Origin of the sequence: Nonomuraea sp. H19 (genome assembly GCF_052068215.1) — a bacterium.
Taxonomy (GTDB): domain Bacteria; phylum Actinomycetota; class Actinomycetes; order Streptosporangiales; family Streptosporangiaceae; genus Nonomuraea.
In genome coordinates this window covers 1-165,462 of record NZ_JBQHCV010000027.1, presented here as the reverse complement: position 1 = coordinate 165,462, position 165,462 = coordinate 1, and the positions used below count along the sequence as shown (strand labels likewise).

The 165,462-nt window shown below is 69.6% G+C and carries 166 protein-coding genes, 1 tRNA gene and 2 pseudogenes; 96 read left to right on the top strand and 73 right to left on the bottom strand.

Annotation, left to right across the window (positions count from 1 at the left end; translation table 11 throughout):
- The 4 genes from ACTMTI_RS44275 to ACTMTI_RS44260 form a co-directional block, all read left to right on the top strand.
- Positions 1-384, top strand: a 384-nt coding sequence (locus tag ACTMTI_RS44275) for a LysR substrate-binding domain-containing protein (protein ID WP_441126831.1), incomplete at its 5' end; no start/stop codon positions are given.
- A 211-nt stretch (positions 385-595) separates the two neighbouring features.
- The gene (locus tag ACTMTI_RS44270; protein ID WP_441126830.1) at positions 596-880 is read left to right on the top strand and encodes a GlsB/YeaQ/YmgE family stress response membrane protein; all 285 of its coding nucleotides are present in this window, start codon (positions 596-598) and stop codon (positions 878-880) included.
- Positions 881-935: 55 nt separating this feature from the next.
- Complete coding sequence (locus tag ACTMTI_RS44265; protein ID WP_441126829.1) at positions 936-1,616, top strand: hypothetical protein; 681 nt, start codon at positions 936-938, stop codon at positions 1,614-1,616.
- A 6-nt stretch (positions 1,617-1,622) separates the two neighbouring features.
- Positions 1,623-1,826: a hypothetical protein gene (locus ACTMTI_RS44260; protein WP_441126828.1), complete on the top strand. Its 204-nt coding sequence runs from the start codon at positions 1,623-1,625 to the stop codon at positions 1,824-1,826.
- Positions 1,827-1,928: 102 nt separating this feature from the next.
- Here the strand turns inward: ACTMTI_RS44260 and ACTMTI_RS44255 are convergent.
- Positions 1,929-2,060: pseudogene (locus ACTMTI_RS44255) on the bottom strand (universal stress protein); the annotation flags it as partial.
- Between the two features lie 28 nt (positions 2,061-2,088).
- Positions 2,089-2,241, bottom strand: a complete 153-nt coding sequence (locus ACTMTI_RS44250) for a hypothetical protein (protein ID WP_441126827.1) — start codon at positions 2,239-2,241, stop codon at positions 2,089-2,091.
- Between the two features lie 252 nt (positions 2,242-2,493).
- On the opposite strand from ACTMTI_RS44250, the gene ACTMTI_RS44245 reads away from it, so the two are divergent.
- The 4 genes from ACTMTI_RS44245 to ACTMTI_RS44230 all read left to right on the top strand — a co-directional run bounded on the left by ACTMTI_RS44245 (position 2,494) and on the right by ACTMTI_RS44230 (position 5,244).
- Positions 2,494-3,045 (top strand): DUF5994 family protein, encoded by a 552-nt coding sequence (locus tag ACTMTI_RS44245; RefSeq protein WP_441126826.1) that lies wholly within the window; start codon positions 2,494-2,496, stop codon positions 3,043-3,045.
- A gap of 229 nt (positions 3,046-3,274) precedes the next feature.
- Positions 3,275-4,018: a DUF4389 domain-containing protein gene (locus tag ACTMTI_RS44240; RefSeq protein WP_441126825.1), complete on the top strand. Its 744-nt coding sequence runs from the start codon at positions 3,275-3,277 to the stop codon at positions 4,016-4,018.
- 323 nt (positions 4,019-4,341) lie between these two features.
- On the top strand, positions 4,342-4,623 hold the full coding sequence (locus ACTMTI_RS44235) for a hypothetical protein (RefSeq protein WP_441126824.1): 282 nt from the start codon (positions 4,342-4,344) through the stop codon (positions 4,621-4,623).
- Between the two features lie 204 nt (positions 4,624-4,827).
- Complete coding sequence (locus tag ACTMTI_RS44230; protein ID WP_441126823.1) at positions 4,828-5,244, top strand: hypothetical protein; 417 nt, start codon at positions 4,828-4,830, stop codon at positions 5,242-5,244.
- On the opposite strand, the gene ACTMTI_RS44225 is transcribed toward ACTMTI_RS44230, so the two are convergent.
- Together ACTMTI_RS44225 and ACTMTI_RS44220 are read right to left on the bottom strand one after the other, a co-directional pair.
- Positions 5,177-6,070: a hypothetical protein gene (locus ACTMTI_RS44225; protein ID WP_441126822.1), complete on the bottom strand. Its 894-nt coding sequence runs from the start codon at positions 6,068-6,070 to the stop codon at positions 5,177-5,179. The genes ACTMTI_RS44230 and ACTMTI_RS44225 overlap by 68 nt on opposite strands.
- A 201-nt stretch (positions 6,071-6,271) precedes the next feature.
- Positions 6,272-7,090, bottom strand: coding sequence for a class I SAM-dependent methyltransferase (locus ACTMTI_RS44220; protein ID WP_441126821.1), 819 nt, complete (start codon positions 7,088-7,090; stop codon positions 6,272-6,274).
- A gap of 207 nt (positions 7,091-7,297) precedes the next feature.
- On the opposite strand from ACTMTI_RS44220, the gene ACTMTI_RS44215 reads away from it, so the two are divergent.
- The 5 genes from ACTMTI_RS44215 to ACTMTI_RS44195 all read left to right on the top strand — a co-directional run bounded on the left by ACTMTI_RS44215 (position 7,298) and on the right by ACTMTI_RS44195 (position 11,820).
- Positions 7,298-8,530 (top strand): alpha/beta fold hydrolase, encoded by a 1,233-nt coding sequence (locus tag ACTMTI_RS44215; RefSeq protein ID WP_441126820.1) that lies wholly within the window; start codon positions 7,298-7,300, stop codon positions 8,528-8,530.
- 167 nt (positions 8,531-8,697) lie between these two features.
- The gene (locus ACTMTI_RS44210; RefSeq protein WP_441126819.1) at positions 8,698-9,354 is read left to right on the top strand and encodes an FAD:protein FMN transferase; all 657 of its coding nucleotides are present in this window, start codon (positions 8,698-8,700) and stop codon (positions 9,352-9,354) included.
- A 38-nt stretch (positions 9,355-9,392) separates the two neighbouring features.
- Positions 9,393-9,839 carry an FMN-binding protein gene (locus ACTMTI_RS44205; RefSeq protein ID WP_441126818.1) on the top strand — a complete coding sequence of 149 codons (447 nt, stop codon included), beginning with the start codon at positions 9,393-9,395 and terminating at the stop codon, positions 9,837-9,839.
- 231 nt (positions 9,840-10,070) lie between these two features.
- Entirely contained in the window at positions 10,071-10,625 is a 555-nt protein-coding gene (locus ACTMTI_RS44200) for a TetR/AcrR family transcriptional regulator (protein WP_441126817.1), read from the top strand.
- Position 10,626: 1 nt separating this feature from the next.
- A complete protein-coding gene (locus tag ACTMTI_RS44195) occupies positions 10,627-11,820 on the top strand; it encodes an FAD-dependent oxidoreductase (protein WP_441126816.1) in 1,194 nt (397 codons plus the stop codon).
- A gap of 114 nt (positions 11,821-11,934) precedes the next feature.
- On the opposite strand, the gene ACTMTI_RS44190 is transcribed toward ACTMTI_RS44195, so the two are convergent.
- From ACTMTI_RS44190 to ACTMTI_RS44175, 4 genes are all read right to left on the bottom strand, one after another.
- Positions 11,935-12,684: a hypothetical protein gene (locus ACTMTI_RS44190; protein WP_441126815.1), complete on the bottom strand. Its 750-nt coding sequence runs from the start codon at positions 12,682-12,684 to the stop codon at positions 11,935-11,937.
- A gap of 120 nt (positions 12,685-12,804) precedes the next feature.
- Positions 12,805-13,452 carry a response regulator gene (locus tag ACTMTI_RS44185; RefSeq protein WP_441126814.1) on the bottom strand — a complete coding sequence of 216 codons (648 nt, stop codon included), beginning with the start codon at positions 13,450-13,452 and terminating at the stop codon, positions 12,805-12,807.
- Positions 13,449-14,654, bottom strand: a complete 1,206-nt coding sequence (locus ACTMTI_RS44180) for a sensor histidine kinase (RefSeq protein WP_441126813.1) — start codon at positions 14,652-14,654, stop codon at positions 13,449-13,451. Before ACTMTI_RS44180 ends, ACTMTI_RS44185 begins: the two co-directional genes overlap by 4 nt.
- A 110-nt stretch (positions 14,655-14,764) precedes the next feature.
- Positions 14,765-16,216, bottom strand: coding sequence for an alpha/beta fold hydrolase (locus ACTMTI_RS44175; protein WP_441126812.1), 1,452 nt, complete (start codon positions 16,214-16,216; stop codon positions 14,765-14,767).
- 108 nt (positions 16,217-16,324) lie between these two features.
- Between ACTMTI_RS44175 and ACTMTI_RS44170 the strand changes: the two genes are divergently transcribed.
- A complete protein-coding gene (locus ACTMTI_RS44170) occupies positions 16,325-16,498 on the top strand; it encodes a hypothetical protein (RefSeq protein ID WP_441126811.1) in 174 nt (57 codons plus the stop codon).
- Between the two features lie 118 nt (positions 16,499-16,616).
- Here ACTMTI_RS44170 and ACTMTI_RS44165 read toward each other — a convergent pair whose 3' ends face one another.
- Positions 16,617-16,799, bottom strand: coding sequence for a hypothetical protein (locus ACTMTI_RS44165; protein ID WP_441126810.1), 183 nt, complete (start codon positions 16,797-16,799; stop codon positions 16,617-16,619).
- 228 nt (positions 16,800-17,027) lie between these two features.
- On the opposite strand from ACTMTI_RS44165, the gene ACTMTI_RS44160 reads away from it, so the two are divergent.
- The 11 genes from ACTMTI_RS44160 (at position 17,028) to ACTMTI_RS44110 (ending at position 27,188) form a co-directional block, all read left to right on the top strand.
- On the top strand, positions 17,028-17,156 hold the full coding sequence (locus ACTMTI_RS44160; protein WP_441126809.1) for a hypothetical protein: 129 nt from the start codon (positions 17,028-17,030) through the stop codon (positions 17,154-17,156).
- A 174-nt stretch (positions 17,157-17,330) separates the two neighbouring features.
- Entirely contained in the window at positions 17,331-18,584 is a 1,254-nt protein-coding gene (locus tag ACTMTI_RS44155; protein ID WP_441126808.1) for a low temperature requirement protein A, read from the top strand.
- An 85-nt stretch (positions 18,585-18,669) separates the two neighbouring features.
- Positions 18,670-20,400 (top strand): L-aspartate oxidase, encoded by a 1,731-nt coding sequence (locus ACTMTI_RS44150; RefSeq protein WP_441126807.1) that lies wholly within the window; start codon positions 18,670-18,672, stop codon positions 20,398-20,400.
- A gap of 122 nt (positions 20,401-20,522) precedes the next feature.
- Positions 20,523-21,341 (top strand): universal stress protein, encoded by an 819-nt coding sequence (locus ACTMTI_RS44145; RefSeq protein WP_441126806.1) that lies wholly within the window; start codon positions 20,523-20,525, stop codon positions 21,339-21,341.
- A 244-nt stretch (positions 21,342-21,585) separates the two neighbouring features.
- Positions 21,586-22,341 carry an SDR family oxidoreductase gene (locus ACTMTI_RS44140; protein WP_441126805.1) on the top strand — a complete coding sequence of 252 codons (756 nt, stop codon included), beginning with the start codon at positions 21,586-21,588 and terminating at the stop codon, positions 22,339-22,341.
- Between the two features lie 35 nt (positions 22,342-22,376).
- A complete protein-coding gene (locus tag ACTMTI_RS44135) occupies positions 22,377-22,805 on the top strand; it encodes a cupin domain-containing protein (RefSeq protein WP_441126804.1) in 429 nt (142 codons plus the stop codon).
- 71 nt (positions 22,806-22,876) lie between these two features.
- Positions 22,877-23,107, top strand: coding sequence for a hypothetical protein (locus ACTMTI_RS44130; RefSeq protein WP_441126803.1), 231 nt, complete (start codon positions 22,877-22,879; stop codon positions 23,105-23,107).
- On the top strand, positions 23,100-24,863 hold the full coding sequence (locus ACTMTI_RS44125) for a ferritin-like domain-containing protein (protein WP_441126802.1): 1,764 nt from the start codon (positions 23,100-23,102) through the stop codon (positions 24,861-24,863). The genes ACTMTI_RS44130 and ACTMTI_RS44125 overlap by 8 nt, the downstream gene beginning before the upstream one ends.
- 93 nt (positions 24,864-24,956) lie before the next feature.
- Positions 24,957-25,874, top strand: a complete 918-nt coding sequence (locus tag ACTMTI_RS44120) for an RNA polymerase sigma-70 factor (protein ID WP_441126801.1) — start codon at positions 24,957-24,959, stop codon at positions 25,872-25,874.
- 119 nt (positions 25,875-25,993) lie between these two features.
- The gene (locus ACTMTI_RS44115; RefSeq protein WP_441126800.1) at positions 25,994-26,665 is read left to right on the top strand and encodes a hypothetical protein; all 672 of its coding nucleotides are present in this window, start codon (positions 25,994-25,996) and stop codon (positions 26,663-26,665) included.
- A gap of 49 nt (positions 26,666-26,714) precedes the next feature.
- On the top strand, positions 26,715-27,188 hold the full coding sequence (locus tag ACTMTI_RS44110; protein ID WP_441126799.1) for an Ohr family peroxiredoxin: 474 nt from the start codon (positions 26,715-26,717) through the stop codon (positions 27,186-27,188).
- 224 nt (positions 27,189-27,412) lie between these two features.
- On the opposite strand, the gene ACTMTI_RS44105 is transcribed toward ACTMTI_RS44110, so the two are convergent.
- From ACTMTI_RS44105 to ACTMTI_RS44085, 5 genes are all read right to left on the bottom strand, one after another.
- Positions 27,413-29,455 (bottom strand): AAA family ATPase, encoded by a 2,043-nt coding sequence (locus ACTMTI_RS44105; protein ID WP_441126798.1) that lies wholly within the window; start codon positions 29,453-29,455, stop codon positions 27,413-27,415.
- Between the two features lie 264 nt (positions 29,456-29,719).
- Positions 29,720-30,355 (bottom strand): isochorismatase family protein, encoded by a 636-nt coding sequence (locus ACTMTI_RS44100; RefSeq protein ID WP_441126797.1) that lies wholly within the window; start codon positions 30,353-30,355, stop codon positions 29,720-29,722.
- A gap of 254 nt (positions 30,356-30,609) precedes the next feature.
- A complete protein-coding gene (locus tag ACTMTI_RS44095; protein ID WP_441126796.1) occupies positions 30,610-30,756 on the bottom strand; it encodes a hypothetical protein in 147 nt (48 codons plus the stop codon).
- A gap of 118 nt (positions 30,757-30,874) precedes the next feature.
- Positions 30,875-31,222 carry an ATP-binding cassette domain-containing protein gene (locus tag ACTMTI_RS44090; protein ID WP_441126834.1) on the bottom strand — a complete coding sequence of 116 codons (348 nt, stop codon included), beginning with the start codon at positions 31,220-31,222 and terminating at the stop codon, positions 30,875-30,877.
- 210 nt (positions 31,223-31,432) lie between these two features.
- The gene (locus tag ACTMTI_RS44085) at positions 31,433-31,888 is read right to left on the bottom strand and encodes a pyridoxamine 5'-phosphate oxidase family protein (RefSeq protein ID WP_441126795.1); all 456 of its coding nucleotides are present in this window, start codon (positions 31,886-31,888) and stop codon (positions 31,433-31,435) included.
- A 166-nt stretch (positions 31,889-32,054) separates the two neighbouring features.
- Here ACTMTI_RS44085 and ACTMTI_RS44080 point away from each other — a divergent pair, with 166 nt between their 5' ends.
- Entirely contained in the window at positions 32,055-32,918 is an 864-nt protein-coding gene (locus ACTMTI_RS44080; RefSeq protein ID WP_441126794.1) for a phosphotransferase family protein, read from the top strand.
- A 155-nt stretch (positions 32,919-33,073) separates the two neighbouring features.
- On the opposite strand, the gene ACTMTI_RS44075 is transcribed toward ACTMTI_RS44080, so the two are convergent.
- Entirely contained in the window at positions 33,074-34,480 is a 1,407-nt protein-coding gene (locus ACTMTI_RS44075) for an alpha/beta hydrolase domain-containing protein (protein ID WP_441126793.1), read from the bottom strand.
- 220 nt (positions 34,481-34,700) lie between these two features.
- On the opposite strand from ACTMTI_RS44075, the gene ACTMTI_RS44070 reads away from it, so the two are divergent.
- The 5 genes from ACTMTI_RS44070 to ACTMTI_RS44050 all read left to right on the top strand — a co-directional run bounded on the left by ACTMTI_RS44070 (position 34,701) and on the right by ACTMTI_RS44050 (position 40,132).
- Positions 34,701-35,546: a shikimate dehydrogenase gene (locus ACTMTI_RS44070; protein WP_441126792.1), complete on the top strand. Its 846-nt coding sequence runs from the start codon at positions 34,701-34,703 to the stop codon at positions 35,544-35,546.
- 11 nt (positions 35,547-35,557) lie between these two features.
- Positions 35,558-37,282 (top strand): bifunctional sugar phosphate isomerase/epimerase/4-hydroxyphenylpyruvate dioxygenase family protein, encoded by a 1,725-nt coding sequence (locus ACTMTI_RS44065; protein ID WP_441126791.1) that lies wholly within the window; start codon positions 35,558-35,560, stop codon positions 37,280-37,282.
- A 9-nt stretch (positions 37,283-37,291) separates the two neighbouring features.
- Positions 37,292-37,942 carry a TetR family transcriptional regulator gene (locus tag ACTMTI_RS44060; protein ID WP_441126790.1) on the top strand — a complete coding sequence of 217 codons (651 nt, stop codon included), beginning with the start codon at positions 37,292-37,294 and terminating at the stop codon, positions 37,940-37,942.
- 109 nt (positions 37,943-38,051) lie between these two features.
- A complete protein-coding gene (locus tag ACTMTI_RS44055; RefSeq protein ID WP_441126789.1) occupies positions 38,052-39,359 on the top strand; it encodes an MFS transporter in 1,308 nt (435 codons plus the stop codon).
- Positions 39,356-40,132: an N-acyl homoserine lactonase family protein gene (locus ACTMTI_RS44050; RefSeq protein ID WP_441126787.1), complete on the top strand. Its 777-nt coding sequence runs from the start codon at positions 39,356-39,358 to the stop codon at positions 40,130-40,132. The genes ACTMTI_RS44055 and ACTMTI_RS44050 overlap by 4 nt, the downstream gene beginning before the upstream one ends.
- 34 nt (positions 40,133-40,166) lie before the next feature.
- On the opposite strand, the gene ACTMTI_RS44045 is transcribed toward ACTMTI_RS44050, so the two are convergent.
- The 7 genes from ACTMTI_RS44045 to ACTMTI_RS44015 form a co-directional block, all read right to left on the bottom strand.
- Positions 40,167-42,233 (bottom strand): outer membrane protein assembly factor BamB family protein, encoded by a 2,067-nt coding sequence (locus ACTMTI_RS44045; RefSeq protein ID WP_441126786.1) that lies wholly within the window; start codon positions 42,231-42,233, stop codon positions 40,167-40,169.
- Positions 42,234-42,414: 181 nt separating this feature from the next.
- Complete coding sequence (locus tag ACTMTI_RS44040) at positions 42,415-43,116, bottom strand: ABC transporter ATP-binding protein (protein ID WP_441126785.1); 702 nt, start codon at positions 43,114-43,116, stop codon at positions 42,415-42,417.
- Positions 43,113-44,918, bottom strand: a complete 1,806-nt coding sequence (locus ACTMTI_RS44035) for a branched-chain amino acid ABC transporter ATP-binding protein/permease (protein ID WP_441126784.1) — start codon at positions 44,916-44,918, stop codon at positions 43,113-43,115. Before ACTMTI_RS44035 ends, ACTMTI_RS44040 begins: the two co-directional genes overlap by 4 nt.
- Positions 44,915-45,784, bottom strand: a complete 870-nt coding sequence (locus tag ACTMTI_RS44030) for a branched-chain amino acid ABC transporter permease (RefSeq protein WP_441126783.1) — start codon at positions 45,782-45,784, stop codon at positions 44,915-44,917. The genes ACTMTI_RS44035 and ACTMTI_RS44030 overlap by 4 nt, the downstream gene beginning before the upstream one ends.
- A 1-nt stretch (position 45,785) precedes the next feature.
- Positions 45,786-46,928 (bottom strand): ABC transporter substrate-binding protein, encoded by a 1,143-nt coding sequence (locus ACTMTI_RS44025; protein ID WP_441126782.1) that lies wholly within the window; start codon positions 46,926-46,928, stop codon positions 45,786-45,788.
- A 110-nt stretch (positions 46,929-47,038) separates the two neighbouring features.
- Positions 47,039-48,796, bottom strand: a complete 1,758-nt coding sequence (locus tag ACTMTI_RS44020) for a thiamine pyrophosphate-binding protein (protein WP_441126781.1) — start codon at positions 48,794-48,796, stop codon at positions 47,039-47,041.
- Complete coding sequence (locus tag ACTMTI_RS44015; RefSeq protein WP_441126780.1) at positions 48,793-50,241, bottom strand: aldehyde dehydrogenase family protein; 1,449 nt, start codon at positions 50,239-50,241, stop codon at positions 48,793-48,795. The genes ACTMTI_RS44020 and ACTMTI_RS44015 overlap by 4 nt, the downstream gene beginning before the upstream one ends.
- A gap of 251 nt (positions 50,242-50,492) precedes the next feature.
- Here ACTMTI_RS44015 and ACTMTI_RS44010 point away from each other — a divergent pair, with 251 nt between their 5' ends.
- The 4 genes from ACTMTI_RS44010 to ACTMTI_RS43995 all read left to right on the top strand — a co-directional run bounded on the left by ACTMTI_RS44010 (position 50,493) and on the right by ACTMTI_RS43995 (position 54,338).
- Positions 50,493-51,224: an IclR family transcriptional regulator gene (locus ACTMTI_RS44010; protein ID WP_441126779.1), complete on the top strand. Its 732-nt coding sequence runs from the start codon at positions 50,493-50,495 to the stop codon at positions 51,222-51,224.
- Between the two features lie 15 nt (positions 51,225-51,239).
- Positions 51,240-52,397: a CaiB/BaiF CoA transferase family protein gene (locus ACTMTI_RS44005; RefSeq protein WP_441126778.1), complete on the top strand. Its 1,158-nt coding sequence runs from the start codon at positions 51,240-51,242 to the stop codon at positions 52,395-52,397.
- Entirely contained in the window at positions 52,394-53,179 is a 786-nt protein-coding gene (locus tag ACTMTI_RS44000) for a citryl-CoA lyase (protein WP_441126777.1), read from the top strand. The genes ACTMTI_RS44005 and ACTMTI_RS44000 overlap by 4 nt, the downstream gene beginning before the upstream one ends.
- Before the next feature lie 217 nt (positions 53,180-53,396).
- Positions 53,397-54,338, top strand: coding sequence for a ThuA domain-containing protein (locus ACTMTI_RS43995; protein WP_441126776.1), 942 nt, complete (start codon positions 53,397-53,399; stop codon positions 54,336-54,338).
- Between the two features lie 105 nt (positions 54,339-54,443).
- On the opposite strand, the gene ACTMTI_RS43990 is transcribed toward ACTMTI_RS43995, so the two are convergent.
- The 3 genes from ACTMTI_RS43990 to ACTMTI_RS43980 all read right to left on the bottom strand — a co-directional run bounded on the left by ACTMTI_RS43990 (position 54,444) and on the right by ACTMTI_RS43980 (position 56,880).
- Positions 54,444-55,205: a hypothetical protein gene (locus tag ACTMTI_RS43990; protein ID WP_441126775.1), complete on the bottom strand. Its 762-nt coding sequence runs from the start codon at positions 55,203-55,205 to the stop codon at positions 54,444-54,446.
- Between the two features lie 10 nt (positions 55,206-55,215).
- Entirely contained in the window at positions 55,216-55,809 is a 594-nt protein-coding gene (locus ACTMTI_RS43985) for a matrixin family metalloprotease (RefSeq protein WP_441126774.1), read from the bottom strand.
- 165 nt (positions 55,810-55,974) lie between these two features.
- Positions 55,975-56,880, bottom strand: coding sequence for a LysR family transcriptional regulator (locus ACTMTI_RS43980; protein ID WP_441126773.1), 906 nt, complete (start codon positions 56,878-56,880; stop codon positions 55,975-55,977).
- Between the two features lie 187 nt (positions 56,881-57,067).
- Between ACTMTI_RS43980 and ACTMTI_RS43975 the strand changes: the two genes are divergently transcribed.
- Complete coding sequence (locus ACTMTI_RS43975; protein ID WP_441126772.1) at positions 57,068-57,199, top strand: hypothetical protein; 132 nt, start codon at positions 57,068-57,070, stop codon at positions 57,197-57,199.
- 39 nt (positions 57,200-57,238) lie between these two features.
- On the opposite strand, the gene ACTMTI_RS43970 is transcribed toward ACTMTI_RS43975, so the two are convergent.
- The 7 genes from ACTMTI_RS43970 to ACTMTI_RS43940 all read right to left on the bottom strand — a co-directional run bounded on the left by ACTMTI_RS43970 (position 57,239) and on the right by ACTMTI_RS43940 (position 66,807).
- A complete protein-coding gene (locus ACTMTI_RS43970) occupies positions 57,239-60,007 on the bottom strand; it encodes a heparinase II/III family protein (RefSeq protein ID WP_441126771.1) in 2,769 nt (922 codons plus the stop codon).
- 313 nt (positions 60,008-60,320) lie between these two features.
- A complete protein-coding gene (locus tag ACTMTI_RS43965) occupies positions 60,321-60,503 on the bottom strand; it encodes a hypothetical protein (protein WP_441126770.1) in 183 nt (60 codons plus the stop codon).
- A 499-nt stretch (positions 60,504-61,002) separates the two neighbouring features.
- A complete protein-coding gene (locus ACTMTI_RS43960; RefSeq protein ID WP_441126768.1) occupies positions 61,003-62,367 on the bottom strand; it encodes an MATE family efflux transporter in 1,365 nt (454 codons plus the stop codon).
- The gene (locus ACTMTI_RS43955; protein ID WP_441126767.1) at positions 62,364-63,221 is read right to left on the bottom strand and encodes a phosphotransferase family protein; all 858 of its coding nucleotides are present in this window, start codon (positions 63,219-63,221) and stop codon (positions 62,364-62,366) included. Before ACTMTI_RS43955 ends, ACTMTI_RS43960 begins: the two co-directional genes overlap by 4 nt.
- An 865-nt stretch (positions 63,222-64,086) precedes the next feature.
- Positions 64,087-64,644, bottom strand: a complete 558-nt coding sequence (locus ACTMTI_RS43950; protein WP_441126766.1) for a hypothetical protein — start codon at positions 64,642-64,644, stop codon at positions 64,087-64,089.
- Positions 64,645-64,933: 289 nt separating this feature from the next.
- Positions 64,934-65,638, bottom strand: a complete 705-nt coding sequence (locus tag ACTMTI_RS43945) for a cytidylate kinase family protein (RefSeq protein WP_441126765.1) — start codon at positions 65,636-65,638, stop codon at positions 64,934-64,936.
- Between the two features lie 26 nt (positions 65,639-65,664).
- The gene (locus ACTMTI_RS43940) at positions 65,665-66,807 is read right to left on the bottom strand and encodes a TniQ family protein (RefSeq protein ID WP_441126764.1); all 1,143 of its coding nucleotides are present in this window, start codon (positions 66,805-66,807) and stop codon (positions 65,665-65,667) included.
- On the opposite strand from ACTMTI_RS43940, the gene secF reads away from it, so the two are divergent.
- A complete protein-coding gene (secF, locus tag ACTMTI_RS43935) occupies positions 66,806-67,963 on the top strand; it encodes a protein translocase subunit SecF (protein ID WP_441126763.1) in 1,158 nt (385 codons plus the stop codon). The genes ACTMTI_RS43940 and secF overlap by 2 nt on opposite strands.
- 210 nt (positions 67,964-68,173) lie before the next feature.
- Here the strand turns inward: secF and ACTMTI_RS43930 are convergent, their stop codons facing one another.
- The 3 genes and pseudogenes from ACTMTI_RS43930 to ACTMTI_RS43920 form a co-directional block, all read right to left on the bottom strand.
- Complete coding sequence (locus ACTMTI_RS43930; RefSeq protein ID WP_441126762.1) at positions 68,174-70,141, bottom strand: right-handed parallel beta-helix repeat-containing protein; 1,968 nt, start codon at positions 70,139-70,141, stop codon at positions 68,174-68,176.
- A gap of 822 nt (positions 70,142-70,963) precedes the next feature.
- Positions 70,964-71,686: a hypothetical protein gene (locus ACTMTI_RS43925; RefSeq protein ID WP_441126835.1), complete on the bottom strand. Its 723-nt coding sequence runs from the start codon at positions 71,684-71,686 to the stop codon at positions 70,964-70,966.
- Positions 71,687-71,732: 46 nt separating this feature from the next.
- A pseudogene (locus ACTMTI_RS43920) lies at positions 71,733-71,939 on the bottom strand (S8 family serine peptidase); the annotation flags it as partial.
- Positions 71,940-72,068: 129 nt separating this feature from the next.
- Between ACTMTI_RS43920 and ACTMTI_RS43915 the strand changes: the two are divergent.
- Complete coding sequence (locus tag ACTMTI_RS43915; protein ID WP_441126761.1) at positions 72,069-72,539, top strand: hypothetical protein; 471 nt, start codon at positions 72,069-72,071, stop codon at positions 72,537-72,539.
- A gap of 241 nt (positions 72,540-72,780) precedes the next feature.
- On the opposite strand, the gene ACTMTI_RS43910 is transcribed toward ACTMTI_RS43915, so the two are convergent.
- A complete protein-coding gene (locus ACTMTI_RS43910) occupies positions 72,781-73,992 on the bottom strand; it encodes a UvrD-helicase domain-containing protein (protein ID WP_441126760.1) in 1,212 nt (403 codons plus the stop codon).
- Positions 73,920-74,423 (bottom strand): hypothetical protein, encoded by a 504-nt coding sequence (locus tag ACTMTI_RS43905; RefSeq protein WP_441126759.1) that lies wholly within the window; start codon positions 74,421-74,423, stop codon positions 73,920-73,922. Before ACTMTI_RS43905 ends, ACTMTI_RS43910 begins: the two co-directional genes overlap by 73 nt.
- Before the next feature lie 126 nt (positions 74,424-74,549).
- Between ACTMTI_RS43905 and ACTMTI_RS43900 the strand changes: the two genes are divergently transcribed.
- Entirely contained in the window at positions 74,550-74,942 is a 393-nt protein-coding gene (locus ACTMTI_RS43900) for a hypothetical protein (RefSeq protein ID WP_441126758.1), read from the top strand.
- Between the two features lie 81 nt (positions 74,943-75,023).
- Here ACTMTI_RS43900 and ACTMTI_RS43895 read toward each other — a convergent pair whose 3' ends face one another.
- On the bottom strand, positions 75,024-76,619 hold the full coding sequence (locus ACTMTI_RS43895; protein ID WP_441126757.1) for an AAA family ATPase: 1,596 nt from the start codon (positions 76,617-76,619) through the stop codon (positions 75,024-75,026).
- 234 nt (positions 76,620-76,853) lie between these two features.
- Here ACTMTI_RS43895 and ACTMTI_RS43890 point away from each other — a divergent pair, with 234 nt between their 5' ends.
- The 4 genes from ACTMTI_RS43890 to ACTMTI_RS43875 all read left to right on the top strand — a co-directional run bounded on the left by ACTMTI_RS43890 (position 76,854) and on the right by ACTMTI_RS43875 (position 80,112).
- Entirely contained in the window at positions 76,854-77,207 is a 354-nt protein-coding gene (locus ACTMTI_RS43890; RefSeq protein WP_441126755.1) for a hypothetical protein, read from the top strand.
- A gap of 190 nt (positions 77,208-77,397) precedes the next feature.
- Complete coding sequence (locus tag ACTMTI_RS43885; RefSeq protein WP_441126754.1) at positions 77,398-77,553, top strand: hypothetical protein; 156 nt, start codon at positions 77,398-77,400, stop codon at positions 77,551-77,553.
- A 24-nt stretch (positions 77,554-77,577) separates the two neighbouring features.
- Complete coding sequence (locus ACTMTI_RS43880) at positions 77,578-78,741, top strand: tyrosine-type recombinase/integrase (RefSeq protein WP_441126753.1); 1,164 nt, start codon at positions 77,578-77,580, stop codon at positions 78,739-78,741.
- A 309-nt stretch (positions 78,742-79,050) separates the two neighbouring features.
- Entirely contained in the window at positions 79,051-80,112 is a 1,062-nt protein-coding gene (locus ACTMTI_RS43875) for an MrcB family domain-containing protein (RefSeq protein ID WP_441126751.1), read from the top strand.
- Between the two features lie 142 nt (positions 80,113-80,254).
- On the opposite strand, the gene ACTMTI_RS43870 is transcribed toward ACTMTI_RS43875, so the two are convergent.
- The 4 genes from ACTMTI_RS43870 to ACTMTI_RS43855 all read right to left on the bottom strand — a co-directional run bounded on the left by ACTMTI_RS43870 (position 80,255) and on the right by ACTMTI_RS43855 (position 84,026).
- Positions 80,255-80,734: a PPC domain-containing DNA-binding protein gene (locus tag ACTMTI_RS43870; protein ID WP_441126750.1), complete on the bottom strand. Its 480-nt coding sequence runs from the start codon at positions 80,732-80,734 to the stop codon at positions 80,255-80,257.
- Positions 80,735-80,788: 54 nt separating this feature from the next.
- Entirely contained in the window at positions 80,789-81,781 is a 993-nt protein-coding gene (locus ACTMTI_RS43865) for an asparaginase (RefSeq protein WP_441126749.1), read from the bottom strand.
- A gap of 36 nt (positions 81,782-81,817) precedes the next feature.
- Complete coding sequence (locus ACTMTI_RS43860; RefSeq protein WP_441126747.1) at positions 81,818-83,455, bottom strand: hypothetical protein; 1,638 nt, start codon at positions 83,453-83,455, stop codon at positions 81,818-81,820.
- 223 nt (positions 83,456-83,678) lie between these two features.
- Complete coding sequence (locus tag ACTMTI_RS43855; RefSeq protein WP_441126746.1) at positions 83,679-84,026, bottom strand: GntR family transcriptional regulator; 348 nt, start codon at positions 84,024-84,026, stop codon at positions 83,679-83,681.
- 404 nt (positions 84,027-84,430) lie between these two features.
- Here ACTMTI_RS43855 and ACTMTI_RS43850 point away from each other — a divergent pair, with 404 nt between their 5' ends.
- From ACTMTI_RS43850 to ACTMTI_RS43775, 16 genes are all read left to right on the top strand, one after another.
- Complete coding sequence (locus ACTMTI_RS43850; protein ID WP_441126745.1) at positions 84,431-84,610, top strand: hypothetical protein; 180 nt, start codon at positions 84,431-84,433, stop codon at positions 84,608-84,610.
- A gap of 95 nt (positions 84,611-84,705) precedes the next feature.
- Complete coding sequence (locus ACTMTI_RS43845) at positions 84,706-85,371, top strand: NUDIX domain-containing protein (protein ID WP_441126743.1); 666 nt, start codon at positions 84,706-84,708, stop codon at positions 85,369-85,371.
- Between the two features lie 99 nt (positions 85,372-85,470).
- Positions 85,471-85,650 (top strand): hypothetical protein, encoded by a 180-nt coding sequence (locus ACTMTI_RS43840; protein WP_441126742.1) that lies wholly within the window; start codon positions 85,471-85,473, stop codon positions 85,648-85,650.
- An 81-nt stretch (positions 85,651-85,731) separates the two neighbouring features.
- Positions 85,732-86,100 carry a WhiB family transcriptional regulator gene (locus tag ACTMTI_RS43835; RefSeq protein ID WP_441126741.1) on the top strand — a complete coding sequence of 123 codons (369 nt, stop codon included), beginning with the start codon at positions 85,732-85,734 and terminating at the stop codon, positions 86,098-86,100.
- Entirely contained in the window at positions 86,100-86,639 is a 540-nt protein-coding gene (locus ACTMTI_RS43830) for a hypothetical protein (RefSeq protein WP_441126740.1), read from the top strand. Before ACTMTI_RS43835 ends, ACTMTI_RS43830 begins: the two co-directional genes overlap by 1 nt.
- A complete protein-coding gene (locus tag ACTMTI_RS43825; protein WP_441126739.1) occupies positions 86,639-87,052 on the top strand; it encodes an RRQRL motif-containing zinc-binding protein in 414 nt (137 codons plus the stop codon). The genes ACTMTI_RS43830 and ACTMTI_RS43825 overlap by 1 nt, the downstream gene beginning before the upstream one ends.
- Positions 87,049-88,017 (top strand): hypothetical protein, encoded by a 969-nt coding sequence (locus ACTMTI_RS43820; protein WP_441126738.1) that lies wholly within the window; start codon positions 87,049-87,051, stop codon positions 88,015-88,017. The genes ACTMTI_RS43825 and ACTMTI_RS43820 overlap by 4 nt, the downstream gene beginning before the upstream one ends.
- A gap of 114 nt (positions 88,018-88,131) precedes the next feature.
- Complete coding sequence (locus tag ACTMTI_RS43815) at positions 88,132-90,375, top strand: cell division protein FtsK (RefSeq protein ID WP_441126737.1); 2,244 nt, start codon at positions 88,132-88,134, stop codon at positions 90,373-90,375.
- Between the two features lie 140 nt (positions 90,376-90,515).
- Positions 90,516-90,734 carry a hypothetical protein gene (locus ACTMTI_RS43810; RefSeq protein WP_441126736.1) on the top strand — a complete coding sequence of 73 codons (219 nt, stop codon included), beginning with the start codon at positions 90,516-90,518 and terminating at the stop codon, positions 90,732-90,734.
- A gap of 219 nt (positions 90,735-90,953) precedes the next feature.
- Entirely contained in the window at positions 90,954-91,430 is a 477-nt protein-coding gene (locus ACTMTI_RS43805; RefSeq protein WP_441126735.1) for a single-stranded DNA-binding protein, read from the top strand.
- A 105-nt stretch (positions 91,431-91,535) separates the two neighbouring features.
- Positions 91,536-92,540, top strand: a complete 1,005-nt coding sequence (locus ACTMTI_RS43800) for a hypothetical protein (protein ID WP_441126734.1) — start codon at positions 91,536-91,538, stop codon at positions 92,538-92,540.
- Positions 92,541-92,634: 94 nt separating this feature from the next.
- A complete protein-coding gene (locus tag ACTMTI_RS43795; protein ID WP_441126733.1) occupies positions 92,635-92,859 on the top strand; it encodes a hypothetical protein in 225 nt (74 codons plus the stop codon).
- Complete coding sequence (locus ACTMTI_RS43790) at positions 92,856-93,752, top strand: bifunctional DNA primase/polymerase (RefSeq protein ID WP_441126732.1); 897 nt, start codon at positions 92,856-92,858, stop codon at positions 93,750-93,752. The genes ACTMTI_RS43795 and ACTMTI_RS43790 overlap by 4 nt, the downstream gene beginning before the upstream one ends.
- 20 nt (positions 93,753-93,772) lie before the next feature.
- Positions 93,773-94,966, top strand: coding sequence for a DUF3631 domain-containing protein (locus ACTMTI_RS43785; RefSeq protein ID WP_441126731.1), 1,194 nt, complete (start codon positions 93,773-93,775; stop codon positions 94,964-94,966).
- Positions 94,967-95,113: 147 nt separating this feature from the next.
- On the top strand, positions 95,114-95,314 hold the full coding sequence (locus ACTMTI_RS43780) for a helix-turn-helix transcriptional regulator (protein ID WP_441126730.1): 201 nt from the start codon (positions 95,114-95,116) through the stop codon (positions 95,312-95,314).
- Entirely contained in the window at positions 95,314-96,717 is a 1,404-nt protein-coding gene (locus tag ACTMTI_RS43775; RefSeq protein WP_441126729.1) for a tyrosine-type recombinase/integrase, read from the top strand. Before ACTMTI_RS43780 ends, ACTMTI_RS43775 begins: the two co-directional genes overlap by 1 nt.
- A gap of 145 nt (positions 96,718-96,862) precedes the next feature.
- Here ACTMTI_RS43775 and ACTMTI_RS43770 read toward each other — a convergent pair.
- Positions 96,863-96,936, bottom strand: a tRNA-Ile gene (locus ACTMTI_RS43770).
- Positions 96,937-97,209: 273 nt separating this feature from the next.
- Here ACTMTI_RS43770 and ACTMTI_RS43765 point away from each other — a divergent pair.
- The gene (locus ACTMTI_RS43765; RefSeq protein ID WP_441126728.1) at positions 97,210-97,740 is read left to right on the top strand and encodes a histidine phosphatase family protein; all 531 of its coding nucleotides are present in this window, start codon (positions 97,210-97,212) and stop codon (positions 97,738-97,740) included.
- Positions 97,741-97,853: 113 nt separating this feature from the next.
- Here the strand turns inward: ACTMTI_RS43765 and ACTMTI_RS43760 are convergent, their stop codons facing one another.
- Positions 97,854-99,302: a S1 family peptidase gene (locus ACTMTI_RS43760; RefSeq protein WP_441126727.1), complete on the bottom strand. Its 1,449-nt coding sequence runs from the start codon at positions 99,300-99,302 to the stop codon at positions 97,854-97,856.
- 84 nt (positions 99,303-99,386) lie between these two features.
- The gene (locus ACTMTI_RS43755; RefSeq protein ID WP_441126726.1) at positions 99,387-100,319 is read right to left on the bottom strand and encodes a LysR family transcriptional regulator; all 933 of its coding nucleotides are present in this window, start codon (positions 100,317-100,319) and stop codon (positions 99,387-99,389) included.
- A gap of 94 nt (positions 100,320-100,413) precedes the next feature.
- On the opposite strand from ACTMTI_RS43755, the gene ACTMTI_RS43750 reads away from it, so the two are divergent.
- Positions 100,414-100,638: a DUF6158 family protein gene (locus tag ACTMTI_RS43750; RefSeq protein WP_441126725.1), complete on the top strand. Its 225-nt coding sequence runs from the start codon at positions 100,414-100,416 to the stop codon at positions 100,636-100,638.
- Here ACTMTI_RS43750 and ACTMTI_RS43745 read toward each other — a convergent pair.
- On the bottom strand, positions 100,558-101,766 hold the full coding sequence (locus ACTMTI_RS43745; RefSeq protein WP_441126724.1) for a sodium:solute symporter family transporter: 1,209 nt from the start codon (positions 101,764-101,766) through the stop codon (positions 100,558-100,560). The genes ACTMTI_RS43750 and ACTMTI_RS43745 overlap by 81 nt on opposite strands.
- Entirely contained in the window at positions 101,685-102,053 is a 369-nt protein-coding gene (locus tag ACTMTI_RS43740; RefSeq protein WP_441126723.1) for a sodium:solute symporter family transporter, read from the bottom strand. Before ACTMTI_RS43740 ends, ACTMTI_RS43745 begins: the two co-directional genes overlap by 82 nt.
- Positions 102,054-102,093: 40 nt before the next feature.
- On the opposite strand from ACTMTI_RS43740, the gene ACTMTI_RS43735 reads away from it, so the two are divergent.
- Entirely contained in the window at positions 102,094-102,924 is an 831-nt protein-coding gene (locus ACTMTI_RS43735) for a putative hydro-lyase (protein WP_441126722.1), read from the top strand.
- On the opposite strand, the gene ACTMTI_RS43730 is transcribed toward ACTMTI_RS43735, so the two are convergent.
- Positions 102,909-103,484: an AAA family ATPase gene (locus ACTMTI_RS43730; RefSeq protein WP_441126721.1), complete on the bottom strand. Its 576-nt coding sequence runs from the start codon at positions 103,482-103,484 to the stop codon at positions 102,909-102,911. The two genes, ACTMTI_RS43735 and ACTMTI_RS43730, sit on opposite strands and share 16 nt — an antisense overlap.
- Positions 103,485-103,668: 184 nt before the next feature.
- On the opposite strand from ACTMTI_RS43730, the gene secY reads away from it, so the two are divergent.
- On the top strand, positions 103,669-104,958 hold the full coding sequence (secY, locus tag ACTMTI_RS43725) for a preprotein translocase subunit SecY (protein ID WP_441126720.1): 1,290 nt from the start codon (positions 103,669-103,671) through the stop codon (positions 104,956-104,958).
- A gap of 57 nt (positions 104,959-105,015) precedes the next feature.
- On the opposite strand, the gene ACTMTI_RS43720 is transcribed toward secY, so the two are convergent.
- The 3 genes from ACTMTI_RS43720 to ACTMTI_RS43710 form a co-directional block, all read right to left on the bottom strand.
- Positions 105,016-105,624, bottom strand: a complete 609-nt coding sequence (locus ACTMTI_RS43720) for a response regulator (RefSeq protein ID WP_441126833.1) — start codon at positions 105,622-105,624, stop codon at positions 105,016-105,018.
- 146 nt (positions 105,625-105,770) lie between these two features.
- Entirely contained in the window at positions 105,771-106,952 is a 1,182-nt protein-coding gene (locus ACTMTI_RS43715) for a sensor histidine kinase (RefSeq protein ID WP_441126719.1), read from the bottom strand.
- A 295-nt stretch (positions 106,953-107,247) separates the two neighbouring features.
- Complete coding sequence (locus tag ACTMTI_RS43710) at positions 107,248-107,886, bottom strand: TetR/AcrR family transcriptional regulator (RefSeq protein WP_441126718.1); 639 nt, start codon at positions 107,884-107,886, stop codon at positions 107,248-107,250.
- A gap of 35 nt (positions 107,887-107,921) precedes the next feature.
- Between ACTMTI_RS43710 and ACTMTI_RS43705 the strand changes: the two genes are divergently transcribed.
- Positions 107,922-108,248, top strand: coding sequence for a rhodanese-like domain-containing protein (locus ACTMTI_RS43705; protein WP_441126717.1), 327 nt, complete (start codon positions 107,922-107,924; stop codon positions 108,246-108,248).
- A gap of 18 nt (positions 108,249-108,266) precedes the next feature.
- On the opposite strand, the gene ACTMTI_RS43700 is transcribed toward ACTMTI_RS43705, so the two are convergent.
- Positions 108,267-109,511 (bottom strand): ArgE/DapE family deacylase, encoded by a 1,245-nt coding sequence (locus ACTMTI_RS43700; RefSeq protein WP_441126716.1) that lies wholly within the window; start codon positions 109,509-109,511, stop codon positions 108,267-108,269.
- A gap of 24 nt (positions 109,512-109,535) precedes the next feature.
- Here ACTMTI_RS43700 and ACTMTI_RS43695 point away from each other — a divergent pair, with 24 nt between their 5' ends.
- Together ACTMTI_RS43695 and ACTMTI_RS43690 are read left to right on the top strand one after the other, a co-directional pair.
- Positions 109,536-110,507 carry an endonuclease/exonuclease/phosphatase family protein gene (locus ACTMTI_RS43695; RefSeq protein ID WP_441126715.1) on the top strand — a complete coding sequence of 324 codons (972 nt, stop codon included), beginning with the start codon at positions 109,536-109,538 and terminating at the stop codon, positions 110,505-110,507.
- 46 nt (positions 110,508-110,553) lie between these two features.
- Positions 110,554-110,874, top strand: a complete 321-nt coding sequence (locus tag ACTMTI_RS43690) for a GroES family chaperonin (protein ID WP_441126714.1) — start codon at positions 110,554-110,556, stop codon at positions 110,872-110,874.
- Here ACTMTI_RS43690 and ACTMTI_RS43685 read toward each other — a convergent pair.
- Together ACTMTI_RS43685 and ACTMTI_RS43680 are read right to left on the bottom strand one after the other, a co-directional pair.
- Entirely contained in the window at positions 110,869-111,783 is a 915-nt protein-coding gene (locus ACTMTI_RS43685) for a TolB family protein (RefSeq protein WP_441126713.1), read from the bottom strand. The genes ACTMTI_RS43690 and ACTMTI_RS43685 overlap by 6 nt on opposite strands.
- A gap of 54 nt (positions 111,784-111,837) precedes the next feature.
- Positions 111,838-112,293: a TIGR02611 family protein gene (locus tag ACTMTI_RS43680; RefSeq protein WP_441126712.1), complete on the bottom strand. Its 456-nt coding sequence runs from the start codon at positions 112,291-112,293 to the stop codon at positions 111,838-111,840.
- 140 nt (positions 112,294-112,433) lie between these two features.
- Here ACTMTI_RS43680 and ACTMTI_RS43675 point away from each other — a divergent pair, with 140 nt between their 5' ends.
- Positions 112,434-113,351, top strand: coding sequence for an aryldialkylphosphatase (locus tag ACTMTI_RS43675; RefSeq protein ID WP_441126711.1), 918 nt, complete (start codon positions 112,434-112,436; stop codon positions 113,349-113,351).
- 34 nt (positions 113,352-113,385) lie between these two features.
- Positions 113,386-113,775, top strand: a complete 390-nt coding sequence (locus ACTMTI_RS43670; protein WP_441126710.1) for a PPOX class F420-dependent oxidoreductase — start codon at positions 113,386-113,388, stop codon at positions 113,773-113,775.
- Here ACTMTI_RS43670 and ACTMTI_RS43665 read toward each other — a convergent pair.
- From ACTMTI_RS43665 to ACTMTI_RS43655, 3 genes are read right to left on the bottom strand one after another with little or no spacing between them, the layout of a single operon-like run.
- A complete protein-coding gene (locus ACTMTI_RS43665; RefSeq protein WP_441126709.1) occupies positions 113,729-114,571 on the bottom strand; it encodes an ABC transporter ATP-binding protein in 843 nt (280 codons plus the stop codon). The genes ACTMTI_RS43670 and ACTMTI_RS43665 overlap by 47 nt on opposite strands.
- A complete protein-coding gene (locus ACTMTI_RS43660; RefSeq protein WP_441126708.1) occupies positions 114,571-115,578 on the bottom strand; it encodes a FecCD family ABC transporter permease in 1,008 nt (335 codons plus the stop codon). The genes ACTMTI_RS43665 and ACTMTI_RS43660 overlap by 1 nt, the downstream gene beginning before the upstream one ends.
- Positions 115,575-116,660, bottom strand: a complete 1,086-nt coding sequence (locus ACTMTI_RS43655) for a FecCD family ABC transporter permease (RefSeq protein ID WP_441126707.1) — start codon at positions 116,658-116,660, stop codon at positions 115,575-115,577. The genes ACTMTI_RS43660 and ACTMTI_RS43655 overlap by 4 nt, the downstream gene beginning before the upstream one ends.
- Before the next feature lie 85 nt (positions 116,661-116,745).
- On the opposite strand from ACTMTI_RS43655, the gene ACTMTI_RS43650 reads away from it, so the two are divergent.
- Complete coding sequence (locus tag ACTMTI_RS43650; RefSeq protein WP_441126706.1) at positions 116,746-117,756, top strand: ABC transporter substrate-binding protein; 1,011 nt, start codon at positions 116,746-116,748, stop codon at positions 117,754-117,756.
- Positions 117,757-117,854: 98 nt separating this feature from the next.
- Complete coding sequence (locus ACTMTI_RS43645; RefSeq protein ID WP_441126705.1) at positions 117,855-118,766, top strand: TIGR03621 family F420-dependent LLM class oxidoreductase; 912 nt, start codon at positions 117,855-117,857, stop codon at positions 118,764-118,766.
- Here the strand turns inward: ACTMTI_RS43645 and ACTMTI_RS43640 are convergent.
- Positions 118,750-119,718 (bottom strand): zinc-binding dehydrogenase, encoded by a 969-nt coding sequence (locus tag ACTMTI_RS43640; protein WP_441126704.1) that lies wholly within the window; start codon positions 119,716-119,718, stop codon positions 118,750-118,752. The genes ACTMTI_RS43645 and ACTMTI_RS43640 overlap by 17 nt on opposite strands.
- Positions 119,719-119,777: 59 nt before the next feature.
- Between ACTMTI_RS43640 and ACTMTI_RS43635 the strand changes: the two genes are divergently transcribed.
- The gene (locus ACTMTI_RS43635) at positions 119,778-120,362 is read left to right on the top strand and encodes a histidine phosphatase family protein (protein WP_441126703.1); all 585 of its coding nucleotides are present in this window, start codon (positions 119,778-119,780) and stop codon (positions 120,360-120,362) included.
- 88 nt (positions 120,363-120,450) lie between these two features.
- Here the strand turns inward: ACTMTI_RS43635 and ACTMTI_RS43630 are convergent, their stop codons facing one another.
- From ACTMTI_RS43630 to ACTMTI_RS43615, 4 genes are all read right to left on the bottom strand, one after another.
- Positions 120,451-121,209: a hypothetical protein gene (locus tag ACTMTI_RS43630; RefSeq protein WP_441126702.1), complete on the bottom strand. Its 759-nt coding sequence runs from the start codon at positions 121,207-121,209 to the stop codon at positions 120,451-120,453.
- A gap of 43 nt (positions 121,210-121,252) precedes the next feature.
- Positions 121,253-121,510: a hypothetical protein gene (locus ACTMTI_RS43625; RefSeq protein ID WP_138670670.1), complete on the bottom strand. Its 258-nt coding sequence runs from the start codon at positions 121,508-121,510 to the stop codon at positions 121,253-121,255.
- Positions 121,511-121,597: 87 nt separating this feature from the next.
- Positions 121,598-121,834 carry a DUF397 domain-containing protein gene (locus ACTMTI_RS43620; protein ID WP_043632079.1) on the bottom strand — a complete coding sequence of 79 codons (237 nt, stop codon included), beginning with the start codon at positions 121,832-121,834 and terminating at the stop codon, positions 121,598-121,600.
- Positions 121,835-122,656: a helix-turn-helix domain-containing protein gene (locus ACTMTI_RS43615; protein WP_441126832.1), complete on the bottom strand. Its 822-nt coding sequence runs from the start codon at positions 122,654-122,656 to the stop codon at positions 121,835-121,837.
- A gap of 275 nt (positions 122,657-122,931) precedes the next feature.
- Here ACTMTI_RS43615 and ACTMTI_RS43610 point away from each other — a divergent pair, with 275 nt between their 5' ends.
- Both ACTMTI_RS43610 and ACTMTI_RS43605 read left to right on the top strand, forming a co-directional pair.
- Positions 122,932-123,426 (top strand): ATP-binding protein, encoded by a 495-nt coding sequence (locus ACTMTI_RS43610; RefSeq protein ID WP_441126701.1) that lies wholly within the window; start codon positions 122,932-122,934, stop codon positions 123,424-123,426.
- A gap of 78 nt (positions 123,427-123,504) precedes the next feature.
- The gene (locus ACTMTI_RS43605; protein WP_441126700.1) at positions 123,505-125,943 is read left to right on the top strand and encodes a helicase-associated domain-containing protein; all 2,439 of its coding nucleotides are present in this window, start codon (positions 123,505-123,507) and stop codon (positions 125,941-125,943) included.
- Between the two features lie 214 nt (positions 125,944-126,157).
- On the opposite strand, the gene ACTMTI_RS43600 is transcribed toward ACTMTI_RS43605, so the two are convergent.
- The gene (locus ACTMTI_RS43600) at positions 126,158-126,814 is read right to left on the bottom strand and encodes a hypothetical protein (RefSeq protein ID WP_441126699.1); all 657 of its coding nucleotides are present in this window, start codon (positions 126,812-126,814) and stop codon (positions 126,158-126,160) included.
- Positions 126,815-126,912: 98 nt separating this feature from the next.
- On the opposite strand from ACTMTI_RS43600, the gene ACTMTI_RS43595 reads away from it, so the two are divergent.
- The 10 genes from ACTMTI_RS43595 (at position 126,913) to ACTMTI_RS43550 (ending at position 135,957) form a co-directional block, all read left to right on the top strand.
- Positions 126,913-127,680 (top strand): phytanoyl-CoA dioxygenase family protein, encoded by a 768-nt coding sequence (locus ACTMTI_RS43595; RefSeq protein WP_441126698.1) that lies wholly within the window; start codon positions 126,913-126,915, stop codon positions 127,678-127,680.
- Positions 127,665-128,621: a phosphotriesterase family protein gene (locus ACTMTI_RS43590; protein ID WP_441126697.1), complete on the top strand. Its 957-nt coding sequence runs from the start codon at positions 127,665-127,667 to the stop codon at positions 128,619-128,621. The genes ACTMTI_RS43595 and ACTMTI_RS43590 overlap by 16 nt, the downstream gene beginning before the upstream one ends.
- Positions 128,618-129,820: a cytochrome P450 gene (locus ACTMTI_RS43585; protein WP_441126696.1), complete on the top strand. Its 1,203-nt coding sequence runs from the start codon at positions 128,618-128,620 to the stop codon at positions 129,818-129,820. Before ACTMTI_RS43590 ends, ACTMTI_RS43585 begins: the two co-directional genes overlap by 4 nt.
- The gene (locus tag ACTMTI_RS43580) at positions 129,817-130,620 is read left to right on the top strand and encodes an SDR family NAD(P)-dependent oxidoreductase (protein WP_441126695.1); all 804 of its coding nucleotides are present in this window, start codon (positions 129,817-129,819) and stop codon (positions 130,618-130,620) included. Before ACTMTI_RS43585 ends, ACTMTI_RS43580 begins: the two co-directional genes overlap by 4 nt.
- Positions 130,621-130,890: 270 nt before the next feature.
- Positions 130,891-131,748: a Gfo/Idh/MocA family protein gene (locus ACTMTI_RS43575; RefSeq protein ID WP_441126694.1), complete on the top strand. Its 858-nt coding sequence runs from the start codon at positions 130,891-130,893 to the stop codon at positions 131,746-131,748.
- Between the two features lie 199 nt (positions 131,749-131,947).
- Positions 131,948-132,898: an ABC transporter substrate-binding protein gene (locus ACTMTI_RS43570; RefSeq protein WP_441126693.1), complete on the top strand. Its 951-nt coding sequence runs from the start codon at positions 131,948-131,950 to the stop codon at positions 132,896-132,898.
- Between the two features lie 2 nt (positions 132,899-132,900).
- A complete protein-coding gene (locus ACTMTI_RS43565; protein ID WP_441126692.1) occupies positions 132,901-133,935 on the top strand; it encodes a FecCD family ABC transporter permease in 1,035 nt (344 codons plus the stop codon).
- Entirely contained in the window at positions 133,932-134,705 is a 774-nt protein-coding gene (locus ACTMTI_RS43560) for an ABC transporter ATP-binding protein (RefSeq protein ID WP_441126691.1), read from the top strand. Before ACTMTI_RS43565 ends, ACTMTI_RS43560 begins: the two co-directional genes overlap by 4 nt.
- Positions 134,702-135,343, top strand: a complete 642-nt coding sequence (locus tag ACTMTI_RS43555; protein ID WP_441126690.1) for an adenosylcobinamide amidohydrolase — start codon at positions 134,702-134,704, stop codon at positions 135,341-135,343. Before ACTMTI_RS43560 ends, ACTMTI_RS43555 begins: the two co-directional genes overlap by 4 nt.
- Before the next feature lie 44 nt (positions 135,344-135,387).
- Positions 135,388-135,957: a Uma2 family endonuclease gene (locus tag ACTMTI_RS43550; RefSeq protein ID WP_441126689.1), complete on the top strand. Its 570-nt coding sequence runs from the start codon at positions 135,388-135,390 to the stop codon at positions 135,955-135,957.
- On the opposite strand, the gene ACTMTI_RS43545 is transcribed toward ACTMTI_RS43550, so the two are convergent.
- Positions 135,915-137,612: a hydantoinase B/oxoprolinase family protein gene (locus ACTMTI_RS43545; protein ID WP_441126688.1), complete on the bottom strand. Its 1,698-nt coding sequence runs from the start codon at positions 137,610-137,612 to the stop codon at positions 135,915-135,917. The two genes, ACTMTI_RS43550 and ACTMTI_RS43545, sit on opposite strands and share 43 nt — an antisense overlap.
- Positions 137,609-139,627, bottom strand: coding sequence for a hydantoinase/oxoprolinase family protein (locus tag ACTMTI_RS43540; protein WP_441126687.1), 2,019 nt, complete (start codon positions 139,625-139,627; stop codon positions 137,609-137,611). Before ACTMTI_RS43540 ends, ACTMTI_RS43545 begins: the two co-directional genes overlap by 4 nt.
- Positions 139,628-139,731: 104 nt before the next feature.
- Here ACTMTI_RS43540 and ACTMTI_RS43535 point away from each other — a divergent pair, with 104 nt between their 5' ends.
- From ACTMTI_RS43535 to ACTMTI_RS43510, 6 genes are all read left to right on the top strand, one after another.
- Positions 139,732-141,195: a zinc ribbon domain-containing protein gene (locus tag ACTMTI_RS43535; RefSeq protein ID WP_441126686.1), complete on the top strand. Its 1,464-nt coding sequence runs from the start codon at positions 139,732-139,734 to the stop codon at positions 141,193-141,195.
- On the top strand, positions 141,195-142,922 hold the full coding sequence (locus ACTMTI_RS43530) for a serine/threonine protein kinase (protein WP_441126685.1): 1,728 nt from the start codon (positions 141,195-141,197) through the stop codon (positions 142,920-142,922). Before ACTMTI_RS43535 ends, ACTMTI_RS43530 begins: the two co-directional genes overlap by 1 nt.
- A gap of 69 nt (positions 142,923-142,991) precedes the next feature.
- On the top strand, positions 142,992-143,648 hold the full coding sequence (locus ACTMTI_RS43525; RefSeq protein WP_441126684.1) for a response regulator: 657 nt from the start codon (positions 142,992-142,994) through the stop codon (positions 143,646-143,648).
- Between the two features lie 70 nt (positions 143,649-143,718).
- The gene (locus tag ACTMTI_RS43520; protein WP_441126683.1) at positions 143,719-145,785 is read left to right on the top strand and encodes a DUF6421 family protein; all 2,067 of its coding nucleotides are present in this window, start codon (positions 143,719-143,721) and stop codon (positions 145,783-145,785) included.
- Positions 145,782-146,411, top strand: a complete 630-nt coding sequence (locus tag ACTMTI_RS43515) for an SDR family NAD(P)-dependent oxidoreductase (protein ID WP_441126682.1) — start codon at positions 145,782-145,784, stop codon at positions 146,409-146,411. The genes ACTMTI_RS43520 and ACTMTI_RS43515 overlap by 4 nt, the downstream gene beginning before the upstream one ends.
- Positions 146,408-147,466, top strand: coding sequence for a threonine aldolase family protein (locus ACTMTI_RS43510; RefSeq protein ID WP_441126681.1), 1,059 nt, complete (start codon positions 146,408-146,410; stop codon positions 147,464-147,466). The genes ACTMTI_RS43515 and ACTMTI_RS43510 overlap by 4 nt, the downstream gene beginning before the upstream one ends.
- A gap of 27 nt (positions 147,467-147,493) precedes the next feature.
- On the opposite strand, the gene ACTMTI_RS43505 is transcribed toward ACTMTI_RS43510, so the two are convergent.
- The gene (locus ACTMTI_RS43505; RefSeq protein WP_441126680.1) at positions 147,494-148,915 is read right to left on the bottom strand and encodes a phytoene desaturase family protein; all 1,422 of its coding nucleotides are present in this window, start codon (positions 148,913-148,915) and stop codon (positions 147,494-147,496) included.
- A gap of 13 nt (positions 148,916-148,928) precedes the next feature.
- Positions 148,929-149,561, bottom strand: a complete 633-nt coding sequence (locus ACTMTI_RS43500; RefSeq protein WP_441126679.1) for a DUF305 domain-containing protein — start codon at positions 149,559-149,561, stop codon at positions 148,929-148,931.
- A 121-nt stretch (positions 149,562-149,682) separates the two neighbouring features.
- Between ACTMTI_RS43500 and ACTMTI_RS43495 the strand changes: the two genes are divergently transcribed.
- Positions 149,683-150,390: a DUF3105 domain-containing protein gene (locus ACTMTI_RS43495; protein ID WP_441126678.1), complete on the top strand. Its 708-nt coding sequence runs from the start codon at positions 149,683-149,685 to the stop codon at positions 150,388-150,390.
- A gap of 42 nt (positions 150,391-150,432) precedes the next feature.
- Here ACTMTI_RS43495 and ald read toward each other — a convergent pair whose 3' ends face one another.
- Positions 150,433-151,551: an alanine dehydrogenase gene (gene ald, locus ACTMTI_RS43490; RefSeq protein ID WP_441126677.1), complete on the bottom strand. Its 1,119-nt coding sequence runs from the start codon at positions 151,549-151,551 to the stop codon at positions 150,433-150,435.
- Positions 151,552-151,715: 164 nt separating this feature from the next.
- Here ald and ACTMTI_RS43485 point away from each other — a divergent pair, with 164 nt between their 5' ends.
- Positions 151,716-152,651, top strand: coding sequence for an excalibur calcium-binding domain-containing protein (locus ACTMTI_RS43485; RefSeq protein WP_441126676.1), 936 nt, complete (start codon positions 151,716-151,718; stop codon positions 152,649-152,651).
- 127 nt (positions 152,652-152,778) lie between these two features.
- Here ACTMTI_RS43485 and ACTMTI_RS43480 read toward each other — a convergent pair whose 3' ends face one another.
- Positions 152,779-153,012, bottom strand: coding sequence for an EF-hand domain-containing protein (locus ACTMTI_RS43480; RefSeq protein WP_441126675.1), 234 nt, complete (start codon positions 153,010-153,012; stop codon positions 152,779-152,781).
- Positions 152,996-155,188: a xanthine dehydrogenase family protein molybdopterin-binding subunit gene (locus ACTMTI_RS43475; RefSeq protein ID WP_441126673.1), complete on the bottom strand. Its 2,193-nt coding sequence runs from the start codon at positions 155,186-155,188 to the stop codon at positions 152,996-152,998. The genes ACTMTI_RS43480 and ACTMTI_RS43475 overlap by 17 nt, the downstream gene beginning before the upstream one ends.
- A gap of 94 nt (positions 155,189-155,282) precedes the next feature.
- Between ACTMTI_RS43475 and ACTMTI_RS43470 the strand changes: the two genes are divergently transcribed.
- On the top strand, positions 155,283-156,776 hold the full coding sequence (locus tag ACTMTI_RS43470; RefSeq protein WP_441126672.1) for a helix-turn-helix domain-containing protein: 1,494 nt from the start codon (positions 155,283-155,285) through the stop codon (positions 156,774-156,776).
- A gap of 5 nt (positions 156,777-156,781) precedes the next feature.
- Here the strand turns inward: ACTMTI_RS43470 and ACTMTI_RS43465 are convergent, their stop codons facing one another.
- Positions 156,782-156,910: a hypothetical protein gene (locus tag ACTMTI_RS43465; protein WP_441126671.1), complete on the bottom strand. Its 129-nt coding sequence runs from the start codon at positions 156,908-156,910 to the stop codon at positions 156,782-156,784.
- A 312-nt stretch (positions 156,911-157,222) separates the two neighbouring features.
- On the opposite strand from ACTMTI_RS43465, the gene ACTMTI_RS43460 reads away from it, so the two are divergent.
- On the top strand, positions 157,223-157,978 hold the full coding sequence (locus ACTMTI_RS43460; RefSeq protein ID WP_441126670.1) for a hypothetical protein: 756 nt from the start codon (positions 157,223-157,225) through the stop codon (positions 157,976-157,978).
- On the opposite strand, the gene ACTMTI_RS43455 is transcribed toward ACTMTI_RS43460, so the two are convergent.
- Positions 157,975-158,826, bottom strand: a complete 852-nt coding sequence (locus ACTMTI_RS43455) for an AfsR/SARP family transcriptional regulator (protein ID WP_441126669.1) — start codon at positions 158,824-158,826, stop codon at positions 157,975-157,977. The genes ACTMTI_RS43460 and ACTMTI_RS43455 overlap by 4 nt on opposite strands.
- Before the next feature lie 1,118 nt (positions 158,827-159,944).
- Here ACTMTI_RS43455 and ACTMTI_RS43450 point away from each other — a divergent pair.
- The 3 genes from ACTMTI_RS43450 to ACTMTI_RS43440 are packed head-to-tail and all read left to right on the top strand — an operon-like array spanning position 159,945 to position 163,855.
- Positions 159,945-161,228 carry a helix-turn-helix domain-containing protein gene (locus ACTMTI_RS43450; RefSeq protein ID WP_441126668.1) on the top strand — a complete coding sequence of 428 codons (1,284 nt, stop codon included), beginning with the start codon at positions 159,945-159,947 and terminating at the stop codon, positions 161,226-161,228.
- 45 nt (positions 161,229-161,273) lie between these two features.
- Entirely contained in the window at positions 161,274-161,882 is a 609-nt protein-coding gene (locus ACTMTI_RS43445) for a copper resistance CopC family protein (protein WP_441126666.1), read from the top strand.
- The gene (locus ACTMTI_RS43440; protein ID WP_441126665.1) at positions 161,879-163,855 is read left to right on the top strand and encodes a cytochrome c oxidase assembly protein; all 1,977 of its coding nucleotides are present in this window, start codon (positions 161,879-161,881) and stop codon (positions 163,853-163,855) included. Before ACTMTI_RS43445 ends, ACTMTI_RS43440 begins: the two co-directional genes overlap by 4 nt.
- Before the next feature lie 49 nt (positions 163,856-163,904).
- Here ACTMTI_RS43440 and ACTMTI_RS43435 read toward each other — a convergent pair whose 3' ends face one another.
- Positions 163,905-165,164, bottom strand: coding sequence for an RNA-guided endonuclease InsQ/TnpB family protein (locus ACTMTI_RS43435; RefSeq protein ID WP_441126664.1), 1,260 nt, complete (start codon positions 165,162-165,164; stop codon positions 163,905-163,907).
- Positions 165,165-165,462 lie beyond the last annotated feature (298 nt).

The following is a 165,462-nucleotide window of genomic DNA, read 5'->3' as shown; positions in this document are numbered from 1 at the left end:
ACCCCGGAGCTCAACCAGTTCGTCATCGCGCTGTGCCGCTCGGCCGGCTTCGCGCCCACCATCTACGAGGGAACCGTCGAGAGCACCCGCGCCGCCGCCGACCTCGTCCTCCAGAACCGCTGCGTGCACTGCATCCCCTCCTCCTTCCGCACCTCCAACCGGCCGGGCACCACCTGGCGGCCCCTGATCGAACCCACCACGCACTACCCGTGGTCACTGTTGTGGCACGAGGCTAACCCGTCCCCCCACATCGCCGCTGTCATCAACAGCGCCCGGCACCTCGCCGAGCGGCTCGGCTGGTTGGAACCCGCCGTCCGGCCCACGGGGCCAACGCCCAGCAAAGGTGCTCCGACAGCCACCACTCCCAGCGATGAGCCTGTCTGATGCGCCGGCGCTCGTCTTTGCCCCGGTGATCGGTTCTGGAGATGGGTTCTTCCCGGATCGCCTGTGTCCGTACGGCGCGCATGGGTGTCGGCTGGAGGTGAACGAGTTCGACCGTCGGCGCCGGAAATCCTGCGGCGGCAGGCCCCTGCTTCGACCGGTCCAGAGGACCGATCCCGTGCAGACGTCGATGCACCGCCAAAGGAGTTCGGCCATGGGCATCATCGCTTGGATCATCCTCGGACTGGTCGCCGGGGCAGTGGCCAGAACGCTGGTCCCCGGCAAAGACCAGCAAGGTTTGATCATCACTTTCGCGCTCGGCATCGCCGGGGCGCTGCTGGGCGGCTTCGTGGCCACCGAGGTGTTGAACGTCTCTGGCATCCAGGGGTTCTTCCACCTGTCCACCTGGCTCTGCGCCATCGCCGGCGCGGCAGTCCTGCTGCTCGCCTACAACCTGATCACCGGCCGGCGTCCGGGCCGCCGGGCCGGCCGCCGATGACCCCGCCCAGCACCCCCGGGAGTTCACGCTCCTGCCGGGGCAGAAGTGATGCGTGATGCCCATCGGCGGAGCCATCGCGGTCATCACGGTCGGCGCCATCCTCACCTTCGCCCTGGCCGACGGCTCGGTGGGCGGCTTCGACCTGCGCATCGCGGGTGTCATCCTGATGCTCGGCGGCGCCCTCGGCCTCCTGCTGTCCCTGCTGCTGCGCAACAGGTCACGCTGGAGCCGGTCGACAGTCCGCAGCCGCCAGGATGTCATCGACGACAGACCGCCACCCAGCCCGGCAGATTCGCCAGGCTACGAGGCCAGGCAAAGCCGCGGCCGCAGGCCTCCCAGCAACAGCCGGTCCTACGCCGAGCGCTGGGCCACGCTCCAGGAGCAGTTCGCCGACGCGCCAGGATTTGCGGTACGTGAGGCCGATCGGCTGATCTCGGCCGTCATGGCCGAGCGCGGATATCCCACCGATGACTTCGAACAGCGGCAAGCGGAACTGCCGGCGGTGTACGGCCGTATGCTGCGCCGCTACCACCAGGCCCACGAGATCAGCTGGCGCATTGCCCAAGACGATGCCTCCACCGAGGACCTGCGGCAGGCCATGGTGCACTACCACGTCCTGTTCCAGGAACTCCTCGACAACAGCGACGAACACCACCACCCTCAACCCGCCGGCCAAACCCACGACAACCAACCAGCGCCCCAGGGCGACTCCCGAAACGGCTCGCGAAAAAGGTGACTCGACATGGACACGCACAGCGACAACGAATGCCTCGACGGCACAGCCGACCTGCCGCCGCTCTGGCCCAAGCTCGTTCTGAAGCGCGACAATGACGGCAAGGTCCGGCTGCCGCCACCGTCTGACAAGCTCGTTTTCGGCCCGGTGGCCCGGCCCTCCGCATCGCCGGTACCGTCCGAGCCTCTGCTCCACAGCGATTCGGCCGACTAACCGCCCTGATGGCCGCCAGGCCGGGGTTTTTACATAGCGGGCGAATCCTGCGCTGCGGCCGACGGCATGACCCAGCCGAAGGGCGGGGAATCTCGCGGTCTCGTACGGCGAGCGGTCCACGGCGTGGACGATGCGCAGCCGGGCCCCCGCGCGTGCGGCGTCGTCGGCCGCCCACTCGACGGCCACGGTCGCAGCGGCCGAACCGTCGACGCCCGCCACAATGACACGAGTCATGGCCCCTTCAGTTTGTTCCATCCATTGCTCATTGCTGGATCCCGGCAATATGCCGGCCCCATGGGGCCGGCAACCGGGGTTTGCCGTGGAGGCCGTTGGCGGCGGCCCCGGTCAGCGCTTGAAAACTCCTGACTTTCGATTCCAGGTACTGGTTTCCGGTGGCGCGGCCGAAATAGAGCATGACCCAGCCCTTGATGACCCGCGGCGACGCGGCCTGAATCAGCCTCTCCGCTGCTGGATCAAGAAAGGAAACAAGCAATTATCGGCCCGGTTATCACCGCAATCGATAACTGTGCCGATGCTGTTGACGACGACAGAATGAGGTAAAATAAAAATACCGAGGACATTTCGTGCGTTGGCATACAGGTTGGCGTCGCCCGCGGCGATAGACGACTTTCGGCCCTTCTCTAGGGCCTGAATAGGCCAGGCAACGATGACACTCCTGTCTCCGTCCGCACCGCCCAGCGCCGCTGCCGGCCCCACGGCCCAGTTCGCACTCCGGCTCAGCCTGAATCCCGTCCTGGACCGGAGAGGCACCGTCGACGGCGCATGGTGGCCCCACACCCGCGACGCCGCCGCCGAGCTGCCCGCCCTCATCTCGGCCGTCGACCAACGGCTCGACAGAGCCGTCCTCCGTGTCGGCCTGTATCTGGACGCATGGGACCACATCCCGCGCCGCATCCCAGCCCGTGGCCGCGACATCCGAGTGGGTTGGTTCCGCAGCGCCGACCCGAATCTGATCACCCTGAGCATCACGGGCTCCGCGCCTATTACCCTGCTGGTCATCCCATCCGGCACCGCCAACGGGCCCGCCGCGGCCGCCCTCACGCTCGCCGCCGCAGGCACGGTCGGCATCCATCCCAGGGACATCCTCCGCCCCGCCGTCCCAGGCGAGGGCACACCCGGCCAAGACGGCTCAGCCTCCTGGGAGAACGAGGGCGGCCACGGCACCGATCGCATGCCCGCACAACCCGCCGCCACCTGACCCTGCGCCGAGCGCCGTTCCCGCCGGCCGCCGGCCGCCGGTCACCGGCTCCCGGCGAAAGGCGGACATGGTCCGGCCTCTCGACGCTGCGTACGTTCATCCGCTCGGAGAACGAGCACACGCAACCAGGCCACGCCGAGGGATAGGCGTCGGCGGCGTGTGAGGCGCACCACGGCAGAGGTCGTGCGATCCCTGCCCTCCTCCGACTCTGGCGAGAGAGGAAACGACCATGAGTTCGACAACCCCGTTCACCACGCGAGCCCCCACACCCGAGGTCCGGCCGTACCCCATCCAGGTGCGCGCCCAGCAGGACCGTCCCCTGTCACGCTGGCTGTGGCTGGTGAAGTGGCTGCTGATCGTGCCGCATGTGCTGATATTGATCCCGTTGTGGATCGCCTTCTGCCTGCTCAGCCTCGTCGCGCTGGTCGCAATCGTGATCAGCGGCCGATATCCGCGGTCGATCTTCGACTTCAACGTCGGCGTCATGCGGTGGAGCTGGCGAGTGGGCTACTACGCCTACAACGCGCTCGGCACCGACCGCTACCCGCCGTTCGCGCTGCGGGAGATTCCCGACTACCCGGCGGGACTGACCGTCGAGTACCCACCGCGCCTCCACCGCGGTCTCGTCCTGGTGAAGTGGCTCCTGGCCATCCCGCACCTCCTGATCGTCGGGATCCTGTTCAGCGGCAGCGCCTGGTTCAGCTGGCAGGCCGGCGGCGACGTATGGACCTGGGGCGGCGGCGGTCTGGTCGCACTGCTCGTCCTGGTCGCCGGGATCGTGCTCGCGGTCACTGGCCAATACCCGCGGCCATTGTTCGACTTCATCCTCGGCCTGAACCGCTGGGGACTGCGGGTGGCCGGCTACACCGCTCTGATGACCGACCAATACCCGCCCTTCCGCCTCGATCTCGGCGGAGACGACCCTGCCGCCCCGAGCAGAGGGCCTGCCGTCCACTCCGGCTTCGGCGGCTGATCACTTCGGGGGCGCCCAAAGGATCGCGGGGGCATCAGCTTGCCGGCGGGGGCCTGCCCGGCGTCACGTGGTGATGACCCTTTCGGTGATCCAGCCGGCGCCCCATCGTCCCGTATCTGCGGCCGTTCATGAAGGGTCCGGGCCAGGGCGCCGCCACGTCCAGCCACACGCGACAGCCAAGGGCGTCGGGATGAGTTCGATCCGGGTCATAACATGTGTACCTAGGCTGAGAGCGTTCCTCCGATATCTCGGGGGGCGCCGGCCACAATCTGAGAGCGAGACGCGACATGAGTAGTGCTCGCACAACCGGAGACCATGCCGTCATGGCGCCCGCCCAGCCGAATGAGGCCGGCGAGCGGCCCGATCATGCGGCCAACGCGCAGTGGCTCAAGGACAACCCCGACTCCATGCCGCAGGTGGGGGCCGGCCGCTGGGACGTGTACGACCGAGCCGGCCACCTGCGCGGCCACCTCGTCGGCGACGGCCCGACCCGCGACACCCGCTTCAAGGCGATCGCCGCGACGAAAGAGCGGACGCCTCCCGGCGACGCGCCGGGCGGTTACGGCATCACCCTGCACGATGCCGGGGCGCACCTTCTCGACTGAGCGGCACCGGCCAGCAGGCGGGCGACCAGCAAAAGTAAGGCTCTGTGTACTAATACTCTTTGTGTATTTATGCACAGAAGGCCGGAGGGCGTTTCCCTAACGTCAGCGGTATCGGACAACAAAGGGGCCCACCGAGAGTCCCGGTCCGGTACGGGGAACCAGGGGGACACCATCCATATTCGCAACCTTCTCGCCGGCACCGCTGTGGCCGGAGCGCTGCTCGCCGGGGCCGTGGCGGCGCCCGCGGCCCAGGCCGACACCGCGACCGCCACTCAGGCACAGAACGTCCAGGCCGGGCCTAAGCACTTCTTCGGTCCCTACTATTCCAACGGCTCCGAGGACGTCCAACACGAGTCGTACTTCAGGGGCCACTGGCAGAAGCGCGGCGGCGACTACTACTTCTCCGGAGACCTGGGCGACCGTCACAACGGCGACGGCGACTACAGCTACGTCTGGTTCAAGTACTACGACAGCAGTGGCAACTTCCACAGGAACGTGTACCGGTCCGACGACAGCCGCCGTCACTTCGAGGCGATCCGCTTCAAGCGCGACTTCAAGGTTCGCGTGTGCGAGGGGAACACGAGGAACAGCGGCTGCGGCAGCTACCACGACGTGTTCTAAGCGCATCGGGAGAATTCTTCCCAGGGATGTCCGACATGCAGAGCCCGCCGGTGATCCGGCGGGTGATGTCCCAGCCGGCCGCGTCGAGCACGTCCTCGATCTGCCCGATCAGGCCCTCGGCGTGGTCGATTTCCAGGGCGAACTGGCCAGGATCGGCCAGCAACTCGACCAGCGCGGCGCGGTAGCCACTGATCGCTGAGATCGCCGCGGTGCCGCGCGGGTCGGATGGCGCATGGAGGGCTTCGCTGAACGCGGCGAGCGGGCGGGCGCGTCCGGTGAACGATCGCGGTGGTGCGGGTGGTTGGCGCGGTGTCACCGGTCGTGCGGCTCGTTCGACCGCCCCGGCGAGAGCAGGTACGGCCGTCCAGAGGCGTTGCAGTTTGTGGATGGCGGTGATGTCAGGCTGGTCTTTGAGGCGATGGGCGTGTTCCTTCCAGGCCAGGACGTCGCCCAGGCGCATGACGGGGAAGCCGTCGATCAGGTCGGCCGAGTCGATGAGGTCGTCGGTGGGCCAGCCGGGGGTCCAGCGGTCGACGAATTCGATGGCGAGAGTGGGGTGGTGGATGACCTGGCCGTGGTGGGACGGGGCCGCGGTGGGAGCGATGCCGAGGGACAGCACCACGTCCCAGGCCGCCCCGCGGGCCAGCACGTCCAGGTCGCCCATGCGGGCGCGCAGGCCGCGTACGTACAGGGCGGCTGAGCCGCACACCACGTAGTGGCCGCGCGGCAGGCTCAGCCGGGCCAGCTCGGCGAACAGGCCGGCCGGGTCGGTCAGCAGATTGCGTGGCGGCTGCGCCACGGCCAGGTGGCGCGGTGGCGCGGCCAAGGTGGATGGATACATGTCGGCACTAACCCCCGTAGCTGGAACGGCTGCGCATCGACGACGCGGTCTTTCCACGCCATCACTCACCTGGCGTTGATGTCGTCCGGCGGCGCCAGGCACGCCTGCCGGCCGCCTTGGCCAACCACGCAGGCCCTCCGCCCGCGCACGATCAGCAGCGGCCCGACACCGGTCAGGTCGCTTTCCTCAGGCCACTCGAGCCCACGCGCCGACCAGCGTCGGGAGCTTGAAGATCACGTCGTGGTGTACGCAGTCCCGCGCGATGCGGTCCTCGAGCGTGTCGATGTCCACCTCCTCCGGCGTCGCCACGCCGGTCTTCTCCAGTACGGGCAGCAGGGTTCGGATGATCCCTGCCGCCATCCGGGCCGCGTCGCGGTCGCCGGCCTCGCAGTAGCCCTGCACTCCGAGCACCGTGGCCCCATTGAACCCCGCGTGCCGCATCACCTGTGCCAGGCGGGCGCCGAGGCTCGCGTCCAGGCCGGCGCGCCGGAACGACTCGGCGATCCAGAAGGTGACCTGCTCGCTCAGCGTGGTCGGCGGCAGCGTCCCGGCGGCGGTCATCTCGTACTCCATCACCGCGACGACCCCGCCCGTGCGCACGAGGCCGGCGAACCGGCGCAGGACGTTCTCCGGGTCGGGCAGGTAGAGCAGGACCAGCCGGCCGACCACCGCGTCGAACTCCCCGGTCACCGGGACCGTGTGCAGGTCGTCGTGGATGAACGACACGTTGGCCAGGGCTCGCTGCTCGGTGCGGTGCGCGGCGAAGGCCAGCGCCTTCACCGACTGGTCGATCCCGATGACCGAGCCGGTCGGACCCACCAGCTCGGCGACCTGGAAGGCGACGTCTCCCGCGCCGGTGCTCAGGTCGAGCACGCGCATACCCGGCGCGATGCCCGCGAGCTCGAGCACGGTCCTCGTCGCAGGCGCGAGCATCCGGGCCTGTTGTTCCAGCCGCGCCAGTTCGGCCGGATCGTGGCCGAGCAGGTAGGTGGTGTCCGTGGTCATGTCCGCCGCTCCTGCCCTCGGCGCGCCGCATTTCCGGCGTGTCCAACGCTCAGCATCGTCCCTAGTCAGCGGCGACGCTTGGGGGGATGATGGCGATGCCGTGGAGATTGTGAGGAGACCCCGGACCGCAACGTCCGTCCTCCTCTGAACGAGAACTGACAAAGCCCCCCTTCAAGGGCATCGCCGTCGAATCCCGAGGGTGGGAAGGTGTATCGGTTCGAGGACTGTCAGGTCGATCCGCGCCAGTTCGAGCTCCGGCGCGGTGGCGCCGTGGTGCACGTCGAACCGCAGGTGTTCGCCCTCCTTACGCACCTGATCCAGCACCGTCACCGGGTGGTCGCCAAGACGGAACTGCTGGACGCGGTGTGGGGCGGCCGGTACATCAGCGACTCAGCGCTCACCAGCAGAGTGAAGATGCTCCGCCGGGCTCTCGGCGATGACGGGAACCAGCAGCGGGTCATCGCCACCGTGCACGGGATCGGCTACCGGTTCGTGGCCGAGGTGGCCGAGCTTGACGACGGCACCGTTGACGCCACCGACACCGTCGATGAACCGGGCATCGTCCGGCCGCCACAGCAGATCCGATACTGCGTCTCGCCGGACGGCGTGCGCGTGGCTTACGCGATCTCCGGAACTGGTTCGCCGCTGGTCAGGGCGGCGAACTGGCTCACCCACCTCGACCTGGAATGGTCCAGCCCGATCTGGGCGCACTGGCTTGACGGGCTGGCCCGCCACCACCGGCTGATCCGCTACGACGAGCGCGGATGCGGTCTGTCCGACTGGGAGGTCGCCGATTTCAGCTTCGACGCGTGGGTCAACGATCTCGAGCTCGTCGTGAACGCCGCCGGCCTCGGCCGATTCCCGTTGCTCGGCGTGTCGCAGGGCGGGGCGGTCGCCATCGCCTACGCGGTGCGGCATCCGGAGCGAGTCTCCCGGCTGGTGCTCGTGAGCGCCTACTGCCGCGGCAGGCTCGCCAGGGCCCGGACCGCCGACGAGCGGGAGGAAGCCGCGCTGGACCTACAGCTCGGTCGCATCGGCTGGCGCCACGACGACCCCACGTTCCGCCAGGTGTTCGCAAGCCAGTTCCTGCCGGACGGAAACCGCGAGCTCTGGGACGCATTCAACGACCTGCAGCGCGCCACGACCTCGACCGAGAACGTGGTGCGCTTCCTCGACGTCTTCGCCCACATCGACGTCTCCACACAGGCGCCGCACGTGCGATGCCCAACCCTCATCCTGCACAATCGCGACGACCTGCGCGTGCCCCGATCCCAAGCACAAGAGCTCGCCGCGCTCATCCCGGACAGCGAGCTGCACTTCCTGGCCAGCCGCAACCACATATTGACCGCGGACGAATCCGCGTGGCCGCACTTCCTTACCGAGATCCGCCGCTTCCTGGCAGCGCGCCCGCCACAGGCCGAGATCACGGCCGATCGGTGAGCCGGGCGCGGTCCGGCCACCGAGCGCCCGGCCAGGGCCGACCGCGACGGCGCTGTGAGGTGCGGCAGGCATGTGGGGAGCCCTGTCATACCCGGGAACGCGGCTCCCCGGCACAATGCGGCCTGCCTGGATGCGTCCGCGAAGAGCAGGCTTGGTACGGCACACCAATGGAACGCAAGGAGCACCATCCATGGCGGAAGATCGGGCTCCTCGGCTACGACCCGGCGTACTCGCTCACACCCGCCTGCGACGCGGTGCGCACCGAGGAGCGCGCTCGGGGACGAGCGACCTGGGCGGCCGACATCATCCGGGACGGCACGACGCTCCTGACGCGGCGTCCGCTCGTGATCGATGTCGGAGCTGCGGGCAAGGGGTACCTCGTTGACATCGTCTCGGCGATCCTGCGAGAGGCCGGCGTCGCCCGGTTCGTCGTGGACGCCGGCGGCGACCTGCGGCAATCGGGCGGGCCGGCCATCCGGGTCGGGCTGGAGCACCCGTTCGATCCGCGGCTCGTGATCGGCGTGTCCAACGTGAAGGACCGCGCGCTGTGCGCGTCCGCGGTGACCAGGCGCGCCTGGGGCGACGGGCTGCATCATGTGCTCGACGCCAGAACGGGCGTCCCGGCCCGGGAGGTGGTTGCCACATGGGTCGTCGCCGACGACGCCGCGCTCGCCGACGGACTGGCGACGGCGCTGTTCTTCACGGGGGCGTACCGGCTCGCGCAGACCTTCCGGTTCGCCTATGTGCGGATGTTCGCCGACGGCCGCGCCGAGATCTCGCACAACTTCGACGGCGAGCTGTTCGTCCGAGGGTGCGCTCGGTGAAGCCGGCCCATCGATTTCGCAGGAGGGTGAGGAAAGGCATGACAGCCCTGAGCAGAAGGATCACGACGGTGGCCGGGATCTCCATCGCACTGGCCATGGCCGGCTGCTCCACCACGGACACGGATGTGGAGAGCCCGCCGTCCGTGTCGAACAGTGGCCGCGTCACTTCGGGACCACCTTCCGGCCGGGACTCCACCTACGCGGACGGCGACTACAACGCAACCGGCCAGTACGGGAGCCTTCCCTCGAGCATCGGCGTGTTCGTCACCCTCGTGGACGATGTGATCACCGACGTCGAGGTCACTTCCCACGCGACGAACCCGACCTCACGCGAGTATCAGGAGCGGTTCGCCGACGCGATCCCGGCACTCGTCGTCGGTAGGAATATCGACGAGGTGAAGGTGTCCCGCGTCGCGGGTTCCAGTGGCACCCCCGACGGGTTCAACGCCGCGATCCAACGGATCAAGAGCGAAGCGTCGAACTGACAGTTGTCGCAGCAGCGCCTCGGGCGAGCAAGGCCGATCCGGTCATGCTCGCCCGACGGCGTTTGGAGGCCCGCCTGGCCGCCGGCACGTCTTGGGTGCGAGCGGGGGCGTGGCCCGGGGGCGCGGACGGCGCAGCCTGTGCAGGCTCGGATCGAGGTCAACAACATGAACGCTTCACAGTGCGGTGAACGGATGCTATGTTGAATAAACGTTTACTCAATGGATGGGGCGATGGCCAGGACACGGAGCGAGCAGGCGGTGTGGCGCCGGGAGCAACTGCTGGACGCGGCCCTGAGGGTGTTCGCCGACAAGGGTGTGGACGGTGCCACGGTCAAGGATCTGGCGCAGGCGGCTGGAGTGACTCCCGGCCTGCTGTACCGCTACTTCGACAGCAAGGAAGCGATGGTGGAGACGTTGCTGTCGGAGCGGGGCTTCCTGCCCAGGCTGCGGGAGCTGCGGGCGGCACATCACGACACCCGCCCGGCCACCGAGGTGCTGACCGAGTTGCTGGAGGCGTTCGATCGGCTGCTGGCCGGCCACGCCGACCTGATGGCGGTGTTCTTCAGCGCCGCCCAGGCGCGCGCGCCGCTGGCGAAGCTGGTGAACGAAGGCCAGCGGTTGATCGGCGACTTCCTGACCGAGCGGGTCGCCGCCGGAGAGCTTCGCGCGCACGACACCACCACGGCGGCCAAGACCCTGTTCGCCACCGTGGCCGTCAACCGGCGGATGGGATCCCCCATCGACGTCGCAGGCCTGGTCGAGCTGCTGTTCCCGAAGGAAGGATGAGATGCGTACACAGTGCTGCGTCGTCGGCGGAGGCCCGGCGGGGATGATGGCCGGGCTGCTGCTGGCCCGCCAGGGCGTGGAGGTGATCGTGTTGGAGAAGCACGCCGACTTCCTCAGGGACTTCCGCGGCGACACCGTCCACCCCTCCACGTTAGAGCTGATCGCCGAGCTGGGGTGGATCGAGGAGTTTCTCCGCCTTCCGCACACCAAGATGCCCGATGTCACGGTCAACATGGGCGGCAAGGACGTCACCTTCGCCGACTTCAGCCGGTTGAAGGTGCGCTGCCCCTACATCGCGTTCATGCCGCAGTGGGACGTGCTGGACTTCCTGGCCGGCAAGGCCGTGGCCTACCCCTCCTTCCGCCTCCTGCGTCGCACGGAGGCGACGGAGCTGGTGACCGAGCGAGGACGGGTGGCAGGTGTCCTGGCAGACACCGCCGACGGCCCCGTGGAGGTGCGGGCGGATCTGGTGATCGGCGCGGACGGCCGCCACTCCACCGTCCGGGCGCGGGCGGACCTGGCACCCGCGAGCGACTCGCCGCCCATGGACGTGCTGTGGTTCCACCTGCCCCGCCGGACAGAGGATCGAGTGCCCTTCTTCCAAGGAGGCAAGGGAGCGTTGATCTCCATTGACCGCGGCGACTACTGGCAGCTCGCCTACGCAATCCCGACGGCCGCCTTCGCCGAGCTCAAGACCGCCGGGCTGGCGGCGTTCCAGGAACGGGTGGCGAGCCTGGCGCCCGCCCTGCGCGATCGCGTCCGGCAGATCGACGACTGGGATGCGGTGCACCATCTGACCGTCCGGGTCGACCGGCTACGCCAGTGGCATCGGCCAGGGCTGCTGTGCATCGGTGACGCCGCCCACGCCATGTCCCCCGCGGGAGGCGTGGGCATCAACCTGGCGGTGCAGGACGCGGTAGCCACCGCCAACCTGCTGGGCCCCGTTCTCGCCCGGGGCGCCGTCCCCGGGGAAGCCGACCTGGCCCGCGTGCAGTCACGCAGAGAGCTCGCCGCGAGGGTGACCCAGGCCTTTCAGCTCGGCATCCTGCGTGACCTCTACCCCAAGAACCTGGCCGACGACACGACACAACACGTGCCCCCGATCTTCACCGCGTTCCGGGCACTGCCGCAGCTGCGCCACCTCATGGGCCGCTTCATCGGCATGGGCGCCCGCCCGGAACACATCGCCGCGTAGTCACGGCCGAGCAGCCGGTTGACCACGGAAAATCCCGCGGCACGGCGGTGACTGGAGCCACGAGCCGCTGAGCGTCCTGGACGAATCCCTTCAGGACAGGTGACTTCCGTACGGTCACGAAGGAGCCCCACGCGACGCGGCCGCCAGGGAGGCGGGCAGCTCACCACCACCGGCCATGTGCTCGATCAGTTCGAGGACGGCCTGGGAACCGCCGTTCGCCTGGAGCCACTGGCTGGCCCGGCATGCGGCCTTGGCATACGTGTCCTGGTCGGCTTTCGCGGTGCGCAGCCAGTCGTCGAGCGTCTGCGGCAGTGCCTCCCGCGTGGACACCAGGCACCGGTCGCCGGTCGCCGTCTCGGGCTTCAGATAGCGGGGGTCGCCAGAGACCACGACCGCCAGTCCTTCGTCGAACCATTGCGGGATCGGCCCGGCATCGGACCCCAGGCGGACGTGCAGCTCGACGTGTGACATCTCGTGTGAGGCGATCACCGGATCGATGCCGTTCGGTGACAGCATGACCGCGCGGTTCAGCACGGCGATCCCACGCTCTCCGCCACCACCGATCTTCTGGTAGCACGTGGCGGTCACGCAGGCCAGGATGTCGGGAGAGCTCCGGCGTCCGCCGTAGAAGTCCGCCACCCGGCGGTCGGCCGCATCGACCACCTCGGCCACCTGCCGCTCCCGCGCAGGCGGCAGTCCGGGCTCCACATACAGGCCGGGCCTGACCTGTCGCATGCCGTAACAGCCGGGACAGGTCGTGGCGGCGACCGATGGGAAGGCCACCGCGACACCGGCCACCGCGGCCACGACCAACCCTGCGGCCATGGCCGGCAGCCACCGCCACATCCTGCGCCTTCGACTCATCACACCACTCCATACGTTGACGTTTCCGTATCATCCCGCCCCGCCGAACGGGTCTCTGGGCGCTGCGGGACACCAGGTGGGTCAGCAGCAGGCGCCCACCGGCGGCGCCGAGAGGGCTTCTTACTTCTCCTCATCGGAGGACACCAATCCTGAGCGGTAGGCATGGATCGCGGCTTGGACACGGGTACGCACGCCGATCTTGGACAGGACGCGCGACACGTGGATCTTGACCGTGCCGGCGGCGATGCGCAGTTCCTCGGCGATCTCGGCGTTGGACCGGCCCAACGCGACCAGGCGGAGGACCTCCGTTTCCCGGACCGTCAGCTCCAGAGCATCGCCCCGCACCGGTGGGGTGGCGAAGCGGCGTACAAGCCTGCGGGTGACCTGCGGGTCGATCAGTCCTTGGCCACGGTGGGCGGCACGGATCGCCGTGAGGTAGAGGTCGGGGTCACCGTCCTTCAGCAGGAAGCCCACGGCGCCCGCTTCGAGCGCCCCGAACAGGTATTCGTCGGTGTCGAACGTGGTCAGCGCGATGACGGGCACGTCCGGTGCGAAGGCCAGCAACCGGCGGATGGCGATGATTCCGTCCGTGCCGGGCATCCGGATGTCCGTGAGTATCACGTCCGGCCGGAGCTCACGCGCCATGTCGACCAGCTCGGCTCCGTCGCGTGCAGCGCCGAGAAACGCGATCTCGGGATCAGCGCTGAGGAGCTGTCGCAGGCCCTCCCGGGCGAGATGCTGGTCGTCGGCGATCAGGAGACGGATCATCGGGTCACCCGGGCGGCAGGACGATCGTCCACGGGGGCTGTCTGAGGGCCGGCCTCGCCGCCGCGGGACTTCGCCGCCGGCCCGCCTTCCTGCGGCGGGTGCGGGGGCAGGTCGGCGCGCACCCTCCAGCCGACTTGCCCGTTCGGGCCGGCGTGGCAACGTCCGCCGAGCGCGGCCACGCGTTCCCGCATCCCTGCCAGGCCGCGTCCCCCCTCGAGAACGCTGCCGTCGCCCGTGTCCTGGCCGGGCGAGATGCGAGGCGGACCGGGATCGTCGACGGTGACGGTGATCCGGCCGCCGGCCGGGCGGACCTTGACCGAGGCCGAGCCGGCCGCGGAATGCCTCGCCGCGTTGGTCAGCGCCTCCTGGACGATCCGGTAGACGCAGAGCTCGGTCTCGGCGCTGAGGGCGCCGTCGAGGTGCGGGTCGACGTCGAGGGCGACCACCAGTTCCGACCCGCCGCTGCGCTCTGCGAGCGTGGCCAGGTCGGCGATTCCTGGCCTGTGCGCCTCGTTTTCCGTGTCCGACCGTACCAATGTCGCCAGCAGTGCCCGGATCTCGGCCAGCGCCTCGGCCGACAGGCCGGCGATCCCGCCGAGCGCGCGGTCCGCTTCGGGATCGCGACCGCCCAGCGCCCGTCGAGCGCCGACCGCCTGTAGCCGAATCGCACTGAGGTGGTGGCCGACGATGTCGTGGACGTCCCGGGCGATCCGCGCCGCCTCCTGCGCGCGCGCTCGCTCCTCCCGGGCGCGTTGTAGCCGTTGGGCCTGCGCGGCTCGGTCGGCCCGCAACCGCAGGGCGTACCCGACTGCGACCGGTGCCGCGCCGGCCACCGCGTAGACGGACATGGCCGCCAGGCCCGGGGCGGCCCCGCTTTGAACTCCCAGCGCCGCCGCCCAGGCGATGGAGCCGGCCAGGAGAGCCAACCGCAGCCGGTGGCGATGGTAGGCGGCCGACGCGACGGCCAGGCCCAGCACCCAGATCCCGGCATCGCGCTCGAGCGCGAGGCTGACCACCAGCACCACCGCCGCCGACGCGGCGACCGCGGTCAGCGGCAGTCGCCGGCGCACCGCCAGCGGGGCGCACGCCGCGACGATCGGGACCGCCCACGCGGCTATCGCGCCCGCGTCGGTGATCTCTGGTGGCTGCCCGCGTGACCAGCCCTCCAGAGCCGAGACCACCAGCGTGAGGGCCGCAGCCATGCATGCCAGCAGGGCGTCGCGGCCCGTTGCCGGGACCCGGCGCCAAGAGGCGGCCGGGCTCCGGGTGGGCAAGGACCACAGGGCCGATGCTCTTGTCACAGCGACCAGTATCACGCCGGCCTAGCGGGGCACGTGGCGCCGGGAGCGGGCAGCTTGCCGTCGATCAGGTACCGATCCACGTGCCCGATCACGCAGGGGTCACCGTGGTTGACATACAGGCCGTGGCCGATGCCGTCGTAACCGATCGTGACCGAGCCGCGGACCTGCCCGGTGACGGCGCGTACCGAACCGTACTCGTAGACAGGCGCGACGCCCAGCAACGGCGGCAGGCCGCGGGCCGGCAGCCGCGCGGGCGGGTTGGTGACCTCGGCCGCCGTCCATGGAGAGCACGCGAGGTGGGCATTCTCCCGTACGCCGGAGAAGTTCGGCGATGTCTTCGCCGAACGGCGCACCGCCGCACGGTAGGCGCGGTAGCCGTCGTAGCGGAATCCGTCGGCGCACCTCACCGCCAGCAGGGCGCTCGGTTGTGGCGGCAGGCCGCGTCCCCGCGGGTCGAAACCGGAGGAGTCGCCGCCGGCGGCCGTCGCGATGGCCTTGGCGAACGCCGGCCAGTTCGCCTCGCGCAGGACCAGGGTCTGGGCCAGTGCCTTGAGATCGTCACCGTCGTAGCGGCGGTCACCGGCGGCTTCGGCGCCACGAAGAGGGGCACGCTCGGCCCGCTTCAGGACGTCCTGCCAGGCCTTCTCCGCGTCGGTACCGCGTAGCGCACACTCGGCAGAATCGGTGCACCAGCGGACGAAACGCCTGAACACCTTCTCCAGGCCCTCGTACTGGAGCCGCTCGGATTCGGCCAGCGAGGACACGTGGTTGGGCACGCTGTCCAGCGCCATGGCCCGCACCCGCTGCGGGAACAGCCGCGCGTAGGAGGTCCCGAGCACGCCGCCGTAGGAGTTGCCCAGGAAGGAGAGCTTCTCCTCGCCCAGAGCGGCGCGTACGGCGTCCATGTCGCGCGCCTGACTGGCGGAGTCCATGTGGGCGAACAGCTTGGGGGCGGCCTCCCGGCAGGCGGCGACCGCACGCGCGCTCTCCTTGACGGCCTGCTCGTACTCGTGCCGGTCCTCGGGAGTGGCGAAGGCGGGCCCCGTCGCACACGATGTCAGAGGAAGGTGTTCGCCGCTCTGCCCGCCGCGCGGATTCCAGGTGACGATGTTCATCCGGGCACGCAGACCCGCGAAGTGGGACAGCGACCGGGACAGTGCCGGGACGCCCGCCCCGCCTGGCCCGCCGGGGTTGAACAGGACGGTGCCGGCGGCCTGGCCCGCACCGGTCGCAGCTGCCCGAGCCAGGGTGAGGGTGATGGTGTCCTTGCTCGGAGCGTCCCAGTCGACGGGGACTTTCAGTTCAGCGCATTTCAGCTCGGCTGCGGTTCCTGGACCGCACGCAGACCAGACCAGGCTGCTCTCCGGTGCTGCCGAAGCCGCACCGGAGACGGCTTCGGCGGGAGACGCTCCCAGCGCCAGCAGCAAGGGCGTAACGAGTAGGGCCGATCGTGGCCAGGTCATCGGAGATCCTCACAAAAGGGCTTTCGGCAAGCGCCGCTGATGCCCCTACACGCTAGGCAGCGCCACCTCCCGCCACATCTGCCACAAGGCCTACTCCCTGATGCACAGATGCCACCGCCAACCGTCCGTCCGCTTGGCGCGGTCATCGACATGGTCGTGGGCGCGGCGATGTATCGCGTGCTGATCCCCACGCCACCCGCCGCCGGCGGGCACGCATCATCCGCGACGCCGACCGCCTGCTTCGGTGAGCGCGACGTGTCGGCCGAGGACGTGCCGCGGTGAGGACCTTCTCGTGGAGCCGCGCAAGATAGGAGACCAGGGCGTCGATGGCCGCGTGGCCGTCGCCGGAGGGGCCATGGCCCGGCAGGTCACAACAGCGCTCCTTCGTGGTCAATGGTGATCAACGGGTTCGGCTCGATGGGCTGCCATGATGCGCTGTCGCCAGTTCGGACAGGTTCATGGCCATCGTGTGGTGGACCGCGGGGATCCAGTCGAGCGCGCGCAGGGCGGTGTTGCGCAGGGAGCGAAGAGGGCCGCTGCCGACTGCCGCGATCTTCGTCATTTTGTGGGTGAAGGCGACCACCTCCTCGGCGACCGGGCGGCGCTCGCCAGTTGTCGTCGAACGCCTCGGTGCGCCCGCCGACGACGGTTCCCACCGGCTGCAGCTCCACGGTCATGTTTCCTCCAGTGCCGGGGGCTGCTCACGACCGTACGGGCAGGCGCACCGCCGCCGAATCAGTCATGGCGACCGGGCGGCATACGGGAATCAGCACCGATTAGGTAAGGCCGGGGCATCGTGATCGGCCGAAATGTGGAGATCGCCATCCTGAAGGAGATGGTGACGCCACAAGGACCGCATCTGCGCCGCGTGATCATCGACGCTTCGGGACCCACGGATTTCCAGGCGCCGATGCGGCGGCGCAGCCGGGCCGAGCGCTGATCGACGGCGACCACCAGACCGAGCACCGGCGACGAGCGGACGCTGACGTCGAACCGGTACGGCGGCAGCCCGGCAAGCGCAGGTGACGAGATCTTCGTGCCGCGTTGTCACAGATCGCGATGCCGCCCTGTCTATCAGACGGACCGGACGTTGAGGAGTGACAGGAGCGAGACCGTGCCACCAGCCACTACCACAATCCGGATCCGCGTCCGGATGGGCGCTCGTGCCATCGATGAGCCGCACCGCGCTTCGAGCCAGCTCGAGCTGCTGTTCGACCTCACCTTCGTGGTCGCGGTCGCGACCGTCACCGCCCAGCTCGCGCACAGCATCGCCGACGGTCATGGCCTCACCGGGCTGGTCCCGTTCCTTCAGGTGTTCTTCGCGATCTGGTGGGCGTGGATGAACTTCACGTGGTTCGCCTCGTCCTACGACACCGACGATGTTCCCTACCGGCTGCTGACCATGGTGCAGATGGCCGGCGTGCTGGTCCTCGCCGCCGGCGTGCCCGCCGCGGCCGGTCACTCCGACTACGAGATCGTCACACTGGGCTACGTCATCATGAGGATCGGGCTCGTCGCCCAATGGCTGCGTGCCGGTCTCGAACACCAAGCCGGCCGCCGCACCGCGCTGCGCTACGCCGCCGGCATCACCATCGTGCAGATGGGATGGATCCTGCAATTGCTCCTCACGGAAACGGGCGCCCTGCCCGCATCCTCCGGACTGCCGTTCTTCGCCGGCCTGGTCGTCCTGGAACTCGCGGTGCCACGGTGGGCGGAACGGGCCAGACCCACCAACTGGCACCCGCACCACATCGCCGAGCGCTACGGCCTGTTCACGATCATTCTGCTCGGTGAGAGTGTCCTGGCCGCGAGCAGGGGAGTCGAAGGAGCGCTCGAAGCGGGCGAGGTCAGCGGGCCCTTCGTCGTCATCGCCGTCTGCGGCCTCGTCCTGCTGTTCGCTCTTTGGTGGCTCTACTTCCTCGTACAGGCGGGGGAAGGGCTCAGTGACCGCCGCCATCGGTCCTACCTGTGGGGATACGGCCACTATGGCGTCTTCGCCGCCCTGGCGGCCCTCGGCGCCGGGCTCGAAGTGGCGGTGGAGCAGAGCGGGCACGAGGTGGCGGCATCACCGCTGGCAATCGGCTACGCCGTCGCCGTCCCGGTCGGTTTGTATCTCGCCCTCCTCTGGGTGGTGCACGCGGCTGTCGTCACAGACCCCGTCATCTCTCCCGCCGCAGTATTGGGCTGCGTCACCGTCATCCTGTCGCTGCCGCTCGCGACGTTCTGGATCGGTGTGGCCGCCGTGGTCGCGGCGATCGCGGCCGTCTGCGTCCTGCTGGTCGCCGTCACGATCGCGACCGCAGCCGCTGTGGCCCGCGCCGGAGCGGGTCGTCATGGCCCGCAATCCCCAGGTCCGGGTGAGTCGTAAAGCAGATCGCCGCCGTGTCACAAACCACGCCGCTACCCGGTCTTGTTTCCGGGATTGCTTTCGTCGATGCGGTCAAAGGAGCACCATGCACGCGCCAGAGAAACAGATCGCCACGTCGGTCCTGGTCATCGGCACGGGAGGAGCCGGGCTGCGGGCCGCCATCGAACTCGCCGAGCGCGGTGTCGACGTCCTCGCGGTCGGCAAACGGCCGAAGGCGGACGCGCACACCTCACTCGCGGCGGGCGGCATCAATGCGGCGCTCGCGACGATGGATCCCGAGGACACCTGGCAACAGCACGCGGCGGACACCCTCAAAGAGAGCTACCTCCTGGCCAACCCGCAGACGGTGCGAATCGTCACCGAGGGGGCCGCACGGGGCATCGAAGACCTCCAGCGCTACGGCATGCCGTTCGCCCGCGAACAGGACGGGCGAATCTCCCAGCGTTTCTTCGGCGCCCACACCTACCGGCGCACCGCCTACGCCGGGGACTACACCGGACTCGAGATCCAGCGCACCCTGATCAACCGGGCGGCGCAACTGGACGTCCCCGTCCTCGACACCGTGTACATCACGCGCATTCTGGTCCGCGACAACGCGGTCTTCGGCGCGTACGGGTTCGACCTGACCGACGGCAGCCGCTATGTCATCCATGCCGATGCGGTGATCCTGGCCGCCGGCGGCCACACCCGGATCTGGCGGCGCACCTCCTCCCGGCGTGACGAGAACACCGGCGACTCCTTCCGCCTCGCCGTCCTCGCGGGTTGCCGCATTCGCGACCCCGAGCTGGTGCAGTTCCACCCGTCCGGTCTCATCGCACCCGAGAACGCGGCCGGCACCCTCGTCTCCGAAGCGGCACGGGGCGAGGGCGGAATCCTGCGCAACCAGCTCGGCGAACGGTTCATGTCCCGGTACGACCCGGAACGGATGGAGCTGTCCACGCGCGACCGCGTCGCACTGGCCGCCTACACAGAGATCAAAGAGGGCCGCGGGACCCCGGACGGCGGCGTGTGGCTGGATGTGTCCCATCTGCCGCGCGAGACGATCATGACGCGGTTGCCGCGCGTCTACCAGACGCTTCTGGAACTGCAGATGCTCGACATCACCAAGGAGCCGATCGAGATCGCACCGACCGCGCACTACTCGATGGGCGGGGTCTGGGTACGGCCCGAGGACCACGGCACGGGCGTCGACGGCCTGTACGCGATCGGGGAGGCGGCCAGCGGCCTGCATGGCGCCAACCGCCTGGGCGGCAACTCCCTCATCGAGCTCCTCGTCTTCGGCCGCATCGTCGGGCAGGCGGCGGCCGCGTATTCCGCGGGCCTCGACGCCCAGCGCCGTTCGGCCGAGGCGCTCGACGCGGCACGGGCGGAGGTGGACGAACTCCTCGCCGCCGACGGCCCCGAGAACGTGCGGTCACTGCAGCGAGCCATCCGCGACCTCATGACGGAGCACGCCGGCGTGGTGCGCGACGAGAGCGGCCTGCGGAAAGGCCTCGCCGAACTCGCCGCGGTAGAGGCCCGCAGCAACGCCGTCGGGGTGCACCCGGACATCGCCGGCTTCCAGGACCTGGCCCACGCCTTTGACCTGAAGTCCGCGGCACTCGCCGCCCGCGCGACGATCGAGACCGCACTCGAGCGTCGCGAGACCCGCGGCTGCCACAACCGCTCCGACTATCCCGAGCTCGACCCCGCACTGCAGGTCAACCTCGTGTGGTCCGGTCCCGGATCGGTGGAGCGGGAATCCATCCCGCCGATTCCCGCCGAGATCGCGGCGCTCATGCGCGAGGTCTCAACCGCCGGAAAGCTCGTCGAGTAGCCGGCAGCCGGCAACGGACGCGGTCGAAGGAACACCGCCGGCCGCCGGATTCGACACCGCGACACAACGCCCTGTCCGCCGTTGGCGGCGCGATGGCGCCTTTTCTCGAAAGGACGACAACGATGAGTGCTGTAGTCGTAGGCGTGGACGACTCCGAGGACAGCCTGCGGGCTGTGGAGTGGGCCGCCGGCGAGGCCGGACGCCGCCGGCGGCCGCTGCAGATCGTGCACGCCTTCATCTGGCCCCTCTTGGGGGTACCCCTCGGACCGGCACCGGGAGCGCCCCCCGAAGGGGGCCTCCGGCACGCCGCCGAACGCATCCTGGCCACCGCACTGGCTCGTGCACACGCGGTCGCGCCCGACATCGAGGTGACCACCAGCCTGCCGGAAGGCGAGCCCGTCACCGCGCTGCTGCACCACTCTCACCAAGCAGAACTCCTCGTCGTGGGCACCCGCGGGCTCGGCGAAGTAGGCGGCCTGCTGCTGGGCTCGGTGGGCGCCCGGCTCGGGACCGAGGCCGCCTGCCCCGTCGTCGTCGTGCGCGGGCCCGTCACGCCACGCGGACCTGTCGTGGCAGGCATCGCCGGCCATGGCGACAGCGAGGCCCTGCTCGCCTTCGCCTTCGCGCATGCCGCACGGACCGCGAATGCCCTGATCCTGGCGCATGTCAGCGCCGCAGGACCAGCCGGCCGGAGTCGCTCGCCCCTGCCCGAGCGCGACGTGGCCCGGTGGCAGGAGCGCTTCCCCGCGGTCACGATCGATCAGGAGGCTCTTACCGGCCACCCGGGTAAGGCACTGATGCAGGCCGCGTCCCAGGCATCCCTGCTCGTTGTCGGCTCTCACCACCGCCACGAGCTCAGCGCACTGATGCACGGCTCGGTCAGCCAGACCGTCCTGCACCACGCCACCTGCCCAGTGGCGATCATCCAGGTCCATCAGTAGGCCCCCGCGCGCGACACGATCGTGGGGCGCGCCGACCGAGACGTCGACCAGCTCCTACACCGGCTCCGGTGGAACAGGGCGCCGCAGCGCGGAGCCGGTCAGGGCAGGGATCTTGATCGTTCATCGATGGCTTCATCCACGGCCTGAGAAGAATTTCGCGGCAGCTGTCACAAGTCCGGACGCTGCCCGGTCTTAGCTGGCGACCGGTTGGCACAGATGCCCCGGCGGACGGAAAGGGATTGCCATGAAGATCGTCGTAGTCGGCGGAACCGGCCTGATCGGGTCGAAGGTCGTGACGAAGCTGACAGAGCACGGTCACGAGGCCGTGGCGGCGTCACCGAACACCGGCGTCAACGCCCTCACCGGCGAAGGCCTGGCCGAGGCGCTGGCGGGCGCGCAGGTGGTGATCGACGTGTCGAACTCGCCGTCCTTCGAGCCCGCCGCCGTACTGGAGTTCTTCGAGACCTCCACCCGCAACCTGCTCGCCGCCGAGGCGGCGGCCGGCGTCGGTCACCACGTCGCGGTATCGGTCGTGGGAACGGAGCGGATGCCTGAGAACGGCTACTTCCGGGCGAAGATCGCCCAGGAGCAGCTGATCGAGAAGTCGGGAATCCCGTTCTCGCTCGTGCACGCGACCCAGTTCTTCGAGTTCGTCCGGAGCATCGCCGACGCATCCGCGGACGGCGACAAGGTACGGATCGCGCCCGTGCGCTTCCAGCCCATCGCGGGCGACGAGGTCGCGCAGGCGGTCGGCAGGGTCGCGGTGGGGACGCCGCTGAACGGCAGGACCGAGGTCGCCGGGCCCGACCAGTTCCGGATGGACGAGTTCTTCCGCGACGCGCTGGCCGGCTTGGGCGATCCGCGCGAGGTGGTCACCGACCCGCACGCGCTCTACTTCGGAACCACGCCGGGCGAGCGGACGCTGGTTCCGGGTGACGGCGCGACGCTCGGCAAGATCCACTACCGCGACTGGGCCACCCAGAACGCGACCGGAAAGTAGCCCTGGCGGCCGTAGCTCACGAAAGGTGATTCCCCATGACTGACATCGACTCCAAGCCGAGATCGACCGCGTGGCAGACGGCGCTGACCATGCTGCAGGAGGCCGAACCGCCGTTCATCCCGCAGGGTGCGCACGCCATGACGGTGGTGATCGAGTACCCGCCCGGCGACCCGGGCGCGCCGCCGCACCGGCACTCCGGGCCCGCGTTCGGCTTCGTGCTGGAGGGCGAGATGCTGCTGGAGGTGGAAGGCGAGCCGGAGCGGGTCGTACGCGCCGGGGAGGCGTTCTGGGAGCCGGGCGGCGACGTCATCCACTACCAGGACGGCAACAACCGCGACGACGTCCCGATCCGGTTCACCGTCACGATGCTGTGCGAGCCCGGCAAGCCGATGTTCACCCTGGTGGACGAGGAAGAGCTCGCCCAGCGAAAGGACCGCCGCGCCCCGCGCCCGTCCCGAGCGTAGATCTTGCCGAGCGGGTAGCGGCGGTCGTCGCGACCCGCCGGACATCCACTCAAGCCACGTATGGAGGAAAGATGAGCGCCTCGAACGGCGAGGACGACGTTCTGTACGAGCTCAAGGCCGAGGTCGAGATCGAACTGACCTTTGCCGAGGCAAGCCGTCCGGAGGAGGAGATGCGGCTGCCGGTCACCGACTGGCTGTTCGATCCGACGGACGTCGAGCGTGAGGAGATCGGCCTGCGGGGTCTGCGCGACGCGGTCGAGGTGCTGGAAGACGACTCCCGGCCCGGCGGTCACGTTGCCTGAGACGCGGATCGACACGCTCGACAGCCTTCGCGAGCATCTCCAGTGGGCGATCGAGTTGGAACACGCGACCTTGCCGCCGTACCTGTGCGCGCTCTACTCGCTGGACCCGGAGCGCAACCCGGAAGCCGTCGAGGTGGTGGGCAGCGTCTTCGCCGAGGAGATGCTGCACCTGGCGCTGGCCGCGAACCTGCTCAACGCCGTCGGCGGCCGGCCGCGACTGGACGCGCCGGGGATGCTGCCGCCGCATCCCCGGCGGCTGCCCCACGGCTCCCTGGAGTTGTCGCTGGTCCCCTTCGGCGCGGAAGCACTCGAGACGTTCCTGCGGATCGAACAGCCGGCACCGCCCGGCGCTCCGGCGGAGGGCGATGACTACGAGACGATCGGCCAGTTCTACGACGCGATCGAACAGGGACTCCGCCACCTGTGCGACCGGCTCGGCGAGCACGTGGTCTTCAGCGGCGATCCGGCCCGCCAGGTGAGCGCCGCCCACTTCCGCCACACCGCCGGACGGCTGATCGCGGTAGACGGCCTGAAGTCCGCGCTCGCGGCGCTGGAGGAGATCGTCGAGCAGGGCGAGGGCACCGCCCGCGGCGAGGTCTGGGACGGCGACCAGGACGTCTTCCACCCCGAACGGGACGAGGTCGCGCACTACTACCGCTTCCAGGAGCTCAAGATCGGCCGGCGCTACCGGCGGGGCGACACCCCGCAGTCCGGACCCACCGGCGAGGCGATCTGGGTCAATCCGGCCGGCGTACTTCCGATGCGGCGCAACCCGCGACCTGCCGCCCCGGGCAGCGCGATCCGTACCGCGCAGGAGGAGTTCAACCACACCTACTGCGCCATCCTGCATCTGCTGGAGCAGGCGTTCAACGGCAGCCCGAAGCTGCTCGCGGTCGCCACCGGCACCATGTACGCGCTCAAAGCGCAAGCCCGGGCCCTGATGCGACTGCCCGACGGCGAGGGCACCACAGCCGGCCCCACTTTCGAGTACGTCCCACCTGAACAGCGCCGGTGGAGCGGCGGCGACCGGCAGCGGATCGTCGTCCTGCGCGACGGCCCCTACGTCGTGTACGGCGGCATCCCGCTCCGGCGCAAACGCAAGATCGTCTCCTCGGAGAACAACGCGCTGACCTGGAAGACCAGCGAGCCCTTGGAAACCGAGGACACCTACGCGCTGTGCCGCTGCGGTCACTCGGGCTCCAAGCCGTTCTGCGACGGGACCCACGCCGTGATCGGCTTCGACGGCACGGAGAGCGCGGACATGCGGCCGTACAAGGAACTGCAGCACGTGCACGACGGAGTGGGCATCTCGGCCCAGCGGGTGGGGGAGCTGTGCATCCACGCCGCCTTCTGCCTCGGCCGCACCAGGCCGATCGCCGCGATGCTCGCCGACACCGGCGACAGCGACGTGCGCTCCGACATCATGGGCCGCATCGACCACTGCCCCTCCGGCTCCTACAGCTACGCCCTCAAACGCGGCGGCGAGACGATAGAGCCCGACCTTCCGCAGGCCGTCTCGGTCCTGGAGGAGGAGGACGGACTGGCCAGCGCGCTGTGGGTCACCGGCGGAGTGCCGGTCCTGCGAGCGGACGGCCGGCCGCTGGAGACCCGCAACCGGATGACGCTGTGCCGCTGCGGCCACTCCGGCAACAAGCCGCTGTGCGACGGCACCCATCGGGAGATCGGCTTCCGTGAGGAAACACCGGGCCACGAAAACGAGCGTCGACTCGCCACGAGCAAAGGAAGAACGCCATGAGCAGGCACATCCTGGAGCCGGCGGCGAAGGCCGCCGGCGACGGCGAATCGATGTGGAGAAGTTGCCGCCAACGCACCGAAGGCGCGGGTAGACATGCATGCGGAATCCCTGGAACAGGCGAACGCACTCGAACAGGCCGCGTCCGCGTTCATTGAGCTGCGGCCGCGCCTGTTCGGCATCGCGTACCGGATGCTCGGCAGCGCGGCCGAAGCCGAGGACATCCTGCAAGAGGTCTGGTTGCGCTGGCAGGACACCGACCGCGCGACCATCGAAAACCCCTCGGCCTTCCTGGCGTTGATCACCACCCGCTTGGCCATCAACGTCGCCCAGTCCGCCCGCGCCCGCCGCGAAGCGTACATCGGGCCCTGGCTGCCCGAACCCGTCGACACCAGCCTCGACCCCGCCGTGGGAGCCGAGCGCGGCGAAGCGCTCGAACTCGCCTTCCTGCTCCTGCTCGAAAGGCTCACCCCCACCGAGCGGACCGCCTATGTCCTGCGCGAAGCCTTCGTCTACCCCTACCCGCAGATCGCGGACATCCTCCAGCTCAGCCCGGTCAACGTCCGGCAGCTCGTGAGCCGTGCCCGCAAACACCTGACCGCCGTACGCCGTGAGCCCATCGACAAGGTCGAGCACCGGCGTCTCCTGAAGGTCTTCCTTGACGCCGCCCAGACGGGGAACATCGGCGCCCCGGAAGATCTCTTCGCCGCCGATGTCGTCAGCTCCTCCGACGGGGGCGGCCTCAGAGGGGCGGCGCGGTTCCCCCTGCTGGGCAGCAACCGGGTGGCGAGGTTCCTGGCGGCGTTCGCGCCGCGGTTCTGGCCGGGCGCCGACATCACGTGGGTCGAGGTGAACGGGCGCGCCGGCGTGCTCGTTCCCCGAGGTCGCAGCGGTGTCACGCTGCTCACCATCGAGGCCTCGCCGGAGGGCGTCCATCACCTCATGTGGGTCGTCAACCCGGCCAAACTCGAGGCGTTCGAACGGTCACGCTCACGGGGAAGCCATCTCGTCTGACAACGGTGTCACAACACGACGGGCTGTCCGGTCTTAACTGCCGACACCGAAAGGACAGAGGAAATCGTGTGGACCACGCAGAAGCGACGCCACCCTCTCCGCTGTGAAGGCGGCGGAATATGACCGAGGCGGGCGCCGAGTCGCTGGCGGAGATGCTCGACGAACGGCAGCACCTGCTCGAGATCGCCTTGTGGATGTTCAGCTCGGAAATCACGGCGGACCGCATCGTCCAAGAGACCTACCGCCGCTGGTACGCCCTCGACGACGAGGAACGCGCGAGCATCGCGGTGCCGCGCGCCTGGCTGACGCGGGCCGCCGGAAGCATCGCCCTGGAGCTTCTGGCCGCCCCCTTCCCCAGCGACCCGGCACACCGGCCCGAGCCCATCACCGACCTGACACAGCATCAAGTCAGGTTCAGCCAAGCGATGCTCGCCAGACACGACCGTGTCGCCCGCCGGTTCGCCGCGGCCTGCGAAACGGGGGACACGGCGGCACTGCGGGCGGTCCTGGCCGCGGACGCGATCGTCGTGAGCGACGGTGGCGGCAAACTGCGCGCCGCCGTACACCCGACCTACGGCGCGGACGCGGTGGCCCGGTTCGTCACGGCCCTGCTGACCGGCCAACCCGGCACCGAGGTGGCCGCCGGGTCCGTGAACGGTCGTACAGGTCTGGTGCTGCGCCGCGGCGGCCAGGCCGTGGCGGTGGTCAGCGTGAGCGTCGCCGGAGCCGAGGTCACCGCCGTGTGGATCGTCCTCAACCCCGACAAATTGCAGCGCTGGCACCGCCCATGACCAGCGTGCCCCGCCACAGGCTCCTCGTGTGCAGCTGAAAGGTGTACTGGTGAACGACCCGACATTGTCCCCGGAGCACGATTACAGCGGCTCCGCGTTCAAACCGCTCTACACCACGCACGTCGCCGTGACCGGCGGCGGCTCCGCCCACGGCCGGGCCCGCTCCGCCGACGGCGCCCTCGCCCTGGAGCTGCGGATGCCTGAGGAACTGGGCGGCGACAACCCCGGCCCGAACCCCGAACAGCTCTTCGCCGCCGGATACGCCGCCTGCTTCCACGGCGCCCTCAGCCTGCTGGCCCGCCGGCACCTCCTCGACCCCGGACCCATCACGGTGGAGGCGACCGTCGCCTTCGGCCGCGACCCCACAGACGGCGGCTACCAGCTACGCGCCGACCTCGTCGTGACCTGGCCCGGTGTCGAACGCGGCACGGCCACCCCGCTGCTCGCCCAGGCGACCGCGCTGTGCCCCTACGCCAAAATGACCCGCCAGGGCATCCCCGCCACCATCAGCCTCGCCCCCTGAGCCCGCCGCATCGGTCCACTGTGCGGATTTGCGCGATGACCGCGGGCAGCGCCGCGAAGGCCGGATTTCTACCCGCGGCGAACAGCCTGCGGCCTTCTGGACAGTGGGCAGATCCCGGCGGCGAGCACGGCGTGCGCGGGCAGGCGGTGGATCGGCTCGCCGCGGCGCGGACGGGCGGCAGGACGGCCTGTGAAACGGGCTGTTGCCCGTAGTCGGATGGACGCTCAGGTCGCGATCGTGCCGTAGATCTCCCGGTGCCAGAGGTCCTCGCAGACGCGCTCGATACCGGAAGCCAGGTGGCGGCGGTAGGTGGTGAAGGGCAAGCCGAGGCGTTCGGCGGCGATCTCCTGCGTCGGGGCGCCGTGGAGGAAGGTGGTGGCGAGGGCCCGGTGCGGCTTTTCCGCGCGCGGGTCCTGCCGCAGGACGTCTATGGCCTGCTCCAGGATCTGGCGCAGGATGGCGGCGGGGTCGGAGCCGGGCTCGTCGGTGACAACCCGGCAGCGGGTGAGCGGGCTCGCGGCCAGCTCGCCGGGCCGGGACAGGTGACGCAGGGCCTTGCGGACGGCGTCGGTGAACTCCTCCTGCGACAACACCGCCAACCGGGGCGCCGGCGCGGCCGAAGACTCCTGCGGGCCGCCGAGCAGCAGCCGGTCGAGCCGGTCCAGCCAGGCCTGCTGGGACACCGCCCGCCAGTCGTGGGCGAACAGGGCGTACTCGGCGCCTCCGAGCCAGGCGTGCTCGCCGACGTCGTGCATGTCGTAGTGGCGAAGGTAGTCCCGCACCGGGTCCTCGCTCCGCATGGCCATGAACGACCAGGCCATGCGGTCGGCCCGCAGGCAGTAGCCCATGGCCCGCCACTGGATCAGGTCCATCACCGGCGACGTGCCGCGGTATTCCTCGTGCACCCACGTCCGGCCGACGGCCAGGTGCTCGCCCGGCCGCAGCGGCGCGATGGCGCGCGCGTTGGCCCAGGCCGTCGCGACGATCGGGTCGGCCGCAGCCTCCTTATCGGAGGGCTCGTGCAGCCGCAGCCAGGAGCAGAAGCCCACCAGCTCGCCGGTCGCCGTCCGCCGGTAGAGGCGGAACGCCTCGGGCTGGCGGTCGGTCCAGTACGCGACGGTGGCCGCCGACTCGTCGCTCTCCACCTCGGCGGCCATCCGTGCCAGAGCGCCGGCGTCCTGCGGGCGGAAGGCGTCCTCGTACACCTCGCCGTCGCCGCCCCAGCTATGGAACTCCGACGTGGATCCGACGGCGCGGTGCAGGTAGAACAGCGAGCCGACGACTTCGAGGACGCGGGCGTCGCTCGTCAGGCGAGTCTGCCCGGCGAGATAGGCGGTGATGCGCCCGTGCATGTCGGCGTATCCCCGCGGGTCTCGCCAGCGCAGGTCCGCTTCCAGCACCTCGCGGACGACGTCGTGCGGGAACAGGCCACGCGGGCTGGACTCCACAAACGGCAATCGCCGCAGCCAGCCGAACAGGGACGCGGCGTCCTCCGGCAGGATCTGGCGCAGGAGTTCCTCGGTGGTCATGTAGGCGTGTGCGCAGATCTCCAGCGCGTGCCGGTGCGCGGGACTGGGCACCTCGCCCACGAGCTGGTCGAGCAGGGTGGCGACCACATTCTGCGTGGGCGTCCAGCGCGAGCTCGCCCCGCTGTCCTTGGTCGCCACCGCGGCGCCCAGGGACAGGGCCAGGGGATGGCCTCCGGCGAAGGCCAGCAGCGGCCCGCGCAGTTCGTCCGTCACGCCGCGGGCGTCCAGCAGCGCCGCCGCGTCGGCGGGGGCCAGGTCGCGCAGCGGCATCACCCGTAGCGCGTCCGCCCAGCCGGGGTCGGTCGTCCACATCATGTCCGGGGGGACGCGCCCGGCCACCACGACCAGCGCGCCGACCGGAAGTCGCGGCAGGAACCGCTCGCGCAGCCAGCCCTCCAGGCCCTGGACGCGCTCGAAGGTGTCGATCATGAGCACGCCGCGCTCGTCGGCGAGCGCGGCGGCGGCCTCGAGCTCGAAGGCCGCCGGCGACGGATCCAGCGTGCGCCCGTCCAGCATCGTCACCGGCCGTCCCGCGGCCTCCGCCTCCTGCGCGAAGCGCCGCAGCAGCGCGGACTTGCCGACGCCGCCGGGACCGTGCACGTACAGGACACTGCCGGCGCCGCGCAGCGCGGCGCTGAAGACGCCGACTTCTTGCTCCCGCCCCACGAACGCCCGCTGCCGCCGCGTTTCCAGCCGCTGCCCCAATACCACGAGCTTCTGCTCGCTCCCCGAACGCATGGGGCAACTGTAGCCATCTACGCATCTCGGCCAGTCGCACAACTTCGTGCATTTATACGCATTTCGAAGGAGTCGGCCCTGGCGCTGATCGGCGGCCTCTGAGCCGAGCGTCACACGGCCGGATGGCCACAGTCATGACCGTTTCCTGCCCGGTCGCTGTTCCCGGCGAGCGGACCACCCGAACAGGGCCAACGCCATCTGAGCTCCCGGACGATGAGGCTGGGGGCCCGGCGGTGACTCCCACCGGGCCCGGCGAGTGACCGGCTACGCGACGCGCTGCGCCTGCTGGTAGGCGGCCAGGTAGGTCTGGACGCCCATGTCCATGGTCGGGACGTGCTCGCGCATCAGCCGCTGGTAGTGCGGGAAGGTCGGGTTGAGGTGGTCAGCCTGGAACTCCCCTGCCAGGGAGAACCAGGTGACGGGGGTGGCCCCGGCCTGCACCATGCGCTGGACCGCGACGGCGTGCGTCTCGGGGGTCACGCTGGCCGAGGCATCCACGACGAGGTGGACCTCGTAGTTCAGCCGCAGCGCGCCGAGCACGGTCTGCAGCACGCACCCTTCCGTGGACACTCCGGCGATCGCGAGCTTCCTGCGCCCGGTCTGCTGTACGGCTCCAGCGAAGTTCTCATCGGCGAAAGCGTTGATGGCGCCGGCGCGCTCGATCACCGGGTGGTCACCGATCACCTCGAGGAGGCCGGGATAGAGGGGGCCGGACGGCTTGGTGGGCAGGCCGTTGGTGACGACCAGGCCGCTCTCGTACCACACGGCTGTCTTGGTCAGGCCGACGACGTTGTTGAGGTGCTGGGCGGTGTCGTGCGAGCGCAGCACGTTGGCGAATCCGACGGCGTGGTCGACCAGGACGATCGTGGTGTTCTGCGGGGTCAGCGGTTCGAGGGACATGGAGGTTTCTCCTGACGGTACACTAATGACCAACTGGTCACTAGCTACCGTAGCACCCCTAATGACCAGATGTACACTTAGTCGGTCGCGGCGAAGAAGTCCACCGCCACGGGGCCGTTCTCGCCTTCTTGCCGCGGTGCAGGTGATCGGAGCCGCCGGACGCAAGGTCGGAGCGAGGGAAAAGCCGGCCGCCCCTCGCCGTGCGGCCGGGGGTTGTCAAGGTCCGCGCTCCAGGATGATGCGGGTGGAGCGGTTCACGACCGGCCTGGAGCACCTGGCAGGGACGCGGGAGCGGCGATCTCGGCAAGGGTCCAGCCAGCCGCCTGCTCACGCTGCCGCCAGTAGTCGGCGAACCTGCCCTTCTGAGCCAGCAGCTCGGCCAGTGTCCCTGACTCCGCCACGTGCCCGTCCTCCAGGAAGATGATCTGGTCGGCGCGGGCGATGGTGCTCAGCCGGTGCGCGATGATCAGGGTCGCCCGCTCCTGGCCGCCGGCCTCCAGGGCGCCTACGACGGCACGCTCATTGCCTGTGTCCAGCGCGGCGGTGGCCTCGTCCAGCAGCAGGATCGGCGCGTCTTTGAGCAGGGCACGGGCGAATCTGCTCCTCGGTGGCCTGCGGGTGGCCCAGCCGGACGTTGTCCCGGAGACTCGCCTCGAACAGGTAGACGTTCTGGAAGACGATGCCCAGCTGGCCCATCAGCACGGCTGGTTCGTAGTCGCGCACCTCGTGGCCGTTGACCCGGATGTGGCCGGAGTCCACCTCGTGGAAGCGGGCGATGAGCGCCAGCAGGGTGCTCTTGCCCGCCCCCGACGGGCCGACGACGGCGGTGGTGGTGCCGCGTTCCACGGTGAAGGAGACTCCGTCGATCGTGGGGCGGCCCGGCTCGTAGCCGAACCTTGGCCCGCACGATCCGTTGCGCGATGGTCGGCTCGGCGACCATGACGCGCGGGCGATCTCCTCGATGGTCAGGCCGCCGAGCAGCCGCAGCCGTCAGCGCGACCGCAGGTAGAGCCCGGGGGTGTGAGAGTAGGGCGGGCGGGACCCCCTATGGGTGCCGCGCGTGGAATGAGTCGACGGTTACTCGCGCTCGACCCTTCGCAGCCCGTGCATGGGCGTCCACCACTCGACGAAGAGCTTCGTGGCCTCGTCGTTGAGGTGGGTGTGCACGACCTCGGCGATGTCGGCGTGGAAGCGGTCGCCGTCCGGTCCCTCGGTGATCGGTCCGGCAGCGATCGCCCGACCGGAGATCTTCGCCTCGCCCGGCCATTGCGCCTCGGAGCCCTCGATCGGGTCGACCGTGGCGCTGTGCAGGGCGAAACGCGGATCCCGGCGAAGATCCGCGCCCTTGCGCGCGTTCGGCATCGAGCCGAAGACCAGTTCGCCATCCTCGAAGACCACCTCGATCCCGGAGATCCGCGGCGACCCGTCGGCGCGCAAGGTGGCAATCGTCTTGTGTCTGTGGGCGTCGAACAGCGCCCGCACGCGCTGCGCGAACTCCGGCTCTGCCTGTTCGACCTCATGCCACGCCGTCATACGCCCATGATCGCACCGATGGCCGCGGGCGGGATACGCGGACAGGCCGGCGACCCGGGCGCCCCTCCGGCACGTCTGATCGTCTCGTCCATGCCGGTGAACGCCGGGTCGCGGTTTGACCGAACTGACATGATCACTGAGAACGGACACGAGGAGGCCGGTAGTCGTGAGCGATGCTGGGCGCGTCGATGGAGCAGTGATCCAGCGCCTGCTGTCCCAACGCGTGACAGGGTATGAGCCGCTGTCCGGGTTTGCGGCCAACACGATCGCTGTGGTGACCCTGGAGTCCGGTGCACGCGCTGTCTTCAAGGCCGCCGCCGCGCGCGAGGTCGAGGTGGAGCTGTGGGCTCTGCGGTCCATGTCGGAGAGGGGCGTTCCGGTCCCCGAGGTCATCGCCGGGGAGCCGGACGCGGAGATCCCGCACCTGGTGACGCGACTCGTCTCGGGTGAGCCGGGGGTCGCGACGCTCACGGCGGCATCCGAGGTGGGGCGGCTGCTGCGTGCTGTGCACGCCGTTCCCGTCGAGGGGGCAGGCTTTTTCAAGGAGGCGTCCGGCTCGCCACCATGCGCCGGTGAGGGAACATGGGCTGATCAGGTCGCGCGGCTGGCGGATCGGCTCGGCCCTGTCGCCGATGCCGGAATCCTGACCTCGACGCTCCTGTCCCGATGTCGGGATCTTCTCCTGGACGGTACTCGGTGGGATCAGCCCTGCGTGTACGCGCACGGTGATTTCCACCTGCGGCACGTCCTGTCGGCCGGGTCCCGAATCGAGGGGATCATCGACTGGGCGGACTGCGGTGCGGCCAGCCCATGGCTGGACCTGGCCAGGATGGACTTCCGCGAGCCCGGATTGCAGCGTGCGATGCTCGACGCGTACTTCCCCGCGGGCATTCCAGCCGACGCGCCATCGCACATGGCGAACCACCGGCTGCTCTACATGCTGCTGGCACTCGTGTGGGAGTACGAGTGCGGCGGGGACTGGCTTCACGAGCGCGTCCCCGGCATCGAATCGGCACTCGCCACAAGCTAGATGCGTTGGCGAGCCGCCGATGGTACGGGCAACCTTCTCCGCCGCCAGGAAGCACCGGTGGATGGAGCCGTCGCTTCCCCCGGCGTCTCCGATCACGTGGACACCGAGCCGCGGCAGCGGGCCCGGCCGCTGCCTGCCGGCACAGCGACACCTTCCTACCTGCCTGCTCCAGAGCGTTCGGCGTCGCGGATGGTCCTGTCGGCGTCCCGCCGGGTGATGAAGCCGTCCCGCAGGTTCCGTTCGGTGGCCTGGCGCACCTTGGTCACGTAGTCGCGGTGGCTGGGATACAGCTCGTTCAGGGTGGTCTCGTCGAAGGGGATCCAGGTGCCGCCCTGGCGGCAGGCGCTGTTGGTGGCGTCGGTCAGGCCGATGTTCCAGCCGGTGTTGCGCTCCGTCGGGGCGTCCACCGCCGCGAGCCGGATGCCGCCGCGGGCGATCTGGTAGGCGTCCCTGGTGAGCGTGGCGGGGCTGGTGGTGGTGTCGGTGATCTCCAGCTTGGGGGCGGTGGGCGGCCGCCGATTCTCCCGCGCCCAGCGCACGGCGTGGTCGAACATCGCGTTCAGCACGTACTCATAGGGGACGTTGCTGCGTGCCGGTGACACGCACGGCGCGGTGGGCCCGGCGAGCAGGCCGGACACGCCGGCGTCGCGCAGGCGGATCGGATTGTTGACGAGGTAGGCGTGCCGGTCGGAGTGGGAGGCGCCGGCGATCTCCCAGTAGGTGTAGCGGTCGGTGTCGGGCTGGCGGCGGGCGGCCTGGTTGGCGAGCACGTCGTACTCGCTGGCCGTCTTGAAGACTCTGGTGGTCAGGTCGGGGCGGATCTGCACGCCGCCGTCCACGACGGTGATCACGTCGTAGACGGGCGCGAGGGGATGCACCGAGTTGGCGTAGACGGCCAGCCGGGAGGCCGACTGGGACTGGCCCGTCGCGATGAGCGTCCTGACCTTGAGATTGCCGAGGGGGTGTGCGCCTCGCGGGTCGGTCAGCGCCTTGGCGGCCTGGGTGAAGACGTCGTACTCGAGGCCGTCGTCGGTGACGGTGCCGCCCGCGGTCAGGTCGAGGCTGCCGTACCGGGCCGGGTTCCACGCCTTGAGGCCGGTCGGGGTGTGCACACCGTTGCGCTGGGCGCTGACACCCACCCACGCGTATCCCTCGTCGAGCATGTGGCGGAAGGAGCGGGACCACATGACCTCGTAGTCGAAGTTGTTGGTCACGTTGTACCACTCGACGATCGCGGTGCCGTTGAACTTCTTCGGCGAGATCGGCCGGCGGACGACGATGCGCGTCCGGTAGGGGTGCCCGGTGTCGATGACCGTTCCGGTGGCCTGGTCGGGGGTGGTGTAGCGATTGGCGGTGCCCTCGACGAAGTACTCCTCCTCGACGTAGCCGGCCTTGCCGAGGTTCTGGTCCGTGGCGAAGAACGGGTGGTCGCGAGGCTCGTCGCTGCCGGTGATGGGGCCGATCACGGTCGGAGCGCCGGGTTCGTCGAAGGAGGCGATCGCCGGGAGGGGCTGTGGGGTCAGCATCATCAGTGATAACAGGCAGTCCAGAAGAGGGCGCATGTGGACTCCGTCCCGAAAGTACGGACTAGATAGTTCACAAACCTGCGCCAGTGGTGCTGTGAAGTCAAGGGGGAGATCACTTCCGCGCGAGCCGCCGGAAATTGCATGCTAGCCACGTAACTCACTAGTACGTACATTAAGAGGGCCATGTCTCGAGCCCTGTTCTCAACGGGCCCAAGCGCTCACCGCAGCTGTCGCACCTGCTTGAAAGGAAGAAGTGATGGATTCATTCCTGGTCGGGTTGATCGGCTCGGGCATCGGCCCCTCCTTGAGCCCGCCGCTGCACGAGCAGGAAGCCGTACACCACGGGTTGCACTACGTCTACCGGCTGCTCGACATCGATCGCGTGGGCGGCGACGTGGGCGAGCTGGTCCGCACGGCCCGGCGCTTCGGCTACGACGGGCTCAACGTCACCCACCCCTGCAAGCAGGCCGTCATCCCGTACCTGGACGAGCTGTCGCCGGACGCGCGCATGCTCGGCGCGGTCAACACCGTGGTGTTCGACGGTGAGCGGGCCATCGGGCACAACACCGACTGGACAGGCTTCGCCGAGTCGTTCGCGCGGAACCTGCCCGACGCGCCCGCCCACCAGATCGTGCAGCTCGGCGCCGGCGGCGCGGGGGCCGCGGTCGCGCATGCGCTGCTCACGATGGGTGCTGACCAGATCACCGTGGTCGACTCCGACCCGGCACGGGCGCAGTCTCTCACCGGTGAGCTGGCCGCCCGCTTCGGGGCCGAACGGGCACGCCCCGCGAGTCCGGCCGAGCTGCCAGAGCGCCTGGCCCAGGCTGAAGGGCTGGTGCACGCGACCCCGACCGGCATGGCCCACCATCCGGGCATGCCGCTGCCGGCCGAGCTCCTTCACCCCGGCCTGTGGGTGGCCGACATCGTCTACCGGCCGTTGGAGACCGAGCTGCTCAAGCAGGCGCGGGCGCTCGGCTGCCGGACGCTGGACGGTGGTGGCATGGTCGTCTTCCAGGCCATGCACGCGTTCAGGCTGTTCACGGGCCGGGAGCCGGACGCCGAGCGGATGCTCGCCCACCTGACCCATCTCATCGCCGTCTGAAGGAGGAAATCGTGCGTAAGTCCATCGCCACCGTGTCGGTGAGCGGCACCCTGGCCGAGAAGCTGGAGGCCATCGCGGCCGCCGGGTTCGACGGGGTGGAGATCTTCGAGAACGATCTGCTGGCCTGCCCACTGTCGCCGGAGGAGGTGCGGGCCAGGGCCGCCGACCTCGGCCTCGGCATCGATCTCTACCAGCCCTTCCGCGACTTCGAGGCGGTGCCCGTCGACGTGCTGGCGCGCAACCTGCGCCGGGCCGAGCACAAGTTCCGGGTGATGGAGCGGCTGGGCGCGGACCTGCTGCTGGTCTGCTCGAACGTCTCGCCGTCGGCGATCGACGACGACGAGCTGGCCGCCGAGCAGTTGCGGCTGCTGGCCGAGCGGGCCGCCGATCACGGCGTCCGCATCGCGTACGAGGCGCTGGCGTGGGGCCGGCACGTCAACGAGTACCTGCACGCCTGGCGCGTCGCACGGCTGGCCGACCACCCCAACCTGGGCGTGTGCCTGGACAGTTTCCACATCCTGTCGCGCGGCTCCGACCCGATCGGCATCGAGGCCATCCCCGGGGAGAAGATCTTCTTCCTGCAGCTCGCCGACGCGCCGCTGCTGGCCATGGACGTGCTGCAGTGGAGCCGCCACTACCGCTGCTTCCCGGGGCAGGGCAACTTCGACCTGGCCGGGCTCGTCGCCAGCGTGCGGCGCACGGGGTACGCCGGGCCGCTGTCGCTGGAGGTGTTCAACGACGTCTTCCGCCAGGCGTCGGCGGAGCGCACCGCGCTGGACGGCATGCGCTCGCTCATCGCGCTGGAGCAGGACCTGAACGGTGCGGCGCAGCCGGCCGTGCCCGCCGGTTTCGCCTTCGCCGAACTGGCCGACACCGGCGCGCTCGGCGGGATGCTGGACGCGCTCGGCTTCGCGCGTACCGGGACGCACCCCACCAAACCGGTCGAACTATGGGAGCAAGGCGGCGCGCGGCTGCTGCTCAACGCCACCGGAGCCGAACCCGCGCTGATCGCCATCGGCCTGGACAGCCCCGACCCCGCCGGCGCGGCCAAGCACGCCGAGTCGTTGCTCTCACCGGTCCTGCCACGCGAGCGCGCCCCCGAAGAGGCCAAGCTGGAGGCGGTGGCCGCGCCGGACGGCACCGAGATCTTCTTCTGCGACGACGCCTGGCTCGCCGACTTCGCCCCCTCGGGACCCGTATCCGGCCTGGTCACCGGCATCGACCACGTGGCACTCGCCCAGCCGTGGCACCACTTCGACGAGGCGGCGCTGTTCTACCGCAGCGTCCTCGGGCTGCGGCCGCAGGCGAGCCTGGAGCTGCCCGACCCGTACGGCCTGCTGCGCAGCAAGGCCATGTCGGGCCCCGACGGCGCGGTCCGCGTCGTGGTGAACATCGCCCAGGTCGGCGCCGACCACCTCCCATGGCAGCACGTCGCGCTGGCCTGCGATGACGTCGTAGCCGTCGCCCGCAGGCTGCGCAGGGAGCACCCCGGGCTGCTGTTGCCGATTCCCGGCAACTACTACGACGACCTGGAGGCCCGGCCTGAGGTCGATCCCGAATTGCGTGACCTCGGCGTGCTCTACGACCGGGACGAGCACGGCGAGTTCCTGCACGTGTACACCGTCACCGTGGGCCGGGTCTTCTTCGAGATCGTCCAGCGGATCGGAGGGTACGAGGGCTACGGCGCGGTCAACGCCCCCATCCGGCTCGCGGTTCAGCACGCGGCAGGTCACTAGGATGGGCGGGTGACCTCCCCGCCCGCCGCCCCCGAACGCCAGCGGGACCCCGACCGCACCAAGGCGGAGATCCTCGAGGTCGCCCAGCAGGAGTTCGCCCGCCGCGGTTACGCGGGGGCGCGGGTGGATGAGATCGCCGCCCGCATGCGCACGACCAAGCGCATGATCTACTACTACTTCGGCAGCAAGGAGCGGCTCTACGTCGCCGTCCTGGAGAAGGCCTACGCCGAGGTCCGCGAGATGGAGCGGGCGATCGAGGTGGAGCACCTGGCGCCGGTGGAGGCCATCCGCACGCTGGCCGAGCTCACCTTCGACCACCACGATCTGCACCGCGAGTTCATCAAGCTGGTCACGATCGAGAACATCCACCAGGCCGAGCACATCCGCAAGTCGCAGGCCCTGGCCAACCTGGGCACGCCCGTGCTCGACCTCATATCGCGCATCCTCGACGCCGGGCAGCAGTCGGGCGACTTCGTCACCGAGGCCGACGCGATCGACGTGCACATGCTGATCAGCTCGTTCTGCTTCTTCCGGGTGGCCAACCAGCACACGTTCGGCGCGCTGTTCGGGCGCGACATGACCGCGCCCGAGCATCGTGCTCGGTTGCGCGCGATGGTGGGGGATATGGTCGTGGCCTATGTGCGGGGCTCAGGCGCCTGATCCTGGTCCGAGCGCTTAATCCTGGAATGACGCCCTTGTAATGTACGAACCGGTGAGTTAGTTTTCCTGTCACCGCACTACCCCCCGATGTCACCGTGAGGAGCATATTGTGACGGTGCAGGGCAAACCTCGCAAAGCGGCCATTGCGGCCTGGATCGGCAGTGCTCTGGAGTACTACGACTTCTTCATCTACGGCACCGCGGCCGCCCTCGTCTTCAACAAGATCTTCTTCCCTTCCTCGTCGCCCGCCACGGGAACGCTGCTCGCGCTGGCCACGTTCGGGGTCGGATACCTGGCCAGGCCGGTGGGCGCCTTCGTGCTCGGGCATGTGGGCGACAGGTTCGGCCGCAAGCGGGTGCTGGTCACCACGTTGGTGATGATGGGCGCCTCGACGTTCCTGGTCGGCTGCCTGCCCACCTACGACCAGGTGGGCCTGCTGGCGCCGGTTCTGCTCGTGGTGCTGCGCCTGATGCAGGGCTTCTCCGTCTCCGGCGAGCAGGCGGGCGCCAACTCGATGACGCTGGAGCACGCGCCCGAGAACCGCCGGGCCTACTACACGAGCTTCACGCTCAACGGGACGCAGGCCGGGCAGATCATCGCCACCGCGATCTTCCTGCCGATCGCCGCGCTGCCCGAGGAGGACCTGCTGAGCTGGGGCTGGCGGGTGCCGTTCTGGCTGAGCGTCGTGGTGGCCGTGGCCGGGCTCATCATCCGGCGCACACTGGAGGAGACGCCCGCCTTCGAACAGGAGGTCGCCACCAACACCGTCGCCAAGATGCCGCTGGCCGTGCTCTTCCGCGAGCAGTGGCGCGACGTGCTGCGCGTGGTCGTGGCCGCGGTCATCGCCTCGGTGAGCACGATCTTCACCGTCCACGCCCTGTCCTACGCCGTCAACACCATCGGCCTGGAGCGCGGGCCGATGCTGTGGGTGGGCGTGCTGGCCAACGTCGCCGCCGTGCTCACGATCCCGCTGTGGGGCACGCTGTCGGACCGCGTCGGGCGCAAACCGGTCTTCATCGGCGGCTCGCTCGGCTGCGCGGTGCTGATGTTCGTCTACCTGTGGTCGATCTCCACCGGCAACTACTTCCTGATCTTCGCGGCCGGCATCGTGCTGTTCGGCATCGTGCACAGCGCCACCAGCGGCGTGTGGCCGTCGTTCTACGGCGAGATGTTCACCACCCGGGTCCGGCTGTCGGGCATGGCCATCGGCACCCAGATCGGCTTCGCCATCGCCGGGTTCGCGCCCACGCTGGCCACCGCCGTGGCGGGCACCGGTCCGGGCAGCTGGCTCGGCGTCTCGCTCTTCACGGCCGCGCTGTGCCTGGTCAACGTGGCCGCGGTGGCGACCGCCAGGGAGACCTACAAGGTGCCGACCGAGCAGCTCGGCCTCAAGACACCCGGCTCGGTGACGGTGTGAGCGGGTTCCGCGTCTATGCCGTGCGCTACGCCCAGCGGGACGCCCGGCGCGGCGAGCACTTCCACGGCTACGAGCCCGGCGGCGAGCGCTCCCACCCGACCGCCTACTACGTCTGGCTGGCGGTCTCCGAGGAGCACACCGTCGTCGTCGACACCGGCATCGCCCGCGGCCGGGCCGCGCGGGCCGAAGGCATCGACTACCGCTGCTCGCCCGTCGAGGCCCTGGCCGAGCTGGGCGTGAGCGCGGAGTCGGTCGATCACGTGGTGCTGACTCACCTGCACTACGACCACACCGGCACCGCCCACGAGTTCCCCCGGGCCCGCTACGTCGTGCAGCAGGCCGAGCTCGACTACTGGACCGGCCCCTGGGCGGAGCGGATCAGCCGGGAGCGCTGGCTGCTCGACGACGACGACCTGGCCCACCTGCGGGCGGCCCGCAAGGACGGCCGCGTGCAGGTGGTGGACGGCGACGCCTTCGTCGTGCCGGGCCTGAGCGTGCACCTGGTGGGCGGGCACACCGCGGGCATGCAGGTGGTGCGGGTCGCCACCGCTCGCGGGCCCGTGGTGCTGGCCTCTGACGCCAGCCACTTCTACGAGAACATCGAGAGTGACCGGCCCTTCCCGATCCTGCACAGCATGACCGGGATGTACGGCGCCTTCGACCGCATCAAGGAGCTGGCCGGCGGCCCCGGCCTCGTGGTCGCCGGCCACGATCCGCTGGTGCTCGAACGCTTCCCGCTGTCCGGTCCCGACGTCGCGGTGATCGCACCCTAGCCGTACTCCAGCCCGCCCCCGTGCGGGTGCGGAGTCAGGCGGGAAGGACCTCGATCTTGCCGGTGGGGCGTGGGCTGTGGCTGTCGTTGAAGAAGTACTCCCCAGGCTTCGTGAAGGTGTACTGGAACGACTCACCCGGCTTGAGCCGGATGTCGAAGAGGCCCTCGAAGAACTGCGTGGCCCCGTGGACGTGCACGTTGTCCGCGGGGTTGACGAAGGTGACCGTGGTCCCGGCGGGCACGCGCAGGTGCGTGGGCGCCATGGCGTTGACCGCTGTGGACTCGACGGTCCCGACCTGGCCGTTGGCGTAGACGCGGGCGAGCACGACGGTGTTGTTCACGACACTGCCGTCCACCGGGCTCCCGGAGACCGGGCGGCGAACCGTGGGCGGAGGCGGGGTCGCGGCAGGCGGTGCCGTGCCGCCCAGCTTGAAGGCCCACAGGTGATCGCCGCGCGGCGCGGAGTTGCCGTACGGGATGCCGGTGCCGCCGGCGTACACCGCGATGTACTGCTCGCCGTCGATCTCGTACGAGATGGGGGAACTGCTGACGGCGGCGCCGGTCTGCCAGCGCCACAGCTCGCGGCCGTCGCGGGCGTCCAGGCAGAGCAGGTTGCCGTCGGGCTGGCCGATGAACAGCAGGTCGGTGGCCGTGGTGAGGATTCCGTTGCCGTGGGCCAGCGAGTACGGCAGGTTCTTCTTCCAGCGCACCCGGTTCGTGCCCGGGTCCACCGCCACGACGCCGCCGGTCATGTACTCGCCGGGCGGGCGGAGCCCGTTGGACGGCTCGGTCAGCGAGTGGGCGGCGGCCACGTAGCCGAAGCCGGTGTACATCAGGCGGGTGCTGTGGCTGTAGGACTGGTGGTTCCAGTCGGCGCCGCCGCCGTGCCCGGGGATGGTGAGGATCGGCTCGTCCCAGTGCGGGGTGAACAGCGAGCCGATCTTGTAGTTGGGGACGGCACGGTGCGGGAGGCCGGGGATCTCGGTGCCGAGCGGCTGCCACACCGGCATGAGCTCGGTCCAGCCGCCCTGGCGTGGGAACGGCTGGGTGGGCCAGGTCTTCTGCCGGGGCTCCTGCGGTACGGGCACCTCGTCGATGCCCAGCGGGGCCGAGCCGTCGGCGCGGTCGAGGATGTAGTACATGCCGGTCTTGCTGCCGTACACGACCAGCTTGCGCATCCGCCCGTGAACGCGGGCGTCGACCAGGACCGGGGCCATGACGTTGTCCATGTCCCAGATGTCGTGGTGGATGGACTGGAAGTGCCAGCGGTAGGCGCCGGTCTTGAGGTCCATGGCGACGATCGAGTTGGCGAAGAGGTTCTGGCCGCCGCGTTGCGAGCCGTCCTGGGACGACCGGTTGCCCCGGGCGTTGCCGAACGTCCAGTAGACCAGGCCCAGCTCGGGGTCGATGGCGCAGTGCATCCACGGCGTGGCCCCGCCGGCCTGCCAGGAGTCGCCCTCCCAGGTGTCGCCGCCGATCTGTCCGGGTTCGGCCGTGCCCCAGAAGTGCCAGACCAGGTCGCCGGTCGCGGCGTCGAGGGCGAGGGCGGCGCCGCGCGGGCCGTCGTTGGTGCCGCAGTAGAGCATGCCGTCGTGGTAGGTGACGGCGACCTTCTCCAGGTTGCCGTAGCCGTTGTGCTGCCGCTCCCACACCACCTGGCCGGTGCGCTGGTCGAGGGCGATGAGCCAGTTGTCGTTGGCGCAGGTGTAGACCTTGCCGGCGCCGACCGCCACCCCGCGCCGCGTGACCGCGCCGCGCGTCTGGGCGTACTTCCAGATCGTGGCCCCGGTACGGCCGTCCACCGCGACGACGTTGCCGAGCGCCGACTCGACGTAGAGCACGCCGTCCACCGCCACGGCCGTGCTCTGGCTGTTGCCGGCCATGAGCCCGCCCTCGATGTGGTTGACCCAGGCCGCCCGCAGCCGCCGGACGTTGCCGCGGTGCAGGCCGCGCAGCCCGCTGTAGCTCTGGTTCGCGAGATTGCCGCCGACCTTGGGGAAGTTCCGGTCGGAGCGGGGCGCGGCGTAGGCCGGGGCCTGTCCGGCGCCCGCGAGCGCGACGGCGGCGACGGCGCCCGCGAGTAACTCTCGTCGACGGACCATGACCATCCCTTCGTGTTCCACTGTATGGACTGTTAGATCCATGTAATGGTCGCACCATAAATCGATATCCAAGTGGCGTCAATGGACCATTTGCCCCATCTGGCGGACCATGATCCAGCGCACGCCGAAGCGGGCGGCCGCCATGCCGCACCCGCGGCCGGCAGCACGCCGGAGCGAGCTGTCACAGGCCGAGATAGATACGCCGGACCTGGGGGTCGTTGCTCAGCTCGGCCGAGGTGCCGCTCGCGGCGATCTCGCCGTTCTCCATGACCAGGCAGGTGGTGGTGACGTCGAAGGTGAGCTTGGCGTTCTGCTCGACGAGCAGGATGGACAGGCCGGCGGCGTTGAGCTTTTTGAGCACGCCGGCGATGTCTCCCACGAGTTTCGGCGACAGCCCCATCGAAGGTTCGTCCAGCAGCATCACCTTGGGCCGGCACATCATGGCCCGGCCGACGGCCAGCATCTGCTGCTGGCCGCCGGACAGCGCGCCGGCCAGTCTGCCCCGCATCTCGCCCAGCACCGGGAACAACTCGTACACCTCGTCGATCGGGGTACTTTTCCAGCTGCTGGTGTACGCGCCGAGCAGCAGGTTCTTCTCCACGGTGAGCCCGGGAAAGACGTGCCTGCCCTCCGGCACGTAACCGATGCCGTGCCGTACCAAGGTGTGGGCGGGCGCGCGCAACAGATCGTGCTCGCCGAAGCGGATGGTCGTGGCCTGCCGCGGCGCCAGGCCCATGACCGCCTTGAGGGTGGAGGTCTTGCCCGCCCCGTTGGCGCCGATGATGCCCAGCGACTGGCCGGGTTCGACGGTGAAGGAGACGTCGTGGGCGGCACGGACACCGCCGTAATGAACCGACAGTCCTTCCACGGTCAGCGTGGTCATCGGGTCGCCTCCTCGACAGCGGCCTCTGCGGTCTCCTCGGTCGGTGCGGACATCGAGTCACCGAGGTAGGCGGCGACCACGTCCGGGTGCACGGCGACCTCGGCCGGCTGGCCATCGGCGATCACCTTGCCGCTGGACAACACGGTGACCTGGTCGCACAGGGACATGACCAGGCCCATGTTGTGCTCGATGATGATCACGGTGACGCCCGAGTCCCTGATGGATCGGACGATGTCGGCGAGCTGGCGCACCTCTTCGCCGTTGAGCCCGGCGGCGGGTTCGTCGAGCAGCAGCAGGGTGGGGGACATGGCCATGGCGCGGGCCAGCTCGATGCGGCGCTGGATGCCGTACGGCAGCGAGCGCGGTTCGGCGTCGGAGACCTCGGAGAGCCCGAAGCGCTCGATGAGCTCCTCGGCCCGCCGTCGCAGCGCCTGCTCATATCCCAGGACCTTCCACGGCAGGCTGGGGTAGCGCCAGATCCACGAGGTCCGGGTGCGGTCCAGGCCGAGCAGGAGGTTCTCGCGCACGCTGAGGTCCTCGAACAGGCGCAGGTTCTGGAAGGTGCGTGCGACGCGGCGCAGAGCCAGCTGGTACGGCGCCATCCCGGTCACGTCGTGCCCGCGCAGGACCACCGATCCTTGGCTGGGCCGGTAGAACCCGCTGACCACGTTGAACAGGGTCGTCTTGCCCGAGCCGTTGGGACCGACGATGCCCCGGATCTGACCCGTGGGAACGGTGAGGGACACGGCGTCGAGTGCGACCAGCCCCTTGAACCGCATCGTCACCTCCCGGATCTCCAGTGCGTCCTCCTCGGCGGCCGGAGGCGCGGCGTCGTAGGGCTGGAACGGGCCGAGCTGGGCCCGCGAGCCGCCGCCGCGCCCACGGAGGAGAGACCGGATCTGCTCCGGCAGGCCCGCCAGCCCCTTGGGCGCGAACACCACCACGAGCACGACCACGAGGCCGTAGCCGAGCTGAGCGAAGCCGGAGGCGTCCAGCAGCGCCTCCCTGACCAGGCCGAGCGCGATCGCGCCGACGACGCAGCCCAGGATGCTGCTGCGGCCGCCGATGATGACCATCGCGAGCAGCAGGAACATGTTGGCGATGTTGAAGGACTCGGGGGCGACGAAGCGGATGAGGCCGGCGTACAGGATGCCGGCCAGGCCGCCGTACAGGCCGGACAGCACGAACGCGGTCATCCGCAGCAGCGGGATCTCCGCTCCCAGCGCCCCCGCCGCCAGGTCGTCGTCGCGCATCGCGCGCAGCCGGCGGCCCAGCGGCGAGCGGGTCACGAGCAGGGCGAAGGCCAGCGCGACGGCGAAGACGATCAGCTCGACGTAGTAGAAGAGGTAGCCGCTGGACAGGTCGAGGCCGAACATCGGCGGCACCGGGATGTCGCTGATGCCCTCGGCGCGGCCGGCGACATGGGCGTTGGTGACCCAGTTGGTGAAGGCCAGCGCCAGGCCCAGGGTGACGATGCCGAGATAGTGCGACTGCATGCGCAGCGCGGGGATCCCGACCAGCACGCCGAACACCACGGCGGCCAGCAGCGCCAGCGCGGACGCCGTCCAGAAACCGAACCCCGCCTTCGTGGTGAGGATGGCGACCGCGTAGGCGCCGACACCGAAAAAGGCGACTTGAGCCAGGTTGATCTGCCCGGCCACGCCCATGGTCAGGCCGAGCCCGATGGCCAGGATCGCGAAGATGATCGCGACGTCGGCGACGTGGATGGCGTAACCGCCGAGGCCGTAGGGCAGCAGCCAGGCTGCGACGACCAGCGGCACCAGCCATATAAGACGTTTCATGCGCGGTTCACCGTTGCCTCTCCGAAGATGCCGGTGGGGCGGATCATGACGATGACGGCGAAGACGAGGAAGGTGACCAGTTCGGAGTACTCCTGGAAGTTGCCGGCGGCGAAGGAGTCGAGCAGCCCGAAGGCCAGGCCGCCGACGATGGCGCCGGGCATGCTGCCGAACCCGCCGAGCATGGCCGCCGCGAAGCCCTTGATGCCCAGGGTGCCGCCCATGGTGGGATTGACGTACAGCATGGGGCCGATCAGGCTGCCGGCCAGCGCCGCGAGCCCGGCGCCGATGGCGAAGGCCATGGCGTTGCTGCGGCCGACGTGGATGCCGACCGCGGTGGCGGCCTGGTGGTCCATGGCGACCGCCTGCATGGCCGCGCCGCGCTTGGTGCGCTGCAGGAACAGCGCCAGCAGCCCGGTCGCGGCGGCGGCCACGGCGATCACCAGGAGGCTGTAGGTGGGGATGCGGATGCCCGCCACATCGATCGGGCCGGTCGCCACGGGAGAGGGCACGGCATGACCGGTGGCGCCCCAGACGAGCACCGCCCCGGCCTCCAGCACCGCGCCGAAGCCGATCGTACCGATCAGCATCAGCGTGAAGTCCTTGTTCTCCAGCGGGCGCAGGAACCGCTCGATGACCAGGCCGATCAGGGCGGTGACGGCGATGGCCACGAGGATCGCCACGGCGAAGGGCAGCTTGCTGGCCATGTAGAAGGTGGAGGCGGCGTACGCGCCGATCATCACCACGCTGCCGTGGGCGAAGTTGACCAGCCCCATCGTCCGGTAGACGATCGAGAAGCCCATCGCCACCAGTGCGTACACCGCTCCGAACGTGACCCCGCCGATGAGGGTCTGAAGGAAGACCTGCACGTCAGCTCTCGGTCTCCGGAACGACCTTGCCGTCCTTGATCAGGCCGATCTTGGTTTCGTGGATGCCGACGCCGTTGGCGTCGTAGTTGTAGTTCCCCAGCAGCCCGGCCCGCTTGACGCCGCGGATGGCGTCGGCCAGTTTCTGCCCGCCCTCGCCGTTGGTCTGCTTCAGGGCCTCGATGAGGATGGACGCGCCGTCGTAGGCCTTGGCCACGTGCATGCGGGCGTCCTCGTTGTAGGCGGCCTTGTACTTGGCGGCGAACGCCTTGATCGGCTCGCTGGCCTCGTTGCTCAGGTACGGGGAGCTGACCACGGTGCCCTCGGCGTTCTCGAGCCCTGCGGTGGTGGCGTACACGTCGGTGCCCACGGGAGCGCCGCCCGCGAAGACCGCCTTGATGCCGAGTTCGCGGGCCTGTTTGGCGATCAGCCCGGACTGGACCTCCTCGGCGCCGATGAACAGCACCTCCGGGTCCTGCTCGCGGATCTTGGCGAGGTTGGAGTTGAAGTCCTTCTGGTCGGGGGTGACGACCTCGTCGGCGGACGGGGTGATCTTCCTGCTCTTGAGGGAGGCGAGGAACGCGTCGTGCTCGCCGGCCCCGTACGCGCCGTTGTTGCTGATCAGCGCGATCTTCTTCATGCCCTTGTCGTCGACCAGGTATTTCGCCAGCGTCTCGTCGAAGGTGACGCTGGTCGGGGCGTTGAGGAAGAGGAACGGGCTCTTCAGCTCGGCCAGCTTCGGCGACTGGCCGGAGGTGATGTTCGGGATCTTGGCGTCCTTCAGGATGGGCGCCATGGCGAGGGTGACGGCGCTCTCGGCGGTACCCAGCATCGCGATGTAGCCCTCGGCGGAGATCTTCCTGGCCACGTTCGTGCCGACCGTCGGGTCGCCCTGGCTGTCGAACAGGTCGAGCTTGATCTGCCGCCCGTTGACGCCGCCGGCCTTGTTGGCCTCCTCGATGGCCAGCTTGACGCCCTTGTGCTCCCACTGGCCGAGCGAGCTGAGCTGACCGCTCTGGGCGTTGACGTTGGCGATCTTGATGGGGCCGGTCGCGTCCGCCTCCGAGCCGGTGGACTGCCCGGGAGGGGCGCAGGCGGCGAGGGCTATCAGGGCTGCGGCTGCGATGGAGAATCTCGTGAAATGCACGGTTCACCTCGTAGGGGGGTGGGTGAGAACTAATTCACGGACTAGTACGTTCGTTATAACGTCAGGACGCGACTCAGGGGAATCTCGAACGTACAACGGTTTCGGCCGGGTCAGTCGGTGAAGAGACCCTGGTAGATGTCCTTGATGTTCCAGTGGCCTGGCGTCGGCACCGGCTCGTTCACCATCGGTACGTCGATCACTGCGGGTCGTCGGTTCCTGATCGCCTCGCGTAGTGCTGTGCCGAGGTCGGCGGGCGTGGTGACGGTGTGGCCGTCGGCCCCGCAGGCTTGGGCGAGTGCGGCGAAGTCGGGGCTGTACGGCCGCCCGGCCTGGTCGGTGAAGTCGCAGCCGTGGCTGCGGCCGAAGTGCGCCGACTGCAGGTCGGAGATCGTGCCGTGGGAGCGGTTGTTCATCACGACGAACACGACGGGCGCGCCCTGCTCGACCGCCATGGGCAGCGCGGGAAGCTGCGCGCTCATGCCGCCGTCACCGATGAGCGCGATCACGGTCCTGTCCGGCTCGGCGAGCTGCACGCCGATCGCGGCGGCCGGGCCGAAGCCCATGGTGGAGGCGCCTCCCGGGGTGATGAAGCGGCCCTCGGCAGGCAGTTCGTAGCATCGGGCCACGCCGTTCTTGTTCCAGCCCACGTCGGTCACCAGGATCGCGTTCGGCGGCAGCGCGTCCCGCAGGTCCTTCAGGATGCGTTCGGGTCGCAGCGGGAAGTCCTCGCTTCGGCCGCGCTCCTGACTGGCCGCGAACAGCTCCGATCGAGCCTCCAGAATCCGCTTGCGCAGCTCGGGCCTGGTGCGTGGCGTCTGTGACGCGGCTGCGCCGGCGATCGCCTTGATCGCGAGCCGGACGTCGGCCACGGCGCCGATCTCCGCCGGGTAGTTGCGGCCGATCTCGGCCGGGTCGATGTCGATCTGGATCAGCGTGCTTCCAGCGAAGTCCCCGGTGAAATGCCACGTGAAGCGGGAATCCCAGGAGCTGGCGTCGGTCTCGGCGAACCGAGTCGCGAGCGCGAGCACCACGTCCGCCTCGCGGGCGTAGGTGTTCGTGAGTTCCAGTCCCCAGAACCCGGGCATCCCGAGGACCAGCGGGTGCGCGTCGGGGACGGTGCCCTTGGCCATGAGCGAGTGGGCGATGGGGATGTCGAGGTGTTCGGCCAGGCGGATCAGGGCTTCGGTCTCCTCGCGCAGCCCGCCGCCGACGTAGATCAGCGGCTGCTCGGCGGCGGCCAGCCGGGCCGCGATCAGCTCCGCGGTCGCCTCGGGCAGGCCGGCCGGCGCTGCGTGGCTGATCGGCGGGTAAGGCGCGGCGGGCCGGGAGAAGACGTCCATCGGCACGTTCACCAGGGCAGCGCCCGGCCGGCCAGCGGTGGCCGTCCAGAAGGCGCGCTCGACGAAGCGGCCGAGATCCTGCGCCCGGTGCACGTTCCAGGCCCGCTTGACGAACGGCCGGAAGACACTCGCCTGGTCGGCGTCGGCATGCAGGTTGATCTCCTGGTGCGGGTGCCGGCCGTGGTAATAGGAGGGGATGTCACCGGAGATCACCACCATCGGCACCGAGTCCAGGGCGGCGGTCATGACGCCGGTCGCGGCGTTGGTCAGGCCGGGGCCGACGTGCACGAGGAGCACGCCCGGCTTGCCGGAGGCGCGGGCGTAGCCGTCGGCGGCGTGCGCGGCCGCCTGCTCGTGGCGGGCGATGACGAAGCGGATGCGGCTGTCGGCCAGTGCGTCCAGGACGGCGATGTTGGTGTGCCCGCAGGTGCCGAAGACGTACTCGACGCCGAGCTCCTCCAGTTGGGCGACGAGGGCGTGGGCGGCTGTGGCGTCGTGCTTGTCGGTGCCCTCCGTGCGTTCGGTCACTTGTCTCCCCAGATGGTCAGGCCCTTGAGCAGGAGGGTCTTGGTCACGGTGAAGTCCTCGATCATCCAGCGCGGGGACTCGCGGCCGATGCCGGAGTCCTTCACGCCGCCGAACGGCACGTGGTCGAGGCGGAAATTGGATGAGCCGTTCACGACCAGGCCGCCGACTTCCAGCTCGCGCCAGGCGGTCACGATGCGGCGCACGTCGTGGGTGAACAGCCCGGCCTGCAGCCCGTACGAGCTCCGGTTGCACTCCGCCAGGACCTCGTCGAAATCGTCGTACGGGAGCACGGCCACCAGCGCGCCGAACACCTCCTCGCGCACGACCCGGGCCTCGGCAGGCGGTGCGACGACGACGGTAGGCGCCATCACGGCGCCCTCGCGCGTGCCGCCGGTCGTCACCCGGGCGCCCTGGCCGGCCGCCTCGGCGGTCCAGCGGACGACCCGCTCGGCCGCGTCGTCGTCGACCATCGAGCCGACATCGGTGCCCGGATCCAGCGGGTCGCCGACGACCAGGGCCTTCACCTCGGCGGTCAGGGCGTCGGCGAACTCCTCGAACCGGCTGCGCTGGACGTACACCCGCTGGACCGAGATGCAGCTCTGCCCCGAGTTGCTGTAGCCGGTGCGGGCGCACACCCGCGCGGCGGCAGGCACGTCGGCGTCCTCGCAGACGATGGTCGCGGCGTTCCCGCCGAGTTCGAGCATCACCCGCTTCGGACCGGCGGCGTGGGCGACGGCGTGTCCGGCCGTGACACCGCCGGTGAAGCTGACCACGGCGATCTCCGGCGCGGCGCAGAGCCGCGCGCCCACGTCGCCGCCCCCGTGCAGGACCTGCACCGCCTCCACGGGCATTCCGGCCTCCAGCAGCAGCTCGACCAGCGCGGTGGAGACCGCGGGGGCCTGCGGCGGCGGCTTGACGATCGTGGTGTTGCCGGCCGCGAAGGAGGCGGCGAGCTTGTGCGCGAGCAGGTTCGCGGGGGCGTTGAACGGGGTGATCGCCAGCACTGGGCCCGCCGGGGCGCGCTGGGTGATCGCAGTGTTGCCCACCCCGCGGGCCCAGCCCGCCACCGGCAGCACCTCGCCGCCGATCATCCTCGCCTCGGCGGCGGCGACGGACAAGGTGTCCGCGACGCGCAGGATCTCGCCACGCCCGTCCTTGAGCGGTTTGCCCAGCTCCAGCGCCAGCAGGCGGGCCAACCGGTCGCCCTGTGCGGTGACCGCTGCGGCGGCACGTTCCAAGATGTCAGCCCGGGTGGCGGGCGCCAGTCGCGCGACACGCCTGGCCGCCTGCCGAGCGTAGACCAGGGCCGCGGTGATGTCGCCGGGCTGGGCGGTCCGTGCCCGGCTGACAGCTTCCCGCAGGTAAGGGCCCATGCGGCCGGCATACTCGCCGCTGGTCAACCATTCTCCGGCGACTAAGCACCCGGCTTCGTGGATGGTGTTCATGGTTGATTGACTCCCATTGATCCGCGCAGCGGTTCTCAAATTCCGCACTGTGGATTGCCTCACGGTATGAGCATGGCGAAGGTTCTGGCAAGGGGGCCGTGGGATCCACTTGACGGAGCATATGGACCGCTAAGTGGACTGAGTGTTAGCGTACGGACCACATGAGAGGGTGAGCAGCAGGTTCACCTTCGACTCACTAGTGAGGATCCGTGCCTTCGAACATTCCTGCAGCGTCGGGGGAGAGCGGGGGTGTGCGCAGCGTCCAGCGCGCGTTCGACATCCTCTCGCTGCTCACCGAGGACCGGCGGACGTTGACGATCCGGGAGGTCGTCGACGAGACGGGACTGGCCAAGACCACGGCGCTGCGCCTGCTGCAGACCCTGGAGCACATGGGCCTGCTGTGGGCCACGCCCAAGGGCTACGCGGCCGGCCCGGCCTTGTGGCGCTGGGCGCACCTGGCCCGCTCGGCTTGGGAGCTGCCGCCCGAGACCGTCCAGCTCATGCGCGAGCTCGGGGCGCGGCACCGCGAGACCGTCAACCTCTACGTGCTGCGCGACGTGCACCGCATCTGCATCGCCCAGCAGGAGAGCCCGCAGCCGCTGCGCCACGTGGTGCGGGTCGGCGACGAACTGCCCCTGTGGGCGGGCGCCTCCTCCAAAGTCCTGCTGAAGGACGCGCCGGAGCGGCTGCTCCTGCGGGTGGCCCGCTCTTCTCCCCACGGTGCGGCACACGTGGCCACGTTGCGGGACTGGATCGATGAGGCGGCGCGCGACGGGTTCGCAGTCAGCCACGGCGAACGTGAGCCCGGTCTGTCCGCGGTCGCCGTTCCGGTCACGGGTGGCTCGCGTGCGACCGTGGCGGCGCTGACGCTCAGCGGCCCCACGGTCCGCTTCACCGAAGACCGGGTCGAAGAATTCGCCGCGGATTTGCGCGAGGCCGCCAAGCGCATGTCGGAGCGCGGGTTCGACCATCCTCTGACTTGACTCAATGGAGCGTGAATGCAGCAGTTGCCACTGGACGGCGTCACGGTCGTGGACCTGACCAACGTTCTGGCCGGGCCGTACTGCAGTTACCAGCTGATGCTGTTCGGCGCGGAGGTGGTCAAGGTGGAGCTGCCCGGCGCCGGGGACCTCGCCCGGCGACTCGGGCCCGACCCGGAGCTCAACCGGGAGCGGATGGGTGCCTCCTTCCTCGCCCAGAACGCGGGCAAGAAGTCGGTCGAGCTCGACCTGAAGAGCCCGGCGGGGCGGGCCGCCTTCGAGTCGGTGGTCGCCGGGGCCGACGTCCTGCTGGAGAACTTCAGGGCCGGAGTGATGGCCAGGCTGGGCTACGGCTGGGAACGCCTGCGCGAGCTCAACCCCGGCCTGGTGTACTGCGCCATCTCCGGCTTCGGGCAGAGCGGGCCGATGAGCGGGACCCCCGCCTACGACCAGATCATCCAAGGGTTGTCCGGCATGATGAGCGTCACCGGCACCCCTGACACCGCCCCGCTGCGGGTGGGGTTCCCCATCTGCGACACCGTCGGCGGGCTGATGGCCGCGCTGGCGGTCTCCGCCGCCCTGGCCGGACGACACCGCACCGGGCATGGCTGCTTCCTGGATCTGTCGATGCTGGAGGCGTCCATCTCCGCCATGGGCTGGACGGTGTCGAACTACCTGATCAGCGGTGTGGAGCCGGAACCGATGGGCGACCAGAACGCCACCGCCGCTCCCTCCGGCACCTTCGAGACCGCCGACGGGCCCCTCAACATCGCCGCCAACCAGCAAACCCAGTTCGAGACCCTGTGCCGGCTCACCGGGCGGCCCGACCTGGCCACCGACCCCCGCTTCGCCGAGCGGGAAGCGCGCAAGACCCACAGGCAGGCCCTCAACCAGGAGCTCAATCAGGCACTGCGGACCAAGACCGCGCTGGAGTGGGAGGAGATCCTCTCCCGCGAAGGCGTCCCCGCCGCCCGCATCCTCACCGTCCCGCAAGCGCTCGCACTCGACCAGGTACGTCATCGCGGCTTCTTGACGGAGGTGCCGTTCGCGGGAGCGGGCGAGCGGCAGGTCACCGTCACCGGGAACGGTGTGGTCGTCGACGGCGTCGCCCTGCGCCCACGCGGGTCCGCCCCGCTGCTCGGCGAGCACAACGACGAGGTCGAGGCCGTGTCATGAGCGAGCGAGCCAAGGATGCCGCCCCCGCGCCAGGAGGCGGCCCCGAAGCCGAGGCGGCGGATTGGTGGGCGACCGCGGTGTCGCGAATCGAGCCCGACGTCATCGAGTTGCGAGGGCAGCCGGTTCAGGAGCTCATCGGGCGGATCAGCTTCGCCGAGATGATCTGGCTCATGCTCCGCGGCGGCCGGCCGGATCCGCGCCAGGCGGCGTTGCTGGAGGCGGCGCTGGTCTCGTCGGTCGATCACGGGCCGCACGCGCCGTCCATCGCCGTCGCCCGGATGGCCGTCACCTGCGGGGTGGGGCTCAACAATGCCGTCGCCACGGGTGTCAATCTGCTCGGCGACGTGCACGGCGGTGCGGGCGAGCAGTGCGTCGGACTGCTGGAGGAGGTGGTCGGCGACGGAGACGCGGCCGCTGTGGTCGCTCGCCGGCGCGCGCGTGACAAGTACCTGCCGGGGTTCGGGCATCGCTTCCACACTCGCGATCCGCGCCGCGATCCGCTGCTGGGCCTGGTGTCCGAGGCCGTCGCGGCCGGAGTGGTGCCGGGCGCACACCTGCGAGCCGCGATCGAGGTCGAGCGTCTGATCGCGCCGGTGCCGATGAACATCGACGGCGCCACCGCGGTGATCTACGCCGAGCTCGGCTTCCCCGCGCCCTTGGCGCGCGGGCTCTTCGTGCTCAGCAGATCTGTCGGAATCCTGGCCCACGCCTGGGAGGAAGCCGGGCAGGGGCGGCGCAACAAGGGACCGATCCCGCCGTCCATCCTGCCGACCTGGCTCTGAGCGCAAGAAGGGAGCCCCGCCACCGGCTGGGCTCCCTTCTTGCGGTGTCTCAGTACACGACGATCTTGCCCGTGTTCTGTTGGCGTTGCCGTCAACCCACGGCGCCGTCCGATCCGGGAGTGAAGGCAAGAGCTTGTCCCCGCGAAGATCCGTGGTTACGCTCAAGCCCCTGAGTGGACCGATCGATCCGCCTGGTGGATCGCAACGCGAGGTGCCCATGCGCAGCAAACTCTCCACCGCCACCGCCATCGCAGCGGCGGCCCTCTTGCTCACCGCCACCGCTCCCAGCTCCGCCGCCTCTCCGGAGGGCGCGCGCAACCTCGGTGACCCCGACTACGGCGTCTGCCGCGGGACCGACCCCCGCTGTTACCACGACTGGGGCAACTTCGATCCCGCCAAGGGCTACAAGCTGCTCGTCTACAGCCGCACCGCCGGCCCCCGCCACGCCCACCTCGGCACTCCGCTCGCGCCCGGCCTGAACCCGCCGCTCAATGACAACAACGCCGCCGTCAAAGCGGTGATCAAACTGGGCCAGGAGAACGGCTTCGCCGTCGACTACACCGAGGACGTCACCCAGCTGTCCTCGGCCGGGCGGCTGCTGCCGTACAACGCCGTGATGTTCCTCAGCACCACGCGCGACACCCTCGACGACGCCGCCCAGACCGCGCTGCGCCAGTACATCCGCGCCGGCGGCGGCTTCATCGGCGTGCACAACGCCTTCGGCACCGAGTACAACTGGCCCTGGTACGAAGGTCTGCTCGGCAACGCCAACTTCTACGACCACAGCGCCAACCAGCCCGGCACCGTCGTCACGGTCAACCGCCGCGACGCCTCCACCCAGGGCCTGCCCCGGACTTGGAACTTCTCCGACGAGTGGTACAACCTCGTCCCCGCCCCGACCGGCGTCCGCGTGCTGGCCGAGGTGGACGAGAGCACGCTCGCCCGCGGCGTGCGCGGGAACCTGGGCCACCCCGGCCATGGCGAGCACCACCCGGTGAGCTGGTGCCAGTACTACGACGGCGGCAAGGCGTGGCTCACCACCCTCGGCCACGACGTCAAGGCCTGGACCGACGAGCCCATGGACGGCGACCAGTACTTCGTTCAGCACCTGCTGGGCGGCGTCAAATCCGTGCTCGGCATGGCGCCGTTCTGCCGCTGAGGTCCGGGCCGCGTCCACACGCGGACCCGTGCCATGCGAGCCGCCTGTCTCCTGCCCGATCGAGCCTGGACATGACGGCCGATCCAGCCTTTCATGGGGCGCGTGTCAGCAGGCGGACTGGTCTGCCGCCGTGCCCGTCTCGCAGGCCGACCGCTGGGCGCGGACCCGGAGCTGGGCCAGCGTCGGAGCGCCGGCCCCTGCGCTTCTCGTCTGCGCGCCGCCGCCGAGGAGCTGGGCGGCACGCTCCTCCCCGGCCAACGGGGCGATCAGCGGCGCGCCCGGCTTCTCCTCGACGAAGACTCCCTGGCCGATCGGGAGATGGACGGCCGCCTGGTAGGCCTGAGCCGCCTGTGAGGCGGGCCGGCGCCTGGCCCGGTCGAGGGCGTTGTCGACATAGAAGAGGCCGCGCCCGGCCGTACCGAGGGACGCGCGGAGCCCGTCGAGCGTCGTGCCGGTGGGCTGCTCGACCCTGAGCCGGATCTGGCCCGAGGCGAAACCGCGGCCGAGCTTGCCCGCGTGGACCTTGTCGACCTTGATGACGACACTGGCCCACCGTATCGCCGCCTCCTCGCTGTCGTAGGGCACGACCCGCGGCGTGACCGAGTCGTCGCCCGACGCGTAGGCGATGCCCGGCTCCACGCCGACGACCGTGCCCTCGACGAGCGCGGCGGCCGGGCGGAACACGCCGGACGGCCTGGCGCCCGGGGTGATGTCGTCGAGGGAGTCGAAGAGGTAGTCGCCGGTCCCGCTCTCGGCGTGGAGCTGGGACCAGAAGGAGGCAGGCGCCGGCTGTGCGGTCGCCCCCTGTGCGCAGCCTCCAAGGGCGCCGAAGGCTGCGACGGCTGTGAGGAGCTTGAGGTGTCTCATCGCCGGTCTCCTAGTAACGGCCGTTGATGTGGGCGACGTCATGCGTACCGTACTTGACGACAGTGTGGGCGCCGGTGCGCAGACAGGAGCCGGACTCGGTCGAGTGGTCGAGGCCGATCGTGTGCCCGATCTCGTGGCAGGCCAGCGCCTGCCGCTGGGTGGTGCTCATCCAGTCGATGTCCTTAAGGTCGTAGCGGACCTCGTACTGGTCGCAGCGCCAGGCCTGGGTGCTGTCGGCCGGCGGGATGCTCTTGACGCACTTCGAGTAGGCATACAGGTTGTAGCCGGTGCTGGAGCCGTCCCAGTCCAGGTCCCAGTGGTCGACGTAGTAGCGGTCGAACGACTCGACGTCGGTGCTCGGGTCGGGGGTGCTGTCATAGGCCACGGTCATGTCGGTCTGGGAGTCCAGTTTCAGCATGGCGGCCCTGGCCGCGCTCCTGGTGCGCGTCTCCAGCGTCTCGGAGGTGTACCAGTGCTTGGCGTTGTCGGCGAAGGGGCAGCAGCCGTTGGCCGAGCCGAACCCGTTGGCGCCGGCGGGAGAGGAGGCCGTCATGGTGACCGCCGCCGCGAGGACGAGCGCCGGCAGTAAAGTTCTGTAAGACAATGTGATCCTAAATAAGGGACAACGGACGTCCGAATATCCTGCCCGTGAGTGACGCGGCGATCAAACGGGCGTCAGGTGCGCCAGGTCAGGTCGGGGGTCAGAGCCGACGACAGCTCGATGCGGTGGGGCCCATTGTCCCTGTTCGGGGGCTGCGACCCGCACGCATCAAGCACTGGCCGGCGGCGGCGCGAGCTCGGCCGCGACCTCGACGGCGATCTCGATCGCCCGGCGGGCAAGGGGTGAGTGGGTACGTCCGGCCCGCCAGTGCAGGTAGATCTCCCGTGGCGGCAGGGATGGCCGTAGCTCGTGGACGCGGAGCCTGTCGTCGGACGGGACGTCGACACCGCGGATGGCGAGCCAGGGCAGCACCGCCGATCCCAGGCCGGCTCGCACCATCGACAACAAGGTGTCGTTGACCGCGCTGCGGAACACGATCTGCGGACGGGCGCCGCTGCTGGCGACTGCCTGCTCCATCCAGGGCTGGGCGCAGGTCAGTGGCCAGGCCACCATCGGTGCGCCGTCGAGCCGCTCCAGCGGGACCGGACCGTCGGGGAAGGTGCCGGCGTTGGCCACCAGCAGGTACGGATCGTCGAGCAGCTTGAGGTGCTCGACGTCGCCGTCGACGCGGCCATCGTAGAACAGCAGGTCAAGGTCGCCGATCTGCGGCTGCTCCGACTCCTCCTCGGACAACCTGATGTCGCAGCCAGGGTGCTCGTCTCGCAGCCGCCGGACGACCGACGGCAGGATCACGCTGGACACGCTCTGAAACGTGCCGATGTCGATCCGGCCCTCTCCCGCCTTGAACCGGTCCACGGCGTCGGCCAATGCCTCCGCTTGCGCCAGCAGTTCGCGACCCTGGTCGAGGACCACGGAGCCGAGTGGGGTGAGCCGCACTGGCTTGGGACCGCCCGGCCGGTCGAACACCAGACCGCCGACGGCCCTCTCCAGCGCGGCGATCTGTTGGCTCACCGTCGACTGGGTGTATCCGAGACGGGCGGCCGCCCGGCCGAACGTGCCCTCCTCGGCGATGGCGGCCATCGCCGCCAGGTGGCGCAGCTCGATGTCGGTCACGAGTTCCACCGTAGCAATGATCATCGCCAAGAGCGATCGAATCGAGCAGAAATCATCGCTTTTCACGATGCAGCCGCGGGCTTGGCGTGCCAGACGATGACAACTCATCGATCCCACGGCGAGCAACTCCTCTTGAGCCACTCCGACCAGCTCGCCGAGGTCGTCGGCACGCTCACCGAACTGCGACATGGCCTCCTACGACATCGCCGTCGGTCTGCCGCTCGGTGTCGATCCCGAGCCCTGCGCGACCTGGTGGCTGCCGGAGTTCGAACCGGGTGTACGGCTCAAGGCCGTACTCCGCGATGGCCCGGCGGCGTGAGGATGCGGTCGCGCTGTTCGACCGGGCCGGAGCTCTCCTTCAGGCGGCCGCGTAGATGAACGCGCCCGCGCGTTCGAAGGGAACGACCTTGCCGTTGAGGATCACTTCGGCGGCGTTCGGCGCCGCGATCGCGATGGCCTTGGCGGGGTCGATGCTCGCGGTCAGCCCGCTGCCGTCGATGCGTACGGTGCCGTCCCCGCCGAAGGTCACGGCCAGGTCCTTGACCGCGGCCGGCGCCTTGACCAGGGTCGCGCCGGCACGTTCGACCGACGAGCCGTCGACCATCACGATCGACCCGGCGTCGGCGTAGAGCAGGTTGCCGTCGAAGGTGTAGGACCCGAACGCGCGCGGCGCCTTCGTGGTCCAGGACTTGTAGTAGACCCCCGCGCCGTCGTTCAGGCTGAGGGCTGTCACCTGGTGCGACGGGATGGTGCCCACGGGGAGCCGTTCCACCGTCACGGACGTGTCGGCCGCGCTCTTGGACGGCAGCAGGATGGTGTCGAAGGTCGTCTGGCCGGTGTCCGTCTTGACGTAGGAGGCGTATTTCGCGTTCTCCACCGAATAGAACCGCGGCGCGTAGTAGCCGTCGCGAAGGGTGGAGGCGACCTCGGCAGGGTCGGCGGGGACGATCGTGAGGTTCGCGCCCGTCGCGAAGGCGGTGGTCGTGGCCTCCGTCCCGGAGCGGATCGAGGGATCGGCGTCCGCGGCGAAGTGCCAGTTCTGCTCGTAGCGGTGCGTGGCGGTGTCCACCGGCTTGAGCCGGTCGGAGACCACCCACAGGCCCGAGTGCAGCGACAGGACGGACCGCTCGTGGCGAGCACCGGCGGAGCTGTCGGTGTACGCGCCGATCAGGTCGAAGGCTGGGTTGGTGATCAGAGGTGAGATCTCGCCGGCCGCCGTCGAGGTCTGCGGCTTGTCGTCGATCTCGATCGTGTTGTGCGCCTCCGTGGTAAGCCGCAGCCACTCCGCGCGGGCGTCCGTGCTGTAGGTGAAGGTGCCCATGTCGGGCAGGAGCGGCCGGCCGTACGCGTAAGCGGTGATCGCCAGCTCGTCAGGGTGGCTGTGGTTGCCGCGGTCGGCATTGATCCGGAGGTGGGAGTCGCCGGCGGTCCAGCCGGAGCGGGAGACCGCGACCCGGGTGTCCGGGTAGAGGGCGGAGGTGTGCGCCGGCTTCTCGCCCGACTTGCCGGAGGTGCCGACGTAGAGGAGTTCGGGGTCGTCGAGCAGCTCGCCCAGCTTCCCGAGGGTGCTGCGCAGGTCGAGGGAGTCGCTGTCGCCGTAGGCCGGGCCGTATCCGCTGGGATAGCTCTGGTCCATGAGGAAGCGGGCCAGCTGCCGCAGCTTGGCGGTGGCGGTGAACGCGATGCCGTTGCGCTGCATGTAGGCGACGACGTCCACGTACTGTCTGAGGTAGCCCCGCAGGTAGGCGTCCGTGGACTCCTTGTAGCCGCCGTCGGCGTAGGTCGATTCGTTGAGCTGGGCCGAGAGGAAGTCGGCGGCGTTGGTCCGCCACGCGGGCGCGACGCGGAACTCCGGGAAGTAGACGGAGGCGTGCAGCAGCGTGATCTTCTGCGACTGCATCTTGTTCGGCGTGGCGTTGGAGTTCGTCTGCAGGAACAAGCCCGCCCGGTTCATCGTCTTGAGGATCGCGGTGTTGGCCTCGGGGGTCAGCGACGGACTCTTGCGCAGGATCTCGTAGGCCGCGATCCAGTTGTGCAGGCGCCGCGCGGCGTGCAGGTTGCCCGGATAGGAACCGGCGCCCTGTTCGGCGACGTAGGCGTCGGCGTCCTTGATGAAGTCGGTCATTAGGCCGATGAGCGTGCGGGCGTGCTGCTCGTTGCCGGTCTTCTGGTACTCCAGGGCCAGCGGGCCGGCGAAGTAGAAGCGGGGCAGCTGGTAGAGATACTCCATGTCGGCGATGAGATACTCCTTGTCGGTACCGCCGGGGAGCTTCCAGTCGAAGCCGCCGGGGTCGCCCTCCCAGGAGAACGTGTTCTGCACGGTGTTGGACCAGGTGCGGGTGGCCTCGTCGAAGGTCTCGGCGTTGCCGTACAGCATGATGTCCTTCGCGGTGTCGGCCGTGCCGGTCAGCGTCAGCTCCGCTTTCTTCACGCCGCTGACGCCGCCGAGGTCGAACCGCAGGTACGCCTTGCGCGTCTCGCCGGTGAACGGCCCCGCACCCTGGTCGCTGACCTGCATGTAGTACTTGGTGCCGTACACGCCGCCCGGGTGGGCCGCCCAGATATAGGTGTCGTGCGTGGGGTGAAGGGTCTTCACCGACCCGTCGGCCAGGGTCAGCCGGAGGGTGGGCTTGCCCGACCCCTTGCTCCTGCTGTTGATGAGAGCGATGACCGCGTCCTTGTACCGGCTCATCAGGAAGAATCCGGGCTTGCCGCTGGTGATGCTGCTCGTGACGTCTGCCGTGACCGTCTTTTCCCCCGGGCCGAAGGTCAGCGTCTTGATGTAGACCTCGCCCGATCCCAGCGTCCAGATGTGGCTGGGGGTCAGCTCGAGTGCGCCCGGCCAGGTCGTGTGCGAGAAGCCGCCCGCCTCGATGGCCGGGCGCGCGCGGTAGTAATCCAGCAGCCGCTGCTTGGCCAGCGCGTAGTCGCCCGCCTTCACCGCGCTCTCCACGGGCTTCAGGCCCGCCTGCGCGTAGTTCAGTCGCGGCCCCACCGTCCAGGCGCCGGCGCTCCACCTGCCGAAGAAGCCCGCGTCGGACAACGCGGCCGCGGCGGCCGGAGGGGCCGGCACCAGGAACGCGGCGACCAGGATCAGGGCGGCGAGCCACCGCCACGAGGGAGACATGAACGCCAAAGTAGGGATGCGCGGTATATCCGCGGTATGTCGGGCGCAGGAGGCCAGGTGATACGCCCAGGCGGGCGGCAGGTTCCAGGCGAAATGCGGGTGATCACGTGAGTGGGCGTGACGGGGCCCTTGCCGCCCGCTGAGCCGGCACGTCGCGCATCCGTGGCGTGCACATCGATACGGGATCGGCTCCGATCTGAACCTAATCCTTCAGGCCCGCGCTGAGGTCGGCGTTCATCACGTACTTCTGGAAGATCAGGTAGATCACGACAAGGGGGATCATGGACAGGACCGACGCCCCGAGCAGGACCGATCAGTTGACATTTTCCGCGCCCACGATGCTCGCGACGCCGATCTGCAGGGTGAACTCCTTCGGGTCGTTGAGGATCACGAGGGGGCAGATGTAGTCGTTCCACCGCCACTGGGACGACATGATGGCGAGGGTCATGATGATCGGCCGGGAGAGCGGGAGCATGATCCGGATGAAGAAGGTCATCCGGCGTGATCGCCTCGGTGGGGTGATCCATGAATATGCGCAGGTCGCATAAGGCGGCCGAGTTTCTGGCACCCACAGGCTCCGCTCGTACTGTCCCAGGCCCGATCATGGACCGGGATGGATTGCCGACCTGAACATACGCCGGCGAGACCGAGACGCTACGCCGTGAGTGCCTCGACCACCTGCTGATCTACGGCGAACGCACCTGCGCACAGTCCTGGCCGAGTATGAACGCCACTTCAATGATCATCGCCCACATCAATGCCGCTCTCTTCATCCGCCGATGCACGATCCCAGCGAGGTGATCGACATGACTGCCCGGATCCGCCGTCGAAGGTCCGTCGCCGGGATGATCAGCGAGTACCGCAGAGCTGCCTTACCGCCCTGCGGACGCCCAGTTCAGCAACGGTATCTGCGCGTTTGGCACCGCACAGGCGGATCAGGCCGCCGCCCATGCTAGGCAGGCTGATCGGCGTATCTCGCCGGTCCCAGACGCCGCTCATGGCTGAGCGGGCTGGATGCGCGCGCGATGGCGGTAGAGCAGGATCGCGGCCAGCGCGGCCGAGGCGAGCTCGCCGGCGGCGAGGCTGATCCAGATGCCGGTCTCGCCCAGGGCGCTGAAGCCCAGCACGAGGGGAATCTTGATGAGCAGCAGCGTGCCCAGGGAGATCAGGTAGGACGGCCGGGCGTAGCCGAGCGACTGGAAGTAGGCCGACGCGAGGGGTGCGACGCCGGCGGCGGCGATGCCGATGGCGATGATGCGCAGGGCGTTCGCAGTGGCCTCGGCGACGGCGGGTTCGTCGACGAAGATGCCGGCGAACGGGTAGGCGAACAGGACGAGGGTGACGGCCGCGAGCACGCCATAGCCGACGGTGGCGCGCAGGGCGAGGGTGCGGGCACGGCGCACGCGGTCGGCCAGGCGGCGCGCGGCGTTGTAGCCGACGATGGGTTGCAGCCCCTGGCTGATGCCCGCCTGCGGCATGGTGGCGAAGGTCTGGATGCGCCCGCAGACGGCGTAGGCGGCCAGGGCGGTCGCGCCGGCGGTGGCGGCCAGGGCGTTGTTGACCAGCACCACCAGCAGGGTCGCGCCGAGCCCAGCGAGGAACGACGGTGCGCCGATGCCGAGCAGGGCGCAGATGGTCGGGCCGTGCGGACGCAGGTCGCGGGCGCCGATCCGGTATGGCCGGCGACGCTGCCCGAAGAAGAACCACAGGCTCATCACGGCCGACACCGTCTGGCCGCCGACGGTACCCAGCGCGGCACCACGGACGCCCATGTCGAGACCATAGATCAGCAGCGGGTCGAGGACGATCTGAACCACCACCGCGACGACCCAGAGCACGGTGGCGTAACGCTGTCGGCCCTCGGCGCGGACCAGGCTGGAGAACCCCGTGTACGACAGCGCGCCGCACAACAACACCACGGTGTAGTCGCGGCTGTAGTCACGGGTCCCCTCTCCCACGCCGAGCGCGGTGAGCAGCGGTTCCAGGGCGAGCAGGCCGATCACGGTGACGGCGAGCGCGGTCAGCCAGTAGAGCGTGAAGGCGTTGCCGGCGGCGCGCGCGGCGCCGGCCGGGTCGTCCGCGCCGAGCCGCCGCGACACCAGGGACGCGCCGCCGGCTCCCACCGTGGTCGACACCGCGCCGAGGACGAGCAGGACCGGGGCGGCGAGGTTGACCGCGGCCATGGCCTCCGCGCCGACCCCGTGCGCGACGAACCAGGCGTTGGTCAGGGCGTAGACGCCATACACACCGACCGACAGCGTGGTCTGCGAGCAGGTGTGCCAAAGCAGCCGCCCGAGCTGAGCGGTGCCGAGGGCGGCGGTGGCGTCGAGCGGAGGGTGCGGGCGCGCGGCCCTCGTCAACGCGCGCGCTCGTCGAGCATGGCCATGGTTTCGCGCAGGCGTGCACACGCCCAGTCGTACTGCTCGGTGCTGGTGTGTGCCCGGAAGTTCGTCTCGATGATCTGGACGAGGACGAGGTAAAGGTTGTAGAGCCGGCGGCGGACCCGCTCGCTGCCGGTGAACGGCTCGTGGCCGTAGCCGCGGATGAACGCGGCTGAGTCCCCGAAAGCGCTCAACTCGCTCGCGGTGAAACCGTACTCCATCAGCGGATCGCCGTAGAACGCCCGCTCGTGGTCAATGATCGCGATGATCTCTCCATCGCGCACCATGCAGTTGCCGGCCCACAGGTCCCACTCGACGAACCGGGGCTCGGTCACCTCGTCCAGAGCATCCGCATGGGCGGCCACGACCTGGCGGACGACGTCATAGCCATAGCCCAGGTCGACGCCGCGCCGCTCGCCGTCACCCAAGAGCTCTTCGATCATCCGCAGGAAGGCCGCCCGCCAGCTGGGCTCGCCCGGCCCGGCGAGTGGTCCGAAGGCCGTGCCCCGGATCTGGTTCAGCTCGCGGGTGATCGCGCCGAGAGCCTCGTCGTACACGTCGAACTGCGCCCGCGACAGCGATTCCCGGATGACGTTGAGGTTGTCCGCGTCGACGTACGCCATGAAGAAGTAGTCGGCGTCGCACAGCTCGCGAGTCTGATCCGCGTAGTCGACCGCCGGCACCGGAACCTTGGTGTTCTCCTGGATCAACCGCAGCGCCGCCAGTTCGGTGGCCATGGCTCCGCGCTCGTAGGTCATGACCTCGACGTCCGGCGGCGGCGCGATCTTGAGTACGACCTGCGCGCCGGATCGCAGCCGGATCCGATAGGCCACGTTGAACCAGCCGTGACCCAGTTCGCTGATCCAGTCCTCATCGGCGTCGGGCACCTGCTCCGGCCCGTAGGCACGGGCGACCATCGCGAGAATCGTCTCGACCGGCTGCCGATTTTTGGTGATGCTCTCCATCAGTCCTCACGTGTTCCGCGTGGGCAATCCTGGCCATTGTGTCCGATACGCCGTCTGCTGCGGAACTACTTGCTCGCTCTGCCGACGGCGGTGATCATCCTGGCGGATGTTGTGTGCGGAACGCCCCAACCGCGCCCGGGCCAGTGACTCCGCTCGCCGGCGTTCCTCGGCATCGGGTCGCTCTCGCTCATCGAGCCAGGCATCGTCACGACGGCTGCAGTCGGCCGCCGATCGCACCGGCAACCGGGAGTTGAAAGAGGCCTCGCAACGGATGCAGCCGGTCGTCGACCGGCGAGAGCATCAACGGCGCCAGGGCCGGGGACGCTGAGCGTTCTTTCGGCAACTTCGCGACCTGGACGGCTCGGTGGCCGGTGGTGAGGAACGCCCACCGGGCGTCGATCGGCCCCAGCCCCTCCGCAGCGGAACCGAAGTCTGCCGATCGTCCAACCTCAGCCCAAGATTTTTCGGCAACTCGGCGGACCCGTACATCGCAGATGCATAGGTACATCGCCGCTCGCGGCCGCGTAGCGGGCGCCTTGATCCTGTAGAGAAAATGTCCGTTCCGGCCGAACCTGACATGGCCCGGCATGTTGACTTGCGGGTAGAAGAGTAGGTCTGAACAGCAACCGTCGATCTTGTTCAGGCCTACCTTGCACTTTCGGTGAGGACACCCCGCTGACACCGGCCCGGAGCGTCCGAGGTGTCGGGCCTGACGACATCCAGGCTGGCCGGGTCAGCCGTAGAGTCCGTTCAGCAGGATTTCCGCGTTCTTGCGGACGTGGTCGACGGGGTCGCCGTCACGCAACTGCCTGACGAGATCGACGAGGCCGGGGTAGGGGAAGTAACCCGTGGCGATGATGACAGATTGCCGGATTGCGGCGTCGGGGTCGCATGCGATGTTCTGGAATGTCCGGGTTATCCGTTCTCCATGCTCTTCCGTGGCAGCAAGGGCCACAGCGTAGACAAGGACCAGTTTCTCGCCCCGGGCGCTCGCCTCGTTCAGCGCTTCCAATGCCTCGGGAGCCGACCAGAGCTCGCAGTCCTCACGAATGTGCCGAGCCACTTCTGCGCTGCCGGGGCCGCGCAGAGTGAAGTACCGTGTGGCGATCGGCCGGTCGTCGACCTGATGGATCTCCGTCTCGCGATCCAACGTGACCCAACTGTCGATGTATGCTCCAGCCTCGTGTTTCTGAACCTGCTTCAAAATCCAACCCCGCTGCATCGAAACGAAGTCGACATCGTCCGATGTGAAGTTGGCCTTGATAACCAATCGTTCGACAAAATCAGTCATCGCGGCATCCTCTCCTCACAGTGATCGTCACACGCGCCATCTTCCCCTGTCAGATCCCTCCTGGTGCAGGGTTAATCCGAACGTTGCGCGGTCGCTGGCAAGGTAGGTCTGAACGTGCAAGGTTCACGCGCACCGGACAACGGTGTCCGGGTCAGGCTTAGTAGTCGTCTTAGCTGATAGTTGAGCTGTAAGTCGTCAGGTTGTTCCGAACGATGGGTGCCGCATCTGTTCGGAGTAACCCTGCACTTTCGGTGCGACCTTTCTTGGGTCTCCGCGGCGTTGGAGCACTTCAAATCCTGTGTATCGATGAGTGTGGTCGGACTTCCCAGGTCGGCCGTTGGAGCTGATCGTTGTGCACGATGATGTCGGCGTGGTCGGTTGGGCGGGCTGTGGCGAAGTAGACCTGTTGGGAGGGGATATAGCGGTTGCGCCAGGACCGTTCGATTTCGGCGGTGTCGGCGGTGGATCCGGCCAGCGCTGTGTTTCGGTCCCGGGCGCGATCTACCGTCTGCTCGAATGGGACGGAAACGAAGATGCGCAGGTCCCACCGGTCGATGAGTTCTGGGCGCAGGAGGAAGACGCCGTCGAAGAGCAGTACGGCGTCTGCGGGGGCGGTCGTGGCCGGCGGGGACGATGGGGTGTCGGTGTCTCTGTCGTAGACCGCGTGTTGGAACCTTCGGTCTCCGCCTGGGCCCAGCGGATCGAGCAGGACCCGGCACAGCGCGGCGTGGTCGTGGGCGTCGAAGTAGCAGCCTTCGGCCGAGTACTGGCCGCGTCGGTAGCGCTGTGCACGGGGGACGAGGAAGTCGTCGATGGTCGCACGGATGACGTCGCGGTCCTGCGCGCGCAGGATGACGGCGAGCTCGTCGGCCAGCGTGGTCTTGCCGGCGGCGGGCGGCCCGTCGATGGCGACCCGCAGCGGGTGCGCGGTCGTGACGGACATGATCGCCTCGGCCAGCCGACTGATGAGCTCGCCGCGGGTGCCTTGGTCCATTGCTGCCTCTCTCACGGTGTCTCTGTTTAGCACCGCACGTCAGGCTGCGGTCGCCGGCTCGCGTTCCCGGCCGATCCACAGGTCTCAAGCATTACTCGCGGCGTGCCTCTGGAGACGTATGTGAAGTTGTTGGGCAGACGCCAGGAACCGGGGTGCTGGTGCTTCCTGAAGTCTCGGCGCGCTTCGCGTTGACGGTCGAGTTGATGGCTGTTCAGCCGCTCGGTGGGTGTGCCGTCGACCGTGCGGCCTCGGGTTTCGGGGAAGGTGAGGCGGGGCCTGAGACGTTCGGTGCCGAGTGCTCCTTTAAGCCATGCCTCGACGCTGATGGAATCGAAACTGCCCTGGCCAGCGCGTCCGAGTGCGCGGCTGAGAGGGCCGAGTGCCGTGGTGTGGCCATCGCCTGAACTGAGTGTTTTCTCTGCGAGCTGGCGCGCAGCGGGAGAGAAGAACAGTTCAGTTAGGTGGACAGCCTCGGGATAGAGCGCTGCGATGAATAGCCAGCCGTCGAAGGCCTTGAACCGGATGCCCAGCCGCTCGCTGCGGATGAGCCGTTCAAGGTGCGCTGACCAGGGGTTGTCTGGGTCTGGCGGCCCGTAGGGCCGTATGTGGGCGCAGAGGTTGTGCGAGGCTTCGAAGCCGTTGAAGCAGCGGAGCCAGCCGTGGCGGTGCACCAGCCGCCGGTGACGACGTTGGGCGTCAGGTAGTTCCGGGATGTGGTTGGACAGCCGTCGTAGGTGAGGCACGGCGCCGAGGGGTTCGATGGTGCCCTTGCCGACCTTCTCAGCCGGCCCGAACCAGTAGCCGTGGTCGGTGTAGAGGAACTCGTGATGGGCGAACAGGCGTTGGACGCGGCCTCCTGGGTGTCGGGCAGTGCAGAGTGGACATGCCCATTGGGCCAGGTGACGCAGTTGCGCCCAGTCCGGTGGTGGGTCGCGCAGTTCGGGCAGCGCCCGCTGGAGAGCCGGCAGTGGATGGCCGGTGAGGGCCGTGAGCCGTTCGGCCACGAGCAGGCGGCGGGGCAAGGTAGGCCGGATGCGTTTGCTCAGGGAGCGCCACAGCTCTTTGTAAGGCATGCCGTGGACATCGGCCAGGCGCGCGACGTAAGAGGTAAGCGTCTCCTGGTGAGCGGGACGAACCGCGATGGGCAGTCGTCGCAAGAGCGGCCTCATGCGCTGGCTCCCCTCGCGCATCGCCGACTCCAGCGTCACCACCCTGATCGCCGCCGGGCTGTTGTTCTGGCTGGCGTCGGGGCCGGTCAAGGGCTTCGGCGTGACGCTGGCGGTCGGTGTGCTGGCCTCGCTGGTGTCGGCCATGCTGATCACCCGCGTCCTGGTCTACGCCGTGATCGACCGGATCGGGCCGCGCGCGTCCGGGCTGGGCTCCAGGGGAGCCGTACGGGCCTGGCTGGCGGACCGCCGTCCCCGGCTCATGGACGCCAGGAGGCTGTGGCTGGCGATCGCGGGCGGGCTCGCGGCGGTGGCCGTGGCCGGGCTGGCCGTGCGCGGGCTGAACGTCGGCGTGGAGTTCACCGGCGGGCGGCTCGTGGAGTTCGCCACCTCCAAGCCGGTCCCGGCCGACGTCGCCGGGCAGGCGGTCGCGCGGGCCGGGTTCCCGTCGGCGGTGGTGCAGGCCACCGGCGACGGCGTCACCGTACGGGCGGCGGGGCTCGGCCTGGAGGAGTCGGCCAGGATCGAGCAGGCGCTGGAGCCGTACGGGGGAGAGGTGAGCAAGCGGCGCGAGGAGTTCATCGGCCCCAGCCTGGGCGCGGAACTGCGCCGCAACGCCCTGGTCGCGCTCGGCGTGGCGGTGGCCATGCAGCTGGTCTACCTGGCGGTCAGGTTCAGGTGGACGTTCGGGGCGGCGGCGGTGCTGGCGCTGCTGGTGGACGTGACGGTGGTGGTGGGGCTGTTCGCGTGGTCGGGCAAGCCCGTCGACGGGATCTTCGTCGCCGCGATGCTCACGATCGTCGGGTACTCGGTCAACGACAAGGTGGTGGTGTTCGACAGGGTCAGGGAGCTGTGGGCGGCCCATGCGAAGGAGCCGTTCGCCAGGGCGGTGGACGGGGCGATCCTGCAGACGTTGCCGCGTACCGTCAACACCGGGCTCGGCGCGTTGTTCATCCTGGTGGCGCTGATGGCGTTCGGCGGGGACTCGCTGCGGGACTTCGCCATGGCGCTGGTGGCCGGGATCGTCATGGGCACGCTGTCGTCGGCGTTCGTGGCCGGGCCGGCGGCCGTGGTGCTGTCCAGGTGGGATCACCGGCCCCCCACCGCCCCGGCCAGGCGGCCGGCGCGCAGCCGTGAGGGAACGGGGGCGGTGGTCTGACGGGTCCCCCGCCTGCGGGCGGGGGATTCCGGCTCCGCAGGGACCACGGGCGACAGGGCTACCTCGGTGATCTCGGCTTCCTCGGGGGTGATGCTCCCATCAGAGCGGCTGCAACACGGTTTTCCGTGTTGCAGCCGCTCTTTCGCGCGTAGCGTGTCAGGAAGGCGGGCGGAGCGCCGTCACCGGGCTCATGTTCTTCAGGTCTTTTGCTTAAGCTTCCCGGGTACGGATTGCCACATCATCGATCTGGAACGCGGGCCCGGCGGTGCTCGCGTTCCAGACAAAGGTCCAGTCGACGCGGGTCGTGCCCGCGGGCGCGGTGAACGTGCCGGCTGCTTCGGTCCAGGCGGTCTTCTGGGCCAGGGAGATGGCGTCGGTACGCAGCACCGTGCCGGACTCGTCGCGCCACCGCACATTCCACGTGACGGCAGGCATGGTCGCCACGGCCTCCCGATACCACAGCGACACGTGGTAGCTCGTACCGGCGACCACACCGCTGTATCCGGGGAAGTTGTCAAGCGCCACCGCGCTGCCGGATGCCTGGGTGCTGGTCATCTGCAGCGAGCCCGTGCCACCATGCGCGCCGCCGGTCTGGTGCGCGACGCCGGCCCCGTACCACGGGGCGTAGGGCGAGATCGTCGAGCCGGACTCGAAGTCCTGCTCGGCGATCGCCGGCGGGACGGGCGTGCCGCCGTCGAACGTGCTGCCGGCGTCCTGGCCGTACTGGGGGCCGGCCCACTGCGCGGGCGAGATGCGACTGCCCATGTCGGTGACCCTGAACTGCCACGGTCCTGTGTAGGTGTTGTCGTGCCAGGAGTTGTTCGACTTGTGAACGATCGACTGCTGGATCACGGCGCCCTTGTACGGGGACCAGTCTGGGTATGTGCCCCAGTTGGACAGCAGGGCCATGTGCCCGCAGTACTGCGTTGGGCAGCCGCCGTTGACGGCACTGGGGTCGAAGGCGAACGTGTTGTGGTGGATGTCGACGTTCTTCGTCCACCAGCGGCAGTTGGTGTAGAGCGGTTCGCTGGCGATGGCAGGAGCCGAGCACTGTGAGGTGTTGGTCGGCCCGACGATCAGCGTGCAGTCGCCGGTCGTCGAGGCTGGGCTGTTGCAGAACCGGTCGGCGTTCGCCCACGCGGTGATCCCGCCCCAGTTGTTCTCGAACAGGTTGCCGGTGATCTCGATCTTGCTGGTCCGCGCCTTCAAGCGGGGCTCACCATCCGCCTCGGACAGGTAGATCGCCGCTTCGGGGAACGGGTCGCCCTTCGCTGCCCGCTCGGCACCGGAGGCCCAGGCGTTGCCGCGGATGGTGTTGTTCCGGATCACGACGTTGTAGCTGATCTCGTAGAAGATGGCGAGCGAGTCGTTATCCTCGATGAGGTTGTCCTCGATGAGGAAGTCGTTGTTGTTGGTGTCCGCCCAGACCCCTGGTCCGTGGTTGCCGTGGACCCAGTTGCCGGTCACGTCGGCACCGTTCACCGCCCAGAACTTCATGCCACCGGTACATCCGCACCCAGGGACCTGGTGCTCCCAGTCGTCGGTGTTGTTGCCGGTGAACTCGTTGTCCGCCACGACCAGGCCGGTGATGGTGTTGCCGGACTTGTACGCGTTCAGGCCATACTGCCCGTTGTCCTTGAAGCAGTTGCCACGGATCTTGTTGGCTGCCCCCGCCATCAGCCCCGCGCCGGAGTTGTCGCGGATCGTGTTGTGCTCCACCACCCAGCCGTCGCCGGAGTCGTGGTTGACCACACCCTCATCGCGGGGCGCGACGAACCCGGTGATGGTCAGGTACCGGATCGTGACGCCGGTCGCGCGCTGACCGAACGCGTACTTGTTCAGCCGCTGGCCGTCCAGTACCGCGCCGGGCGCGCCGATGAACGTCGCGCCGTCGCCGGGCAGGATCTGAGCGAACTCGCCGGTGCCCAGCGTGTGCGTGCCGGTCTCGAAGTAGTACGTGGTGTTCGGTTGGCGTAAGTTCACGCCGCTGTTGTCACCCGCGGGGACCACGACCGCGCCGGAGGGCGGTGTGGTCGGGCCGTCCAGCGACGAGCTGCCGCAGACCGCTGCCTTCGTCGAATCGGTTGCCGGATCGACCGCGTCGCCACTCGCCGGCGTCGCGCCGCCCATGACAACCGTGGCGAGGGCCACCAACGCCACTGGCCAGGTTCTTCGCATTCCTGTTCTCCCTCAGGTTTCGGCCAGCCTTGACCGCTCTTGATCACCAGCGGTCGCCACTGTAGCCAGAGCTCGCGCCTACCTCAAGATCAAAAATTGGCGGAGGGCCGCAGGGCCGATGCCGGCGTCCTGCGGATCAGGGGCAGCGACAGGCATCACCGTCCCTGAGATGTCCCCTCCCGTGGCGCACACATCCGCATGTCAGGCGTGGATGAGGGACAGCAGAGACAGCGGGGACACCTCTTCACCGTTTGGGAGACGCCAGCGAATCCTCGATGTCCTTCGCACCATGAACGCCCGCCGATGCCGGGTCGTGGGCGACGCGTCGGAGTGCGGCCACGGCGTAGGCGTTGAGCGCTGTGGCGTCGGTAGCGACGTTTAGGGCGGTGATGACTGCCGCGTTGCATGAGGAACCAGCCCTCGTCGTAGAAGTACATCCTGTGGGTCGGCCGGGTTCGGCATGTTGACTACCGCTTCACGCCCGCCGGCGTGGAACTGTGCGACGTCCTGATCGCCCTGATGAAGTGGGGCGATTGCCACCCGCACCCCCGACGATCCTCCCGTGCGGTGGCCGCATCCTGCGGCCACCCCCTCGTCCCCTGCTGATCTGCCTCCACTGCGGTCGCGAGGCCCGCGTCGGCGCTCATCGCCCACCGGCAGAGGCGCCATGACTGTCTGACGCCCGTGATCAAGGCTGGGGACGAGGCGCTGACCCGTGGCAGACTCTCCCACGTGGAGGTGACCAACGCTTACTTGAACACCGCATCGCAGGTGGAAGCGCTGCGTGATGTGTTCAATGAATCCCATTGATGCATTCAGACCTCACAGGGCGATGCTGTACGCGCGGATGATCGTCTGGTCGACGGTGTTGCCTGAGCTGTCGGTGGATCTGGCGCGCAGCGACACGGATCCGTCAGACGCCGGGTGCCGGAGAAGAAGCGTGCCGTTCCTGCCGGAACGCAGTACCTTCGCCGCCTCCCACGTCGCCCCATCATCGTACGAGACGTCCACGGAGAGGGCGGCGACCGTGCCGGCCGTCGACCCGGGCTGTGCCCGTACGGTGAAGGGCACAGCGAACGGCCTTCCCGCGGGCGCGGCGTTGTGCTCGTCCAGCGAGGGAGCGAACCCGACGACCGACAACGGCAGCGGCGTCCGTACCCCCGGGTGGGTCGCGGCGGAGCGGAACGTCCAGGCGACCGCGGTACGGGTAGACAACGTGGAGTCGGGTCCCCGCTCCACCTCTGCCACGAGCCGGTACTGCGCGTCGGCGGACGGCACTTCGACCCTGCCGAACATGCTCGGCCGGTCGGCCACGACCTGGCCGTCACGGTAGAGAATGGTGCGTCGCTGCGACGTGGAGCCGTCTCCGCTCCGCCCGGCGCCATCGCCGTACATGGGCGGCTGGTACGTGAGCACGTTGTCGGTCCGCGTGGCCATCGGGACGTCCACGCGGTTGACCAGGGACGGCCCGAAGACGCCGCGGTTCCACTTCTCGGTGTAGGCGCGTCCCGCCTCGTACCGGATCGGAGCCGATTCGCGGGCCACGGCTGGAGAAGACGGCCAGCCGGTCGGACTTGTCCACGGCGCCCACGGCGAGCGCCGCGTCCGCGCTCGCCGGAGAGCCTATGGTGCCCGGATTTCTGAGATTGCCGGCGGCGGCGACGAAGAGGACGCCGTACCGCTCGGTCAGCGTCTGGATGGCCTGTTCCACGGGGTCCAGCCCGGGCGTGTCCGTGGTGCCGAGGCTCATGTTGACGATCTTGGCGCCTTGGTCGGCAGCCCACTGCATGCCCGCCACGATCGCCGACTCGTCGCAGAACGTGCTGGCACACACCTTGGCATCCAGCAGCGTCGCTCGCCGACGAGCTGGACGTATCCCGGCCAGTCAGGCCGGACTGTGACCGTGCGCGCTCAGCCGGAGGAGCCCGTGACCACCCGCGAGGACGGCGGGGGTTCGGGATCCCTGGCGGGCAAACGCATGACCCCTGCCGACCTGGCCGAGCTGCCGACGACCCCAGAGGGCCTGCGTGAGTACCTGGAACCGCTGGTGACCAAGCAGTACGGCACAGAACCCGTGGACGTGAACAGCGAACTCTACGAAACCGGCGTACGCCTCCTCATGAATTTCCCGGCTTCCCCCGACGTGCGGGCGGCGGCGTACCGCATGCTTGCCTCACTCCCCGGCACGACGGCAGAGGGCCAGGCCACAGACCCGCTCGGCCGTACGGGCCAGGCCGTCAGCCGCCGGCTCACCAATGGGACGGATCGCGTCATCGTCGACATGAAGACAGGGGAACCGCTCGCCTTCGAATCGACCATCGAGGGAGTACGCACGTTCGAGGCGATCAAGAAGACCGGCTGGACGAACGAAGAACCCCAGCTGCCGGCTCGGCGGTAGCGGTCGCAGCGGCCTGCTGGGGCGTCCACCGCAGCGGCAGGCCGTTGTCGCCCGCCCGGGGCAACCTGCACCAACTCGAGACGATCCCTACTGCCCCCTCGCCGTCGACATGACGTGCTGACGGTGAGGCCCTGCCGGTTGCCTCTCTCCGACAGCCGCCCGGCCGAGTCTCCCATCCGCGCCGGGAACAGGTTGATGTCCCTGACCAGGTCCCCGGGTCGGCATACCGTAAGTTGCCAGCTCATCTGGCCGTGGTCAGGCGCCCCGGTGGCCTCCCCGATCTGATCGATGTGGTGCGCGAGATCCTGTCCCGCTCGGAAACACGGTTTCGTGCTGTGAGCTGGAGTTCTGCTGCGCGAAATACGACACCCCGCACGGGCGAGACCTTGGAGTCGTAGATCCGCTGGTGCGGGTCGCCAGTGATGAAGAGATCGTCCGGGCCGTCGAGGACGGCCGCACGCAGCACCCGCCACTGCGCCGGGTGCAGGTCCTGAGCCTCGTCCACGATGACGTGGTCGAAGCCGTACCGCCTCAGGTTGGAGCCGCCGAGCAGGCGGGTCGCCTCCGCGCAGAGCTGCAGGTGGGTGCTGACACCGCCGCTGCGGAGCTCCGCCGTGAACGCCTCGACCGCATCCCAGACCTGCTCCCGCTGCCGCGGCCCGATCGCCGTGCCCCGGCCCCGCCGGTTCGCCTGGAGGTACTCGTGCCGCGAGGTGACCCGCTGCGCGAGGACGACATGCCGGTACTCCTGGTGCAGGAACTGCTCGGTCCAGGGCAGGTCCAGCCGCCGGATGACGCGCCGCCAGATCTGGCGCTCGTCGGCGTCCCCGATCATCTTCGGCGTGCGGCCGGCCAGCGCCCGCACAACGCGGTAGGTGAAGGCGTTCACCGTGGTGACGTCCACCCGCGTGAGCTGCTTCTCGTCGCCGAAAAGCAGCTCGAGATTCTCCCGCAGCGCCGCCGCGAGCGCGGTGGTGTACGTCGTGAGCAGGATCCGGCTGCCGGGCGAGCGCGTGAGCAGGTGCTTGACCCGATGCAGCGCGACCACCGTCTTGCCCGTCCCCGGGCCACCCGTCACCTGCGCCGGCCCGTTGTAGGAGGGCCGGTACGCGACGCGCCGCTGTGAGGGATGCAGGAAGACCCGCCAGGCGGCGAACGGCTTGCTGAGCACGTCGGTCAGCTCGTCCGCGCTGCTGACCAGGGTGATGCGGGTGGTGGTGTTGACGATCGCCCGCTCAAGGCTCTGGTCCGCGTCGGCAGAGGCATCGGCGGGGCGGCGCTCGGCCACGACCTGCTGGTAGACCTCCTGGGGCGAGAACCCCTCCGCGAGATACTGCAGCACCTCGAACTGGTCCTCGGGCAGGAGTGAGGCGAACGCGTTCAGCTGCGGCTTGTCGATGATGGTCCGGACGGCGCGCAGAACCTGGTCGTCGATGCCGAGATCACGCAGCACGGTGTCGGAGTGCTTGGCGAACAGCAGCGACGACGCCTCGGCCGCCGCCTGCTCCAGAGCCGGGGTGAGCTGCTCGATGCGACGACGTTGCGCACCTCCAGGGCGTGCGTGGCGGAGTTGACGGTGTAGAGCCGCTTGGCCGCCCACCCATAGGCCTCGTCGTGCGGCACGACGTTCAGCAGCAGGAACGTGTCGGTGCCGTCGTCGGGCGCCGGGACCACGCCGCGCCAGAACTCGGTGACGCGGATGGTCCGCATGCGCGGGTCGCGCGCGTTCACCACCGACTCCAGGTGCAGGCCCTTGTCGGCGTACAGCTCGGCGATGGCGAGCTGCTGGAACCGTTTCATGGCCTTACGCACGCCCGCCTTGACCGGCTTCTCCAAAGCGTCGAAGCTCTCCCAGAAGCTGTTGGCGAAGGCGAGCTGCGGCACGCGGAACCTCCAGGGGCGAGTGATGGATCACCAGGGTATGGGTGAGCCGTTCGCCGAGCCAGCCCATCTCAGAAGATCGCGATGGTTGAGGGTGGCGTGTGGATTGACGTCGATTGAGGAGTTCGAGTGAATCTCACCAAGCACCCCCTGACGGAGTTCGAGCAGCGCCTTGTCGACATTGCGGACGACAGGGGGTATGAATTAACCCACCTAGTGAAGAAGGTCTGCGAATTAAGCCATTCGAGAAGCTGCGTGACGATCTACCTCGTCCGCGTGTATACCCTCCGCGAGGTGATCGAGGTCAGGATCCACCCGGAAACCCCTCTGGCGGTGCTTGAGGCGATTGGCGCCATCCGCGGTCTGAGCGTCAACTCTGAATTCCGCTACCATTCCAATTTGCGTCGATTTCCGAGAAGGCGGAACAATGGCGTGACGGAGATTCCCTTCGCTCGTCCGGTCGGATGTGCGGATATCACTGCCTTCGATCGTCTGCTACAGACGCTTGCAACGGGCTGCTGATCCCCCCATTGCTGCGATCGAGCGACGTCGCCCGGCCATCTGGGGCTGCATGACAGCACATTCGCCGAGCCAGGACACCCCTCACACTCTCAGGACGGTGACCTGGCGGCCGGACGGGGTGGTCGCCTGCTCGAAGCCGCCGCGTTCCTTCCAGGGTGACGCTTCGGGGCGGCGGTCGAAGATGACCAGGACGCCGGTGGTGAGGGTGAGGCGGTCGAGGTAGCGGTCGAGCTGGGCCAGACCCTCGGGTTTGGGGTCGTCTGCGCCGGGTCGCCACACCTTCAGTTCCATGGCCTCGCGTTGCATCAGCCGTCCACCGTCGGGGCCGCTGTACGGCCAGCGAACGAGCACGTCGAGGCGTTTGGTGCCGGCGGCGTATTCACGGTCGAGGTAGCCGCCACCGTTGACCAGGCGGTGCAGGAAGGCCATGAGGATGATCTGGCAGGCGGCCTCGTGGTATCCCTCTTGCTGAATGAGGACTTCGCCGTGTTCGCGCCAGAACACGACGAACTCCTCCAGCAGGCGGGGCAGGTCGAACCGGCCGTCGGGGAGCACGAAGCTGTGCGGGTCGGCGTGGATGTTCTGTTCCGTCAGGTCGCCCAGCACGCGCAGGATGACCTCCCGGTAGATCGGGTTGGCCACCTGCGGCGGAGGTTTCTGCGTGATCAGGCCCAGATCGCGGGCGTAGGACAGGTCGTCGGAGTTGTGGCGGTCGGTGTAGGAGCCGCCGGCCACGATCGGTTCCATCACCCGCTTGACCCGGGGCTCGTGCAGCCGGGCCGCCAGGGAGTCCAGGTGGGTGGCGCGCGCCCGGATCAGCCGCTCTTTTGCGTCCTCCACCTGCCCGTCGCCGATCGTCCCGGTCACCCCCATCTTGAAGGTGATCTCATGGGCGAAGGCGTTGACCAGCCACGGTTGTCCCTGCGTCAGCTCGAAGACCTGGTCCACCGCGTCCTTGGTGAACTCCTGGCCTGTCGCCTGGGTGTGCTGGTCGTAGAGTTCGGCGATCTGGTCGGCGGTGAAGTCGCCCAGGCGCAGTGAGTCAGCGATGATGTTGAACGGGCTGATCGGGCTGAACCGGCCGGGGGCGCCGCCCGAGGCGACCTTGTAGTCACGCACGTCGCGCAACCCGCACAGCACCACCGACGCAGGGAACGGATTGCCATCTGGCCGTATGTTGTGACCGTCGCGGAGTTGGCTGAGGATGCTGATCAGACTCTCACCCTGCAGGGCGTCGATCTCGTCGAGGAACAGCACCACCCGGCGCGGGCAGCGGCGGCACCATGCGCTCAGTGCCTCACCGAACTGGGTTCTCACCGGGTTCTGTGGCCAGGGGTCCGGCGGCAGCAGTTCCTCAGGCCATCCAGACAAGTCGGCGGCTCTGCGGAGGGACTTCAGCAGGATCGTCTCCGCGGCGCCGATGTCATCGCCGACGGTCCCGGCGCGCTCGCAGGAGAACGACAGAGCGGCGATGTCGCCCTCGGCGGTCAGGTCGGAGGCCAAGGTGCGCAGCATGGTCGTCTTCCCGGTCTGCCGGGGCGCATGCAGCACGAAATACCGGTCCATCTCGATGAGCGCCCGCGCCTCGGGGAGCCGTGGTGTGGGGGGCAGCATGTAGTGGAGCTGTGGATCGCAGGGACCGGTGGTATTGAAATATCTCGCTCGGGGTGGTGGCATGGTCACATTCTGCCACCATTCCGAGCTGAGGGCCCGAAGATCCTCAGGCATGCCTCGGCCAGCTCCTCGTCGGTGAAAGGTCCGTACTGTTCCCGGTTCAGCAGGTCGGCGAACAGGAACCAGTGCCGCAGCAGGAACTCTCGATAAATCGGGTTGGCGATCTCCGGTGCTCCGGTTCCCCGGATGAGACCCAGATTACGAACGTAGGAGACGTCGTCGTCGAAGGAAGCGTCCGTGCCCGGCGGTGCGGAGGGCGTGCGGGACGACCGTTCGGAACGGGCACGGGACGAGCTGCGAACGGCGGCGGACCGGGTCGCCGAGAGCCTCGCCGCCATGGAGCGGTCGTGGCCGGACCGCGATGAGGACTGGGACGCCTACCTGCGGCACGCCAACGACCCGGCCTATGTCCGGCTGTCGATGGAGCTGACCCTGACGCGCGTCCTGCGGCAGGCGCTCGATCGGGATCCCGCCACCGCCCAGCGGATCGCCGAGCAGTTGCCCGCCTTCGGGCTCGCGCCGGACGACACCCAGACAGCCGCCGTGCTCCGGGACCTCGCCTACTACGTCGTTCACGGCATGAACGCCTGAGTGCACGATCGTTCCCGGGTGATGCCGGGACGCTGACGGTAAGGACCTGGAGGCGAGGTGCCCCACGCTGCGCCGTGAAGACGGCTCGTGGAACCCGAACCACGGCACGTGGTACGGCGAAGAAGAACTTCCGCCCCGGCCGGATGGGACGCGGCATTACCTGAAGCTCGGCTTCGCAAGCGAGGCTGAGGTGGTCGAGCGCTACCAGGCGATCGGGCGGCTGCTCGACATCCCGGAGGCCGGGCCGGAGGGGCATGAGGCGCGGATGGAGATCCTCGCCATGGTGAAGGCGGCGCACCGGAAGAAGGCGCCGATGCCGGACTACGAGGAACTCCACAAGAAGTAGCGGGCGGGGCAGCCGCTCCAGTCGATGACGTTCGGCGAGTACTGGAATCAGTGGGTGGCCCGGCGGCGCCGGTTGAAGGACATCCGTGAGAGCACGCTGCTCGGCTACATCTCGCACCACGCCACGCACTTCGGGGAAGTGCTCGACTCGGTGCGGCTGGACCGGGTGTTCGTGTCCACCGTCGAGGCCGTCTTCGCCAGGATCGATGAGAAGAACGCCGCTCTGCTCGCAGCGCGGGCGTCCGATGATCCGGTGGTTCGGGCGAGCGTGCGGGGTCAGCGGCCAACCGGCCCGGTGACGAAGCAGCGGATTCGGGCGACGATCCGTACTGTGCTGGGCGACGCTGAGCGGGAGCGGCTCGTGTCCTTCAACGCCGCGGCGCTGGTGAAGCTGGACGGCGGGCAGAAGGCTAAGGCCGTGGTGTGGACGAACCCGCGCGCGGAGGCATTCTCTGCCGCGTATGAGGCGCGGCTTACAGCGGAGCGGACGGCGCCCGTCCAGCCCAGGAAGGCACTCGAACGGTTCAAGGTGTGGCTGGCCACGCCGCGGCCGTCGCCGGTGATGGTGAATGCGCTCTATCACCTGATCGCGTTCCGGGGACTGCGCCGCGGGGAGGCGTGCGGTGCCCGGTGGGTGGATGGGGATCTGGACGAAGGGCTGCTGGCCATGGCCAAGCAGCTGTCCAACGTCGGCCGCGAGGTGAAGGAGGGCAAGCCGAAGACGGCGGCCTCGGATGCGGTGGTCGCCCTCGACCAGGTGACGGTGGCGGTGCTGCGCGCGCATCGGAAGCGGCAGTTGGAGGAGAAATTCACGCAGGAGAACGGGGCGGAGCTGCCCCCGGATTGGGTGAGCGAGCACTTCGAGCGGCTCACGTTCGCGGCCGGGCTGCCGCCGATCCGGCTGCATGACTTTCGCCACGGCGCGGCCACGCTGTCTCTTGCGGCGGGCAACGATATGAAGACGACGTCGGAGATGCTGCGGCACTCGTCGCTGTCCATTACCGCGGACTTGTATACGACGGTGTTGCAGGAGGTGGCTCGTTCGGCGGCGGAGGCTTTCATCGTTCTGGTGCCCCGGGCGGTCGCTGTGGGGGAGGCGTCCGAAACTGGCGGTCCCCCTTCGGTCCCCCTTAGGGCGGTGAGCCGACCCACGGATTCGTCGTCGGGTGCTGCGCCGCTGGTGGAGTGAGTAGGGCGGGTGGGACTTGAACCCACGACCCACGGATTATGAGTCCGGACTACATGAGGTGTGTTTGCGCAGGTAGGGGAGGTCGCCAGGGCGGTCCGAACTCGTATTCTCGCACGTATTTGGCAAGACCAAGGATGTAGCGGCCTCTGGCGAGATCAATTGGCGGACCCATGCTGCGTATCGCGCCGATGCGTGAACGGCCGTCTACAGGCTTCTCAGCGCTCCTTGTCAGCGCGCCCTCCAAATTGTCGGTCACTCACTCTAGGCTTCCTCCTGACTGTCAGACGTTCAAGGAGGGGGTAAGTCCACATGGAGCTACGAGAGTTCGTCCGGCTGGTCGGAGAGAAGTATGACCGAACGCTCCCGATGTCGAGCGAGGCACAGCAACTTCTTCGCCAAGCCGGCAAAGAGGTCATTAAGTGGATTCCCGGTACATACATCGCAGAGGGGAGTGGCGGCAAAGGAGTCGGGGCAACTTGCCCATGGATCGCTATCTTCAACCCTGAAGAGACCGAGACAGCGCGCCGCGGTATGTACGTGGTATATCTGTACGCCGCTGACATGAAGAGTGTTGCCCTCAGCCTCAATCAGGGGGTAACCGAGATCGGTGAGACGCTGGGGCGCCCCAAGGCGCGTCAAGCTCTGCGCGCCCAGGCTGCAGCTATTCGCGACGCGTTTGCCCCTGAGGCAATCCGTGATCTCGATGATCATATCGATCTGAGGACTAAGGCGCCGCTACCGGTAGATTATGAGTACGGCAATATTGTTGCCCGCACATATCAGCTAGATCAGCTGCCGGACCAAGCCGAAATGGTCGCCGACCTGCATCGTTTCATTCAGTTGTACGATCTTTCTCTGGAGGCTCGCGAGGAGGGAGCCCAACAGGGCCATTCCGCCATCGTCACGCCGCGTCGCCGACAGCAGAAAAAGAAGAAGCCTCTTATCTTTAAGCCTAAAGACGACAGTGAATATCGGCAACTGATTCGCGTCCGCGAAGCCCTCAAGAAGCGAACCCATGAAACGCTTGTTAATTCCTACGCCTATTTTCTTGAACAGCGCGGATTTTTTATTGCCTCTCCTCATCCTAGAGACCTTACGGCTGATCGTGGAGGCTTGCACTATCTGGTCGAGGCCAAAATTATTCGCGGCGGAGATGCTGAGGGCGCTGCGCGCGAGGCATTTGCTCAACTCTTTTTCTATGGACACTTTCTTTACGATCGAAGTGCGATAGTTAGCAAAGTTGCACTTTTCAACGAGAAGCTTGGTGATGCCCATCTCGAATTCTTTGAGCAAATGGGCATCGCTGTAGTGTGGGCAGACGGTGAGCATTGGGGCGGAACCCCAACTGCGATCGCCTCCCATCTCTGCTGACCTGAAGGGGGGCTGTTGAACCCTTGGGAGGAAGCCCGTAGGGATTGGCGTCGATCTCCGCGAGTTTGACTCGACGCCATGCGCGTAACTTCTCAAACCATGAGGTCCCCACGGCCTTCGGTAGGTGTCTTCGCGCCCGTAGTCACTCCCCCCGCGGCACGTCATTCCCGAAGGTCAGTAGTGGTACGTCGTACAGTTCCGGATTCCGAGGCCGCGTCATGGAAGGTGAGAGGACTTCGACCACGAGCATCTCAGTTAGGAATTGCACCTGAGCTGACAGTAGGTGACTCGTGTGGCCAACCGCAGACCGCTCTTTGAGTCCGAGTGTGACATGGATGTGAGGGAGGATGCCGCCTTTTTCAGGAGCCGCTGCGATGGTGCCGCATCCCATGGCTTCCGCGTTGGTGAGGTAAACCTTGGTCCACACTGGAGCTTCGGGGTTTTCAAGCTTCTCGCAAGTACCCACGATCTCAGCTTCGGCAAAGCCCGCAATGAACATAGGGATGTAGCCCTGGCGAATGTCGTGTTCACGGCAGAATTTCGCCAATGTAGTCATGAAGTCGTCGCCGTGGTCGAAGGTGACTCCGAAAGTACGCCCGGTCGTCAGCTGGTGGGCTCGCATGCGCTCTCGACTCCTTTCAATGGTCAAATGTGCTAATCCAGTGAATTGTAGAACTCATCCACGGCCCCCGACCGCCGCGAACGTCTCCCTGACCGATCCGGCGCCGACCCCTGACGCGAGAAGCAGGTGGAGAAGAATGCGCGCCTTCAGAGGGTCAAGGTAACCCGCTGGAATCAAACTGCGCGCCAGCAGATCGGATTCCGACCCCTCGAAGCCATACGTCCGCTCGTGGACAGGACCGGCGCCGGTCCGCGAGGCCAACACGACGGGCTTGATCGACGCGAGCTTGGCCAGCGCCGGCACCATGCCCGCAGGAACATGCCCGACACCGAAAGCGCCGACCACCAGACCATCGACCTCTTTGCCCATGGCTGAAACAAGCTCTCCATCGTCGCCTAGTGCGACGGTGAACAGACCGACCCTGACCGTGCGCCATCTCTCAGGCGTCAGGATCGGCCCTCTCGCCATACGCAACGGGATGTCCACCTGGCCCTCGACCACGTGGCCGATCGGCCCGTGATTTGGCGAAACGAACGCCGCCGGACTGCTGGTGTGGGTCTTTCGGAGCCAGCGCGCTGCGTGAATCTGGTCATTGAAAACGACCAAGCAACCCAAGTCGCGCGCCGTACGACTTGCTGCTGTACGAATCGCGGCCAGCAGGTTGGCGGGGCCATCTGCGCCAGCCATGGACGGGTTCCGCATCGCTCCCGTAACCACCACCGGAGCCTCGTTGCTCCACAAGAGATCCAGCACGTAGGCCGTCTCCTCGATGGTGTCGGTCCCCTGAGTGACCACAACGCCATCCGCGCCGTTACGCACCGCGCCCTCCATTGCTTTGGCAAGCTCGGCGAGGTCGGCAAAGGAGAGCGATGCGCCGGGGAGTTGTCGGAAGGTCTGCACGTCCAGCTCAACGGCGATGTTGTCGAGCCCCGGAACAGCCGTAAGCAACTCCTTGGCGGTCAATGTGGGCACAACCCCGTTGGCTCCGGGAACCATGGCGATGGTGCCGCCCAGGGAGAACACGGCAACGCGGGCAGGGGCAGTCACAAGAGAACCTTTCTCCAGGTTGAACCACGTGGCCAGTCACGCGACGTTCTGGCCCATGTCGTTGACGAAAGCGCATGCCGCGTCGATGCCGGCAACCGAGATCAATCGGCTGCGAGGACGCAGCAGTCCGGCCGTACCGACGTGAGCGAGCGCCCGGCATCGGGTAACGAGCCACGCCCAGTCCAGTTCGAGATACGCGGCCAGCGCGCGAAGCCGCTCCGCAGGGCTGTTAGCTTCAATGACGGAATGCGCGCCGACCTGGCCGGTAGCCTCACGGAACTCACGGAGAACGGAGACACGCTGAGTAGTGTCTACGTGCCACATGCCCGCGCCGCGGACCCAGTTAGCAATGATCGCTTGCTCGCCACCGAGGACGAACCCCTCGACGCTGGAGTACGCGGGATCATCGCACACCTTGGTATGAATCCCCGTGGCTTCCATCAACGCGATGGACACGAAGAGCAAAACACGCTCATGGCGCGGCGAATCCTGGACGGCCCTGTGTGGGATGCAAAACATTCGCACCGATGCCTGATCTCCGGTACTAGAACGAACCCCACGCAGATAGGCGTACTTGTGGTCGAACAGCAACCATGTGCATGCCTCCTCGCCACGCTGCTCACGAGTCCAGAAGATCGGCAGTTCTGGCAGGGTGGTCAGGTTGCGCAGGATATGCCGAGCACAGAAGTCGGACCCGAGCCAAGCGTGGGACACCCTTCCGAGATCCGGAGCCGCCTCACGGCTGACTGCTGAGGAGGTGAGCGCCTCGTACTGCGCAAGCTCCTCACGGGAGATGGCAAGCTCCTGATCGTCTGCCTGTAGACCATCGTCAAGGCTGGCTGCTGCCCACAGTAGGCCGTACGTGAAGTCGTCCAGCTCGTAGGCGCCGGGGATGGCAATAGTGTCGCTGTCAGGAGATTGTGCGAGCCGCCGTCGCGCCTCCCGAGCATCCATCGCGAAGAATCGCGATTCGTCGGCCGATCGGTCGGCCGCAATCAGGAGCCCGCGACTTGTCGCACGCGAGAACTCCGCCCACCGGGGGGCGTTCGTCAGTCTCGTCATGACGCGCCCCTCGGAGGTGCTGCCCGCATGGAACTGCATGCGCAAAACTGCGCCCTCCATGGCGCGACCGTCAGGAAGTAGTGCCGTGAGATCGACACCGAAGTCCGGCGTCGGTCGCGAGAGTTTCAGATCAGGCCATCTCACTTTGGCGTGGCCGGCGAAGCCGTACAGATCATTCAACCCACCGATGAGGGGCAGGTCCGTTCTTAGCTGTGCGAGCAATGCGCTTGCACTGCCCCCCACGAGAAACGTCCTCCGGTCCACGCTTGCCCACACTTGCCCCTCCTCGTCCGCATAGAACGACAGTCTCTCGGGGGCAAGCGCATCTTGCGATGGCACTTCGATGGCATTTCGGGGCCGGAACCCCAACTGATCGAAGCTCCTGCCGGTCAACGCCTCCAAGGCTCGCTGATACGCGGGACGTGGTCGCCCGACTTCTCCATCTTCCCAGCGCGCGACCAGGCGCGCGTCACAGGCAAGGCCATGCTCACCGATCGTGTCAGCAATGGCGACCAGTGCTCGCGCGAACTCCTCACGCGATTCGCGCCGCTCCTCTTCGCGGATGCGGCGAAGCACGTGGTTGGGCGTTTTGACCCTGATTTTGGTGGTCACCGCCACGCCTTCCGCCAGCGCCTTTATGGACTTTGCACGGAGTACGGCAACCGTAACTGTTCGCTGCCGCCGTCGCTAGACGGTTTGCCATTTCAGTGCCGTGCGAGACGCCATCGATATGCCTTGGCCTTCGGCGGTCTCCTTGAGGTGGCGCAGGACACGCAGCGCCACCAGAGGAGAAAGGGAGCGGAGATGATACGGAACACTGCCGGCGGGAGCGTCCTCACCGATCTTGAGGTTGTTGCTCCAGCTTCGCGAGCCTGTTGGCGAGATCCTTCACTGTCGCTTCCAGGATCGACACGCGCGCCGAGAGGGCGGGCTCAGGGCCACCTTCCTTGTTCGGATCCCGAACGAAGAAAGCCCGACCTTGCTGCGAGATCACCAGTCCCTCAGTCCGCAATTCGCGGAGGGCGTTCTGGACGGTCTGAGCCGAGATGCCGTAATCCCGCGCAAGGTCACGGATCGACGGCAAGCGACTGCCTGGCACGCGTTCGCCCGACTCGATGCTTTGCCGCAGAGCGTCCGCTAGCTGGAGATACGGGGGGCGGGGGTCGTTGTCGCTAATCGTCACCTGACCAGCGTACCCGCCGAAACCGTAAGTGTCCTGTAGCGCCCTATTGCGTGCTAGCACAGTACTAGCTAAGTTGGCACGTATCAGCACAGCACAAGTCCTCGCACAGCTCTACGCACCTGGGACGGCGGCGCACTCGCGCACCACTAGGGCTGTCGCACTCGCTTCTTTGAGAACTCAATAGTGACGACGAAGGGCCACCGCCTCCCGCGAAAAGGCGGCCTGTGCAGGGGAAACGCCCTGCGCACTGATCCATGTTCACCCGCGACGGCAAATAGCCGTCTACCGCTCGTGGCCCGGAGGGTTTGCCCCTCCGGGCCACGCCCAGTTCCGCCCCGATGGTCGCAGGCAGGGTTCGACTCCCCGCCGGGGCACTGTCCGCAAACGAAACAAGGAGAAGTGCCATGACCCGCTGGGAATACCGCATCGATCTTCCTCCCAACACCGTGACCGAGCTTCGCGCCTACCAGGCCGCAGGCGGTCTGCCTGGTGCCTTGACCACGGCTGGGGCTGAGGGCTGGGAGCTGGTCACCGTCACGTCCAACCAGACGCTGATCTATAAGCGCCCCATAGCCCAGCACTGATGTCCGTCACCGTACTTCCGCCCCGATGGTCGCAGGCAGGGTTCGACTCCCTGCCGGGGCGCTTCATTCGCCACCCCCAACCCAAGGGACTCACCATGACCATGACCGCGTACGTCACATTCACGCACCCCGACGTGTTCACCCGAGGCGTTAAGGAAGGCTGGGCGGACCCGCAAACCGACCCGACACAGATCGACTGGACTTCCCGCCAGGCCGCCGCCGCGATTCCGTTCGAGGTGATCGGTAGTCGCCCCGTCAACCCGTGCGAGACGACCGGCGTCCGCTACGGCCGCAACGAGCTGGGCCACTGGGGCGAGCAGTTGGCGGCCGACGCCATCGTCACCGCCGACACCGAGACTGGCCGCTGGCTGGTCATGGTCGAACGCTCAGACGGTCACGGCTGGGCTATCCCCGGCGGCTACGTGGAGCCCGGAGAAGACCCGGAGGCGGCGGCGGTCCGCGAGCTGGCCGAAGAGACCTGCCTGAACCTGACGAGCGCATCTCGCCGACCGCTCCCAGCGCGGTACGTGCCCGACCCGCGCGCCAGCGATGAAGCGTGGATGGTCACCGTGCCCGTCCGGTTCCACCTCGGCACCTTGCCCCGCGCCGAACTGCCCGCCGTCGTTGGTGCCGACGACGCCAAGCGAGCCGTCTGGGTCCGCGCCGACAGCTACGCCCACCTGGTCGCTCACCTCAGCGGCTTCTACGCCGGCCGCGTCTTCCGCGCCCACAAGGCCATGCTGCGAGACCTCCTCGGCTGATATCCGCTCTACCGCCCCGATGGTCGCAGGCAGGGTTCGACTCCCTGCCGGGGCACTCCGGCTGCTTCGCCGGCCACCTACACCCCAAGGGAGCTCCACATGCAGATGCAGCCTGCCAAGAGCGTCGGCCGGTTCCTGCCGACCCTGTTCCTGATCGGCTTCGTCATCTACCTCTTCACCGACCCGCACGGCGCTGCCGTGGCGGTCAAGTGGGCTTTCGAGGCGATCGTGACCGGCGCGCAGCAGTTCGCCGAGTTCATCAAGGCCGTCAGCAACTGACTCGACTCACCCGCTGGGGGCGGCCCTCATCCGCCAAGACCTGAGCCGCCCCCGCTCGACTCCCGAAGGAGTACCACCATCATGGTTCGTCCGGACCTGTCGATCCACCCAGCGCGCATGTCGCTCGCCGAGATCGAAACGCTGTGGGGCGGGGATGCCGACCCGCTGCTGCCCGAGTGCACCTACGACCCGGAGCTACACACCGGCCCGCGCCTCACGGTCGAGACGAGCGCCGAGCGCGCCGCCCGTGAGGCCGTGGCGCGCGAGGTGTGCGCCACCTGCCCGGCCCGCCTGCTGTGCGACCAGTACGCCCTCAACACCCGCCCGACCTTCGGCATCTGGGCCGGCCGCACCGCCGCCGAGATCGACACCCACGCCCAGATCAGCGAGCTGTACGAGGCCATGCGCTCCCGTGCCGCTCAGCGACTGTCCGGGTTGGAGGTGGCGTGATGAACGCCACCAGATACCCCCATTTGGACAAGGCCGCCGCCGGCCGCCCGTTCGACCAGATCGGAGTGGAGTTCTGGCCATCCAAACCCACCACGCGGCGCGGCCTCACCTGCGCAGTGCTGCGTCCCGGCGTGATCGACGATGACGCCGACGAATTCTTCGCGTGGGGCTACTGCTGGCTCCTGGCGGCTGCGCTGCATGAGGCTACCGGCTGGTCATACGGCCTGGTCGAACGCCGGCGTGAGGACGGTTGGGAGTGGACGCACGTGGGCGTCATCACCCCTGCCGGCCGGTTCCTCGACATCCGCGGTTGCCACGATCGCGACGGTCTGACCGCCAGCCTTGAAGCCGCCTACGGCATGCCGACCCGGATCCGCGCCGGCGCGTTCGCCGACCTGCGGCAGGCCATGGGCATGCCCGAGGACACTCAGCCGAATTGGTGGCTGGGCCTGCTGGCTGAACCCATCCTCGCCGATGTCGTCCGCTACTTCGCCGCTCACCTGCTCACCACCCTGTGCCAGCGAACGGAGGCCGCGTGATGTCACGTATCCGTGCACGCTTCTGGGACCCTGCCGGCGAGCGGTACGGCATCCCCACCTACCCATGGAAGATGGCCCCGCCACACCTGCTCACCCTGCGTCAACTCACCGCCGAAGGGCTGAGGCCCGGCGGGCAGGGTGTACAGGCCCAAGTGCTGTGGCGCTCGCGCCGGCACGGCGCGCCCGGCGTGCGCGCCGCCTACCTCTACGACGTGCGCTTCGCCCTACCCAAGCGCACCGCCACCGCGCGTCAGCGCATCGCCCTCGGCAAGGCCAACGCCGCGCGCCGTACCTGCCCCGAGTGCCTGCGTGATGCCGGCTACGTGCTGCCGCGCCACCTGGGCATCTGCCTCGACTGCGCCGAGGAAGCCGCCGCCCGCACCGACAGAACCGATTGGAGGAAAGCCGCATGAGCACCGCCACACCGACTCCCGAGCCGAGCCCGGAGGACATCTCCCGCGCGCTGGCCGAGATCGAACGCCACCTGACCGAACCGGCGCCGCCCGCGCTGCCCTCGGCGCCGGCCGAGCCGGACGACGCGGGGGAGACCCGGCGGGTACGGCAGTTGCGCGCCGAGGTCGCCGAGGCCCGCCAACTGGCCGCGCTCCAGACCGACGACACGCCGCTGCTGCTGGACACACCCCGGCTGCGCAAGCGCCGCAAGAAAGCCCACGAGGCCGCCCGCCTGCACCGGCTTGGCCGAGACCCTGAGATGCGTGCCTGGCAGGCCGCCCGCATGCGGCGCCTGCTGACCACCGCCCTCATGGTCGCGCTGGCGCTGGCGCTGGCCTGGTCCACCGCCGGCGTGCAGCACTTCGCCGCCGAGGGCGCCGCCGCCTGGTCGCCCGGCTGGGTCTTCGCCTGGCTGGTCGAACCGTTCATGTCCATCGCCCTGCTGGGCATCGTCGGGGCACGTGCCTACCTCGGCACCCAGGGCCAGCCGCTCGACAACCCCAAGCTGATCCGCATCGAGTGGCTGTTCCTCGGGCTGACTCTCGGCATGAACGCCTGGCCGTACCTGCCGTGGAGCACGGAGGAGTTCTCGCTGTCGCGGTTGGTGCTGCACGTGCTGGGGCCGATCGTGGCCGTGGCCATCGTCACCGCCCTGCCCATCATCCTGGCCGCGTTCGCCCGGCTCGACCCCACCGGCGGGACGGCTGACGGCGGGCTTACCGGCCTTACGTACAGCGCAAACACCGATGATCGGGTAAGGCGAACCGCCGCCGAGGTGGCCCCGCTGATCGAACGCGCACAGATCCTCATCGCCGCCGGCACCCTGCCCGCCAACCCCAGCGCCTACAAGCTCCAGCGGGCGCTTCGCTGCGGCATGGACGACGCCCGCGCCGTCCGTGACGCCCTCGCCGAGGAGGCCGCGTGACGACCACGCCGGCCCGCCCCCACCACACGAACACGCAGGGTGCGGCCACATCCGCCAAGACCCGGCCGCACCCTGCCACCCCGCCCGCTGCAACGCACACGAGGTGATCCCATCATGACGCACGACCCGTTCCACCACGCCGACCAGCCCGACCAGCCCGAACCGCCCACGAGCGGCGCCCCGGCCACCGACCCCGACCACGCCGGCGAGCCCGCCGAGGCCGGCGACGGCAAGGGCGCGAACATCGTCCACCTGGACACCGCCCGCGCCGGCCGCCACCCCTACCGCCCCGACGACCCGGAGCCGACCAGCCCCGCCCCGGCCAGCGACCGCCCGACCCTGGACGGCCAGGTCATCCAAGTCGACCAGCCCGGCGGGGAGGATCGCGACTGGCGCGCCGAGCTGGAGGCCAAGGTGCGCACCAGCCGCCCGGTGGTGCCGCTGTGGCTGCGCTCGCGCGCCGAGGCGATGCAAACCCTGACCTGGCTGGGCAAGCACTACGCGCACGTGGCCGGCTACCAGCTCACCCGCACCCCGCTGTACGCCGGCCGGCTGGCCTTCCGTTCCCCGCGCGGCCTGGCCCGGCTGGTCGGCGGCATGGTGCGCTGGACGTTCGACCTGGAAGGCGAGCCGGTACGGGTGGCCGCCGTGACCAAGGCCGACCCCGAGGCGTACCTGAAGCTGTCCCGGCAGCGTGACGCCCGCGTCCGGCTGCGCGTCCCGGTCATGCTGGTCGTGCTGGTCACGCTGCTGATCGCGGCCCTCATCGTGGCAGGCCAGCCGGCCACCGTGCAGTGGGGCGCCCTCGCGGTGGCGCTGGCCGCCCTCGGCATCCTCGGCAAGCCCGCCGACCGGCCGCTGATCGAACGCGCCGTGCTGGCCTCCACCGTGGAGAAGCTCACCAGCGACATCGTCATCCGCGCCCTCATGGTGCTGGGCATCAGCGGCATCACACAGGCGATGTCCAAGAACCCCAAGGACGCCATCCGGTTCGTCTCCCCGATCACCCGCGACGGCCCCGGCTGGCGCGCCGACCTCGACCTGCCGTACGGCGTGACCGTGGGCGACGTGCTGGACAAGCGGGAACGGCTGTCCGGCGCGCTGCGCCGCCCGCTCGGCTGCATCTGGCCCGAGGGCGACTCCTCCATCCACGAGGGGCGGCTGATCCTGTGGGTGGGCGACAAGGACCTGTCCAAGACCATCGTCAAGTCACCCCTGCTCAAGGCCACCTCGCACGACCTGTTCAAGGGTGTCCCGTTCGGCAACGACCCGCGCGGCCGGCTGGTCACCGTGCCGTTCATCCAGCACAACATCCTGATCGGCTCGCTGCCCGGCCAGGGCAAGACCGCCTCGGTACGCGAGCTGGCCGCCGGCGTGGTCCTCGACCCCACCGCCGAGGGCTGGTTCCACGAGCTGAAGGGCACCGGCGACCTCGACCCGTACGAGAAGGTCTGCCACCGCTACGTCTCCGGCATCCACGATGAGGCCATCGCCTACGCCGCCGACTCCCTGGCGCTGCTGCGCAAGGAGGTCATGCGCCGCGCCGCCGCACTCAAGACGCTGCCTCCGGACCTGTGCCCGGACAAGCGCGTCACCCGGCAGATCGCCGACAAGCGCTCTCTCGGGTTGCACCCGCTGGTGGCCATCTTCGACGAGTGCCAGAACCTGTTCGCGCACGCCGAGTACGGGGCCAAGGCGGGCGAGGATGCCGAGTTCATCATCAAGCTGGGGCGCGCCCTCGGCGTGGTGCTGATCCTGGCCACCCAGCGCCCGGACAAGGCCAGCCTGCCCACCGGCATCTCGGCGAACGTGTCCATCCGGTTCTGTCTGAAGGTGGCCGGCCAGACCGAGAACGACATGATCCTCGGCACGTCCGCGTACCAGAACGGCATCCGCGCCACGGTGTTCGTGCCCAAGGACGACGCCGGCACCGGCTACCTGATCGGCGCCACGCCAATGCCCAAGGTGGTCAAGTCCGCCTACCTCGACACCCCGCAAACCCAGCTCATCGCCGATCGCGCCTACGCCCTGCGCAAGGCCGCCGGCACCCTGTCCGGTCACGCCCTCGGGGAGACGCCCGAACAGAGCGCGCCGAGCTATGACCTGCTGGCCGACATCCTGGCCGTGGTCGGCGCGTCCGAGGCCAAGGTGTGGAACGAGACCGTCATCGCCCGCCTGGCCGAACTGCGACCCGACGTCTACGGCGGGTGGGAGGTCGAACAGCTCACCGCGATGCTCAAGCCGCACGGCATCAAGACCGTCCAAGTGTGGGGCACCACGGCGGACGGCAAGGGCGCGAACCGACGCGGCATCATCCGCGAAGACGTTGCGCAGCGTAGTCACGGAGCGGCTTCGTAACCCTGTGATCCCCCGCTAGGTCTAGCGGGCTCGCCTGCTAGACCTAGCACCCCTCCTAGCACTCAATTCCAAGATCTACCAGGGCACTAGCGCCTAGCGCCCGACCTGCAGCAACCCCGGAAACCGGCCTGGAGGCCACCTTGGCTACCCTCATCACCCTGCTAGTCGCCTGCCTACCGATCGTCACTCTCGGTTACATCTGCTGGTGCTACGCCTCCCCGTGGGGCACCTGCCGGCGCTGCACTCCCGGCGGTAAGAACCACGCCTGCCGCGCCTGCGACGGCACCGGCATGCGGCCCCGCCTCGGCTGGCAGCTCTACGTCTACCTCCGCCGCTTGCACCACGACGGCACCCGCTGACCCGTAGCCCCTGCGCTCCAAGGTCGCCAGAAGCGAGCACCGCCGAGAGGTCGCGCCCAGCGACACCCAGCCCCAACAAGACCCGAGAAGCCCGCTGAGACGCGATTCCCACCGGCTCCTTTGTTAAGACATCAGGACAAATGTCCAAGCCCGTTCTGAGGCGCTCTCAGCGCCGCACAGGGCCATCGCAGCCACAACCGCACGAAAGGAAGACCCGCCATGTCCGGCGAGACCACGATCACCATCATCGGCAACCTGACCGGCGACCCCGAGATGCACTACACCCAGACCGGCACCGCCGTGGCGAGCTTCACCATCGCCTCCAGCGCCCGCACCTACAACAAGCAGGTCGAACAGTGGCAGGACGGAGAGGTCCTGTTTATGCGCTGTAGCGCGTGGCGCGACCTCGGCGAGCACGTCGCCGAATCGCTCACCCGAGGCACCCGCGTCATCGCCTCCGGACGGCTGCGCATGCGCACGTTCGAGACCAGCGACGGCGACAAGCGCACCGTCACCGAGATGACCGTAGACGAGATCGGCCCGTCCCTGCGGTTCGCCACCGCCAAACCGCAGAAGGCCGCCCGCACCGGCAACAACGGCCACGCCGGCGGCGCGCCCGCCGACCCGTGGGCAAGCGCCGCCCCCGCCAACGCTGGCACCGGCGGCCAGTGGCAGGGCGACGAGCCGCCGTTCTAAATCCCCCTCTCGCACCTGTGCGCCGGCCTCGGCGACAAGCAGTCGAGCACGTAGCCGAGGCCCCGCCTCACTCCGATCACAGCCATCACCGAAAGGCCCCTGATCGTGAACACCGCAACGCCATCAGATGCCGCCCTCCGTGTTCTCAGCCTCGGCGCGGGCGTGCAGTCCACCACCCTGCTCTTGCTGTCGGCTCATGGCAAGCTCCCCAAGATCGACGTAGCCGTCTTCGCCGATACCGGGTGGGAACCCAAAGCCGTCTACGCCCACCTCGATCGGCTGGAACGCGAGGTAGCCCAGCCCGCCGGCATCCCCATCCTGCGCGTCCGCGCCGGATGGGTCGAAGGCAACGTGCCCGCATCCGCGCCGGCGCGCATCACTGGCAACCTCCGCACCGACTCACTCACCCCCGGCGCATTCGTGCGTCTGCCCGTGTTCGTCCGCGACCGAGCCGGGACCGGAGCCGCGATGGTGCGCCGCCAGTGCACCGAGGAATACAAGATCAAGCCCATCAAGGCGGCCATCCGCGCCCTGCTGGGCTACCCGCACCCGCGCCCCGTCCCCACCGCCGTGTGCGCCGAACAGTGGGTCGGCATCAGCCGCGATGAGTTCCACCGGGCCAAGGACGCCCACGTGCGCTACCTGCGTAACGCCTTCCCCTTGCTCGACATAGACGGCGCTGCCGATGGCCGGCCCGGCTGGACCCGCACCGACTGCCAGCGCTACCTGCGTAGCCACGGCTGGGCGGCCACCCCCAAGAGTGCCTGTATTGGCTGCCCCTTCCACGGCAACCGCCAGTGGCGCGAGCTGCGCGACAACCACCCCGACGAATGGGCCGACGCGGTCGCATTTGACCGCAGCCTGCGCGAGATGGCCTTGCGAGGCATCAAGGAACAGCCCTACCTGCATCGCAGCCTGTTGCCCCTCGACCAGGCCCCTATCAACAAGGTCACCCGCAACGAATGGAAGCAACGCCAAACCGACCTGTTCGAGGCCCTGGCCGACGACGCAACCGACAGCGCGGCATACGACGACGCCGAGGAAGGCGCTCCTGCCGGCTGTTCTCCGTGGAGCTGTCGCGGCGACCAGATCACCGATGAGGCGGCCTGACAGCCGGTGGTATGCGGCCTCGGCGACAGCCGCCAAGCACACGCCGAGGCCGCCCGCCCCACTTCCGATCATCAAAAGGAAGGCACCTGCCAGCATGACAGCCACCACCAACACCGGCTACCGGATCTACCAGGGGCGCGTTTCCCTGGATTGGCACAAGGCACGCGAGCACTGGGGCGGGGGACGCCGCCGCCCCTGTCGCTTCTGCCGCCGCCCGAGCTTCCTGCTTGACGATGACCGGCGCCCGGTTCACAAGATCTGCCTCGAACGAGCGCTGACCGCCTCCCTGACCACCAAGACCGACAGGTGGGCGGCATGACCCACCCTCACAACCCGGTCGCTGCCGCCCTCGGAGCCGCCGCCCGAGGCTGGCCGGTCTTCCCCATCGCGGTGGGCGACAAGGCGCCCCCGCGCGGCTTCACCGGCTGGGAGACCCGCGCCACCTGCGACCCCGAGCGCATCCGTGCCTGGTGGCGACACACGCCCTACAACGTCGGCATCGCCACCGGCCCCGCCGGACTGGTCGTGATCGATCTGGACACGCCCAAGCCCGGCCAGCACCCGCCCCGAGAGTGGGACCTGCCCGGCATCGGCGACGGCGCCGACGTGTTCGCGCTCCTGTGCCAGCGCGCCGGCGTCCCGATCGAGTGGGAGACATTGCAGGTGCGCACCCGGCGCGGCGGCCTGCACCTGTACTACACCGCCCCGCCCGGCATCCGGCTCCCGAGCACCAACGGCAGCCTGGCATGGCTGATCGACACCCGCGCCTGGGGCGGCTACGTCGTCGCCCCCGGCAGCACCGTCACCCTCCCAGATGGCGCTGGCCGGTACACCGTGCAGCACGCCACGACGCCCGCCCCGCTGCCCCCCTCCCTGTTCAAGCTACTCAAGCCCACCCAGATACCGGCCAAGAGGCCCGTACACGTCCCCATCGCCGATGATCATCATTCCGCCTACCTGCGCGCGGCCCTTGACCGCGAGCTTGCGCACTTGGCCGCCGCCCAGCCTGGCCAGCGCAACCGCGCCCTGTTCGGCGCCGCTGCCGCCCTCGGCGAACTCATCGCCGGCGGTGCGCTCCCTGAACAGCCCGTCAAAGAGCTGCTTGAACAGGGAGGGGGCGACCTCGGACTATCCCGCAGCGAAGTCATCCGAACCATCGAGTCCGGGTTGCGGCACGGCGCCCGCCGCCCCCGCCGCCTGGCCACCATCTGACTCCACGCATGGGAGGCACCATGACCCATCACCCGACCGGCGCACAACTACTCGACCGGCTCCGCGCCGCCCTGACCCGATACGTCATCCTGCCCACCCCGGAGACAGCCGACGCCGTCACCCTGTGGATCGCAGCCACCCACGCCCAACCCGCATGGGCACACGCGCCCCGCCTGGTCATCCGAGGCCCCGAAAAGCGCTGCGGCAAGTCCCGACTACTCGACATCGTGGAGGCCACCTGCCACAACCCGTTCATCACCGTCAACTCATCCAGCGCCGCCGTCTACCGCTCCATCACCGAAGACCCACCCACCATGCTCGTGGACGAAGCCGACACCATCTTCGGCCCCAAAGCAGACGGCAACGAAGACCTACGCGGCCTACTCAACGCCGGACACCAACGCAACCGGCCGGCCAAACGCTACGACGCGGCCACCAACCGCGTGGAAAGCATTCCAACCTTCGCCATGGCCGCACTCGCCGGCATCGGCGCCATGCCCGACACCATCGAAGACCGCGCCGTCGTCGTCCGCATGCGCCGCCGCGCACCCGGCGAAACCGCCGCACCCTACCGCCACCGCCGCGACCGCACACCACTCCGCGACCTGGCCGCCGACCTCAACCAGTGGCTACGCGCCGACCTCGCCACCCTCGAACAGGCCGAACCCGCCATGCCCGTGGAAGACCGCGCCGCCGACACCTGGGAACCCCTGGTCATCGTCGCCGACTACGCCGCCGGCACCTGGCCCGAGCGTGCCCGCGCCGCCGCCGTCGCCCTGACCGCCGAGGCCGACGACAGTGGCCAGACCTCGGCGCGTGTGCGCCTGCTGGCCGCCTGCCGTACCGCGTTCGGCACCGACGCGGCCCTGCCCACCGCCGCACTTCTGGAACGGCTCAAGGCCGACCCCGAGGGCGAATGGAACGACCACGGACCCGCTGGCCTGACCGCGATGAAGCTCGGCACGATGCTGCGTGAGTACGACATCCGGCCGGCCACCATCCGGTTCCCGACCGGACAGGCAAAGGGCTACCAACGCGCCGATTTTCTCGACGCGTGGGCGCGCTACTGCCCTACCCCCGAACCGCCGCCGGCCGCCGACGAACCCCCGCCGAACGCCGATGTGCTGCGGTTCGAGCGGGGGAGCCGTACCAGCCGTACCAGCCTCATCAATGCAGGTCAGCGTGGTACGGCTTCCGCTCCTGGTACGGCTTAGCCGTACCACCGATTCAAGCCGTACCAGCCCTGACCAGGGAAAACGAGGCTGGTACGGCTGGTACGGCTACCCCCGTCAAACCCGCCCTTGCGCCCTCCTCAACCACTCTCGGCGGTGCCACCAACACGCCCGAAAGGAACGCGCCAAATGGCTGCAACCGTCACCCGCCTACACGCGATGCTCACGGTCCCCGAGGTCTGCGCCGAACTCCAGATCTCCCGATCCACCTTCTACGACTGGCGACAGAAAGGCAGCGCCCCGCGCTGCATCACCCTGCCCAACGGTTCGCTGCGGGTCCGCCGTGGCGACCTCGATAGTTGGCTCAACGCCCGAGAGGACGCCGCCTGATGAAGGACATCACCTACGACGTTCGCGTCTACAAGACTGAGGTCTACAAGGGCAAAAAGGCCAATACGTACTACGTGCGATGGAAAGCTGGAAGGGTGTGGCGTAAGCCCTTCCGGAACGCGGCGCAGGCAGACACGTACCGGGGGGAACTACAGGCCGCCGCGCGCAAGGGAGAAGCGTTCAGTCTCCTTACTGGCGAACCCGTGAAGTGGAACCGCACCGCACGGCCCGAAATGAGCTGGTACGAGTTCGCGTGCAAGTTTGCCGACTTCAAATGGAAAGCCGCCTCGGCGAAGTACCGACAAGACATCGCCCGCGCCCTTACCGCAGCCACCCCCGCCATGCTCGTGAGCGACAAAGGCAAGCCATCCGATCTCAATCTCCGCACGGCCATGCGCCGATGGGCCTTCAACACCAAGCAGCGAGACGAAGCACCCGAAGAAATGGCGAACGTGTTGGTGTGGCTGGCCAAGCACACCAGGCCGGTGTCCGATCTCTCCGAGGCCGCCGCCCTCCGTGCCATGCTCGACACGGCAACCTCTCGCTTGAACGGCAAACCCGCCGCCACGAGCACGATTCGCCGGCACAAGACCATCCTTCAAAACGCGCTTGATTACGCTGTAGAGCTAAAGCTCTTCGACTCGAATCCGATCAAGTCACTCAAGTGGAAACCCGTCAAAGTCACCTACGAAGTAGATAGACGCAGCGTGGTCAACCCCACGCAGGCGCGCCGACTTCTCGCCGAGGTCGAAGCACAGAAACCCAGCGGAAAACGGCTCGTGGCGTTCTTCGGCGCGATGTACTACGCCGCACTTCGCCCAGAGGAAGCCGTCAACCTCAGAGAGGACAACATCATCATTCCCGAGCGGGTCAAGAACGCCGAGACAGGACAGATGGAAGAACCCGCCAACGACTGGGGGGAACTGCACTTCTCACACGCGGCCCCGTTCGCCGGACGCGAATGGACCGACGACGGCGGCCTGCGCGAGAGGCGCCCCCTCAAACACCGCGATGAGGGCGTGATACGAGTCGTTCCCTGTCCGCCGCCGCTGACCAAGCTCTTCCGTGCGCATCTCGCCGAGTTTGCCCCTGGTCCCGGAGAACGCCTCTTTACCGGCGTCCACGCTGGAGAGTTGCCCTACATCACGTGCCGGCGTGTGTGGAACAAAGCGCGCCAGAATGCCCTGACCGACAAGGAGGTACAGTCACCGCTGGCCAAACGGCCGTACGACCTTCGCCACGCCTGCGTCTCGACCTGGCTCAACGCAGGCGTACCGGCTACGCAGGTAGCGGAGTGGGCAGGTCACAGCGTGGATGTCCTCCTCAGGATCTACGCCAAGTGCATCGTTGGCCAAGACGAGACCGCTAAGCGTCGCATAGCTGACGCACTCCGCGATGAGTGATCGCCAGGCCGCCACGAACGTGCGCACGTATTTGGCACAGGTACCCGCAAACGATCGGCGAGAGCCGTAGACAGCCGGACACGAAGAACCCCCGCCCCGGCGCAACAGCGCAGGTCAAGCGGGGGTTCGGGCTGGTCGAAGAGGGTAGGGCGGGTGGGACTTGAACCCACGACCCACGGATTATGAGTCCGATGCTCTGACCGGCTGAGCTACCGCCCCTGGATGAAGTTGTGCGACACGTGCCGGGCCTCGAGCGGATCATGCCGAGCCCCGCGCATGGCTAAGGCTAGAGCATTGGACCCGGTCGTGGTGCCCGGCCGGACGCGAGACACGTCTCTGCTGGACATCATTCCATGTCCTGCAGCGTTGTTGGAGCCCAAGTCGATCATATTCGTGTCTCTCCCGGCCTGACGGTGGCTCGTCCCTCAGCGACGGTGAGCACCAGGGAGAGCACTCCGCGCGGGTGCGGACGCGCCCGGGTACCGTCTGATCATGTCCGTCAAGCTGATCTACGAGACGCATTCCATCACCGTGGACAACGAGACCGGCATCGCCACCGGATGGCTGCCCGGCGAGTTGTCCGAGCGCGGGCGGGCGCTGGCCATGGAGCTCGGGGCGCGCAGGCGCGACGTGGATGTCGTGTACGCCTCCGACCTGCGGCGGGCGGTGCGGACGGCGGAGATCGCCTTCAGGGACGGCAAGGAGGTCAGGCTCGATCGCCGGCTAAGGGAATGCGACTACGGCATCTACAACGGGCGGCCGGTCAGCGAGGTGGCGGCGTTGCGCAGCCGGCATATCGACACCCCATGGCCCGGCGGGCAGAGTTACCGGCAAGTGGTGGCCGAGATGGCGGCGTTCCTCGGCGAGGTGATGGGGGAGTGGCAGGGATGCACGGTCCTCCTGGTGTCGCATTCCGCCAATCGGTGGGCGCTGCAGCACCTGCTGCACGGGATTCCGCTGGAGGAGCTCGTCGACGCCCCGTTCGATTGGCAACCGGGTTGGGAGTTCGACCTCGCCTCATAGGGGCGGCAAGGGGCGAGGCCGGGGCTTCGCTGCCCCGGCCTCGGTCTAGCCGAGTCGGTTCCGGCCTTGATCCGGTCGGCGCTGGTTCGGCTGATTTGCCGGATCAGGGGGCATTATGGGCGGTTCAGGCCCAGCGTGTACGAACCCGACCCGCTGTAAGCGTGCACCCGATACCGGTAGTACCCGGCCGTGCCGCTGTAGCTGATCGTCTCGTCGGGGTTCGGGCTGTCGCCCCTGGCCACCACCGACCAGGACGAGCCGTTCCACTTCTGCAGGTAGACGTCGAAGTCCACGCCGTCCGGTCCGTCCAGGCAGGCCGCGTGGGTGCCGGAGACCGTCGCCTGGTAGTAGGAGCCGTTCGGCTGGTACGCGCTCGCGTTCGACGTCAGCGACCCCGTGTACGTCTCCTCATAGCTCTGGCAGCCGGTCGGCGGGTCGGTGCCGCCCGCGGTGACCAGCGTCAGGCTGCCCGTCGAGAGGATCTCGCCGATGGGCTGGAAGTACGTGGTGCCGCCCACGGAGCAGTTGCCCGAGCCGCCCGAGGTCATGCCCTGGGCCTGGTCGCCCGAGATGAACGAGCCGCCCGAGTCCCCGCCCTCCGCGCACACCGTGGTCCGCGTCAGGCCTGTGACCGTGCCCTCCGGGTAGTTGACGGTGGCGTTGAGCGCGGTCACCGTGCCGCAGTGCCACTGGGTGGTCGAGCCCGAGCGGCAGACCGAGCCCTGGGGCTGGGTGACGGTCGCCCCGCGTACGGGGAGGATGCCGGCGCTGTAGCCGTTCACCACGCCAGGGGCGGTCCACTGCGAGTTCGTCGCGACCCACGCGTAGTCGTTGCCCGGGAAGGACGAGATCTCGACGGTGCCCTGCGCCACCCGGTTGTAGCCGGTCGTGGTCACGCCCGTGCCGCCGCAGTGGCCGGCGGTGGTGAAGCCGAGCTGGGTGCCGCGCCTGGCCGCGAAGCCGACCGAGCAACGGTAGCCCTCCGAGGTGTAGTACGCGTCACCGCCTCGAATGTCGTAGAACAGGCGCGGCCGCTCGGCGGACCGCTCGATCTTCACGGCCGCCGCGTCCACGCCGCTGGCGGCGATCCAGGAGCGTGCCGCCTGCTCGTCGCTCGCCAGCACGACGACCGAGTTGTCCTGGGGAGAGATGGCCCAGCTGTGTACGGTGGCCGGCGGCGCGGCCCGGTCCAGGCCCTCCTTGACCGTGGAGAGCTGGGCGAACGTGCGCGCCACGATGCGCGGGGAAGCGCCCGCGCGGGTGATCTCGCGCGCGTCCGCCGGGTCGACGCTGCCCACGACGAGGGTGCTCTCGCTGCCCTCGTACCAGACCCCGGCATAGCGGTCGCCGAGTCTCTTGCGCAGGCCGGGTGCGGCGGCGTTGCCGCGGGCCTCGTTCGCCAGGCGGTTGATCGCCTGTTCTTCGGAGATGCCGAGGTCGCGCTCGATGGCGTCGACGACGCCGGAGGGCGGCTTCCCTGTTGATTCGGCGGAGACGGCGGGGGTCGCCGTCACGACTAACGCGCCGATCGCGATCGCGATCAGCGCCGGAGTGCGGAGCATGATTGTCTCCTCGTGGCTGGGGGTGCCGTCACCGTAACGGCGAAGCCAGGCGGGGAGGAGTACTACTTTGCCCCTATCGCCGTGTTATGGAGCGGTGCCGTATCCCGGATTCCGTACCAGCCAGTCGTGGTAGACGGGGCTCCGGCGTACGGCGTCCATATGGGCCTGCTTGGCCTGCGCCACCACCCAGGCCGCGTCGGGCGCGGTCGGATGTCGGCCGAGCAGCTGCCGCCAGCGCAGCGGCGCGCCCGCGAAGGGCACCATGGCCAGGCCCTGCGCGGGCTGATGGGTGGCCTGGCAGAGCACCACGGCGCGGCCGACCTGGGCGAGGTGCGTGCACGTCGGCACGTCCGTCTCGTAGATCGTGCCGGGTGTGAACCCGGCGCGAGCGCAGGCCATCGCGAAGCAGTCGGCGAAACAGCCGTCGCCCGGCGTCACCGCCCACTGCTCCTCGGCGAGGTCGGCCAGTTCCACCTCCTTCTCCTTGGCGGCGGGGTGGTCCTCGGCGACCAGGCAGAAGACGGGATCGACGCTGATCGTCTCCCACAGCAGCCCGCCGGAGGGGGTTCCGGAGTCGCCGCAGGCGCCGGTCAGCACGTAGTCGAGGCGGCCGAGCTCGACCCTGCCGGTCAGCTCGTGCGCCGACCAGGAGGTGTAGGTGCTGACCGGGCGATCGGCGGCGAGCCGGTCCACCAGGCCGCCGAGTATGGGGCCGTTGGTGGCGCCGATGCGGAAGCCGGGGGTGGGGGCGTGGGCGAATCGTACGGCCTCGTCCTGCAGCTCCTTGGCCGCGGGGAGGAGGACACGCGCCCTGGCGAGCACGAGCTCGCCGAGGCGGGTGGGCCTGGCGCCGTGGCGGTCACGCTCGAACAGGGCGCCTCCGAGCACCCTCTCGATGCGCTTGAGCTGGGCGGTGAGGGCCGGTTGCGCCAGCCCGAGCAGGGACGCGGCTTTGCTCACACTTCCCGCGTCCGCGACCGCCCGGACGATCCTGAGGTGCCTGAGCTCGAGGTCCATAACGGGAAGGTAAAGCCGGGACATCTTACACACAATGCCTATATGTCAGGAAATGTGACAGATATAGTCGAGGGCTCTGGGGTAGGGGGAGCCCATGACGACGATGGGAATTGATCCAGCCCAGCTCAGCGACGAGGACGTGGTGCGCGAACTGCGGCAGCTGCACGCCACCCGGAGCGACACCTTCTTCCACGGCTCGGACGACGCGCTGGCCACACACACCTCACGTACCAACGAACTAGAGGCGGAATACCTCCGCCGCCACCCCGAGCGGGAGGTCGACCCCTTCAGGCTCAGGGAAGGCGCGAGGCGGCGGTGATGTCCGAACGCCATGACGTGCAGACGCTGTCGGACGTCGACATCCACGTGTACGAGGCCGTCGCCTCCCAGACCGTCGAGACGGGTGGCGCGAGGTTCGACGGGCTGCTCCGGGCGTCGGGGCTGGGCGAGGAAGTGCTGCGCGCGAGCCTCGCGCATCTGATCGAGCAGGGGTACGTGGTTCCGAAGGGCCACGGCTTCGGCCTCGGGCCGCACACGTTCGAGGTCGAGTACTGAGCCAGGAAGGCCCCCGGGAGTCAGATCCCCCTGAGGTCGCGACCCGGCCCACGAGCAGGTAGTAGCCGTCCTCGTGGTCCGGCCGCAGGTGCGACTGCCAGATGTCGTTGGTGAACACCGTGTTGAAGCCGCTGATGTTCGCCGCCATCCCCGCCATGAACGACGCCAGCAGCCCGGTCACCGCGATCCCCAGCACCCCGTTCGGCAGCAGGTCGCGCATCAGCAGCGGGATCGCGTTGTTGTAGGCCTGCCCCTTGCCCAGGTCGCTGAAGAGCACCAGCGCGATCATCCCCGGCAGCACCGTCACCAGCGGGATGAACAGCTTCGGGTACGCGGCGACGATCGGCGTGAGCCGGGCCGCGTTCGTGTTCCTGGCCGACAGGGCCCGCTGCACCTCGGCGAAGTTCGTGGTCCAGTAGCCGAACGACAGCACGAACCCGAGGCCGAACACGATGCCGATCCAGTGCGCCTGCATCGGGTTGTCGCCCGCGGTCCCCGCCCACGTGCGCAGCCCGCCCTCGCCGAGCGCGCTCTGCCGCACCCGTTCGAACAGGCCGCTGATCCCGCCCACCTTCATCAGCCCGAGCACGGTCAGCGGGATCAGCCCCGCGAGGATCACGAAGAACTGCAGGACCTCGTTATAGATCGCCGAGGACAGCCCGCCGAGCGTGATGTACGACAGCACGATCATCGCCGAGACCACCACCGACACCGGCAGCGGCCAGCCCAGCAGCGCCTCCATGACCAGCGCCAGCGCGTACAGGTTCACGCCCGCGATGAGGATCTGCGCCACCGCGAACGTGATCGCGTTCAGCAGCTGCGTGGCCCCGTTGAAGCGCCTGCGCAGGAACTCGGGCACGCTGCGGACCTTCGAGCGGTAGTAGTACGGCATATCACGATGCCGAGGAACACCATCGCCGGGACCGCGCCGATCCAGTAGTAGTGCACGGTCATCGCGCCGTACTGGGCGCCGTTGGCCGCCATGCCGAGGATCTCGATCGCGCCCAGGTTCGCCGACACGAACGCCAGTCCGGTGATCCACGCGGGCAGCCCGCGACCGGCCAGGAAGAAGTCGAGACTGGAGACGATCCGCCGGCGGGCGGCTAAGCCGATGGCGAGCACGGTGACGAAGTAGATCGCGATGAGTACGTAGTCGAGGACGTTCACGTCGAGCCGCACGCGAGTCCCGCTACCCCGGAAAATCACAACATCACGCGGCATGCCGCGCCTATGGTGGACCGGTGAACCCGGGCCACCATACTGTCAAGGAGTGGACGTCGCCCACCTGAGTCCCGCGCAGGCGCGGGCCCGCTTTCGCGCCGGCGAGCGGGTGCCCACCGCGGGCTGGTGCCGGGGCTGGACGCAGGCCAACCTGATCGCGGTGCCCGCGCGGCTGCGCTACGAGCTGCTGCTGTTCGCCCACCACAATCCGCGGGCGTGCCCGGTGCTCGACGTGGGGGAGCCCGGCGCCCGGTCCACCGCGCTGTTCAGCGGCGACCTGCGTACGGACCTGCCGGGATACCGGCTCTACCGCGACGGCCGGCCGGTCGCCGATCTCGGCGACGTGGTGGAGGAGTGGCGCGCGGACCTCGTGCCGTTCCTCATCGGCTGCAGTTTCACCTTCGAGCGCGCCCTGCTCGCCGCCGGGGTGCCGGTGCGGCACCTGGAGCTGGGGACCAACGTGCCGATGTATGTCACGAACATCGCCTGCGCGGCCTCCGGCAGCCTGTCGGGGCCGCTGGTCGTGTCGATGCGGCCGGTGCCGGAGGCGCTGGTGAAGACCGCCGTCGAGGTGAGCGGGCGGTATCCGCGGGTGCACGGGGAGCCGGTGCACATCGGCCACCCCGCCGCGATCGGGATCCGCGACCTGGCCCGGCCCGACTTCGGCGACCCGGTGGAGGTGCGCGCCGGCGAGGTGCCGCTGTTCTGGGCGTGCGGGGTGACGCCGCAGGCGGCGATCATGGCCAGCGGCGTCGAGTACGCGATCGGCCACCTGCCCGGCCACATGGCCATCCTGGACGTCCGCGATGACAGCTACCGGGTGGGATGAGGCGGTATGCCCGCCGCCGTGAGCTGATCCCCGACGGGCGGCGCGCCCCACCGGTTGTCGATTTCCAGATGCGGTACGACCGGAGGCTCGGCCACCCGGATGTTCTTCAGGTAATCCTCGAACGCCGCCAGCTTGCCCGCGTCCCGCGCGTACCCTCTGGCCAGGAGGCGCTCGCGCAGCGTCGGGCCGTCGGAGCGGACCCACAGCAGGCGCACCGGCGGGCCGCCCAGCTCCGCCACCCACTCCGCCCACCTGGCCGCGTCGTGAACCTGGGTGGTGAACGGGCCGTCGAGCAGCACCGGGCAGCCGTGGCCGCGGATCTGCCTGGCGATCCTGGTCAGGCCTGTGTATTCGTGCCGCTTGATGTGCCGGTCGTACCAAGGGCCCTCACGCTCGCCGTCCGGGCGGCCGCTGCTCATCAGGACCTCCGCCACGAAGTCGCCGTACACGGTGTCCTTGTCGAGCAGGGCCGGCACGGGGGACAGGCGGGCGAGCAGCGCGGCCGCGACCGTGGACTTGCCCGCCCCCGGCGGCCCGCTGATCACCCACACAGAGCCCATGCCATCAAATTATGGTGGGCCGCGTTCAGCGGTCCGCCACAGGTAGCGGAGTTTGCGCCTATGGTGGGCCGCGTTCAGCGGTCCGCCACAGGTAGCGGAGTTTGCACCTACGCAGATCTGCGTACGCGGGCGCCTCGTCTCAGCGGATGACCCCGCGCCCCGTCACCGGCCAGACTCCTTGCTCATGCTGACCGTCTTGACCAGGGCGTTCCGGGTGCCGGAATTACGCAAGAAGCTGCTGTTCACGCTCGCGATCATCGCGCTGTTCCGCCTGGGGCAGGTTCTGCCGTCGCCGGGGGTGGACGTGGTGGCGGTGCGGTCGTGCGTGGGGTCGGCCAAGGGCGGCCTGTTCGACATGGTGCAGTTGCTCAGCGGGGGCGCGATGCTGCAGCTGTCCGTGTTCGCCCTCGGCGTCATGCCGTACATCACCGCCAGCATCATCATGCAGCTGTTCGCCGTGCTGGTGCCCCGCCTCGACGCGCTCAGGAAGGAGGGCAACCGGGGGCAGGCGAAGATCACCCAGTACACGCGATACCTGACCGTCGGTCTCGCGCTGCTGAACGCGGGCACCATCGTCACGCTGGCCCGCACCGGGCAGCTGCTGCCCGGATGCGCCCGGCCGCTGCTGCGGGACGAGGGCCTGCTGTCCGTCATCGTGATCGTGCTGACCATGGTGGCGGGGGCCTGCGTGGTCATGTGGCTGGGCGAGGTGATCACTGAACGCGGGATCGGGAACGGCATGTCCCTGCTGATGTTCACCCAGGTCGTCGCCGTCTTCCCGGGCTACATGTCGAAGATCTTCCTGCTGACCCCGGTCGGTGCCGTCGTGATGACGGTCTCCGGGCTGTTCCTGGTGGCGGCCGTGGTGTTCGTGGAGCAGGCGCAGCGGCGCGTGCCGGTGCAGTACGCCAAGCGCATGGTGGGCCGGCGCATGTACGGGGGCAGCAGCACGTACATCCCGATGAAGGTGAACCAGGCGGGCATCGTCCCGGTCATCTTCACCTCGTCGCTGCTCTACCTGCCGACGCTGGCCGCGCCCCTGCTCGGGGACGAGGCCGGGGCGTGGGTGGCGCTCAACCTGACCTCGGGGACGCATCCGCTCTACATGGCGGTGTACGTCCTGCTGATCGCCGGCTTCGCCTACTTCTACGTGTCGATCACCTTCAATCCCGTGGAGGTGGCCGACAACATGCGGCGGTTCGGTGGCTTCGTCCCGGGGATCCGGCCGGGGCGGCCGACCGCCGAGTATCTGGCGTACGTGCTGTCCCGGCTGACCGCTCCCGGGGCGGTCTACCTGGGGGTGCTGGCGCTGCTGCCGCTGGTGGCGTTCGCGATCCTGAAGGATCCCAGCACTCAGCAGAACTTCCCGTTCGGCGGGACCAGCGTGCTGATCATGGTCGGTGTCGGGCTCGACACCGTGAAACAGATCGAGGCCCAGCTCCAGCAGCGCAACTACGCAGGCTTCCTCAAGTAGGCGGGGTGCAGGCGCCGCCGCCTGTGGCGGACCGCTGAACGCGGTCCGCCACAGGACTCATGCGGGAAGAACGAGCCCGGCCCGCATGGCGAACACCACGAGCTGCGCCCTGTCGCGGGCGCGCAGCTTCACCATGGCCCGGCTGACGTGGGTGCGCACGGTGTCGGGGCTGATCACCAGCTCCTTGGCGATCTCCTCGTTCGACCTGCCGGTGGCCACCCACGCCACCAGCTCCCGCTCCCTGGGCGTGAGCGTCTCGACCCCTTCGACCGGCTCGGAGCCGTGCCGGCCGAACAGGCCGATGACCTTCTTCGTGATCGCCGGCGACAGCAGCGCCTCGCCGCCGGCGACCACGCGCACGGCGTTGACCAGCTCGTCAGGGGCGCTGTCCTTGAGCAGGAAGCCGCTGGCCCCGGCCTGGAGGGCGGCGAAGACGTACTCGTCGACGGCGAACGTGGTCACCACCACGATCCTGGTGCCACGCAGTTCCGGGTCCTCGGCGATCGCCCGCAGCGTGGCCAGGCCGTCCATGCCGGGCATGCGGATGTCGAGCAGGAGGACGCCGGGGCGGGTACGCCGGAGCAGCGCCAGCGCCGCCGCGCCGTCGGCCGCCTCGCCGACGCACTCCATGCCGGGCTCCCGCTCCAGCAACGCCCTGAGCCCCATCCGCACGACCGCCTGATCATCGGCAACGGCCACTCTGATCACGTCCGACGGCACGGGAGCGGCGCCGGTCGCGGGGTCGGCGTGGGAAGGAGAGGGCGTCGTGCCGGTGTCGGACGCGCTGGGGGAGGCCGGTTCGTGGTGGCCGGTCACGTCGCGACCTGCGGGAACCTGGCGATCACCTGGAAGCCGCCGCCCTCGCGGGGTCCGGCGCTGAACCGGCCGCCCGCCTCCACGACCCTGGCGCGCATCCCGGCGATTCCCCGCCCGTCACCCGCCTCGTTCAAGCCCGTAGAGTGGGGGCCGGTCGAGTGGGGGCCGGTCGAGCTGGAACCCGTCGAGCCGGGGCCGCCGGGGCCCGTCGAGCCGGGGCCCGTCGAGCCACGGCCCGGGCCGCGGTCGGCGACCTCCAGCACGAACTCGCCCGCATCGTCGCTCGCCCGCACGAGCGCCCTGGTCGGTCCCGCGTGGCGCAGCACGTTGGTCAGCGACTCGCGCACCACCCGGTAGACGGTGCCCTGGAGGTGGGCGGGCACGGCGAGGGCGGCCGGCTCTACGTCCACCGGCAGCCCCGCGGCCCGCACGCCGTCGATCAGGCTCCCCAGGTCGCCACCGGGCGGATCGATCCCATCGAGCGCCGCCCGCAGCTGCGCGAGCGCCGTCGTGCTCGTCTCCCTGATCGCCCGCAACGAGGCCCGCACCTGGTCCGGATCGTCGTCGAGGGCGACGAGCGCGAGCCCGGCCTGCATGGCGATGGCCGCCAGCCCGTGTCCGGCGGCATCGTGCACCTCGCCGGCGATCCTGGCCCGCTCCACAGCCACCGCATCAACGTTGCCGTCCAGCCCCGCCGGGGTCGGCGCCGCACCGCGCAGCCCGCGCGCATCCAGCCCGCGCGCATCCAGCCCGCGCGCATCCAGCCCGCGCGCATCCAGCCCGCAAGCCGCCGGACCGGCGGGGAACAGGGCGTTCGCGCTCGCAGGGCCGCTGAAGGGCCGATCATCGCAGGTGGGGCGTACCGTCGTGAGCGCTGCGGCCGGTGCCGCCGGAAGGCTCCACGCCGCCGGTCGCCGCTCCCGCTCCACGCTTGGGCGTGCCGGTCCGGCGGGCGGGGCCTCATGAGCGTACGCGGCAGCTCGCGGCGGCTCGGCATCCGCGGCCGCGGCCGCTGCGGCGGCGCGGGCTTGGGCGAGGCCGCTGAACGACCACGGGACCGCTAACCAGCCCGCCCACGCCAGCATCACCACGACCGGTACGTCGCCCCACCGGCGCAGGCGCGACAGCGTGGCGAGCGGCCTGTGCAATCGGCCGCCACGTTCCGTGTGCTCCGTCACCGTCCCCCACCTGGCTCGTCTAGCCCCGATCTTAAGAGCTATCCCGTGAGTCGGGGTAGTTCGACGGCCGGTCCCTGCCCGCCTGCTCCCACCGCCTTGGGGAACGCCGCCGCGCGCCAGCGGGGCCATGCCACTCGGCCGGGCGCGCACCAGCGGGGCCATGCCGACCGGTCGGGCGCGCACCAGCGGGGCCATGCCGACCGGTCGGGCGCGCGCCAGCGGGCCCATGCCGGCCGGGGCCGGATGCCGGACGATCAGGCCACACCAGCGGGGGCGGGCAACGGCCAGGAGTGCGTCAGGCCGGGTTCGCCAAGGCCAGGACCAGGTCCGTGATGCCCTTGATGGCGCGGTCCCGCCCATGTTCCGCCCGCAGGACGCCCGCCGCCTCCGCCCCCAACGCGGCCAGCAGGGCGTGGGACAGGACGTCGGCGTCGCCGCCCGGCCGGGCCTCGGCGAGGAGGATCGCCACGTGCCGGTGCCAGAACCGGTAGGCCCCGATGCGGTAGCGGGCGCCCGGGCTGGCGGTCTCCGACATGCGGACCAGGTCCAGGTGGTCGAAGAGATAGTCCAGGTAGGCGGCGACGAAGGCGGCCAGTCGTGCGGAGGCGGGCGCGCCGGGCCCCAGGGGCGGCGGACCGGACAGGATGCGCTGCTGGAGGTCGCGTTCGCGGGCGTCGAGGAGCGCCACGGCCAGCCCGGATTTGTCGCCGAACCGGCGGAACAGGGTGCCCTTGCCCACCCCGGCCGCCGCGGCGATCGCGTCCATGGAGACCCCCTCGACGCCCTTCTCCGCGAAGAGCCTGGCCGCCGCGCCCAGCACCTTCTCCCTGTTGCGCGCGGCGTCGGCCCGCTCCTTGGGAGGACAGGCGCGCAGCAGTTCGAGAGGCTCCCTTGACGAACCGGACCGTGGTCCGGTAATTTCCACGTCATCCACAAATCGGACTGTAGTCCATTTATCTCGGAGGCACAATGAACACCATCACCCGCGACGAGCTGCAGGCCGCGCTGGGCAGCGTGACGGTGGTCGACACGCTCGGCGGCGACTACTACGCCCAGCAGCACCTGCCGGGCGCGATCGCACTCGTCGAGAGCGAGGTCGCCGAGCGCGCCGCCGTACTGCTGCCCGACAAGGACGCGGCCATCGTCACCTACTGCACCGGCCCGTCCTGCCCCAACAGCAAGGTGGTGGCGAGCCGGCTGACCGCCCTCGGCTACACGAACGTGCGCAGGTACACCGAGGGCATCGAGGACTGGGTCCTGGCCGGCCTGCCGGTCGAATCGAACGCGACAGTCTGACCACCCCCGACGCGCTGATCAGAGTGCTCTGCAGCGCCGCACCGCGAGCAGCGCCAGCGCCCGCGTGACCTCGTGCAGTTCCCGCAGCTCGACCTGCTCCCTGGGGGCGTGCGCGAACCGCACGTCCCCGGGGCCGTAGTGCAGTGTCGGGATCCCGCCCGCGGTGTAGAGCCGCAGGTCGCTCCCGTACGGCGCCGCCGACTCGGCGGGGACCGTGCCCGTGACGTCGGCGACCGCTCCGGCGACCGCGCCGAGCAGTTCGTGCCCCGCGGGCAGCCGGCCGCTGGCGTACTGGCCGCCCGGCCACGTCACCGCGGGCGGGTTGGCGCGCAGCCAGGGATGCGCCACGTCCGCCACCGCCGCCTCGAAGGCGGCCCGCGCCTCCGCCGGGTCCTCATCCAGCCGCACGCCCAGCCGCCCCTCGGCGACCAGCAGGTCGGGCACCGAGCTGGCCCAGTCGCCCGCCCGCACGGTGCCGATCTCGATCGGGTACGGCATCGCGTTGCCGCGGAACAGCTCGGGGACGTCCCCGTTGCGCTCGGCCTCCAGGCGCCTGATCGCCGCGAACACCGGCCAGAACACCTCGATCGCGTTGACGCCCTCGTACCGGGTGGCGCCGTGGGCGGCGCGCCCGGCGACCTCCAGCCGGAACGTCAGTGCCCCGGCATTGGCCGTGATGATCGCGCCGCTGGTGGGCTCGGTGATGACCGCGGCCTCCGCCGTGTGCCCCCTGGCCAGGGTGGCGAACGCGCCGAGCCCGCCGTCCTCCTCACTGGCCACGCAGTGCACGGCCAGCGGCCTGGCCAGCCGCACCCCGGCCTTGTGGATCGCCCTGGCCACGGCCAGGTTGGCGACGAGCCCCGCCTTCATGTCGCAGGCGCCCCTGCCGTGCAGCACGTCGCCGCTGATCGTGGCGGCGAACGGGTCCTTGCCCTGCCATTGCGCCGGGTCGCCGATGGGGACGACGTCGACGTGACCCTGGAGCGCGAGCGCGGGCGGGCCCTCGCCGCCGGTCACGGCCACCAGGCCGTACCCCTCTGTCCTGGGGGCCTCGGTGCCGGGGAAGCCGGGGCGGGAGGCCAGATCGGCGAGGTCGAGCTGCCAGACGTCCACGTCCATGCCGGCCTCGGTGAGCAGGCGGGCGAGCCGGTGCTGCAGCTCGGACTCGGCGTCCGTGCCGGTGATGCTGGGCACTCTGACGGTCTCGGCCAGCAGGTTCACGGTCTCGGCGGGGTCGAGGGCGTCGAGAACCCTTGCCTCCATGTCACGCATGGTGCACACCCTCTCATGCGTGAACTCGAATCAGGACATGTGGCGATACAGGGCGTGCGGACATGGGTGAGCTGGATCGTGGTGGTGCCTTTCGCCTTGTGGGCGGCGGTGCGATTGAGCGGGTTCGAGCCGGACTGGCCGTGGGTGCCGGTGGTGGCGTACACGCCGTACGCGACGGCGGCGGTGGTGGTGAGCGGGCTGCTGGCCGTGCTGCTGAAACGGCGGGCGCCGGGCACCGTGGCGCTCGTGGCGGTGCTGGCGCTGGTGCCGGCCGTGCTGCCGCGGGCCCTCACCGACGGCAATCCGGACGCCAAGGGACCGGTGCTGCGGGTGCTGGCCGCCAACCTGCTGGTGGGCCGGGCCGACACGGCGGAGCTGATGCGGCTGGTCGACCGGCTGCGGCCCGACGTGCTGGCGCTGCAGGAGTTCACGCCGGACGCCATGCGGCGCCTGGACGAGGCAGGAGTGCGTACGGCGCTGCCGCATGCCGTCACCCAGCCCCTGCCGGGGGTCGGCGGGTCCGCGGTGTACGCGCGGCACCCGCTGACGGCCGGGAAGACGATCAAGTTGGGCGGGTTCGGGCAGGCCAGGGCCTGGCTGAGGCATCCCGGCGGAGCGCGGGTCGAGATCGTGTCGGTGCATCCGTGCGCGCCCAAGCGGTACGGGCGGCAGCCATGCTGGCAGGCGGGGCTCGAGGCGCTGCCGCGCGGGGGCGGCGCGCTGCGGGTGCTGGCCGGCGACTTCAACGCCACGCTCGACCACCTGCCGATGCGGGACCTGCTGGCGGCCGGCTACCGGGACGCGGCCGACGTCATGGGGAAGGGGTTCGAGGCGACCTGGCCGCAGGAGGGCTCCTCGGTGAAGGTGCCCGGCGTGACGATCGACCATGTGCTGGCCGACTCGCGGATGGCGGTGCGCGCGTTCGAGGTGCTGTCGCTGCGGCACACCGACCATCGGCCGGTGTTCGCCGAGCTCCGGCTGCCGTGATGGCGTACCGGAGGTTCGCGGGTGCGGCGGCTCGTAAACTTGACCCGTGGAACAGCCCAAGTTCGAGATACAGATGCTGCACGACCGGGTCATGATCAGGCTGGAGCAGGAGGCGGAGGAGCGGCGCAGCGGCTCCGGCATCGTCATCCCCGCGACGGTCAAGATGGCCAACCGGCTGTCCTGGGGCGAGGTGTGCGGCGTCGGCACGAACGTGCGCTCGGTCAAGGTGGGCGACAAGGTGCTGTTCAACCCGGAGGAGCAGTTCGAGGTGGAGGTGCACGCGAAGGTCTACCTGGTGATGCGCGAGCGCGACCTGCACGCGGTGGCCACGCAGGAGACCGACCACGGCACCGGGCTCTACCTATGACCGGATGAAGGACACCCAGAGCTCCGCCGCCCACGTCCTGGCCGGCAGCGCTGCGAGCACCCGCGTCACCTTGCCGCCGAGATCGACCACCGCCAGACGGTAGGCGCCCTGGTGCGCCATGACCGTGATGAGGTGGCTCTCGTCCCACCAGCCGAACACCGCCTCAGGGCGTACGCTCATCCGCCGGGCGATCGTGCCGGTGATGGGATCGGCCAGGCAGAGCTGCCCCTTGGGGCCCGATGGGCACCACGTGGCCAGGCGCCTGCCCGACGGCGAGAACGCGTCCTCGGGGCCGGTCGGCAGGCCGACGCCGGCCAGCGTGCGCATGACCGCGCCGTCGGACGGCCGATAGAGGCGCAGGCCGGTGCCGTGTCTGGCGACGAGGTTGCCGTCGGGGCTCCACCAGAAGCCCGCGCCGGAGCTCAGACCGGAGATGCCGACCGTGCGGGCGGTCTTCGCCGCCACGTCCACGACGGTGAAGCCGCGCGCCCGCCACGTGCCGCCGATCTTCTGCTCCACGGTGAGCGCGACCTTCTTGCCGTCGCGCGACCAGGAGGCGTAGGAGGCGGTCAGCGGCTTCTTGACGGTGCGGATCCTGGTGCTCTTGCCGGTGGTGCGATCGGTGACGACGAGGGTGTCGTAGCCCGACCGGTACGCCGCCGGCACGCCCGCCGCCAGCCGGCCGCCGGGCGCGACCGACACCTCGGTGAGGGTCTTCTCCCAGGCGAAGGTGCCGCCTGCCGCGGATCGGAGGTAGGTGCGCCCGGTGCCGAGGCCGTACGCGGTGAGGCGCACGGGGTCGCCTGCTCTTTCGAGATATTTCACCCCACCGGTGCCGGGCAGCGTCACATCAGCCGTGGCCGGGGCGGAAAGGGTCAGGGACAGCGCGAGGGCGATTGCGGCGATCACGCACCGCACACTAAACAGGAAATCGCCGAATTCCGGCCGGGATAACGACCGGGTCTAGATATAGCGTTGCGCGATGGCGATCAGGTCGATGCCGAGCGTACGCAGGCCGACGTAGACGATCACGGTAGCGGCGATCAATGTCACGACGAGCACGAGGATGCGCACCGTCCAGCCCTGCCGCTTGTACCACTCCGTCCAGGCGTGCAGCACCCGCTTGCCGAACTCCAGCACCTTGTGCGCCCAGTGGAACTCCGTCGACAGCACCGCCAGCCCGGCGAACACCACCAGCCAGCCCGGGCCGGGGAACGGCACCATGATCAGGCCGCCCACCACCATGATGGTGCCGATGACGCCGATCGCGATCTTCAGCGTGAGCGCGCCCGTGCGGGTGGACCTGATGCCGTCGAGCCAGCCGTGGATGCCGGAACGGCGCTCGGGCATGGCGGAGTGATCGGCGGCCTCGCCCTTCATCACGTCGGCGTCGCCGGTGTCGGAGTTCTTAATCGCCACAATTGCCCCCGGCAGTCGGTGTGTCCCCCAGGATACGGCCCGGCCCTGCGTGCTCACTTGCAGACGACTAGCAAATCACCAAACGCGGCAAACGGTAAAATTTGCCGGGCCAACGGCCTTCTTCCGGCAAACATCGGTTAATGTCTGCTATGCCTGAGGTCCTGCTTCGTACCGTCACCGGCCCTGTACTCGCGGATGCCGTCACCGGTGCCGTCCTTCCCCATGAGCACCTGCGCACCGACATGCGCTGGGCGGTCGGCATCGACTCCGACCCGCATCGCTGGCTCGACGAGGAGCCGGCCGTCACGACCGAGCTCCGCGAGCTGCGCCAGTACGACGGCCTCGGCCTGGTGGTGGACCTGACCTGCATGGGCATGGGCCGCGACGGCGCCGCCCTGGCCCGGGTCGCGGCGGGCAGCCGAGTGCCGGTGATCGCGTCGACCGGGCTGTTCGCCGAGCCGTTCGCGACCGCGCGCGACGAGGACGTGGACACGCTCACCGGGCGGCTCATGGAGGAGATCTCCAGCGGCGTGGACGGCACGGGGGTGTTCCCCGGCGTGATCGGCGAGGTCGGTTGCTGGGGCGCCGAGCCGACGCCGTACGAGGAACGCTGCCTGGTGGCCGCCGCCCGCGCCGCCCTGCGCTCCCGCCTGCCCGTCGCCACCCACGGCAGGAACGGCCTGGCCCTGCTGGAGATCCTGCTCGGCCAGAACCTGCCGGGCTCCCGGGTGGCCGTCGGGTACGCCGGGACCGATCCGGCCGCCGCCCTCAAGATCGCCGAAGCGGGGGCGTACGTCAGCCTGGGAGTCCTCGGCCTCGGCCCGGAGCAGGCGGCCAGGATCGCGCTCGGCCTCATCGAGGACGGCCACGCCGAACGCGTGCTGATCAGCACCGGGCTGAGCCGGATCTCGCAGACGCGCAAGTACGGCGGTCTCGGGTACGCCCACCTGTTCCACGCCGTGCTGCCCCGCCTGCGCGAGTCCGGCGTCGGCGAGGACACCATCCGCCTGCTCACGCACGACAACCCCTTGCGGTGGCTGACCGGCGGGCTGGTTTGACCTCAACCGACGTCAAGGTTGCAGACTGTTCGGCATGATCTTCACGCAGGCAGAACTGGACTATCTGGCCGGCCAGCATCTCGGCCGCCTGGCCACGGTGGCGCCGGACGGGCAACCGCAGAACAACCCCGTCGGCTTCTTCGTCGACGCCGAGTCCGGCACGATCACCATCGGCGGGCACGCTCTGGGCAAGTCGAAGAAGTTCAAGAACATCCAGCAGGGCAGCGCGGTCGCGTTCGTCGTGGACGACCTGGCCTCGGTCGATCCCTGGGTGGCGCGGGGCATCGAGATCCGGGGCACGGCCGTGGCCCTGACGGACCACGAGCCGCCCGTGCCGTTCTTCTCGAGGGAGGTCATCAAGATCTCCCCGAGCAAGATCATCTCATGGGGGCTGGACGGGCAGCGCTCGAGCCGGAAGGTGTGAGACCCGTCACGCGGCGGCGGGCCTCGGGGACGATGAGCGGCGTGCCGGTCTGCGGATCGGGGATGATCTCGCAGCGCAGGTCGAACACCTGACGCACCAGGTCAGGGGTGACGATCTCGGCCGGGTCGCCCTCCGCCACGATCTCCCCGGCCCGCATCACGATCAGGTGGGTCGCGTACCTGCAGGCCTGGTTCAGGTCGTGCAGCACCGCCACCATGGTCCGCCCGGCCTCGTGCAGGTCGGCGCAGAGGTCCAGGACCTCGATCTGGTGGGAGATGTCCAGGAACGTCGTCGGTTCATCGAGCAGCAGGATCGGCGTCTCCTGCGCCAGCGCCATGGCCAGCCACACCCGCTGCCGCTGACCGCCGGACAGCTCGTCCACGATCCGGTCGGCCAGTTCCGCCACGTCGGTGGCGCGCATGGCCTCGGCCACCGCCGCCTCGTCGGCCCGCGACCACTGCCGCATGAGCCGCTGGTGCGGGTAGCGGCCCCGGGCCACCAGGTCCGCCACGGTGATCCCGTCCGGCACGATCGAGCTCTGCGGCAGCAGGCCCAGCCGCCGCGCCACCTCCTTCGACGGCAGCGACGTGATGACGCTCCCGTCCAGGTGGACGGCGCCGGTCTTGGGCTTGAGCATCCTGGCCAAAGCCCGCAGCAGGGTGGACTTGCCGCAGGCGTTCGGGCCGATGATCACGGTGAAGGACTCGTCCGGGATCGCCACGGTGAGGTCGCTCACCACGACCCGCTGGTCGTAGGTCAGGGTCAGGCTGGTGCCGGACAGTCGGACATCGGCCATCAGTGGCGATCCTTTCGTAGCAGCAGAGCGAGGTACGTGCCGCCGATCGCGGCGGTCAGCACGCCGACGGGCAGTTGCGTGGGCGCGAGCAGCCGCTGCGCGGCCAGGTCGGCGGTCGTCAGCAGCACGGCACCCATCAGCGCCGACGCGCCCATCGTCACCCCGGGGGAGCGGGTGACCCGCCGGGCGAGCTGGGGCGCGGCGAGCGCGACGAAGACGACGGGCCCGGCTGCGGCGGTGGCCACGCCGGCCAGCAGCACGCCCGCCGCGATGGCCACAGCCCGAACGGCCTCGACCCTGATGCCCATGGCCTTGGCCGCGTCGTCGCCCATCTCGATCATCCGCATCGGCCGCGCCACGAACGCGCACACGGGCACCAGCACGGCCAGCGCCAGCGCGACCGGGATCGCGTGATCCCAGCCGCGCCCGCCGAGGCTGCCGGTGAGCCAGGCGCCCGCCGTGGCCGCGTCGTTGATGTTGGCCCTGGTCAGCAGGTACGAGTTCATCGCCAGCAGCAGCGCGTTCGCGCCGATGCCGACCAGGACCAGCCGGTAACCTTGCACGCCGCCGCGGAAGGCCAGCCCGTAGACCAGAGCGGCGGTGACCACGCACCCGGCCAGCGCGCCCCCGGCGATCGTCATGGCCGAGCCGCCCGCGATCACGGCCATGATGCCGCCGGTCGAGGCGCCGGCCGTGAAGCCGATGAAGTCGGGGCTGCCCAGGGGGTTCCTGGTCAGGCTCTGGAAGATCGCGCCGCTTGTCCCGAACGCCGCGCCGACCAGCAGCCCCGTCACCACCCTTGGGGCCCGGAGCTTGCTCACGATCAGCTCGGCCACCGGCGTGCCGTCGCCGAAGAGCGCGGCCACGATGTCGGGCACGGGCACGGTGAACTCGCCTGTGGACAGGGCCGCCACGGACACCGCGCAGGCGATCAGGAGGAGGACGGAGCCGGCGAGCAGGGCGCGCGGCGCCAGCTGTACGGACCAAGGGCCGACACGAACGGTCACAGCGCCGCCACCCGCTTCCGCCGGGCCAGCATGATGAAGATCGGCGCGCCGATGACCGCCCACACGATGCCCACCTGCACCTCTCCAGGGCGGGCGATGAGCCGGCCCACCACGTCGGCCCCCAGCAGCAGCACCGGCGCGGCCACCGCCGAGTACGGCAGCACCCACCGCTGATCGGGCCCCACCAGCGCGCGCACCGCGTGCGGCACGATCAGCCCCACGAACCACAGCGGCCCGGCCGCGGCGGTGGCGGCGCCGCACAGCAACGTGACGGCCACCCCGGTGAGGATCCTGGTGCGGTTGACGGCGACGCCCAGGGCCTTGCCCGCGTCGTCGCCGAGCGCCAGCATGTTGAGCGGCCTGGCCAGCAGCAGCCCCAGCACCAGGCCCACGATCATGAACGGGGCCAGCCGGGTCAGCGTGTCCGCCGTCTGCCCGGCCAGCGAGCCCGTCAGCCAGAAACGCATCCGGTCGAAGGTCTGGGTGTCCATACGCAGGATGGCCGAGGCCACCGCCGTGGCGACCATGCCGAGCGCGACGCCGGCCAGCGTGAGGCGTACCGGGCTGGAGCCCGAGCGGCCCGATGAGGCCAGCGCGTACACGACGACGGAGGCCAGCGCGGCCCCGCCGAACGCGAACCACACGTAGACCGCTGGGTCCGAGAGCCCGAACACGCCCAGCGCCAGCGTGACGCCCAGCGCCGCCCCCTCGTTGATGCCCAGCAGCCCGGGGTCGGCCAGCGGGTTGCGGGTCAAGCTCTGCATGAGCGCCCCCGCCAGCCCCAAAGTGGCGCCCACTCCCAGGCCGAGCAGCGTCCTCGGCACGCGCAACTCCCGGATGACCGTGTGGTCGTTGGAGCCGTCCGGGGCCAGGAAGGCGTCGATCACCGTGGAGAACGGCACGGACCGCGCGCCCAGCGCCACGCTCGCCATCGCCATCAGCGCGAGCACCACCAGCGCGACGACCAGTCCGGCCACCAGCACCGCGGGACGCGCCCACCGCGGCCTCTCCCCGGAATCGGCCGCTACGGCGTCCGGTCCGGCGATGGCCGTGTCCTCGGCCGTGTCCTCAGCCGGGCGCACCCAACCCCCTCTCGTCGTCGTCAAAATTAGGCAAGGCTAATCTAATGGGCTGTTAACAAGGTAAGCCTAACCTTAGGAGATGGACATGTCGGGACCGGTACTGCCGCGCAGGGGATTCCTGTCGGCCACGGCAGGGCTCGCGGCCGCCCTGACACTGGCGGCCTGCGGCGACGGCACCGGGGCGACCTCCGCCACGCCCGCCCCGTCCTCAGCCCCCGCGGCCCAGAGCTGGTCGTTCACCGACGACCGCGGCAAGAAGATCGACCTGCCCAAGCGGCCCTCCAGGATCGTCGCCCAGGTCGGCGCGGCCGCCGCCCTGTGGGACTTCGGCGTGCGGCCCGTCGGCGTGTTCGGCCCGCACAAGCTCAAGGACGGCAGCAAGGACCCGCAGGCCGGCAACGTCGACATCACCAAGGTCCAGGGCCTGGGGAACGTGTGGGACGAGTTCAACGTCGAGCAGTACATCGCGCTCCAGCCCGACCTCCTGGTCAGCAGCATGTACATCAAGGGCACCCTCTGGTACGTCCCCGAGAAGTCCAAGGACACCATCGAGCAGGTCGCCCCGACCGCCGGCATCATGCTGCCCGGCCGCAGCGCCACCGAGGTGATCGGCAAGTTCGAGGAACTGGCCACGTCCCTCGGCGCGGAGATGCCGGGCGTGGCCGAGGCCAAGGCCCGCATGGAGGCCGCCACCAAGGAGCTCGCCCAGTTCAAGGACCTCAAGATCCTCATGATGTCCGGCGGCCCCGACGCGATGTGGGTGGTCAACCCGCCCGAGTATCCCGACATCGTGCACCTCACCCAGGCGGGACTGGACGTCGTCACGCCGTCCAAGGTCGACGAGGGCGGCTTCTTCCAGACGCTGAGCTGGGAGAACGCCGACACCTACGACGCCGACGTGATCCTCTACGACACCCGCACGCAGTCGCTCAAGCCCGAGGAGATGATGAAGAAGCCCACCTTCGCCAAGCTCCCCGCGGTCGCGGCGGGCCAGCTCTACCCGTGGCGAGCGGAGGTCCCCTTCAGCTACCAGGGCTACGCGACCTTCATCGAGGAGCTGGTGACCAACCTGAAGAAGGCTCGCTCGTTGAGTTAGCGATCTTTGGCGATCGCTATGGAACTCTTCGATGGGAAGTGCCGGGAAAACGGGTAATTTTGTACCGAGCGCTTGCTCAGCTATGGCGGGGAGGGGTCGTGCGGCCGTTCAGGTTCGGGGCTGTGGTGCGGGAGGCGGAGTCCGGCAAGGCGTGGGCCGAGAAGGCCAGGCGGCTCGAAGGGGCCGGGTTCGACGTGCTGCTGGTGCCCGATCATCTGGTCGGGCCCAGGTTTGCGCCCATCGCGGCGCTCACGGCGGCCGCCTGCGCCACCGAGAGGCTGCGGGTGGGCACGCTGGTGTTCGCCAACGACTTCCGGCACCCGGCGGTGCTGGCCAAGGAGGCGGCCACGCTCGACCTGCTGTCCGACGGGCGGCTGGAGGTCGGGATCGGGACCGGGTGGATGGCCCGCGACTACGCGGGGGCCGGGATGACGCTGGAGGCTCCGGGGGTGCGAGTGGGGCGGCTGCGGGAGGCGATCGCCGTGCTCAAGGGGCTCTGGGGGGACGGGCCGTTCGGCTTCGAGGGTGAGCACTACCGGATCGACGGGCTCGACCAGCGGCCCAAACCCGTGCAGCGGCCCCATCCGCCCTTGGTGCTCGGCGGGGGCGGGCCGCGCGTGCTGCGGCTGGCGGCCGAGCAGGCCGACGTCGTGAACATCGGGATGCGGGTGAAGGGCGACGGCAGCGGGCCGGACGGGCGGGACGGCGGGCTGGAGGCGTTCCTGGGCAAGCTCCGGCATGTCCGTACGGCCGCCGCGGGCCGCTCACTGGAACTGGGCACGAGTGTGGTGCAGGTGGGCGAGCGGAAGGCGGAGGAGGCCTGGAGCGCGGCCGACAGCTCGTCGCTGGACGAGACGCCCCAGGTGCTGCTCGGTACGCGAGGCGACATCGTCGACAAGCTCCGCTATTGGCGAGATCAGCACGATATTTCGTACTTTGTCGTGCACAATGAGCGCGACCTCCCCGCTTTCGCTCCGGTCGTCGAGGAGCTGGCTACGGCACGAGGATGACCTTGCCCATGGTGTTCCTGCTCTCCAGCGCCTCATGCGCCGCCGGGGCCGCGGCCAGAGGGAACGGCTGGACGGCCGGCGTGAGCGAGCCGTTCGCGAGCGCGTCCAGGGCCCGGGCGCACAGGTCGCCCATGCCCCCGTCGCGGCCGAGCAGGTAGCCGATCCCGTCGTACACGCTCACGCCCCGCGCCGAGGCCTCCTCCTCACCGGGGAAGAACCACTCCCCGGCCGCCGACCCGAACACCACGTGCCGCCCGCCCCGCCCGAGCAGCTCGTACGCCGTCCGCCCAAGATCCGCGCCGACCCCGTCGAAGACCACGCTCACCTCGCCGACCGCCTCCCGTACGATCTTGTCCCAGCCGGGCCGGCGGTAGTCCACGGCGAGGTCCGCCCCGAGTTCCTCGGCCCGCCGCACCTTCGCGGGCCCGCCGGCCGCGCCGACGACCCGGGCGCCGGCGCTGCGCGCGTACTGCACGAGCAGCGTCCCGATGCCGCCGGCCGCGGCGGTGACCAGCACCACGTCGGACGCGCTCAGCGGCGCGAGCTCCAGCAGCCCGAACGTGGTGGCGCCGGTCGTGCTCATGGCCACCGCGGCGCCGTAGTCCACGTGGCCGGGTAGCGCGATCAGGGTGGCGGCGCCGGCCACGGCGAGGGAGGCGTACCCGCCCGAGGTCACGTCGGAGGTCACCACCCGGCGTCCCACGAGATCGGCGGGCACCCCCTCGCCCACCGACTCGACCACGCCCGCGACCTCCCCTCCCAGGATGACGGGCAGCGGCGGCGCGGGGTGCGGCCCGACGGCCTGTCCCCGGCGCAGCAGGGTCTCGATGAAGTGCACCCCGGCGGCGTGCACGGCCACGCGCGCCTCTCCCGGCCCGGGCACCGGATCGGGGACGGTCTCGAGGCGGAGGTTCGCAGCGGGTCCATAGGCGTGCAGTCTGATCGCTTCCATGGCCCTACCTTGCTACCTCAAGCTCGCTTGAGGTCAACTGTGCCGGAATGATGGAGTCCATGAATGAGATGCTGCTGCTCCGCCACGGTGAGACCGAGTGGAGCAAGGCCGGCAAGCACACCGGACGCACCGACCTGCCGTTGACGGAGCACGGCGAGGAGCAGGCCAGGGCTCTGGCGCCGCTGGTCAAGGAGCAGGCGTTCGGTCTGGTGCTGGTCTCTCCCGCGCAGCGCGCGCGACGTACGGCGGAGCTGGCCGGGCTGGGCGGCTACGAGGTGGACGCCGACCTGTGGGAGTGGGACTACGGCGGCTACGAGGGGATCACCACGCCGAAGATCCGCGAGACCCGGCCGGGCTGGTACCTGTGGCGCGACGGCGTGATCCCCGGCGACGCCGAGCACCCTGGCGAGAGCGCCGCCGAGGTGGCCGCCCGCGCCGACCGCGTGATCGCGCGGGCCAAGGAGGCCGACGGCCGGGTGGCGCTGGTGGCGCACGGGCACTTCCTGCGCGTCCTGGCCGCCCGCTGGCTGGGCCTGGGGCCGGAGGAGGGCCGGCTGCTGAAGCTCGACACGGGCACCTACTCGCGGCTCGGCTTCGAGCACGCCGAGCCGGTGCTCACGACCTGGAACGCCCCCATCAGCTGACCCTGGACCGCAGCGCCGAAGCCGTGGCGCTGTCGGTGGCGGCGCGCCATGGACAGCAGCGCCGCGTGCAGTGTGGGCGGCGGCTCCGCTAACCCGGCGCGGCTCCCGGCGCCAGGCGGCACCCGGGGAAGGGTGCCAGCAGCGTCTCACGCCACGGGCCTTCGAGATAGTCGCGGGCCCGTTTCCCCCAGTCCAGCAGCCGGGAATCGGGCGCCACCTCGTCGTCGAGGCCGAGGGCGGCGTCGCGGGCGCGCTGCGTGGCCAGGTGGTCGTCGAGGGAGACGGCCCAGACGGTGACCGCCTCGGTGTCGCAGAACAGCACCTCGTACAGGCCGACCAGGGTGTGGCCGTGCTCGGCGAGCAGCGGTGCCCGCTCGGCGCGGACGGCCGCCAGGTAGTCGAGCGCGGACCCGGGGCGCACCCGGGCGCTTTCGAAGAGGTAGAGCTCGGCGGCGGGCGCCTCGGCCAGCGGCGGGCAGCCCGGCGCGGCGCCCAGTGGGCGGGAGAACGCGGAGAAGCGCACGTCGTCGATGTCGGACAGGAACAGGCGCTGGTCCACCCCCTGATAGATCTCCATCATCTGCCGCCAGCCGCCGTCCCAGCCGCCGTGGCAGTCCCAGAGCGTGACGGCCTTGAACTGCGGATGGCCGGTGATGCCGACCGCGTAGAAGGCGCCGACGAGATCGATCTCGCGGGACCTGATGGACATGCCGGAGGTGAGCGAGGGCGCGGTGCGGGTCTCGTCCTCACGTTTGTATCGGGTCAGCCACGTGAGGTACTCCAGCGGCCGCTTGGAGTTCATCGGCCTGAAGTCGACCTCTTCGAGCAGGTGGATCGCGCGCCGCACCACGCCTCCTCTACCAAGCGGTTGCTTGGCATGAGGATAGCGATCAAGCGAGCGCTTGGGAAGGTTGCGGCCCCCGGCCGGTGAGCCACTCGAGGACCCTGCGGTGCCCCGAGGTCGCATCCTCGAAGTGGCCCCAGTGCCAGTAACGCGGCTGGTCCCGGATGCCGGTCACCCACGTCCGGTAGGAGACGGAGGCGCCCGTGGTCGCGGGCGCCACGCCATAAGTGCGGATCACGACCTTGCCGCCCGGCGCGAACAGCACGTCGTCGGCGATCGGATACAGGGTCATCTGGTCGAGCATGAGCTGATCATGGCCGTAGGAGGAGGCCGGGCGGTTACGCCTCCGGCGCGCCACCGTTAAGCGGGCGCGCCGGAGGTAAACACGCTGTTACACGAGCAGGCCGTCGAACTCTCCGTCCTTCACCCCGAGCACCAGAGCCCGGATCTCGTCGCGGGTATAGATGAGGGCAGGGCCGTCGGGGAAGCGCGAGTTACGCACCGCGATCCCCCCGTCGGGAAGCTCCGCGAGCTCAACGCAGTTGCCCTGCGAGTTGCTGTAGCGGCTCTTGCGCCACGCGACCTGCGTCAGATCGGCCGCGGGCATGCCGTTGTAGGTCTGATTCATCTACATCTTTCTGAGAAGACCGCCGATGAGCTCGACGGTGCCCCCTGGCGTGGTGCTCTCCACGCACAACTGCTCCATGGCGGTGAGGTACGGGTCGACGTCCTCACGCTTGTCCAGGTACAGGGCACCCCATAGCTGCTCGACGTAGACAACGTCCGACAAATCGGACTCGGGAAACCGCAAGATGCTGAACGCGCCCCCTTCAGCGGCGTGCTTGCCGTACCTGAAGGGCATCACCTGGAGGGTGATGTTGGGAAGGGCAGCGACCTCCAGCAGATGCTGGAGCTGCTCGCACATGACCTGCCGCCCACCGATGGTCCGCATGAGCGCCGCCTCGTCGATGACGGCCCACAGCCGGGGTCCGTCCTTCTGGGTGAAACGCTCCTGCCGCTGCATGCGCATGTGCACGCGGCGTTCGATTTTGTCCGGACTCGCATCGGGATTGCCCAGCTGGAAGACCGATCGCGCGTACGAGGCCGTCTGCAGCAGGCCTGGCACGAATTGCACCTCATAGGTGCGGATCACGCTGGCGGCCTCCTCCAGGCCCACATAGGTCGTGAACCACGAGGGCAACTCGGCGGAGTACTTGTGCCACCACCCGGGGGTGTTGGCCTCGCGAACCATCTCCAGTAGAGCGCGGCGCTCGGCATCGTCGACGACGCCGTACAGGGTGAGCAGGTCTTCCACGTCACGTGTCTTGAAGCCGACGCGGCCGAGCTCCATGCGACTGATCTTGGACTCGGACGCCCGGATATGGAATCCGGCCTGGGCCCGGTCGAGTCCGCTCGCCTCACGCAGGCGCCTGAGGCTCGCACCCAGCATGATGCGCCGGACGGTCGAAGCGGAACCGGGCGGATCAATGGACACGTACTGCTCCTTGGTCGTTTCCTTGCGACACGGCGGGCCGGTTCGACGGGCCACCGCAGATAGCGAGGTCTGCACCTAGTCTGTCACTTCACGGCCGAAAGATCATGGGCCGCGAGCAAGATCCCCTTTCCCCCATATGACCGATTGAGGGCAACGGTAGCGCTTGCACGGGTTGTCTGCACGTGCATTCGCCCTTGCAAGTGCACGAGATTTTGCCGCAGAATGATCTAGTGCAATCCATCACGGCGCCCAGCCAGTGGACCACGTTCGATTGGTGGCCCCCGATCGGCTGGTGGCCGGAGGCTGCCGGCGACCTGCTGGCCCCCGGACCTTCCGCGAGCGCCACGTTCGTGCTCCCGCCCACTCCGGCCTCAGTCCACTCCGCCCGCAGCTTCACCACCGGCGCCCTGACGGGCTGGGGTCTCCCCGAGCTGATCGAGAACATGGAGCTGGTGGTCTCCGAGCTGGCGACCAACGCGCTGCGCCATGGCCTGCATCTGTCCGAGCCGGGCCGCGACTGCCCGGTCCACATGTCCCTCGTACGCCGGGGTTCTCTCGTCGCCAGCGCGTTCACCGATCCAGGGGCATCGGTCCCGGTCCTGCGATACCCTGGCCCCCTTGACACCGGCGGCCTCGGACTCCACATCGTCGAGTCGCTCAGTCTCCGCTGGGGCTGGTCCGCACTCGCACCCCAGGGAAAGATCGTCTGGGCAGTCCTCTCCTGACCGGGGGTGATCTGCACTACCGTGGATGCTCATGGCTCACGGTGAGTCCCGCGCGCGACCCCATGAGAGTGCTGACAGATGGAAGATCACCTGCTCGGCTGGCTGCGAACACTAGACGAAGACCGGCTTGCCCGCATCCTGGCCAACAGGCCCGACGCCATCGCCGCGCCCTGGCCGCGCCGGCTCGACACGCTCGCCCAGCGGCTGGGCAACGGTTTCGCCGTGATGGAGACGCTGCAGCGGCTGCCGCTGCCCTGCCTGCAGCTGGCCGAGGCGGCGCTCGCCCTGAGCGGCCCCACGGCCGAGCGGCTGGCCGCTTTCGCCGGTGTGCCGGCCGACGACGTGACGCCATGGCTTGAGCACCTCTACGAGCACGCACTGGCCTGGCCGGGCGACGACGGCGTGATCCATCTCGCCGAGGGCGTCGCGCGCTGGTGGGCCGCCCCACTGGGCCTGGGCGAGCCGCTCGGCCACTACCTCAACTCCTGGACGATCAGCCACGACGCCCTGCGCGCGCTCGCCCGCAACCTCGGCCTGCCCGCCCAGGGCAACAAACGCCGCATGGTCACCCGCGTCACCGAGGTGCTCGGCGCCGCCGACCGCGTCAAGGCGCTGCTGCGGAGCGCCCCCGACGGCACCGTGGCGCTGCTGGACCGGTTCTCCTGGGAGGGACCCGCGCTGCCCGTCGACGGCGGCAGGTTCGTCACCCACGGCACGCCGGAGAAGTGGTGCGCCGACCACGGCCTGCTCTTCCGCCCGAGCTGGCACGTGGCGGAGATCCCCCGCGAGGTGGCGATCTGCCTGCGCGGCCCCGGCTACCACCCCCCTTTCCAGCCCGTGGCCCCCGAGGTGGCCACGATCCCGGTCGACCCCGAGGAGGTCGACCACCTGATGACGCTGGCCGCGCCGCACGTGGTCGAGCGGTGCGCGGCCCTGCTCGACAACGCGTCCAAGACACCGCTGCCGCTGCTCAAGACCGGCGGCGTCGGCGTACGCGAGATCCGCAGGGTCGCCAAGGAGACCGGCTGCGACGAGGACGAGACGCGGCTGCTGCTGGAGATCTGCGCGGTGGCCAGGCTGCTGGCCTGGGACGAGCCGTCGGGCGGCCTGATCCCCACCGAGCGCTTCGACCGGTGGCGCCTCGACGAGAGCGCGGCCCGGCTGCGGGTGCTGCTGTCGGCGTGGTGGCGCATGGAGCGCTCCTCCCTCCGCAAGATCGACGGCAAGTACGGCACCGTGCTCGGCGACGACCCGGCCGGCAGCGCCGTGGCCCGGGTACGGCGGTCGGTGCTGTCGGTGCTGGCCCACCTGCCGGCCGGCACGGCGTTCGCCGACCGCGACAGCCTCATCCAAAACATCCACTGGCACGCGCCGCTGATCGACCGGCAACTGCTGCTGGACTGCGCGCCCGCGGTGCTCGACGAGGCCACACTGCTCGGGCTGCTGGCCAACGACGCGCTCACCGACCTCGGCCGGGCGCTGGCAGGGCTCTCCGCCTGCCCCGGCGACGAGAACGACGACGCCGTGCCCCAGGTCGAGCACGACCCCGTGCTGGTCGAGGCGTCCACGAGGGCGCTGGCGAGCGTGCGCAGGAGCGCGCTGTTCGGGCCCGACCTGACCGCCGTCGTGACGGGGCCGCCGTCGGCGGAGCTGGCGGCGCTGCTCGACCGCGTCGCCGACCGGGAATCGCGGGGCGCCGCCTCGGTGTGGCGCTTCACCGCCGAGAGCGTGCGCCGCGCGCTCGACCGCGGCCACGACGCCGGCGATCTGCTCGACGAGCTCGCCGGGGTGGGCGCCATCCCCCAGCCGCTCGAATACCTCGTACGCGACACCGCGCGCAGGCACGGCGAGGTGACGGTCACCACGGTCGGCTGCGTCATCCAGGCCGGCGACCCGGCGCTGCTCGCCGAGATCGCCGCGCACCGCCGGCTCGGCAGGCTGGGCCTGCGCCTGCTCGCCCCCACGGTGCTGGTGAGCCCGGCCGGGGCCGAGCGCACGCTGTCCGCGCTGCGCGAGGCCGGCTACTCGCCGGTGCCCGTCTCCGACACCGGCCAGATCACCATCCACCGGGCCAGGGCCGCGGAGCTCTCCCCGGGCGAGCAGCCCAGCAACGGCAAGCTGATCCTGCTGCCCGGCGGCCAGGTCGCCGAGCTGGCGGAGGTGCCCGATCTCGCCGAGCTCGCGGCGCCGCCCCACCTGCTGGCCGAGCCGGCGCCCGACCCGCGCGAGCACGCCCGCCGGCTGGTCACCGCCAGCCGGGCCGAGGCCGCGACCAACGGCCGGACGTGGGCGATCATCGGCAGGATGGCCACCAGGCTGCCGACGGCGCAGCAGTCACTGCTGGGCTTCGTGGTCGACCGGGGGGTGCGGGCCGGCATCACGCTGGCCGACGGGCTGACCGCCACGATCAGCCATGGCGAGCTCAAGGGCGCCGTGCTGGACGCCTGGTGCGAGGAGGCCGGCGACTACCTGGAGTTCCCCCTCGTGGAGATCGTCGAGGTCAGGGGAGCTTTTTAGCGTCTCTGATCAGCAAAGCGATCCTGTGTCAGATGACATCGACGCCGAGCGCGCCGGCATCCGCCACTTCATCGAGCAGGTGCTCGAAGAAGGGCGCGCTGGTGGCGGCGGTCGCACTCGCGTCGTCGCGCTTGCCAAAGGCGGATCCCGCCGCGGCGGCGAAGGTGCCGGACGGTGTCCGCAGCAGCGACGCCGGGCCCGCCTGGCTTTCTGGTCAGGTGCGCTGAGGGCCGGCGGGCAAGGCGAGGGCGATGCCGCCCGCGGCGGCGGCGAAGACGATCCAGGCGGCGCCCGCCGCGATGTTGCCGAGCTGGCCGAACCAGGCGATCGGGATGAGGAACGGCGCCACGATCATGGCGATCGCCGCCCACTTGGGCGCGGCGCTGCTCAGCGCGGCGATCCCCAGCAGGACGAAGCCCAGCAGGCTCAGGAAGAACGTGAACCCGAGCGCCGCCGTCGGCACCCCTTCGCTCAGCTCCGTGACCAGCCGGTTCGTGGCGGGCACGTCGAGGCCGGCCTTGGTGGCCGCGTAGATCACGTCGTCGGTGTTCACGCTGGTCGGCAGGGCCATGATGAAGGCCAGGATCATGCCCACGAGGCCCAGCGCGGGCCGGCCCGAGCGGGCCACCTTGCTCACCGCGAAGATCGCGGGGATGAGCGTGGCCATGCTCAGGACGAAGATCCAGCTCCAGAGGGCATAGGCGTCGAGGTTGGCGATCAGACCGCGGATGTACGGCTCGCCTTCGGCCGTGACGTTGAACGGGGCGAGCAGCAGCGACAGGGCGAGGGTGAGCGGCGAGACCACCGCACATGTGATCATCGCGTACCGGGTGAAGCCGGCGGTGGCGGGGGGCGTCTGAACTGTGGTCATGCTCCGAGGGTCGGGCGCGGGCGTCGCGGGCGCATGAGTAGGGGCTACTCAATTCCGGGGGCTTACCAAGCGCTTGCTTTAGGTGCCAGACTGGGGACATGGAGATCCCGGTACGCCAGGTGAGCGATGACGAGGTGGCGTTCTTCCATGAGCACGGCTGGGTGCGGCTCGGCAGGCTGATCGACCCCGGCACCGCGGCGGCGCTGCGCGAGCGGGCCACCGGCCATCTGGACAGCCGGGCGAAGGACAAACAGACACTGGTCGACGCGGCGTTCGGGCAGTCGAGGGACATCGCGGCGAGCGACGAGATGTTCGGCGCGCTGGCCTCGCACCCGCAGATGGGCCGCAACGCCGTACGGCTGCTGCGCGGCGTCCGCGCGGTACGCGTGCAGGTCACCAACCTCCTGGTCAAGGAGCCGGGCGAGCACGGCGCCACCGAGTTCCACCAGGACTTCCCCTGGATGCCGATGGACCGCTCGGCCATGCTGACCGTGTGGCTGGCGCTCGCCGACGCGCCCGCCGACATGGGGGCGCTCAGGTTCTACGACGGCTCGCATCGCCACGGCCTGCTCGGGCGCAGCTTCACGCGGCCCGGTGACGACCAGCTCAGCCAGCACCCGTGGCTCAAGGAGCTGGAGCTGTCGCCGCCGCTCGACCTCAAGGCCGGGGACGCGACCGTGCACCACGCGCTGACCGTGCACGGCGCGCCCGCCAACCGCCGCGACCGCCCGCGGCTGTCGTTCACCGTCACCTACTTCGACGCCGACGCCCTCTACACCGGGCTGCCGTACCAGCAGACCGACGGGCTCGGGCTGCAGGTCAACCGGCCGTTCGAGCACGAGAGGTTCCCGTGCCTGAAACCGTGAAGGGCCCGGTCGCGGACCTCGGGGCGACGCTCATGCACGAGCACGTTTTCGGGCTGAGCCCGGAGATCCTGTGGAACTGGCCGGACATCCCCGAGCAGTGGGACCTGGAAACGCGGGCCCGTGAGGCGGCGGGCAAGCTCGACGCGCTGAAGGCCGAGGGCATCGACACGATCGTGGACCTGACCGTGGTCGGGCTCGGCCGCCACATCCCGTCGGTGCAGCGGGTGGCCGAGCTGACCGGCGTCAACATCGTGGTCGCCACCGGCCTCTACACCTACGACGCGCTGCCGCCGTACTTCGCCAACCGGGGTCCGGGATCGCTGTTCGGCGGGCCCGACAGGCTGGCGGAGTTCTTCGTCCGGGACATCGCCGAGGGCATCGGGCGGACCGGCGTCAAGGCCGCCATGCTCAAGTGCGCCTCCGACCACCTCGGCATGACGAAGGGGTGCGAGCGGGTGTTCCGGGCGGTCGCGGAGGCGCATCTGGAGACCGGCGCGCCGATCACCACGCATTCGCACAGCGCCTCCAAGGGCGGTCTCGAGCAGCAGCGCCTGCTCGGCTCGTACGGCGTCGACCTCAGCCGGGTCGTGATCGGGCACGCCGGAGACTCCGACGACGTCGCCTACCTGGAGGAACTGGTCGCGAACGGCTCCTACCTGGGCATGGACCGCTTCGGCATCGAGACGATCAGCCCGTTCGAGCGGCGGGTGTCGATGGTGGCCGCGATGTGCGAGCGCGGGCATGCCGGAAAAATGGTGTTCGGTCACGACTCGTACTGCTTCAACGACCGGTTCGACGCCGACGTCGTACGGCAGCGCCACCCCAACTACCACCTCCTCCACATCTCCCGTGACGTCGTGCCCGAGCTGCGCAAGAGGGGCGTCACGGACGACCAGCTCCACCAGATGCTCGTCGACAACCCCCGGAGGATCTTCGGATGAACGATGACATCGAGGACTTCGACGTCGGCTCGGACTGGCACGTCGCCGCCCCGTACCCGTTCCTCGCCCGGCTGCGCGGCCAGTCGCCGGTGTTCTGGAGCGAGCACCTCCAGGCGTACGTCCTGACCAGGTACGCCGACGTGCGGGCGGCGTACGGCGACCCACGGCGCTTCTCCTCCGAGGGCTCGCTGACGATCTCCCGCAGCCTGACCGCGGCGACGAGGGAGAAGCTTGGTGAGCACGGCTCGTTCCTGTCCAGCTTCGTGGCGAACGTGGACCCGCCCGACCACACCCGCCTGCGCCGGTCGGTGTCGCGGGCGTTCACGCCGCGCGCGGTCGCGGCCATGGAGGACACCTTCAGGCGGCTCAACGAGGACCTCCTCGACCGGATCGCGCCCTGCGGCGAGGCCGACTTCGTCGCCGACCTCGGGCACGAGCCGTCGATCAAGCTGACCGCCCGCTTCATCGGCGTGCCCGAGTCCGACGAGGCGTTCGTGCAGAGGCACGTCAAGGACTGGTTCCAGCTCTTCCTGTCGCCGCAGCCACCGCAGCGCCAGCTCGAGCTCGCCGGCAGCTTCCTGACCTACCTCGACTACGTGGACCGGCTGGTGGCCGCCCGGGCCAAGGACCCGCAGGACGACTTCACCTCCCTGATGACCTCGCTGATCGGTGAGGAGCTGACCCACCGGGAGGTGGTCGAGCTGATCTCCACGATCCTGCTCGGCGGTAACGACACCGTCCCCAACCAGCTCGGCAACACCGTCCTGCGGCTGCTGAAGGAGGACGCCTGGCCGGTGCCGCCCGCGCTGGTCGCGAACGCCGCCGAGGAGTGCATGCGCATCGACGGCGCCTCGCTGGGCTCCTTCCGGTACGCGGCCACGGACGTGCCGCTGCACGGCGTGACGATCCCGGCAGGCGCCCTCGTCCTGCTGTCCACCGACTCCGCCGCCCATGACGAGAGCGTCTTCCCCGACCCGGAACGCTTCTGGATCGACCGGCCGAACGCCGCCGAGCACCTGGTCTTCGGCTACGGGATCCACTTCTGCGTAGGCGCGGCGCTCGGCCGCCTGCAACTGCGCACCGCGCTCGACGTGCTCGGCCGCCGCCTGCCGCGGCTCCGGCTGGTCCCCGATCAGCCGATCGCCTACCGCAGGTCGATCGTCGGCCGCGGCCTGACGTCCCTGCGGGTGGCCTGGTGAGCGGTCGCTTCGACGGGCGCGTGGCGCTGGTGACGGGCGCGGGCTCGGGCATCGGCGCGGCCTGCGCGGCCCGCCTGGCCGCCGAGGGGGCCTGCGTGGGAGTGCTCGACATCCACACGGCGGGCGCGAAGGCCACCGCCGCCGCCATCCGCGCCCGTGGCGGCACGGCCCTGGCGCTCACTTGCGACGTCTCCGACGAGAAGCAGGTGGAGGAGGCGGTGGCCGCCCTGGTGGCCTCCTTCGGCCGGGTGGACGTCCTGCACGCCAACGCCGCCGCGCTCGGCCCCGCCGTGTACGGTCGCGACCGGGAGCTGGAAACGCTCGACGTGGCGGTCTGGGACCGCACCATGGAGGTCAACCTGCGCGGCGCCATGCTCATGGTCAAGCACGCGATCCCGGCCATGCCCGACGGCGGCGCCATCGTCCTCATGTCCTCGGTGTCCGCGCTGGTCGGCGACACGCTCCACGCCGCGTACGGCGCCTCCAAGTCGGCCCTGATGGGCTTCGCCCGCCACGTCGCCACCAGGTACGGCGCCCGCGGCATCCGCTGCAACGCCGTCGCGCCCGCCCTCGTCCTCACCGCGGCCGCGCAGCGGGCGCTGACCCCCGGCCAGCTCGCCGAAAAGGCCGCCGAGCGCCTCCTGCCCTGGCCCTGCACCCCGGAGGACGTCGCCGACCTGGTGTGCTTCCTGGCCTCCGGCGAGGCCCGCTGCATCACCGGTCAGACGCTGGTCATCGACTCGGGCACCCTCGCCCACCGCCCGCAGCACGCCATCCACGAGTGGCGTGCGGCCCACTGACGCCGATGGGCGGGCACCGCGCGGGGCGCCCGCCCATCGTGCCTGAGCAGTGCAGCGGCCGGCCGGTCACCGACACGGGACGCTCCTCGGCCGCCCTGACGGAGACGGGCGACTCCCGCCGCCGAGGTCGCGAGCACTAAGCTCGCCAAAACGCGCTAACAAGACTTTTCGCACTGAATCCCCGTTTCGAAGTTCACCGTTGCCTCTTACTCGCGGTAAAGGCTGAACGGCGGCAATGCTGAAAAGATCTTGGTATGAAAGGGGAGTTACATGGAACCGGTGGCGGTCGGGCTGGTCGGGGCGGGACCGTGGGCGCGGATGGCACACGCGCCGATGCTCGCCGAAGGCCCGCACACGCGGCTGGCCGGGGTGTGGGCCCGGCGTCCCGAGGCCGCCGCGCAGCTCGGCGCCCCCGTGTACGAGCGGATCGAGGAGCTGTTCGACGCCTGCGAGGCGGTCGCGTTCTGCGTGCCGCCCGCCGTGCAGGCCGAGCTCGGCGTCCGGGCCGCCCGCGCGGGCAAAGCGCTGCTGCTGGAGAAACCCCTGGGCGACTCCCTGGACAGCGCCCGACGCCTCGCCGAGACAGTGGCGGAGACCGGCGTGGCCTCCCAGATGCTGCTCACCCTCCGATACGCCGCCCAGACCCGTGCGTTCCTGGCCCGATGCGGCGAGATCGAGCCGTTCGGCGGCCACGCCGCGAACATCTCCGGCGCCCTCCTCGGCGACCACCCCTTCGCCACCCCCTGGCGGCTCGAACGCGGCGCGCTGCTCGACGTCGGCCCGCACGTGATCGACCTGCTGGACGCCGCCCTGGGCCCGGTGACCGGCGTGCGCGCGCACGGCCATTCGCTCGGCTGGACCGGCCTGCTGCTGGAGCACGAGGGCGGCGCGGTCAGCGAGGCGTCCCTGTGCATGACCGCCGCCGGCGATCTGCCGCCGGCCTCGTTCGCCGTGTACGGCCGCACCGGCAGCGCCCTCCTCCCGCACTTCGACGACGACCCCCTGGAGACCGTCGCCGAGGAGTTCGCCAGGACCGTGCGGAACGGCGGCGGCCACCCCCTCGACGCCGCCCACGGGCTCAGACTGCAGCGGATCATCGCCGAGGCGGAGTCCCAGCTCGCCCCTTGACATGGCGGGCATCTGGGGGATTGATAGCGTGTGTCCGACGCGCAGTGCTGCAGCGAAGTCCGGTGCGAGTCCGGCGCTGTCCCGCAACTGTCATAGCCAGGTCGCCTGCCGCTGCGCTGACGCCATCAACCCTCGTGGAAAAGGGTGATCCGTCGCTCATCGCGGGTCTCTCGGTTCCGACAGTGTGAAAGGACTACTCGTGAGGCCCGTACGCACGGCCTTCGCGGGCGCGCTGCTGGGAACGCTCGTTCTCGCCGGATGCGGCCAGACCGGCACCACAGCCACCCCTGAAACCACCGCCCCCGCCCCCGCCACCTCCACCGCCGAGGGTTTCCCCGTCTCCATCGAGGCGGCCAACGGCAAGGTCACCATCACCAAGAAGCCGGAGCGGATCGTCTCGCTCTCGGCCACCCACACCGAGACGCTCTTCGCCATCGGCGCGGGCCCCCAGGTCGTCGCGGTCGACGACAACTCGAACTACCCGCCCGAGGCCCCCAAGACGGACCTGTCCGGCTTCAAGCCGAACGTCGAGGCCATCGTCGCCAAGAAGCCCGACCTGGTCATCGTCTCCGACGACCTCGACAAGGTCGTCGCCGAGCTGGGCAAGCTCAACGTGCCCGTCCTGCTGGAGCCCGCCGCCACCAAGCTCGACGAGGCGTACGAGGAGATCACCGAGCTGGGCGCGGCCACCGGCAACAAGGCCAAGGCCGAAGAGGTCGTCTCCGGGATGAAGGCGGCCATGGACAAGCTGGCCGCCGCGGCGCCCAAGGACAAGAAGCTCACCTACTACCACGAGCTCGACCAGACGCCGTACGCGGCGACGTCGCAGACGTTCATCGGCCAGATCTACGGCTTGTTCGGCCTCACCAACATCGCCGACAAGGCACCCGACGCGGCGGGCGGCTATCCCAAGCTGTCGGCCGAGTTCGTGGCCCAGGCGGACCCGGACCTGATCTTCCTGGCGGACGTCAAATGCTGCCAGCAGAACAAGGACACCCTGGCCAAGCGGCCGGGCTGGAAGGACCTGTCGGCCATCAAGGACGACCGGGTGATCCTGCTCGACGACGACATCGCCTCCCGCTGGGGGCCGCGCGTCGTACAGCTCGCCGAGACCATCGGCGCCGCCGTGACCAAGGCCGGCGCGAGCTGACCGTGGCGACGAAGGCCGGCCCGTCCAGGGCCAGACCCCTCTGGGTGGCTTGCGCCCTGGGCGTGCTGGCCGTCTCCATGATCGCCGGAATGCTCGACGGGGCCGCCGACATCTCGCCCTGGCAGGTGGTGCTCCAGGTGGTGGACTGGCTGCCGCTCGTCCACGTCGACTCCGGCCTCGCGCCCGTCGAGCAGGGCCTGCTGTACGAGCTGCGCCTGCCCCGGGTGCTGCTCGCCGCCGTCGTCGGGGGGCTGCTGGCCATGGCAGGGGCCGGCTACCAGGGCGTCTTCCGCAACCCGCTCGCGGATCCGTACCTGCTGGGCGCCGCCGCCGGCGCCGGGCTCGCCACCACCGTGGCCATCGTGGCGCTGCCCTCGATGGCCGCGAGCATCCCGGTCGCGGCCTTCCTGGGGGCCGTGGGCGGGGTGTTCCTGGCCTACACGCTCGGCAACACCGCCGGGCGTGCGGGCTCCACCGCCACGCTGGTGCTGGCCGGGGTGGCGGTCACGTCGTTCCTGACCGCGATCCAGACGTTCATCCAGCAGTTCAAGGTCGAGGAGCTGCAGCGCATCTACTCGTGGATCCTCGGCGACGTCGGCGGCGGGTGGGAGCAGCTCTGGCTGGTGCTGCCGTACGCCGCCGTCTCCACCGTGCTGCTCCTGCTGCACGGGCGGATGCTCGACGTGCTCTCCGTCGGCGACGAGGAGGCCACCAGCCTGGGCGTCCGGGCGGCCTGGGTGCGGTTCACCGTGCTGCTGGCGGCCTCGCTGGCCACCGCGGCGGCCGTGGCGGTGAGCGGGCTGATCGGGTTCGTCGGCATCGTCATCCCGCACGTGGTCAGGCGGCTGGCCGGCGGCTCGTACCGGATCGTGCTGCCGCTGTCGCTGATCGGCGGCGCCGCCTTCCTGGTGCTCGCCGACCTCATCGCCCGCACCGTCCTCGCGCCCGCCGAGCTGCCGATCGGCGTGGTGACCATGTTCGTGGGGGCGCCGTTCTTCGTGGGGATCCTGCGCGTGACCAGGCGGGTGGTCACGTGATCGGCACCAAGGGCCTTTCCGTCCGGCTCGGCGGCCGCGAGGTCGTCTCCGACGTGGACCTGCGGGTACGCAGGGGCGAGTGGCTGGCGATCATCGGGCCCAACGGGGCCGGCAAGTCCACCCTGCTCAAGGCCGTCATGGGGCTGGTCGCGCACGCGGGAGAGGTCACCGTGGACTCCAGGGCCGCCGCCGGGCTGAAGCCGCGCGAGCGGGCCAGGCTGCTGGCGTACGCGCCGCAGGCGCCCGCCCTGCCGCCCGAGATGACGGTCTTCGACTACGCGCTGCTGGGGCGCACGCCGTACATCCCGTATTTAGGACGCGAGAGCGGCCACGACCGCGAGGTGACCGCGTCCGTGCTGGAGCGGCTGGATTTGACCGCCCTCGCCACGCGCCACGTGGGCGAACTGTCCGGCGGGGAGCGGCAGCGGGTGGTGCTGGCCAGGGCGCTCGCCCAGCAGGCCCCCGTGCTGCTGCTCGACGAGCCGACGACCGCGCTCGACCTCGGGCACCAGCAGCAGGTCCTCGAACTTGTGGACCGGCTCAGGCGGGCCGACGGGCTCACCGTCGTCACCACGCTGCACGACCTGACGGTGGCCGGCCTGTACGCCGACGCGCTGCTGCTGCTGGCCGGCGGGCGCGCGGTCGCCTCCGGAGAGCCCTCCCAGGTGCTGACCGAGGAATTGGTCGGGAGGCACTTCGACGCCCATGTCAAGATCGAGCCGGGGCCGGACGGGCGGCCCGTCGTGCACCTGGTCAGGGGAGGATCGTGAAGCTCACGTACCGGGTGGAGGACGGGGCGCGGCTGGGGGCGCTGCTGTGGGAGTTCGGGCCGGGGTGGCGGATGATCTCCTCCGCGATGCTGGGCGGCGGCATCGGGTTACGGGAGTGGGTGCTGAACGCGCAGGTGGTGGCCGGTTATTCGCGGATGGACCCGGTCGATCATCTCGTGTCGCTGGGACCGGGTGGCGGGGATGGGGTCGGGATGATGACGGCCGCGTCGGTCGACCGGTATGTGCGGGCCGCGGATGGCGGCGTGGAAGCCTTCGCCACCGTGGGGCTGCGGGTGCCGACCTGGGCCGCCGCGCCGGAGGGTTTCGAGGATCCGGAGCTGGCCCCGATGCGGGTGGGCACCATCAACATCGTGACGGTGGTGCCGGTGGCGATGACGGACGCGGCCCTGGTCAACGCCGTGATGACGGTCACCGAGGCGAAGTCGCAGGCGTTGATCGAGGCGGGCTTCCCCTGCACGGGAACGGCTTCGGACGCCGTGTGCGTGGCTGTGCCGGTTGACGGGCCGGAGGAGTTGTTCGGGGGGCCGCGGTCGGAGTGGGGGGCTCGGGTGGCGCGGGCGGTGCACGCGGCGGTCCGGAGCGGCGCCGAAGCGTGGCGATCTCGTGACTTGAAGTGACGCAATCTCCAGACGTCACGTGCGATTTCCCCGATGATTGACACATGATCTCGCTTGCTGGGCCGATCGTTCTCCCCGGACGGCCGCCGTATACGGCTGACGACCTGCTCATGTTTCCTGACGACGGAAATCGCTACGAGCTCTTCAACGGAAGCCTCTTGATCAGCCCTCTGCCCACCATCCGGCATCAGGGCGCCATCGGCCAAACGATGCGCATACTCGACGACGCCGCGCCTCGTGATCTCGAACCGCTCATGAGCGTCTACGTGCGGGCGAGCGAGCAGGACTGCTACATCCCCGACGTTGTTGTCGTGCCTGCCGAGGCGGTCACTTCGGTCGAGCTCATGCTGTCTCCCGGCCATGTCCGCCTCGTCGCGGAAGTGGTCAGTCCGAACACCGAAGGGCGCGACAAAGGGCTGAAGGTCTACTCCTACGCGGCGGCCGGCATCCCCCTCTACTGGCGGATCGAGCCCGGCGAAAAACCGACGCTCTACGTCTATGAGTTGAACGGCGATACCTATGACCCGCCAACCGCCTACGAGGCCGGGATCACGGTCACCTTGTCGGCGCCTTACTCCATCAGCTTCGACCCTGCCGACCTGATCGACGACTGATCGACCCCATAGTCCTCTGCCGCGCCGCGCACCGTGACGCGGCCCGCATCCAAGTCGGCCAGCACCGCCGCCGGGTCCCGTTCGCCCAGCGGGCCGAGGCCGCCCCCTCCCGTGGTCTCCACGATGAACGCCTCACCGGCCGCGAACCGCACGTTGTTGACCTTGGACGCCAGCCGTTCCACCGTCCCGTCCAGGTGGCGCTTGAAGAAGCCGCCCAGCCGTCCCGGTAGCCCGCCGTCGCGGCCCGGGGGTGCCAGGCGCAGCCGGTCGCCGCGGGTGGTGACGTGGCAGTCGGCCAGGAAGCGGTAGACCGTCCGCGAGCCCAGCCCGCCGCGGAAGCGCCCAGGCCCGCCCGAGTCCGGGATCGTCTCGATCGACTCGACGATCAGCGGGCAGCGGCTCTCCACCGGCTCCGCCTGCGGCACCGAGTTGCGGCCGATGCCGAAATGCACGCCGGTCGCGTCCGGGCCGTCCAGCCCTTGGCGGGCGCCGACGCCGCCGAAATCGTAGGAGAGGTGGATCCAGTACGGCGCGCCCACCGCGGCGATCGAGAACGGCTGCAGGATCCCGCTCGCCGCGATCGCCCGTTCGGGCACCGCGTCGGACAGGGCCTGGAAGACGGCCTCCATGGCCGCGTAGATCGGGACGTACCGGCCGCCGCACGGGTAAGGGGAGCGGGCGTTGAGCAGGGAGCCCTCGGGCAGGTGAACCTCGATGGCGCGCAGGCACCCGTCGTTCATCGCAATCGTGGGGTCCAGGAAGCAGCGGACCGCGAAGACGGCCGCGGCCAGGGACTGCGAGGCCGAGGCGTTGATGGCCGCGGGGACCTGCGGGTCCGTGCCGGCGAAGTCGAGCACGGCGTGGTCGGCGTCCAGGGTGACGGCGACGCGGATGAGGTGGGACTTTTCGGGATTCATTCCGTCGTCGTCGAATGGGTACGCCGCCGCGAACCGGCCCTCCGGCAGCTCCGCCAGCGAGGCCCGCGTCCTGGCCTCCGTGTAGTCCAGATAGTCGTCGACGCCCGCCGCCAGGCCCTGCTCTCCGTACTCGCCGATCAGCGCCTCCAGTCGGGCGGCGGCCACCGCCGTGCCGGCCACGAGAGCCCGTACATCGCCCATGACCTTGTCCGGGGTGCGGCTGTTGGCCCGCAGGATGGCCTCCATGGCCGGGTCGATCCCGTCCGCGGTCGCCAGGCGGACCGGCGGGAGCTGCAGGCCCTCCAGGAAGATGTCCGTGGCCAGCGGCGCCATCCCACCGGCCGAGAGGCCGCCGAGGTCGGAGACATGGATCATGGTGGCGGTGAAGTACGCCGGGGCTCCCGCGACGAAGACCGGCCGGTAGACGAGCAGGTCGTTGGTGTGCACGCCGCCCCGGTAGGCGTCGTTGAGCACGTACACCTCGCCCGGGCGCATCGTCTCCAAGGGGAAGTCCTTGACCAGCTCCGGGAGCGCGACTTTGAGCGCCATGCTGTTCATGAGCGTGGTGGCCGTGGACTGGGCGATCAGGCGGCCGCGGGCGTCGAGGACGGCGGCCGAGGCGTCGGAGCCCTCGACGATGAACGTCGAGTACGCCGAGCGCACCACCACGATGCTGGCCTCCTCCGCGGCCACGACCAGCGCGTTCCTGAGGACCTCGGCGGTCAGCGGATCCGTCATGGCGTGCTCCCGCGCGTCAGGTGCACGGCTCGCGTCTCGGCGAGGGCGGCGGTCCAGGCGGGCGGGACGACGATCGTGGACTCGGCGTCCTCGATGATGGCGGGGCCGTGGAGGGGGCCGTCCATGGTGTCCCTGGTGTGCACGGGGACGCCGGCGTAGCCGCCCAGCTCCGGGAAGTACGCCTGTCTGGAGGTGGGTTGCGGATGCTGATCGCCGGGCTCCGGGGCTGGAATCGCGTGAATCGGGCCGGGGGAGGCGCCGGCGGGGGTGGTGAGGCGGATGCGGTAGCTGACCAGCTCGATCTCGCCCCGCTGCGCGATGCCGTACGCCTGCGCGTACTTCTGGGAGAAACGGGACGCGAGCACCTCACGCGACGGCGACCAGTCGACGGTCAGGTCGTGGGACTGGCCCTTGAAGCGGACGTCCACCGAGCGCAGCACCCGCACCTCCGGATCCGTGAGCGAGACGCCCAGGTCGGCGGCGGCCTCCGCAGCCAGCGACGTGAAGATCGCCTCCGGGTCGGAGACGTCCAGCCGGGACAGCACCCGGTCCGTTGAAAGGGACCCGGCCAGCAGGCCCGCCGCCGACGCCACCCCGCAGTGCGCCGGCACCACCACCGTCGAGATCCCGAACCGCTCCGCCACCCTGGCCGCGTGCATCGGCCCCGCCCCGCCGAAGGCCACCAGGGCGAAGCCGCGCGGGTCGATCCCGCGCTGCACCGTCACCACGTGCACCGCGGACGCCATCGACGCGCTCACGATCTCGTGCACGGCGTACGCGGCCGCCTCCCTCGACACCCCCAGCGGCCCCGCCAGCCGGTCCAGGGCCTTGTCCGCCAGCGACGGCGTCAGCGGGATCGAGGCCGAGGACAGGTAGCCGAGCACCAGGTTCGCGTCCGTGACCGTCGGCTCGGAGCCGCCCAGGCCGTAACAGGCGGGACCGGGGGAGGATCCTGCCGAGTGCGGGCCTACGCGCAGCGCGCCCGCCGGGTCCAGCCAGGCCACGCTGCCGCCGCCCGCCCCCACCTCCGCCAGGTCGATGGCCGGGGTCTTGATCGGGACCCCGGTGCCCGCCCGCCGCCCGCCGAAGCTGCCCTTGCCGCCCACGTGGAACTCGTGGGTGATCTCCGGCCGCCCCCCGCGTACCACGCAGGCCTTGGCGGTGGTGCCGCCCATGTCGAACGAGATCACGTTCGCGAACCCGGTCCCCGCCGCCGCCAGCACGCCCGCCGCCGGACCCGACTCGATCGTGGCCACCGCCCGCCGGGCGGCCAGCTCGGCGGAGATCACGCCGCCGCTCGATTCCATGACGTGGACGGGCGCGCGGATGCCGATCTCGGCCAGCCGCTCCTGCAGCCGCGAAAGGTAAGAAGCCATCAATGGGCCGATATATGCGGACATGATGGTGGTGGTGGCGCGCTCGTATTCGCGAATCTCCGGCCACACCTCCGATGAGGCCACCACATTCGGGACGGACTCCCGGAGGATGGCGGCCGCCTGCCGCTCATGTGCCGGATTGGCGTACGCGTGCAGCAGGCACACGGCCGCCGACGCGATGCCGCGCCGGGCGATCTCCGCGGCGACCCGGCGTACGGAATCGGGGTCCAGTGGCGTCAGCACCTCGCCGCGCGCCGAGATCCGCTCCGTCACCTCGAAGCAGTCGCCCGGCGCCACCGGGGGAGGGGGCGGTGAGAAGCGGAGGTCGTAGCGGTCCTCCTCGACGCGGGCGTAGCGGCCGAGCGGGATGGCCGCGCGGAAGCCCTGGGTCGTGACGTACGCGACGCGCACCCCCTTGCGCTCGAGCACCGCGTTGGTGGCCAGCGTGGTGGCGTGCACCACCCGCGTGACCTGGGTGGGGTCGCGGCCTGCGAGCACGCGTGTAACGCCGGCGACGATTCCCGCGATGGGGTCGTAGTGGGTGCTCAGACATTTGGCCACGCAAATCGCTCCGGACGTCCCGCGAAGGACCACGTCGGTGAAGGTCCCGCCGACATCGACGCCGATCGCGTAGGCCACTCAGGTACGTTAAGCCACCTAGCAAGCGCTTGTCTACGTGACCATCTATTGACTTACGGCATCTGATTGGGACCCTTGTCCTATTCCTGCATTTTGGAGCGGAGATGGCGCGCCTCACAGCTCTCGCCGGTGGTGTCGCGGCGGCACTGATCCTTGTCTCGCTGCCGGTCGCGGCCCACGAGCACCCGAGCGGAATCACCGACCTGGTGACGCCCGCCGTGGTGCGCGTGGAGGCCGTGTCCCACGTCGAGATCACACTCCTGGACCACATCGGCGAGATCAAACATGTGGAGCGGTCCTACGACATCCCGTTCGGGTCGGGCACGGGCACCGTGGTCAACCCCGACGGGACGATCGTCGGGTTGCGGCGTTTCGCGGTGAACGACAACGACGTCGCGATCTACGCGGCCAACAAGGTCTTCGCCGAGCACCACAAGGTGAAACTCCCCGTCGACTACAAGAAGCACAAGCTCTCCGACGACCAGCTCAACCGCCACCTGCAGGCGTGCTACCCGCCCAAGAGCGACACCGCCACCTGCATCATCAACGTGACCACCGACCTCACGGCCTTCCCCAACGTCTCGCCGCCCAGTGCCGACGGATTCAAGGTCAAGTGCATCAAGGCGGGTCCCACGCCTGACAGCCCGGCCGTGCTGGTGCCGGTGACTCCGGTCGCCGGCGGTGTCGGCATGCCCACCGCGCCGCTCGCCGACAAGGTCCCCGAGCAGGAGGGCTCACCCACCAGCATCGCGGGCCTCCTCGGCAGGCCGGGGCCGAACGTCCAGCACACCGTCCAGATCGCCCACCTGAGCAAGGGCGGCGCGGCCGGAGAGGGCGGCAGGCCGTTCGCCGACCCGGAGAAGAAGGTGGACGAGCCGGTCAAGCTGGGCGCCTTGGCCGACAAGGGCATGGCGGGCGCGCCGGTGATCGGCGACAAGGACGGGCACGTCATCGGCCTGCTCGTCGGCGGCGGCAAGGAAGGCAAGATGATCGGGGTCAGGGAGATCACCGGCATCCTGTCCCAGGCCAAGGTCTCGCCGCGCAGGGGCGCGATCGACACGGCGTTCGAGGCGGCGCTGACCCGCTACCACACGAAGTACTACACCGAGGCCGCGCCGGGCTTCCAGCGCGTGCTGGAGCTCTATCCCGGCAACGTGGTGGCCGCGGGTCTGCTGAAGACCTCGCTGGCCAAACGGGGCGGGCCGGAGGACCAGGGCACCAAGCGGGCGGCGACCGCGCCGGCCCGGTCCACGCCGCTGTGGCCGTTCATCGTCGCCGCTGCGATACTCTTCCTGGCCGCCGGCGGCGGGGCGTATTTGCTGTGGCGTCGCCGCACTCCTGATCTATCGACACAACTGCCACAGCCGCTGACGGCCGGCCCACCGCTCGACGACGGTGCCAACCAGACCGTGGTCGTGCGGCGGTCCCAGTCGTTCCAAGCGGTCCCGCAACAACAGCAGGTGATGACGGCGCCCGATCCGGCGATCAAATACTGCACCTCGTGCGGCATGAGGCTCGGGGCCGCGCATCGCTTCTGCGGCTACTGCGGCCACCCCATCGAGACGTGATGCAATTGAACGAAAGATCCCTCGTCGGCCAGGAGGTGGCCGGCTATTACATCGAGGACATCGTCGGCAAGGGCGGCATGGCCGTCGTCTACCTGGCGCTCGATCCGAGGCTGAGCCGCCGCGTGGCGCTGAAGATCCTCAACCCGGTGCTCAGCGTCGACGACCGGTTCAGGCAGCGGTTCATCCTGGAGTCCAGGACGGTCGCCAGCATCGAGCACCCCAACATCATCCCGATCTACGAGGCCAACGCCGACGCCGACGGCGTCCTCTACATCGCCATGCGCTACGTCGACGGCCTCGACCTGCGCCGCCTCATCTACGACCGGGGACCCCTGCCCATCGACCAGGCCAACCAGATCTTCGCCCAGGTGGCCGCCGCGCTCGACGCCGCCCACGCGCACGACCTGATCCACCGCGACGTGAAACCGGCCAACATCCTGCTGGCCGGCAACCACGTCTACCTGACCGACTTCGGCATCACCAAGCACCGCTCCTCGATCTCCGGGCTGACCCAGACCGACCAGTTCATCGGCACGCCCCGCTACATGTCGCCCGAGCAGATCAACAAGGAGCACATCGACGGCCGGTGCGACCAGTACGCGCTGGCCTGCGTCGTCTACGAAGCGCTGTCGGGGCGGCTGCCGTTCCAGCGCGAGAACGACATCGCGCTGCTGTGGGCACACCTGGCCGAGCAGCCCGCGCCGCTGTCGCAGCTCAGGCCCGAGCTGCCGCCGCAGATCGACGCCGTGATGGCGCGCGGCCTGGCCAAGTCGCCCGAGCAGCGCTACGCGACCTGCGCCGAGTTCGTCACCGCGCTGCGCGACGCCATCGGCGGGCTGCAGCCGGGTGCGCTCGGCGGGCAGCCGTACGACGCGCTCGGCGTGGCCGGCGGGGCCGGTCTCGTGCCCCGGCCCGGCACCAGCCCGCACTCCGGACCCCACCCCGTGCCCGGAACGGGCCCCGACTCCGGCCTGCCCTCTGGATCTCCTTCCGGCCCGCACTCCGGGCCCCATTCCGGCCCGCACTCCGGGCCTCACCCGGCGTCCGCGTCCGCGCAACCTCCGGCCGGCGGGTCGCTCAGGGCGCCCGCGCCGCCCACGCATCCCTCCGGGCAGCGCAAGCGCCCCGGCCGCGTCCCGATCGTGGCCGCCACGCTGGTCGCCGCCGTGGCGGCGCTCGCGCTGGTCGCCATGATCATCATGAACCACCGCGGCGACACCTGGTCCCGCTACCAGACCAGCGCCGCCGCCCCGCTCACGTTCGAATATCCGGGCGACTGGACGGTACGCACCCACCGCGACCTGTTCGCGGTGGCCTCACCGCACGCCGCCGAGTTCGAGTCCCTGTTCGTGGCCGGCCCCGGCGCCGACTGGTCGGCGGTCTTGCAGATCGTCGCCGACGACCCCGAGAGCGCCTCCGGCGTGTACGTGCAGACCTCCGACACCCTCGACCCGGGCGGCGACTCCGAGCAGATGAAGGCCAAGATGGAGGTCCTGCTCCCCGGCGAGGTCGACGTCGCCAAGCCCGTGCAGGACCAGGCCGGCAACCGTCCCGCGACCCGCTTCGACGGCTCGCTGCGCGACCCGGCGACCGGCACCAGACTGGGCTTCGTCAGCTACGTGATCGACCGCCGGCCCAAGACCATGCTCGTGATGTACTTCTGCGCCAAGGCCACCTGCGACGACGCCACCCAGGCACGCATCAGGCAGAGCGTCCACGTGTCGTGACTTGTAGCTGACTTGTGTCCGGCTTGACCTGGGTGTTCAAGACGGGCGCCGGGCGTCTAACCTCCGCGTGTGGGCATTCGCATAGTCATCGCAGACGATCAGGCGATGGTCAGGGCAGGGCTGCGCATGGTCGTCGACAGCGACCCTGGCATGGAAGTGGTGGGCGAGGCCGCCGACGGGCGCGAGGCCGTCGCCGTGGCCCGGCGCACCCGGCCGGACATCGTCCTCATGGACATCTCGATGCCCAGGCTCGACGGGCTCTCGGCGGCCAGGGAACTGCTCGACGAGCCGTCGCCGCCGAAGGTCATCACGCTGACCACGTTCGACACCGACGAGAACCTCTACGCCGCGCTGCGCGCCGGCACCAGCGGCTTCCTGCTGAAGGTGTCGCCGCCCGAGCAACTGCTGGAGGCGATCAGGGTGGTGCACGCCGGTGACGCGCTGCTCGACCCGGCCGTGACGAGCCGGGTGATCGCCACCTTCGCCGGCCGCGCCGACCCGGCGCCCTCGCCCAGGCTGGCCGAGCTGACGCCGCGCGAGCTGGAGGTGCTGCGGTTGCTCGCCCGTGGTCTCACCAATGCGGAGATCGCCCGGGAGCTGTACGTGGGGGAGGCGACGGTCAAGACGCACGTGGCGCGGGTGCTGATGAAGCTGAACCTGCGCGACCGGGCCCAGGCCGTGGTGTTCGCGTACGAATCCGGCGTCGTCCGGCCGGGTGCCGCCTGAGGGTTTGGTGGACGCGCCCTATCTGTGTGTATATTTTCCTGCATAAGGCGGTAGATACAGGAGATATTTCATGCAAGCGTTCCCCCGGGTGCTGTTCGACGAGGCTCACAGCGAGTCGTGGACCGTCCGGCGGGAGGTGGCCGAGGCCATCAACCCCGCCCACCCCGACGACAACAGCTACGCGCGGGCGGCCGGGCTGCTGCGGCACCTGGGGCACACGGTCACCGTCCACACCTCCGGCGCGCTCGCACCCGAGGTGCTGGCCGAGCAGGACGTCCTGGTGATCGCGCACCCGTCGGGGGAGCGGTGGGAGCGGACCACCGGCGAGGGCAGCCCGGTCTTCTCCGCCGCCGAGCTGGACGCCGTCGAGTCCTACGTCGCCGCCGGCGGCGGGCTGGTGGTGCTGGCCGAGGAGGAGCAGGACAAGTACGGCAACAACCTGCGTGAGCTGCTCGGGCGGTTCGGGGTCGGGGTGGAGCACGCCACCGTGCGCGATCCGAAGCACGCGCACCGGGGCGTGGCCACCTGGGTGCTGACCGCGCCCGCCACCAAGGACGGGCTGCTGGCGGGCGTCAGGACCGCCTGCTTCTACCGCACCGGGTTCCTGACCGCCGCCCCCGAGGCCACCGTGCTGTTCGCGACCTCGGCCGACGCCGACCCCGCGGGCGCGCCGCTGGCGGTCGCCGTACGGCACGGCCGGGGCCGGGTCGTCGTGTTCGCCGACTCCGACCTGTTCGGCGACGACTCCATCGAGGACTACGACCACCGCGGGCTCTGGGGCAACGTGATCACCTGGGCCGCCCGCGTCCCCTCCGGCGACGCGGCGGGCGCCACGCGCGACGAGGCCAAGGCCGCCCTGTTCGCCCGGCTCAAGGCGGCCGTCGAGGAGCTCAGGCCGCTCCAGGTCAAGGACGGCTCGGTGCGTCCGGAGGACAAGGAGCGGGCCGCGGCGCTGGTGAGCGAGATCGCCGAGCGGGTGGGCGAGATCTCGCCGTATTTCCCGCACGACGCCGCGTACCTCCAGGCCGTCCGGCACGACCTCGCCACCTGGCGCGAACAGGGCCTCGGTGTGCCGGACTTCCTCGACTCCCTCGACCTCTTCCATCCCGACACCCAGCGCGAGGACGGGCTGGAACACCTCGTGGTGTTCCCCATGTACACCCAGAACGGCAACCCCGACCGCAACCTCGAAGCCGTCTGGATCAGGACGATCTGGCCGGACTGGCTGGCGCGGCTGGAGGCCGGCGGGTACGACAACCCGATGTTCGTGCCGATCGCGTTCGAGGACTTCACCTCCGGCTACGACACCCACTCGGCCGTGCTGTTCCCCGAGACGGTCGCGGTGCGGCAGGCGCCCGCCCGCTTCACCTGGGGCGGCATCTTCGCCGACCGTGAGGCCGCCAGGTTCCGGCGGGTGGCCGCGGCCGCGGCCGGCACGCTCAAGCTCGACCTGCCGCCCGACGCCGCCAGGCTGCTGGAGTCGCAGCAGCTCGCACAGGACACGTTCGTGCTGTGGGATCTGATCCACGATCGCACGCACAGCCATGGCGACCTGCCGTTCGACCCGTTCATGATCAAGCAGCGGATGCCGTACTGGCTGTACTCGCTGGAGGAGCTGCGCTGCGACCTGACCGCGTTCGGGGAGGCCGTGGAGCTGGAGCGGCGGGGAGTGCCGCAGGCGAGGTACGTGCAGACCGCGATCCTGTTCGACCGGCTGTTCAGGTTCCCGATCAGCGGTGACCGGGTCCGCAACTACGACGGGCTCGGCGGGCAGCTGCTCTTCGCCTACCTGCACCGCAACGACGTCGTGCGGTGGACGGACAACCGGCTGTCGATCGACTGGGAGCGGGTCGCGGATGGGGTGGCCGACCTGCGGGGCGAGGTCGAGAAGCTCTATCGCGACAGCATCGACAGGTCCAAGCTGGGGCACTGGCTGGCGGCGTACGAGCTCGTCAGCGCCTATGTGGCGGCGCACCCCGCCTCCACCTGGGCGAAGGGGGTCCAGGCGCTGCCCGAGGAGCAGAAGGCCAAGGTGGACGCGGTGCTGCCGGACGAGTTCCCGCTGAGCATGTTCTACGAGGCGCTGCGCCGTAAGCTGACCGAGGTGGTCGAATCGACTAAGGGGCTCCGCGCATGATCATTCTGGTTACCGGGGCCGGAGGGCCCACAGGCGAGGCGGTTTCCGGATATTTCCGGAAACAAGGTCACACCGTGATCGGTGTCGACAAGGACGACGTCGATCTGCTCGACCGCGCGGCCGTACAGCGGCTGGCGCAGCGGATCGACGATGAGCACGGCCGGGTGGACGGCGTGGTGCATCTGGTCGGCGGGTGGCGCGGGTCGAGCACGTTCGCCGAGACCAGCCTTGAAGACTGGGACGTCCTGCACGACCTGTTGATCCGCACGCTCCAGCACGTGACGCTGGCCTTCGAACCGCTGCTGCGCCGCAGCGGCAACGGCCGCTTCGTGATCGTCTCCGCCAAGGCCGCCGAGCGGCCGACCGCCGGCGCCGCCGTCTACGCGGCCGCGAAGGCGGCGGCGGAGGCGTGGACCCGCGCACTGGCCGACGCCCTCGACGGCACCGGCAGCGCGGCCACCATCCTCGTGGTGAAAGCCCTGGTGAACGACGCCATGCGGGCCGCCAAGCCGGACGCCCGCTTCCCCGGCTACACCGACGTCAACGACCTCGCGGCGGCGATCGGCGGCCTCTACGACCGCCCCGCCGCCGAGATCAACGGCACCCGATTGGACCTCACTTCTTGATTCCCCGGCACGACCCCCAGCTCAAGACGTTCGCCAGCGACAACTACGCCGGCGTGCACCCCGAGATACTCCAGGCCATCGCGACCGCCAACGGCGGCCACCAGATCGCCTACGGCGACGACACCTACACCGAGGCGCTGCAGGAGGTCTTCCAGCGGCACTTCGGGACGCAGGCGCAGGCGTGGCCGGTGTTCAACGGCACGGCCGCGAACGTCGTCTCGCTGCGCGCCATGACCGCCCACTGGGAGGCGGTCATCTGCGCCGAGACGGCCCACATCAACACCGATGAGGGCGGCGCGCCCGAGGTCACGGGCGGCATCAAGCTGCTGACCGTGCCCACGCCGGACGGCAAGCTCACGCCCGAGCTGATCGACCGCCAGGCGTGGGGCTTCGGCGACGTGCACCGCGCCCAGCCGCGGGTGGTGTCCATCTCGAACACCACCGAGCTGGGCACCCTCTACACGCCCGACGAGGTCGCGGCGATCTGCGCACACGCCCACGAGCTCGGGCTGCTCGTCCACCTCGACGGCGCCCGCCTGACGAACGCCGCGGCCGCACTGGACGTGCCTCTGCGGGCGCTGACCACGGACGCCGGCGTGGACGTGCTCTCGTTCGGCGGCACCAAGATCGGGCTCCTGTACGGGGAGGCCGTCGTCGTCCTCAACCCCGGCGCCGCCACCGGGATCGACTACATCCGCAAGACCTTCATGCAGCTGTCGTCGAAGATGCGCTTCGTGTCGGCGCAGTTCGAGGCGTTGCTGTCGGGTGACCTGTGGCTGCGGAACGCGCGCCAGGCCAACGCCATGGGGCAGCGGCTGGCGACGGCCGTCCGCGACATCCCCGGGGTCGAGCTGCCGCGCCCGGTCGAGGCCAACGCCGTTTTCGCCGTTCTGCCCAGGGACGTCACCGAGCGGCTGCAGAAGCGGTTCCGCTTCTACACCTGGAACGAGGCGACGGGGGAGGTGCGGTGGATGTGCGCGTTCGATACGACGCAGGCGGATGTGGACGCCTTCGCCGCCGCCGTCGCCGAGGAGATGACCGCGGCCGGCGGCTGACGCCCCGCTCGTCCCGGCCGGAACGCGTCAGGGCTTGGGGGCTCGGCGGCCCTCGGGGCGGAGGGCCAGGCGGGCCGCCTGCCAGCCGCCCATCCCGTGCGCCCCGGCCCCCGGCGGGGTCGAGGCCGAGCACAGGAAGACGCCGGGCAGAGGCGTGCGCCACGGGGCCGGGGACCAGACCGGGCGCCGAACGAACTGGGCGAGGCTGGACAGACCGCCCCCGATGTCGCCACCGACCAGGTTCGGGTTGTCCGCCTCCAGCTCCGCCGGGCCCATCGCGTGCCGGGCCAGGACGCGGTCCCGGAAGCCCGGGGCGTACCGCTCGATCTGGGTCTCGATGGCGTCCGTCATGTCCACCCGGGAGCCGTTGGGGACGTGGCAGTACGCCCACAGCGTGTGCCCGCCCCTGGTCGGGTCGGCCGCGTACGGCTGCACCGCCAGCACGTAGGGGCGCGGAGAATGGCGCCCGGCGGCCATCTCCGCCTCGCTGAGCGCGATCTCCTCCAGCGTCCCGCCCAGATGCACCGTGCCCGCGTCGGCCACCGCCGGATCCCGCCACGGCACCGGCCCGTCCAGCGCCCAGTCCAGCTTGAACGCCCCGGGACCGTACCGGAAGCGCTGGAGCCGCCTGCGGTAGCCCGCGGGCAGCTCGGCCATCGCCAGGAACTGCCGAGGCGTCACGTCGAGCACCACGATCGGCGCGTCCAGCTCCGCCAGCCGGCGGACGCGGTGCCCGGCGACCGCCTCGCCGCCCAGGGACCTGAGCTCGGCCACCAGGGCGTCGGCCAGCACCTGCGACCCGCCTCGCACCAGCGGCCAGCCCACCAGGTGGGCGAGGGAGGCCAGCATCAGGCCGTACCCGGCGCTGAGGGGAGAGCGCAGGTCGAGCATGGAGTGCGCGGCCATGCCGGCGAACAGCGCCCGGCCCTCCACGGTGCGGAACACGCGCCGCGCGAACGTCGTCGCGGGCAGCGCGCCCGCGAGCCCGAACCGAACGGCCTGCGGGAACACCCGCAGCGGCACCTCCCACGGCCCCAGCGGCTGGAGCAGCAGCTCCACCAGCGGAAGCCCGGCCCTGGCGGTTGCACCGGCGGTGGCCAGCCACGCGCGCGCGTCCCGCCCCAGCCCTTCGGCGGTGCGGCGCGGATCGCGGTGGACGAGCACCGCCGGGCGGTCGTCCAGCGGATGGGCGGCGGGTACGGCCGGATGGGCGAACTCGACCCCTTTGAGCGCCGGCGAGCGGAACGCCGGGGACGCCAGCGCCATCGCCATCACGGTCGCGCCCAGATCGTGCACCCGCCCGGGCAGCGTCACCTCGGCCGAGCGGAGCCCGCCGCCGAACCGCTCGGCCTGCTCCAGCAGCAGCACCCTGCGCCCCGCGCGGGCCAGCGTGACGGCGGCGACGAGCCCATTGGGCCCCGAGCCCACGACGACGGCGTCAGCGCTCATCGATCCACGCTCATCACTCAGGCTTCAATATCGATGGGTACGGCTGCGCGCCGCGCTGCTTGAGCAGCTCCGTCATGAGCTTGATCTCGCCGCTCTGCCCTTGGACGATCTTGTTGGCCATGCTGACCACCTCGCTGCGCGTGGACAGCTTGAGCACGCCCTCGGCCATCTGCACGCCGCCCTCGTGATGGCGGATCATCAGCTGCAGGAACAGCACCTCGGCCTGCGTGCCCTGCGCCTCCTTGAGCTTGGCCAGCTCCTGCGGCGTGGCCATGCCGGGCATGGTGCCGGACGCGGCAGTGGAACCGCCGTGCCCGTGGCCGCTCATCCACGCCATCGGCCGCTGGTCGCCCGCCTGATCGAGCCCCCACTGCTGCAACCAGCCGAGGAACATGCCGCGCTGGTTGGCCTGGGTGTAGATGATGTCGAAGGCGAGGTTTCTGATCTCCTGTGCCGGTCCCTTGTCCCTGATCGTGAACGACATGTCGACGGCCTGCGCGTGGTGCGCGGCCATGTCGCGGGCGAACCCGGCCTCGGGGGAGGAATCGCCAGGCGTGCCCATGCGACCGAACAAGAAGAACGCGGCCACGACGAGCACCAGCACGCCGCACGCGATGAAAAGGGGATTCCTGACGGGCTTTTCCATAGCCCGTCCAGCGTACCCACCCGCGCGAGGAGCCCGTGATCGGACGCTTATAAGCGGCTTATTCTCCACATACGGCCGGAGGGCATAAGGTGACCGGAGTTGGTACGCCGATGGAGGAACGATGACGAAGGAGAAGGCGCAGCTGAGGCGCGAGCATCTGCAGAAGATGCGGGCCGACCAGCAGCGCAAACAACGGCGCGCCGCGCTGCTCATGTGGGGAACGGGCGGGCTGATCATCGTGGTGCTCGTCGGCGTGGTGGGCTTCTACCTGGTCAGGCAGGCCCAGCAGACCTCGCTGGACGCCGTGGCCAATTACAAGTACGACGCCGGCCAGCACGTGTGGAACTCGGTCACCTACAAGGAGACCCCGCCGGTCGGCGGCGAGCACAACAACTACTGGCAGGCGTGCGCGATCTACGACAAGCCCATCCACAGCGAGCACGCCGTGCACTCGATGGAGCACGGCGCCGTGTGGATCACCTACCGGCCCGATCTGCCCAAGGCGCAGGTCGACAAGCTGAAGGAAGTGGCGACGTCGACGGGCCAGCAGGAATACATGCTGGTGAGCCCGTATCCCAACCTGCCCGCGCCGGTGGTCGTGTCGTCGTGGGGGCACCAGCTCAAGCTGACCAACCCCGAGGACCCGAAGCTGGGGGCGTTCATCAAGCGCTACCAGAACGGCCCCGGCACCCCCGAGCCCGGCGCCACGTGCGGCGGCCCTGACGCCGTCGACACCACGGCGGACCAGGCTCCGCTGCCGCCCGAGCCGACGGGCCAGCAGCAGGCGCCGGCGGAGACCCTCGCCCCGTCGCCCACCCAGTCCCAGTAGTGCGCCAAGGCCCGGGTCCCACGGGGACCCGGGCCTTGCCCGCTATGACCCCAGTACGTCCTCGGGAGACGCCCACTGCAGCCCGTGCGCGTCGGCCACGGGGCGGCTGGTCAGGTGGCCCTCGTGCGTGCTCAGGCCCAGCGCCAGCGCCCGGTCCTCACGCATGGCGCGCCGCCAGCCGAGATCGGCGATGGCCAGCGCGTACGGGAGCGTGACGTTCGTCAGCGCGAACGTCGAGGTGTGCGGCACGGCGCCGGGCATGTTGGCCACGCAGTAGAAGATCGAGTCGTACACCCGGTAGGTGGGCGCCTCATGCGTGGTCGGGCGGGAGTCCTCGAAGCAGCCGCCCTGGTCGATCGAGACGTCGACCAGGACCGAGCCCGGCTTCATCCGGCCGACCAGGTCGTGGCTCACCAGCGTCGGCGCCTTGGCGCCGGGCACCAGCACCGCGCCGATGACCAGGTCCGCCTCCGTGACCGCGCGCTCGATCTCGAGCATGTTCGAGGCGACCGTCTGGCAGTGCCCCTGGTAGATCAGGTCGGCCTGGCGCAGCTTGTCGATGTTCTTGTCCAGCAGCATCACCTCGGCCTGCATTCCGAGGGCGATGGCGGCGGCGTTCATGCCGGACACGCCGGCCCCGATGACCACGACGTGCGCGGCGCGCACCCCGGAGACGCCGCCCATCAGCACGCCCCTGCCGCCCGCGGAGCGCATCAGATGGTACGCGCCCACCTGCGGCGCCAGCCGCCCCGCCACCTCCGACATGGGCGCCAGCAGCGGCAGCGCGCCGTCCGGGGTCTGCACGGTCTCGTACGCGATCGCCGTGCACCCGGAGTCGAGCAGCGCCTGCGTACAGTCCCTGGAGGCGGCCAGATGGAGGTATGTGAACAGCACCTGCCCCTTGCGCAGCCGGTGGTACTCCTCCGGCATCGGCTCCTTGACCTTCATGATCAGCTCGCCGGCGGCCCAGACCTCGTCGGCTCCCGGGACGATGACCGCGCCCGCGGCGGTGAAGTCGGCGTCGGGGATCGAGGATCCGGTGCCCGCGTCCCGCTCGACGTAGACCTGGTGGCCGTGGCGCACCAGCTCGTGCGCCCCGGCCGGGGTCAGGGCCACTCGATATTCGCTGTTCTTGACCTCGCGAGGAACTCCGACTTTCATGGCGCCACTCTCGTTCGCGAGAAAACTCCCGGAAATATGCGGTCCTGTCTCCATTCTTCCTCTTGCCTCAAGGTTGAGTGTGAATTCGGCGGCTGATTACCCCGGTGCGCCCGGTCCTCGATAGGCTCACCCGCAGCCCGAACGTCAGGATGGGATCGTCATCGATGGACAAGCCGGAAGTGCCGCCGCCCGCGGATCCGGGGGAGCCGAAGGCGAGCAGACTCACCACCATCGTGTTGATCGTCTCGCTCGTCCTCGTGGTGCTGGCCGCAGGCGTGCTCGGCACGGTCGCCGTCCTGATGACGCGCAACCCCGACACGCCGCTCTTAGGCGCCACGCCGCCGCAGCGGCTGGCCGTGCCGATCCACTTCGCCCCCGTCAGGGAGACCAAGCCCGCGCCGTGCCCCGGCCAGCAGGCCGTGCTAGACGAGGACCAGAGCACCTGCTACCTGCTGGAGGACGGCGTCACGGTCGGCGCCGTCCAGCGGATCGAGGCGGTCCGCGAGAAGGACGGCCAATACTCCGTGCGCCTCGCGATCGCGCCGGCGTTCAAGGAGCGGATGGTCCAGCTCATCGATGAGATGGTGCCTGACCAGCGGGCGGTGGCGATCGTGCTGGCACCCGAGCAGCCCGACCAGCCCAAGACCGTGCTGGCCGCGCCCATCGTCACCGAGCCGCTGGACGGCGACAGCATGAGCATCGCCGGGTTCACCAAGGAGGACGCCGACACGCTGGTGACCCGCCTGCTCGGTGCCCCCTCCACCCCGGCCGACACCGGAACGTCGCCCTCGCAGCCGGCCACTCCACCGGACACGGGCACGGGCACGACCCCGGGCGCGCCGACCACCACTCCGGGCACGGGCACCACTCCGGGCGCGCCGACCACTACCCCGGGCACGACCGGCACCTCTCCCGGAGCGACGGGCGCGACCAATCCCGCGACGAACGGCGGGCGCGCCACCGACCGCCGCTACGCCAGCTGCAAGGAGGCCGTGGCGGCCGGCGACGGCCCCTACTCCAAGGGCACGCACGAGGAATACTTCTGGTACGTCGACGTCGACAAAAACGGCGTGGCCTGCAACAGCGCCGACATTCGCTGACCGAACGGCCCGCCACGCACCTCGCGGCCGACGGTGGTCCCCCGCCCGGTCGGCTCGAAGAACCGGTCGAGCCCGCCACTCCCTCGATGATCAGGGGAATGCCGGGCTCACCCGGCGGGGGACGAGATCACGCCTTCTCGTGCCGCCCGTGGCCCACGAGGCCGACGAACTCCTCCAGCCCGATCGTGCCGTCGCCGTCGCGGTCGGCGGCCTTGATGAACGCCTCGACCTCGCTCTCGGACGCGCCCTGCCCGCCCAGCGCCTCGTTGGCCTGGCGGATCTCGGCCGCGGTCAGCAGGCCGTCGCCGTCGGTGTCGAAGCGCCTGAACTCCGCCTCGGCCGCCTCATGTGCGCTTGCCATCGGATACCCCCTTGTCGTCGAACAAGGCGATATCTTCCGGCCTAATCGGAACGCGCGTCAACCGGAGCCCGGTGGCCGCGCGTACCGCCGCCGCGATGGCGGGCGTGGAGGAGAGCGTCGGCGGCTCGCCCGCGCCACGCAGCCCGTACGGGGCGGCAGGGTCGGGGTTTTCCAGGATTTTCAGCTGCATGGGCGGCATGTCGAGGATGGTGGGGATGAGGTAGTCGGTGAACGACGGGTTCAGCACCTTGCCGTCGCGTATCTGGATCTCCTCCATCAGCGCCAGCCCGAGTCCCTGCGCGGAGCCGCCGTGGATCTGGCCCTCGAGCGCCTGCGGGTTCATGATCCGGCCCACGTCCTGCACCGCCGCCAGCTCCACCACCTTGACCAGGCCCAGCTCGACGTCCACGTCGACGACCGCCCGATGCACGCACAGCGCGAGCTGCGTGTGCGAGTCGCCCTGCCCGGTCCGCGGATCCAGCGGGTACGTCGGCCGGTGCCGGTATTCGCGGGTCTCCTCGATCGGCCCGAACCGCGCCAGCGCCTCCCGCGCCGGCAGCCCCTTGAACCGCTCGCGCACGGCCTCGCAGGCCGCCTTCACCGCGCCGCCGGTCACGTACGACTGCCGCGAGGCCGACGACGAGCCCGCCGAGCCGACCGAGGTGTCGGCCGTGGCCACCGTGACGTTCGCGATGCCCAGCTCGGTGCGGGCGATCTGGGCCTGGAGCGTCACCAGGCCCTGGCCCACCTCGGCGGCGGCGGTGTGCACGGTGACATGCGGCTCGCCGCCCACCAGCTCGGCCCGCACCCTGGCGGTGGAGTAGTCGTCGTAGCCTTCGGAGAAGCAGATGTTCTTGATGCCGACGCCGTACCCGACGCCGCGGCGCACCGACTCGCCGTGCGTGGTCTGGGAGACGCCCCCGGGCAGCTCCCGCAGGTCCCGCCCGGGCGCGCCGCCGGGCAGCGGCATGGCCTCCAGCTCGCGCAGCATGCCGGCGAGCGGCGCCGGAGAGTCGATCAGCTGCCCCGTGATGAGCCGCGAGCCCTGCGAGACGGCGTTGCGCACGCGGATCTCCACCGGCGACAGCCCGCACGCCTCGGCCAGCCGGTCCATCTGCGACTCGTAGGCGTAACAGGCCTGCACCGCGCCGAAGCCGCGCATCGCGCCGCACGGCGGGTTGCTGGTGTAGACGCCGGTGGCCTCCACCCGCACGTTCGGCACCTCGTACGGGCCCACGCCCAGCGATGCCGCGTTGCCGACCACGGCGGGGGAGGAGGAGCAGTACGCGCCGCCGTCCAGCAGGATCTCGGCCTTGACGTAGACGAGCTTGCCGTCGCGGGTGGCGCCGTGCTCGTATCGCATCCAGGCCGGGTGGCGGTGCACGTGCCCGAAGAACGACTCCTCGCGCCCGTAGACCATCTTGACCGGGCGGTTCAGGCGCAGGGCCAGCATGCAGGCGTGCACCTGCATGGACAGGTCCTCGCGGGCGCCGAACGCGCCGCCAACGCCGGACAGCGTCAGGCGTACCTTGTCCGGAGGCAGGCCGAGGCAGGGGGCGAGCTGGTCGCGGTCCACGTGCAGCCACTGGGTGGCGATGTAGAGGTCCACACCGCCGTCGTCGGCCGGGACGGCGAGGCCGGACTCCGGGCCGAGGAAGGCCTGGTCCTGCATGCCGACCTCGTACTCGCCGGTGACGACGACCTCGGCCTCGAACGTATCGCCCACGCGCACCGGCTGGTGCCGGACGATCTCCCGCGACAGGCGTGGGTCGGTGACGGCCTGGCGGACCTCGTACTCGACCTCGATCGCCGCGGCCGCCCTGCGGGCCGTCTCCGGATGGTCCGCCGCCACCAGCGCCACCGGCTCGCCCTGGTAGCGAACCTGGTCGATGGCCAGCACCGGCTGGTCCTTGTGCTCCAGACCGTAGAACTTCTCGCCCGGCACGTCCTCGTGCGTCAGCACGGCCCGCACGCCCGGGATCTTCAGCGCCGCGCCCACGTCGATGGAGCGGATCCACGCTGACGGATGCGGGCTGCGGAGCGTCGCCCCCCACACCATGCCGTCGATCCACAGATCGGAGGCGTAGGCGAACTCGCCGGTCACCTTCAGCGCCGCGTCAGGGCGTCTGGCGCTCTCGCCGACGCCGTGCAGGGTCGTGTACGCCGTCTCCGTCATTCTCCGAGTAGAGCACCGCCGCCCGTTCCGTCCTATGCGCGTCACATGAAATCCCGGTCAGCGCTTGACCTGGCGGCCTTGTATATTCCTCCAAGTGCGCATCATTGACCTGCTGGCCATCGACGATCTGGGCCTGACGCTGCTCACCGGCGACCCGGATCGCGAGTTCAGCACCGTCCACATCACCGACCTGCCGGAGCCGGGACGCTACCTGTCCGGCGGCGAGCTGGTGCTGACCGGGCTGATGTGGCGGCACGCGCCGGAGGACTCGGCCGGGTTCGTAGCCGCGCTGGCCGAGGCCGGGGTCGCCGCGCTCGGGGCCGGCGCGGCCTGGCTGGGCCATGTCCCCGGCGATCTGGTGGCCGCCTGCCAGGCCGCCGGCCTGCCGCTGGTCGAGGTGCCGACCGAGGTCTCCTTCCGCACGCTGACCGAGGTGGTCGCGCCCCGCCTGTCCGGCGACGTGCGCGACGCGCTCGGCCGCCACCGCAGGCTGGTCGCCGCCATCGCCGAGGGCGTCGACCTGCGCGAGCTGTTCGAGCTGACCGCCGCCGAGCTGGGCGTCACCGGAGCGGTCCTGTCGGCGGCGGGCGAGGTCATCGTGGGCACGGTCGACGATCCCGTACGTCTGGCGAAGGCGTACCTGACGGCTCCGAGGCTGCCCGCCTGCGTCGCAGGCAGCACGATCTTCGCGGTCGGGCGCGGGCACCGGGCCGCGGGCTGGATCCTGGCCTGCGACGGCGACCTGATCAGCCGGGCCGACCTCGGCTACGAGCTGGCCGCCTGCGTCGGGCTCGAACGCAGCCGCATGGAGGAAGGCCGCAGGGTCGAGCGCCGCCTGGCCGAGCAGCTCATCATGGCCGCGCTGGCCGAGACCGACGTGGCCGACCTCAACGCCAGGCTGCGGACGTGCGGGATCGACGCGGCGGAGCCGTACGCGATCGTCAACGCGACCACGCCCAGGCCGGGCGCCACGCGTGGGCCCGACCCCGCCACGCTGGGCGGTCAGGTGGTCGAGGAACTGCTGGGCCGCGAGGTGGTGGCGGCGGTGGGCGCGGACGCCGCGCTGGCCCTGGTCCCGTTGCGCGGCACGAGCACTGCCGACCTGGCCGCCCGGCTTCGCACGGCAGCCGAGGTCCTGGCGGCGCTGCCGGACGCCCGGGTCTGCATCGGCGTGAGCGGCGCCCTGACGGGCGCCGCCGCCGTCAGGGGCGGCGTGGAGGAGTCGGGTCACGCCCGCCGCCTGGCGGAGGCACGCGGCGGCGGCGTGGTGACGAGCGACGAGATCTACACGCACGCGCTGCTGCTGGCCACGGTGCCGGGCGACGTGCGCCGCTCGTTCGCGGCCCGGCTGCTGTCACCGCTGCTCGACTACGACCGCAGGCACCAGTCCGAGCTGGTGCGTACGCTGGGCGTCTTCCTGGACTGCGCGGGCTCGTGGAACTCCTGCGCCGAGCAGCTCCACGTGCACGTCAACACCGTCCGCTACCGCATCCGCAGGGTCGAGGAGCTGACCGGCAGAGACCTGTCCACCATGGCGGACCGCGTGGACTTCTTCCTGGCCCTCCGGGACACGGGCCTGCCGCGGTAACCGCGTTACAGTTCGACACCGGTGTGGATCCTGGCCCAAACTTTGTGGCCGACCTCGTCGTTGCCGTCATAGCGCGCATCGTCGGCGAGCGCGGCGACGACGTCCGAGGTGCATCGCCGGTCCTCCAGGTTCACCGATCCGCCGCATTCAATGGAAGGACCGCGGCCGAAAGCGGCCCCGCTGTCGAGCGTCTGTGGACGTCATTGCTTTCCGGTCTGATCGCGAACCCGGCATCCGGGCTGTTCGCCGAAAGACATGCGGATGCGTAATCGAATGGTAACGTTACGTGCATGCCCTCCCCTCGGCGCGACGCCCTCACCCGGCTCATCCGCGACCATCTCGACCTGCCGATACGCCTGCTCCGCGAGGTCGGCGGGATCGACTTGCCGACCGGCGGTCCGTTGTGGGTGGGGCCGGGAGACCTGCGGGACCGCATCTCCAGGGAGATGCATGCCGACACGGTCGTGTTCGGCGGCCCGCTCCAGGACCGATGGTTTTCCGCCATCGTCGAGGTCGAGACCGAAATGTCCGAGCAGAAGTTGCGGCAGACCGTCGAGGCAGCCGAAATGCTCCGGCTGGAGACCCGCAAACCGGTCTACGTCATCTTCATCACACCCGATCCCGGCGCGGGGCACTTCACCACGCCGGTGGAGATCCACAGCGGCTGCCTGACCATCATCATGCACCCCGTGATCGTCGGGCCCGACCGCATCCCCGTCCTGACCGACCCGAATCAGATGGCCGCGGACCTGCTGACGGCGGCGCTGTCGGTGATGGCGCACGGCCACCTGCCGAAGGTCGCAGAGGCATTCATCAAGCTCCTCACCGACTTGCCAGACGACGACGCGGCGTCGCTGTTTGGTTACACTATCGACATGGCCGCGCCGCAGGCCCGCCGGCTTCTGGAGGAGACCGTGACGATCTACATCCCCGAGCACAGCCCCTGGGCCCAGAACCTGTACCGCAAGGGCCAAGCCGCAGGCCGGGAAGAAGGCCGGGAAGAAGGTCGTGCCGCAGGAGAGGCGGCCTCTGTGCTCGCCGTTCTCCGCTTCCGCGGCATCGACGTTCCCCCCGACCGGCAGCAGCGGATCACCACTTGCACCGACCCTGCCCTCCTGGAGGTCTGGCTGCGGCGCGCTCTCGAAGCCACGCACATCGACGACCTTTTTGACGATGGTCCGGGGTCGGAACCTCGGTCCTAGGAGCGTGGTGGGGAGTAGCGTGCAGGAGGCCGTCGACGTACTCCGCAATGCTGAAGCGGTAGTGCCGCATCAGGCCGCGTTCGCCCTCTCTGATCCTGAATCCCGGCGTGAATTCGTCGTTTTCCGGTCCGATTCGTCGACGAGGGCTGGTTCTGTAAATGGCCGCAGGGTCGAGCGCCGCCTGGGCCGAGCAGCTCATCGTGGCCGGGCTGGCCGACGCCGACGTGGCCGAGCTTGCCGATGCCCGGGGGCCCGGAGATCGCCACGAACGGATGTGGGTGCTCGTCGTCCGACGGATCCAGCAGGGATTTCAGGCGGATGAGCTCTGACGCCCGGCCGACGAAACCTATGAGATCGCGGGGCAGCTGCCGGGGCGGCGCCGGATCCTGAACCGCTCGGCCGTCGCGGCCGCGCAGGACCAGCTGGTGAGCGCGGCGTAGGCCGTCGCCCGGGTCCGCGCCGAATTCCTCGGCCAGGAGACGACGGGCCTCCTCGAAGACCTGGAGCGCCTCTGCCTGGCGGCCGCATTCGAAGAGGGCCGGCATGAGCAGTTCGCTGAAGCGCTCTCTGAGGGGATGACGGCGTGTCAGGTCCTGGAGCTCGGCAAGCGCGTCCTGCGGACGGCCGAGCCGTACCAGCGCGTTGGCTCGCGCCTTCGCGGCCGTCAGACGGAGCTCCTCCAGACGGGCGCGTTCAGCCTCCGCGAAGGGCCCGGGCACACCGCTCAACGCCGGGCCGCGCCACAATGCGAGAGCCTCGTGAAGCCTGCGTAACGCGAGGTCGAGGTCGCCGTCCTGCTCCGCTTGACGAGCCGCGGCGAGATGTTCCGCGAAGTTGAGGGAATCCACCTGGCGCTCGTTGAGGTGCAGCCGATATCCGCCGGCCGCGCCGCGCCGGCACGGCCGACGGGTCGTCCCCGTCGCGCCGCGCCTGGCGAGCCTCGCCGATCTGCTCGGCGAACAGCAACGCATCCACCTGCTCGGCCTGCCGGGATAAGACATAGCCAGCCGGGGTCCCGGCCAGCAGCCGCAGGGGCGGGCGCCCGCCCGGCTTCGATGCCGAGCGGTACAAGGAGCGCAACACCGCCGAGCGATGCGTCAACAAGCTGAGGGGCTACTGTGCGGTGGCCCTGCGTACCGACAATCGCGCGCATCTACCAGGGCACCATCGACGTCGCCTCGATCAGGATCTGGCTCCGTGACCCGGCTAAATGATCCACGGGATTCGCCCTAGATCCGCATCAAAAGGCAGCGTAATCGGAACCGCCGCTCAGTAAAGAATGTTTCCGGCCGCTGTAGATCGAATGTAGATGGCCCGCGTACAGTGAAGTATCCGCGAGGCATAGGGGGCCATCCGCCCCGGTGGCGAGCCGGTGCTGACCGGGCTGATGTGGCGGCACGCGCCTGAGAACTCGGACAGGTTCCCGGCCGGGGCCGCCGTGCTCGGCGTCGGCGTGGCGAGGCCACGTCCCTGCCGACCTGCTGGCTGCCTGCCAGGCCGACGACCTGCACGAGCTGACCGCCGCCATCAGTCGGACCTGGGGATCTTCCTGGACTGCGCGGGGTCGTGGAACGTTTGCGTGGAGCGGCTCCAGCTCACGTGAACATGGTCCGCCACCGGATCCGGCGAGTGGAGGAGCTACCGCGAGGAACCTGTTGAGCATGACGGACCGTGTCGGCTTCGATGAGCGCACTGAGGAACTCCGCCGAAGCGCGTCCGAGATCGGCGAATGCCGCCCAAGGATCAGGCTATGCGTTCCCTTGTCGAGAGATGATCAGCAACAAGGAGAAACATCCGCTGCTATCTGTAGAGACGGTTCAGCACTTGCGGCCGTAGCATTACCTCCAACGGTCACAAGGGCCGTGATCACGGCAAAAAGTACGGACAGGGCAGTGCGGGTGCGCATGGGGTCTCTCCCTCGCCTATTCGTGGTGCTCGGACGTAATCATCTCAGGGAGCGGTAGCGGTGACCACATCTGACATGGTCGGACTCCGTATCAAGACAGTGAGGCGGCAGCGAGGTCTGTCCCAGGCGCAGTTGGCGCATCCGGAGTTGTCGGACAGCTACGTCTCTCTGATCGAGAGCGGCAAGCGGACCCCGACTCCGGCGGTGCTGGAGCTGCTGGCTCAGAAGCTTGACTGTTCGCTCTCCTATCTGGTCAACGGTGTCACGGCCGAGCAGATGGAAGACATCGAACTGGCGCTGGGCTACGCGCGGCTTGCCCTAGAGAACGGAGAGGTCTCCGAGGCCCGGACCCGCTTCGCTGAGCTACTGACGGACAACAACCTGACAGGTCTCACCAAGCTTCGTCAAGATACGGAATTCGGGCTGGCACTGGCCACGGAGGCGGCCGGCGACCTTGACGAGGCGATCTCCCTTCTCACCCGGCTGCGGAACGAGGAGACCACGGACGAACGCGTGGTCGAGCTAGCCATCGCCCTCTGCCGGGTCTACCGGGACAGCGAGAGGCTCACGGAAGCGGTCGAGGTCGGCGAGGGGATTCTGCGGGGCAGCACTCGTCCCGCCTGGACAGATCTCCTCGTCGAGTTGGGCGCCACGCTGCTGGCGGCCTACCTCTGGCGCGGCGACATGCTCCGGGCCAGCCAGTTCGCCGCCGAGCTGCTCAACGCAGCCGACACGCTGGGCACGCCCAGATCGACCGTCGCCGCCTGCTGGAACGCCGCGCTGGTCGCACAGTCCGCCGGGCACGGTGAGGAGGCGCTCGCGTTCGCCGAGCGTGCGCTGGCGGTGCAGTCCGAGAGCGGTCATCCGCGCAACCTCGCCCGAATGCGGACCGCATTCGGCTCGCTGATCCTGCGGGTGCGTCCCGATCGCGCGCAGGCCGCCCGCGACACCCTGTTGCGGGCCGCGGAGGAGCTGGCGCAGACCTCGGCGAGCTCGGTCGACCTGGCCCGCTGCCAGATCGAGCTGGCCCGAGCCGAGGTCGTCATGGGCCTGCCCGCCGAGGCCCTCGGTCACGTCGAGGCCGGACACGAAATCCTGCCGGGCAACGTGCGCGCTCTCGGCGCGGAGGCCGATCTGCTGCTCAGCCGCGCTCACGGCGCCCTGGGAAACTTCACCGAGGCCGGGATGCACGCGCGGGCTGTGCGCGACCGGCTCGCTTCGCTGCCGGACTCCCGGCGCGCGGCCGGCACCTGGTACGCCGCCGCCGAGACCATGGAGCTGCTGGGCGAGACGGACGAGGCCGTGGAGGCCTACCAGCGGGCTCTGGCCTGCGCGGGGCTGTAGGGGAGGTCCGGACCGGGCAATGGCGTCGGTAGCCTTGGGGGTGCCATGAAGACATCCCCGCTCGCGGCTCTCACCGCGATACTCGCCGCGCTGCTCGTGCTCGGCACCGCCGCGCCCGCGCTGGCGCACGACGCGCTCAAGAGCAGCTCCCCGGCCAAGGGCGCAGAGGTCAAGGCCCTGGACGAGGTCACGCTCGAGTTCACCGCCAAGGTCCGCTCGCCGTTCGTCATCGTGCGCGGGCCCGGCGACACGCGCTACGAGCTGGGCAAGCCGGAGACGGCCGGCGCGGTGGTGAGGCAGGCGGTGAAGGGACCGCTGGCGGACGGGAAATACACGATCGCCTACCGGGTCGTGTCGTCGGACGGGCATCCCATCGAGGGCGAGATTCCGTTCACGGTGAAGGGCGCGGAGACACCGTCCCCCAGCCCCGAGCCGTCGGATTCCACCGCGGCGTCCCCGGCGCCGTCCGGGTCCGCCGCTTCCTCCGCACCGGCCGCTGCCCCCTCCGCTGCGGCGGCTGAGACGACGCCGGACACCGACCAGGCGGCGGCCGCGCAGGACGTGACGTTCCCCGTCTGGCTCATCATCGTCATCGGCGGCCTCATCGGCATCGGCATCGGCTTCCTGCTCAGCGCGAGGAGACGCAAGCCATGACCAAGGCGGCGCGGCTCGTCCTGGCGGGCACGGCGGCAGCGGTCGCCGCGCTGGTCATCGGCATGATCGTGAGCGGCACGGCGTTCCCCAGGATCATCCCCGGGCTGCCCGACTCCGGAGCGGTCGTCAGGTGGGGGCTGCCGCTGTCCAAGCTGCTCATGGACGCGGCGGGCGTGCTCACCGTCGGCCTGCTGCTGATGGCCACCGCGCTGCTGCCCAACGACAAGGGCATGCTCGGCCGCTCCGCGCTCCACTACGTCAAGGCCGCCTCGTGGGCGGCGCTGACGTGGGCCGGGGCGGCGTTCCTCGCCATCGTGTTCGGCGCCGCGGAATCCGTGGGCCGCACGGTGCCCCAGGTTCTCGCCGGCCCCATCCTCAGCAGCTACGCCACCCAGACCACGCAGGGCGTGGCGCTCACGCTCGTGGTGCTGTTCGGAGTGGCGATCGCGCTGTTCTCGCGGGGCGCGCTCACCGCCGGCGCGGCGGCGGGGCTGCTGGCGTTCGCCCTGGTGACGCTGCTGCCCGCGCCGCTCACCGGACACACCTCCTCCTCGCCCAACCACGACCTGGCCACCTCAGCGGTGGCCCTGCACCTACTCGCGCTCGCCCTGTGGGTGGGCGGGCTGGTCGTGCTGGCCGCGCACGCCCTGCGCGGGGCGCCGCAGCTGGATGTGGCCGCTTCCCGCTTCTCCAAGATGGCGCTGTGGTGCTACGCCGGGGTCGGGCTGTCCGGGATCTTCAGCCTCGTCGCCCGGCTGGGCGCGGTGTCGGACCTGTGGACCTCCGAATACGGCGTGCTGGCGGTGGCCAAGATCGTCGCGTTCGTGCTGCTCGGCTATATCGGCTACTGGCACCGGCAGCGCACGCTGGTCCAGCTCCAGGCCGGCGAGCGCCGCGCGTTCGCCCGGCTGACCGGCGGCGAGACGCTGCTCATGCTCGCCACCGTCGGACTGGCCGTCGCGCTGTCGCGCACGCCGCCGCCCGAGTTCAGCGTCCCCGCCGACCGCGCCTTCGAGCTGCTCGGCTACCCGCTCCCGCCGGAGATCACGCTCGCGAACGTGTTCAGCCTGTGGTGGCTGGACCTGTTCTTCGCCGTGGTCGCCGCCGTCCTGGGCGGGCTCTACGCGCTCGGCGTGCGCCGGCTCATCCGGCGCGGCGACGCCTGGTCCTGGGGGCGCACGTCCTCCTGGTTCATCGGCGTGGCGCTGCTGGTGTTCGCCACGCAGAGCGGGCTGGCCCGATACGCCCAGGTCATGTTCGACATGCACATGATCGAGCACATGACGCTCTCCATGATCGTGCCGATCTTCCTCGTCCTCGGCGCCCCCGTCACGCTGGCCCTGCGCGCGCTCAAGCCCGCCGCCAGGAAGGGCGACAGAGGGCCGCGCGAGTGGATCACGACGATCCTGCACAGCCGCTTCACCAAGGTCGCCACGCATCCCCTCGTCGCCACCTCCCTGTTCATCGCCTCGACGTACGCGCTGTACTTCACGCCGCTGTTCGAGTCGGCCATGCAGGAGCATCTCGGGCACATCTGGATGACTCTGCACTTCCTGATCAGCGGGTGCCTGTTCTTCTGGGTGATCATCGGGGTCGATCCTGGGCCGAACCGGCTCCCGTACGTCGGGCGGCTGCTGATGCTCTTCGTCACCATGCCGTTCCACGCGTTCTTCGGCATCGCGCTCATGATGATGGGCACGGTGATCGCCTCCGGCTGGTACGAGCAGCTCGGCCGCACCTGGGGGGACACGCTGCTGCAGACGCAGCGGGACGGAGGGGCCATCGCGTGGGGCTTCGGCGAGATCCCGACGCTCATCGTGCTGCTGGCCATCGCCGCGCAGTGGTATCAGGACGACAACCGGCAGGCGCGGCGCGCCGACCGCAAGGCCGATCGAGCGGGCGCCGGAGATCCAGAGCTCGACTCCTACAACGCCTATCTCGCCCGTCTCAACCGCGCTGACAAGGGCGATTGACGCGCTCCTCAGGCTGGAAGCCCGAGGATCCCGCCTGTGCCGCATCGTGTCATGCGGCACTTCGGTGGCTTCCTGGTTCATCGACCGTACCCCTCCGCCCGCGCTTGCGCACAGGCGGCTTGGTCTTACCGGTCTCCGCAGGCGTTTCAAGTCTCCGCTTCCCACCCATCTCAGGCATGGGTTTCCGTCCAGCGGCGACCAGCCGCCTCCCGGCGGCCAACACGTTTATCGCGGCGTTCACGTCCCGGTCGTGGACCGCCCCGCATCCACAGGTCCATTCCCGTACAGCCAGTGGCATCTGCTCGGTCAGCGCCCCGCAGGCCGAACAGAGCTTGGATGAGGGGAAGAACCGGTCGACCTTGACAAAGGTCCTGCCGTACAGCTTCGCCTTGTACTCCAGCATGCCGGCGAACGCCGACCAGCCCGCATCATGCACGCTCTTCGCCAGCCGGGTGCGCGCCAATCCCTTGACCGCCAGGTTCTCCACATACACCGCTTGGTTCTCGCGGATGATCTTCGTAGAGAGTTGGTGATGGAACTCGCGCCGCGCGTCCGCAACCTTGGCATGCTGGCGGGCGACCTTGACCCGGACCTTGGCCCGGTTGTTCGATCCCTTCTCCTTGCGGGACAGCGCCTTGTTCAGGCGCTTGAGTTTCTTCTCCCTTCGGCGTAGGAACTTCGGTGAGTCGATCTTCCGGCCGTCGGAGGTGACGACGAAGTGACCGAGCCCTAGATCAATGCCGATCTCGAACTCGACTTCGGGCAGGGGATCGGGCTTGACGGCGACGACGAAGCTGGCGAAATACCGTCCAGACGCATCCTTGATTACCGTCACGGACGATGGCGCGGTTGGCGGTTCCCGCGACCAGCGGACGGCGATGTCTCCGATCTTCGGCAGGCGAAGTTTTTTGCCCCGGGTGATGGCGAAGCGTGCGTTCCTGGTGAAGCGGATCGCTTGGCGAGCGTCTTTGCGAGAGCGGAAACGGGGCGCGCCCAGCGCTGGGCCCTTGCGTCGGCCTGCGATGGAGTCGAAGAAATTGCGAAAGGCCGTGGTGCAATCTGCGAGCGCCTGCTGCAATACAACCGCCGAGACGTCGCCAAGCCAGGCGCGCTGCGGCGTCCGTTTCGCTTGAGTAATGACCTGTCGGGACAATTCGGCGTCCGTCACGAACGGCAGCGCGTTCTCGCGGGCGTGGTTGCGGAGCGCGAGGGCGTCGTTGAACACCACTCGGGCGCATCCGAACGCCTTGGCCAGACGGGTCCGCTGGCCGGGCGTCGGATCGATTCGAAAGGAGTACCGCAACTGCACGCGATCATCATACTGTGCGTGCACGTCCGACTACAGAAATCTCTGAAGCAGTAGGCCCCGCATGGTAGCCCCATGCGCTCGTTGAGTTTCGTGATCACATTCCGGCGTCCCCGGACCAGAAACTGTGTTTGATCTGGCTTGGATCGCCCGGACGTGCTCCTCGTCTTGGCGATGAGACGGCCAAATTGCCCCGCTCTGCAAGGGAGTTCGCTTCACCCTCAGGCTGAAGGACTCTGCTGAGAAATTCTGATTTGGGTTATCAAGCCACGAGAGCGAGCGTTTCGAGGTGAGATGTGCG

Coding starts and splice junctions, on each gene's coding strand:
- ACTMTI_RS43585 (WP_441126696.1), top strand. CDS start 128,618: ATGAACGATGACATCGAGGACTTCGACGTCGGCTCGGACTGGCACGTC.
- ACTMTI_RS44195 (WP_441126816.1), top strand. CDS start 10,627: ATGCGTACACAGTGCTGCGTCGTCGGCGGAGGCCCGGCGGGGATGATG.
- ACTMTI_RS43520 (WP_441126683.1), top strand. CDS start 143,719: ATGCAAGCGTTCCCCCGGGTGCTGTTCGACGAGGCTCACAGCGAGTCG.
- ACTMTI_RS44115 (WP_441126800.1), top strand. CDS start 25,994: ATGACCGAGGCGGGCGCCGAGTCGCTGGCGGAGATGCTCGACGAACGG.
- ACTMTI_RS43620 (WP_043632079.1), bottom strand. CDS start 121,834: ATGAATCAGACCTACAACGGCATGCCCGCGGCCGATCTGACGCAGGTC.
- ACTMTI_RS43460 (WP_441126670.1), top strand. CDS start 157,223: ATGCATGCCGACACGGTCGTGTTCGGCGGCCCGCTCCAGGACCGATGG.
- ACTMTI_RS43445 (WP_441126666.1), top strand. CDS start 161,274: ATGAAGACATCCCCGCTCGCGGCTCTCACCGCGATACTCGCCGCGCTG.
- ACTMTI_RS44235 (WP_441126824.1), top strand. CDS start 4,342: ATGGCGCCCGCCCAGCCGAATGAGGCCGGCGAGCGGCCCGATCATGCG.
- ACTMTI_RS43495 (WP_441126678.1), top strand. CDS start 149,683: ATGACGAAGGAGAAGGCGCAGCTGAGGCGCGAGCATCTGCAGAAGATG.
- ald (WP_441126677.1), bottom strand. CDS start 151,551: ATGAAAGTCGGAGTTCCTCGCGAGGTCAAGAACAGCGAATATCGAGTG.
- ACTMTI_RS43790 (WP_441126732.1), top strand. CDS start 92,856: ATGACCCACCCTCACAACCCGGTCGCTGCCGCCCTCGGAGCCGCCGCC.
- ACTMTI_RS43440 (WP_441126665.1), top strand. CDS start 161,879: ATGACCAAGGCGGCGCGGCTCGTCCTGGCGGGCACGGCGGCAGCGGTC.
- ACTMTI_RS44145 (WP_441126806.1), top strand. CDS start 20,523: ATGAGTGCTGTAGTCGTAGGCGTGGACGACTCCGAGGACAGCCTGCGG.
- ACTMTI_RS44200 (WP_441126817.1), top strand. CDS start 10,071: ATGGCCAGGACACGGAGCGAGCAGGCGGTGTGGCGCCGGGAGCAACTG.
- ACTMTI_RS44175 (WP_441126812.1), bottom strand. CDS start 16,216: ATGACCTGGCCACGATCGGCCCTACTCGTTACGCCCTTGCTGCTGGCG.
- ACTMTI_RS43670 (WP_441126710.1), top strand. CDS start 113,386: ATGATCTTCACGCAGGCAGAACTGGACTATCTGGCCGGCCAGCATCTC.
- ACTMTI_RS44000 (WP_441126777.1), top strand. CDS start 52,394: ATGAGCGAGCGAGCCAAGGATGCCGCCCCCGCGCCAGGAGGCGGCCCC.
- ACTMTI_RS43615 (WP_441126832.1), bottom strand. CDS start 122,656: ATGCTGGGTGCGAGCCTCAGGCGCCTGCGTGAGGCGAGCGGACTCGAC.
- ACTMTI_RS43845 (WP_441126743.1), top strand. CDS start 84,706: ATGACCATGACCGCGTACGTCACATTCACGCACCCCGACGTGTTCACC.
- ACTMTI_RS43500 (WP_441126679.1), bottom strand. CDS start 149,561: ATGGAAAAGCCCGTCAGGAATCCCCTTTTCATCGCGTGCGGCGTGCTG.
- ACTMTI_RS43695 (WP_441126715.1), top strand. CDS start 109,536: ATGCGTGAACTCGAATCAGGACATGTGGCGATACAGGGCGTGCGGACA.
- ACTMTI_RS43990 (WP_441126775.1), bottom strand. CDS start 55,205: ATGAGACACCTCAAGCTCCTCACAGCCGTCGCAGCCTTCGGCGCCCTT.
- ACTMTI_RS44205 (WP_441126818.1), top strand. CDS start 9,393: ATGACAGCCCTGAGCAGAAGGATCACGACGGTGGCCGGGATCTCCATC.
- ACTMTI_RS43635 (WP_441126703.1), top strand. CDS start 119,778: ATGAATGAGATGCTGCTGCTCCGCCACGGTGAGACCGAGTGGAGCAAG.
- ACTMTI_RS43550 (WP_441126689.1), top strand. CDS start 135,388: ATGATCTCGCTTGCTGGGCCGATCGTTCTCCCCGGACGGCCGCCGTAT.
- ACTMTI_RS43705 (WP_441126717.1), top strand. CDS start 107,922: ATGAACACCATCACCCGCGACGAGCTGCAGGCCGCGCTGGGCAGCGTG.
- ACTMTI_RS43700 (WP_441126716.1), bottom strand. CDS start 109,511: ATGGAGGCAAGGGTTCTCGACGCCCTCGACCCCGCCGAGACCGTGAAC.
- ACTMTI_RS44180 (WP_441126813.1), bottom strand. CDS start 14,654: ATGGCTGCGGCCCTCACGCTGGTGGTCTCGGCTCTGGAGGGCTGGTCA.
- ACTMTI_RS43970 (WP_441126771.1), bottom strand. CDS start 60,007: ATGTCTCCCTCGTGGCGGTGGCTCGCCGCCCTGATCCTGGTCGCCGCG.
- ACTMTI_RS44240 (WP_441126825.1), top strand. CDS start 3,275: ATGAGTTCGACAACCCCGTTCACCACGCGAGCCCCCACACCCGAGGTC.
- ACTMTI_RS43505 (WP_441126680.1), bottom strand. CDS start 148,915: ATGAGCGCTGACGCCGTCGTCGTGGGCTCGGGGCCCAATGGGCTCGTC.
- ACTMTI_RS43785 (WP_441126731.1), top strand. CDS start 93,773: ATGACCCATCACCCGACCGGCGCACAACTACTCGACCGGCTCCGCGCC.
- ACTMTI_RS44170 (WP_441126811.1), top strand. CDS start 16,325: ATGCCACCGCCAACCGTCCGTCCGCTTGGCGCGGTCATCGACATGGTC.
- ACTMTI_RS44105 (WP_441126798.1), bottom strand. CDS start 29,455: ATGCGTTCGGGGAGCGAGCAGAAGCTCGTGGTATTGGGGCAGCGGCTG.
- ACTMTI_RS43600 (WP_441126699.1), bottom strand. CDS start 126,814: ATGACCACAGTTCAGACGCCCCCCGCCACCGCCGGCTTCACCCGGTAC.
- ACTMTI_RS43815 (WP_441126737.1), top strand. CDS start 88,132: ATGACGCACGACCCGTTCCACCACGCCGACCAGCCCGACCAGCCCGAA.
- ACTMTI_RS44070 (WP_441126792.1), top strand. CDS start 34,701: ATGGATTCATTCCTGGTCGGGTTGATCGGCTCGGGCATCGGCCCCTCC.
- ACTMTI_RS44190 (WP_441126815.1), bottom strand. CDS start 12,684: ATGAGTCGAAGGCGCAGGATGTGGCGGTGGCTGCCGGCCATGGCCGCA.
- ACTMTI_RS43765 (WP_441126728.1), top strand. CDS start 97,210: ATGTCCGTCAAGCTGATCTACGAGACGCATTCCATCACCGTGGACAAC.
- ACTMTI_RS44185 (WP_441126814.1), bottom strand. CDS start 13,452: ATGATCCGTCTCCTGATCGCCGACGACCAGCATCTCGCCCGGGAGGGC.
- ACTMTI_RS43995 (WP_441126776.1), top strand. CDS start 53,397: ATGCGCAGCAAACTCTCCACCGCCACCGCCATCGCAGCGGCGGCCCTC.
- ACTMTI_RS43840 (WP_441126742.1), top strand. CDS start 85,471: ATGCAGATGCAGCCTGCCAAGAGCGTCGGCCGGTTCCTGCCGACCCTG.
- secY (WP_441126720.1), top strand. CDS start 103,669: ATGCTGACCGTCTTGACCAGGGCGTTCCGGGTGCCGGAATTACGCAAG.
- ACTMTI_RS43775 (WP_441126729.1), top strand. CDS start 95,314: ATGAAGGACATCACCTACGACGTTCGCGTCTACAAGACTGAGGTCTAC.
- ACTMTI_RS43640 (WP_441126704.1), bottom strand. CDS start 119,718: ATGGAAGCGATCAGACTGCACGCCTATGGACCCGCTGCGAACCTCCGC.
- ACTMTI_RS43930 (WP_441126762.1), bottom strand. CDS start 70,141: ATGCGAAGAACCTGGCCAGTGGCGTTGGTGGCCCTCGCCACGGTTGTC.
- ACTMTI_RS43535 (WP_441126686.1), top strand. CDS start 139,732: ATGGCGCGCCTCACAGCTCTCGCCGGTGGTGTCGCGGCGGCACTGATC.
- ACTMTI_RS43650 (WP_441126706.1), top strand. CDS start 116,746: ATGTCGGGACCGGTACTGCCGCGCAGGGGATTCCTGTCGGCCACGGCA.
- ACTMTI_RS44100 (WP_441126797.1), bottom strand. CDS start 30,355: ATGTCCCTCGAACCGCTGACCCCGCAGAACACCACGATCGTCCTGGTC.
- ACTMTI_RS43515 (WP_441126682.1), top strand. CDS start 145,782: ATGATCATTCTGGTTACCGGGGCCGGAGGGCCCACAGGCGAGGCGGTT.
- ACTMTI_RS44135 (WP_441126804.1), top strand. CDS start 22,377: ATGACTGACATCGACTCCAAGCCGAGATCGACCGCGTGGCAGACGGCG.
- ACTMTI_RS43830 (WP_441126740.1), top strand. CDS start 86,100: ATGAACGCCACCAGATACCCCCATTTGGACAAGGCCGCCGCCGGCCGC.
- ACTMTI_RS44220 (WP_441126821.1), bottom strand. CDS start 7,090: ATGACCACGGACACCACCTACCTGCTCGGCCACGATCCGGCCGAACTG.
- ACTMTI_RS43945 (WP_441126765.1), bottom strand. CDS start 65,638: ATGGACCAAGGCACCCGCGGCGAGCTCATCAGTCGGCTGGCCGAGGCG.
- ACTMTI_RS44250 (WP_441126827.1), bottom strand. CDS start 2,241: ATGCTCTATTTCGGCCGCGCCACCGGAAACCAGTACCTGGAATCGAAA.
- ACTMTI_RS43730 (WP_441126721.1), bottom strand. CDS start 103,484: ATGGGCTCTGTGTGGGTGATCAGCGGGCCGCCGGGGGCGGGCAAGTCC.
- ACTMTI_RS43485 (WP_441126676.1), top strand. CDS start 151,716: ATGGACAAGCCGGAAGTGCCGCCGCCCGCGGATCCGGGGGAGCCGAAG.
- ACTMTI_RS44075 (WP_441126793.1), bottom strand. CDS start 34,480: ATGCGCCCTCTTCTGGACTGCCTGTTATCACTGATGATGCTGACCCCA.
- ACTMTI_RS43965 (WP_441126770.1), bottom strand. CDS start 60,503: ATGACCTTCTTCATCCGGATCATGCTCCCGCTCTCCCGGCCGATCATC.
- ACTMTI_RS44015 (WP_441126780.1), bottom strand. CDS start 50,241: ATGAACACCATCCACGAAGCCGGGTGCTTAGTCGCCGGAGAATGGTTG.
- ACTMTI_RS43480 (WP_441126675.1), bottom strand. CDS start 153,012: ATGGCAAGCGCACATGAGGCGGCCGAGGCGGAGTTCAGGCGCTTCGAC.
- secF (WP_441126763.1), top strand. CDS start 66,806: ATGCGCTGGCTCCCCTCGCGCATCGCCGACTCCAGCGTCACCACCCTG.
- ACTMTI_RS44085 (WP_441126795.1), bottom strand. CDS start 31,888: ATGACGGCGTGGCATGAGGTCGAACAGGCAGAGCCGGAGTTCGCGCAG.
- ACTMTI_RS43665 (WP_441126709.1), bottom strand. CDS start 114,571: ATGGCCGATGTCCGACTGTCCGGCACCAGCCTGACCCTGACCTACGAC.
- ACTMTI_RS43605 (WP_441126700.1), top strand. CDS start 123,505: ATGGAAGATCACCTGCTCGGCTGGCTGCGAACACTAGACGAAGACCGG.
- ACTMTI_RS44270 (WP_441126830.1), top strand. CDS start 596: ATGGGCATCATCGCTTGGATCATCCTCGGACTGGTCGCCGGGGCAGTG.
- ACTMTI_RS44040 (WP_441126785.1), bottom strand. CDS start 43,116: ATGACCACGCTGACCGTGGAAGGACTGTCGGTTCATTACGGCGGTGTC.
- ACTMTI_RS44150 (WP_441126807.1), top strand. CDS start 18,670: ATGCACGCGCCAGAGAAACAGATCGCCACGTCGGTCCTGGTCATCGGC.
- ACTMTI_RS43745 (WP_441126724.1), bottom strand. CDS start 101,766: ATGCCGTACTACTACCGCTCGAAGGTCCGCAGCGTGCCCGAGTTCCTG.
- ACTMTI_RS43895 (WP_441126757.1), bottom strand. CDS start 76,619: ATGCCACCACCCCGAGCGAGATATTTCAATACCACCGGTCCCTGCGAT.
- ACTMTI_RS43755 (WP_441126726.1), bottom strand. CDS start 100,319: ATGGACCTCGAGCTCAGGCACCTCAGGATCGTCCGGGCGGTCGCGGAC.
- ACTMTI_RS44265 (WP_441126829.1), top strand. CDS start 936: ATGCCCATCGGCGGAGCCATCGCGGTCATCACGGTCGGCGCCATCCTC.
- ACTMTI_RS43675 (WP_441126711.1), top strand. CDS start 112,434: ATGTCTGCTATGCCTGAGGTCCTGCTTCGTACCGTCACCGGCCCTGTA.
- ACTMTI_RS44005 (WP_441126778.1), top strand. CDS start 51,240: ATGCAGCAGTTGCCACTGGACGGCGTCACGGTCGTGGACCTGACCAAC.
- ACTMTI_RS44045 (WP_441126786.1), bottom strand. CDS start 42,233: ATGGTCCGTCGACGAGAGTTACTCGCGGGCGCCGTCGCCGCCGTCGCG.
- ACTMTI_RS43575 (WP_441126694.1), top strand. CDS start 130,891: ATGGAACCGGTGGCGGTCGGGCTGGTCGGGGCGGGACCGTGGGCGCGG.
- ACTMTI_RS43825 (WP_441126739.1), top strand. CDS start 86,639: ATGTCACGTATCCGTGCACGCTTCTGGGACCCTGCCGGCGAGCGGTAC.
- ACTMTI_RS43835 (WP_441126741.1), top strand. CDS start 85,732: ATGGTTCGTCCGGACCTGTCGATCCACCCAGCGCGCATGTCGCTCGCC.
- ACTMTI_RS43595 (WP_441126698.1), top strand. CDS start 126,913: ATGGAGATCCCGGTACGCCAGGTGAGCGATGACGAGGTGGCGTTCTTC.
- ACTMTI_RS44120 (WP_441126801.1), top strand. CDS start 24,957: ATGCATGCGGAATCCCTGGAACAGGCGAACGCACTCGAACAGGCCGCG.
- ACTMTI_RS43850 (WP_441126745.1), top strand. CDS start 84,431: ATGACCCGCTGGGAATACCGCATCGATCTTCCTCCCAACACCGTGACC.
- ACTMTI_RS43760 (WP_441126727.1), bottom strand. CDS start 99,302: ATGCTCCGCACTCCGGCGCTGATCGCGATCGCGATCGGCGCGTTAGTC.
- ACTMTI_RS43625 (WP_138670670.1), bottom strand. CDS start 121,510: ATGCTCGACCAGATGACCCTGTATCCGATCGCCGACGACGTGCTGTTC.
- ACTMTI_RS43780 (WP_441126730.1), top strand. CDS start 95,114: ATGGCTGCAACCGTCACCCGCCTACACGCGATGCTCACGGTCCCCGAG.
- ACTMTI_RS43870 (WP_441126750.1), bottom strand. CDS start 80,734: ATGCGAGCCCACCAGCTGACGACCGGGCGTACTTTCGGAGTCACCTTC.
- ACTMTI_RS43875 (WP_441126751.1), top strand. CDS start 79,051: ATGGAGCTACGAGAGTTCGTCCGGCTGGTCGGAGAGAAGTATGACCGA.
- ACTMTI_RS44130 (WP_441126803.1), top strand. CDS start 22,877: ATGAGCGCCTCGAACGGCGAGGACGACGTTCTGTACGAGCTCAAGGCC.
- ACTMTI_RS43750 (WP_441126725.1), top strand. CDS start 100,414: ATGACGACGATGGGAATTGATCCAGCCCAGCTCAGCGACGAGGACGTG.
- ACTMTI_RS43820 (WP_441126738.1), top strand. CDS start 87,049: ATGAGCACCGCCACACCGACTCCCGAGCCGAGCCCGGAGGACATCTCC.
- ACTMTI_RS43545 (WP_441126688.1), bottom strand. CDS start 137,612: ATGACGGATCCGCTGACCGCCGAGGTCCTCAGGAACGCGCTGGTCGTG.
- ACTMTI_RS43735 (WP_441126722.1), top strand. CDS start 102,094: ATGCCGCGCCTATGGTGGACCGGTGAACCCGGGCCACCATACTGTCAA.
- ACTMTI_RS44035 (WP_441126784.1), bottom strand. CDS start 44,918: ATGAAACGTCTTATATGGCTGGTGCCGCTGGTCGTCGCAGCCTGGCTG.
- ACTMTI_RS43950 (WP_441126766.1), bottom strand. CDS start 64,644: ATGACTGATTTTGTCGAACGATTGGTTATCAAGGCCAACTTCACATCG.
- ACTMTI_RS44245 (WP_441126826.1), top strand. CDS start 2,494: ATGACACTCCTGTCTCCGTCCGCACCGCCCAGCGCCGCTGCCGGCCCC.
- ACTMTI_RS43530 (WP_441126685.1), top strand. CDS start 141,195: ATGCAATTGAACGAAAGATCCCTCGTCGGCCAGGAGGTGGCCGGCTAT.
- ACTMTI_RS43880 (WP_441126753.1), top strand. CDS start 77,578: ATGACGTTCGGCGAGTACTGGAATCAGTGGGTGGCCCGGCGGCGCCGG.
- ACTMTI_RS43805 (WP_441126735.1), top strand. CDS start 90,954: ATGTCCGGCGAGACCACGATCACCATCATCGGCAACCTGACCGGCGAC.
- ACTMTI_RS43940 (WP_441126764.1), bottom strand. CDS start 66,807: ATGAGGCCGCTCTTGCGACGACTGCCCATCGCGGTTCGTCCCGCTCAC.
- ACTMTI_RS44140 (WP_441126805.1), top strand. CDS start 21,586: ATGAAGATCGTCGTAGTCGGCGGAACCGGCCTGATCGGGTCGAAGGTC.
- ACTMTI_RS44210 (WP_441126819.1), top strand. CDS start 8,698: ATGGAACGCAAGGAGCACCATCCATGGCGGAAGATCGGGCTCCTCGGC.
- ACTMTI_RS43475 (WP_441126673.1), bottom strand. CDS start 155,188: ATGACGGAGACGGCGTACACGACCCTGCACGGCGTCGGCGAGAGCGCC.
- ACTMTI_RS43720 (WP_441126833.1), bottom strand. CDS start 105,624: ATGGGGCTCAGGGCGTTGCTGGAGCGGGAGCCCGGCATGGAGTGCGTC.
- ACTMTI_RS43975 (WP_441126772.1), top strand. CDS start 57,068: ATGGCCTCCTACGACATCGCCGTCGGTCTGCCGCTCGGTGTCGATCCC.
- ACTMTI_RS43795 (WP_441126733.1), top strand. CDS start 92,635: ATGACAGCCACCACCAACACCGGCTACCGGATCTACCAGGGGCGCGTT.
- ACTMTI_RS44260 (WP_441126828.1), top strand. CDS start 1,623: ATGGACACGCACAGCGACAACGAATGCCTCGACGGCACAGCCGACCTG.